203 protein-coding genes, 2 tRNA genes and 2 pseudogenes (1 of these 207 cut by a window edge) are annotated in these 225,812 nt (G+C 67.3%); 121 read left to right on the top strand and 86 right to left on the bottom strand.

The genetic code is table 11. From position 1 onward, the window contains the following. From ACQE3M_RS01285 to ACQE3M_RS01270, 4 genes are all read right to left on the bottom strand, one after another. Positions 1-545, bottom strand: the 5' portion of a protein-coding gene (locus tag ACQE3M_RS01285) for a formate/nitrite transporter family protein (protein ID WP_430503658.1). It extends 277 nt beyond the left edge of the window; the window shows 545 of its 822 coding nt (coding positions 1-545); its start codon is at positions 543-545; its stop codon lies beyond the left edge, outside the window. Further along, positions 545-835, bottom strand: a complete 291-nt coding sequence (locus ACQE3M_RS01280; protein WP_430503657.1) for a DUF6360 family protein — start codon at positions 833-835, stop codon at positions 545-547. The genes ACQE3M_RS01285 and ACQE3M_RS01280 overlap by 1 nt, the downstream gene beginning before the upstream one ends. Next, entirely contained in the window at positions 835-2,637 is a 1,803-nt protein-coding gene (locus ACQE3M_RS01275) for a nitrite/sulfite reductase (protein ID WP_430503656.1), read from the bottom strand. The genes ACQE3M_RS01280 and ACQE3M_RS01275 overlap by 1 nt, the downstream gene beginning before the upstream one ends. A 503-nt stretch (positions 2,638-3,140) precedes the next feature. Continuing rightward, a complete protein-coding gene (locus ACQE3M_RS01270; RefSeq protein ID WP_430503655.1) occupies positions 3,141-3,806 on the bottom strand; it encodes a DUF1028 domain-containing protein in 666 nt (221 codons plus the stop codon). A 123-nt stretch (positions 3,807-3,929) separates the two neighbouring features. On the opposite strand from ACQE3M_RS01270, the gene ggt reads away from it, so the two are divergent. Both ggt and ACQE3M_RS01260 read left to right on the top strand, forming a co-directional pair. Further along, positions 3,930-5,561 carry a gamma-glutamyltransferase gene (ggt, locus tag ACQE3M_RS01265; RefSeq protein WP_430503654.1) on the top strand — a complete coding sequence of 544 codons (1,632 nt, stop codon included), beginning with the start codon at positions 3,930-3,932 and terminating at the stop codon, positions 5,559-5,561. 165 nt (positions 5,562-5,726) lie between these two features. Next, on the top strand, positions 5,727-6,884 hold the full coding sequence (locus ACQE3M_RS01260) for a hypothetical protein (protein WP_430503653.1): 1,158 nt from the start codon (positions 5,727-5,729) through the stop codon (positions 6,882-6,884). A 78-nt stretch (positions 6,885-6,962) separates the two neighbouring features. On the opposite strand, the gene ACQE3M_RS01255 is transcribed toward ACQE3M_RS01260, so the two are convergent. The 4 genes from ACQE3M_RS01255 to ACQE3M_RS01240 form a co-directional block, all read right to left on the bottom strand. Then, a complete protein-coding gene (locus ACQE3M_RS01255; RefSeq protein ID WP_430503652.1) occupies positions 6,963-7,301 on the bottom strand; it encodes a DUF7126 family protein in 339 nt (112 codons plus the stop codon). Continuing rightward, positions 7,294-8,211 (bottom strand): glutamine-hydrolyzing GMP synthase, encoded by a 918-nt coding sequence (guaA, locus tag ACQE3M_RS01250; protein ID WP_430503651.1) that lies wholly within the window; start codon positions 8,209-8,211, stop codon positions 7,294-7,296. The genes ACQE3M_RS01255 and guaA overlap by 8 nt, the downstream gene beginning before the upstream one ends. Continuing rightward, positions 8,211-9,863 (bottom strand): CTP synthase, encoded by a 1,653-nt coding sequence (locus ACQE3M_RS01245; RefSeq protein ID WP_430503650.1) that lies wholly within the window; start codon positions 9,861-9,863, stop codon positions 8,211-8,213. The genes guaA and ACQE3M_RS01245 overlap by 1 nt, the downstream gene beginning before the upstream one ends. Positions 9,864-9,956: 93 nt before the next feature. Beyond that, entirely contained in the window at positions 9,957-11,231 is a 1,275-nt protein-coding gene (locus tag ACQE3M_RS01240) for an MFS transporter (RefSeq protein WP_430503649.1), read from the bottom strand. A 194-nt stretch (positions 11,232-11,425) separates the two neighbouring features. Here ACQE3M_RS01240 and ACQE3M_RS01235 point away from each other — a divergent pair, with 194 nt between their 5' ends. Further along, the gene (locus ACQE3M_RS01235; RefSeq protein WP_430503648.1) at positions 11,426-11,716 is read left to right on the top strand and encodes a hypothetical protein; all 291 of its coding nucleotides are present in this window, start codon (positions 11,426-11,428) and stop codon (positions 11,714-11,716) included. Positions 11,717-11,841: 125 nt separating this feature from the next. Beyond that, entirely contained in the window at positions 11,842-12,666 is an 825-nt protein-coding gene (locus ACQE3M_RS01230) for an aldo/keto reductase (RefSeq protein ID WP_430503647.1), read from the top strand. An 806-nt stretch (positions 12,667-13,472) separates the two neighbouring features. Here the strand turns inward: ACQE3M_RS01230 and ACQE3M_RS01225 are convergent. The 3 genes from ACQE3M_RS01225 to ACQE3M_RS01215 form a co-directional block, all read right to left on the bottom strand. Continuing rightward, positions 13,473-13,943 carry a cupin domain-containing protein gene (locus tag ACQE3M_RS01225; protein ID WP_430503646.1) on the bottom strand — a complete coding sequence of 157 codons (471 nt, stop codon included), beginning with the start codon at positions 13,941-13,943 and terminating at the stop codon, positions 13,473-13,475. A 226-nt stretch (positions 13,944-14,169) separates the two neighbouring features. Then, a complete protein-coding gene (locus ACQE3M_RS01220; RefSeq protein WP_430503645.1) occupies positions 14,170-14,364 on the bottom strand; it encodes a hypothetical protein in 195 nt (64 codons plus the stop codon). Continuing rightward, entirely contained in the window at positions 14,361-14,735 is a 375-nt protein-coding gene (locus ACQE3M_RS01215) for a hypothetical protein (RefSeq protein ID WP_430503644.1), read from the bottom strand. The genes ACQE3M_RS01220 and ACQE3M_RS01215 overlap by 4 nt, the downstream gene beginning before the upstream one ends. 441 nt (positions 14,736-15,176) lie before the next feature. Here ACQE3M_RS01215 and ACQE3M_RS01210 point away from each other — a divergent pair, with 441 nt between their 5' ends. The 6 genes from ACQE3M_RS01210 (at position 15,177) to ACQE3M_RS01185 (ending at position 24,667) form a co-directional block, all read left to right on the top strand. Further along, positions 15,177-16,370: a CBS domain-containing protein gene (locus ACQE3M_RS01210; RefSeq protein WP_430503643.1), complete on the top strand. Its 1,194-nt coding sequence runs from the start codon at positions 15,177-15,179 to the stop codon at positions 16,368-16,370. A 990-nt stretch (positions 16,371-17,360) separates the two neighbouring features. Next, a complete protein-coding gene (locus ACQE3M_RS01205) occupies positions 17,361-18,674 on the top strand; it encodes a dihydroorotase (RefSeq protein WP_430503642.1) in 1,314 nt (437 codons plus the stop codon). A gap of 175 nt (positions 18,675-18,849) precedes the next feature. Beyond that, positions 18,850-19,812, top strand: coding sequence for an AAA family ATPase (locus ACQE3M_RS01200; RefSeq protein ID WP_430503641.1), 963 nt, complete (start codon positions 18,850-18,852; stop codon positions 19,810-19,812). Continuing rightward, positions 19,813-20,973 carry a DUF58 domain-containing protein gene (locus ACQE3M_RS01195; RefSeq protein ID WP_430503640.1) on the top strand — a complete coding sequence of 387 codons (1,161 nt, stop codon included), beginning with the start codon at positions 19,813-19,815 and terminating at the stop codon, positions 20,971-20,973. Continuing rightward, on the top strand, positions 20,970-23,246 hold the full coding sequence (locus tag ACQE3M_RS01190; RefSeq protein ID WP_430503639.1) for a transglutaminase TgpA family protein: 2,277 nt from the start codon (positions 20,970-20,972) through the stop codon (positions 23,244-23,246). Before ACQE3M_RS01195 ends, ACQE3M_RS01190 begins: the two co-directional genes overlap by 4 nt. A 920-nt stretch (positions 23,247-24,166) precedes the next feature. Then, positions 24,167-24,667 (top strand): DUF367 family protein, encoded by a 501-nt coding sequence (locus tag ACQE3M_RS01185; RefSeq protein WP_430503638.1) that lies wholly within the window; start codon positions 24,167-24,169, stop codon positions 24,665-24,667. A 68-nt stretch (positions 24,668-24,735) separates the two neighbouring features. Here the strand turns inward: ACQE3M_RS01185 and ACQE3M_RS01180 are convergent, their stop codons facing one another. Further along, a complete protein-coding gene (locus ACQE3M_RS01180; RefSeq protein ID WP_430503637.1) occupies positions 24,736-25,494 on the bottom strand; it encodes a DUF2267 domain-containing protein in 759 nt (252 codons plus the stop codon). 121 nt (positions 25,495-25,615) lie between these two features. Between ACQE3M_RS01180 and ACQE3M_RS01175 the strand changes: the two genes are divergently transcribed. The 4 genes from ACQE3M_RS01175 to prs all read left to right on the top strand — a co-directional run bounded on the left by ACQE3M_RS01175 (position 25,616) and on the right by prs (position 29,077). Beyond that, positions 25,616-25,915 carry a hypothetical protein gene (locus tag ACQE3M_RS01175; protein WP_430503636.1) on the top strand — a complete coding sequence of 100 codons (300 nt, stop codon included), beginning with the start codon at positions 25,616-25,618 and terminating at the stop codon, positions 25,913-25,915. Between the two features lie 144 nt (positions 25,916-26,059). Then, positions 26,060-26,239: a hypothetical protein gene (locus ACQE3M_RS01170; RefSeq protein WP_430503635.1), complete on the top strand. Its 180-nt coding sequence runs from the start codon at positions 26,060-26,062 to the stop codon at positions 26,237-26,239. 81 nt (positions 26,240-26,320) lie between these two features. Beyond that, entirely contained in the window at positions 26,321-27,220 is a 900-nt protein-coding gene (locus ACQE3M_RS01165; protein ID WP_430503634.1) for an HVO_0234 family beta-propeller protein, read from the top strand. A gap of 1,008 nt (positions 27,221-28,228) precedes the next feature. After that, complete coding sequence (gene prs / locus ACQE3M_RS01160) at positions 28,229-29,077, top strand: ribose-phosphate diphosphokinase (protein ID WP_430503633.1); 849 nt, start codon at positions 28,229-28,231, stop codon at positions 29,075-29,077. Between the two features lie 21 nt (positions 29,078-29,098). On the opposite strand, the gene ACQE3M_RS01155 is transcribed toward prs, so the two are convergent. Further along, positions 29,099-29,362 carry a hypothetical protein gene (locus ACQE3M_RS01155; RefSeq protein ID WP_430503632.1) on the bottom strand — a complete coding sequence of 88 codons (264 nt, stop codon included), beginning with the start codon at positions 29,360-29,362 and terminating at the stop codon, positions 29,099-29,101. Positions 29,363-29,462: 100 nt separating this feature from the next. On the opposite strand from ACQE3M_RS01155, the gene ACQE3M_RS01150 reads away from it, so the two are divergent. The 3 genes from ACQE3M_RS01150 to ACQE3M_RS01140 all read left to right on the top strand — a co-directional run bounded on the left by ACQE3M_RS01150 (position 29,463) and on the right by ACQE3M_RS01140 (position 31,140). Beyond that, positions 29,463-29,690: a DUF7860 family protein gene (locus ACQE3M_RS01150; protein WP_430503631.1), complete on the top strand. Its 228-nt coding sequence runs from the start codon at positions 29,463-29,465 to the stop codon at positions 29,688-29,690. A gap of 100 nt (positions 29,691-29,790) precedes the next feature. Then, positions 29,791-30,426, top strand: coding sequence for an AN1-type zinc finger domain-containing protein (locus ACQE3M_RS01145; protein ID WP_430503630.1), 636 nt, complete (start codon positions 29,791-29,793; stop codon positions 30,424-30,426). A 45-nt stretch (positions 30,427-30,471) separates the two neighbouring features. Continuing rightward, on the top strand, positions 30,472-31,140 hold the full coding sequence (locus ACQE3M_RS01140; RefSeq protein ID WP_430503629.1) for a hypothetical protein: 669 nt from the start codon (positions 30,472-30,474) through the stop codon (positions 31,138-31,140). Positions 31,141-31,241: 101 nt separating this feature from the next. Here ACQE3M_RS01140 and mutS read toward each other — a convergent pair whose 3' ends face one another. Together mutS and ACQE3M_RS01130 are read right to left on the bottom strand one after the other, a co-directional pair. Further along, complete coding sequence (gene mutS, locus ACQE3M_RS01135; protein ID WP_430503628.1) at positions 31,242-33,998, bottom strand: DNA mismatch repair protein MutS; 2,757 nt, start codon at positions 33,996-33,998, stop codon at positions 31,242-31,244. A gap of 801 nt (positions 33,999-34,799) precedes the next feature. Next, positions 34,800-37,142 carry a DEAD/DEAH box helicase gene (locus ACQE3M_RS01130; protein WP_430503627.1) on the bottom strand — a complete coding sequence of 781 codons (2,343 nt, stop codon included), beginning with the start codon at positions 37,140-37,142 and terminating at the stop codon, positions 34,800-34,802. Between the two features lie 163 nt (positions 37,143-37,305). Here ACQE3M_RS01130 and ACQE3M_RS01125 point away from each other — a divergent pair, with 163 nt between their 5' ends. Next, the gene (locus ACQE3M_RS01125; RefSeq protein WP_430503626.1) at positions 37,306-37,686 is read left to right on the top strand and encodes a PadR family transcriptional regulator; all 381 of its coding nucleotides are present in this window, start codon (positions 37,306-37,308) and stop codon (positions 37,684-37,686) included. A gap of 28 nt (positions 37,687-37,714) precedes the next feature. Here the strand turns inward: ACQE3M_RS01125 and ACQE3M_RS01120 are convergent, their stop codons facing one another. Next, entirely contained in the window at positions 37,715-38,179 is a 465-nt protein-coding gene (locus ACQE3M_RS01120; protein ID WP_430503625.1) for a response regulator, read from the bottom strand. Between the two features lie 223 nt (positions 38,180-38,402). On the opposite strand from ACQE3M_RS01120, the gene ACQE3M_RS01115 reads away from it, so the two are divergent. The 5 genes from ACQE3M_RS01115 (at position 38,403) to hisS (ending at position 43,010) form a co-directional block, all read left to right on the top strand. Next, on the top strand, positions 38,403-38,801 hold the full coding sequence (locus ACQE3M_RS01115; protein WP_430503624.1) for a DUF7522 family protein: 399 nt from the start codon (positions 38,403-38,405) through the stop codon (positions 38,799-38,801). Positions 38,802-38,874: 73 nt separating this feature from the next. Beyond that, the gene (locus ACQE3M_RS01110; protein ID WP_430503623.1) at positions 38,875-39,537 is read left to right on the top strand and encodes an HAD family hydrolase; all 663 of its coding nucleotides are present in this window, start codon (positions 38,875-38,877) and stop codon (positions 39,535-39,537) included. Positions 39,538-40,654: 1,117 nt separating this feature from the next. Beyond that, positions 40,655-41,011 carry a DNA-binding protein gene (locus ACQE3M_RS01105; RefSeq protein WP_430503622.1) on the top strand — a complete coding sequence of 119 codons (357 nt, stop codon included), beginning with the start codon at positions 40,655-40,657 and terminating at the stop codon, positions 41,009-41,011. Between the two features lie 3 nt (positions 41,012-41,014). Further along, a complete protein-coding gene (locus ACQE3M_RS01100) occupies positions 41,015-41,608 on the top strand; it encodes a DUF7411 family protein (RefSeq protein ID WP_430503621.1) in 594 nt (197 codons plus the stop codon). Positions 41,609-41,705: 97 nt separating this feature from the next. Beyond that, positions 41,706-43,010: a histidine--tRNA ligase gene (gene hisS, locus ACQE3M_RS01095; protein ID WP_430503620.1), complete on the top strand. Its 1,305-nt coding sequence runs from the start codon at positions 41,706-41,708 to the stop codon at positions 43,008-43,010. A 78-nt stretch (positions 43,011-43,088) separates the two neighbouring features. Here the strand turns inward: hisS and ACQE3M_RS01090 are convergent, their stop codons facing one another. Further along, positions 43,089-43,733 carry an HAD family hydrolase gene (locus tag ACQE3M_RS01090; protein WP_430503619.1) on the bottom strand — a complete coding sequence of 215 codons (645 nt, stop codon included), beginning with the start codon at positions 43,731-43,733 and terminating at the stop codon, positions 43,089-43,091. Between the two features lie 60 nt (positions 43,734-43,793). Continuing rightward, complete coding sequence (locus tag ACQE3M_RS01085; RefSeq protein ID WP_430503618.1) at positions 43,794-44,726, bottom strand: winged helix-turn-helix domain-containing protein; 933 nt, start codon at positions 44,724-44,726, stop codon at positions 43,794-43,796. 159 nt (positions 44,727-44,885) lie between these two features. Between ACQE3M_RS01085 and ACQE3M_RS01080 the strand changes: the two genes are divergently transcribed. The 9 genes from ACQE3M_RS01080 to ACQE3M_RS01040 all read left to right on the top strand — a co-directional run bounded on the left by ACQE3M_RS01080 (position 44,886) and on the right by ACQE3M_RS01040 (position 55,413). Continuing rightward, complete coding sequence (locus ACQE3M_RS01080; protein WP_430503617.1) at positions 44,886-45,161, top strand: hypothetical protein; 276 nt, start codon at positions 44,886-44,888, stop codon at positions 45,159-45,161. A 115-nt stretch (positions 45,162-45,276) separates the two neighbouring features. Beyond that, entirely contained in the window at positions 45,277-46,062 is a 786-nt protein-coding gene (locus ACQE3M_RS01075; protein ID WP_430503616.1) for a topoisomerase DNA-binding C4 zinc finger domain-containing protein, read from the top strand. Positions 46,063-46,155: 93 nt separating this feature from the next. Continuing rightward, positions 46,156-47,322, top strand: coding sequence for a tRNA-intron lyase (gene endA / locus ACQE3M_RS01070; protein WP_430503615.1), 1,167 nt, complete (start codon positions 46,156-46,158; stop codon positions 47,320-47,322). Between the two features lie 86 nt (positions 47,323-47,408). Beyond that, entirely contained in the window at positions 47,409-49,001 is a 1,593-nt protein-coding gene (locus ACQE3M_RS01065) for a tryptophan--tRNA ligase (RefSeq protein WP_430503614.1), read from the top strand. An 89-nt stretch (positions 49,002-49,090) separates the two neighbouring features. Further along, a complete protein-coding gene (locus tag ACQE3M_RS01060) occupies positions 49,091-50,251 on the top strand; it encodes a DUF8054 domain-containing protein (RefSeq protein WP_430503613.1) in 1,161 nt (386 codons plus the stop codon). A gap of 94 nt (positions 50,252-50,345) precedes the next feature. Then, complete coding sequence (locus ACQE3M_RS01055; protein WP_430503612.1) at positions 50,346-51,557, top strand: threonine synthase; 1,212 nt, start codon at positions 50,346-50,348, stop codon at positions 51,555-51,557. A 1,032-nt stretch (positions 51,558-52,589) separates the two neighbouring features. Further along, positions 52,590-54,140, top strand: a complete 1,551-nt coding sequence (locus tag ACQE3M_RS01050; RefSeq protein WP_430503611.1) for a heme-binding protein — start codon at positions 52,590-52,592, stop codon at positions 54,138-54,140. A gap of 222 nt (positions 54,141-54,362) precedes the next feature. Then, positions 54,363-54,653: a hypothetical protein gene (locus tag ACQE3M_RS01045; protein WP_430503610.1), complete on the top strand. Its 291-nt coding sequence runs from the start codon at positions 54,363-54,365 to the stop codon at positions 54,651-54,653. Between the two features lie 211 nt (positions 54,654-54,864). After that, positions 54,865-55,413, top strand: a complete 549-nt coding sequence (locus ACQE3M_RS01040) for a PadR family transcriptional regulator (RefSeq protein WP_430503609.1) — start codon at positions 54,865-54,867, stop codon at positions 55,411-55,413. Positions 55,414-55,451: 38 nt separating this feature from the next. Here the strand turns inward: ACQE3M_RS01040 and ACQE3M_RS01035 are convergent, their stop codons facing one another. Continuing rightward, entirely contained in the window at positions 55,452-57,218 is a 1,767-nt protein-coding gene (locus tag ACQE3M_RS01035; RefSeq protein ID WP_430503608.1) for a site-2 protease family protein, read from the bottom strand. Between the two features lie 256 nt (positions 57,219-57,474). Here ACQE3M_RS01035 and ACQE3M_RS01030 point away from each other — a divergent pair, with 256 nt between their 5' ends. From ACQE3M_RS01030 to ACQE3M_RS01020, 3 genes are all read left to right on the top strand, one after another. Continuing rightward, positions 57,475-57,708 carry a hypothetical protein gene (locus ACQE3M_RS01030; RefSeq protein ID WP_430503607.1) on the top strand — a complete coding sequence of 78 codons (234 nt, stop codon included), beginning with the start codon at positions 57,475-57,477 and terminating at the stop codon, positions 57,706-57,708. 119 nt (positions 57,709-57,827) lie between these two features. Next, positions 57,828-58,454 carry a DUF7979 domain-containing protein gene (locus ACQE3M_RS01025; protein WP_430503606.1) on the top strand — a complete coding sequence of 209 codons (627 nt, stop codon included), beginning with the start codon at positions 57,828-57,830 and terminating at the stop codon, positions 58,452-58,454. A gap of 69 nt (positions 58,455-58,523) precedes the next feature. Beyond that, entirely contained in the window at positions 58,524-59,600 is a 1,077-nt protein-coding gene (locus ACQE3M_RS01020) for a DUF7972 family membrane protein (RefSeq protein ID WP_430503605.1), read from the top strand. 63 nt (positions 59,601-59,663) lie between these two features. Here the strand turns inward: ACQE3M_RS01020 and ACQE3M_RS01015 are convergent, their stop codons facing one another. Then, positions 59,664-60,647, bottom strand: coding sequence for a 5,10-methylenetetrahydromethanopterin reductase (locus tag ACQE3M_RS01015; RefSeq protein ID WP_430503604.1), 984 nt, complete (start codon positions 60,645-60,647; stop codon positions 59,664-59,666). Between the two features lies 1 nt (position 60,648). Continuing rightward, on the bottom strand, positions 60,649-61,404 hold the full coding sequence (locus tag ACQE3M_RS01010; protein ID WP_430503603.1) for a coenzyme F420-0:L-glutamate ligase: 756 nt from the start codon (positions 61,402-61,404) through the stop codon (positions 60,649-60,651). A gap of 203 nt (positions 61,405-61,607) precedes the next feature. Here ACQE3M_RS01010 and ACQE3M_RS01005 point away from each other — a divergent pair, with 203 nt between their 5' ends. Continuing rightward, positions 61,608-61,964 carry a DsrE family protein gene (locus ACQE3M_RS01005; RefSeq protein WP_430503602.1) on the top strand — a complete coding sequence of 119 codons (357 nt, stop codon included), beginning with the start codon at positions 61,608-61,610 and terminating at the stop codon, positions 61,962-61,964. A 429-nt stretch (positions 61,965-62,393) separates the two neighbouring features. Here ACQE3M_RS01005 and ACQE3M_RS01000 read toward each other — a convergent pair whose 3' ends face one another. Next, entirely contained in the window at positions 62,394-63,455 is a 1,062-nt protein-coding gene (locus tag ACQE3M_RS01000; RefSeq protein WP_430503601.1) for an aldo/keto reductase, read from the bottom strand. A 1,004-nt stretch (positions 63,456-64,459) separates the two neighbouring features. Between ACQE3M_RS01000 and ACQE3M_RS00995 the strand changes: the two genes are divergently transcribed. Continuing rightward, the gene (locus tag ACQE3M_RS00995) at positions 64,460-65,371 is read left to right on the top strand and encodes an acyltransferase (protein ID WP_430503600.1); all 912 of its coding nucleotides are present in this window, start codon (positions 64,460-64,462) and stop codon (positions 65,369-65,371) included. Between the two features lie 33 nt (positions 65,372-65,404). Further along, the gene (locus ACQE3M_RS00990) at positions 65,405-66,169 is read left to right on the top strand and encodes an Nmad3 family putative nucleotide modification protein (RefSeq protein ID WP_430503599.1); all 765 of its coding nucleotides are present in this window, start codon (positions 65,405-65,407) and stop codon (positions 66,167-66,169) included. Positions 66,170-66,186: 17 nt separating this feature from the next. On the opposite strand, the gene ACQE3M_RS00985 is transcribed toward ACQE3M_RS00990, so the two are convergent. Next, positions 66,187-66,257 (bottom strand) — tRNA-Gly (locus tag ACQE3M_RS00985). A 109-nt stretch (positions 66,258-66,366) separates the two neighbouring features. On the opposite strand from ACQE3M_RS00985, the gene ACQE3M_RS00980 reads away from it, so the two are divergent. Continuing rightward, positions 66,367-67,761, top strand: a complete 1,395-nt coding sequence (locus ACQE3M_RS00980; protein ID WP_430503598.1) for a M28 family peptidase — start codon at positions 66,367-66,369, stop codon at positions 67,759-67,761. 5 nt (positions 67,762-67,766) lie between these two features. Here the strand turns inward: ACQE3M_RS00980 and truA are convergent, their stop codons facing one another. The 7 genes from truA to ACQE3M_RS00945 all read right to left on the bottom strand — a co-directional run bounded on the left by truA (position 67,767) and on the right by ACQE3M_RS00945 (position 75,792). After that, positions 67,767-68,705, bottom strand: coding sequence for a tRNA pseudouridine(38-40) synthase TruA (gene truA / locus ACQE3M_RS00975; RefSeq protein WP_430503597.1), 939 nt, complete (start codon positions 68,703-68,705; stop codon positions 67,767-67,769). Positions 68,706-68,786: 81 nt separating this feature from the next. Continuing rightward, positions 68,787-69,221 carry a universal stress protein gene (locus ACQE3M_RS00970; protein WP_430503596.1) on the bottom strand — a complete coding sequence of 145 codons (435 nt, stop codon included), beginning with the start codon at positions 69,219-69,221 and terminating at the stop codon, positions 68,787-68,789. A 1,081-nt stretch (positions 69,222-70,302) separates the two neighbouring features. Then, positions 70,303-71,730: a dihydrolipoyl dehydrogenase gene (gene lpdA, locus ACQE3M_RS00965; RefSeq protein WP_430503595.1), complete on the bottom strand. Its 1,428-nt coding sequence runs from the start codon at positions 71,728-71,730 to the stop codon at positions 70,303-70,305. Beyond that, on the bottom strand, positions 71,731-73,341 hold the full coding sequence (locus tag ACQE3M_RS00960) for a dihydrolipoamide acetyltransferase family protein (RefSeq protein ID WP_430503594.1): 1,611 nt from the start codon (positions 73,339-73,341) through the stop codon (positions 71,731-71,733). A 1-nt stretch (position 73,342) separates the two neighbouring features. Beyond that, the gene (locus ACQE3M_RS00955; RefSeq protein WP_430503593.1) at positions 73,343-74,338 is read right to left on the bottom strand and encodes an alpha-ketoacid dehydrogenase subunit beta; all 996 of its coding nucleotides are present in this window, start codon (positions 74,336-74,338) and stop codon (positions 73,343-73,345) included. A gap of 1 nt (position 74,339) precedes the next feature. Beyond that, entirely contained in the window at positions 74,340-75,446 is a 1,107-nt protein-coding gene (gene pdhA / locus ACQE3M_RS00950; protein WP_430503592.1) for a pyruvate dehydrogenase (acetyl-transferring) E1 component subunit alpha, read from the bottom strand. Between the two features lie 73 nt (positions 75,447-75,519). Then, on the bottom strand, positions 75,520-75,792 hold the full coding sequence (locus ACQE3M_RS00945) for a hypothetical protein (protein WP_430503591.1): 273 nt from the start codon (positions 75,790-75,792) through the stop codon (positions 75,520-75,522). Positions 75,793-76,805: 1,013 nt separating this feature from the next. Between ACQE3M_RS00945 and ACQE3M_RS00940 the strand changes: the two genes are divergently transcribed. Both ACQE3M_RS00940 and ACQE3M_RS00935 read left to right on the top strand, forming a co-directional pair. Further along, positions 76,806-78,104, top strand: a complete 1,299-nt coding sequence (locus ACQE3M_RS00940) for a glucose-6-phosphate isomerase (RefSeq protein ID WP_430503590.1) — start codon at positions 76,806-76,808, stop codon at positions 78,102-78,104. Between the two features lie 125 nt (positions 78,105-78,229). Then, positions 78,230-78,973: a CPBP family intramembrane glutamic endopeptidase gene (locus tag ACQE3M_RS00935; protein ID WP_430503589.1), complete on the top strand. Its 744-nt coding sequence runs from the start codon at positions 78,230-78,232 to the stop codon at positions 78,971-78,973. A 27-nt stretch (positions 78,974-79,000) separates the two neighbouring features. Here the strand turns inward: ACQE3M_RS00935 and ACQE3M_RS00930 are convergent, their stop codons facing one another. Next, positions 79,001-80,242: a DNA double-strand break repair nuclease NurA gene (locus ACQE3M_RS00930; protein ID WP_430503588.1), complete on the bottom strand. Its 1,242-nt coding sequence runs from the start codon at positions 80,240-80,242 to the stop codon at positions 79,001-79,003. A 141-nt stretch (positions 80,243-80,383) separates the two neighbouring features. Here ACQE3M_RS00930 and ACQE3M_RS00925 point away from each other — a divergent pair, with 141 nt between their 5' ends. After that, the gene (locus ACQE3M_RS00925) at positions 80,384-80,764 is read left to right on the top strand and encodes a cupin domain-containing protein (protein ID WP_430503587.1); all 381 of its coding nucleotides are present in this window, start codon (positions 80,384-80,386) and stop codon (positions 80,762-80,764) included. 34 nt (positions 80,765-80,798) lie between these two features. Here the strand turns inward: ACQE3M_RS00925 and ACQE3M_RS00920 are convergent, their stop codons facing one another. From ACQE3M_RS00920 to ACQE3M_RS00910, 3 genes are all read right to left on the bottom strand, one after another. Further along, the gene (locus tag ACQE3M_RS00920) at positions 80,799-81,251 is read right to left on the bottom strand and encodes a ubiquitin family protein (RefSeq protein WP_430503586.1); all 453 of its coding nucleotides are present in this window, start codon (positions 81,249-81,251) and stop codon (positions 80,799-80,801) included. A gap of 141 nt (positions 81,252-81,392) precedes the next feature. After that, positions 81,393-81,806: a hypothetical protein gene (locus ACQE3M_RS00915; RefSeq protein ID WP_430503585.1), complete on the bottom strand. Its 414-nt coding sequence runs from the start codon at positions 81,804-81,806 to the stop codon at positions 81,393-81,395. Positions 81,807-81,823: 17 nt separating this feature from the next. Beyond that, positions 81,824-82,279, bottom strand: a complete 456-nt coding sequence (locus tag ACQE3M_RS00910) for a DUF2240 family protein (protein ID WP_430503584.1) — start codon at positions 82,277-82,279, stop codon at positions 81,824-81,826. Positions 82,280-82,468: 189 nt separating this feature from the next. Here ACQE3M_RS00910 and ACQE3M_RS00905 point away from each other — a divergent pair, with 189 nt between their 5' ends. Both ACQE3M_RS00905 and ACQE3M_RS00900 read left to right on the top strand, forming a co-directional pair. After that, positions 82,469-82,843: a 30S ribosomal protein S8e gene (locus ACQE3M_RS00905; RefSeq protein WP_430503583.1), complete on the top strand. Its 375-nt coding sequence runs from the start codon at positions 82,469-82,471 to the stop codon at positions 82,841-82,843. Positions 82,844-82,975: 132 nt separating this feature from the next. After that, positions 82,976-83,374 (top strand): hypothetical protein, encoded by a 399-nt coding sequence (locus ACQE3M_RS00900; protein WP_430503582.1) that lies wholly within the window; start codon positions 82,976-82,978, stop codon positions 83,372-83,374. Between the two features lie 885 nt (positions 83,375-84,259). Here the strand turns inward: ACQE3M_RS00900 and ACQE3M_RS00895 are convergent. From ACQE3M_RS00895 to ACQE3M_RS00880, 4 genes are read right to left on the bottom strand one after another with little or no spacing between them, the layout of a single operon-like run. Then, a complete protein-coding gene (locus ACQE3M_RS00895) occupies positions 84,260-85,270 on the bottom strand; it encodes a cytochrome b/b6 domain-containing protein (protein ID WP_430503581.1) in 1,011 nt (336 codons plus the stop codon). Then, positions 85,267-85,650, bottom strand: a complete 384-nt coding sequence (locus ACQE3M_RS00890; RefSeq protein ID WP_430503580.1) for a hypothetical protein — start codon at positions 85,648-85,650, stop codon at positions 85,267-85,269. The genes ACQE3M_RS00895 and ACQE3M_RS00890 overlap by 4 nt, the downstream gene beginning before the upstream one ends. Continuing rightward, positions 85,647-86,324, bottom strand: a complete 678-nt coding sequence (locus tag ACQE3M_RS00885; protein WP_430503579.1) for a 4Fe-4S dicluster domain-containing protein — start codon at positions 86,322-86,324, stop codon at positions 85,647-85,649. The genes ACQE3M_RS00890 and ACQE3M_RS00885 overlap by 4 nt, the downstream gene beginning before the upstream one ends. A 2-nt stretch (positions 86,325-86,326) precedes the next feature. After that, positions 86,327-89,569 carry a molybdopterin-dependent oxidoreductase gene (locus tag ACQE3M_RS00880; protein ID WP_430503578.1) on the bottom strand — a complete coding sequence of 1,081 codons (3,243 nt, stop codon included), beginning with the start codon at positions 89,567-89,569 and terminating at the stop codon, positions 86,327-86,329. 331 nt (positions 89,570-89,900) lie between these two features. Here ACQE3M_RS00880 and ACQE3M_RS00875 point away from each other — a divergent pair, with 331 nt between their 5' ends. Together ACQE3M_RS00875 and ACQE3M_RS00870 are read left to right on the top strand one after the other, a co-directional pair. Then, a complete protein-coding gene (locus tag ACQE3M_RS00875; protein ID WP_430503577.1) occupies positions 89,901-92,201 on the top strand; it encodes a hydrogenase iron-sulfur subunit in 2,301 nt (766 codons plus the stop codon). Beyond that, on the top strand, positions 92,198-92,830 hold the full coding sequence (locus ACQE3M_RS00870) for a TorD/DmsD family molecular chaperone (RefSeq protein ID WP_430503576.1): 633 nt from the start codon (positions 92,198-92,200) through the stop codon (positions 92,828-92,830). Before ACQE3M_RS00875 ends, ACQE3M_RS00870 begins: the two co-directional genes overlap by 4 nt. A 120-nt stretch (positions 92,831-92,950) precedes the next feature. Here ACQE3M_RS00870 and ACQE3M_RS00865 read toward each other — a convergent pair whose 3' ends face one another. The 5 genes from ACQE3M_RS00865 to ACQE3M_RS00845 form a co-directional block, all read right to left on the bottom strand. Continuing rightward, entirely contained in the window at positions 92,951-93,097 is a 147-nt protein-coding gene (locus ACQE3M_RS00865) for a hypothetical protein (RefSeq protein ID WP_430503575.1), read from the bottom strand. 515 nt (positions 93,098-93,612) lie between these two features. Then, the gene (locus tag ACQE3M_RS00860; protein ID WP_430503574.1) at positions 93,613-93,981 is read right to left on the bottom strand and encodes a hypothetical protein; all 369 of its coding nucleotides are present in this window, start codon (positions 93,979-93,981) and stop codon (positions 93,613-93,615) included. Between the two features lie 117 nt (positions 93,982-94,098). Next, entirely contained in the window at positions 94,099-94,365 is a 267-nt protein-coding gene (locus ACQE3M_RS00855; RefSeq protein WP_430503573.1) for a hypothetical protein, read from the bottom strand. Positions 94,366-94,532: 167 nt separating this feature from the next. Further along, complete coding sequence (locus tag ACQE3M_RS00850; RefSeq protein ID WP_430503572.1) at positions 94,533-95,531, bottom strand: DUF7124 domain-containing protein; 999 nt, start codon at positions 95,529-95,531, stop codon at positions 94,533-94,535. Then, a complete protein-coding gene (locus ACQE3M_RS00845) occupies positions 95,524-97,389 on the bottom strand; it encodes an aldehyde ferredoxin oxidoreductase family protein (protein WP_430503571.1) in 1,866 nt (621 codons plus the stop codon). The genes ACQE3M_RS00850 and ACQE3M_RS00845 overlap by 8 nt, the downstream gene beginning before the upstream one ends. A gap of 256 nt (positions 97,390-97,645) precedes the next feature. Here ACQE3M_RS00845 and ACQE3M_RS00840 point away from each other — a divergent pair, with 256 nt between their 5' ends. Beyond that, positions 97,646-98,317, top strand: coding sequence for a molybdenum cofactor guanylyltransferase (locus ACQE3M_RS00840; protein ID WP_430503570.1), 672 nt, complete (start codon positions 97,646-97,648; stop codon positions 98,315-98,317). A 74-nt stretch (positions 98,318-98,391) separates the two neighbouring features. On the opposite strand, the gene ACQE3M_RS00835 is transcribed toward ACQE3M_RS00840, so the two are convergent. The 3 genes from ACQE3M_RS00835 to yqeC form a co-directional block, all read right to left on the bottom strand. Further along, the gene (locus ACQE3M_RS00835) at positions 98,392-99,138 is read right to left on the bottom strand and encodes a DUF7345 domain-containing protein (protein WP_430503569.1); all 747 of its coding nucleotides are present in this window, start codon (positions 99,136-99,138) and stop codon (positions 98,392-98,394) included. A gap of 66 nt (positions 99,139-99,204) precedes the next feature. Further along, the gene (locus tag ACQE3M_RS00830; RefSeq protein ID WP_430503568.1) at positions 99,205-100,086 is read right to left on the bottom strand and encodes a DUF7096 domain-containing protein; all 882 of its coding nucleotides are present in this window, start codon (positions 100,084-100,086) and stop codon (positions 99,205-99,207) included. Between the two features lie 1,035 nt (positions 100,087-101,121). After that, positions 101,122-101,901 (bottom strand): selenium cofactor biosynthesis protein YqeC, encoded by a 780-nt coding sequence (gene yqeC, locus ACQE3M_RS00825; protein ID WP_430503567.1) that lies wholly within the window; start codon positions 101,899-101,901, stop codon positions 101,122-101,124. Positions 101,902-102,072: 171 nt separating this feature from the next. Between yqeC and ACQE3M_RS00820 the strand changes: the two genes are divergently transcribed. The 3 genes from ACQE3M_RS00820 (at position 102,073) to ACQE3M_RS00810 (ending at position 106,023) form a co-directional block, all read left to right on the top strand. Then, positions 102,073-104,223 (top strand): prolyl oligopeptidase family serine peptidase, encoded by a 2,151-nt coding sequence (locus ACQE3M_RS00820; protein WP_430503566.1) that lies wholly within the window; start codon positions 102,073-102,075, stop codon positions 104,221-104,223. A 454-nt stretch (positions 104,224-104,677) separates the two neighbouring features. Next, positions 104,678-105,079, top strand: a complete 402-nt coding sequence (locus tag ACQE3M_RS00815; RefSeq protein WP_430503565.1) for a DUF8159 domain-containing protein — start codon at positions 104,678-104,680, stop codon at positions 105,077-105,079. Then, a complete protein-coding gene (locus tag ACQE3M_RS00810; protein WP_430503564.1) occupies positions 105,076-106,023 on the top strand; it encodes an alpha/beta hydrolase in 948 nt (315 codons plus the stop codon). The genes ACQE3M_RS00815 and ACQE3M_RS00810 overlap by 4 nt, the downstream gene beginning before the upstream one ends. 25 nt (positions 106,024-106,048) lie before the next feature. Here the strand turns inward: ACQE3M_RS00810 and ACQE3M_RS00805 are convergent, their stop codons facing one another. Then, entirely contained in the window at positions 106,049-107,446 is a 1,398-nt protein-coding gene (locus tag ACQE3M_RS00805) for an FAD-binding oxidoreductase (protein ID WP_430503563.1), read from the bottom strand. Positions 107,447-107,560: 114 nt separating this feature from the next. Here ACQE3M_RS00805 and ACQE3M_RS00800 point away from each other — a divergent pair, with 114 nt between their 5' ends. Further along, positions 107,561-107,872, top strand: a complete 312-nt coding sequence (locus tag ACQE3M_RS00800) for an MTH1187 family thiamine-binding protein (protein ID WP_430503562.1) — start codon at positions 107,561-107,563, stop codon at positions 107,870-107,872. Positions 107,873-107,898: 26 nt separating this feature from the next. On the opposite strand, the gene ACQE3M_RS00795 is transcribed toward ACQE3M_RS00800, so the two are convergent. Further along, positions 107,899-108,588, bottom strand: coding sequence for a hypothetical protein (locus ACQE3M_RS00795; RefSeq protein ID WP_430503561.1), 690 nt, complete (start codon positions 108,586-108,588; stop codon positions 107,899-107,901). Between the two features lie 154 nt (positions 108,589-108,742). On the opposite strand from ACQE3M_RS00795, the gene mch reads away from it, so the two are divergent. From mch to ACQE3M_RS00780, 3 genes are all read left to right on the top strand, one after another. After that, positions 108,743-109,678 (top strand): methenyltetrahydromethanopterin cyclohydrolase, encoded by a 936-nt coding sequence (mch, locus tag ACQE3M_RS00790; RefSeq protein WP_430503560.1) that lies wholly within the window; start codon positions 108,743-108,745, stop codon positions 109,676-109,678. 19 nt (positions 109,679-109,697) lie between these two features. Then, positions 109,698-110,258 (top strand): hypothetical protein, encoded by a 561-nt coding sequence (locus tag ACQE3M_RS00785; protein ID WP_430503559.1) that lies wholly within the window; start codon positions 109,698-109,700, stop codon positions 110,256-110,258. Between the two features lie 69 nt (positions 110,259-110,327). Next, entirely contained in the window at positions 110,328-111,530 is a 1,203-nt protein-coding gene (locus ACQE3M_RS00780; protein WP_430503558.1) for a potassium channel family protein, read from the top strand. Positions 111,531-111,720: 190 nt separating this feature from the next. Here the strand turns inward: ACQE3M_RS00780 and ACQE3M_RS00775 are convergent, their stop codons facing one another. After that, entirely contained in the window at positions 111,721-112,845 is a 1,125-nt protein-coding gene (locus ACQE3M_RS00775) for an MBL fold metallo-hydrolase (protein WP_430503557.1), read from the bottom strand. A gap of 185 nt (positions 112,846-113,030) precedes the next feature. Between ACQE3M_RS00775 and ACQE3M_RS00770 the strand changes: the two genes are divergently transcribed. Beyond that, a complete protein-coding gene (locus tag ACQE3M_RS00770; protein ID WP_430503556.1) occupies positions 113,031-113,594 on the top strand; it encodes a class I SAM-dependent methyltransferase in 564 nt (187 codons plus the stop codon). A 307-nt stretch (positions 113,595-113,901) separates the two neighbouring features. Here ACQE3M_RS00770 and ACQE3M_RS00765 read toward each other — a convergent pair whose 3' ends face one another. From ACQE3M_RS00765 to ACQE3M_RS00740, 6 genes are all read right to left on the bottom strand, one after another. Beyond that, positions 113,902-114,306 (bottom strand): helix-turn-helix domain-containing protein, encoded by a 405-nt coding sequence (locus ACQE3M_RS00765; protein ID WP_430503555.1) that lies wholly within the window; start codon positions 114,304-114,306, stop codon positions 113,902-113,904. Positions 114,307-114,370: 64 nt separating this feature from the next. Then, the gene (locus ACQE3M_RS00760; protein ID WP_430503554.1) at positions 114,371-115,369 is read right to left on the bottom strand and encodes a sulfite exporter TauE/SafE family protein; all 999 of its coding nucleotides are present in this window, start codon (positions 115,367-115,369) and stop codon (positions 114,371-114,373) included. Further along, positions 115,366-115,521 (bottom strand): DUF7512 family protein, encoded by a 156-nt coding sequence (locus ACQE3M_RS00755; RefSeq protein WP_430503553.1) that lies wholly within the window; start codon positions 115,519-115,521, stop codon positions 115,366-115,368. Before ACQE3M_RS00755 ends, ACQE3M_RS00760 begins: the two co-directional genes overlap by 4 nt. A 93-nt stretch (positions 115,522-115,614) precedes the next feature. Next, entirely contained in the window at positions 115,615-116,067 is a 453-nt protein-coding gene (locus tag ACQE3M_RS00750) for a YeeE/YedE family protein (protein ID WP_430503552.1), read from the bottom strand. After that, positions 116,064-116,564 (bottom strand): YeeE/YedE family protein, encoded by a 501-nt coding sequence (locus ACQE3M_RS00745; RefSeq protein WP_430503551.1) that lies wholly within the window; start codon positions 116,562-116,564, stop codon positions 116,064-116,066. Before ACQE3M_RS00745 ends, ACQE3M_RS00750 begins: the two co-directional genes overlap by 4 nt. Positions 116,565-116,566: 2 nt before the next feature. Beyond that, complete coding sequence (locus tag ACQE3M_RS00740; protein WP_430503550.1) at positions 116,567-117,748, bottom strand: MBL fold metallo-hydrolase; 1,182 nt, start codon at positions 117,746-117,748, stop codon at positions 116,567-116,569. 205 nt (positions 117,749-117,953) lie between these two features. Between ACQE3M_RS00740 and ACQE3M_RS00735 the strand changes: the two genes are divergently transcribed. The 4 genes from ACQE3M_RS00735 to ACQE3M_RS00720 all read left to right on the top strand — a co-directional run bounded on the left by ACQE3M_RS00735 (position 117,954) and on the right by ACQE3M_RS00720 (position 119,781). Further along, entirely contained in the window at positions 117,954-118,196 is a 243-nt protein-coding gene (locus ACQE3M_RS00735) for a sulfurtransferase TusA family protein (protein ID WP_430503549.1), read from the top strand. A gap of 60 nt (positions 118,197-118,256) precedes the next feature. Next, positions 118,257-118,829 (top strand): DsrE/DsrF/DrsH-like family protein, encoded by a 573-nt coding sequence (locus ACQE3M_RS00730; RefSeq protein ID WP_430503548.1) that lies wholly within the window; start codon positions 118,257-118,259, stop codon positions 118,827-118,829. A 102-nt stretch (positions 118,830-118,931) separates the two neighbouring features. Further along, positions 118,932-119,276, top strand: a complete 345-nt coding sequence (locus ACQE3M_RS00725; protein WP_430503547.1) for a rhodanese-like domain-containing protein — start codon at positions 118,932-118,934, stop codon at positions 119,274-119,276. 109 nt (positions 119,277-119,385) lie between these two features. Continuing rightward, a complete protein-coding gene (locus ACQE3M_RS00720) occupies positions 119,386-119,781 on the top strand; it encodes a DUF302 domain-containing protein (protein ID WP_430503546.1) in 396 nt (131 codons plus the stop codon). A 919-nt stretch (positions 119,782-120,700) separates the two neighbouring features. Here ACQE3M_RS00720 and ACQE3M_RS00715 read toward each other — a convergent pair. Next, on the bottom strand, positions 120,701-121,435 hold the full coding sequence (locus ACQE3M_RS00715) for a helix-turn-helix domain-containing protein (RefSeq protein WP_430503545.1): 735 nt from the start codon (positions 121,433-121,435) through the stop codon (positions 120,701-120,703). A gap of 88 nt (positions 121,436-121,523) precedes the next feature. Here ACQE3M_RS00715 and ACQE3M_RS00710 point away from each other — a divergent pair, with 88 nt between their 5' ends. Both ACQE3M_RS00710 and ACQE3M_RS00705 read left to right on the top strand, forming a co-directional pair. Further along, positions 121,524-122,636, top strand: coding sequence for an MBL fold metallo-hydrolase (locus tag ACQE3M_RS00710; protein WP_430503544.1), 1,113 nt, complete (start codon positions 121,524-121,526; stop codon positions 122,634-122,636). Positions 122,637-122,639: 3 nt separating this feature from the next. Further along, positions 122,640-123,929 (top strand): MFS transporter, encoded by a 1,290-nt coding sequence (locus ACQE3M_RS00705; RefSeq protein ID WP_430503543.1) that lies wholly within the window; start codon positions 122,640-122,642, stop codon positions 123,927-123,929. Between the two features lie 244 nt (positions 123,930-124,173). Here the strand turns inward: ACQE3M_RS00705 and fer are convergent, their stop codons facing one another. Continuing rightward, entirely contained in the window at positions 124,174-124,563 is a 390-nt protein-coding gene (gene fer, locus ACQE3M_RS00700) for a ferredoxin Fer (protein WP_430503542.1), read from the bottom strand. A 209-nt stretch (positions 124,564-124,772) separates the two neighbouring features. Here fer and ACQE3M_RS00695 point away from each other — a divergent pair, with 209 nt between their 5' ends. Next, a complete protein-coding gene (locus tag ACQE3M_RS00695; protein WP_430503541.1) occupies positions 124,773-125,642 on the top strand; it encodes a CheF family chemotaxis protein in 870 nt (289 codons plus the stop codon). A gap of 319 nt (positions 125,643-125,961) precedes the next feature. Here ACQE3M_RS00695 and ACQE3M_RS00690 read toward each other — a convergent pair whose 3' ends face one another. The 5 genes from ACQE3M_RS00690 to cheB are packed head-to-tail and all read right to left on the bottom strand — an operon-like array spanning position 125,962 to position 132,235. Beyond that, complete coding sequence (locus tag ACQE3M_RS00690) at positions 125,962-126,831, bottom strand: CheF family chemotaxis protein (RefSeq protein ID WP_430503540.1); 870 nt, start codon at positions 126,829-126,831, stop codon at positions 125,962-125,964. Positions 126,832-126,871: 40 nt separating this feature from the next. Further along, positions 126,872-128,083 (bottom strand): HEAT repeat domain-containing protein, encoded by a 1,212-nt coding sequence (locus tag ACQE3M_RS00685; protein WP_430503539.1) that lies wholly within the window; start codon positions 128,081-128,083, stop codon positions 126,872-126,874. After that, positions 128,083-128,898: a CheR family methyltransferase gene (locus ACQE3M_RS00680; protein ID WP_430503538.1), complete on the bottom strand. Its 816-nt coding sequence runs from the start codon at positions 128,896-128,898 to the stop codon at positions 128,083-128,085. Before ACQE3M_RS00680 ends, ACQE3M_RS00685 begins: the two co-directional genes overlap by 1 nt. Beyond that, positions 128,895-131,024, bottom strand: a complete 2,130-nt coding sequence (locus ACQE3M_RS00675; RefSeq protein WP_430503537.1) for an ATP-binding protein — start codon at positions 131,022-131,024, stop codon at positions 128,895-128,897. Before ACQE3M_RS00675 ends, ACQE3M_RS00680 begins: the two co-directional genes overlap by 4 nt. Continuing rightward, complete coding sequence (gene cheB / locus ACQE3M_RS00670; RefSeq protein WP_430503536.1) at positions 131,024-132,235, bottom strand: chemotaxis-specific protein-glutamate methyltransferase CheB; 1,212 nt, start codon at positions 132,233-132,235, stop codon at positions 131,024-131,026. Before cheB ends, ACQE3M_RS00675 begins: the two co-directional genes overlap by 1 nt. 101 nt (positions 132,236-132,336) lie before the next feature. Here cheB and ACQE3M_RS00665 point away from each other — a divergent pair, with 101 nt between their 5' ends. The 10 genes from ACQE3M_RS00665 to ACQE3M_RS00620 all read left to right on the top strand — a co-directional run bounded on the left by ACQE3M_RS00665 (position 132,337) and on the right by ACQE3M_RS00620 (position 143,581). Next, positions 132,337-132,795 carry a chemotaxis protein CheW gene (locus ACQE3M_RS00665; RefSeq protein WP_430503535.1) on the top strand — a complete coding sequence of 153 codons (459 nt, stop codon included), beginning with the start codon at positions 132,337-132,339 and terminating at the stop codon, positions 132,793-132,795. A gap of 202 nt (positions 132,796-132,997) precedes the next feature. Continuing rightward, positions 132,998-133,693, top strand: coding sequence for an RAD55 family ATPase (locus ACQE3M_RS00660; protein WP_430503534.1), 696 nt, complete (start codon positions 132,998-133,000; stop codon positions 133,691-133,693). Beyond that, on the top strand, positions 133,693-134,073 hold the full coding sequence (locus ACQE3M_RS00655; protein ID WP_430503533.1) for a hypothetical protein: 381 nt from the start codon (positions 133,693-133,695) through the stop codon (positions 134,071-134,073). Before ACQE3M_RS00660 ends, ACQE3M_RS00655 begins: the two co-directional genes overlap by 1 nt. Positions 134,074-134,115: 42 nt before the next feature. Continuing rightward, on the top strand, positions 134,116-134,724 hold the full coding sequence (locus tag ACQE3M_RS00650) for a DUF7504 family protein (protein WP_430503532.1): 609 nt from the start codon (positions 134,116-134,118) through the stop codon (positions 134,722-134,724). Positions 134,725-135,596: 872 nt separating this feature from the next. Next, positions 135,597-135,917 (top strand): DUF5783 family protein, encoded by a 321-nt coding sequence (locus tag ACQE3M_RS00645; RefSeq protein WP_430503531.1) that lies wholly within the window; start codon positions 135,597-135,599, stop codon positions 135,915-135,917. An 83-nt stretch (positions 135,918-136,000) separates the two neighbouring features. Next, the gene (locus tag ACQE3M_RS00640; RefSeq protein WP_430503530.1) at positions 136,001-136,372 is read left to right on the top strand and encodes a NifU family protein; all 372 of its coding nucleotides are present in this window, start codon (positions 136,001-136,003) and stop codon (positions 136,370-136,372) included. A gap of 1,430 nt (positions 136,373-137,802) precedes the next feature. Then, positions 137,803-138,210, top strand: a complete 408-nt coding sequence (locus ACQE3M_RS00635) for a GNAT family N-acetyltransferase (protein ID WP_430503529.1) — start codon at positions 137,803-137,805, stop codon at positions 138,208-138,210. 89 nt (positions 138,211-138,299) lie between these two features. After that, positions 138,300-138,983, top strand: coding sequence for a haloacid dehalogenase type II (locus tag ACQE3M_RS00630; RefSeq protein WP_430503528.1), 684 nt, complete (start codon positions 138,300-138,302; stop codon positions 138,981-138,983). Positions 138,984-139,071: 88 nt separating this feature from the next. Next, positions 139,072-139,491, top strand: a complete 420-nt coding sequence (locus ACQE3M_RS00625) for a PPC domain-containing DNA-binding protein (RefSeq protein ID WP_430503527.1) — start codon at positions 139,072-139,074, stop codon at positions 139,489-139,491. A gap of 16 nt (positions 139,492-139,507) precedes the next feature. Further along, complete coding sequence (locus tag ACQE3M_RS00620) at positions 139,508-143,581, top strand: DNA-directed DNA polymerase II large subunit (protein WP_430503526.1); 4,074 nt, start codon at positions 139,508-139,510, stop codon at positions 143,579-143,581. 49 nt (positions 143,582-143,630) lie between these two features. Here the strand turns inward: ACQE3M_RS00620 and ACQE3M_RS00615 are convergent, their stop codons facing one another. Beyond that, complete coding sequence (locus tag ACQE3M_RS00615; protein ID WP_430503525.1) at positions 143,631-144,044, bottom strand: hypothetical protein; 414 nt, start codon at positions 144,042-144,044, stop codon at positions 143,631-143,633. Positions 144,045-144,188: 144 nt separating this feature from the next. Between ACQE3M_RS00615 and ACQE3M_RS00610 the strand changes: the two genes are divergently transcribed. Together ACQE3M_RS00610 and ACQE3M_RS00605 are read left to right on the top strand one after the other, a co-directional pair. After that, entirely contained in the window at positions 144,189-144,485 is a 297-nt protein-coding gene (locus ACQE3M_RS00610; RefSeq protein WP_430503524.1) for a PRC-barrel domain-containing protein, read from the top strand. 87 nt (positions 144,486-144,572) lie between these two features. Continuing rightward, positions 144,573-145,487: a ketopantoate reductase family protein gene (locus ACQE3M_RS00605; protein WP_430503523.1), complete on the top strand. Its 915-nt coding sequence runs from the start codon at positions 144,573-144,575 to the stop codon at positions 145,485-145,487. Between the two features lie 62 nt (positions 145,488-145,549). On the opposite strand, the gene ACQE3M_RS00600 is transcribed toward ACQE3M_RS00605, so the two are convergent. Next, the gene (locus tag ACQE3M_RS00600; protein WP_430503522.1) at positions 145,550-145,774 is read right to left on the bottom strand and encodes a DUF7556 family protein; all 225 of its coding nucleotides are present in this window, start codon (positions 145,772-145,774) and stop codon (positions 145,550-145,552) included. A gap of 336 nt (positions 145,775-146,110) precedes the next feature. Between ACQE3M_RS00600 and rnz the strand changes: the two genes are divergently transcribed. Next, complete coding sequence (gene rnz, locus ACQE3M_RS00595) at positions 146,111-147,040, top strand: ribonuclease Z (RefSeq protein ID WP_430503521.1); 930 nt, start codon at positions 146,111-146,113, stop codon at positions 147,038-147,040. Between the two features lie 1,010 nt (positions 147,041-148,050). Here the strand turns inward: rnz and ACQE3M_RS00590 are convergent. Next, positions 148,051-149,172 carry a sensor histidine kinase gene (locus ACQE3M_RS00590; protein ID WP_430503520.1) on the bottom strand — a complete coding sequence of 374 codons (1,122 nt, stop codon included), beginning with the start codon at positions 149,170-149,172 and terminating at the stop codon, positions 148,051-148,053. Between the two features lie 458 nt (positions 149,173-149,630). On the opposite strand from ACQE3M_RS00590, the gene ACQE3M_RS00585 reads away from it, so the two are divergent. The 4 genes from ACQE3M_RS00585 to ACQE3M_RS00570 are packed head-to-tail and all read left to right on the top strand — an operon-like array spanning position 149,631 to position 153,746. After that, complete coding sequence (locus ACQE3M_RS00585; RefSeq protein WP_430503519.1) at positions 149,631-150,764, top strand: ABC transporter substrate-binding protein; 1,134 nt, start codon at positions 149,631-149,633, stop codon at positions 150,762-150,764. Between the two features lie 15 nt (positions 150,765-150,779). Next, positions 150,780-151,970 (top strand): ABC transporter ATP-binding protein, encoded by a 1,191-nt coding sequence (locus ACQE3M_RS00580; RefSeq protein ID WP_430503518.1) that lies wholly within the window; start codon positions 150,780-150,782, stop codon positions 151,968-151,970. Continuing rightward, on the top strand, positions 151,967-152,938 hold the full coding sequence (locus ACQE3M_RS00575; RefSeq protein ID WP_430503517.1) for an ABC transporter permease: 972 nt from the start codon (positions 151,967-151,969) through the stop codon (positions 152,936-152,938). The genes ACQE3M_RS00580 and ACQE3M_RS00575 overlap by 4 nt, the downstream gene beginning before the upstream one ends. Further along, entirely contained in the window at positions 152,931-153,746 is an 816-nt protein-coding gene (locus ACQE3M_RS00570) for an ABC transporter permease (RefSeq protein ID WP_430503516.1), read from the top strand. Before ACQE3M_RS00575 ends, ACQE3M_RS00570 begins: the two co-directional genes overlap by 8 nt. Positions 153,747-153,758: 12 nt before the next feature. Here the strand turns inward: ACQE3M_RS00570 and ACQE3M_RS00565 are convergent. Continuing rightward, positions 153,759-154,025 (bottom strand): annotated as a pseudogene (locus ACQE3M_RS00565) (twitching motility protein PilT); the annotation flags it as partial. A gap of 133 nt (positions 154,026-154,158) precedes the next feature. Between ACQE3M_RS00565 and ACQE3M_RS00560 the strand changes: the two are divergent. From ACQE3M_RS00560 to ACQE3M_RS00545, 4 genes are all read left to right on the top strand, one after another. Then, positions 154,159-154,629, top strand: coding sequence for a GNAT family N-acetyltransferase (locus ACQE3M_RS00560; protein ID WP_430503515.1), 471 nt, complete (start codon positions 154,159-154,161; stop codon positions 154,627-154,629). A gap of 124 nt (positions 154,630-154,753) precedes the next feature. Beyond that, positions 154,754-155,242, top strand: a complete 489-nt coding sequence (locus ACQE3M_RS00555) for an NUDIX hydrolase (RefSeq protein WP_430503514.1) — start codon at positions 154,754-154,756, stop codon at positions 155,240-155,242. 176 nt (positions 155,243-155,418) lie between these two features. Continuing rightward, positions 155,419-157,443, top strand: a complete 2,025-nt coding sequence (locus ACQE3M_RS00550; RefSeq protein ID WP_430503513.1) for a DUF460 domain-containing protein — start codon at positions 155,419-155,421, stop codon at positions 157,441-157,443. 289 nt (positions 157,444-157,732) lie between these two features. Next, a complete protein-coding gene (locus tag ACQE3M_RS00545) occupies positions 157,733-158,722 on the top strand; it encodes a tyrosine--tRNA ligase (RefSeq protein ID WP_430503512.1) in 990 nt (329 codons plus the stop codon). A gap of 42 nt (positions 158,723-158,764) precedes the next feature. Here the strand turns inward: ACQE3M_RS00545 and ACQE3M_RS00540 are convergent, their stop codons facing one another. After that, positions 158,765-158,941 carry a DUF7470 family protein gene (locus ACQE3M_RS00540; protein WP_430503511.1) on the bottom strand — a complete coding sequence of 59 codons (177 nt, stop codon included), beginning with the start codon at positions 158,939-158,941 and terminating at the stop codon, positions 158,765-158,767. A 148-nt stretch (positions 158,942-159,089) separates the two neighbouring features. Between ACQE3M_RS00540 and eif1A the strand changes: the two genes are divergently transcribed. The 6 genes and pseudogenes from eif1A to hjc all read left to right on the top strand — a co-directional run. Beyond that, positions 159,090-159,377: a translation initiation factor eIF-1A gene (gene eif1A, locus ACQE3M_RS00535; protein ID WP_430503510.1), complete on the top strand. Its 288-nt coding sequence runs from the start codon at positions 159,090-159,092 to the stop codon at positions 159,375-159,377. Positions 159,378-160,481: 1,104 nt separating this feature from the next. Next, entirely contained in the window at positions 160,482-161,774 is a 1,293-nt protein-coding gene (locus ACQE3M_RS00530) for an amidohydrolase (protein WP_430503509.1), read from the top strand. 195 nt (positions 161,775-161,969) lie between these two features. Further along, the gene (locus ACQE3M_RS00525) at positions 161,970-162,713 is read left to right on the top strand and encodes a hypothetical protein (RefSeq protein WP_430503508.1); all 744 of its coding nucleotides are present in this window, start codon (positions 161,970-161,972) and stop codon (positions 162,711-162,713) included. Positions 162,714-163,191: 478 nt separating this feature from the next. Then, on the top strand, positions 163,192-164,478 hold the full coding sequence (locus tag ACQE3M_RS00520; RefSeq protein WP_430503507.1) for an adenosylhomocysteinase: 1,287 nt from the start codon (positions 163,192-163,194) through the stop codon (positions 164,476-164,478). A gap of 114 nt (positions 164,479-164,592) precedes the next feature. Next, positions 164,593-164,781, top strand: coding sequence for a hypothetical protein (locus ACQE3M_RS00515; RefSeq protein ID WP_430503506.1), 189 nt, complete (start codon positions 164,593-164,595; stop codon positions 164,779-164,781). A gap of 125 nt (positions 164,782-164,906) precedes the next feature. Then, positions 164,907-165,326 (top strand): annotated as a pseudogene (gene hjc / locus ACQE3M_RS00510) (Holliday junction resolvase Hjc); the annotation flags it as partial. A gap of 25 nt (positions 165,327-165,351) precedes the next feature. Here the strand turns inward: hjc and ACQE3M_RS00505 are convergent. Then, positions 165,352-165,924 (bottom strand): SWIM zinc finger family protein, encoded by a 573-nt coding sequence (locus ACQE3M_RS00505; protein WP_430503505.1) that lies wholly within the window; start codon positions 165,922-165,924, stop codon positions 165,352-165,354. A 303-nt stretch (positions 165,925-166,227) separates the two neighbouring features. Here ACQE3M_RS00505 and ACQE3M_RS00500 point away from each other — a divergent pair, with 303 nt between their 5' ends. After that, positions 166,228-166,440, top strand: coding sequence for a DUF7472 family protein (locus tag ACQE3M_RS00500; RefSeq protein WP_430503504.1), 213 nt, complete (start codon positions 166,228-166,230; stop codon positions 166,438-166,440). A 51-nt stretch (positions 166,441-166,491) separates the two neighbouring features. On the opposite strand, the gene ACQE3M_RS00495 is transcribed toward ACQE3M_RS00500, so the two are convergent. Together ACQE3M_RS00495 and ACQE3M_RS00490 are read right to left on the bottom strand one after the other, a co-directional pair. Beyond that, on the bottom strand, positions 166,492-167,580 hold the full coding sequence (locus tag ACQE3M_RS00495) for a DNA primase (protein ID WP_430503503.1): 1,089 nt from the start codon (positions 167,578-167,580) through the stop codon (positions 166,492-166,494). 978 nt (positions 167,581-168,558) lie between these two features. Further along, on the bottom strand, positions 168,559-170,007 hold the full coding sequence (locus ACQE3M_RS00490) for a sensor histidine kinase (protein ID WP_430503502.1): 1,449 nt from the start codon (positions 170,005-170,007) through the stop codon (positions 168,559-168,561). Positions 170,008-170,148: 141 nt separating this feature from the next. On the opposite strand from ACQE3M_RS00490, the gene hemC reads away from it, so the two are divergent. From hemC to ACQE3M_RS00455, 7 genes are all read left to right on the top strand, one after another. Continuing rightward, positions 170,149-171,303, top strand: a complete 1,155-nt coding sequence (gene hemC / locus ACQE3M_RS00485; RefSeq protein WP_430503501.1) for a hydroxymethylbilane synthase — start codon at positions 170,149-170,151, stop codon at positions 171,301-171,303. Further along, positions 171,296-172,225 (top strand): uroporphyrinogen-III C-methyltransferase, encoded by a 930-nt coding sequence (gene cobA, locus ACQE3M_RS00480; protein WP_430503500.1) that lies wholly within the window; start codon positions 171,296-171,298, stop codon positions 172,223-172,225. Before hemC ends, cobA begins: the two co-directional genes overlap by 8 nt. After that, positions 172,222-172,968: a uroporphyrinogen-III synthase gene (locus tag ACQE3M_RS00475; RefSeq protein WP_430503499.1), complete on the top strand. Its 747-nt coding sequence runs from the start codon at positions 172,222-172,224 to the stop codon at positions 172,966-172,968. Before cobA ends, ACQE3M_RS00475 begins: the two co-directional genes overlap by 4 nt. 87 nt (positions 172,969-173,055) lie before the next feature. After that, positions 173,056-173,928 carry a zinc metalloprotease HtpX gene (htpX, locus tag ACQE3M_RS00470; RefSeq protein ID WP_430503498.1) on the top strand — a complete coding sequence of 291 codons (873 nt, stop codon included), beginning with the start codon at positions 173,056-173,058 and terminating at the stop codon, positions 173,926-173,928. A gap of 1,065 nt (positions 173,929-174,993) precedes the next feature. Further along, positions 174,994-175,902, top strand: coding sequence for an MBL fold metallo-hydrolase (locus ACQE3M_RS00465; RefSeq protein ID WP_430503497.1), 909 nt, complete (start codon positions 174,994-174,996; stop codon positions 175,900-175,902). 102 nt (positions 175,903-176,004) lie between these two features. After that, complete coding sequence (locus tag ACQE3M_RS00460) at positions 176,005-178,008, top strand: AMP-dependent synthetase/ligase (protein WP_430503496.1); 2,004 nt, start codon at positions 176,005-176,007, stop codon at positions 178,006-178,008. 51 nt (positions 178,009-178,059) lie between these two features. After that, positions 178,060-178,287 carry an aldehyde ferredoxin oxidoreductase N-terminal domain-containing protein gene (locus tag ACQE3M_RS00455; RefSeq protein WP_430504026.1) on the top strand — a complete coding sequence of 76 codons (228 nt, stop codon included), beginning with the start codon at positions 178,060-178,062 and terminating at the stop codon, positions 178,285-178,287. 85 nt (positions 178,288-178,372) lie between these two features. Here ACQE3M_RS00455 and ACQE3M_RS00450 read toward each other — a convergent pair whose 3' ends face one another. After that, entirely contained in the window at positions 178,373-179,506 is a 1,134-nt protein-coding gene (locus ACQE3M_RS00450; RefSeq protein ID WP_430503495.1) for a sensor histidine kinase, read from the bottom strand. Between the two features lie 108 nt (positions 179,507-179,614). Beyond that, positions 179,615-180,355: a DUF5806 family protein gene (locus ACQE3M_RS00445; protein ID WP_430503494.1), complete on the bottom strand. Its 741-nt coding sequence runs from the start codon at positions 180,353-180,355 to the stop codon at positions 179,615-179,617. A 383-nt stretch (positions 180,356-180,738) separates the two neighbouring features. Here ACQE3M_RS00445 and ACQE3M_RS00440 point away from each other — a divergent pair, with 383 nt between their 5' ends. Beyond that, positions 180,739-180,987 (top strand): hypothetical protein, encoded by a 249-nt coding sequence (locus tag ACQE3M_RS00440; RefSeq protein ID WP_430503493.1) that lies wholly within the window; start codon positions 180,739-180,741, stop codon positions 180,985-180,987. A gap of 236 nt (positions 180,988-181,223) precedes the next feature. Here ACQE3M_RS00440 and ACQE3M_RS00435 read toward each other — a convergent pair whose 3' ends face one another. Further along, positions 181,224-182,171, bottom strand: a complete 948-nt coding sequence (locus ACQE3M_RS00435; RefSeq protein ID WP_430503492.1) for a S8 family serine peptidase — start codon at positions 182,169-182,171, stop codon at positions 181,224-181,226. A gap of 47 nt (positions 182,172-182,218) precedes the next feature. Beyond that, complete coding sequence (locus ACQE3M_RS00430) at positions 182,219-182,515, bottom strand: hypothetical protein (RefSeq protein WP_430503491.1); 297 nt, start codon at positions 182,513-182,515, stop codon at positions 182,219-182,221. Between the two features lie 206 nt (positions 182,516-182,721). Here ACQE3M_RS00430 and ACQE3M_RS00425 point away from each other — a divergent pair, with 206 nt between their 5' ends. Further along, positions 182,722-183,009, top strand: a complete 288-nt coding sequence (locus tag ACQE3M_RS00425) for a hypothetical protein (protein ID WP_430503490.1) — start codon at positions 182,722-182,724, stop codon at positions 183,007-183,009. A 45-nt stretch (positions 183,010-183,054) separates the two neighbouring features. On the opposite strand, the gene ACQE3M_RS00420 is transcribed toward ACQE3M_RS00425, so the two are convergent. Further along, positions 183,055-184,410 (bottom strand): PGF-CTERM sorting domain-containing protein, encoded by a 1,356-nt coding sequence (locus ACQE3M_RS00420; RefSeq protein WP_430503489.1) that lies wholly within the window; start codon positions 184,408-184,410, stop codon positions 183,055-183,057. A 225-nt stretch (positions 184,411-184,635) separates the two neighbouring features. Between ACQE3M_RS00420 and ACQE3M_RS00415 the strand changes: the two genes are divergently transcribed. From ACQE3M_RS00415 to ACQE3M_RS00405, 3 genes are all read left to right on the top strand, one after another. Then, positions 184,636-185,004, top strand: coding sequence for a universal stress protein (locus ACQE3M_RS00415; protein ID WP_430503488.1), 369 nt, complete (start codon positions 184,636-184,638; stop codon positions 185,002-185,004). Next, on the top strand, positions 185,001-185,543 hold the full coding sequence (locus tag ACQE3M_RS00410; protein ID WP_430503487.1) for a GNAT family N-acetyltransferase: 543 nt from the start codon (positions 185,001-185,003) through the stop codon (positions 185,541-185,543). Before ACQE3M_RS00415 ends, ACQE3M_RS00410 begins: the two co-directional genes overlap by 4 nt. A 1,253-nt stretch (positions 185,544-186,796) precedes the next feature. Next, entirely contained in the window at positions 186,797-188,230 is a 1,434-nt protein-coding gene (locus ACQE3M_RS00405; RefSeq protein WP_430503486.1) for an MATE family efflux transporter, read from the top strand. Positions 188,231-188,309: 79 nt separating this feature from the next. On the opposite strand, the gene ACQE3M_RS00400 is transcribed toward ACQE3M_RS00405, so the two are convergent. Continuing rightward, positions 188,310-189,245 carry a DUF7351 domain-containing protein gene (locus tag ACQE3M_RS00400; RefSeq protein ID WP_430503485.1) on the bottom strand — a complete coding sequence of 312 codons (936 nt, stop codon included), beginning with the start codon at positions 189,243-189,245 and terminating at the stop codon, positions 188,310-188,312. A gap of 150 nt (positions 189,246-189,395) precedes the next feature. Between ACQE3M_RS00400 and ACQE3M_RS00395 the strand changes: the two genes are divergently transcribed. Continuing rightward, the gene (locus ACQE3M_RS00395; RefSeq protein WP_430503484.1) at positions 189,396-189,944 is read left to right on the top strand and encodes a diadenylate cyclase; all 549 of its coding nucleotides are present in this window, start codon (positions 189,396-189,398) and stop codon (positions 189,942-189,944) included. Positions 189,945-189,985: 41 nt separating this feature from the next. Here the strand turns inward: ACQE3M_RS00395 and ACQE3M_RS00390 are convergent, their stop codons facing one another. Continuing rightward, positions 189,986-190,207, bottom strand: a complete 222-nt coding sequence (locus ACQE3M_RS00390) for a hypothetical protein (RefSeq protein ID WP_430503483.1) — start codon at positions 190,205-190,207, stop codon at positions 189,986-189,988. Between the two features lie 157 nt (positions 190,208-190,364). After that, positions 190,365-190,970: a metal-dependent hydrolase gene (locus tag ACQE3M_RS00385; RefSeq protein WP_430503482.1), complete on the bottom strand. Its 606-nt coding sequence runs from the start codon at positions 190,968-190,970 to the stop codon at positions 190,365-190,367. 1,046 nt (positions 190,971-192,016) lie between these two features. Here ACQE3M_RS00385 and ACQE3M_RS00380 point away from each other — a divergent pair. Together ACQE3M_RS00380 and ACQE3M_RS00375 are read left to right on the top strand one after the other, a co-directional pair. Then, positions 192,017-192,727, top strand: a complete 711-nt coding sequence (locus ACQE3M_RS00380) for a hypothetical protein (protein ID WP_430503481.1) — start codon at positions 192,017-192,019, stop codon at positions 192,725-192,727. Next, positions 192,724-193,353, top strand: a complete 630-nt coding sequence (locus ACQE3M_RS00375) for a DUF2238 domain-containing protein (protein ID WP_430503480.1) — start codon at positions 192,724-192,726, stop codon at positions 193,351-193,353. The genes ACQE3M_RS00380 and ACQE3M_RS00375 overlap by 4 nt, the downstream gene beginning before the upstream one ends. Positions 193,354-193,414: 61 nt before the next feature. Here ACQE3M_RS00375 and ACQE3M_RS00370 read toward each other — a convergent pair whose 3' ends face one another. The 3 genes from ACQE3M_RS00370 to ACQE3M_RS00360 are packed head-to-tail and all read right to left on the bottom strand — an operon-like array spanning position 193,415 to position 199,513. After that, a complete protein-coding gene (locus tag ACQE3M_RS00370; protein ID WP_430503479.1) occupies positions 193,415-195,472 on the bottom strand; it encodes a bacterio-opsin activator domain-containing protein in 2,058 nt (685 codons plus the stop codon). Then, a complete protein-coding gene (locus ACQE3M_RS00365; RefSeq protein ID WP_430503478.1) occupies positions 195,469-195,924 on the bottom strand; it encodes a response regulator in 456 nt (151 codons plus the stop codon). The genes ACQE3M_RS00370 and ACQE3M_RS00365 overlap by 4 nt, the downstream gene beginning before the upstream one ends. Next, positions 195,917-199,513 carry a PAS domain S-box protein gene (locus ACQE3M_RS00360; RefSeq protein ID WP_430503477.1) on the bottom strand — a complete coding sequence of 1,199 codons (3,597 nt, stop codon included), beginning with the start codon at positions 199,511-199,513 and terminating at the stop codon, positions 195,917-195,919. The genes ACQE3M_RS00365 and ACQE3M_RS00360 overlap by 8 nt, the downstream gene beginning before the upstream one ends. A gap of 113 nt (positions 199,514-199,626) precedes the next feature. Here ACQE3M_RS00360 and ACQE3M_RS00355 point away from each other — a divergent pair, with 113 nt between their 5' ends. Further along, positions 199,627-202,194 carry a PAS domain S-box protein gene (locus ACQE3M_RS00355; protein ID WP_430503476.1) on the top strand — a complete coding sequence of 856 codons (2,568 nt, stop codon included), beginning with the start codon at positions 199,627-199,629 and terminating at the stop codon, positions 202,192-202,194. A gap of 99 nt (positions 202,195-202,293) precedes the next feature. Beyond that, positions 202,294-203,010 carry a response regulator gene (locus tag ACQE3M_RS00350; protein ID WP_430503475.1) on the top strand — a complete coding sequence of 239 codons (717 nt, stop codon included), beginning with the start codon at positions 202,294-202,296 and terminating at the stop codon, positions 203,008-203,010. 152 nt (positions 203,011-203,162) lie between these two features. Here ACQE3M_RS00350 and ACQE3M_RS00345 read toward each other — a convergent pair whose 3' ends face one another. Continuing rightward, a complete protein-coding gene (locus ACQE3M_RS00345) occupies positions 203,163-203,285 on the bottom strand; it encodes a hypothetical protein (protein ID WP_430503474.1) in 123 nt (40 codons plus the stop codon). Between the two features lie 283 nt (positions 203,286-203,568). Between ACQE3M_RS00345 and ACQE3M_RS00340 the strand changes: the two genes are divergently transcribed. The 4 genes from ACQE3M_RS00340 (at position 203,569) to ACQE3M_RS00325 (ending at position 208,364) form a co-directional block, all read left to right on the top strand. Continuing rightward, entirely contained in the window at positions 203,569-204,954 is a 1,386-nt protein-coding gene (locus ACQE3M_RS00340) for a hypothetical protein (RefSeq protein WP_430503473.1), read from the top strand. A gap of 558 nt (positions 204,955-205,512) precedes the next feature. After that, a complete protein-coding gene (locus tag ACQE3M_RS00335) occupies positions 205,513-206,850 on the top strand; it encodes a hypothetical protein (RefSeq protein ID WP_430503472.1) in 1,338 nt (445 codons plus the stop codon). Between the two features lie 325 nt (positions 206,851-207,175). Then, positions 207,176-207,874 (top strand): nucleotidyltransferase domain-containing protein, encoded by a 699-nt coding sequence (locus ACQE3M_RS00330; RefSeq protein WP_430503471.1) that lies wholly within the window; start codon positions 207,176-207,178, stop codon positions 207,872-207,874. Continuing rightward, the gene (locus tag ACQE3M_RS00325) at positions 207,867-208,364 is read left to right on the top strand and encodes a DNA-binding protein (protein WP_430503470.1); all 498 of its coding nucleotides are present in this window, start codon (positions 207,867-207,869) and stop codon (positions 208,362-208,364) included. The genes ACQE3M_RS00330 and ACQE3M_RS00325 overlap by 8 nt, the downstream gene beginning before the upstream one ends. A gap of 228 nt (positions 208,365-208,592) precedes the next feature. Here ACQE3M_RS00325 and ACQE3M_RS00320 read toward each other — a convergent pair. Continuing rightward, positions 208,593-208,665: transfer RNA gene (locus tag ACQE3M_RS00320), tRNA-Arg, on the bottom strand. A gap of 160 nt (positions 208,666-208,825) precedes the next feature. Here ACQE3M_RS00320 and ACQE3M_RS00315 point away from each other — a divergent pair. Further along, positions 208,826-209,632 carry a TrmB family transcriptional regulator gene (locus ACQE3M_RS00315; protein ID WP_430503469.1) on the top strand — a complete coding sequence of 269 codons (807 nt, stop codon included), beginning with the start codon at positions 208,826-208,828 and terminating at the stop codon, positions 209,630-209,632. A 155-nt stretch (positions 209,633-209,787) separates the two neighbouring features. Here the strand turns inward: ACQE3M_RS00315 and ACQE3M_RS00310 are convergent, their stop codons facing one another. Further along, on the bottom strand, positions 209,788-210,372 hold the full coding sequence (locus ACQE3M_RS00310) for a 2Fe-2S iron-sulfur cluster-binding protein (RefSeq protein WP_430503468.1): 585 nt from the start codon (positions 210,370-210,372) through the stop codon (positions 209,788-209,790). A gap of 233 nt (positions 210,373-210,605) precedes the next feature. Further along, a complete protein-coding gene (locus tag ACQE3M_RS00305) occupies positions 210,606-212,222 on the bottom strand; it encodes a methyl-accepting chemotaxis protein (protein ID WP_430504025.1) in 1,617 nt (538 codons plus the stop codon). A gap of 115 nt (positions 212,223-212,337) precedes the next feature. Here ACQE3M_RS00305 and ACQE3M_RS00300 point away from each other — a divergent pair, with 115 nt between their 5' ends. Next, entirely contained in the window at positions 212,338-214,146 is a 1,809-nt protein-coding gene (locus ACQE3M_RS00300; RefSeq protein WP_430503467.1) for an excinuclease ABC subunit C, read from the top strand. Between the two features lie 184 nt (positions 214,147-214,330). Beyond that, positions 214,331-215,077, top strand: a complete 747-nt coding sequence (gene hisA, locus ACQE3M_RS00295; RefSeq protein WP_430503466.1) for a 1-(5-phosphoribosyl)-5-[(5-phosphoribosylamino)methylideneamino]imidazole-4-carboxamide isomerase — start codon at positions 214,331-214,333, stop codon at positions 215,075-215,077. On the opposite strand, the gene ACQE3M_RS00290 is transcribed toward hisA, so the two are convergent. After that, positions 215,074-215,280 (bottom strand): hypothetical protein, encoded by a 207-nt coding sequence (locus ACQE3M_RS00290; RefSeq protein WP_430503465.1) that lies wholly within the window; start codon positions 215,278-215,280, stop codon positions 215,074-215,076. The genes hisA and ACQE3M_RS00290 overlap by 4 nt on opposite strands. Positions 215,281-215,408: 128 nt before the next feature. Between ACQE3M_RS00290 and hisB the strand changes: the two genes are divergently transcribed. From hisB to hemL, 7 genes are all read left to right on the top strand, one after another. After that, positions 215,409-215,999, top strand: a complete 591-nt coding sequence (gene hisB, locus ACQE3M_RS00285; RefSeq protein ID WP_430503464.1) for an imidazoleglycerol-phosphate dehydratase HisB — start codon at positions 215,409-215,411, stop codon at positions 215,997-215,999. An 87-nt stretch (positions 216,000-216,086) separates the two neighbouring features. Continuing rightward, positions 216,087-216,755, top strand: coding sequence for a hypothetical protein (locus ACQE3M_RS00280; RefSeq protein WP_430503463.1), 669 nt, complete (start codon positions 216,087-216,089; stop codon positions 216,753-216,755). Between the two features lie 101 nt (positions 216,756-216,856). Beyond that, positions 216,857-217,357, top strand: a complete 501-nt coding sequence (locus ACQE3M_RS00275) for an amino acid-binding protein (protein WP_430503462.1) — start codon at positions 216,857-216,859, stop codon at positions 217,355-217,357. Positions 217,358-217,515: 158 nt separating this feature from the next. Continuing rightward, positions 217,516-218,547, top strand: a complete 1,032-nt coding sequence (gene radA, locus ACQE3M_RS00270) for a DNA repair and recombination protein RadA (RefSeq protein WP_430503461.1) — start codon at positions 217,516-217,518, stop codon at positions 218,545-218,547. 522 nt (positions 218,548-219,069) lie between these two features. Then, positions 219,070-220,773, top strand: a complete 1,704-nt coding sequence (locus ACQE3M_RS00265; protein ID WP_430503460.1) for an ammonium transporter — start codon at positions 219,070-219,072, stop codon at positions 220,771-220,773. Positions 220,774-221,060: 287 nt separating this feature from the next. Next, positions 221,061-223,691: a DUF2298 domain-containing protein gene (locus ACQE3M_RS00260; protein ID WP_430503459.1), complete on the top strand. Its 2,631-nt coding sequence runs from the start codon at positions 221,061-221,063 to the stop codon at positions 223,689-223,691. 86 nt (positions 223,692-223,777) lie between these two features. Further along, positions 223,778-225,049: a glutamate-1-semialdehyde 2,1-aminomutase gene (gene hemL / locus ACQE3M_RS00255; RefSeq protein ID WP_430503458.1), complete on the top strand. Its 1,272-nt coding sequence runs from the start codon at positions 223,778-223,780 to the stop codon at positions 225,047-225,049. The last annotated feature ends 763 nt before the right edge of the window (positions 225,050-225,812 follow it).

Genomic DNA, 225,812 nt, shown 5'->3' with positions numbered 1-225,812 from the left:
AGCTTCGCCGCCTCGCTGTCGACTTTCTTCGCGCTCCAGACCGCCAGCACGACGAGCCAGTTACAGAGGATCGCCCGCGCGAACAGCGTCGACGGGTCGGCGGTCATCTTGCTCGCGGCGACGTCGACGACGAGCGACGGGTCCGTCGCGAACGTGCCGGCCGCGACGACCAGCAGCGCGAGCAGGCCGGAGCCGGCGAGGTTGCCGGCCCACGACCACGACCAGACGCGCGCGAGGTCGGCCCAGTCGGTCCGCCCGCGCAGCGCGCCGACCATCATCACCATCGTGTTCCCGGTGAACAGGTCCGAGCCGGCGACGATGACGAGGCTCAGCGCGATGCCGAACGTGCCCGCCATGACGACGCCCGTGAACGGGGAGCCGGCGGCGGCGAGCGGCGTGCCGAGCGCGAAGATGAGCGCGATGGCGAGCCCGACGTACGCGCCGGCCATCCCCGAGTGGACGAGGTACGCGCCGAGCCGGTCGCGCGAGAGCCGGGCCTTCGTCGCCGCGCCGTCCGCGACCGTGGCGAGGGTGTCCTCGTACATTAGTGGCGCCCGCTGGTGATCGTCTCGCCGTTCTCGGCGGCCGTCGCGACGCGTTCCAGGTCGCCGGCGAACGTCCGGGCCTGCGCGGGGGAGAGCGAGAGGAAGGCGGCGTGGTGCGGAAGGCCGTCCACGTCGGCGTCGAGTTCCAGGCCGACGCGAACTGTCGGCTCGTCGCCCGGCGACTCGACGTCGACGATGGCGACCGTCTCGGCGTCCCAACCGTTGCCCGTCGCCCGCGCCGGGAGGTGGTCGAACGTCGTGTTCGCCGTGACGTTGAGGTGGCGGGGCATCAGTCGCTCGCCTCCGCGCTCGTTTCCGCGTCGGCTTCGGATTCGGAATCCAGCGGCGTCCCGTCGGGCGCCGTCGGCGCCGGGCTCTCGCCGTCGTCGAAGGGGTACCAGGACTGCTTCCCGTCGGTGAGACAGGGGTCCGCGTAGCCCGAGACCTCCGCCGGTTCCGCGAGTTCGACGATCGTCTCGTGGCCAGTGGCGTCGACCCACTCACGGAACGTCTGGCCGTCCTCCCGGAGCGCCGCGTACGCCTCCACGAGGTTCGAGATCAGCCCCGGCACCTCGTCGGCGGGGACGCGCTGGCGCACCCAGTCGATGAACGCGGGGTCCTCCCCCATTCCGCCGCCGACGCCGACGTCGATCGCCTCGACCATCTCGCCGTCCTTCCGGGCGCGCATCCCCTGCAGCCCGATGTCCGCCGTCATCGCCTGCCCGCAGTCGGCCGTGCAGCCGGAGTAGTGGAGCTTGATCCGGTCGACGTCGGCCGGGAGGTCGGTCGTCCTGCCGAGCCACTGGAGCATGCGGGCCATCCGCGCCTTCGTCTCCGTCAGCGCGAGCGAGCAGAACTCCGTCCCGGTGCAGGCCATCGCGCCCTGCTCGAAGGGGTTCGGTTCCGGCTGGTACGTTGCCAGCAACGGTTCCGTCAGCAGGTTCGAGAGGTTGCCGTCCGGCACGTCCATGATGATCGGGTTCTGGCGACGCGTCAGCCGGACCTCGCCGGAGCCGTACGCGTCCGCGAGGTCGGCGAGTTCGATCACGTCCTCGGCGGGCATCCGCCCGACGGGCACCGAGAGCCCGACGTAGTTCTTCCCGTCCGTCTGGTCGTAGACGCCGACGTGGTCGTGGGCACCCTGCTCGCTCGGCTTGCCGGCGTTGTACGTGTACTCGCCGCGGAAGTCGGTTCCCGCGCGCTCCAGCTCGAAGGGCAGCCGGTCGGCGAGCGCCTCGCGGATCGCCTCGGGGCCGAGGTCGTCGACGAAGAACCGCGCCCGGTTCTTCGAGCGGTTCTCCCGGTCGCCCTCGGCGTGGTAGAACTCGACGAACGCGCGGACCGTCGCTTTCGCCTGGTCCGGCCGAACGAAGAGGTCCAGCGGCCGGGCCTCGCGGGGCTCCCGGCCGCCCAGGCCGCCGCCGACGCGCACGTTGAAGCCGACGACCGCCTCGCCGTCGACGAGCTTGCGGGCCGGTTCGAGGCCGACGTCGTTGATCGCGTCCTGCGCGCAGCCCTGCTTGCAGCCCGTCACGGAGATGTTGAACTTCCGGGGCATGTTGCTGAGGGCGTCGTCGCCGCGGATCTCCGCCTGGATCGCCTCAAGCAGCTCCCGGGTCTCGACGTACTCCTCGGCCTTTCCCGCCACGGGGCAGCCCGAGATGTTCCGCATCGTGTCGCCGCCCGCCGACCGCGTGGAGACGCCGACCGACTCGAGTTTCTCCCAGATCTCGGGGACGTCCTCGAGTTTGAGCCAGTGGAGCTGGATCGACTGGCGCGTCGTGAAGTCGATCCAGGCGTCCCCGAACTCCGGGTTCTCGACGGGACCGCTGGCGTACTCGTCGGCGACCTCGCCGATGGCCCGCAGCTGCCCGGGGTCGAGCTTGCCGCCGGCGTTGGTCAACCGCATCATGAAGTACGACTCCTGTCCCTCGCGGTGGTGGAACACGCCCCAGAACTTGAACCGCGAGAACCACTTCGCGCGCTCCTCCTCGGGGATGGATTCCCACCCCTGCTCGGCGAAGGTCTCGAGCTGCTCGCGGACCTCGTCGCCGTAGAGTCCGTCCTTCCAGGTTTCTTTCTCGTTACTCATCGATCGCCCCCGTACAGAGACAAACACGCATCTTTTCTGCTGAACTGTGGACGTTCATTTTGCTTCTCACGCCACAACGTGCCCAACGAATAGTGTTAAAGCCTATCGTTGAAATAACACAATTTCCGGGAGAGTAGAAACACGCTCGTCCGATTTATAAACAGTCTCTCACGATATAAGGACGTAATTCGTCGACTTTTCTGGACAATTACTTCCCGATTCCGAAGTTATCTATCCGAGTCAACGAGCGAAGAACGTCGTCGAGGGCGTCGGTCCAGCGAGCGTTCGCGTGCGAGCTTTCGGGAGCATCAGTCCCGCCGGCGCGCCGACGGCGACCAGCTGTCTGACCCGGTGAACCAACAGCTTGCGGGTGGTTTCCGGGGGGATGCGGGCTGCGTCCCTCCCCCAGCTCCAGCTTCACTAGCTCGTCCGCGACGTCGAAGACGCTGAGTCCGTCCCTCTCTCACGAGGAACGGGCAAACTCTTGACCGCCGTCGCGACCGTCAGTCGAAGATCCGCTCCTTCGAGTCCTCGCTGAAGCCGCCGCTGGCGTCGTGGGCGGCCTCGTAGACGCGGCGCAGCTCCGCGATCGGGTCCTCGTGGTGGTCGACGCGGAGGTCGTGGTAGGCGGTCGTCTTCGGCGCGTCGACGACGACGGCGGCGGAACTGTGGCCGCGCTTGTCGCCGCCGGCGTCGGTGCCGGCGTCGAGCGCGTCGATCAACCGGGGGACGAGGCCAGCGTCCGGTTCGTCGGTCGGCGCGGAGTCGATGAACGTCTCGGCGGCGGCCGGGAGCGCATCCGGGCCCTCGAGCATGTTGCCGGCGGCCGTGACCCCTTCCTCGGGGTAGGTCTCGTGGCCGGACCAGCCCTCGGTGTCCGCGCCCGTGTGCGCGAACACGCTCTCCGCGTCGACGCCGTGGAGCTGGCGGAGCTCGCTGTGTTCGTCGCGGGCGAGGACGCCCGACAGCGCCTGCTCGAGCGGGACGTCGTCGAGCAGGCGGATGCCCGTTCGCCCAAGCCGGACGTTGACGAACGCCTGGGTGCTCACGGCGCCCCGGTCGCTCGCGAACGGGGCCAGCGCGCCGACTGCTGGCGCGTCGGTCGTGACGGCGACCCCGAAGACGGGGCCGGCGTCGGTCTCCTCGCGTACGCAGAGTGAGAACGTCATGTGTGCGAGTGAGCGTGCCGGACCTGTATAGGACATGCCGGAACTATTTGGGTTCGATGGGGACCGCGGTCGCCCGGAACAATTCGGTGGGATACTTTACCCCGGGCTGCCCGAAACGCGGGTATGGAGCCAGACCTCGACAGGTTCAACTCGCGCCGATCGACCGTCTACGGCCAGCAGGGCGTCGTTTCGACGAGTCAGCCGCTCGCCTCCGAAGCCGGGATCGAGATCCTGCGCGACGGCGGCAACGCCTTCGACGCCGCGGTGGCGACGGCGGCGGCACTGAACGTCGCCGAGCCGACCTCGACCGGGCTCGGCGGCGACGTGTTCGCGCTGTACAAGACGGCCGACGGCGACGTCGGCGCGATGCGGGCCTGTGGCGGCGCGCCCGCGGACGCGACGCTCGAGAACGTTCGCGAGGCGGTCGCCGAAGACCCCGACACGGACGCCGAGACGCCCGAGGAGGCGGAGATGCCGGGCACCGGCGCCCAGGCCGTCACCGTCCCGGGCACCGCGCGCGGCTGGGAGGCGACCGCGGAGCGCTTCGGCGAGAAGGAGCTCGGCGAGCTGCTCCAGCCCGCGATCCGCTACGCGACGGACGGCTACCCCGTCTCGGAGGTCGTCTCCGCGCAGTGGCAGCACGGCGAGGACCTCTTCGAGACCGACCACGCCCGCGAGGCGTTCCTCTTCGACGGCGAGGCACCGTCGACGGGCCAGTACGTGACGCTCCCCAAACTCGGCGCGTCGATGGAGCGCATCGCCGAAGAGGGCGCGGACGTCGTCTACGAAGGCGAGATCGCGGAGGCCATCGCCGCGGAAGTGCAGGACCAGGGCGGCTTCATGACCGTCGACGACCTCGCGGACTTCGAGGTCGAGTGGCCGGAGCCGGTCTCGACGACGTACAACGGCGCGGAGATCCACGAGCTCCCGCCGAACAACCAGGGGCTCATCGCGCTGGAGGCGCTGAACATCGCCGAGGAGCTCGGCGCCGGCGAGTACGACCTCGACTCGCCCGAGCGCGTCCACTACTTCGCGGAGGCGCTGAAGCTCGCCTTCCACGACGGCCACCGCTACATCACGGACCCCGAGTACGAGGAGATCCCGCCGCTCGGCTCGGAGGAGTGGGCCGCGGAGCGCGCCGAGGAGGTCGGCGAGGAGGCCAACGAGGACGTCTCCTTCGGCGTGCCGGACGCGAACGCCGAGGACGCCGACACCGTCCTTCTCACCGTCGCCGACGACGAGGGCAACGTCGTCTCCTTCATCAACTCCCGGTTCGCCGGCTTCGGCTCCGGGCTCGTCGCCGGCGACACCGGCATCGCGCTGCAGAACCGCGGCTCCTCCTTCTCGCTGGACGAGGACCACCCGAACGTCATCGAGCCGGGCAAGCGCCCGTTCCACACGCTGATCCCCGGCCTCGCGGAGTTCGAGGACGGCGACTGGGCCGCCTTCGGCGTCATGGGCGGCTACATGCAGCCGCAGGGCCACGTCCAGGTCATCTCGAACATCGTCGACTACGACATGCCCCTGCAGGCCGCCCTCGACCAGCCGCGCTGGCGCTACCGCGAGGACGGCGAGCTCGCGCTCGAACCGCAGTTCGACGACGACATCGCGGCGAAGCTCGTCCGCAAGGGCCACGACGTGCGGACGCTGTCGCCGCAGCTGTTCGGCGGCGCGCAGATCACCCGCCGCGACGCCGACGGCGTGCTCTCGGGCGCCACGGAGCCGCGGAAGGACGGCAACGCGCAGGGGTACTGAGGTCGTATTCCCGGGGGCGCGTGCCATCCGGGCCCGCACAGGTACGTCTGGGCGTCGCGACTCGCTGACGGGCTCCCCTGCCCGATGACCGTGAACGGACCGGCCCCGCGCGACCCGAACGGACCGGAGTTTACATGGTGCCGCTGCCGGTAGGCGGAAAGGTCGATGGACACGTCACGCCTCCGACGACGGGTCGTCGGACGACTGCGGAACGGGACGGTCGCCTGGCCCCTGGCGTTTCTCCTCACCGGGCTCGGGCTCGCGTTCGGCCGATACGGCGACCTGCGCTGGGGGAACGCGGCGCCGAACCCCGACGTCACGCGGATGTTCTACCCCATCGCGTCCCGGGTCGCGAGCGGCGCCACGCTGTACGGGCCGGGGCTCGCGGACAACAAGCCACCGGGCTGGCAGCTGGCGAACGTCGCCGTCGCCGTCGCCGGCGAGTACACGTTCGGCATGCTGCTGCTCGTCGGCGTCGCCAACGGCGCGACGGCGGCGCTGCTCTGGTACTGGCTCGACGACGCCGGCGCACCGGGTGTCGCCGTCGCCAGCGGCGTCCTCTTCCTGCTGGCGCTCCCGCTGCTGGGCGGCAACACGATCAACAGCCGGCCGATCATGGTCGCGTTCGTGCTGCTCGGGCTGGTCGCGTCGCGGCCGGCGGTCCGCGGCCTCGCGGTCGCCGCGGCCGCGCTCGTGAACGCCTACGCCGCCGCGTTCGTCCCCGTGCTGCTGTGGGCCGTGTGGCGCGAGGGGGCGGCGGCGGACGGCGCCGGGACCGCGGCGGACGGCGCCGGGGCCACGGCGGACGGCGCCGACGCCGACGCCGGCGCCGGCGACCAGTCCCCGATCCGCGACGCGTTCGCGTATCTGTTCGCCGGCGCGACGCTCGGGGTCGGGACCTTCGCGGCCGTCGGCGCTATCTGGGGCGTCGAGGCGACGAGCGCCGCGCTCCACTGGAGCTACGGGGTCCCGCTGCTCCCGGGCGTCGAAACGAGCGCGGTCCACCCGGACGCGACGAGCCCCGGCTCGTACCTCGCGGGCACGTGGCTGATCACGCAGCCGGGCCGCTGGCTCATGTACACCGGGACGGTCCTCGCACAGCTGTTCCCGCTCGTTCCGCTCGCGTGGCTGGGCTGGATCCATCGCGACCGGCTGGAGGCCGCCGCTCCCGACGCCGCGCTCCTCGCGCTCTCGCTGGCGGCGGCGCTGTTCCCGCTCCTGTTCAGGTCCTACGAGCAGTACTGGCTGGTTCCGCTCCCGTTCGTCGCCGTGCTGGCGGCGACGGGCGTGGTCGCGCTCTCCGACGGCCGACCGTCCGAATAGCGGTCCGCATGCGGGCGGCTACTTAAAAGGAGCCACCAGCGTGTCGGTGGCTGCTTAAAAGGAACCGTCTCCGAGGCCTCAGAGTTCCTCGCCCTCGCCGAGCAGCTCCTCGGCGACGACGTCGGGGGCCATCAGGCGGGGGTCGACGGAGATGTCGGCGATGGCCGCCATCGACTCCGGCAGCGACCCCTCCGCGTACGCGACGGCTCGGATGTCCGGGTTCAGCTCCTTCGCGATGGGGATCGCGGTCGCCTCCGCCGTGTCGGTGAGGACGAGGACGTCGGCGTCGTGGATGCCGGCGTCCTCCAGCGTGGCCGCGGAGACGACGTCGGGGATGCGCGTGACGGTCGCGCCCGCTTCCGCCAGTTCCTCGCCGAGGCCGTGTTCGTCCGGACCGGCGACGATGACGTTACTCATACTCGATGGTCGCGGGCGGTTTGTGGGTCACGTCGTAGACGACGCGGGCGACGTTCTCGTTCTCGCCGGTGATGCGGCTCTGGATGCGCTGGAGCGTCTCCCAGTCGATCTCCTGGGCGCGGGCGGTCATCCCGTCGCGGGACTCGACCGAGCGGATGGCGACGACCCAGCCGTGGACGCGGTTGTCCCCTTTCACACCCGTCGCCTTCCCGATGACGGCGCCGAACGCCTGCCAGGGCTCGTACTCCTCGAGCTCCTCCTCGACGACGTGGCAGGCCTCGCGGGCGACCTCGGCCTTCTCGCGGGTGACCTCACCCACGACGCGCACGGCCAGGCCCGGACCGGGGAACGGCATGCGCTCCGAGATGACCTCCTCGAGACCGAGCTCGCGGGCGACCTCGCGCACCTCGTCCTTGTAGAGGTCGCGAACGGGCTCGACGATGCCGTCGAAGTCGACGGCCTCGGGGAGCCCACCGACGTTGTGGTGGGACTTGATGTTCCCCTCGCTCTCGATGCGGTCGGGGTAGATGGTCCCCTGCACGAGGTAGTCGGCGTCGACGTCGCGCGCCTCGCGCTCGAAGACGCGGATGAACTCCTCGCCGATGACGGCGCGCTTCTCCTCGGGGTCGATGACCCCTTCCAGCGCGTCGAAGTACCGGTCCGTCGCGTCGACGATCCGGAGCGAGTCCATGAAGTCGAACGTCTCCCGGATCCCCTGCGTCTCGCCTTTTCGCATCAGGCCGGTGTCGACGTAGACGGGGGTGAGCTGGTCGCCGACGGCCTCGTAGGCGAGCGTCGCTGCCACGGAGGAGTCGACGCCGCCCGACAGGGCGATGACGGCGTTGGCGTCGCCGATCTGTTCGCGGATCTCTTCGACTGCCTCGTCGATGAATTCGGATGCGTCAACCATTATGCGGTCACCTCGTCTGTTTGCTCTGCTTCTCGCTCCTCGAGGGCGGCCTCGACGAACGCCACGAACGGCGGGCTCGCGCGGTCGGGGCGCGAGCGGAACTCGGGGTGGTACTGCGTGCCGAAGAAGAACGGGTGGTCGTCGCGCTCGAGGATCTCCATCCGGTTGTCGGCCCGGCCGGAGAAGACGAGCCCGTCGCTCTCCAGCTGGTCGATGTACTCGGGGTTCACCTCGTAGCGGTGCCGGTGGCGCTCCGTGCAGGACTCGGCCCCGTACACCTCGTTGGCGAGGGTGCCCGAATCGATGGAGGTCGTGTGGGCGCCGAGCCGCATCGTGCCGCCCATCTCCTCCGTCTCGTACTGCTCGGGCAGCAGGTCGATGACGGGGTGGGGCGTCTCCTCGTCGATCTCCGTCGAGTGGGCGTCCGTGAGCCCGACGACGTTGCGCGCGTGCTCGACGACGGCCATCTGGAAGCCGAGACAGAGGCCGAGGAACGGGACGTCGTGCTCGCGTGCGTAGCGCACCGCCTCGATCTTCCCCTCCGTGCCACGGGAGCCGAAGCCGCCGGGGACGACGATGCCATCCGCCTGCTCGAGGCGCTCCTCGTGCTCGGCGTTCATCTCGTCGGCGTCGACCCACAGCGCGTTGACCTCCGTGCGCGTGTCGATGCCGGCGTGCTTCAGCGACTCGTGGATGGACATGTAGGCATCCTCGAGGCCGTATTTCCCCACCAGCGCGATGTCGAGCTCCTTCTCGCGCTCGCGGGTGACGAGCTCGCGCCAGCGCGTGGAGCGCTCCGCCTTCGGAAGCGCCTCGTCGCTCAGTTCGAGGCGGTCCATCACGTACTCGTCGAGGCCTTCGTCCTCGACGACGAGCGGAACGTGGTAGACGTCCTCGACGTCGGGGTTCGAGAAGACGGCCTCGGTCGGCACGTCACAGAACAGCGCGATCTTCTCTTTGACCTCCGGGTCGAGCTCGTCCTCGCAGCGCCCGACGAGGACGTCGGGCTGGAGGCCGATCGACCGGAGCTCCTTCACGCTGTGCTGAGTCGGCTTCGTCTTCTGCTCGCCCGACTGCGCGTAGGGGACGAGCGTGACGTGAGTGAAGAGGATGTCCTCGTCTTCCTCCTCGTGGGCGAACTGGCGGAGCGCCTCGAGGTAGGGCATCCCCTCGATGTCGCCCACCGTCCCGCCGACCTCGACGAGGCAGACGTCGCTGCCCTCGGCGGCCTCGCGGATGCGCCGCTTGATGTCGTCGGTGATGTGGGGAATGATCTGGACGGTCTTGCCCAGGTAGTCGCCGGCGCGTTCCTTCTGGATGACGTGCTGGTACGTCTTGCCCGTCGTGACGTTGTGGTCGGAGGTCATGTCCGTCCCGAGGAACCGCTCGTAGTTCCCCAGGTCGAGGTCGACCTCGCCGCCGTCCTTCAGCACGTACACCTCGCCGTGTTCGTAGGGGTTCATCGTCCCGGCGTCGACGTTGAGATAGGGGTCGATCTTGACCGCCGTCACGTCGAAGCCCGCGTTCGAGAGGAGCCGGCCGGTGCTGGCGGCCGTGATACCCTTCCCGAGTCCGGACATGACGCCACCGGTAACGAAGATAAACTTCCGACCCAGCGAAGGATCGTACCCTGTGTCGGGGTCCGTCGGCATACTGACTGTGCGCTGGGACCGGCCAAAACCGTTTCGGAGGCGTCGTTGCGTTGCGAGGATCTGATATGTTGCGTGCGCGAGACGGAGCGAGTATCAGTCGGTGCCGGCGGCGTCCGTGGCGTCGAGGTCCGCCGCATCCGCAGCGTCGAGGTCCGCCGCATCGCTATCCGCCGGCGACGCCGACGCCGCCGGCCCCACCCCCGATACCGGCTCCCTGACCGGATCGGTGGCGACCCACAGAAGTCCCGCGACGAGCACGACGCCGACGCCCGCGACCGGGAGGAAGGCCATCGGCCCCGTCGCCTCCGCGACCTGGCCGAAGACCGCGTTGCCGGCGCCGCTCGCGAGATGCAGCGCCATCGACACCCCGGAGAGGATCGTCGCGCGGCCGACGCCCTCGAGTCGGTCGTTGAGGTACTGGTTCCGGATCGGCCGCGAGACGCGGTCGAGCGCGCGCCGCAGGAGGAGGACCGGGACGACGACCAGCGGGAGGAAGTGGACCATCGCGTACGCGATCCCGCAGACCGGGAGCAGGAGCAGGAAGAACCCGCGAGCGCCGAGGTGCTCCTGCAGGAGCCCCGTCGTCGACGTCGCGCCCGCGGTGACGAGCTTGAACCCCGCGTACAGCAGGCCGAAGCTCGTGACCGGGATCCCGACCGCCTCGAGCGCGGGCTGCTCGAGCCAGCGCGTGACCGAGAAGAGGACGTTGAACAGCGCGGCGTAGGCGACGAGCCACCGGACCTCGCCCCGGTGGAGCTGGAGCTTCAGCGCGTGGAGGGTCTCGGAGATGGAGATGACGCTCTCCTTGCCGTTCCGGGTCGCGGGCAGCGTGAACAGCAGCGGGACGCCCGCGGCCGACAGCACGGCGTTCGCGAGGAACGGGAGCGCGGGGTCGAGGGCGTACAGCAGCGACGCCGCGACGGCGGAGACGGCGGAGACGACGAGCTCGACGGTCGCGCCGCGCCCGCTCGTTCGCGCGAAGCTCGACTCCTCCGTGCGTTGCGCGAGCAGGTCGTAGAGCCACGCCTCGCCGATGGCCGAGTGGCAGGCGGCGCCGAGTCCCCAGAGGCCGTACAGGACGATCCAGCCGGTCGCGCTGGCGACGAACGGGTACGCGCCGAGGCTCGCCGCCGAGAGTGCGTTGCCCGCGGCCAGCGTCGTCCGGCGGTCGATCCGGTCGGCGACGTAGCCGGCCGGGACCTCGGCGGCGACCATCGCGAAGAGGAACGCCGACTGGGCGAGCCCGATGACGTCGAGCCCGTATCCCTGGTGGACCAGGTAGATCGTCGAGAAGGGGAGGTAGAACCCGTACGACGTCGTGGCCTTGAACAGGTAGTAGGTCCAGAGGGTCCGTTTCCGTCGGTCCATCGTGTGGATCGACGGTCGGAGGGGCCATCATGTTTCTCTGAAGACAGTTTTTGTAGGAGATCCTGCGTAAACACAATACAGTTAGATTACTGTCATAAGATCGCCGACCTCTATTGGTACCTGCGGATACGTGGGAAACCCTCGAATGCCGGACGGGCGTCGGATTTAAGTAATATACTTGGTAATCAGTTGATATGTCATCCGCAGTTGGTGCGATGGACGGGATCAAGTACGGCTTCAAACTGCTGTGGTACTTCCTCGCGGTGGCGATCGTTGGCACGATCGTCTCGTCAGTCGGGTTCGGGATGGTGGCGTCGTCGAGCGGCGGCATGTACGCGGAGCCGAACCTGGGCGGGATGGCGTTCGGGTTGCTCCTGGGGACGTTCGGCGTCGCCATCGTCTACGCTGGCGTCCTCGGCACGGGATACAAGGTCATCGCCGACGCGGTGTACCTCGGTAACGTCACGGCCGGCTCCGAGGAGTAACCCCCCGTCAGGGCGACGTACCGGGGTGCCCGTCGTCGATCCGGTGGGACCGCGGCACGGTGGAACGAATCGGCGACAACCACCGCCTTCGGTGGCTTGAGGCTACTCGCTCCCAACGTGCTGCCATGAGCGACACTTTCGACCGACTCGGTTACGGCACCTACCAGCTCGAGGACCCCGAGGCGTGCGCCGCGGGCGTCGCCCACGCCATCGAGACGGGCTACCGCCACATCGACACGGCGCAGGGCTACGACAACGAGGAGTACGTCGCCGAGGGCATCGACCGCGCGGTCGCGAGCCCCGACGTCGACGTCGACCGCGAAGACCTCTTCGTCGCGACGAAGCTCTCGACGTCGAACCTCGCGTACGACGACGCGGTCGAGACCGCGAAGGAGAGCCGCGAGAAGCTCGGCGTCGACAGCATCGACCTGCTGTACGTCCACTGGCCGATCAACACCTACGATCCCGAGGAGACGCTGCCCGCGCTCGACCACCTCGTCGAGGAGGGCGTCGTCGACCGCGTCGGGCTCTCGAACTTCCGCCCGGACCAGCTCGACGAGGCCCGGGAGATCCTCGACGCGGACATCTTCGCGCACCAGGTCGAGTGTCACCCGTTGTTCCAGCAGGACGAGCTCCGCGAGTACGCCCGCGAGGACGACCACTGGCTCGTCGCCTACTCGCCCATCGCGCGGAACAAGGTCGCCGACAACGAGGTCATCGCCGAGATTGCGGACAAACACAATGCCAGCGCTGCGCGGGTCAGTCTGGCGTGGCTCCTCTCGAAGGAGACGGTCGCGCCGATCCCGAAGGCCGAGTCCTTCGACCACGTCGAGGACAACTGGGCCGCGCGCGACCTGGAGCTGGACGACGAGGACATCGCCCGGATCGACGCTATTGAACAGGAGGAGCGGATCGTCGACTTCGACGACGCGCCCTGGAATCAGGTGTAGTCGCGGGAGTTCGAGTTAGGGATTCATTCTTATAAACAGTTTATAAAGGCGGAGAGGCTGCTACACGCGACAGCGACGCAAACACCCGAAAAATCCCCAGCCACTCTTTATAAACAGGTTTGAACAGGTGGTACGGGATCGCTCTCGACAGCAACGCAAACACCGGGAAAGCCCTCGGCCGCTCGCGGTCGCTGAGCAGGATATCTGCGCTCTCCGCACCGCCCGCGCAGATAGGGCCTGCTCAGCGACTCCCCTCCGGCGCGACCGGCCGTCGCCCTTTCAGTCCGCCAGGACAGCACCGCTAAAGCACCGCGGCCGCCCCGCGACCGCACAGCAACCGCGATACCTCAGCCCTCCCCAGCCTCGGCCGGGGCGCGCCGGCACCGCAACGCACCGCGCGGCGCGCCCCGGCCTCCCTCGCACGCGTTGCTCGCGCGCGCCGACAGCCCCGCACCGCACGCCGGACAGCCGGTGAGCGACGACGGCCATCCAGCCGCCGCGAGTGACGCCCCGGCCACCACTCGTGGGCGGGACTGAAAGGGGCAGCCGCTGAGCGGGACGCCCTGCGAAGTAAGCACCGAGCCGACGAACGAACGCAGCGAGTGAGTCGGCGAGGCGCACAGCGAGCAGCGCGACCGCTCAGCGGCTGGGGCTTTCTGGGCATGCTGAGTGGTGTCGCAAGCAGCGACACCGGTTTTACTTATAAACACGGCCGCGCAATAATCCGCGCAGTCGTGCGCGACCGAGTCATCGTCACGAGTAAGCCGATGATCCGGATCGAACGCAAAAACGCCGTTTCTCGATAATTACTCGTCGCCGTCGACGTCGTCCGCGTCCGCTTCAGGCTCGACCAGCTGGATTTCGTCGTCCTCGTTCGGGACGACGCAGATGAACGCGCCGCGCTCGGTGCCGTCGTTGTGGTACCAGTGCTCGGCGCCCGCGGGGATGAGCAGGGAGTCGCCGTGGCCGACGGTGTACTCCTCGTCGCCGATGCCGACCGTGTACTCGCCCGCGAGGACGTACTGCTCGTGCTCGACGTCGTTCGTGTGCCGCGGAACCTCGGCGTCCGGCTCGAGGATGAACCGGCGCATCGAGAAGTTCGGTGCGCCGTCCTCGGGACCGATGAGGACGCCCTTGCCCATCGCCTCGGCCGCTTCGACGACCTCGTACTCGACGTCGTCGCGGCGCTTAATCACGGCGTCGGCGGCGGGGTTCCCATAAGGAGCTTCGTCCCCAACTTCGTTAGGATCGTCGGTCGTGTCTACGGATTCGTTCATACCAACCGTTTGCAGCCGCGAGTGTTTATATACAGGCGGTCCATTCCCGCCCACGAGCACGGGAGAACGCACCAACGCCGATTAAGAAATGGAACGGACGTCACAGACCAGAACATTTCGGATGAGATACTGAAAACGGGTTTATTGGACGGTATCACAGGAGTTGTCAGACGAGCGAACATCAAAAATCACCGTGCCGATCAGTCAAAACCAGTCACCGACGGCATCACGTTAACGACCAGATGTAGGCGAATGCTGCGACACTGGATCCCAGCAGCACCGCCAGTGCGAGCATCGACAGGCCAGCCGGGATAAGATCTGGGAACAACTGCGCGGCAGCGGCGATGGCAAACGCCAATGCCATGATCCCCAGCGCCTGCTTTGCACGTCCAGCCCGGTGACGGACTTCTTGGCGGTTCATTCGAGTACCTCCTGTGTTGATGTCTCGTCCGCTCCGTCTAAGCTTTGTTGGTCAGACTCAGTCGCATCCGCTACCGCAATAGCAGCATCGATACTCGATACCGTGAGCGCAATTAAGCCACCAACGATCGAGACGACGGCAGCTGAAAGAAATATTGACCCGATACTTTGGATCGCCTTCAGCCCGGAAAGAAGGCTCGCAACCAGCAAACAGAGCATGGCAACGATCAGCATTGGTATTACGGACCGCTCGTCGTCTGAGAGGTCGACGTCGCCAGCGGAAACAGAACGGGCTGCCAGCTGGATCATTACCAGAAGCACCGTCAGCAGCAAGCCGACGATTTCGATAATAGTGAGCGCAAGCTGGGCCACAGTAATGATTCCGTCAACCTGAATTCGTAAAAATGTTTGGTCTACGTGCGTCACGGCGTTCGCCTAACAGTTCACTCGGACCAACCAACGGTCCGCTCACCCATACACGTTGCCAGCGAACCGAACTGGAATCGAATAAGTACCGATCGGGAAGTCAGTGACGAGGCGGGTGCTTGAGGATCGCCAGGGTATCTTCATGTTGCTGTCGATGGTGGGTTCGCGTCCGTTGACAGTCCCTTAGCAACCGTTCCGCAAGCTGACGGAGTGGAGTCAGTCGACTCCGTCCTCAGCGTAAGACTTTGATTTGCGCACTTTGCGAGTACGTAGGTCCACGATCAGTCCGTAACTGCGCTCAGTTACCGATTGCGGCCAACGTTAAGGTTCTATAACGATCCCGAGGCCGCCACCGGTTTTTAACCACCGGCTATCGTAGGTGTGGCCATGCGAGGGATCAAGATCGGGAGCGCACTCGGCATCCCGATCAGACTGAACTGGACGTTCCTGCTCGTGCTCCCGTTGTTCGCGTACCTCATCAGCCGTGACGTGGGGGGGATCGCGATGGTTATTAACCAGTCGCTGAGCGCGGGCATCGACGCCGAGGCGCTACAGGCGGGCTCGATGCCGCTCGTCCTCGGGTTCGTCTCCGCGCTCGGGCTGTTCGCGGGCGTGTTGATCCACGAGTTCGGGCACTCGGTCGTCGCGCTCCACTACGGCTACGACATCGACTCGATCACGCTGTGGCTGCTCGGCGGGATGGCCGACTTCGCGGAGCTCCCCGAGGACTGGAAACACGAGTTCCAGATCGCGGTGGCGGGCCCCATCGTCAGCGTCGGCATCGGCGGCGTCTGTTACGCCGTCTTCCGCCTCGCGCGCGGGTTCCCGGCCGGCTACGACCCGGTCGTCTTCGTGTTCGGCTACCTCGCCGTGCTCAACGTCGTGCTCGCCGTGTTTAACATGCTGCCGGCGTTCCCGATGGACGGCGGCCGCGTACTCCGGGCGCTGCTCGCGCGGAACCGCCCGCACGCGAAGGCGACCCAGCGCGCCGCCGAGGTCGGCAAGGTGTTCGCGTTCCTGCTCGGCATCATCGGGCTGGTCAGCAACTGGTTCCTCATCCTGCTGGCCTTCTTCATCTACATCGCCGCCTCCGGCGAGGCCCAGCAGACGACGCTGAAGGCCGCCTTCGAGGACGTGACGGTCGCCGACATCATGACGCCGCGCGAGGACCTCGACGTCGTCGCGGAGGAGGATACCGTGGCGGAGCTCGTCGAGCGGATGTTCCAGGAGCGCCACACAGGCTACCCGGTCCTGCGAAACGGCGACCTCGTCGGGATCGTGACGCTCGAGGACGCACGCAACGTCTCGGAGGTCGAGCGCGACGCCTACCAGGTCGGCGATGTCATGGAGCAGGACGTCGAGACGATCACGCCGGACACCAACGCGATGGCGGCGCTCCAGCGCATGCAGGAGCACGACGTCGGCCGCCTGGTCGTCGTCGACGACGACGGCGAGCTCGTCGGGCTCGTCTCCCGCACGGACCTGATGACCGCGTTCAACATCATCCAGTCGAGCGGCCAGCCCGCCTCGATCCGCGAGCGCTCGTTTGGTGGTGAACGGGAGCTGATCAAGTCCGACTGATTCGAGTTCGGCTTCTTCGTCGTGGAGAGCGGCTGGACGGTTGGAGGTCGTTTCGGGTGGGCAATTTCCTTTGTCATCTCCACAACCTCTCTGAAGGTCTTTGAGCGTTCGTGTTTATAAACAATATTTATAAGTAGAGACGCTGCTGCGCTCGACAGCACCGCAGACACCTCGAAAGCCCTCGGCCGCTCTTTATAAGCAGGGTTGGACAGGTGATACGAGCTTGCTCTTGACAGCACCGCAAACACCCAGAAAGCCCTCGGCCGCTCGCGGTCGCTCCGCGACATATCCGCGCTCTCCGCACAGCCCGCGCGGATAGGGGTCGTCGGAGCGACTCCCCGTTGGCGCGACCGGCCGTCGCCCTTTCAGTCCGCCAGGACAGCACCGCTCCGCAACCGCGACAGCACCGCACAGCAACCGCAAGCCTCAGTCCTCCCCAGCCTCGGCCGGGGCGCGCCGGCACAGCACCGCCGCAGCGCGCCCCGGCCTCCCTCGCACGCGTTGCTCGCGCGCGCCGACCGCACCGCCCCGCACGCCGGCCAGCCGGCGAACGACGCCAGCCGACGAGCCGCCGCGAGCGACGCCCGGCCACCACTCCGGGGTGGGACTGAAAGGGGCAGCCGCTGAGCGGGACGCCCTGCGAAGTAAGCACCGCAACCCGGCGAGCGACCGAAGGGAGCGAGCCGGGTGAGGAGCGCAGCGAGCAGCGCGACCGCCTCAGCGGCTGGGGCTTTCTGGGTGTGCCGAGTGGTGTCGCCCGCGACGATAGCCGAATTTGTTTATAAATGCGCCCGCCTCAGCAGCTGTGGCTTTCGGCGCATGCTGAGTGGTGTCGCCTACAACGGTGCCCGATCAACCGGCACAAACAGACCGGTTGAGTTGGAGCTCTTCTATCGTCCCACCCGACCTCACAGCTGAGCGACCGCGTCGAGTTCCTAAAATCGCGAGTGACCCGCAACCGTTTACAGAGGGGACCCCGAGGCGGTTACTATGCTCATCACTGGCGCGGAGCTCGCGGACGGACGCGTCCGGGACGTGCGGGTCGAGGGCGAACGGATCACGGCCGTCGCGGAGGGGCTCGAACGGACCGACGACGAGCGCGTCATCGACGCGCGCGGGAAGCACCTCCTGCCGGGCGCCATCGACGTCCACGTCCACATGCGCGACCTCGCGGACGTCCACAAGGAGACGTGGGCCAGCGGCTCGCGCTCGGCCGCGGCCGGGGGCGTGACGACGGTCGTCGACCAGCCGAACACGACGCCGGCGACCGTCGACGGCGACGCCTTCGACGAGAAGGCCACCGCGGCGATGGAGTCGCTCGTTGACTACGGGATCAACGGCGGCGTGACCGGCGACTGGGACGCGGACACGCTGTTCGACCGCCCGATCTTCGCGCTCGGCGAGGTGTTCCTCGCGGATTCGACCGGCGACATGGGCATCGACCTCGACCTCTTCCGGGAGGCCGTCCGGCAGGCGACCGCCCACGACACCACCGTCACGGTCCACGCCGAGGACGCGACGCTGTTCGACGACCTCGCCATCGACGGCGACCTCGGCGGGACCGGCCGCGAGGCGAGAGCGAGCGCCTGGTCCGACTACCGGACCGCGGCGGCCGAGGCCGCGGCGGTCGAGCGCGCGGTCACGGTCGGCGAGGAGGCTGGCGGGCGGGTCCACATCGCCCACACCTCCACGCCGGAGGGGATCGACGCGACCGCGGGCACGGACGTGACCTGCGAGGTGACGCCGCATCACCTCTTCCTCTCGACGGAGGACGCGGACCGGCTGGGGACGTTCGGCCGGATGAACCCGCCGCTTCGCTCGGAGGAGCGCCGGGAAGCGGTGTTCCAGCGCCTGCGCGACGGCGAGGTCGACGTCGTCGCCACCGACCACGCGCCACACACGGTCGCCGAGAAGCGCGCCGAACTGCTGGACGCGCCGAGCGGCGTTCCCGGCGTCGAGACGATGCTCCCGCTGCTGCTCGAATCCGCCCGGACCGGCGACCTCCCGCTCGATCTCGTTCGCGACGTCGTCGCCGCCAACCCGGCCGACGTCTTCGGGCTCCCGAACAAGGGCGCGGTCGCCGAGGGCAACGACGCCGACCTCGTCCTCGTCGACATGACGGCCCCGCGCGACGTGGAGGCCGGCGCGCTCCACTCGCAGGCGGGCTGGACTCCCTTCGAGGGGCTCCGGGGGATCTTCCCCGAGTACACGCTCGTCCGCGGCGAGATCGTCTACGAGCGCGACCCGGTGACCGGCGCGGAGTCGTTCGGCGCGCCCGTCGGCGAGAACGTGCGCGCGGAGTAGTCCTCCCTCCCGCCGAGCCGCTGATCCTCCCGCCGGCCAGGTCGTTTGGTTCGGCCTCCGCACACCCGTCACTCTCATGTGCCTGAACTCCTAACGTGGGTTACGTTGCCACCACTCACTGCGGGCGGACCGCGCGTGCCCGTGCCGTCAGTGAGCCGTCACTCCACTCATTGCCATGACTGACGCCACCGACGCCGGCCTCTCGGGCCGTACAGCCCTCCCGACCGACGAAGCCGCCGCCCTCACCGACCGCATCGTGGCCAACGTCGAGGAGGTGATCGTCGGCAAGCACGACGCCGTCGAGCACATCCTCGTCACGATGCTGGCCCGCGGCCACCTCCTCCTGGAGGACGTGCCCGGCGTCGGGAAGACCACCCTCGCGAAGGCGATCGCCCGCTCCGTCGACTGCTCTTTTAAACGGGTCCAGTTCACTCCCGACCTGCTCCCCTCGGACGTGACCGGGGTCAACGTGTTCAACCAGAAGACGAACGAGTTCGACTTCCAGCACGGCCCGGTGTTCGCCAACTTCGTCCTCGGCGACGAGATCAACCGGGCGCCCCCGAAGACCCAGTCCGCGCTGCTGGAGGCGATGGAGGAACGCCAGGTGACGACCGACGGCGTCACCCGCGAGCTGCCGGACCCCTTCTGTGTCATCGCCACCCAGAACGACGTCGAGCCCGGCCGCACCTACGAGCTGCCCGTCGCCGAGGTCGACCGCTTCACGAAGAAGCTCCGGCTCGGCTACCCCGACGAGGCGGAGGAGGCCGAGATCCTCGACCGCATCGCCGGCGAACACCCGGTCGAGTCCCTCGGGTCGGTGGCCTCGATCGAGGAGCTGCGTCGGGCTCGCGAGACCGTCGCCGCGGTCGAGGCCACCGAACCGATCCGGTCGTACGTCGCCCGCCTGACGAAGTACACCCGGGACCACGCCGCGCTCGGTGCGAGCCCACGGGGCGGCATCTCGCTCCTGCGGACGGCGAAGGCGCGGGCCGTCCTCGACGGGCGCGACTACGTGATCCCGGACGACGTCCAGACCGAAGCGCCGAGCGTCCTCGCCCACCGCATCCGCCCCGAGTCCGGCTCCCGGACCGGCAGCGACGTTGTGGGCGCGGCTCTCGACAACGTCCCGGTCGAGTAGATGGCCGCCATCCGCCTCACCCGGCGCGGACGCGCCCTCGTCGCCATCTGCGTCGGCGCCGTCGTCATGGCGGTCCTCTCCGGCGCTCGCTCGCTGAACGCCGTCGTCCTTCCCAGCGTCGTCGCGCTCGCCGCCGCGTACCTCCAGCTCGACGGCCTGGAAGCGCCGGGGGTGCGCCGCGATCTCCCCCCGGACGACTTCGCCGGGAGCACCCACGAGGTCACCCTGCGCTTCACGGACCCGGACCAGCCGGGGGCCGGCCTCGCGGACAGCTTCGTCGCCGCGGTCCGTGACACGGTCGACGAGGGCCTCTCCGGCCCGGACGAGCCGACGCGCACGACTGTCGGTGCGGTGCCCGTCTCCTACGACGTGACCTACGAGGCCCGCGGCGAGCGGGCGCTCGGCCCGGCGACGCTGGCGGTGACGGACGTCTTCGGGCTCCTCGAACGCGACCTGCTCTGCCGCGGAAAGGAATCCGTCCTCGTCTATCCGAACCGCTACCGGGTGCCGGCCTGGGTGCGCCAGGAGCTGTACCACGACGAGGCGCTGGGCGCGAGTCGCCAGCGCGACGAGTTCGACCGCCTGCGCGAGTACGCCCGCGGGGACGCCCTCCGGGACGTCCACTGGGCGACGACCGCGAAGCAGGACGAGCTGGTCGTCAAGGAGTTCGCGGCCCAGACCGAGCAGCGCCGGGTCGCCATCAGCGGCGGCGCGCGCGGCGGCACCGCCGACGACCTCGCCAGCGCGGCGACGAGCATCGCGCTCGCGCTCTTAGACGACGGCGTGCCGGTCGAGGTGAGCGTGCCGAACGGGCGCGTCACGACCGGCCCGAACCCCGAGGGGCGCCGGCGGCTCCTCGGCCTCCTCGCGCGGACGCCGGAGGGCGCGGTGCCCGACCCGGACGCAGACGTCGTCGTCGACGCCGACCACAACCGGACGACCGTCAGGATCGACGACCAGGCGGTCGACTTCGCCGAGCTGCGGGAGGCAGCGGCGTCCGCGGCGAGCGGGGACGGGGAGTCAACCACCTCGGCGCCCATAGCCGACGATGCTGCCGATGACGACGGCGTCGCCGTCGATGGCGGCGTTGCCGTCGACAGCGGCGTTCCGATTGGCCATCGCGATTTCGAGGACTCCCCACGGGGAGGTGAGTCGCCGTGAACTGGGACGTGTTCGACCGCGACGCCGGCGGGGTCGGTCCGGGCGAGGTCCTGCCGGAAGGGCTCTGTCAGCCGCCGGTGGCGGGAGTCGCGCTGGCGACGGCGGCGTTCCTCAGCGTCTGCCTGTCGATCACGGACGTCGTGGGCGGGAGCGCCCGGGTCGTCGTCGCGGTCGCCGGCGCGCTCGTCGCCGGCGTCGCGGTCGCGCGCGTGCTCGACGTCCGGACCATCGGCGTCGTCAGCGCCGTGCTCTTCGCGGTCAGCCTGACGGCCTACTACTTCGCCGTGCCGGAGAGCCAGCGGGCGCTGTTCACCGCGAGCAACGTCGTCTTCGACACGGTCTCGCTGCTGACCGGCCTCTCCGTACTCCGGCTGGCGGTGGCGGACGTCTGGGTGCTGGCGGTCGCGCCCGTGCCGACGTTCCTGGCGTGGGCGCTGGCGGCCCGGGGCCGGCACCTGCAGGCCGCGTCCGTCGCGGGCGCGACGCTCGCCTTCTTCGTGCTGACGGGGGACGCCGGCACGGCCGCGACCCTGCTCGGCGTCGTCGGCGTCGCGCTCACGGCCGGGCTCTCGACGCTGTCCGTGCCCGGCGGGCTCGATTCCGAGTGGAGCACGCTCGCCGTCGTCGTCGCGACGATGGTGCTGCTGTCAGCGACGCTCTCGGTCGTCCCCGGCGGCGCGGCCCAGCCCTGGCAGCCGGACCGGGGCACGCCCGGGATCGAGTCCTCCCTCGTCGGGCAGACCGACCAGGTGAACGTCGTCGGCTCGGTGCGGCTCTCGCCGGAGGTCCGGTTCACGGTCGAGAGCACGCAGGAGGCCTACTGGCGAACGGGCGCGTACGACCGGTACACCGGCGACGGGTGGGTCCGGACCGGCGAGGCGGAGCCGTACACCGGCCGCCTGGAGAGTCCGCCGGGCACCTCGATCACGGTCGAGCAGACGGTGACCGCGAAGACGCCGCTGGACGCCATCCCCGCGGCCTGGAAGCCGGTCTCCGTCGACAGGGTCACCGCCCGGAGCGCGCAGGTGAGCTCCGTCGGCGGGATCTACCCGGCAGCGACGATCCCGGAGAACGAGACGGTGCGCGTCGAGAGTCAGGTGCTCCAGACGACGCCGGAGCTGCTCCGCGAGGCGGGGACCGAGTATCCGGACGGCATCGAGGAGCGTTACACGCAGCTCCCGGAGAGCACCCCCGACCGCGTCGGCGAACTGACGACCGACGTCGTCGAGCAGGCGGACGCCAACAACTCCTACGACAAGGCCGTCGCCATCGAGCGCTACCTCGAGGCGAACAAGGAGTACTCGCTCACGGTCCAACAGCCCGAGGGCGACGTCGCCGACAGCTTCCTCTTCGAGATGGACGCCGGCTACTGCACCTACTTCGCGACGACGATGGTCGCCATGCTCCGGTCGCAGGGCATCCCCGCGAAGTTCGTGACGGGCTACAGCGCCGGCGAGCAGGTCGACAGCGACGAGTGGGTCGTCCGCGGCCAGAACGCCCACGCCTGGGTGATGGTCTACTTCCCGGACCAGGGGTGGGTCCGGTTCGACCCGACCCCGGGCGCGGCACGCGAGGAGGCCCGCGAGGCCCGGCTCGTCGAGGCCCGGCAGGACGGCGCAGAGAACGTCGACACCAGTGCCACGCTCGACGAGGAGGAGACGGAGACGCCGACGCCCACCGAGACGGAAACGGACCCCACGACCGACAACGGCACGAACGGCACCGGCCCCGGCGGGGACGCGGTCGCGCCGGACGGCGGTGCCGGCGACGTCGACCCCGGCGACGTGCCGGGGCCCAGCACGCCGGCAACCGTCCAGAACGGCGACCTCGCCGACCAGGTCGACGACAGCGACGGCGGGAGCGGGGACGGCGTCCTCCCCGACCGCGAGACCATCGGGTTCGGCCTCCTGGCCCTCTTCGGGCTCGTCGCCGCCGGCCACCACGTCGGCGCGACGAACCGCGCGTACCGCGGGGCCTGGCTCCGGATCCCCTTCCGGCGCCGTGACCCGATCTACGACGTCGAGCGCGCGTACGCCCGCCTCGAGTTCCTCCTCGAGCAGCGCTACCGCGCCCGCCGACCCGGCGAGACCCCGCGCGACTACCTGACCGCCCTCGACGCCCGCGGCGCCGACGACCGCGTCCACCGGGTCGCGGACGCCTACGAGCAGGCGATGTACGCCGGGGAGATCGACCGCGAGACGGCCGACGACGCCGTGCGCGTCGTTCGGCAGCTGGTGCTCGAAGCAACGCCGATCCTCCGCTGGTTCGTGTGATCTTCCGGGGGTGATCGAGGACGATCTTCGGCGGTTTTCGAGGGTTCAGCTTTTAAATGGAGCCGTTGCCTGCGACGGTTCCTGGTCGACCGCGAGAGGTTCACGCGTCGACTCTCGGCGTTTATAAATAAGGTCGGATGTTGTTGCTGGTGTCACCACTCAGCACACCCAGAAAGCCCCAGCCGCTGAGCGGTCGCGCTGCTCGCTGCGCGCCTCGCCAGCTCACTCGCTTCGCTCGTTCGCTGGCTCGGTGCTTGCTTCGCAGTGCGTCCCGCTCAGCGGCTGCCCCTTTCAGTCCCGCCCAGGAGTGGTGGTCAAGCGTCACTCGCGGCGGCTGGCTTGCTGCCGACGCTCGCCGGCTTCCCGGCACGCGGTCCGGAGCGGTCGGCGCGCGCGAGCAACGCGTGCGAGGGAGGGCGGGGCGCGCCGCGCGGTGCGTGGCCGGCGCGCCCCGACCGAGGCTGGGGAGGGCTGAGGAATCGCGGTGGTGTCGCGGTCGCGTTGCCGTCGCTGTCGCGGTTGCGGTCCTGGTGGACTGAAAGGGCGACGGCCGGTCGCGGTGTAACGGAGTCGCTGAGACAGGCACTATCTGGACCGGGCGGTGCGGAGAGGTCCAGATATCCTGCTCAGCGACCGCGAGCGGCCGAGGGCTTTCTGGACGTTTGCGGTGCTGTTAAGCTCAGCAGCGTCTGCACCTGAACTTCCGGTTTATAAGCAAGAGCGGCCGAGGGCTTTCTGGGTGGTTGCGGTGCTGTCAAGAGCAAGTCCGTATTACCTTTTTAAACCAATATAAAGAACGACCAAAGAATTCCAATGGGTCTGCGAAGCCATCGCAGTAACAGAACCCAAATCAGCCCAACTAATGACCCATCAGGCAGTCCGGGCTTCTTAAATCCGGCACGAACCTACAGCCGCCAATAGTGGATCTGCACGTCAGGTACGAGGGTGACGACGACCCCGACAAGTGTACGGCGCGGAAGCTCTCGCGGTTCGACCTCGCGGAGCTGCATCGCTCGGACCGCGCGACCCCGGGCGGCGTCGTCCTGAACCCGCACGCCGAACAGGCGCTCTCGCCGGCCGACGCGGAGCTGGCCCGCGAGCGGGGGCTCGTCGCGCTCGACTGCTCGTGGGAGTCCGCCGGCGAGAAGCAGTTCTCGATGCGGGGCGAACACCGGGCGCTCCCGTACCTCGTCGCCGCGAATCCGGTCAACTTCGGCCGGCCGATGGAGCTGACGACCGTCGAGGCGTTCGCCGCCGGCCTCCACATCCTGGGCGAGCCGGAGCAGGCCGACGAGATCCTGGGCAAGTTCACCTGGGGCGAGACGTTCTCCGAGCTCAACGAGGAGCCGCTCCGGCGCTACGCCGAATGCGAGGACTCGAGCGAGATCATCGAGATCCAGCAGGAGTACCTGGATCGCTAGCGCGACCCGGAAGCGAGGCGAGGCTCCGCTCTCTACGCTCCTTCCCTTTTAAATTAAAACCGCGCCGTTCAGTCGACGAACGTCAGTATTTTGCCGTACTCGTCGGGGATCTGGGCCGTCGCGCGGTCGAGTTCGTCGTCGGGCACGACGCGCTCTAAGGTCCCCGAGACCTCCTCCACGTACGTCTCAGCGGTCGATTCGGGGACGTCCGTGCGCGCGGCGACGCGCTCGACGAACTCGTCCGGCCCGAAGTCGCCCGCGGCTGGGTCCTCGTAGTCGACGAGCCACTGGGTCGCCCGGCCGTGGAGGAACGCCGCGACGTCCTCCGCCTCGCCGCGCGTGAGTCGCTCGCCGAGGACCTCCAGCGTCGCCTGCGCGGCGTCGCGCTCCTCGCCGCCGAGGGACGTCTCGGCGCGGACGGCATCGAGGAACGTCTCCTCGACCGGGACCTCGCCGCCGGCGACGATGGCGCCGTACTCCGACGGGAGCTGAGCGCGTGCGTTCGCGAGCTCGTCCTCGCCGACGTACTCGGCGACGGCGGCGAAGACGCCCCGAAGCGTCGCCTCCGGTTCCTCGAGGTGCCCGACCTCGTCGGCGACGGCGTCGACGTAGTCACCCAGCGACTCGGGCGACCGATGGCGGTCGTCGACCTCGTGGACTGCGCTCGCATACGGCTGCGGGAGGTGCTCCGCGAGGTCGAAGGCCTCACCCTCGGAGAGGTTCTTCCCGAGTCGCGACAGCGCCGCGCGCGCGACGCGGTCGGCCTGCTCCTCGGAGTCGAACGGCGCCGCGTTCGCCACTAGTTTGCGGAACTCCTGCTCGCTCATACCGAGTGAACCGGCGATGGGCGCGGTAAAAAGGGCGATGGCCGTTATAAACGCCCGGAGAACGGCCGACAGACGCATGACACACCTTCACACTCAAAAGGCTCCGGCCCATATCCGTAGTATGGACGCAACGCGTCTCGAACGAGCGCTCGAGGAGGAGTTCGGCGGGACGGCCGCGGAGCGGCGGGTGGTCGCGCGCGAGGCGCGCGACCTCTCCGACTCCGGGAAGCCGAAACGCGACCGGGGCCACGCGCTGACGGTGCCGGACGTACTGGAGCACCTCGCGGACGCCCCCGAGGACTCCTCGCTCGTCGAGCGCTGGAACTGGTGGATGGGCGCGCTCGACACCGCCCACGGCGGCTACCAGCGGTTCACCGTCCGCATCGTCGAGAACGACGAGGAAGCCGGCGTCGACCGCTGAGGGCCGGTCCGGGGTACGCGCGCACGCCGCCCCCGATTGCTCGCGCCGAACCGAAAACGCCGCCGAGGCCGTCGCTGTCCCTTACTTTCACTTTCACTCCGGGTACGGCTGACCTACAAGTGGGAACCTGTCCACCCTGTAGGTATGAACGCTCGAACCGCCCCGACGCCGCAGTTCGCCGCGCCGACCCGGCTCGACGTCACCGATTGCGCCGCCGCGCGCATCGAGGCCCGCGCGGAGGCAAACCAGCTCGACGACGCGGAACTGTACCTCGAACGCCGCGGCGGGAAGACGTTCCTCGTCGCGAAACCGACCGGTCGCTGACGGAGCCTCGCCGCGCCCGACGGTCGCGAGCCGAGCCGCCAGTTCGAACCCTTTTGTGAGCGCGTCCCTCACCGTCAACACATGCCCGCCGAGGACGACATCTCGATCGAGGAGAAGCGCGTGTACGCCGGCTCCGCCGGTCGCACTGACGTGTTCGTCGCGAGCGGGCTCGGGCTCGTCCGCGTCGCTCTCTCCGGCGACAAGATCGGCGAATTCACCATGGTCAGCCGCGGGACCGTCCGCGACGTCGCCGTCAGCCCCCGGCGCGACGCCCCCGACCGGATCGCGGTCGCGACCGACGAGGACCTGCGCGTCGGCAATCTCACCACCGGGGACGACCACGTCGCCGGCGACGAACTCGACCTGACGGATGCGGGCGTCGGCCCGGCCGCCGCCGTCGACGACCACAATAGCGGCTTCCTCGTCGCCGGCGAGGACGGCGCGGTGTCAGTCGTGGGGGCCGGCGGGGACGAACGTCGCATCGACCGCATCGGGAACGTCGACGACCCGCGCGCCGTCGACGCCCCCCTCGTCGCCGCGGCGGACGGCGTTCACCGCGTCGTCGGCGACGACCCCGACGCCGCCAGCCTCTCGAACGTCGGACTCGCGGACGTCCGCGACGTCGCCGGCGCCGGCGTGCCGCTCGCCGCGACCGCCGACGGGCTCTACTACCTCGGCAACGGCTGGATGGACGCCCGACCCGAGGCCGCGGCCGTCGTCGCCGCCGACGGCGAGGGGCACGCGCTCGCGTCGACGGAGGCGGGGTTCTACCGCCACGCCGGCGACGCCTGGGGACCGGACTCGTGGGCCCTCGCTGCGCTCCCGGTCGACGAGCGGGTCGTCGCCGCGGGCTACGGCCCCGGCGTCGCCCTCGCGGTCACCGAGGCGGGAACGCTCTGCGTCGACGCCGGCGACGGCTGGCGGCATCAGGTCATCGGCGCACGCGACGTGGAAGGGATCGCTGCGACGCGCGTGGACTAAGTACGGGTAGCGTCCTTGAGCGGGGTAGCGAGGCCAACCCCCTTTGAACGTGTGTTGGTGAATGGATCGTCGCCGGCGAGACCACTCAGCATGCCCAGAAAGCCCCAGCTGTTGAGGCGATTGCGCTTATAAATACGCTCGCTCCTCGTCGCGGGCGACACCACTCGGCACGCCTGGAAAGCCCCAGCCGCTGAGCGGTCGCGCTGCTCGCTGCGCTCCTCACCCGGCTCACTCGCTCCCTTCGGTCGCTCATTCGCCGGGATTGCGGTGCTTACGTCGCAGGGCGTCCCGCTCAGCGGCTGCCCCTTTCAGTCCCACCCCGGAGTGGTGGCCGGCGCGTCGCTCGCGGCGGTTCTATGGCGGTCGCCGCTCGCCGGCTGTCCGGCGTGCGTTGCAGGGCGGTCGGCGCGCGCGAGCAACGCGTGCGAGGGAGGCCGGTGGCGCGCCGCGCGGTGCGGGGCCGGCGCGCCCCGGCCGAGGCTGGGGAGGGCTGAGGAACTGCGGTTGCGGTGCTGTCGCGGTCGCGGTTGCGGTGCTGTGGCGGTCCTGGCGGACTGAAAGGGCGACGGCCGGTCGCGGTGTAACGGAGTCGCTCCGACGACCCCTATTCGCGGCGGGCGATGCGGAGAGCCGCGAATATGTCGCGGAGCGACCGCGAGCGGCCGAGGGCTTTCTGGGTGTTTGCGGTGCTGTCGAGAGCCAGAACGTATCACCAGCTCCAACCAACGCAAAGCGAGTGGCCGAGGGCTTTCTGGATATTTGCGGTGCTGTCGAGAGCAAGTCCGTGCCACCTATTTAAACCGATTAATAAAGAGCGGCTGAGGGCTTTCGAGGAGTTCACGTTGGCGTCGAGAGGAGCAGCGTCTGCAGCAGGCCGCTCAGTTCGGAAGGTTACTCGGTTGCGAATCACATCAGGTCGACTCCAACGGGATCCCGAAACCCAGCCACCCCGGACGACTCCCGATCAGTAAGGAAACGCGTATAACGGCGGTCGCGGAATGAACGCGTATGATTATCCCCGGCTCGGGGTCCCAGGCGCTCGCGGCGGCGCTCGCCGAGGCGACCGGCGAGGCGCTCGCGACGCCGACGTACGACCGGTTCCCGGACGGTGAACAGCTCGCCGCCGTGCCCGACTTCGCGGGCGACTCGGCAACGATCGTCTGCTCGACGACGGGCGACGAGGCATGGGTCGAACTGCTCCAGCTCCAGGACGCCGTCCGCGAGGCCGGCGCAACGGAGATCACGACCGTCATCCCGTACATGGGCTATGCGCGCCAGGACCAGGCGTTCAAGCAGGGCCAGCCGGTGTCCGCCCGCGCGATGGCCCGCGCGGTCTCGACGGGGACGGACCGCGTCGTGCTCGTGAACCCCCACGAACCGGACGTCGCGGACTGCTACGACGTCCCGGTCGACCACGTCGACGCCGCCGGCGTGCTCGCGGCCCCCCTCCCGGCCCTCGACGACCCGCTGTTTCTCGCCCCGGACGAGAGCGCGGTCGGGCTCGCCGAGACCGTCAGCGAGGCCTACGGCGCCGGCGACACGGACTACTTCGAGAAGCACCGCGACCGCGACACCGGCGCGGTCGAGATCGAGCCGTCGGACGCGACGGTCCAGGGGCGAGACGTCGTCGTCGTCGACGACATCATCGCCACGGGCTCGACGATGAGCGAGGCGATCGGCGTCCTCGAAGCCCGCGACGCCGACCGCCTCTTCGCGGCGTGTGTCCACCCCATGCTCGTCCGCAACGCGGCCACGAAGCTCCGGAACGCCGGCGTCGAGCGGATCGTCGGTACCGACACCGTCGAGCGGGAGTGCAGCTGCGTGTCCGTCGCGGCCGCCGTCGCCGACGCACTCTGAGGACGACGGCGTCCGAACCGCTCAGGCCGTCTCCTCAGGGTCGATAGTTCCCCGGCTCCGAATTCGCGGGAGCAGCTCCCGGTACCCCATCAGGTACGTTCCGACGTACAGCGCGATGCAGCCGACGCCGAGGTACCACGCACCCATCACGAAGTGTCCGGTCGTCACGGCGCCGAGCGCGAACTCCTCCAGCCGGAGACCGGTGATCGAGAACAGCCCGGTCCCCAGCGCCCAGGCGACCAGTTCGACGATCTCCGCGGCCGACGCGGGAACGGCTTCGTCCATACCCTCGAGCGGCCGGGCCAGCATTGTCTACCTTTCGAAACCCGGGGCTTCGGGTCGCGGACCAAAAGGATTTCAACCCTCGCCGGTCCGACGCCCTTGCATGGCAGGACGCTACGGCGATCTCGAATACGGACGACTGACCAAAACCGGCGTCGTCGCCGGCGCAGTGCTGTTCGCGGTCGGCGCGCTCGCGGAGTACGGGCTCCAGGCGACCGGGAGCATCACGCCGACGCTCGAATCGGTGTTCCTGGGCATGGAGTTCCTCGGCCCGCTGCTGGCGCTGCTCTCGGTGCTTCTCTTCGGCGTGGCGCTGCCGCTGACCGAGTAGGCGGGCACCAGCGAACTCGCATCACTTCGATCTCTTTGCTGGCGGAACGTTCGTCGGCTTTTATTAGTGATCGTGCGGGATCAGAGTTCTCCATTCCCGCGTGTTCAACTGGATAGCCGTAGAACCACCAGAACGGGCTTCTCATCATCTCGACAGAATATTTATAAATGGGTCACAGGAGTATATCCATTCCCGGTTCCAGCGGATGACTCAAAATAAGACCTGTGAGTACTGTTCGGACGAAATCCCGCGTAACTACTTCGAGTGTAACTTTTGCGGGCTCCGCCACTGTTCCGATCATCGACTGCCCGAGACGCACGACTGCCTCGGGCTGAAACTGGCTCGCCGGACAGATTTGGACATACATCCGAGCGGTACTGCATCTCCGGAAAGGATTCTCGACGAGGTCGGAAACGTCCCGGATAGCGACAACAGCCCCGATGAGGTAGCAAATTACGTTTCGGATCAGGGCGTTCCTGACTTAGACAGGTACGAGGAAGACCAGTCGGTCGCATACGATACGGTCGATCCGGTCGTCTACTCAAGCACACCCGATCCGGAGTTCGACTCATCGCCGGATGTCAACCTCGATGGAAGTATTGATAGAGGTGTTGAATCAACGGAATACGGGGAATCAGTAAATAATGGGAGAAGCAGTCTCCGGTTTGGCCTCGGACTCCTCATCGTAATTATCCTCGTGTCCGCTGTAGTCGTATTCGTCTTTTCTCAGATCTAAATCAAAGGGTAGACATTATTATACTGCCAACACGTCACGCGACCGATGAGGGTACGCCAACGTCAACTCGTCTATGGAAGCATCATCGGAGCTTCTACGTTTCTCGTGGGATGGGCAGCTACGTATCTTCTCACGCCGGCCGACCTTCTCGCCGAGTATTCTCGATGGAAGGTTACTTTATGGGTGTATTTGAGTGCCCACTTCGTGAAGATATCAGGTATTCACGTCGGAGGATTAGGGGCTGCCTTCACCGAAGTCGACCTAATCAAACAGTTGCCATTACTTCACAGTCTCCGAGTGCTTCCGCTATTGCTCACAGTGCTCGGGGGTGTTCTCGTGGTCGAGACTGTGAATTACACCGAACGCCTCTGGTACCTGTTGCAGAATAGCTCGTCACTACTGCTCGGTTACCTGGGTGCTGGGCTTCTCGCGTTTGTGGTGTCGGAAGCTCAACCGGGTGTCGCCGCAATCGTATTGGTCGGGGGTGTTCTCTGCTCTACTCTGTTTATCGGAGCTACGCTTGCCCAATATCTCACGGGAAACCTGCCGATCTTCGGAGTAGTTTCGCTTGGCGGTGTCATCGGCATCGGGTTGCTGGTTATCATTGGTGGGGTAGCAGTGCTTCAGTCGGTGGGGCCATTACTCGCTGTGGCAACGACAGGCACTGTACTCGGAGCGATCCTCGCCTGGTTGGCGCGAAACTCCCCGCCGTAATATCCCAAAAACGCACACAGAGATACTCGAATAACGACTTTCGAGACTTGAACGAGACACGGGATACGGCTAATCGCTCGCACCCGGCCTAACTAAGCCGCCTATTCATCTCCGTCTTCCGCGAGCGTCTCCTGCCACTCCTGCACCTTCGACAGCAACTCGACCGGCGGCGTCTCGGTGACGTCGACGCTCTCGAGCTCCTCCAGAACGGCCTTGGTCTCCGGATCCGGCCGGGGAGCTTCGGTCCCGCCTTGCAGCCCGGACCCATCAGCGGTCGCGTCGGCCTGGGCGCTGGAGGGATCGCTTTCCGCCGGTGCCAGCGACCCATCGCCGGGATTCGCGGTGCCGGTGTCAGTTTCGAACGAGCCCGAGGAGAGGTCGAAGACGGCCTGCGTGGTTCCGTCGTCGCCGCCGCTTCCTCGCGCCTCGATCGCCTTCTCCTCGCGGAGGCGGTCGAGGACGCCGTCCGCGCGGTCGACGACCGGCTGCGGGACGCCGGCGAGGTCCGCGACGTGGATGCCGTACGAGCGGTCGGTGGCGCCCTCCTGGACCGTCCGGAGGAAGGTGACGTCGCCGTCGCGCTCGTCGGCCGCGATGTGGACGTTCGCGACGCGTGGAAGGTGGTCCGCCAGCGATGTGAGCTCGTGGTAGTGGGTCGCGAACAGCGTCTTCGCGCGGACCTCGTTGTGCAGGTACTCCGTCGCGGCCCACGCGATGGAGATGCCGTCGTACGTCGCGGTCCCGCGGCCGACCTCGTCGAGGATGACCAGCGAGTCCGCGGTCGCGGAGTGGAGGATGTTCGAGAGCTCCTGCATCTCGACCATGAACGTCGACCGGCCCTGCGCGAGCTCGTCGAGCGCGCCGACGCGGGTGTAGATGCCGTCGACGAGGCCGATTTTCGCCGAGCGGGCGGGGACGAACGACCCGATCTGCGCCAGCAGCGTGATGAGCGCTGCCTGGCGCATGTACGTCGACTTGCCGCTCATGTTCGGGCCGGTGACGATGAGGAAGCCGCGCTCGCGATCCATCTCCAGGTCGTTCGGGACGAAGTCCGTCGTCTGCTCGACGACCGGGTGCCGGCCGGCCTCGATCTCCAGGGGCCCGGGCTCGGTCAGCTCCGGGCGCGTCCAGTCGTTGGCCGCGGCGTGTTCGGCCAGCGAGCAGAGGGCGTCCAGCTCCGCGACGACGCGGCCGACGTTCTGGAGCAGTTCGGCGTCCGCGGCGACGCGCTCGCGCAGCTCCTCGAAGAGCTCGTACTCCAGGTCGCCGCGGGCCTCCTCCAGCCGGAGGATCTCGCGTTCCCGCTCCTGGAGCTCGTCGGTGACGAACCGCTTCGAGTTCTTGAGGGTCTTTATTTCCTGGTAGTGTGCGGGCACCTGGTCGGCGACGGACTTGCCGACCTGGATGTAGTAGCCGTCCGTCTTGTTGCGGTCGACGGTGACGTGCGAGAGCCCGTGCTGGCGCTTCTCGCGCTCCGCGAGCGTGTCGAGCCACTGCTTCGCCTCCTCGTGGTCCTCGATGATCTCGTCGAGATCGGGGTCGTACCCCGTCTGGAAGAGCCCACCCTGGGTCTTCGTGCTCGGCGGGTCCTCGGCGAGCGCGTCGTCGATCTCGTCGTGGATCCGCCGGGCTGCGTCGCGGTCGGGCCGCGAGAGCACGTCGGCGACCGGCGAGTCAGCGAGGGGGGTGTTCTCGATGGCGTCCTCGAGCGCGGGCAGGAGCCCGAGCGTGTCGCGGATCGAGAGGAGCTGTCTCGCGCCCGCGCTCCCGCTCGTCGCCCGTGCAGCGAGGCGCTCGAGGTCGGCCCCGCCCTCGAGCGTCTCGCGAAGTCGGTCCCGCGCGAGCGCCGCGGACGCCAGCGCCTCGACGGCGTCGAGCCGGTCGTCGAGTTCGGTCTGCGAGCGTCGCGGGCGCGTCACCCACTCGCGAAGCAGGCGTCCGCCGGGGCTCGTCACGGTGTGATCGATGGTGTCCACGAGCGAGCCCTCGCCGTCGCCGCTCATCGGCTCCGTCAGCTCGAGGTTGCGCTGGGTGGTCGCGTCGAGTTCGACGTGGTCCTCCGCGCCGTAGGCCGTGAGGCGGGTCATCGACGCCATCACGCCCGCACCGGTCTCCTCGACGTACGCGAGTACGGCCCCGGCGGCCCGGAGCGCCAGTTCGGAGTCGATGCCGATGCTGTCGGCCGTCTCCTTCCCGAACTGCTCCCGGACGGCGTGTTTCGCGCGGCCGGGCGCGAACGCCTCGGCGTCGTGGAGCGAGAGCGATGCGCCGACCTCCTCCCGGAGCGCGGCCAGCAGGTCGTCGTCGTTGCGCACGGCCGGTCCCGGGAGCGCCTCGACCGGGCCGAACCGGTACAGCTCCGCGCGGGCGTCGCCGACGGAGTCGACCTCGGTGACGAGGAAGCGGCCCGTCGTCACGTCCGCGAAGGCGAGGCCGAGCGGGCCGTCAGCGTCGGTTTCGGAGGAGGTATCGGAACCGGAGCCGGAGCCGTCGCGAACGATCGCCGCGAGATACTGTGCGTCGTCGTCGGTCGTCTCCAGCAGCGTCCCGGGCGTGACCACGCGCGTTATCTCCCGCGCGTGGCCGTCCTCGGTCTCGTACTGGTCGGCGACGGCGACGCGGTAGCCGCGCTCGACGAGCGCTTTTAAGTACGGCGTGAGGTCGTCGATGGGGACGCCGGCCATCGGATACGAGGCGCCGTGGGAGGACTTCTCGGAGATCTTCAGGTCGAGCTCCTGGCCGACGGTCTCGGCGTCCTCGGCGAAGAACTCGTAGAAATCGCCACACTGCATCGTGAGGAGGTCGGCGTCGGTCTCCTCCTTCAAGCTGAGAAACTCCTCGACGATCCCTTGAGCCATTACTGGATACTCCTGCTGTCAGTCGCTAAAACCCTGTGGGTCGGAGTTGTTCGACGGGGTGGTTTTGGTGTAGGTGTACGGTCTTATGTTCGACAGCAACGGTTCCTCTCCCTGAGCTCTCGGCCGCTCTTGCTTATAAACTGGATGCGCAGGTGCAGGCGCTGTTGCGATTGACAGCACCACCAACTCCGTGAAAGCCCTCGGCCGCTCTTTATAAGCATATTTGAACAGATGATACGGTCTCGCTCTCGACAGTACCGCAAACACCCAGAAAGCCCTCGGCCGCTCGCGGTCGCTGTCCTCGAAAATCGGAGATTTTCGGGCTCCGAGAAATCTTCGATTTCTCGCGAAGCGACATATCCGCGCCTCTCCGCACCGCCCGGCGCGGATAGGGGTCGACTCAGCGACTCCCCTCCGGCGCGACCGGCCGTCGCCCTTTCAGTCCGCCAGGAGAGTACCGCAACCGCGACAGCGAGAGCACCGCAACCGCAACTGCACCGCGCGCCGGCTGTCCGGCATACGACGTTGGCCCGGTGACCGCCGCGTGCGACGCCCGGCCACCACTCCCGGGCGGGACTGAAAGGGGCAGCCGCTGAGCGGGACGCCCTGCGAAGCAAGCACCACAACTCGGCGAGCGAACGCAGTGAGCGAGCCGGGTGAGGAGCGCAGCGAGCAGCGCGACCGGTCAGCGGCTGGGGCTTTCTGGGTGTGCCGAGTGGTGGTGCGAGCAGCGACAGCCGCCTTTATTTATAAGCACAAACGTCCGGTAACCGAATTTCGTCTCAAGAAACCCGACATCGCTCACTCTACGTCGACGTGTCGCGACGCCCGCACGGGCAAGAGCGGCAGCGAGGGGAACGTGACCTCGACGGTGAACTCGAGTTCGTCGGCCTCGGGCGTACCGAAGACGCCGACCGGGACCGTCGTCTCGCCGTCGAGGTACACGGACTTCTGGTTCATCTCGACGTCGTTGACGGTTACCCGGATGCCGGTCTGCGCGCCGTCGCCGTCGTTGTGGACGCTCACCTCGCACATCTCGTTCTCCCCGACGGCGACGGCCTCGGGGAAGTCGCCCCAGTCGACGCCGATCTGCGGGAGGTCCTTCGCGGCCTCGACGACGCGGCTCGCGACGCCGCCGGCCATCCCGGCGGCCTCGAGCTTGTCGGGGCCGGCGGCGACGACGTCGCTCGGGGTGGTCCAGCCGGCGTCCGCCAGGCGCTCGGCGCGTCCCTCGCCGACGCCGTCGATAGCGGTGAGGGCGACGGCTTCTCGGGAGACGCCGTGCTCGACGCGGGCCTCGACGCGGGTGGCGAGGTTGGCCGCGCGCGGGCCCGCGAAGCGGTCGAGGAACTCGCCGAGGGCGGCGAGCAGGCGGAGCGCGTTCTGGCGGATCACCCAGGCGTCGGACCTGAGTTCCGAAGGCATCGAGTCGGCCATCCCGGCCATCAGGATGGCGAGCACCTTGCGGTGGCCGCCCTCCAGGTCGGTGTCGTTGCCGGCGAGGATCTGGTCGACGGCGTCGGCCTCGGCGGAGCGGGCGGAGACGGAGTCGAACTCCCCCGCGGCGGCGACGGTCTCGAGGATGCTGTCGACGGTGAGCGTGTCACGGTCGGCGAGTCGCTTGAACCGGCGGGCCGTGTCGAGCCGGAGATAGTACTTCGAGGCGAGCCGACCGAGGGGGCTCGGGTCGACGCCGAGCTGGTCGTCCGTCTCGACGAACCCGTCGTCGACGAGGTCCTCGAGCGTGTCGCGCACGCGGTCGCGGAGGCTGTCGAACTCGTATTCGTCCGGGCGCGACTGGGCGCGGACGTAGTAGAACGTCGTCTCGAGCCACGCCATCACGTCGTCGAGGTCGCTGATCGTGCCCATCGCGATCTCGGCGTTGAGGTGCGACTCGAGGTCGCCCGCGAGCCGGGACTCGATCTCCTTGCCCTCCCGGAGCAGGGTGCGGTACTTGTCCGCGTCCGCGCGGTCACAGACGACCCAGCCGTAGCCGACGTCGTCGTAGCCGGGGCGCCCGGCGCGCCCGAGCATCTGGAGGACGTCCAGCGGCGAGATGTCCGTCTCGCCCTCGAGGGGGTCGTGGTACTTCGTGTCGCGGATGACCACGCAGCGCGCGGGGAGGTTGACGCCCCACGCGAGCGTCGACGTCGAGAAGAGGAAGGCGATCTTCCCCTCCTTGAACCACTCCTCGACGCGGTCGCGGTCCTCCTTCGCGAGGCCGGCGTGGTGGAAGGCGACGCCGTCGAGGACGCTCTGGCGGAGCGTGTCGTTCGTCAGCTCCTTCGCCTCGTTGTGGAAGTCGTAGTCGCCCCGCGAGTCGATGGGAATGTCGCGGTCGGTGATCTCGTCGCGGGCCTTCTTGGCGGCCTGCACGGTGTCCTGCCGCGAGGAGACGAAGACGAGCGCCTGGCCGTCCTCGCGGACGTGCGGCTCCGCGAGGTCGAGCGCGCGGTAGAGCCGGCGGTACTTGTCGGCGAAGGCGTTGTCGCCGTGGCTGTACGTCTTCACGCCCGTCTCGAGGTCGACCGGGCGGTACTCGTCGCCGAACTCGAAGGTCGTCTCCGGCGGCGCGTCGAGCCACTCGGCCACGTCGTCGATGTTCGCCATCGTCGCCGACAGCGCGACGACGCGGGGGTCCGAGAGCCGGCGGAGCCGCGAGACGACGACCTCGAGGACGCCGCCGCGGCGGTCGGAGTCGAGCAGGTGGACCTCGTCGATCACCACGCAGTCGACGTCGTTGATGAAGCCGTATCGGGCGGTGTCGTGCTTCCGCGTCGCGGAGTCGGCCTTCTCCGGCGTCATCACGAGGATGTCCGCGCGCTCGGCGCGGCGCGGGTTGAGGTCGCGCTCGCCGGTGACGACGTAGACGGAGTAGCCGAGGTCCTCGAAGCGTTCCCACTCGCTCTCCTTCTCGTTGGTGAGCGCCCGGAGCGGGGCGACGAACAGCGCCGTGCCGCCGTCCCGCAGCGTCTCGCAGATAGCGAGCTCGGCGAGAGCGGTCTTGCCGGAGCCGGTCGGCGCGCTCGCGACGACGTTGGCGTCGGAGTCGACGATGCCCGGCAACGCCGCGCGCTGCATCTCGTTGAACTCCTCGAACCCGAACGCCTCGGCGAACTCCGGGACTGCCTCCGCGACTTTCACGGTCGACCACTCCGGAGGAACCTGCGTCGCATCGTATGCTCACGGGTGCCTCGGGGGGAAAGGCGTTTCTCATCCGGTCAACGGTGCGGACGGGGGTGCTGTAGCCGCGACGGCGGCGACGCGCCTTCGAAACCGACAGTGTGCTGGACGCGAACGGTCGGACATGACGAAGTGGCTCCACAGCGGTCGCCGCCGCGACACCTGTGCCATCCTCTACGACGCCGGCGAGCTCCGGCCCCAGCAGCTGAAGCACCGGCTCACGTCGCACTACGACGAGCGCATCGACCCGCAGTCCTTCCGGGCCATGTTGGCATCGCTGGAGGACGCCGGGTTCGTCGCGTCCCGGACCGAGGGGATCGCGGACCTGTACCGACTGACCGACGCCGGCGAGCGCGCGCTGCTCGAGCACTACGACTGGCTGGCGGAGCGGATCGAAGGCGACGATGGCGACGGTGGGGACGTCGACAGCGCTGGCGACGGTGGGGAGGTCGACAGCGCTGGCGACGAGGGCGACGTCGACGGCAGTGGCGAACGCGGTCCGTGATCACCGAGGCACACGCCGGGAGGAAGAGCTATCGCGAAAGCGGCGGGAGCCTGACGCGCTGTAGCCAGAACCGGTCGACCACAGCGACCACCTCGGCGAACGACTCCTCGTCGGTCGGCTTCCGCATGCAGGCGTTGGCCTTCGCCTCGTAGCTCCGAACGACCTCCTCGCGATCCGGCGAGGTCGTCAGCGCGATTACGGGAAGCCGCTTGAGGCCGGGGTCGTCACGGATCGCGTCCAGCGTCTCGTAGGCGCTCTCGCCCGCCATATCGAGGTCGAGCAGCACGAGGTCGGGCAACGCGGCCCCCTCGTACTGGCCGCAGCCACGCAGGCGAGCGAGTGCCTCCTCGGGCGACCGCGCGAGCTGGAGCGCGGTGTCCGTCTCCGCGCTCTCGAAGGCTACTCGCGCACGGGGAACTGTGTCTTCGTCATCGCAAATTAGCAAGACCGTGTTACTATCGTCGCGTTGGGTAGTTCGAAGCGTGCGGGACATTATCTCGGACCGAGTCCGATTTCGTAATGCGCACAGTCACACTCCGCAGTGCCAGTGAGCCTGTAGCGGGCGCACAGTGCAAAATCTCTCGTTAATCGAAACGAACGAGTCCAGTGGGAAAATAGTTGTTTTCACCAGTATCCTCAAAATCCCGCCTTACCGGTGATCTAAGGCTGCTGACCAGTCGGGGTAGTATTTTGCGGCAGGCACCGGTAATGGCGGTATGAGCTACGCCGAGGATATGCGGGACATCATCGTCTCTAACGTGGGGGACCGTCTCCGGTTTTTCATCCAGGTCGATCCGGAGACGCGAACGCAGGACGTGCTGTTTGCGCGCGAGGACCTCGAGTGGTCCGACCGGAAGGCGGCCGTCGTCGACTCGGAGCTCCACGAGCTGGTCGCCAAGGAGTCCTACGAGGAACACATGGAGGCCGGCGAGGTGACACAGATCATCAAAGTCGCCGACCGAATGGTGATGTTCACCGGCTTCATCGAGGACGAGGTCGTCGTCGTTACGTTCGATCGCGGGATCCTCCAGGACCTCCCGGCCGTCGTCGCCGAGTTCCGCGAGTACATGATCGACAACGACATCGACTTCACCGCCCTCGCGGTGCCGGAGTAGGGTCGCTCCCTGCCGTCCTCGACGACGGAGCCTCCGAAAAGCACATGCCGCTCAGCCGGCTACGTTGAACCCGATGGTCGCCGACAGCTACGACTTCCACCTCTTCGACCTCGACGGCACCCTCGTCGACGCGGAGTGGAGCTACACCCGCGAGGTGTTCGACGCGGTCGGTGACCGGCTGGGCCGGCCGTTCTCGGATGAGGAGGCCCGGATCATCTGGCACGGGCTCGGTGGCTCGCGCAACGAGACGCTCAGCGACTGGGGCGTCGACCCCGAGCCCTTCTGGGACGCCTTCCACGACGTGGAGGACCCAACTGCCCGCGCGGAGGCGACCTACCTCCACGACGACGCCGACCGCCTCCTGAGCGAACTGGAGGGGCCGACGGGCCTCGTGACGCACTGTCAGGAGTTCCTGACGACGCCCGTCCTCGAGCAGCTGGACCTGCACGACCACTTCGACACCGTCGTCTGCTGTACGACGGAAACCGGCTGGAAGCCGGACCCCTCGCCCGTCCGACGCGCGATGGCCGACCTCGACGTCGACCCCGACGCCGCGGCCGGCTACCTCGCCGGCGACGGCGCGAGCGACGTCGGCGCCGCCTGGAACGCCGGCCTCGACGCCGTCCACGTCGAGCGACTGGGACACGGCGAGCGCGGCCGCTGCGTGCTCGGCGACTATCGGCTTCGGTCCTTCGACGAGTTCCGAGGCGATGGCGTGGAGTTCGCGGACGATTGAGCGGTGGTGCTTGGGTCGGGTTTGGTGGCCGGTGATTGCTCAGACGTGTTCGACCGCTCTTTATAAACGAATAGTTGGACAGGTGCAGACGCTGCTGCGCTGGACAGCACCGCAAACACCCAGAAAGCCCTCGGCCGCTCTTTATAAGCAGGTTTGAACAGGTGAAACGGTCTTGCTCTCGACAGCACCGCAAACACCCAGAAAGCCCTCGGCCGCTCGCGGTCGCTCCGCGACATATCCGCGCTCTCCGCACAGCCCGCGCGGATAGGGGTCGTCGGAGCGACTCCCCTGTGGCGCGACCGGCCGCGCCCTTTCAGTCCGCCAGGACCGCGACCGCGACGGCAACCGCACCGCGACCGCCCAGCTACCGCAAGCCTCGGCCCTCCCCAGCCTCGGCCGGGGCGCGCCGGCCCCGCAACGCACCGCGCGGCGCGCCACCGGCCTCCCTCGCACGCGTTGCTCGCGCGCGCGCGCGCCGGCCGCCTCGCACCGAACGCCAGACAGCTGGCGAGCGTCGACGGCCGAAGAGCCGCCGCGAGCCACGCCCGGCTACCACTCCCGGGTGGGACTGAAAGGGGCAGCCGCTGAGCGGGAAGCCCTGCGAAGGAAGCACCGCAACCCGGCGAGCGACCGAACGAAGTGAGGGAGCGAGCCGGGTGAGGAGCGCAGCGAGCAGCGCGACCGCCTCAGCGGCTGGGGCTTTCTGGGTATACCGAGTGATGTCACCCGCGAAATCAACCGGATTTGTTTATAAATGCGACCGCTCAGCGGCTGGGGCTTTCTGGGTATACCGAGTTGTGTCACCCGCGAAATCAACCGGATTTGTTTATAAATGCGACCGCTCAGCGGCTGGAGCTTTCTGGGCATGCTGAGTGGTGTCACTGGCGACGATACCCGGTCAACCGAAGAGAGGGACTGCGCAAGGGGAGCGAACGCAAAGCAGAATCACCACGTCGCCCGGTGCGCCATCGATTATTTATAAGAGTATATAAATATCGCACGCACCTCCAACATCGGCCGCGATAAGAGTCGATTTCGACCGGTTGCACGGCCGAGCCAGTCGAACCCCGTCGCTCCGAAATGGTTTTTCCGGAGTAGCGATAAGCACTTGATAACTATGAGCGGCAATCCTGACGACGAACGGCTGGAAGAGCTCCGCGAGCAGAAGCGCCAGGAGCTACAGGAGCGCGCCCAGCAGGGCGGCGGCGACGCGCAACAGCAGCAGGAGGCTGCCCGCGAGCAGGCCGAGGCGCAGCAGGAGGCCGTCCTCAAACAGCACCTGACGGACGACGCTCGGCAGCGGCTCAACGCCGTCGAGATGTCGAAACCGCAGTTCGCCAAGAAGGTCAAACAGCAGGTCGCGGCGCTCGCCCAGAGCGGTCGCGTGCAGGGGCGGATCGACGAAGAGCAGATGAAGGAGCTGCTCCGCGAGCTCCAGCCGGACCAGAAGAGCTTCGACATCCACCACCGATAGCGGATGGAGCTGGCGCTTCTGTACAGCGGCGGGAAGGACTCCTCGCTGGCAGCGCTGCTGCTCGACCGCTTTTACGACGTCCGCTGCGTGACCGGCACGTTCGGGCTCACTGACGACTACGAACACGCCGAAGCCGCAGCCGAGTCGCTCGGGTTCCCCTTCGACACCGTCGAGCTCGACCAGGACGTCGCCGGCGAGGCCGTCGAGCTGATGCAGGAGGACGGCTTCCCGCGGAACGGCATCCAGCGCGTCCACGAGCACGCACTCGAGACGATCGCCGAGCTCGACGTCGACGCCATCGCCGACGGGACGCGCCGTGACGACCGCGTGCCGACCATCTCCCGCGCGCAGGCGCAGAGCCTCGAGGACCGCCACGACGTCGACTACATCGCGCCGCTGTCCGGCTTCGGGCGGCACGCCGTCGACCGCCTCGTCGACGACACCTTCGAGGTCGAACAGGGGCCCAGCGAGGAGATCCCGAAGGCCGACTACGAGGGCGAGCTCCGCGCGCTGCTCGTCGAGGAGCACGGCGCCGGCGCCGTCGCCGAGGTCTTCCCGGATCACGAGCAGACGTACGTCCACGGGCGGACGGACTGACGGGCCGGTCTCCGTTCTCCGCTCTCCGCTTTTTAAGGCCGGTCGACCCGGCACCGGAAAGGATGCTTTCAAGCGCCCGCTGGCCGAACCCGGGTGTATGTACCAGGGACTGAAAGGGTTCAGGGACTTCTACCCCCGCGAGCAGTCCGCCCGGAGCGAGGTGGCGGACGTCGTCGAGGCGACCGCGGAGCGGTACGGCTTCCGCGAGATCGCCACCCCGGCACTCGAGCGAACGCAGATGTACGTCGACAAGTCCGGCGAGGAGATCGTCGAGGAGCTGTACGCCTTCGAGGACAAGGGCGGCCGCGACGTGACGCTCACCCCGGAGCTCACCCCGACCGTCGCGCGCATGGTCGTCGACAAGGGTCAGGAGCTCTCGAAGCCGATCAAGTGGGTCTCCACGCGCCCGTTCTGGCGCTACGAGCAGGTCCAGCAGGGTCGCTTCCGCGAGTTCTACCAGACCAACGTCGACATCTTCGGCTCCGAGGAGCCCGAGGCCGACGCCGAGATCCTCGCGTTCGCGGCGGACGCGCTCACCTCGCTCGGGCTCACCGGCGACGACTTCGAGTTCCGCGTCTCCCATCGCGACATCCTCGGCGGGCTCCTCCGCGCGCTGGCCGAGGACCCCGAGGCGGTTGACACCCAGAACGCGATCCGCGCGGTCGACAAGCGCGCCAAGGTCGACGAGGGCGAGTACTTCGGCCTGCTCGCGGACGCCGGCCTCGACCGCGACGTCGCCCGCGAGTTCGACGACCTCATCGCCAGCGGCGACCTCGACGCCGTCGCCGACGCGGGCGGCGAGGACGTCGAGGACGCGGTCGCGAACCTCCGGAACGTGCTCGACGCTGCCGAGGACTTCGGCGCGCGCGAGTTCTGTGACGTTTCCCTGACGACCGCCCGCGGGCTCGACTACTACACCGGCGTCGTCTTCGAGTGCTTCGACTCCACCGGCGACGTCTCCCGCTCCGTCTTCGGCGGCGGGCGCTACGACGACCTCATCGAGAGCTTCGGCGGCCAGCCGACCCCCGCCGTCGGCGTCGCGCCCGGCCACGCCCCCCTCCAGCTACTCTGCCAGCGCGCCGGCGTCTGGCCCGACGAGGAGCTGACGACGGACTACTTCGTGCTCACCGTCGGCGACACGCGGTCCGAGGCGGCGGAAATCGCCGGCGACCTCCGCGACCTCGGCCACGTCGTCGAGACCGACGTCGCCGACCGCGGCTTCGGCTCCCAGATGGGGTACGCCGACTCGATCAACGCCGAGACCGTCGTCATCGTCGGCGAGCGCGACCTCGAGAACGACGAGATCACCATCAAGGACATGGCGAGCGGCGACCAGACGACCGTCCCCGTCGACGAGTTCCCGCCCGAGGAGGGGCGGCCGACGTACGAGGACTACGAGTAGCGAGGTCGCTGCGGTCGGCGTTGTATTTTCGGGATCGACAGTGAGGGCTGCGACCCGCCCGATTCGAGAGCGGCGCGGCTACAGCCGTTCGAGCAGTACCGTCCGCAGGTCGTCGGGCGAGTTGACGACGATATCGGCCGCCGTCAGGTCCGTCTCGGCGTTGTGCTCCCCCCGAATCGCGACGACGAACGCGCCCGCGCGGTCGCCCGCGGTCGTCCCGGCCCAGGAGTCCTCGACGACGACGCAGTCCGCGGGGTCGACGCCGAGGTCGGCGGCCGCCGCCTCGTAGATGTCGGGGGCGGGCTTGGCGGGGCCGTCGATGTCCTCGACCGATTTGACGACGTCGAACGCGAGGTCGAACCGGTCACTGACGATGCCGATCCAGTCCGGCGGGGAGGAGGAGACGAGGCCGGTCGGGATCCCCGCGTCGCGTAGGGCGTCGAGCAGCTCGTGGGCGCCGTCGAGCAGCGAGACGCGCTCGCCGTAGAGGTCGACGGCGACCTCGTTGAACAGGCGCTCGTGTTCGGCCTTCGAGACGGCCGTCTCGTACTCCGCGTCGAGGAAGTCGTAGGTGTCGAGGTAGTAGCGCCCGGTCACCTCGTCGAGGTCGGGCCAGTCGTCGCCGGCGAGGATGGCCGGGAAGAGCCGCTCGCGGTAGGCGTCGTGCCAGTGGTCCTCGCTGTCGACCAGTACGCCGTCCATGTCGAAGAGCACCGCGTCCATTGGCTACGCGTGGGGACGCCGGCTACAAAGCGGTGTGGGGAGTCTGGCTCGGCGACAGCCTCAGTCGGCCGTCCGCGTTTCGACCTCGCGGATCCCGAGGTCGCCGCCGACGGTGACGACGAGCGCCTCGTCCGCGACCGGAATTCGCACACGCACGCGCCAGGGGTCCCGCGAGACGACCTCGGTGTACTCGTCGCTCACGCACCACGGCAGCGTCCAGTAGGGCGTCCGCGCGAGGTCGATACCGTGGTTGCGGTAGACGGTGACCACGGGCGACTGGTCGAGCAGCGAGAGGCCGATGGAGGAGTGGAGCCGGTGGCGACACTGGCTGCAGACGTGGTCGACGCGCACGTCGAGCCCGAGCACGTCGCCGGCGTCGTCGACGAGGCGGGTCTCCATCCGACCGTTACACTCGGGGCAGACGCCGTCGGCGGCGAGACAGTGGAGGTGGCGCACGCGCTGGTCGAACGCGCGGAGCAGCTCCGTCTCGTCGCGGTCGGTGAGCCCGCCCGGCGGGAACCCGTACTGGCCGTGCGCCTTCCCGCAGTCCGGGCAGTCGATGGAGAGCGTCTCGTCCGCGTAGCTGGCGCGGAGCGGCCCGCTGCAGGCGACGCAGTCGTCGCCGACGTCGAACGGCTCCAGGTCCGGCTGCTCGTTGAACGTCCCCGCGAGCACGGCGCTGACGACGGCCTTGCCCGCGTGCTTCAGGTCGTAGCCCTCGTCAGTTCGGGTGACGAACTGGTCCGTGAGCTTGCCGAGGTGGTAGTTGAACTGCGCGCTGTCTTTCATCCCGACCTCGCGGCGGAGCTCAGAGAACCGGACCGGCCGGTCCTCGCTGCGCCAGAGCGCCTCGAGGATCTGCAGGCGCGTCTCGCTGGCCACGACGGAAAAGGCGTCCTGTGGCGACATGCAGTCGTCGCAGGCCAGCATCGTGTCCGGGTCCGCCTCGCGGCCGCGTCGGTCCCGATCGTTGGTGCCGCTGGCTTCGCTCATACCGTGAGATCCTCACCGATGCGCCCTAAACGTTCCCCAAACCGTACTTTTGTAGACAATTTTACCCGTTACTGAAACGGGTTTCAGTAATCGCGCGTACAAAAATATCCTTCAGATTACACTTACGTGGGTGCCACCCGTTTGTTCACGTGAAGACAGATGAGACCGACCCACTCCGGACCGCGTCCGGACGCTGCCCGGCCGCCGTCCCTCGCAAGCATCGTGCTCACGACCCTGCTGCTGCCCGTCGGCCTCGTCGCGGGCGTCGCGACCGGCCTGTGGCTGTGGGAGCTGCTGGCGGCACTGGAGCCGACCGACCCCGCCGTGCTGGGCGTCGGCGCGCTCCTGCTGTCGCTGCTGTACCCGCGGACGCGACGCGCGCTCATGACCCGGCTCCCGACCCCGCGACCGACGATCCGGTGGCAGGCGAGCTGAGAAGTACCACTGCAGCCCCCGCGTCGGCCCTCCATTTCCCCTCGCTATTCGCCGCGGCTCCCTACTTCCGTTTTCGGCCGGACGTTGAAACCCGAAGCCGCGGCCAACGGCGCCCATGCCTGATCGCATGCGCGTCTTCGCCGGCGACTGCACCACCAGCTTCGACGACGAGGGCACCCGGACCCAGCGCGGGCGTATGGTCGTTCTCGTGAAACCCGACAACACGACGCTCGTCCACGACGCCGACGGCTACCAGCCGGTCGAGTGGCTCACGCGCCCCGACTCGGTCACGGTCGAGACCGACGGCGACGGGTTCTCCATCACGGCACGAACGCCGGACCGCACGCTCCGCGTCGTCGCCGTCGACGGCGCGGCCGGCCGCGAGATCCCGGTCACGCAGGCGGGCACGGAGGTCGGCACCTGTCCCGACTGCGACGAGCCGCTGGTCCGGACCGGCGGCGACGTGGTGTGTCTCGCTTGTGACGCCAGCTACGGCCTCCCGTCGGGAGCGAGCGTCACCGACCGGACCTGCGAGGACTGCGGCCTCCCGAAGATCCGCGTCGAGCGCGGCGAACCGTTCCAGCTATGCCTGGACCCGAGCTGCGAGCGCCTCCCCGACGTCGTCGCCGAGCGCTTCGACGGCGAGTGGGACTGCCCGGACTGCGGCGCCGACCTCGAGGTGCGGGAGGCGCCCGGCCGCGTTTTCCTCGGCTGCACCGACTATCCCGACTGCGAGACGACGTTCTCGATGCCGAACGGCGTCGTCGTCGACGACTGCCCCTGCGGGCTGCCGGTGTTCGAGACGCCGACCGGGAAACGCTGCCTCGACGGGACCTGCGACCGCTGGCAAGCGGTTGACGACGAGAAACGAACGGCCGAGGGCGACGCCGGCGGCGGATAGATCGCCGAGTGGCCCCGAATAGCGCCCTCGCCGACAGCCCCGCTGCAACCCCGTACCGCAATCCGTTTAGGTCGTCCACTCCCGGATCGGACCATGACACCGGAAGGGACGCTGCGCGGCGACGCGGTCCACGTCGGCGGCGACGCCCGCCAGCGGTTCCACGACTCGCGAGGCTACGGGCGCCCCGTCGAGGGCAACGAGATCGCCCTCACGCGGATCGAGGCCGCCCACCTCCTGTTCCGGGGCGACCTCTCGGCGGTCGTCGTCGACGGCGACGCCCTGGAGTTCGAGGCGTTCTTCGTCAGGGCCGCGGCCGCCTCGACGCGCTTCACCGTCCGCTTCCTCGTCTACTCGGATCTGCGCGACAGGGGCTTCTACCTCTCGCCCGCTCGCGAGGGCTGGCCGGGCGGCCGCCACGCCGCCGCGGACGCCGTCGACTTCGTCGTCTACGAGCGCGGCTCCGACCCGGAGGACGGCGCGGTCGCCCATCACGTTCGCGTCGTCGGGGAGCGCGAGACGATCGCGGCTGCCGACGTCGCCGGCCAGACGCTCGCGGTCGTCGACGAGGAGAGCGACCTGACCTACTTCGGCGCGACGACGCCGGAGCTCGACGGCGCGACGCCGTACCAGCCGCCAGCGGGGCTCGCCGGCGTTCTCCTCGCGGACCGCGTGGTCGTCTGGGACGCGCCGCCGGACCTGTACCAGCACGGCTTCTACGGCCAGCCGCTCTCCGGGCGCGACAGCGACCTCGGCGGCGCGCTCCAGCTCTCGCTGCTGGAGGCCGCCGCCCTCGCGGACGCGGGCGCGCTGGCGCTGACCGAAACCGTCGATGCCGCGGCGGCGACGGTCGACGACGACGCGGAAACGCCGGCGAGCGACGCGACCGACGATTACGCGGCGATCGTCGCCCGCGGCCGCGCCGTCGAGGGCGAGCGTTTCGACCGCCGCCTGCGAACCTACGAGGACCTGCGCGGCCGCGACCTGGTTCCCAAAACGGGGTTCAAGTTCGGCGCCGACTTCCGGACCTACCGCGACGTCGAGACCGTCGAGGACCTCCCGCACTCCGAACACCTCGTCCGCGTCGTCCAGGCCGACCACACCTTCGAGCCCCGCGAGCTCTCGCTGGACGTACGCCTCGCGGGCGGCGTGCGCAAGCGGATGCTGTTCGCGCTCGTCGAGGGCGACGGCAACGGCGTCCGCGGCGGCGACGGCGCGGCGGACGAGATCGAGTACGTCGAGATCGGCCGGCTGACGCCGTAGCCGATCATCAGGGGACGGCGGCGAACCGCACGCGACACCTCCAGCGGAACGAACGGTTTTTGGGCCGACCCGCCGGATGAAGGGGTATGAGCGACAGCACCCACGAGGACGAGGAGTCCGCCCCGGAGCGTGACGCGCGCGCCGACGGCGGCGCGACCGGAGCCGACGACGTCGCCCTCGACCCGTGGGGATCCGAGACGATCGCGGACTACCGGAAGCTGTTCGAGGAGTTCGGCATCGAGGAGTTCGAGTCGGTGCTGCCCGACACGCCGGACCCGCACTACCTGATGCGCCGCGGCGTCATCTTCGGTCACCGCGAGTACGACGCCGTCGCCGAGGCGATGCGGAACGACGAGCCGTTCGCGGCGCTGTCCGGGTTCATGCCCACCGGCGACCCGCACATCGGCCACAAGCTCGTCTTCGACGAACTGATCTGGCACCAGGAGCAGGGCGCCGACGCCTTCGGGCTCATCGCCGACCTCGAGGCGCACTCCGCCCGCGGGCTCTCGTGGGACGAGATCGACGAGCACGCGCGCAACTACCTGCTCTCGCTGCTCGCGCTCGGGTTCGACCCCGAGGACGGCGAGCTCTACCGTCAGTCCGACAACCGCGAGGTGCAGGACCTCGCGTTCGAGCTCGGCTCGAAGGCGAACTTCTCCGAGTTCGAGGCAATCTACGACTTCGGCGGCGAGACGAACATCTCGCACCTCCAGAGCGTGGTCACCCAGACCGCGGACATCCTCTACCCGCAGCTCGTCGACGAGCCGAAGCCGACCGTCATCCCGGTCGGCCCGGACCAGGATCCCCACGTCCGCCTGACGCGGGACCTGGCCGTGCGCACCCGCTTTTTCAAGGTCACCAAGGCGTTCGCCAGCTTCGAGCTGGACGACGACGAACGCCAGCTCGTCCGGGCCGCCTACGACGCACTCCCGGCCGGCGAAAGCGACGTTCGCTGCGAGGACGCCGCCGAGTGGCTCGAGACCTACGGCCCGGTGCCGGAGCTGGCCGACGCGAAGCCCTCGGCCATCCGGAAGCTCGAGGAGGCCGGCAAGGAGCCGCTCCGGCCGCGCGTCCGCTTCTTCGACCGGAACGCGACCGAGGAGGCGTTCGAGGACCTGATCGAGTCCATCGAGGGCGAGAAGCGCGTCTTCGAGGGGCACATCGACACCTTCGACCTCTCGCGGGCGGAAGCCGAGGAGCTCGCCCGCGAGGTCGAGGTCGACAACGGCGGCTTCGGCTTCCAGCAGCCCTCCTCCATCTACCACCGGTTCATGACCGGGCTCACAGGCGGGAAGATGTCCTCCTCGGTCCCGGCGAGCCACATCTCGCTGCTCGACGACCCCGAGGACGGCTACGACAAGGTGAAGGCGGCGACGACGGGCGGCCGCGAGACGGCCGAGCTCCAGCGCGAGCTCGGCGGCGAGGCCGACGACTGCCCCGTCTACGAGCTGTATGCCTACCTCCTCGCCGGCGACGACGACGAGCTGACGAAGCGCGTCTACGAGGAGTGCGTCAACGGCGAGCGCCTCTGTGGCGGCTGCAAGGAGCAGGCCGCCGAGCTGATGAAGGAGTTCCTCGAGGATCACCAGGAGAAGCGCGAGGAGGTCGAGGACTTGCTCGACGCCGCCGACATCGACCTCGACTCCGACCGACGCGGGAGCGGCGGCGGCGGGCACTGAGTCCGGAGCAGTCGAGTTCGCGGGCGACCGCGGAAACCGGCGGCTGATCCTGGCAAAACCTTTTCTTTCCCACCATATAAAACGAATTCATGCGAACCGCGCTCGACAGCTACAAGAACCAGTCGTACACCGGCGAGAACCGGTGTACACCATGCACCGTCGTCAACGTCGTTCTCGCGGCCGCGCTCGGACTCGGGCTCGGCGTGGTCGCTCCGCCGGTCGGCGCGGCAGCGTTCGTCGTCAGCCTCGGGTCGATCTACTTCCGCGGCTACCTCGTCCCCGGAACCCCCGAGTTGACAAAACGGTACTTCCCGGACTGGCTGCTGGCCAGGTTCGACAAGGTCGACGAGCCGCCGGTGGGTGCCGGCGGCGCGGTCGACGGTGTCGGCGACGCAGGGGATGTGGGCGACGCGGGGGACGTGGGCGACGCGGACGACACGACCGGCGATGCGGACGACCCGATCGACAGCGCCGTCGGCGCCGTCGCCGTCGACGACACCGACGACACCGCCGTCGAGCGGGCTCGCGAGGCCTCTGGGACGAAGGGGATCGTCGACCCCCAGACGCTGCTGCTCGCGGTCGACGTCGTCGAGGAGTGTGCCGACCGCGAGGACCTCTGTCTCACGGACGCGTTCGCCGACGAGTGGACCACCCACGCGGACCGGCTGCGGGACGACTCGGCAGCACAGTGCGCGGCGATAGCCGAGCTGTTCGACCTCGAGGACGTGGAACTGGTTCCCGGCCACGAGAACCGCTACGTGGTCAAATCGGGCGACGAGCAGTTCAACGCCTGGGTGACGGAGGGCGCGCTCGTCGCCGACCTGGCGGCCGCGTCGGTCATCGCCGAGCGGACCGACTGGGACGCCATCCTCCCGGCCCAGCGCGTCGCGATCCTCCGCGCGCTCCGCTCGTTCCTCGACGTGTGCCCGATGTGTGGCGGGCAGGTCCGGATGACCGAGGACACGGTCGACTCCTGCTGCCGCTCGTGGGACGTGCTCGCGGTGCGCTGTGCGGACTGTGACACGCACTTCCTCGAGCTCAACCCCGAGCGGCTTGGTGATGCGCCCACAGGCGGCTCCGCGGAGGGTGGGAATACGGACGGCGAGGCGACCGACGGACAGGCGACAAACGACGAGGGGAACTCCGGCGCTGGCGACGAGCCCGACACCGGCGACGAGTCCGACGCCGGCGACGAGTCCGGGACTGGCGGCAACCTCAAATCCGTCGACTCCGGGTTCACGCGGTGCTGAGGCCGTCGCTGGCGACGCGCGATTCTCGCCGACCGGTCCCCGAACGGCTTGCCGCAAGGCCACGCTCAAAACCCCCGGCGTCGAACGGGAGGGTATGCAGACGACCGACGCGTTCGTCGGGCTCGATTGTGTCGACTGCGGTGACCGCTTCGACGCCGCGACGGCGACGCACCGCTGTCCGGAGTGCGGCGGCATCCTCGACCCGGCGTACGACTACGACGCGGTCGACGTGACGCCCGCGGACCTCTCCGCGCGACCGTTCGAGTCGATGTGGCGCTACGAGGAGCTGCTCCCGTTCCCGACCGGCGCGGCGGTGTCGCTCAACGAGGGCGCGACGGCGCTCGTCGAGTGCCCGGAGCTCGCCGACGCGATGGGCGTCGGGCGCGTCCTGCTGAAGGACGAGGGCCGGAACCCGACGGGGACGTTCAAGGACCGCGGGCAGTCGGCGGCGATGACCGCGGCGGTCCAGCACGGCGCGGAGACCGTCGCGCTCAACTCCGCGGGCAACGCCGGCCAGGCCGCGGCCGCGTACGCCGCGCAGGCGGACCTCGACGCGCACGTCTACCTCCCGGAGCGCGCCGGCTTCACCCAGAAGGCGGGCGTCGAGCTCCACGGCGGGATCCTCCACGTCGTCGGTCCGATGAACGGCGACTCCGAGATCGGCGATTCCGGCGAGGCGTACGCCGAGGGGATGGACGAGAATCCCGACTGGTACTCCACGAAGACGTTCGTCACGCCCTACCGTCACGAGGGGAAGAAGACGATGGCGCTGGAGGTCCTCGAGCAGCTCGACTGGGAGGCCCCGGACGCCGTCGTCTACCCGACCGGCGGCGGCGTCGGTCTCGTCGGGATGCACAAGGCCGCGGTCGAGGCGAAGCAGCTCGGCTGGACGGACGAGCTCATCCCGATGTACGCCGCGCAGGCCGAGGGGTGTGCCCCGATCGTCGAGGCGGTCGAGGAGGGGAAGGAGCGCCACGAGGAGTGGGAGGACATCCAGACCGCCTGCAACGGCATCGCGATCCCCGACCCCGGCGCGAGCCCGCTCATCATCGACGCCATCGAGGAGTCGGACGGCGGCGCCGTCGCCACCAGTGACCGGGAGATCCTCGACGCCGCCATCGACGTCGCGAAGCGCGAGGGGCTCGAGATGGGCGCGACCTGCGCCGCAGCCGCCTCCGGCGCCTACGAACTCGCCGAGCGCGGCGAGTTCGGCGAGGACGATACCGTGGTGCTGCTGAATACGGGGGCGGGCAACAAGGACATCGACACCCTCCGCGCGCACCTGGGCGAACAGAACGCGGACTGATTCGGATCGGGCGTTGGAATGCGGTTTTTAAGAGGTGTTCGCGACGTTACCGGAGCCGTTTCGTGATTCGCTGGTGGTTGCTGGTCTCGGTTATAAAGGAACTCGACTGACGTCGGTGACGACACCACTCGGCATACCCAGAAGGCCCCAGCCGGCGAGCGGTCGTACTTAAAAACAAGATCGGCTGACATCGACGGCGCCACCACTCGGTATGCCTTGGAAGCCCCGGCCACTGAGCGCTCGCGCTTATAAACAAACTCGGCCATCGCCGCTGTCGACACCACTCGGCACACCCAGAAAGCCCCAGCCGCTGACCGGTCGCGCTGCTCGCTGCGCGCCTCACGGCTCACTCGCTTCGCTCGTTCGCCGTTGCGGTGCTTGCGTCGCAGGGCGTCCCGCGCAGCGGCTGCCCCTTTCAGTCCCACCCGGGAGCGGTGGCCGGGCGTCGCTCGCGGCGGCTCTCCGGCGGTCGTCGCCCGCCGGCTGTCCGGCGTGCGGTGCGGGGGCGGCCGGCGCGCGCGAGCAACGCGTGCGAGGGAGGGCGGGGCGCGCCGAGCTGTGCGGTGCCGGCGCGCCCCGGCCGAGGCTGGGGAGGACTGAGGTATTGCGGTTGCTGTGCGGTCGCGGTGCCGTCGTGGTGCCGTTGCCGTCGCGGCCTGGCGGACTGAAAGGGCGAGTGCCGGTCGCGCCGAAGGGGAGTCGCTCCGTCGACCCCTATCCGCGCGGGCTGTGCGGAGAGCGCGGATATGTCGCGGAGCGACCGCGAGCGGCCGAGGGCTTTCCAGGTGTTTGCGGTGCTGTCAGGAACAAGTCCGTATCACCTGTGTAAACCTGCTTATAAAGAGCGACTAAGGGCTTTCTGGACTTTCGCGGTGCTGTCGAGTGCAGCAACGTCTGCACCTATAAATCCAGTTTATAAACAAAAACGGCCGACCCGGTTCCACACGCAAACCACCCAGACAAAACGCAAAACGACCCAATCTACTCGGACTAACTCACAAACCCCTAAGTCCTCCACCCCGAACACCGAGTATGGTTGAGGCTCCACAGACGGAGGAAGGCTGGTTCGTCCTGCACGATTTCCGGACGATCGACTGGGACGCCTGGCGGGACGCACCCGATCACGAGCGCGAGCGCGCCATCGCGGAGGGCGAGGAGTTCCTCCGCGACCGCGAGGCCGTCGTCGACGCCGACGCCGGCGACTCCGCCGTGTTCTCGGTCGTTGGCGACAAGGCGGACCTGCTGTTCGTCCACTTCCGCCCCGAGCTCGACGACGTCTCCGCGATCGAGCGCCGGTTCGAGGACACCGCGCTCGCGGCGTTCACCGAGCGCGCGACCTCGTACGTCTCCGTGACGGAGGTCTCGGGCTACGTCTCCGACGAGTACTTCGAGGGCAACGAGGAGGAGATCGACGAGGGACTTCGCCGCTACATCGAGGGGAAGCTCAAGCCGGAGATCCCGGACGACGAGTACGTCTCCTTCTACCCGATGAGCAAGCGCCGCGGCGAGGAGTACAACTGGTACGACCTCTCCTTCGAGGAGCGCGCGGACCTCATGGCGAGCCACGGCGACACGGGCCGGGACTACGCCGGGAAGATCAAGCAAGTGATCGCCTCCTCCGTCGGCTTCGACGACCACGAGTGGGGCGTCACGCTGTTCGGCTCGGACCCGACCGACATCAAGGACATCGTCTACGACATGCGCTTCGACGAGGCGACCTCGAAGTACGGGGAGTTCGGCCAGTTCTACGTCGGCCGCCGCTTCCCGCCGACGGACCTCGCGGCGTTCCTCGCCGGCGACAAGGTCCCCACGAGCGACCACGACGGCCGCGCGAGCCAGGCCGAGCGCGCGGGCCACGGCACCGGCGGCGCGGCCCACGGCGACCATCCACACGGCGAGGAGGGCGAGAGCGGGACGGGCGACCATCCGCACGGAGAGAGCGGTGGCGAGAGCGGCCACGGCGGCCACGGCGACGGGGATGCCGAACCCGAGACCGACGACGAGTCGATCCGCGGCGAGCTCGAGGACCTGGACATCTACGCCGGCCAGCCGCACGGCGAGGACGTGTACGCGACGGTCCTCTACTCCGAGGCGGACACCGACGAGCTGTTCGAGGAGGTCGAGGGGCTCCGCGGCAACTTCGACCACTACGACACCCACGTCAAGACGGCCGTCTACGAGGCGCGCAACCGCGACCGCGCCGCTGTCGTCTCCATCTGGGACACGTCGAGCGCCGCCGAGACCGCCGCGGGCTTCCTCTCGGAGCTGCCGGGCATCGTCGCCCGCGCCGGCGAGGAGTCCGGCTTCGGCACGATGGGGATGTTCTACTCCGTCAAGCCCGAGTACAACGAAGACTTCCACGAGCAGTTCGACGCCGTCGGCGAGCTCCTCGCCGACTTCGAGGGCCACCAGGAGACGGACCTGATGGTGAACGTCGAGGACGAGAACGACATGTTCATCGCCAGCCAGTGGGACTCGAAGGGCGACGCGATGGAGTTCTTCCGGACGGACGCGTTCGAGGAGACCGTCTCCTTCGGCCGCGACGTGCTCGCGGACCGCCCGCGACACGTCTTCCTGGCCTAACCGCGCCGGAGACCGTCCCCATCCAACCGATTACAGCGTGTCTGCAAGGACGCGCTCGATGAAGGGCGCTTTTCCCGCAGTGTAGCTGGCTCTATCGTCGGGATACTCGCGAGCGATCGCTTCAGCTCCGCGTAGGCGACTTCCCCTCTCCAGCGACCAGCAGCAAAGTCGTTTCTCGAAATTGAGGGTGAATTTATACCAGCTGTCACCGGTATGATCCCTGTGAGCAAAGCAACGTTCGAGTTTATCGACGACGTCGGCTGGCGGCACCTGTTCGTGAATCGATGGGTCGGGGGTATCTTCCTGCTCCTGCTCGGCGGGTTCGCCTATTCGATAGCTGTCCTGCATAATCCCTACGTCTGGCCCTTCCTCGAACTTGGACGGCAGACGTCGATGCTATTCGGCTGTACCACCTTGGCGTGTGCGCCGCTGGCTGCCGGAATCGGGATACTGTACACTTACCTGTTCGCCGTCCTCGTGAACGCGCTTAGAATTGCCGTCATTTCCGACTGACACACCGGTTTCGGTTGCTGGGAGAACCCTCGCGGCGGGTCGAACCGCCGCGACGTCGGATCCCCACCGACACCGTCCATCACCGCTGAGGAGGTGAAGGGTAGTCGCTATTGGCAACTGGGTCGCCCTCAGAACGTTCTCACCTGTGAGTTAACACCAACGACTGCCCCCACCGAAATCCTTTCCCAGCGACCAGCGAAACCAGCGTCTGATGCGTAAAAGCGGGCCGCCGAAGGGACTCATCTCGTTTCTCGTCCTGGAGCTACTGCAGGAGCAACCCCGATACGGCTACGAGCTGCTCGGCGAGATCAACGACCTCAGCGGCGGCCACTGGGAACCCTCCTACGGCACCGTCTACCCGATCCTGCACAAGTTCGAGGAGAAGGGCTGGACCCAGCGCATCGAGCGCGAGGACGAGCCCGACCGCAAGTACTTCGCCATCACCGACGCCGGCCGGGAGGAGCTCGCCGAGAAGCGCGCGGAAGTCGGCGGCAAGGCCCGCGACTTCGCGGACGTCATCCTCGGGTTCTATCACCTCTACGCCGCGCTGGGCACGGACGACCGCTACCGGGTCGAGACGCACCCCGAGGAGTGGTGCTTCTCCGAGACGTACAGCGCCTGGATCGTCGAGCAGATGATCCGCCACCACGAGCGCGACTTCGGCGAGTTCGAGCGGATCGACCTCACCCCCGATGAGTTCCACGAGAAGTACGAGTCGGAGATCGGCGGCGACAGCGGCGAGAACAGCGACGGCGAATAACGTCGCCGGCGACGGTGCCGGAACCGGTTTTTACCCCCTCAGTTCAGCAGCTGCGGCCCGAACAGCATCAGTAGTAACGCGGCCAGCATCGTCAGGCCGATGCCGGTCGTGATCGCTTGCGTGAGCTGTGGTTTCGCCTCGATCGGGAGCCGAGCGGTCACCGCTTCCGTCCCGGTCCGGAGGATCCGGCCGCCGTCGAGCGGGAACGCCGGGATGCAGTTGAAGAAGGCGAGCTGGAGGTTGATCCAGCCGGTCCAGAACAGCAGGTTCGCGCCGATGAAGACCACGGGCTCCCCGAGCGCGCCCAGCGCGCCCGTGACCTCGTAGAACGGCGCGTTCGCGCCGACGAACCCGGCGAAGTTGTACTCGATGCTCGGGTCGACGACCGAGAGGAACGGCAGCACCGTGATCAGCAGGACCGTACCGAGGAACGAGTCGCTGGCCGTGCCGCTCAGCATCGAGAGGAAGCGGTCGGCGGGGTACGTCGTGATCCCCAGGCTGTCGACCGTGACGCCGCTGAACCCTTCGGACGGGAAGATGCCGAGGTAGGCGTCTTCCGGCCCGCTCTGGCTGCCGAGCGTGACCGTGTACTCCTGTCGTTCGCCGTCCGCGTAGGCGACGACGGTTACCTCGTCGTCGGGCTGGTGGGACGCCAGCACCCCGGAGAGGTCGCGGTAGTCGTAGACGCGCTCGCCGCCGACCGACGTGACGACGAGGTGGTCGCCCGCCGGCGCGCCCGCCCCGGCGAAGGGGCCGTCCGCGACGACGCCGACGAGGACGCCGACCGGGCCGGTGACCGTCTTTCCGCTTTCGGTTTCCAGCGTGACGACCGCCTCGTCGCCGACCGCGTTGCGGAAGCCAGCCTCGGTCCGCACGTCGGTGCCGTCGACCGCGACGATAGTGTCGTTGACCGTGAGTCCGTTCTCGCCCGCAAACGGCGATGGCTCGGCGACGCCGGTCGCCTGCAGCTCGCGGGTGACCTGTCGCTCCGTGCCGTTCGCGAGCGTGACGGAGACTTGCTCATTGGGATTCTCGATCAGCGTCTCGCGGAGGTCGTCGGCGTCCTCGACCGCGGTCCCGTCGACGGCGACGATGCGGTCACCGGCGCCGATGCCGGCGTCCTCGGCGGCCGAGCCGGGATAGGACCCGCCGACGGGCGCGCCGGCAGCGACGGAGATCGCGCCGGCGACGGGGCCGAACAGCAACAGGAACGCGAGGATGACGACGACGAAGTTGGCCGTGACGCCGGCCGCAAACATCCGCGTGCGGCCGCCGCGGTCGACCTTCTGGGTCGACTCCTCGTCGGGTTCGACGAAGGCGCCGATGGGGATCAGCGTGAACAGCGCGACGCCCATCGAGTCGATGTCGATGCCCTCGACGCGACAGAGGAGCCCGTGGGCGCCCTCGTGGGCGACGAGCGCGACGAGCAGGCCCGCGACGATCTCGACGGCGACCGTCAGCGGGAGGAACTCGTTGACGCCGGGGATGATCAGCACGTTCTGCGGCGTGTTGATCCCGGTCGGCGCCGGCGGGTTCGTCAGCACCTGAATGGCGTTGAGGATGAGGACGACGAACGAGCCGACCATGATCACGAGGGTGACGCCGACGCCGACGTTGGCGATCGCTCGCCAGAGCCGTTTTGGGCGGGCGAGCCGGTCGAGGAGGACGCGCCCACGCTTCGTGTGGATCGTCGTGAGGGGGCCGGAGAGCTGCACGGCGTCCGGGAGCAGCCCCCGGTTGCGCAACCACATTGCGGCCGCGGTGTACGCGAGGATCCCGGTGAGGACCCACAGCAGGGTGTTCATCGCCGGAAGCTTCGGGACCGCCCCGGGAAAGACGTTCGGTTCCGCCACTCAGCGCCGGCCTGCGGTCGGGCGGTCGGCGGCGGGCGGGCGGCGGAGGGCGGTTGGCGGAGGGCGGTTGGCGGAGAGCGGTCGGCGGAGAGCTGTCGACGGCGGGCGGTCGGCGGAGACGGTTCGGATCAAGCCGTCGCCCGTCCGCGCCCCAAACCGATAGCGGGAGGTATCAACACACAAGTACCACCCCCGCTAAGACCGCGACATGGTTACGCCAGCGGAGTTCATCCTCGAACTGCTCAGCAACGTCGTCGAGCTGCTTTTCATCTTCGTCCAGAAAGTCGTCCTCGCCGTCGACCCGCTCACCGCCGTCTCGTTCATCGTCGGGCAACTGTTCGTCGTGGGCGCCGTCGCCGCCCTCGGCTACCTCGCGCTGGGCGCGCTCGCGGCCGAGTTCGGCGTCGAGCTGCCGACGATCGGCAAGGGCCAGGCTGACTGAGGACGGACCCGGACCCGGACCCGACAGTCCCGACCCAACCACGACGCGCCGTCCGTCGCGCTCCGCCGGGGTTTGTTTCACCCCCGAAAGTATTTATCAATCCTCTCGCACCATTCTCCGTGGACGACCGCATCCCCCGGGCGTTCGCCGTCGCCGTCGCGGTCCTCTTGCTCGTCGGGTCGGGGCCGCTCTTCCCGCACGCGGGCGAGACGAAGTACCCGCACACCGTCGACGAGGTTCCCGCGGCCGAGGTCCCGGACGAAGCGAGCGTGATCGACTACGAGTCGCTATCGCCCGACGGAAAACGCGTCATCGACGAGGGCGCAGCGTCGGCCGACGGCGACGTTACGCTCTACGGCGAGGGCCCGGAGAAGTTCGAGTACACGGACACGTCGGGGCTCGGCGAGGACGTCTTCTACGTCCGGCAGGAGTCGACGTACTACCGCGTCGAGACCTACACCGGCGGGCTGGACGTCCAGCTCCTCTTTCAGACGCTCCTTCGCGGCGTCGCGGTCGTCGTCGCTCTCGCCGGCGCGACCCTCTACTACCTCGGGGCGCCGGCGTACTCCGTTGGGCTCGGGCTCTCCGCACTGCCGCTGCTCGGGCTCCGGCTCTACGAGCGGCTCCTCTGTTGTGCGTTCGGTCGCAAGCTCTGGGTGGCGTTGCTCGTGGCCGTGCTGGCCGTGAGCATCGCCGCACCGGCGGCCGCGGCGCTATTCGACCCCGTCGAGACCGAAGCTGAGTAGCCCGCCACGCCGCAGATACCCGGCCACTCGGTCCCCACAATTATCAGTGAAGCCGCGGGAATTCCCTGTATGTCGAACGACGAGCCGGGCGCGGCCGAGACGATGGGTGGACGGTCGGCAAGGAGCCGGGCGACGTTCTGGCTCGTCGTCGAGGCGAACCGGCTGGTCGTCGCCGCCCTGCTGTTCGCGGCGCTATTCGCGGTCCTCGTCGCCGTCGGGACCGCCCTGCCGAACGCGACGGCGCTGCTCGAGCGGGGAGACCCCGTCGAGGCGACTTTCGAGTCGCTCACCGGCGCGACGATTACGGGCGTCACGCTGGTGCTCACGCTGAACCAGCTGGTGCTCTCCCAGGAGCTCGGGGCCGTCGGCGACCAGCGCGAGCGGATGGAGGAGGCGATGGCGTTCCGCCGCGACGCCGAGGGCCTTCTCGACCAGGGCGTCAGCCCACCCGAGCCCGCGGCGTTCCTCGGCACGCTGCTGGAGACGACGCGCGAGCACGCCGCGACGCTCCGCGAGGGGGTCGACGAGGAAGGGGAAAGCGACGGCCCGCTCCGGAACCAGGTGACGACCCTCGCGGAGTCGGTGGATCGGGACGCGGGCCACGTCGCGGACCGGCTGGCTGACGCCCAGTTCGGCACGTTCGAGGTGATGTCCGCGGTGCTCGACTTCAACTACTCGCTGAAGATCTATCGTGCGCGTCGACTCCGAGCCGAGTACAGCGGCCAGTTGTCCGAACCGCAGGAGACCGCGCTCGACGACCTCGTCGAGACGCTGGAGCTGTTCGGCCCCGCCAGGGAGCACTTCAAGACGCTGTACTTCCAGTCGGCGCTGATCGACCTCTCGCGGGCGATCCTCCTCGCCGCACTGCCGGCGCTACTCGTCGCGGCGTCGATGACGCTGTACTTCGAGCCGGCGACCGTGACCGGCACCGTCGCTGGCGTGCCGCTGTCGGTCCTCGTCGTCAGCGCCGCCGTTGCGCTCGCGCTGCTCCCGTTCCTCGTCCTCCTCGCCTACGTCGCCCGCATCGCGACGATCACGAAGCGGACGCTCTCCATCGGCTCGTTCCTGCTCCGGGAGACGGACCGGGAGGAGACGGGGGACTACGAGACGGGCCTCGACGCCGGCAACGCGGACGACGACGGGTAGCGTCCCGTACCGCGGCCCCTGCTGTGAACCCCAACTGTATCGACGCCCAACCGAATCGACGCCTCAGAACACGTCGCCGACGGCGTCGGCCGCGAGGTCGACCGCCTGCTCCAGGTCAGGACCGAGCGGGGAGACGACGACGAGCCCGTCCGCGTACTCGGCGAGGGCCTCGGCGCGCTCGCGGACGTCCGCGGGCGTGCCGGCGATACAGAACGCGTCGATCATCTCGTCGGTCACCGCGTCGAAGGCCGCGGAGAACTCGCCGGCGCTGATGTCGTCGCCGATGGCCTCGGCGGTCGCGCGGTCGACGCCGTGACGGGCGAGCACCGGTGGCGCGGCGCTCGCGGTGATGTACGCCACGGCCGGCCGGGCGGCTTCGCGGGCGGCCTCGGGTTCCTCGGCGATGCTCACGGCCGAGTACGCGATCAGGTCGAAGTCGCCGCGGTGGTCAGGCCGGTCGGCGAGTCCGTCGTCGACCTGGTCGCGGGCCCAGGCGAGGTCCTTCGGGTGCGAGCCGTTGTAGAGGAGTCCGTCCGCGTGTTTCGCGGCCATCCGGCACATGTGCGGGCCCTCGCCGCCGACGACGACGGGGATGTTCGCGCCCTGTGGCGGTTCGTAGTTGAGGCCAGCGTCGGTCGCCTGGAAGGTGCCGTCGTGGTCGACGCGCTCGCCGGCCCAGAGCTGCTGGGCCGTCTTGAACGCCTCCAGCACGGGGCGGAGCCCTCGGTCGTCGGCGAGCCCGAGGTTCGCGAGCGTCGAGGGGTCGCCCGGGCCGATGCCGTAGACGGCGCGGCCGTCGGAGGCCTCGTCCAGCGTCGCGAGCTTCGAGGCGAGCGTGACGGGGTGGGTCTCCAGCGGGTTGGCGACGCCGGGCCCGAGCGCGACCTCGTCGGTGGCGACGGCGAGCCGCGAGAGGAACGCCCAGGGGTCGCGGTTGTTGTAGTGACACGTCGAGAAGACGGTGTCGTAGCCGGCCGCCTCGGCGCGCTCGCCGAGGGCGACCATGCGGTCCAGCTCGTGTTCCGGGGTGAGTTCGATGCCGAACATGTTATGCCTCGTACTCCCAGTCGCGCAGCGCCTGCCGCACGAAGTCGCCCTCGACGTCGCGGAAGTGCGCGTCCGATCCCTCGTGGTCGCCGAACGCCCAGTCGCGGACGACGACGACTGGGGTGCCGCCGGCGCCCTCGCCGGCGACGAGGTTCGCGGCCGACGCCAGCTCGTCGACGACGTTCTGCACGGTGACGCCCATCTCGCGGCCGTCGCGGTCCGCCTCGCCGCGCCAGTCGCGCGCGGCGGGCATTCCGGCCCACCCGATGGCGACGCCGCGCTGGCCGTGCCGGAACGGGCGCCCACAGGTGTCGCTGACGACGACGCGGTCAGCCGGGAGCCCCTCGCGGATCCGCTCGGCGCTCTCGGCGGGCCGCTCTGGCAGCAACAGGAGGTCGCCGCCGGGGACGTTCGAGCGGTCGATGCCCGCGTTGACCCCGATGTGGCCGAACCGGGTCGCGGTCAGCAAGAAGGGCGCCTCCATCACCAGCTCCGTGGACTCCTCGAGGACCGCCTGCGCGAACCGCGGGTCCTTCTCCTCGCCGGCGATCGACTCGAGCCGGTCGGCGATCTCGCGGGCACGAGGGCTCGGGGGGAAGTCCGCGAGGTCCCGCGTGCGCCCTTCCGCCTTCGAGACGACGGTGCTCGCGACGACGACGACGTCGTCCGCGCGGAGGTCGACGCGCTCGTCGATCAGGGCCGCGAGGTCGTCACCCGCCCGGATCTCCGGGAGGTCCGGGACGGCAAACAGTTCCATGTGCGCGTGTGGGCGGCGACGGTCAAAAACTCCGCCGGTAGTGGCCCGTGCCGCCGGTGGTCCGGGCTGGTTCGCATACCGTTCCCGGTCGGGCCTCGGCGGTACCGATACTCCATGGTGGGCGCTACCATGGCCCCACCTGCTCGCCGCCAACGCACGACCCCGTCCCCCTTACAACCGTCACGGCCCTTCGATCGAGTGCAATGGCAAAAGCAGCGATCGTTATTCTGGCAGAAGCGGAAGGACACGAGAACACTGGTCGCGTCGTCAACGGCCTCGAGGCCGCCAAGGAGTTCGCCGAGACCGACGGCGACGAGGTCGAGATCATCTTCGACGGCGCGGGCACGACGTGGATCCCGAAGCTCGAGGACGAGGAGTTCGACTACCACGACCTCTACGCTGCGGTCAAGGACGAGGTCTCCGTCTGTGACCACTGTGCGACTGCCTTCGACGTCGGCGACGCCGTCGACCAGGCCGGCCTCGCGCGCCTCGCCGACTACGAGGGCCACCCGAGCATCCGCGAGCTCGTCGACGACGACTACGAGATCCTCACGTTCTAAGCCGTTCTGCCGTCGCGCGGCCGACATTCCCCCGCGCGTATTCGGTCGTCGCCGCCGACGACCGCCTTCACGTACCCGCGCGGCGCCCGTTCCTCGGCGCCGCGTCGTTCTTCGTCGCCAGCGAGGCGCGTAACGATGCAGCTGGCGACGTCGATACTGTCGAAGGCACGGAACCGCACGACTAAAACCGGTCGAACCGGTAGTATCGACAGGCGGCAGTGACGAGCAGTTACCCCCACCGAGCCCCTTGTGACGATGGGTTTACCCCGAGCCGCCCTTTCAATACCCGGGAGTAACCACCACCTCGACTGGAACTGCTGGGACCCTGTGTGACTGAAACGCGAGCGAACCAGTAGCGACGCTGTCGGGCGGTTTCGACCGGAAGAGGAGGGGTTCGATCTGCAGTCGAAGCCGGGGGGTGTCGCGGCCTCAGTAGGAGGCGACGCCCTTGTCGAGGCCGGCCGCGTCGATGTCCTCGCCGTCGACGGACGAGCGGAGACTGTCCATCCCGTCGAAGCGGTCGATGTCGAAGTTCGCCTCGTAGAGCTCCTGGACGCGCTCGTACTCGTCGTCGGTGAGGTCCGGCACGTCGCTCGCGCCGGCCCACTCGTCGATGTCGTCGGTGGTCCGGAACGTCGGCGTGACGGAGGCGACCTCGTCGTGGGAGAGGAGCCACTGGATCGACGCCTGGCTCATCTTCCGGTCGCCGTCCCGTTCGAGGAAGCGGATCGCGTCGAGCTTCTCCCAGCCCGTCTCGTACCACTCGGAGGGCCGGTGCGAGCGGTGGTCGCCCTCGCCGAGCTCCGTGTCGGGCGTCACCTGCTCGTTCAGCAGGCCGGAGGAGTGCGGGACGCGCGCGAGCACGGAGGTGTCCGCGTTCTGCTCCCGGATGGTGTCGATGAAGTGCATCCCGGGGTCCTGCTCGAAGAGGTTGAAGACGGTCTGGACCGCGTCGAAGACGTCGTAGTCGACGGCGGCGTCGCCCTCGGCGAGCCAGCCGATCGACGGGCCCAGCGCCCAGCCGAGCGCGTCGACCTTGCCCTCCGCCTTGAGCTCGCGGAGGACGTCGACGACCTCGGGCGTCACCTCGTCGACGTTGGCGTTGTGGAGCTGGAGCAGTTCGACCTTGTCGACGCCGAGGCGGTCGATCGACTTCTCGAACGCCTCGCGGATGTACGCCTCGTCGAGCTCCTTTGGGAGTTCGCCGTGGCCCGCCTGCGGGTTGTTGTAGAAGTCGTAGCCGAGCTTCGTGCCGATCGTCACCTCGTCGCGGTGCTCGGCGAGGGCCTCGCCGACGATCTCCTCGCTGTCGCCGTGGCCGTAAACGTCGCCCGTGTCGAAGTAGGTGATCCCCTGGTCGAGCGCGTACTGGACCATGTCGACGGCCTGGTCCTGCGAGCGGTCGCCCCACCAGTCGGTGCCGACGACCCACGCGCCGAAGCCGACCTCGCTCACCTCGACCCCCGAATCGCCGAGTTCGCGGTAGTGCATGTTTCGTGGTTGGGAACGGGTCCACTTAGCGCGTGCGGTTCTATGTATGCACGCCATGGCTGCTGGATGGTGTTGTGTGGACGTTGCGGGGGCTGTCCACGTCAGCCAGTAAGCCCTTGGCCACTCTTTATAAGCAGATTTTCACAGGTGGTACGGTCTGGCTCTCGACAGCACCGCAAACACCGGGAAAGCCCTCGGCCGCTCGCGGTCGCTGAACGACATATCCACGCCTCTCAGCACCGCCCGGCGTGGATAGGGGTCGATTCAGCGACTCCCCTGCGGCGCGACCGGCCGTCGCCCTTTCAGTCCGCCAGGACAGCGACAATACCGCAACCGCCCCGCACAGCGGCCGCACAGCTACCGCAAGCCTCGGCCCTCCCCAGCCTCGGCCGGGGCGCGCCGGCACCGCACCGCCGCGGCGCGCCCCTGCCTCCCTCGCACGCGTTGCTCGCGCGCGCCAACCGCTCCGCACCGCAACCGCCTGCCAGCCGCCGCGATCGACGCCCGGCCACCACTCCCGGGCGGGACTGAAAGGGGCAGCCGCTGCGCGGGACGCCCTGCGACGCAAGCACTGAGCCGACGAATGAGCGACCGAAGGGAGCGAGTGAGTCGGCGAGGCGCGCAGCGAGCAGCGCGAGCGCTCAGCGGCTGGGGCTTTCTGGGTGTACCGAGTGGTGTCGCTCGCGACGACGAACAAATTTGTATATAAGCGCCACCGCTCAGCGGCTGGGGCTTTCCGGGCATGCTGAGTGGTGTCGCCAGCGACGTCAGCCGACTCTATTTATAAAGGCGACCGCTCAGCGGCAGGGGGTTTTCCAGGTGCGCTTAGTGGCGTCGCGAGCGACGATCGAGAAGCCGAATACCTCGCCGACGCAGGCGAGCGCGATTCAGGAAGTAGACCGGCGAGCAATTGAGGCCTGGACGGAACGAGGGAGCTGCAATGCGGCGTGACGAGCGGTACACACAACCGAAACCCTTTGACGATCCGCGGATAACTCTCGCCGATGACAAAGCGACACGTGTCCCTCCCCGACGACGCGGAAGCGGGGATCCAGGCGTTCATCGACGAGGTGGACGAACGACTCTCCTCGGAGGAGGACACATGTGACGTCGTCCGCGACGTGCTGATCGACCTCAACGGGGACCGGGACGCGTGGGAGGCGTGGCAGGCGGGCGAGTCAGTGTCGAAAGCGACGCGGGTGCGACTTCAGGGGTACGACCCCTGTAACGCGACGCTGGAGTCGGAGTACTACGCGGAGAAGGACGAGAGCAAGTTCCAGCGCTCGAAGCACCTCCAGTGGCTCTGGCGCCAGTTCGACGCGACCGCGATGGCCGACAACGTCGACTTCGCGCTCGAGTTCCGCCAGATGCTCGCCAACCACCTCTTCGCCGAGTGCGGTGACAACTGCCGCTTCTTCAAGGGGATCTCCGTCACCTACGGGCACAACATCGAGGTCGGCGACAACGTCGTCATCCACGACGACGTCCACCTCGACGACCGTGGAAAGCTCACCATCGGCGACCGCGCGTCGCTCTCGGACGGCGTCCACGTCTACTCGCACGACCACGACATCGTCGACCAGACCGAAGTCCGCAACTACCACACGATCGTCGAGCAGAACGCGCGCGTCACCTACGACGCCATGGTGCGCGCCGGCTGCAAGGTCGGCGAGAACAGCGTCGTCGGCGCCCGCGCGGTCGTCCAGGGCGACGTCCCCGCCCACCACATCGTCGTCGGGATGCCCGCCAAGAGCATCCGCGTCAAGCCCGGCTGGGAGTCCGTCGCCGAGGAGCTCGAGACGGGGCGACTCCCGAGCGAGAAGGAGGACCGCGAGATCGAGTACGAGCTGGACGACGACGTCGAGGTCTTCGACGAGTTCCAGCGCGACCTGAACCCGCCGGACGCGCCGGAGTAAGCCGGTCGATCCGCGTCTTTTTAAATAGTAACCGTGCCCCGCTCCGTCGCCATCAACGTCGCCGCCAACACCAACGAGCCGGGGTTCCGCGGGCCCGTCTACCCCGACGGGTCCTTCGTGTACGTCCCGATTCCGGAAGCGGCGCCGACGCGCGACGGCAGCGACGCCACCACCGCAACCGTTCCCACCTACGCCGACCTCGACCTCCCGTTCTCGCTCCCCGCCGACCTCGCCGAACGGCCGGTCCACCTCGACCCCGAGTTCCCCGGCGTCCACGGTAGCGACGCCGCAACGTACGGCGATCCCTACGGCGTCAAGGCGAGCCGCATCGCCGCGCTCGACCCCGGCGACTGGCTGTTCTTCTACGCGACGCTGACCCTCCGACCGAGTGACTGGCGAGGCCCGGGCGACGACCGCGGTGACGACTGGCTCCGCGACGCGGGCGTCAGCGTCGACGACAACCTCGCGCCGGAGTGGGGCGCGTACCTCGTCGGCGGCTTCCGGGTCGCCGAGGCGGTCGAGGAGCCGGAGCGCGAGGCCGTCGCCGAGCGCTTCGCGAGCAACGCGCACCTGCAGCGAGCCGACTTCGACGCTCGCGTGCTCGTCCGGGGCGCTCCCGAGCAATCCGGGCTGTTCGACCGCGTCGTCCCGCTCAGCAGCCCGGCGGCGGGCGCCGACGCGAACCGGCTGGTGACGGAGCTATCCTCGGATTCGGGGAAGGGACCGTGGTGGCGGCGTCCGCTCGCGTTCGACGCGTCGGCGACGGCGACAGTGCTCGAACGGGCCGACCGCCAGTAAGGGTGATTTTCGAAAAATGCACCGTCCGGGAATTGAACCCGGGCTATTAGCTTGGGAAGCTAATGTCCTACCACTGGACCAACGGTGCGCGTGTCCGATTGTACCCGACGCCCGCACTTGAACGTAGCGTTTCAGGGGGCTTGCCCGAGGCCCGCCGCGTTCCATATCCTTATCCCGGATACCGAACAGAACCAACCATGCCGAGTGACACCGAGATCGAGCGCGTGCGCGAGCGCCTGGACACCCTCGCGCCCGCCCTCGGCCGTACGTGGACGAGCACCGACGCCTGGTCGTTCGTGACCGACCTCACGGCGATCGGGAACCGGATGGGCGGCAGCGCGGGGGAGGCGCGCGCGGCCGACCTCGTCGCCGACGCCTTCGCGGCCGCCGGCGTGCGCGACGTCCGGAACGAGGAGTTCGAGATGGCGGCGTGGCGGCGTGGGGACTCGACGCTCACGCTGACGACCAGCGACCGCCACGGCGACGAACTCGCCCGCGAGTTCGAGACGGTCGCGCTCCCGTACTCGCCTGCGGGGGACGTCGAGGCCGCACTCGTCGACGTCGGCTACGGGACGCCCGAGGAGATCGACGAAGTCGACGTCGAGGGGAAGCTCGTCGTCGCGTCGACGACGACGCCGTCCGGCTCGCGGTTCGTCCACCGGATGGAGAAGTTCGGCTACGCGGTCGAGGCCGGCGCCGAGGGGTTCCTGTTCGTGAACCACCTCGACGGGCAGCTTCCCCCCACGGGCTCGCTCACGTTCGGGGAGGAGGCCGAAGCGCCCGCCGTCGGCGTCTCGAAGGAGACCGGCGCGTGGCTCCGCGAACACGCGAGCAACACCCCTGGCGAGGCCGGCACCGCGCACCTCTCGGTCGACGCCGAGACGACCCCGGCAACGAGCCGGAACGTGGTTGGGCGCGTCGGCCCCGACACCGACCAGCGACTGCTCCTCGTCGCACACTACGACGGCCACGACGTCGCCGAGGCCGCCCTCGACAACGGGTGTGGGATCGCGACGGTCGTCGCCACCGCGGGCATCCTTGCGGACGACGCCGTCGACCTGCCGATCGGCGTCGACGTCGCCGCCGTCGGCTGTGAGGAGGTTGGCCTGCTCGGCGCGGAGGAGCTCGCCGCGAAACTCGACCTCGACGACGTCGCCGGCGTGGTCAACGTCGACGGTGCGGGGCGGTTCCGCGACCTCGTCGCGCTCGCGCACACCTCGGCGGCGACGGCGGACGCCGCGGAGACCGTCGCTCGCGCGACCCGGCACCCGATCGACGTCGAGCTCGAACCGCACCCGTTCTCGGACCAGTGGCCCTTCGTCCGGCGGGGGGTTCCAGCCCTGCAGCTCCACAGCGACTCCGGCGAGCGCGGGCGGGGGTGGGGGCACACACACGCCGACACGCGGGACAAGGTCGACGACCGCAATATCCGGGAACACGCCATGCTGACCGCGCTGCTCGTCACCGAGCTAGCGGACCCCGAACGCGACCTCCCGCGCCTCGACGCCGACGAACTCGCGGACGCGTTCCGCGAGGCCGACTTCGAGACGGGGATGCGCGCGGCCGACCTCTGGCCGGCGGACTGGGAGTAGCCAGGTCAGTCGCCGGAGTCGTCGGAGTCGTCGGCCGATTCGAGCCCCTCGCGCATCGCGCCGAGCACCTGCGCGTCGACGCGCGCGGAGACGTGGCGCTCCCCGAACACCTGCAGCGCGCTCTCACGGGCCTCGTCGTCGACGTCGAACTCGACGGCGTCGTCGATCCCCTCCGGCGTCGCCTCGTAGGCGACGTCCCACAGCACGAGCGGCTCCGGCGTGGCGGGGCCGATCCCCTCGTGGCCCGGCAACGGCTCCGGGTCGAGCGCCCGGTCGACCTTCGCGAGCGACGCGTCGCCCGTGCCGACCGCGCGCACGAGCGTCACGACTCGGCGGACGAACTCCCGCGGGAAGCCGCCGGCCGAGACCTCCAGGACGAGGAAGGGGCCCGAGCGCGTCGCCGTCGCGGTCACGTCGCGTTCGGTACCCGACTCGTCGGTGGTGAAGTTCGCGAAGTCGTGTCGGCCCGAGAGCTTGCCGAGCGCGGTGTGGACGCGCTCGTCGTCGACGGCGGGTGCCGGGAGGGCGGTCGGATCGTCGGCAGCCGCGGCAGTCGCCTCCGCGGTTGCGTCCGCGCCGTCGACTGGCGGCGCGAACAGGTAGTAGCGATACGTCCGGCGCGTTGCGTGGTGGGTCGCGTGGAAGCCCTCGGGCACGTCCGCTGCGGCCCACGCGCGAACGCCGCCCGGAAGCGCCCCGTTCAGCGCCCGCGGCGTGAGCCAGTCGGGTGCGTCGAACGCGACCGTCTGTGCGATGGCCGAGACGCCCGCGTCGGTGCGCCCGGCGGCGGCGTAGTTCGGCGGCGTGTCCACCGCGTCGGCGGGCCCGAGCGCGCCCTGCTCGCGGAGGGCGTCGAGTACCGCGTCCTCGACGGTCGGCACGCTTGGCTGTCGCTGGAACCCATTGTAGTGCCGGCCGTCGTAGGCGATGCGAAACGCGCGCACGCCGTCGCTTCGGCGCCGGTCCTCAAAAGTGGCCAGTCTCCGGTCGGGAGCGGAACGGCGGCGAGTCGGGTGTCCGCGAACTCAGTCCTGCCCCATCGGCACGGTCATCACCGGCACCGGCGAGCGACGGAGGACCTTCTCCGTGACGCTCCCGAGCAGGACGCGCTGGAGCCCCTTCCTCGTGTGCGTCGGCATGACCACGATGTCGGCGTCGACGTCGTCGATCGTCTCGATGATCGTCTCGAACGGGCGGCCCTCCTCCGTCCGTTCGACGACGTCCTCGACCCCACGGGACCGCAGTTCGTCGTCGACCTCCTCGACGCGATCCATGGCCTCGCTCTCGATGCGCTGGGCGAGGGATTCGGCGTGCGGCCCGCTCATCACCTCCTCGACCGTGTCCACGACGGCGAGGACGTGAACGGACGCGTCGTAGTGGTCCGCGAGGTCGGCGGCCCGCTCGATCCCGCGCGTCGCTTCGCTATCCGGCGCGACAGGCAGTAGAATCGTGTCGTACATGGACGCGGATTCACCCTCGGGGTGAAAAACTGTAGTGGCCGGTGCGTTGAATCGGGCCTCCTTCGGTCGACTCGATGAGCGGGGCTGGAGAGGGGTTCGTTGCTCGCGACATCGTTCGCCGTGGCCAGAGCTCCTCAGGCCTCGACCGGTCGCGTTTACAAACGAGTTCGGTCGTCATCGCTACAGAGACCACTCGGCATGCCCAGAAAGCCCCAGCCGCTGACCGGTCACGCTTATAAGTAGAGTCGGTCGTCGTCGCTACAGAGACCACTCAGCATACCCAGAAAGCCCCAGCCGCTGACCGGTCGCGCTGCTCGCTGCGCTCCTCACGGCTCACTCGCTTCGCTCGTTCGCCGTTGCGGTGCTAGCGTCGCAGGGCGTCCCGCGCAGCGGCTGCCCCTTTCAGTCCCGCCCAGGAGTGGTGGCCGGGCGTCGCTCGCGCCGGTTGGGTGGCTGTTGAGGCTCGCCGGTCAGCCGGCGTGCGGTGCGTCCGCGGTTGCGGTGCGATCGCTGTCGCGGTTGCCGTCGCAGTCGCTGTCCTGGCGGACTGAAAAGGCGACGGCCGGTCTCGTGAACGAAGTGAACGAGAGCTTGGAAGTCGCAGCCCGGCAGCGCAGCGTAGCGAGCAGCCCCGACCGTCTTCCAGTGGTCGCGCCGGAGGGGAGTCGCTGAGTCGACCCCTATCCGCGCGGGCGGTGTCTTCGCGAGCGCAGCGAGCGAAGGCCAGAAAGTCGCAGCCCGGCAGCTCGCTACTACAGGCAGCCCGGACCGTCTTTCGTGGCGGAGAGGCGCGGATATGTCGCTTCGCGAGAAATCGAAGATTTCTCGGAGCCCGAAAATCTCTGATTTTCGAGGACAGCGACCGCGAGCGGCCGAGGGCTTTCGAAGTGTCTGCGGTGCTGTCGAGCGCAATCCCGTATCACCTGCCCAAACCTGCGCATAGCGAGAAGTCGAGGGCTTTCGAGCTGTCCGCGGTCCTGTCGAGAGCCACGCGGCACCACCTGTTCAAATATACTTATAAACGCCCTTCAGAAACGCCGTTCTCAGGGAACGATTCGACCAAAAACGCGACCGAGAAGCCCTACCGATTCAGCGTGTGGATCGCCTGGTCCTGCGCGTTCTCGGCGGCTTCCATCACGGCTTCCGAGAGCGTCGGGTGGGTGTGGATCGTCGACCCGACGTCCTCGACGGTCGCGCCCATCTCGATGGCGAGGCCGACCTCCGCGATCAGCTCGGAGGCCTCCGGGCCGACGATCTGCGCGCCGAGGATGAACCCGGCGTCGGCGTCGGCGACGATCCGGACGAAGCCGTCCGTGTGTCCCGTCGTCAGCGCGCGACCGGAGGCGTTGAACGGCATCTGCCCGACCTTCACGTCGAAGCCGGCCTCCTCGGCCTCGGCTTCCGTCATCCCGACGGTGCCGATTTCGGGGTCCGTGAAGACCGCCGCGGGGATCGCCTGGTAGTCGAGTGCCGCGGGCTCGCCCGCGATGACCTCGGCGGCGACGATGCCCTCCTTCGAGGCCTTGTGCGCGAGCATGGGCTCGCCGGCGACGTCGCCGACGGCGAAGATGTGCTCTTTGTCCGTGCGGGCGCGGTCGTCGGTCTCGATGAAGCCGTGCTCGTTCGTCTCCAGGCCGGCCTCCTCCAGGTCGAGGGTGTCCGAGACGGGCTGGCGGCCGACGGCGACGAGCACCTTGTCGGCGGGGTAGGTCGACTCCTCGCCGTCCTCGGTCTCGGTCGTGACGTGGTAGCCGCCGTCCGGGGCTTCCGACCAGTCCGAGGCGCCTTCCCCGAACTGGAAGTCGATGCCGAGGTCCGCCGCGCGCTTGCGGACGACGCGTTTCACGTCGTCCTCGTACGGCTGGAGGATGTCGTCGAGCATCTCGACGACGGTCACGTCGCTGCCGAGCTTCGCGTAGACGGTCGCCAGCTCCATTCCGATGTAGCCGCCGCCGACGACGACGAGCCGGTCCGGGACGGTGTCGGCGTCGAGCGCCTCCGCGGAGGACCAGATGTGGTCGTGGCTGTACTCGAAGCCCGGGATCTCGATGGGTCGCGATCCGGTCGCGACGATCGCGTGCTCGAACTCGATCGATTCCGAGCCCTGGCCCTCGCCGCCGTGAGCGACGCGGACCTTGTTCTCGTCGGCGAAGGTGGCGGTCCCCTCGATGAGGTTGACGCCGTTGGCCTTGCAGAGCTTCTCGACGCCGCCCGTCAGCGAGTCGACGACGTCGTCCTTCCAGCTCTGCATGCCCGCCAGGTCGACGGCGGGGTCGGCGTGGATGCCCATCTCCTCGGCGTTGCCGGCCTCGTGGGCGACGTCCGTGCCGGTGATGAGCGCCTTCGAGGGGATACAGCCCCGGTTGAGGCAGGCACCCCCGTAGGCGTCGCGTTCGACGAGCGTCGTGTCGAGGCCCTCCTGTGCGGCGCGAATGGCGGCCACGTAGCCGCCCGGCCCGGCGCCGATGACCAGTACGTCCGTGCCAGTTGAGATATCTCCGACGACCATTTACTCGGTTAACAGCAGCAGTGGATTGTTAAGGTGTTCCATCACGGTGTTGGTGAACTCCGCGGCCTCCGCGCCGTCGATGACGCGGTGGTCGATAGAGAGCGAGAGCGGGAGCGTCTCGCGGGCGACGACGTCGTCGCCCTCGACGACCGGGCGCTTCTCGATGCCGCCCAGCCCGAGGATTGCGGTCTCGGGGTAGTTGATGATCGGCGTGGCGTACTCGCCGCCGATGGCGCCGAAGTTGGTGATCGTGAACGTCCCGCCCTTCATCTCGGCGGGTTTCAGCTTGCGCTCGCGGGCGCGCGTCGCGAGGTCGTTGACCTCGGCCGCGAGCTCGACGAGCCCCTTCTCGTCGACGTTCTCGACGACCGGGACCATCAGGCCCGCGTCCGTCGCCACCGCGATGCCGATGTTGTAGTAGTTCTTGACCTCGATCTCCTCTGCCTCTTCGTGGAGTTCGGAGTTGAGGATTGGGTACTCCTTCAGGCCGGCGACGATGGCCTTCATCACGAACGGCATGTAGGTGAGCTTCACCTCGCGCGCCTCGGCCTTCGGCTTCAGCCGGGCGCGCGCGTCAACGAGGTCCGTGACCTCGGCCGTGTCGTGGTGGGTAACGTGCGGCGCCGTGTACTTCGACTGCGCCATCTGCTTGCCGATGGTCCGCCGGACGCCCGTGTACGGGCGCGTCTCCGACGGCTTCGGTCCGGCGACCTCGGCGCCGGCTTCCGGTGCACCCGCCTGGGCCTCCGCAGCCTCGGCACCCTCGACGGCCTCGACTTCGCCGCGCTTCGCGGCGGCGAACTCGCGCACCTGTTCCTCGGTGACGAACGCCTCGCCCTCGCGCGTCTCGTCCGTCGGCACCTCGTTGATGTCGACGCCCTCCTCGCGGGCGACGCGGCGAGTCGCGGGCACCGCAAGCGTCTTCTCGCGGTTGGCCGCCTCGGCCGCCTCGGCCGGTTCCACCGATCGCCCGGCACCAGCGCCGGTCTCGGCTCCGGCCCCTACCTCGGCGCCGGCTTCCGGCTCGCGCTTCGTGACTGCGGACTTGCGTTCGCTCGGTTCGGGCGTCGGTTCCGGTTCCGCCCCACCCGACTCGGCGTGCTCGCGGACGTCGGCCTCGGTGACGCGGCCGCCGGGACCGCTGCCGTCGACCGCGCTGACGTCGACGCCGAGCTCGCGGGCGACGCGGCGGGCCGACGGCGGGGCGAAGGTGCGGCCCTTGCCGGTCGAGACCTCCTCGGCTTCCGCCGTTGCCTCCGCGGTTTCCGGTTCCGCGGCGGTTTCGGCCTCGGGCTCCGCCTCGTCTTCGGGCTCCCCCTCGGCTCCCGCCGCAGCTTCCGCTTCGCCTTCACCCTCGACCTCGCCCTCCTCGGGCACCTCGAAGGTGATGATCACGTCGCCGACGGGCACCATCTCGCCCTCCTCGGCGCGCAGTTCCTTCACGGTCCCGTTGTACGGCGACGGGACCTCGACGAGCGCCTTGTCCGTCTCGACCTCGGCGACGGCCTGGTCCTCGGTGACCGTGTCGCCGGGGGCGACGAGCCAGGAGACCAGCTCGCCCTCGGCGACGCCCTCGCCGACGTCCGGGAGCTTGAACTCTTTCGTGGCCATGTTAGAACTCCACCGCGTCCTTCACGCCTTCCTCGATGCGCGCCGCACACGGGAGGTAGTAGTCCTCCAGCGCGTACAGCGGGTACGGGACGTCGTAGCCGGCGATGCGGGAGACCGGCGCCTCCTGGTGGAGCAGCGCTTTCTCCTGGAGGATGGCGGTGATCTCCGCGCCGATGCCGCCCGTCTTCGGCGCCTCGTGGACGACGGCGGCGCGGCCGGTCCGCTTGAACGCCTCGACGATGCTCTCGCGGTCGAGCGGGGAGATGGTCCGCAGGTCGAGGACGTGACAGTCGATCCCCTCCTCGGCGAGGTTCTCGGCGGCCTCCATCGTCGGGCGCGTCATCGCGCCGTAGGTGTACAGCGTCACGTCGTCGCCCTCGCGGCGGGTTTTGGCCTCGCCGAGCGGGACGGTGTGGTCGCCCTCGGGCACCTCCTCGCGGAAGGCCCGGTAGATGAGCTTCGGCTCGAGGAAGACGACCGGGTCGGGGTCGCGGACGGCCGAGGCGAGCAGCCCCTTCGCGTCCGCGGGCGTCGACGGGATGACGACCTGCAGGCCGGCCTCGTGCGCGTAGAAGGCCTCTTTCGACTCCGAGTGGTGCTCCGGCGCGCGGATGCCGCCGCCGTAGGGCGCGCGCAGTACCATCGGGAGGCTGTGCTTGCCGCGGGTCCGGTTGCGGAACCGCGACATGTGCGAGACGATCTGGTCGAAGCCGGGGTACATGAAGCCGGAGAACTGGATCTCCGGGACCGGCTTCATCCCCATCGCGGCCATCCCGACTGCGGTGCCGATGATGCCGGACTCGGCCAGCGGCGTGTCGATGACGCGGTCGTCGCCGAACTCGCTGTGGAGGCCCTCGGTGGCCCGGAAGACGCCGCCGTTCTTCCCGACGTCCTCGCCCATGACGATCACCTCGTCGTCGCGTGCGAGTTCGGTGTGTAGTCCGTCGCGGACTGCCTGTACGAGCGTCAGGTTCTGCGTCTGCTGTGACTCGCTCATCTTAATCCTCCAGGAACGCGTCGTCGCCGTGCTTCTCGCGGATTTCCGCGAACTCCTCGTACTGCTCCTCGAGGTTCGCCGTCGTCTCCGCGTAGACGTTGTCGAACATCTCGCGCGGTTCGGGGCGCGGGACCGACTCCGCCGCGTCGATGGCGTCGGCGACCTGCGTCTTCACGCTCTCCTCGATCTCCGCGTGGCGCTCGTCGTCCATGATCCCCTCCGCGCGGAGGTACGCCTCCAGTCGCGGGATGGGGTCTTTGGCCTTCCAGCGCTCGACCTCCTCCTCGTCGCGGTAGACGGTCGGGTCGTCCGCCGTCGTGTGGGCGCCAAAGCGGTACTGGACCGCCTCGATCATCGTCGGTCGGAGCTGGCCCTCGTCGGGGTCCCGGGCCTTCTCGAGGGCGGCCTGGGTCGTCTTGTAGACGGCGAGGGGATCCATCCCGTCGACCTGGACGCCCGTGAAGCCGTAGGCGTCGGCCTTCTGGGCGAGCGTCTCGGACTTCGTCTGTCGCTCGCGCGGCACGGAGATGGCCCACTGGTTGTTGTTACAGAAGAAGACGTTCGGCGTGTCGAAGACGCCCGCGAAGTTGAGCCCCTCGTGGAAGTCACCCTCGCTCGTGGCGCCGTCGCCGAAGTAACAGAGGACGACGTCGTCGTCGTTCCCGCGGAGCTTCTTCGCCCACGCCGCGCCCGTCGCGTGCGGGATCTGGGAGGCGATGGGGACCGCAACCGGGAAGATGTTCGTCCCCTCGGGTGTGTTGTTCCCCTCCTCGTGGCCCATCCAGTAGAGGAGCGTCCCCTCGAGCGGGAGCCCACGAACCAGGGCGGCACCGTGTTCGCGGTAGGAGGGGACGATCCAGTCGTCCTCGGCCAGCGCGAGCGCGCTGCCGACCTGGGCGCCCTCCTGCCCCGAGAGCGGGGGGTAGGTCCCCATCCGCCCCTGGCGCTGGAGGCTGACGGCCCGCTCGTCGAAGTGGCGAGCCAGCTTCATGTACCGGTACATCTCGACGAACTCCTCGTCGTCGAGGTCGGGCACGTCGCCGACGACGGTGCCGTCCTCGTCGAGAACCTGTATCATGTCGTCCGGGTCGCGCTCGAGTAACGTCACGGTCGAACCCACCTGTTCATACCCGAATCTCCGACGCAGGACTCTTAGGGTTTTCGTAAATAATTTACTATGGTCAGAAATTCTGCGAACCGACGCGGAACTGTCCACCCGTGAAGGCCAAAATCAAACAATTTTCAATCGTCGGGGTGAATCTGGCAGTATTTTCCTGATCAATTCGCATATTCCCGAACAGTAATGGACAAACGGGAAGGTTTCCCTCGGGATCGACGATGGCGACGGCGGTTTCGTTGGTCGATCGTGGATCCTGGTAGCAGGCAACAAAGACGTCTGTGGCGGCGCGGACATTGAGCGAACCGAGCCACCACGAAGCTGTCGGCGCCCGCAAACCCAGCCGCTGAACGCTCGCCTTTATAAACATGACCGGCTATCGCTGCCACAGATACCACTCAGCACAGCTTGAAAGCCCAAGCCGCTGAGCACTCGCGTTTATAAATAAACTTGGTTGGCGGCACTGGCGCCACCACTCAGCATGCCCAGAAAGCCCCAGCCGCTGAGCGGTCGCGCTTATAAATGAGGTCGGCTGGCGTCGTCAGCGACACCACTCGGCATGCCCAGAAAGCCCCAGCCGCTGAGCGCTCGCGCTGCTCGCTGCGCTCCTCACGGCTCACTCCCGTTGGTCGTTCGCCGTTGCGGTGCTAGCGTCGCAGGGCGTCCCGCGCAGCGGCTGCCCCTTTCAGTCCCGCCCGGGAGTGGTGGCTGGGTGTCGCCGCCGGCGGTTCTTTGGCCACCGTCGTTAGGCGGCTGTCCGGCGTGCGGTGCTTAGGCGTCGGCGCGCGCGAGCACCGCGTGCGAGGGAGGGCGGGGCGCGCCGAGCGGTGCGGTCCCGGCGCGCCCCGACCGAGGCTGGGGAGGACTGAGGTATTGCGGTTGCCGTGCGTCGCTGTTGCGGAGCCGTGCGGTCCTGGCGGACTGAAAGGGCGACGGCCGGTCGCGCCGAAGGAGAGTCGCTGCGACGACCACTATCCACGCCGGGCGGTGTCTTCGTGAGCGAAGCGAACGAAGGCCAGGAAGCCGCAGCCCGGCAGCCCGCTACTGCAGGCAGCCCGGAACGTCTTCCGGGGCGGAGAGGCGTGGATATGTCGCGCAGCGACCGCGAGCGGCCGAGGGCTTTCTGGGTGTTTGCGGTGCCGTCGAGCGTAGCAGCGTCTGCACCTGGGCACCCGGTTTATAAGCAAAAGCGGTCGAGGGCTTTCTAGCTGTTTGCGGTGCTGTCAAGTGCAGCAACGTCTATACCTGAGCTTCCAGTTTATAAGCAAACTACGACCAACCCCCACACCACGAACGCAACCCGATCCCGACACGGCAACCACTAAGCCGCCACCGCGCACTCCATCAGATATGGACGTCGACATCGGGAACGCGCTCGGAACGGATCCGGGCGTCACCCAGGAGGGACTCGAAACGCTCGACGAGCGCGTCGCCGACGCGCACGAACGCATCGAACGCGGCATGGCCGACGACGAGTTCGGCTACGCGTCGCTGAACCTGCCCGAGACGGCGGACCCGGACGCGATCCGGGCCGCGGTCGAGCCGTTTGGCCAGCCCGAGGCGGTCGTCACGGTCGGCATCGGCGGGAGTGCGCTCGGGGCGGCGACGCTCGCGAAGGCGCTCCCCTCGCCGGTCGACGCCTACTTCCTCGACAACGTCGACCCGGCCCACGTCGAGCGCCTGCTCGCGGACCTCCCGCTCGCGGACACCGTCGTCAACGTCGTCTCGCGGTCGGGGACGACGGCGGAGACGCTCTCGAACTTCCTCGTCGTGCGCGACGCGATGGACCGCGCGAACGTCGACTGGACGGAGCGAACCTTCGTCACGACGGGCGAGGCCGGGAACCTCCGGCAGCTCGCCGAGCGCCACGACCTGCCCGCGCTCGACGTCCCCGAGGGCGTCCCCGGCCGCTTCTCCGTGCTCTCGACGGTCGGGCTCGCGGTCGCGGCGCTACAGGGCCACGACATCGAGGCCGTCCTCGCCGGCGGCGCGGACGGGCGCGACGCGCTCGCGGGGTCGCTGTTCGACGCGCCGGCGTACGCCTACGGGGCGACCTCGTACGCGCTCGCGCAGGACGGCGCGCTGACGAACGTGATGATGCCGTACGCGGAGTCGCTGGAGACGTTCGCGGAGTGGTTCGCCCAGCTCTGGGCCGAGAGCCTAGGGAAGGAGGAGGTCGGCCAGACGCCCGCCCGCGCGCTCGGCGCGACGGACCAGCACTCCCAGCTCCAGCTCTACCGGGCCGGTCCCCGGGACAAGGTGGTCACGCTCGTGCGCCCGCGGGAGCGAGCCGAGGTGGCTATCCCCCAGACCGACCTGGAGGGGCTCTCCTACCTCGGGGGATCCTCGCTGGGCGAGCTGCTCGACGCCGAGTTCGAGGCGACGGAGGCGAGCCTCGCCGCGGCGAGCCGGCCGAACGTCCGGATCGAGATCGACCGCGTCGACGAGCGCACGCTCGGCGAGCTGCTCTACGGCATGGAGGCCGCCTGCGTCCTCTACGGCGAGCTCGCCGACCTCTCGACGTTCACGCAGCCCGCAGTCGAGTGGGGGAAGAAGGCGGCTCGCGGCCTGCTCGGCGGCGGCGACTTCGAGGAAGCCGACGCGGTCGCGGAGAAGCGCGAACTGATCGTCGGAAGCGGGAGCAACTGACGACGGACTACCGCCGCCGGCGACCGACCACCGCCTGCGACTGACCACCGCCGGCGACCGACCACCGCCGGCGACACAGTACAGTTCCGGTGCGCCTATACCCCGCCTTCCCGTATCGAGGCCCAATGAGTGACGGGCTGGCCGCCGCGGACGTGACCGAAAGCGCGATGCGACTCGGACAGGGACTGACCGTCGTCCTCGGCGCGTTCCTCGCGGCCGTCGCGATCACGCGACCGGTCACCGACGCCGTCGTCGGCGCCGGCATCGTCGCGGCCGACAGCCCGGAGGCGGTGATCGTCAGCACGGTCGTCCAGTTCCTCGGGTTCGGGCTGGCCATCGCCGTGTTCCTCGCGATCACGAACGACTGGGACCTGATCGCGGTCGACCGACTCGACCGGTGGGACGTCGCGACCGTCGTCGGCGCCACGATCGCGCTGCTGGCGCTGCAGGTAGCCATCACGGAGCTGCTGGCGCAGTTCGGGGTCTCCGCTGGCGAGAACGCGGCGCTGCTGCCCGGTCGCGACAATCCGACCTACTTCCTGCAGATGGCGGTCGTCAGCGTGCTGGTCGTCGGGCCCGCCGAGGAGCTGCTGTTCCGGGGCGTCGTGCAGGGGCTGCTCCGGCGTGCGATGACGGCGTGGCCGGCCATCGCGCTCACGAGCGTCGTCTTCGGGATCGTCCACGTCGCCGCCGTCGTCGGCACGACCGAGCAGGCGTTCGTCTACGCGACGATCGCAGCGGTGCTCGGGGTCGTCCTCGGCTACGCGTACGAGCGCACGGGCAACGTCGTCGTACCGGCGTTAACCCACGGGCTCTACAACGGGACGCTGTTCACCGTCCAGTTCCTCTACTTCACCGGCTCCCTCTGAGGAGAAAGGTCGGGGCCGGGTGGCTACTTATAAAGACGTCTCGTCCCAGCGCACGTCGTCGTACGTGCGGAGCTGCTCGGAGCCGAACTGCTCCTCGAACTTCCGGCGGAGCGACGCCTTCTCGCCGCTGCTGATGCGCGCGAGCTCGTCGGCCTTCGCGACGGCCTCCGGCGGCCCGCGGCTGGCGGCGACGTCCGCGACGACCTGCGTCGCCAGGTCGCGGCGCAGGTCGGGGTCGCGGGTGAACGCGTACGGCGCCTCGACCTTATAAAGGACGTCCATCCGCGGGTCGTACAGCACGAAGAACGTCGTCTCGTACAGCTCGGGGTCGAGCTTCCGGTCCACGCCGAGCGCGTCGCCCGCGGCGGCCATGTGACGGTCGGCGCCGCCCCGGCTGTGGAACCAGGTGGTGAAGGTGAGCTCGTCGGAAAGCAGCTCGCCCTCCTCACGGCGCTCCAGCAGGCGGGTGAACAGCGCGGCGTCGTCGGGCCAGGGCGCCTCGATCCCCTTGCTGTTCAGCGTGCGAATGATCTCGCGGCTCGCCGGGTTCTTCACGAAGCCGACGAGAGGGATCTCGTCCGCGACGAACTGCTCCACGAGGCGGACGTAGTTCTCGATGACGGCGCGGGGTTTCGCCTCGCGCGCGAGGTCGCCGAGCTCCGGGTCGCGGTCCTCCCAGGTGAACAGCTCCTTCGGGTAGATCGGGCCGTCGAGTACGAGCAGGTCCGCGACCGTGTTCGCGTGGTCGAGCGCGTGCTTGCTCTCCGCGAGGTAGAGCGCGAGCGCGTGGACGACGCCCTCGGCGTAGCGGTTCACCGTCGGCGCGTGGAGGACGCGCTGCTGGGTGTACCCCTCGTCGCGGCGGTGCCAGTCCGTGTCGTGGTCGATCGTCGCGTCGGCGTTGTGGACCGTGGCCACGATGGACCGGGAGCGGTGGAGGTCCAGGTCCGACGGGTCCGAGGCCATCGCCGCGTGCGCGACGTCGACGACGAGGCCGTTCTTGAACGTCGTCGGGTTGATCGTCCCCGAGTCGAGCCCGTGCGTCGTCGGGAACGGGCGGTCTGTCAAGGCGATCTCGTCGACCGCGACGCGCCGCCGCTCGTGGTCGCCGACCGGTTCGATCACGACCCGGCCGTCGTGGTACAGCTCCGGGAGCCAGTCCTCCCAGGCCTGCGTCGCCAGCGAGTCGTGGTCCGTCGTGTCGACGGTGCCCGCGATGGAGGAGGCCAGCCGGGCGATGTTGTCCACGTGAATCGGGTCCAGCGTCACGCCTTGGAGGGAGTGGCCGGCGGGCAAAAAGGGGTCGGTCGGCGTGGGGTGCGGGCACCCCGGTCCCCTCGCGACCCTGGCGGAGGCCACACATGTTCGGCCTGCCTCGTAGGTGGCCGGGAGGGCAAGCCCCGGACACCGATGGTTGCCACGGATTTCGACGCCGAACGGCAGTACAGCGAGGCCAGGTTCAGCGCGCAGGAGGTGTTCCGGAGCGACCGCACGAAAGTCGTCCTCGGCTACTTCGAGCCCGGCCAGTTCATCCCGGTTCACGCCCCCGACAGCGACGTCGTCGTCGACGTGCAGCGGGGGACCGCCCTCGTCCGCGACGGTGACGAGGACCGGCGGGTCGGCCCCGGCGACGTGGTCGTCGTCGACGCCGGCACCGAGCGCGGTATCAAAGCGACCGGCGGCGACCGACTCGAGGCGCTGCTCGTCACCGCACCGCCGCCGACCGACGCGGAGCACGACCCGGTTCGGCGCGGGATCCGGGAGGGGACCTTCGAGCCGAGCGCCGAGTAGCGACATCGAGGACGGCGGCCTCGACGTCCCGCCGTCAACAGCAGAAGATGAACGGATAGACGAGCGCGACGCGGTCGCCCTCGTCGAGCTCGGTCGCGAAGCCGTCGTACAGCTCGTTGAAGCGCCCGTTGATCAGCACCCTGGCGAACGCGCGCGTGCGCTCGCCCTCTGGATTGCGCTCCCAGCGGCCCGGCGGCTCGCCCGGGTAGTCGGCCCAGCCCGGCCCGGTCTCCTCAGCTTCCGTCTCCGCGAGCAGGAGGTCCTCGCAGCCGTGCTCGTCGAAGAACTGGTCGAGGAACTCCCCGAGCGTGGAGCCCTCGAACGCGTAGTCGAACTGGTGGGCGTCGAGCGCGTCGCGGACGTGCCCGGTCGCGCGCACCTCGACGGTCGTCGTTTCGGCGGTTGCCGGCGTCGACTCCGCCGTCGACGCCGCGGACTCGGATTCGGTTGCCGGCGACTCGGGGGTCGTCGAGTCCTGACTGGACATGGACGAGAATCGGTGAGAACGAGCATAGGCTCACCTCCGAACACGTTCGGGAGTGTTGTGGGCGACTCGGCTGGTCGGTCGCGTCGACGGCGTCGGTCCTATCGATTACGTCGATCGCGCCGTCCCGGACTCGACGCCGGACTACTCGTGGCGGCGCAGCTCGTCGAGGACGGCCTCGAAGACGGGGAGGGTCCACTTCACCTGCGCGCCGTTCTCGACGAAGACCAGCGTGCGCGGCGGTCTGACCGCCTTCGGGCGGACGCGGAGGTCCTCGACCTGCGCGACGTCGGCGGCGAGTTCCGGGGCGACGACGAACTCGACGCGCGCGCGGTCCGGCTGGACGTACACCTCGGCGATCGCGTCGTCGTCGCGGACGCTCTCCACCTCGACGTCGGCCGCGCGAACGGTGTACGCGAACGCCCCGTCCGTCGTGGGCTCGACGTCGGGGTCGGCGTCGGTCACGTCGAGCGCGCGCAGGCGCCCTTTCCCGCCGGTGATCTCCGAGGAGAGTAGCTGTGCGATCCGGACGCCGTCGTTGAGTTCGTCCTGTGTCATGGCTGTCTCACTGTCGGTTACTCGTCGGCCGTGAGGAGGTCGTCGCGGGCCTCGGCGGCGAGCCCGTCGACGTCGACGCCGTGTTCCTTCGCGTACAGCACCGCGGCGGCCTCGATGGTGATCTCGAGCCCGCGCTGGCGCTCGTTGATCGACGCGACCGCCTGCTGCTTGTCCACGCCCGCCGCGACGAGCGCGTCGAGGGCCTGCTCGAAGGTGGACTGCTCGCGGAGGATCGATTCGTCGGGCGTGAACTCCTCGGGCACGTCGACGTCGTCGGGGTCGAACTCCGGCACGAGGTCGCCGTCCTCCTCCGCCACCAGCCCGCGCCCCTTGGCGACGTCGACCAGGCGCTTGGCCTGGTCCGGGGAGAACCAGTCGCGGTCGAGCGAGAGCGCGACGACGAACTCCCCCTCGCCGAGCCGGCGCTTCCCCTGCTGGCGGAACGGAACCGCGACGGTGACCTCCAGACTCATCGTCAGTATTCGGACCGCCCTCGCCGGTAAACGTATCGAACCGGACGCCCTCCCACGGGGGTGCGGACGCCGTTCGGCCCGGCTCCCTCGACCCGCCGCGGTCGCCCTCGCGGACCGCCGTAGTCGCCCTCGCGACGCGGATGGCCCCAAGTCGAACGGTTCAAGTGTTCGCTGGGCGTTTGCGTGGGTATGAAAGACCAGGGACGCTCCGATCGGAAGCGTACGGGCGGCCGACTGAAGCACTCGAGCGACAAGAAGCGCCACCAGCTCGGTCGCGTGGCGACGCCGACGACCCTCGGCGAACCGCGGTTCAAGGTCATCGACTCGCGCGGCACGGGCCAGAAGGTCAACGCGCTGTCGACGAACGTCGCGCAGGTCGCGACCGACGAGGGCGAGACCGTCACGGTCGAGATCGAGGACGTCGTCGAGAACCCCGCGAACGTCAACTACGTCCGCCGAAACATCATCACGAAGGGCGCCGTCATCGAGACGGACGAGGGGCGCGCCCGCGTCACCTCCCGACCCGGCCAGACCGGCCAGGTCAACGCCGTTCTCGTCGAGTAAGCGCCGTCGCGTTCTCCCGTTTTTTACCGCCCCGTAGCCGCCGCGCCGCCGCGGATCACCCCGACTCCCCGCGGCGCCGGCGAGGAGCCGCTGTCTAAAGGTATTTCAGCGTGCATCGCCTGAGTTCGTCGTATGCGGATGGAACTCCGGGTGTGCAAGCACTGCTACGACGGATCACACGGGAACGGCCAGAAGACCGCGGTCACCCGGGACATGGTGAAATGCGCCGAACGCATTCGCGAGTACAAGGACCTCATCGGCATCGACTCGCTGTACATCACCTACGTCGAGGAAGGGGACACCGGCGGCGCCGAGGCCCTGCCGGCCATCGTCGCGTCCATCGAGGACAACCAGATCCAGCTGTCGGACACCCAGCTGGTGATGGAGGACGAGAACGACAACATGCTGGTGTACCCCGAGCCCGACGACATCCTCGAGGTCCTGACCCGGAACATCGACCAGATGTCGGAGCAGACCCGCAACGACGTCTCCATCGACCTCTCCGAGGAAACGATCGACCTGATCTCCTGACGCAGCGCTGGGGTTTTTGACGGCCGCTTTTGCTGCGGTTTCGGATACTCGCTCGATGAGAGAGGTTCTTGATCGGTCGGCAGTCTGAGAGTGCATGTTCGCTCTTTAGAAGGAGATAGTTGGACAGGTGCAGACGCTGCTGCGCTCGACAGCACCGCAAACACCCAGAAAGCCCTCGGCCTCTCGCGGTCGCTGCGCTCACGAGAGCGGCCATCGCCCTTTCAGTCCGCCAGGACAGCACCGCGACAGCACCGCAACAGCACCGCCCAGCAACCGCAAGCCTCAGCTTTCCCCAGCCTCGGCCGGGGCGCGCCGGCACTGCACCGCACCGCGCGGCGCGCCCCGCCCTCCCTAGCACGCGTTGCTCGCGCGCGCCACCGCCCCGCACCGCACGCCCGACAGCCGGCGAGCGTCGTCCGCCGAAGAACCGTCGGTCGCGACGCGCGGCCACCACTCCTGGGCGGGACTGAAAGGGGCAGCCGCTGAGCGGGACGCCCTGCGACGATAGCACCGAGCCAGCGAACGAGCGAAGCGAGTGAGCTGGCGAGGCGCGCAGCGAGCAGCGCGAGCGCTCAGCGGCTGGGGCTTTCCAGCCATGCTGAGTGGTGTCGCCGCCGACGACAGCCGATCCTATTTATAAGTAAAATGGTCTATATCTGGGGCTTTCTGGGCGTGCCGAGCGATGGCGCCAGCAACGACCACCGGTCTCGTTTATAAGATCAGTGTCGCCCGCGACGCCTATTTATAAACCTCGACGGTCAACCGAACGGATCACACATCGTTCGCAGTCCGAGAACCATCCGAAACGTGATCGGAAAAACGAGCTGCAGTCGTCAAGTAGTCGGAATCAGCGCGTCGTGAAAGGGGGCAGCAGCCAGAGGCCCCTCAGTCGTCCTGCGGCTGGCCGCCGTCGGCCGCGGCCGCGGACGACTCCTCCGCTTCGGCCTTCCGCTGGGCCTTGTACCGGGCGCGGAGGACGTTCCCGTACATCGACAGCATCAGTCCGATGAACAGGACGATGAAGCCGATGTTGATACCGATGGTCCGGAGCAGTCCACCCTCGTTGAACGCGAGGGTCTTCGGCACCGGGTAGCCACCGTAGGTGACCGAGGCCATCAGCACGCTGATGATGCCGACGACGGTCATGACGCCGAACAGGTTCGTCGCCCACCGCCAGCTCTTCTTGCGACGGAGGCGCTCGATGCCCGTGCCATCGTACTCGTCGGGGTCACCGTGGAACTCCGGCGTCATGCCCTTCGGCAGGAACGCCTTCATCTCGACGGGGTAGAACGCGGGGTGGAATCCGTGTTCAAACGTGTGGAACATGATCCCCATCAGCATGATAATGCCGAGGATGCCGTGGAACGTGACGAACGCCACCGCCACCGACGGCGAGCTGTACGCCTGAATGAGCCAGGTCTTCTGCCAGATGAGCAGGCCCGAGATCATCAGGAGCAGCAGCTCGACGGTGAAGATGACGATGACGCCCTTGCCGACGTACGACAGCAGCGGCATCTCCTCGGCCTTGTAGCCGGCGAACTGGCGGGCGCTCGGGTGCCGTTCGTCGGCCCGGCCGAGCGCGAACTTGACGTCCTGGATGAACGCCGCCGGGTCGTCTTTCAGGTCCGGCAGGAGCTCGGAGATGTCGGCGCCGTTGGTGCTACTGAGCAGCATGTACGGCACCCAGAAGCCCGTGAGGGCGATGAGCCCGAAGCCGGCCGCGCGGTGAATCGCGAGCACGCCGGCGTTGCCGCCCATCAGCTCGAGGAGCCACCACAGCTCGGCGTTGAACGCGACGGCGTACCCGGTGAAGAACAGCAGGAACACGTCGAGTCCCAGCAGCGAGTGGAACGTCGTCGTGATCCTGGAGAACTTCCCGTGGTCGAGACTCGTCATTGGCGTTCACCTCCGTCGGTCGCAGCGGCGTCGCTGCTCGCGGCCTCGGACCCCGCCGGCGGCTTCATCTGGGCGGCCAGCCGGTGGAACGACGCCCAGTGGATGAACACCATCACCAGGATGAAGAATCCGAGGACGATGTCCGCGATGTGGAGAAGTTTGATGGCCAGGTTGAGCGATTCGACGCCGATCCCGTACTCCCAGGCTGCGCCAACGCCGCCACCGCTCACCGTCGGGTGGACGCGCTGGAGCGCCTCGACGAGGACCATCTTCTGGTTGAAGAACCAGACCGAACCCGTCGCTAACGCGAGGCCGAAGACGACGCTCCCGTAGAACGCGATCCGGTCCGAGACTCCACCGTTGTCGGTACTTTCGCTCATAGTCCTTTCATCATCCCCGCTTCGTCACCGAAGATGACGTCGAGCGCGGCGTCGTTGAAGAACGAGCCGCTCTCGCGCTTTTCGAGCTCGTCTTTGATCTCGCTGGTCGTGCCGACGAGGATCGCGTCCGTCGCACACTCCTCGGCGCAGGCGGGACCCTGGCTGGCATGCTGCCGTTCGCGGCAGCCCGTACACTTGTCCATGATACCGCCCGTGCCGAAGACGTCGGACGCGACGGTGTCGCTCTGGTCCGGGAACTGCGGCGCGCCGAACGGACAGCCCGAGAGGCAGTACTGACAGCCGACACAGAGGTCGTCCGTCACTGTCACGAAGCCGTCGTCGTTCTTCTGGAGCGCGTTCGTCGGACAGACCGACACACACGGTGCGTTCTCGCAGTGGTAACACTGCATCGGCAGGTTCGTCTCGCCGGGGCTCTTGCCCTGGGCGAGCGCGTCCGTCTGGCGGCCGTTGAACCCCTCGTCGGCCTCCTGCCCTTCCAGCATCGTGGTGATCTTGATGCGCTGTTCGTCGGCCGGAATGTCCCACGTGCGTTTACACGAGACGACACACGACCCGCAGTCGATACATGCCTCGACGTCGGGGAAGATCCGCATGCCGTCGCCGGTGCTCATCACACCGTCGCTCATGCGGGACCCCTGGTTTTCTGTTGACATTGTTAGTCGTCTCCGAAGGCGTTCTCGTTCATGTCCCAGTCACGCGTGTCGTAGCTCTTCTGTTTGCCGAGACCATGCTCGTCCTGCGGATAGTCGATGAACTCCATGTCGTACTCCTCTATCGCGGCGGGAGTCGCTTTCTCCATGGTGACCATCGCCGCTTTCGTCTCCTGCATCTGCGTCTCGGCGTCGTATCCGGATGCGGTGACGATGTTCGCGGAATCGCCGATCGCGAGTGGCACGGTTCCCTCGGGGTACTGGTCCACCTGGCTCTTGCCGCCGAACACGCCGCCCCAGTGGTACGGGAGGAAGATCTCTTCGTCCTCGATCTCCCGGCCCGTTTCGGTGCGGCCGGTGACCTTCGCTTTCACGAGGATACTGCTCTTGTTCTCACCCGTCGGGTGAATGATGACGTGGTCCTCGCCGCCCTGCAGGTCCATCTCCTCGGCGACCGTCGGGCTGATCTCCGCGTACATGTGCGGCTGCAGGTCGGCGGTGAGCTCGTTGTTCCGCGTCTCGGCACCGCCACCCTGGTGTTCGACCTGTCGGCCGGAGGTGAGGATCATCGGTTTGGCGTCGCCCTCCGCCGCTTCCGCGATGGAGCGCGTCGCCTCCTCCTGCACGACGCTGTTGTTCTGGTCGAGCCGCCAGAACTGCGTCTGCTGACCGTTCGCCGGCCACTCCTCGACGAGGTCGGGCCGCGGGCTCTCGACGGGCTCGCGGTGGACCGGAACGGTGTCGAGGAAGTTCCAGGCGACACCGCGTGCGCGGCCGCGCCCGGTCGGCGCGTCCGGCTGCTTGAAGTCGTACTGCTCCCACCAGTCGAGGTCGTAGTCCCGGCCGTAGTTCTCGTTGAGTTCGACGGCCGTGTCGTACGGTGACTTGTCCGCACGGAGCGCGTATCGCTGCGGGAGCGACTTCGCGCCCGAGTTGCTCAGGTCGTCCGGCAGGACGGTGGCGTAGCCGGGGTACTGCGGCACACCCTGGATCTCGCCCTCGCCGTCCCACCAGTCGGGGTCGAAGGAGTCACGCAGCATGTCGAGCCCCTCCTCGCCCTCCTGGTCGTACGTCTCCTGCATCGGGTACTCCTTGTCGACGCCCATCGCGTCCCACTCCTCGGGAGTGGGCGCCTGGACGCCCCAGTTGGCGCGGAAGTCCTGTCCGCCCTCGCGGGGGTCCTCCTCCGACGTCCAGAGGATCGGCGTGCCGGGGTGGTCGCCACCCCAGTATGGCCACGGCAGCCCGTAGTAGTCGCCGGACACCGGGGTTCCCGGTTTCTCAGCACGGAGCGTCTCCGTGCTGAACGCCCAGTCGTACTCGACGTGCTCCTGGAGCTTCTCCGGCGGCTGCTGGTAGCCGATCGTCCGGGTACCGATGTTGATCTCGCGGACGACGTCCTCGTGCGTGGACCGACCGTTGTAGATCTCCGGGCCGGTCCCCCAGTCGAAGTGCTCGCCGAAGCCGAGCTCGTGGGCGAGCTCCTGGAAGATCTGGAGGTCGGGCTTGGAGTTGTGTCCCGGCGGCGCCACGCGCTCGGACCACTGGATCGAGCGGTGGGTGTTCGTCAGCGTGCGCGGGTGCTCGTACTGGCTCGAGGCCGGCAGCAGGAGGACGTTGTCCTCCCTCGACAGCGTCCCGGCGACCGCCGGGAACACGTCGACGACGACGAGGAGGTCCAGCGCCTCCAGCGCCTTCCGCTGTCGGTCCATCTCCGAGATCGAGTTCGCGGAGTGGCCCCAGTAGAAGGCCATCTTGACGGGGTCCGGCTGGTACACCGGCGTCTCGTTCAGCCGTTCCTCCTGCGGCAGCGCCGCGTCGAACCAGCGAGCGACCGTCAGCCCGGACCGGAACATCATGTTCCCGTCCGTGTCGGGCCAGCTCGTGTCGCGGTCCGCCGGCGGCGACTCGCCGTTTATCAGCTCGTACGTCTCGTCGTCCATCGTGGCGAAGTACTCGTCGTGGAGTTCCTCCGCCGTGATTTCGCCGGACGTCCAGGGGCTCCTGGACCAGACGTTGGTCCAGTGTTGCCAGGAGCCGGGACCGCTGACGCCGTAGTACCCCGGCAGGATGCCGGAGGAGACGCCGAGGTCCGTTGCTCCCTGGACGTTCGCGTGGCCACGCATGACCTGCATCCCACCACCTCTGCGGGCGGCGGAGCCGGTGGCCAGCGAGGAGAGCGCGTACGACCGGATGTTCTGGGTCCCGTTGTTGTGCTGGGTCCCCCCCATCGCCCACTCCACCTGAATGTGGGGCTTGCTCTCGATCATCATGTCGCCGATCTCCGCGAGGTCGTCCTCGTTGATCCAGGAGATGTCGGCGGCGGTCTCGAGGTCGTACTGGTCGAGCTCCTCCTCGACGTCGGGCCAGCCCATGACCCGCTCGTCGAGCATCTCGTCGTCGAGCTCGCCCTGCTCCTTGATGTAGTTGATGAGCCCCATCATGATCGCCACGTCGGTGCCGGGGCGCATCCGGAAGAAGTGGTCGGCGTGAGCCGACGTCTTCGTGTACCGCGGGTCGATGGAGACTACGGTGCCACCGCGCTTCTGGCCTTCGAGGATGTGCTGCATCACGACCGGGTGGGCTTCCGCCGGGTTCTGGCCGATGATGATCAGCAGGTCGAAGTTGCGGTAGTCGTTGATCGTGTTCGTCATGGCCCCGTAGCCCCACGTGTTGGCGAGGCCGGTGACCGTCGTCGAGTGGCAGATACGCGCCTGGTGGTCGATGTTGTTCGTGCCCAGGAACGCGTTGAACTTCCGGGAGACGTACGCGGACTCGTTGGAGTGGTGCGCCGAGCCCAGCATCATGACGCTCTCCGGGCTGTACTCCTCGACGATCTCGTCGTACTGGTCGGCGATCTGCTGGTAGGCGTCGTTCCAGGAGATCTTCTTCCACTCGCCGTCCTCCTTCCGCATCGGGTGCTTCAGGCGCTTCGGCGAATGCTCCGTCTCCAGGATGCCGGCACCCTTCGAACAGAGCGAGCCGTTGTTCAGCGGGTTCTCCATCCAGGGTTCCTGCCCGACGAACGCGTCGCCGTTCTTGACGGCCTTGAAGCCGCACCCGATGGAACAGTAGTTACAGACGACTTTTGCTGTCTCGGCGTCCTCCTCGACGCCGCTCGTTTCCTCTTCCGCTCCGAGGACCTGACCGGTCGTTCCTCCACCGAGTGCGACCGCGCCCGCCAGCGCGGAGGCCTTCATGAAGGACCGCCTGTCCAGGTCGATAGTTACTGGTTCTGTTTCGCTCATGGCTGCTGCCTCACGCGCTCGACCGTCCGCCGCCGTAGTCCAATGTGCTCCGCACGTCCGCCGCTTCACGGGTCGGCCGCCACCTCGCCGTGAAACAGACAACGGACCGGACGGGATCGGCGCGTTGTAGCATGCAAGCGAACCCACGAACTGGCGCTTATTAGTCTTTTGCCAATGTTTCCGGTCGGGGGTGCAACAAATCGCCATACACGACGGCGACTAGTAAAGGATCCAATACGTTGTTAACTTATGCCACGGGCTTATAAACTACGGCCGGCCGCACCCGGAAAGAGGGTAAGCCCTTTCCCGGTGCTCGCGTAATCTCACACTGATGAAAACGGGGACATTCGTCTGCTCGTGTGCAGACACTTGCGATATCGACCTCGAGGACGCCAGGGAGGGCGTCCAGGGCGTCGACGTCGCCGCCAGCTCACAGATGCTCTGTGGGGACGGGCTGGAGGGGATGGAAGCGGTGATCGAGGAACACGAGCTCGACCAGCTCGTCATTTCGTGTCCGGAACCCGGCGTCCAGGAGTCGCTCCGCGAGACCGCCGCGGACCACGGGCTCCATCCGGACGCCGTCGAGTTCGTCGACCAGCGGGAGGGCGCCGGCTGGGTCCACGAAGAGGGGCCGGCGACGGACAAGACCGCGCGCCTGCTCAACGCCGCATCCGCGGGCCTCGAACACGAGGCCTTCGGCAGCGACCACACCGAGGAGGCCGGCGACGAGGTCATGGTCGTCGGCGACCCGGAAACCGCCGTCGCGCTCGCCGAGGAGGCCGACGTCACGCTCGTCGCCGACGGCGAGGAGCTCGCGGGGGCCGCCGACCTCGACGAGGTCACCGTCGAACGCGGGCGCCCCGTCGGCGTCGACGGTCGCTTCGGGGAGTTCACGGTCGAGCTCCAGGCCGGCGTCACCGAGGACTGTATCTCCTGTATGAAGTGTCTCGAACAGGGGCCGGACGACCACATGACCGCGCGCCCGGTCGACATCGAGCCCAACGCCCCGCGCGGCGAGTGGGAGGAGTGCTGTCCGGTCGACGCCATCGAGGTCGACGGCGTCGCCCGCGAGATCGAGGTCGACCAGGTCGTCTGGCCGGCCGCGACGAACCAGACCCGCGGCGGCCGCGTCGGCTTCTACACCGGCCCGGTCGACGCCGGCACCATCTCCGCGGTCACCTCCATGCTCGGCGGCGTCTCGAAGCCCGACCACCTCGACCTCGCCATGGACGTCTGCGCCTCCGGCGCCTCCAGCAAGGTCGGCTGTAACGAGTGCGTGGAAGCCTGCCCGCACGACGCCGTCGAGCGCCCGCGCGTCGACGAGGTCGAGTTCGACAAGACCGCCTGCCAGAACTGCGGCGCCTGCACGTCGTCGTGCCCGACCGGTGCCGTCCAGCTGAGCGAGCCGTCCAACGAGCGTATCGCTCGCGAGGTCGAGGCACTCATGGAGCCGACCGTCGACGACGACGGCGGCTGGCTCTTCGGCGGCAGCAACGAGGGCATCGAGTCGCCCATCGTCGCCTTCGTCTGCTCCGAGCGCGCCGCGGAGGCCCTCTCGGAGTTCGGCCAGCGCGCGGCCGCCGGCGACGACGTGAACTACCCGCCGATCCTCCCCGTCAACGTCAACTGTACGGACACGGTCGGCGAGGGCCACGTCATGCACGCGCTCGCGGCCGGCGCCGACGGCGTCGCCATCGTCGGCTGTGGCGGCTCCTGTCTCCACTCCGGTCCCGACCCGAAGGCCGAACTCGTCGACCGCCTGAACACGGCGACGCGGGACCTCGGAATCGGCAAGCGCGTCGAGTTCTTCGCGCCGGACCGCGAGGAGCCCGCCGCCTTCGAGCAGGAGCTCGGCCGGTTCGTCGTCGAGACGCTCGACCCGTCCCCGGTCCCGGCCGGCTCCCACGAGGCGACCGGCCGGATCGACGTCGACGCCAGCGGCACGCCAGACGGCGCGGCCGTGACGGACGGCGGCGTCGCTGCCGGCTCGGTCGACGGCACGCCGCCGCGCCCGAACCCGGACTTCGACAACCACGCCTGGACGCTGGAGAGCGTCCGCTCGATCCTCGAGCACGTCGAGCCGGAGCGAAACGTGATCCGCGGCCTCGAGGGCTTCGGCAACGTCGAGGTCTCGGACGCCTGCACGCTGACGCCGACGTGTTCGAACATGTGTCCGACGGACGCCCTCGCGCGCGACGAGGAGACCGCGGACCTGCGCTTCAACCACGAGCTCTGCGTCAACTGCGGGCTCTGTGAGGAGGGCTGCGTCGAGGACGCCATCGAGGTGGAGGAAGGACTCCACCTCGACCTGCTGCCGGAGAACAACGGCGGCGACCCCTGGACGACCGTCTTCGACGGCGAAATGCGCGAGTGCACCATGTGCGGCACACCTTTCACCTCGGAGGGCTCCGCTGCAAAGGTGCAAGAGGAAGTCGGCGACCTGGTGACCGGCATGGCGCCGGACGGACGGAACATCTTCGAGTACTGTAACGACTGTCGCGCCCGGATCCTGTTCGACCAGGGCGACGGCCCCGACACCGGCCCCGGCGGCCAGGGGTCGGCGCCGGGCGAGCCCGGCCCGGGGGCGAATCCGGGTGAGCCGGGTTCGGGGTCCGGAGGTGAGGGCCAATGAGCGTCGACCAGACCGCGCTGTACGAGGCGCGCTTAGAGCTGGTGAACTTCCTCGTCGACGTGTACGCCGACTACCCGCCGATCGAGCTGCTCGAGCGCCTGCTCGAGAAGGACTTCACCATCCCGGACGGCGAGGTGTCCGACGAGCTGGACGCCGGCTTCGAGGCCCTGGAGCGGTTCGCGGAGGAGAACGCGGACCGGACGGCCGAGGAGGTTCGCGAGGACCTCGAGGTCGAGTACACGCGCGTGTTCGTCGGCCCGCGCCCGCCGGTGCAGCCGCACGAGACCTACTACCGCGAGGACACGGACTTCCGCGGCGCGGGCCTCGCGAAGGTCGAAGCCAGCTACAACGCGGCCGGCTGGACGCCGCCCGAGGACTACCCCGAGGAGGACGACCACGTCGCCGTCGAGCTCGCCTTCCTGCGCTACCTCGTCAAGCGCCAGCGGAGCGGCGACGAGGAGGCGTTCGGCTTCCAGCGCGTCTTCCACGACGAGCACCTCTCCCACTGGATCGACGACATGGCCGCGGACGTCGTCGAAACCACGGACGAGACGCTCTACGAGGCCGCCGGCCACCTGCTCGCCGGCTACGTCGGGTTCGAGGACGAGATTTCCGACCAGATGGTCTAACCGGCGCTCGCGAGGCGCTCTGTCGGTGAGGTTTTTAAAGGTGCAGTCACTCTCGGAGCGCAGCCGCCCGCGGAGCGCAGTCGCTACCGAGCGTGGAAAGCGAAAGAAACAGCCGCGTCGTCAGTCGTCGTCGATGAGGTCCGAGAGGTCGATGTCACCGTCGACCTCGTCGTCGTTGATCTCGTGGGGCGCCGTGTGGGTCCAGGTCTCGTAGCCGTCGATCTCCTGCACCGCCGCGTTGGGTTTCCATTCCGTGAAGTTGTTCATACTCGTTCAATCTGCGTCAGAGGGTATAATTCTTTCCCGCTATTCGCGATCTGTCGTCGAGTTGGCGTATTCGGCGGGTTTTGGGGCTCTGGTGGCGCAGTGACCGGGCTCTCCAACGTACATCCTGATCGGATACGTTCGCAACGTTGACAGCGACACCGCTCGGTACCCGTCGATTGGTGGTTGGGTGTCATCGCTAGCGATACTACTCGGCATGCCCAGAAAGTCCCAGTCGCTGAACGGTCGCACTTATAAATACGGTAGACGTCGCCCGCGACACCACTCAGCATGCCCAGAAAGCCTCAGTCGCTGAGTCGGTCGTGGTTATAAATGGAGTTGGCTATAGTCGTCGCCACCACTCGGTATACCCAGAAAGCCCCAGCCGCTGAGCGCTCGCGGGCTTCCGAGGTGTTCGCGGCGCCGTCAAGCCCAATAGCGACCGCAGGTTTAAATACCGCTTTAAGATAACAGAGAAGATTGCCGGGCTGAGAAGGAACCCCAGATCCAACCGAGAGTTACGCGTCGAAGTCCGGGTTGGGATCGAACTCCGCGGTCGCCCCGGTGTCGTCCTCGGGCGTCTTCGTGTCGTCCGAGAGGAACGCCCCGGCGAACAGGTCGACGTACATCGACAGGACGGTCTCGGGGTCGATGCCGGCGTCCTCGGCCTGCTCGCTCAGGAACGCGTACAGGCCGTCGCTCGGGTCGTAGACGAGGTGGCCGTCGTCGAGTTCGAACTCCACCTCCGTGGAGTTGGTAACCAGGTGCTCGATCTCCAAGAGCGCCTGCTCGGCCTTCGACTCGAGGGCGGCCTCCTCGGTCATGACGCGCTCTTCGGCCCACTCATCGGCAGCTTCGTGAAAACGGTCGGATAGGTGTACTCGCATAGTCGGAATCTGGCGCGCCGAACGTCGGACGCGCTCGGTGTAATGACGACTACGACGACGGTGACTGATAGGGGCGTCGGGTCGGTCGTCGAGTTAGTCGTCAGCTCGGTCGTCGAGTTATTCGGCGCTCTCGGGCGGCCACTCCTCGGGCGCGGGGTCGTCCTCGGCCAGCGTGCCGTAGGTCGTGAGCGCGAGCCCGAAGACGATCGCGAGCGCGATGAGTCCGACGACGCCACCGACGCCGTGCTGTCCAACCCAGTTATCCAGGGTCAACGGACCCATACTCGTGGCCACGTTGATGAACGTCAGAACCGTCCAGATGGCGAAGGCGACGACTCCGCCGAGGACGAACTTGTTGTGCTGGAACGCGTTGCGCATCGACATAACGTCCGTGTCATCGGCTACCATCCTCTAAACGCTTTGGATGCAGACCGCAGAACACCCGGGTGGGCCCGGCGTCTCACCGCGATCTCGTCCGGCGAGGTTTAAAAGCATCCCGCTCGCTGCGGTTCGCTCTGCTTCTCGCCCCATTCCTCGCTCCGCCGCTCGCGCTACTCCTCGCGCTGCCAGTCCGCCTTCTCCGCGGCGGACTCGAAGGGGATGAACTCCCAGCCGGCTTCCTCCGCGATCCACTCGTCCTCGGGCGTGCCGACGAGGACCATCCGCTCCGCGTAGAACATCGACGTCTCGCCGATGTTCGCCAGCCGCTCCGCGGGCCCGGTGCCGGTCCCGTTGAAGAAGTCGGCGTCGACGGTGTTCTCGCGCTGGAACTGGTTGATGACGGGCGCTTTTACCTCGCCGACGATGCCGATCCAGTCGGCCCACTCGCGCGCCTTCGCGACGGTGAGCTGCGGGTCCGACAGCTGCGTCATCGCGTTGTAGGAGATGGCCATCGTCATGTCGTCGACGCCGCCGCCGTGGGGGCCCTGTGCCTCGGCTTGCCCGGCTTCGACGGCCTTCCGCGCCTCGTTCGTGCCGACCTCGGGGTTTCGGCCCTCGGGCGTTCCCGGCGCGGCGTCGCCGTCGTCGGCCGCACCGCCGCCAGCCGCAGCCGACCCGCCGCCCGACTGCCTGCGCGCGGCCTCGGAGGGGCCCGCACCCGGGCCCGCACCGCCCGCGTCCGACGGCACGCCGACCGGGCTGTCGTCGTTCTCGCGCGGGACGCGCGGGATGGCACCGCGGTCGTCATCGGCCGCCGCGTGCGACGTGGTATCCTCGTCGGCGGTGGCGTCGTCCGCGGCGTCAGCGTCGGCATCGGCGGCGGCGTTGGCGGCGCCGGTATCGGAGTCAGCGTCCGCACCGGCAGCGTCGCCGGCGGCGTCGCCGGCGGCGTCGCCATCGGTCGTCCCGGTGCTATCGATCTGGTCCACGTCCGCCGCCATCCGGCGCGAAACGCCGGATTCCGCGGGGTTGTAGTCGGGTTCGTCCGGCTCCGCGTCCGGGTCGCCGTCCCCCTGCCAGAACCAGTCGCCGCGGCTGGCGTCGGGCTCGTCGTCCGCGTCGTCGCTACCGCTGAGCTCGTCGAGGTCGATCCGGTTGGTATCAGTCATGGTCGTTGGTCCGCTCCGATGTCCGGTCGAAAGCAGTACTGGCCGCGTCCCCCGCGTCGCCGACCGGCGTCGCCCCGTCGCGGAGCGCCGCCAGGTCGAGCCGGTCGAGCGTCGCCGCGGTCGGGAGCCCGTCGGCGCTCCAGCCGCGAGCGTGGTAGTAGGCGTCGAGCAGGTTCTCGAAGGCGTCGGGGTCGATCCGCTCGCCCTCGGCCGGGCCGTCCGCGATGGGCTCGCGGAGCGGCTCGGGCAGCACGTCGTCGCCGCGGTCGGCCCCCTCGCGGGCGTTGAACAGCCGGACGAGCGTCCAGATGCGCTCGCCGGTCCGGCGGAGCGCGGCCGGCTCCGTAGGGTAGTCGATGCCGGTCGACTCGGCGAGGGCCGTCATGAACGTCGCGCCGCAGTCCTGCCACATCGTCTCGCCGGCGAAGTCGTCGGCGACGAGGCTCCAGAGGACCGAGCGCGTGTCCTGGGCGGCGACGACGGCGGTCACGCGTTCGTCGCGGTCCCACGCGTCGAACACCTCGCGCTCGATCGGCCGCGCGCGGCGGTGGCAGGCGCCGCGGTCGCTCGTCGCGTACGCCAGCGCCATCCCGGCGGCGGCGCGGGGGTCGTACGCCGGCAGCTCCATCGATTTGACCGTCGGGATCGTGTCCGCGCCGAACTCCGCGGCCGCGGCGTCGACGCCCTCGCGGAGCGCGGCGGCGACGGCGGGGTCGATCGACGAGGACCCCGCGGCATTCTCCCCTTCCGCGATCGCCTTTATAAGTGCCTGCGCGGAGTCCGGGTCGCCGAATTCGACGTCGGCGTCGACGGCGCCTTGCTCGGCCGCGCGGACGGTCCACGCCACCGCGTTGCCGGCGGTAATCACGTCGACGCCGAGCCGGTCGCAGAGCTCGCCGAGGGCAGCAACCGCGTCGAAATCGTCGACGCCGAGGCCCGCACCGAGCGTCATCGGCGTCGCGCCGCGCGGCACCGTCTCGCCCTCGTCGGTCTCGATCCGGAAGCCGCCCGGAACCGCTTCGTCGGGGTTCTCGCGGCCGACCGAGGCTTCCTGTGCCGCCCCGATGCCGACGTCGTCGGCGGCGTCGAACTGCCCCTTCTGCCAGCCCTCCGTCGCCAGCGCGCCGACCTCGTTCGCGAAGTCGATCGACTCGAGCGTCTCGCCCGCGGCCTGCCAGCGCCCGGTGTCGTCGGCGGCGTAGTCCGCGGTGTACTCCTCGCGGAGCGTCGCGAGCGCCTCGGTCGGCGGTTCGGCGGGGCCGTCGTGCGCGAGGACGGCCTTCAGCCCCTTCGCGCCCATCACCGCGCCGGCGCCGCCGCGGCCCGCGTGGTGGTCGCCGGCGTCGGAGGCGATCGTCGCGTACGCGACCTCGCGCTCGCCGGCCGGGCCGACACAGGCGACGGCCGCATCCGGGTGCGCCTCGGCCGTCTCGACCGTGTCGGCGCCCCAGGTCTCGGCCGGTTCGATCGTCGCGTCGCCCTCGCTGATCTCGATCCGGACCGGCTCGTCGCTCTCGCCGGTGACGAGCAGCGCGAGGCAGTCGTCCAGCGAGCCGGCGAGTCGCGCGGCGAAGTCGCCGCCGGCGTACGAGTCCAGGAACAGGCCGGTCAGCGGCGACTTGGTGACGGCGGCGTACCGCTGTTCGCCCGGGAGCGCCCCGGACAGCGGGCCGACGCAGAACGCGAGGAGGTTCTCGGGCCCTCGCGGGTCGGTGCCGGCGTCGAGCTCGTCGTAGAGGTAGCGCGCGCCGAGGCCCTTCCCGCCGAGGACACGGCGTCGCCAGGCCTCGGGAACGGGCTCCCGCTCGACGGTGCCCGCGGATAGATCCGCCCGCAGAACGTGTGTGCGCCCTCCCATCTGATCGCTTGCTACTCGCTCGGTACATATATGCTCGTGGGGTTAGCCCGGGCAGTGCCGGCAAGAACCGAAAGATGACAGTCGGGTCGCATTGGCACGCCGACCGGTTGGCGGGGCCGCGAGCGATGGCGCGAGCGGTGGCGCAAACGATGCCGCGAGCAGCGGCGTGAGCAACGACGCGAGCAGTGGCGCGCCCCGGGCGGTCGCCTCGCTCGCGTGCGACACGTCTTTGCCTCGCCACCGCCGACTCCCGGCCATGCCTACCGGAGCCATCGTCGCCGGCGGCCGCTCGACGCGCTTCGGCGACGCGGACAAGGCCGTCGCCGAGCTGGCCGGCGTGCCGATGATCCGCCGCGTCGCGGACCGACTCGCCGGCGTGGCCCCACCCGTCGACCCCGGCGGCGCGGCCGCCAGCGACGGCGAACCGGTCGTCGACGACCTCGTCGTCAACTGCCGCCCGGACCAGCGCGAGGCCATCGGCGCGGCGATGGAGGGCTACCCCCTCGACGTGACCTACGCCGAGGACGACGAACCCGACCTCGGCCCGATGGCCGGCATCCGGAACGCCTGCCGAGCCGCCTCGGACGAGTACGTCTTCGTCGTCGCCTGCGACATGCCGTTCGTCGACCCGGGCTTCGCCGCACACCTGCTCGACCTCGCGGCGGGCCGGGACGCCGCCGTCCCGCAGCTCGAGGACGAGTGGTTCCAGACGACCCAGGCCGTCTACCGGGCGACGCCGATGGCCGACGCCTGCGACGAGGCCCTCGATGCGGGCAAGCGGAAGATCATCGAGCCGCTGTTTACGCTCGACCACGCCGTCGTCAGCGACGCGGAGATCCGCGCGGAGACGACCGAGCACACGTTCACGAACGTCAACACGCAGGACGAGCTGGACGAGGCGGAGATGGAGTACCAGCGCGTCGTCTGAGGGGTCGCACCCCTTTTAAGTGCAATAATCGCTCGACGATTCAGCGTGAGAAAACAGCGACCGCAAGCCGCGCGTTACTGCCGCCGAACGGCGGCCAGCGCCGCAGCGAGCAGGGCGACGAGCGCGAGCGCCGGCCCGAAGCCGGGCGCGCTATCGCCGGCGTCAGCCGGGCTAACGTCAGCCTCGGTCGTCTCGGCCGCCGTCGTCGCCGTCGGCTCGTCGCTCTCGGCGAACGTCAGCTCGAAGCCGGAGAGGTCGGTGCCGGCTTCCCAGATGACGGCGCCGTGGTCGGTCGCCGCTGGGTCGACCGCGGACGACGAGAGCTCGTAGCCGTCGGGCGCGACGACCACGAACTGCTGGTCGGGCTCGAAACCGCTCGCGAACGGCTCGGTCACGGTGACCTCGCCGTCAGCGACGCTCGCGAGGCCCGTCCACTCGGCCGAGAGCTCGACGATGCCCGTGTCGTCCGTCGTCGAGAGCTCGATCGAGCCGTTGGAGACGGCCATCTCGCGGCCGGTCTCGTTCTCGGCGTTCCCCGCGACGTCCGCGAGCCTGGAGACGTAGCGCTCGCGGTAGTCGGTTTGCGCCTCCTCGTCGTTCTTCAGGTCCTCGAAGGCCGCCTTCTCGTCGTCGGTCGTCAGGTCGTACGTGAGTCGGAGCGTCACCGTCGCGTCGCCCTCGGCGTCGAGGTCGACGACGAACGCCTGCCCGGTCGACTCGTGAGCCGTCGCCGTCCCCGCCCCGAACGCGGGGACCGCGACGAGACCGACGACCACGAGTGCAGCCAGCACGCCCGAAGTCAGTCGCGTCCGGTCAGTCATGTGTCCCGACTTCTACCCGGAGTGCCCTTTTCAGTGTCGGCCGCGCGTCGCGACGGGGTCCCGTGATCAGGCGCCATCCTCACCGTCGGTGCCGGAGGTGTCCGTGCCCGTCTCCGTTCCGTCGGTGTCGTCGTCGCTGGTGCCGTCATCGCTGGTGCCGTCGCCGTCGCCGCTACCGTCATCAGTACCGTCGCCACTACCGTCTCCGTCGCTCGTGCCGTCACCAGCGCCGTCGCCAGCATCGTCACCAGCACCGTCGCCGGCACCGTCACCGCTGCTGTCCTCGGCGTCCTCGGTTTCGTCGCGGTCGCCGGCCTCGCCGCGCTCGCCGACATCGTCGGGCGCGCCGCCGGCCTGCCCGGTGCGCTCGCCGGCGATGCTCTTCGCGATCTCGGCGACCTCACCGCCGCTCAGCTCGCTCGCGTTCTCCTGGAGCTGCTGGATAGCGCTCGCGTTGATGCCCTGCTCCTCGAGGACCGAGGTCGGGATCCCCTCGGTCGCGTTCGCGGACTGGTTCGTCGTCTGCTTGATCGACGCCGTCTCGGCGGCGATCTTCGCCATCTTCGCCTTGTACTGGCCCTCGCTGATGTTGCCGGCCGCGCGCTCCTCCTTCAGCTCCTGCTTCCGCTCCTGGAGCTCGGCGAGGCGCTCGCGGTTCCGCTCGAGCTGCTTGGCGACGACCTCGGCCTTCGACTCGTTGGTCGTCGCGTTCGCGACCGCGTGCCCGAACGCGCGGGACTCGATCGATCCCTCGATCTCGGACTCCTGCACGCCGACGACGGCGCTCAGCTGCGTGCCGGGCGCGACGTCGCTCTCGTTCGTCTCGTTCTGTGCGTCCACCGCGTTCGTGGTGCCGACGTCGCCAGCGCCCAGCGCTGCCGCGGGGCCGACGCCCACGGCCGCGATAAGCGTGACCAGCGCCAGCGTGATTGCCACGGTTCGCTTCATTACATCCCAACCAACGACCGAGAACGGGATATAAAGTCAAGTCAGTCAGCCCGGTTTAGCGAAATTTAAACCGGTTTAAATCGCTGTACAGCGGTGTGTTCGTCGGTTTGTATTCCCTCGTTGAAACGAACGTGTCTGGAACGGGATTGAACGGCTGGCAGACCATCAGCCGTTGCTGTTTATATATCGAGTTCAATGGTGCAGACGCTGCTGCGCTCGACAGCACCGCAAACGTCCAGAAAGCCCTCGGCCGCTCCTGTTTATAAGTCGGACGGACAGGAGCAGACGCTGCTACACTTGACAGCACCGCAAACACCCAGAAAGCCCTCGGCCGCTCGCGGTCGCTGCACGACATATCCACGGCTCTCCGCACCGCCCGCCGTGGATAGGGGTCGTTGCAGCGACTCCCCTGCGGCGCGACCGGCCATCGCCCTTTCAGTCCGCCAGGGCAGCAACCGCGACGGCAACGGCGACCGCAACGCGACCGCACAGCTACCGCATGCCTCAGCCCTCCCCAGCCTCGGCCGGCGCCGGTACCGCACCGCCGCGGCGCCGGCCTCCCTCGCACGCGTTGCTCGCGCGCGCCACCACACATGTGCGCCGCGACCGCCCGGCAACCGCCGCGAGCGGCGCCCCGGCCACCACTCCCGGGCGGGACTGAAAGGGGCAGCCACTGAGCGGGACGCCCTGCGAAGTAAGCACCGCAGCCGACGAACGAGCGACCGAAGGGAGCGAGAGAGACGGCGAGGCGCGCAGCGAGCAGCGCGGCCGCTCAGCGGCTGGGGCTTTCTGGAGGTGCCGAGTGGTGTCGCTGGCGTCGTGAGACGCCCTTATTTATAAGCGCGACCGGTTAGCGGCTGGGGCTTTCTGGGCGTGCCGAGTGGTGTCGCTCGCGACGTTAGCCGACCTTATTTATAAGCATGAGCGCTCCGCGACCGGGGCTTTCTGGGCACGCTGAGCGGTGTTGCAAGCAGCAACGGTAGCCGAACGACGGAAGAACCACGAAGGATTCGGAGAATCGCCAAACCCGACCGACTATGCTTCGACCACGTCCACGACGTCGCCCGCAGCAAGGTGGCCGAGGACGAGGTGTGGTACCTCGGGGACCTCGGCACCAGCGTCACGTCGCTCGTCGAGGCGGTCGAAGAACGCGTCGGCGACGGCGCGCGCGACGGACTCGTCGTCGGCGTCGTCGACCTTGTTGACGAGCGGGATCACCGTCGCGCCCGCGGGGATCCGCTTCAGGCCGCCGTCGTCGCTCGCGAGGACCGTCGCGACGAGTTCGGGCGTGATCTCGTCGCCGACGGCGACGTCGAGGCCGGCGTCGGCCGCGAGCTGGGCGACGAGCTCGGGCCGGTGCACCATCGCCTCGTCCAGCGGCTCGCCAACGGCGTGGGCGCTGGCGATGGGGACGACGACGTCCGTTTCGACCGGGATCTGCGGCTCCGTGTCCTTCGGCGCCTTGAAATCGCGCATCCGGGCGCCGTCCGACTTGATCAGCACCGGGCCGTCGTGGGCCGCGATGATATCGTCGACGCCAGTCGCGTCGTAGCCGTAGTACCGTTCCTCGCTCTCGCGTTCGGGCACGAGGCCGAGGGGGAAGTCCCCGGAGTCGGCCGCGGCGAGCTCGTCCAGCGGCGATTCCGTGACGGCCACACGGGCGACGTGCTGGTCGAAGATCGGGATGCGCACGGCCGCGGTGACGACGGCGCGGTCGAGCCGGTCGGCGAGCGCGTACATCGTCGTCTTCTTGCCGCCCGCGCCGACCACCGCGACGGCGGCATCCTCCGCACGGAACGCCTCGACGAGATTCATACCCGGGGTTGCGCCCGGGCTCTTAAGGCGTTATCGGGGTCGTCGCGGTCGCTCGCCCGCTCGTCGGCCTGTCTGGTCGGCCGCTCTCACGCCGCCGGCACCCACACGCCGCCGGCGTCCACAGGCTTCCGGCGCCCACACGTTTTAGGCGGGCGACGGCAAGCGTCGGGCATGGAACCCCCCGAAACCCCGCGCCGTCCCGTTACCGAGGAGCTGCACGGGACGGAGGTCACCGACCCCTATCGCTGGCTCGAGGCCGACGACGAGGAGGTCGCCGCCTGGACCGACGCGCAGAACGAGCACACCGAGTCCGTCCTCGCCGGCCAGACGCGCGACGCGCTCGAGGCCGACTTCGCCGACCTGGCGCAGTCCGCCGACTACGGGACCCCGACGCCAGCTGGCGACTACGTGCTCCAGCACGTCCGGGAGCCGGACGCGGAGCAGCCCTCGCTCGTCGTCCGCGACGACCCGGAGGGCGAGGCCCGCGTCCTTGCCGACCCCGAGGACTGGGAGGCCGACGTCGTCTCCATCGACTGGTTCGTCCCCGCGGAGGACGGCGACCTGGTCGCGTTCGGCGTCGCCGTCGGCGGCACCGAGCAGTACGACGTCCACGTCGCCGACCTCGACACCGGGGAGACGATCGAGGTCGTGTCGGACGTCGGCCGCGGCGTCGGCACCGGCGGCCTCGCCTGGACCGACGACGGCTTCTACTACGTCCGCACGGGCAGCGCCGACGTCCCGGATCACGAGGCCGGCGAGGACGGAGCATCCGACGCCGACGGCCAGCTCGACAAGTCGGTCCGGTTCCACGAGCTCGGCGCGGCCCCGAGCGAGGACCGGCTCGTCACCGACGACGTACGCGAGACGGTCTGGCCCTCGCTGGCGACGGCGGGCGACGTGCTCGTCGCGACGTTCTCCTCCGGCTGGGACCGATCGGACGTCTACGCGCTCGACGCCGACCCGACGGATCCGGACGCCGCCCTCGACCTCTCTCCGGTCCTCACCGGCTACGACGCCGTCTTCGAGCCGACCCTCCACGACGGCGTCTGCTACGTCCGAACCGACTACGGCGCGTCGCGCTCGCGCGTGCTGGCCGCACCGCTCGATGCACTCGTCAAGAACGACGACAACGACGGGTCCGACGGCGCTGCTGACCCCACCGATAGCCTCGCGATCGACGACCTCGCGGAGCCGATCCCCGAATCGGACGCCGTGCTTCGCGAGATCGCCGCGACCGGAGACCGAATCCTCGCACACTACCACCGCGACGCGCAGTCGGAGCTGGAGGTGTTCGGGATCGGCGGCGACGGTGACGACGGAGTCGACGCCAGCGTTCCGCCCGTCGACCACGAGCGGTCCGTCGACCTCGACGCCTTCAGCTCCGTCGAGGAGGTCGAAACGGACGACGGGGCGGCGTTCTTCCGCTCCCAGTCGTTCGACCGGCCCGCGAGCGCGCAGGCCGTCGACCTCTCGACCGGGGACGTGCGGACGCTCCAGTCGCCCGACGTCGCGTTCGACGTCGACGTCGAGGTCTCCCAGGTGTGGTTCGAATCGGCGGACGGGACCGAGATCCCCGCGTTCGTCGTGCGACGCGAGGACGTCGCCGCCGACGGCGACAACCCCGCGCTGTTAACGGGCTACGGGGGCTTCCGCGTCAACCGGACGCCGGTCTTCGACCGCTATCTCGCGCCGTTCCTCGACGCCGGCGGCGTGTTCGTCCTGGCGACGCTGCGCGGCGGGACGGAGTACGGCGAGGCGTGGCACGAGGCCGGGCGCCGCGAGCACAAACAGCACGTCTTCGACGACTTCCTCGCCGTCGCCGAGGGGCTCGTCGACGAGGGCTGGGCCTCGGACGACCAACTGGCGATCACCGGCGGCAGCAACGGCGGGCTCCTCGTCGGCGCCGCGCTAACCCAGCGGCCCGAGCTGTTCAGCGCCGTCCTCTGTCGGGTGCCGCTGCTCGACATGCTCCGCTTCCACCGGTTCCTGCTCGGCGCCTCGTGGACGACGGAGTACGGGGATCCGGAGGAGCCCGAGGCGTTCGAGTGGCTCCACGACTACTCGCCGTACCACCACGTCGAGGCGACTGACTACCCGGCGACGCTGCTGACGACCGCCGCGGGCGACACGCGAGTCCACCCCTGCCACGCGCGCAAGACCGCGGCGCGGCTCCAGCACCGTACGACCGACGACGACCCGATCCTCCTGCGCGTCCACGACGACACCGGCCACGGCGTCGGGAAGCCGCGCTCGATGGTCGTCGCCGAGCAGGCCGAGCAGTGGACGTTCCTCGCACGCCACCTGGACGTCGACCTCGCCTGACGCGAGTACATCCGAAGCGCCGCCCGGAATCCGCCGAACGCGTTCGGGACCGATCTCGGAGGTGGCGGCGAAATTGTCCGTCGTTCGAGTTATTAGCTCTGCTCGAAGACCCGACGAGTACGCCCTACAGGCAGTGAATACCGCCCCCTTATACCTTAACTCTGATAGTTCGCCTCGATGATTTGTTCTCGAAATTCAAGGAGGTGAAGGCGTTTTCACAGAGAGGTTAAATCCCAACCCCGCCAATGGATGAGTGCCGCGTGGGACAAATCGTGTGCCTCTGACAAGACCGATCGGATCGCCGGGCTCACCGGCGACCCCCCGCGCGCGGCTTTTCGAAGCGAGCAACCCCTCGCGGCGACCGCCACGACGAGCGGCCTGACCAACCACCGCCGCGTTCTCCCCGACCGCGTTCCCGGTACCGCTTTACCGCTCGATGCCGAGTGTCTCTACCATGAACACGGACGCCGCGACGCTCGAGGCCGAGCTCCGGAGCTACGGTATCAGCGTCGAGCAGCTCTCCGTCGACGACGGCGAGATCGACCTCGAGTACATGACGGCATTCCCCGCCGACCGGGTCCACGACGGCGAGATCGGCCGCGCGTGCAACACCCTCATCGACATGATCGAGGCGGACGAGTGCGAGCCGATGCGCGTGGACGCGACCGTCGTCCGCTCCCCGGGCGACGTGCTCGGACACTGGCACGCGGAGGCCGAGTGGTTCGAGCAGCTCACGAACTACGCCATCTCCGAAACCGAGTTCTCGACCCGCGTGCTCGAGACGGTGCGTCACGAGACGGACGGCGGCGAAGGGGCGACGAACGACGAACCGGTCGACGGCACCGAAAGCCCGTGACGCGCCGAAAACCGCGGAACCGCGCCCAGCAGCACCTCGACTGGCCGCCCCGCGAGCGCTACGCGACCCGCGACGTCGACGTCGAGAGCAACGGCGACACCTGTCGCGGAACGCTGTACCTCCCGAGCAGCACCGAGAACCCGCCCGTCGTCGTGCTGGCCCCGGAGCTCGGCGCGGACCGTAAGTTCGGGCTGCCCGCCGTCGCGGAGCGGTTGGCCGCCAACGGCTACGCCGCCTTCACCCTCGACTATCGCGGCTTCGGTGCGTCCGACGGCGACGACCAGGCGATCGCCCCCGCACGCCACCGGGACGACCTCGCGGCCGCCGTCGACCGGGTGGCGGCCGTCGAGGCCGTCGGGGACGAGACCGTCGTCTCGGGGTACGGCCTCGGCGCTTCCCACGCGGTAGCGGTCGCAGCGGAAACCGGCGGCGTCGACGCCGTGATGGCGATCACTCCCATCCTCGACGGGCGAACGTTCCTCCGGCAGCGCGGCCGGAAGCCGTTCCTGCGCGTGCTCGCCGCCGGCCTGCGCGGGGCGACGGTCGGGCGCGTCCGCGGCGACCGCGAGGTGCCAATCGCGGGCGCCGCCGCGGACCTGGCGCCGGTGACTGACAAGCGATCGTACCTCGATCTCGTCGACCGAGAGTCAGACTGGCGGAACGTGACGCCGGCGCGGTCGCTGTGGCGCCTCGCGCGCCACGACGTCACCGACGCGCTCGACGAGCTGCGCGTCCCAGCACTGGTGCTTGCGGGTACCGACGACGCGCAGGCGCCAGCCGACCGGGTCGAACGCGCGGCCGAGCGGATCGAGTCGGCGGCCTCCCACCGGGCGGCCGTGACCTTCGTCGAGATGCCCGCGGACCACTGGTCGGTGTATGGCGCGGACTTCGAGTCGGCCGTCGGCCACCAGCTCGCGTTCCTGCGGGACGCGCTCGACCGCTGAGGAGGGGCCGGGACGACGCTCGCGCTCAGTCCCGTGCCGGGATCACTTTCTCCGGGTTCATGATGCCCTCGGGGTCGATCGCTTCCTTGATCGCCCGCATCGGCTCGACGGCGGCACCGTGTTCGGCGGCCATATACTTGCGCTTCCCCGTCCCGATGCCGTGCTCGCCAGTGGCCGTGCCGCCGAGCTCGATGGCGCGGTCGACGACGCGCCCGTAGAGCTCCTCGGCGCGCGCGACCTCGTCCGGGTCGTCCCGGTCGACGAGCGTCGTGTAGTGGACGTTGCCGTCGCCGGCGTGCCCGAAGCAGGGGACGAAGAGGTCGTACTCGGCGGCCAGCTCCTTCACGTACTCGACGATAGTTCGGTACTCGCCGATGGGGACGGTCACGTCGCCTGGCTGGCCGAGACCCCGCTCGGGGTCGTAGGTGTCCAGCGCGAAGGCGAGGTCGTGACGGGCCTCCCACAGCTCGTCCATCTCGCCGGTTCCGGCGACTTCGAACCGCTCGCAGCCGTGGCTCTCGAAGATCGACCGACAGTAGTCGATCTCGGCCTCGATGGCGTGGTTCGCGTGGAACTCACAGAAGACGAGCGGCGCGTCCGGGAGCCCGGTGGCTGCGTAGTCGTTCGCGACGCGGGCGGTGTCGGCGTCGAGCAGCTCCATCGCCGCGGCGTCGACGCCGGCGGCGACGGCGTCGCTGATCGCCGCAGTCGCGTCCCCGAGCGTCGGGAAGACGGCCCGCGCGCCGCGAACCTGTTCGGGACGCCCGGCGAGCTCCAGCGTCGCGCGCGTGACGACCGCGAGCGTGCCCTCACTGCCGACGACGAGGTCCTTCAGGTTGTAGCCGCTGGACGTCTTCGCCGTCGTGCTGCCGAGTTCGACGACCGTGCCGTCGGGCAGCACCGCCTCGACCGCGAGCACCCAGTCGCTGACCTCGCCGTACTTCACCGTCCGCATCCCGGAGGCGTCGGTCGCGATCATCCCGCCGATGGTCGCCGACTCGCCCGAGGAGGGCACCGTCGGGAGGAAGAGCCCGTAGCTGGCCAGGTGGTCGTTGAGGTCGTCGCCGACGACGCCAGCGCCGACGTCGACCTGGAGGTCGTCCGGGCGGACGTCGATGACCGCGTCCAGCCGCGTCGTGTCGAGGCTGATCCCGTCGGGCAGCGGCGTCGCGCCCCCCTCGAATCCGGTCCCACCGCCGTACGGCGTCACCGGAATCCCGCGTTCGGTGGCCCCGGCGAGGACGGCCGAGACGTCCGCAGTCGACGCCGCGTAGACGACCGCCGCGGGCGTGACCGCGTCCGCGTCGGCCGTGCCGTAGTCGCCGTCGTGACTCCCCCGATCGGACGCCGCAAACGAGACCTCGCCGTCGAGCCCGAGGTCGCGCAGGAAGCCAAGCTCCGTCGTCGCGTCATCGTCATTCATGTGGTGTACGGTAGCACGGTTCGTCTTAAGTCCACGGTCCAGCGGAGTCGGCGAGCGGACCGCGGTCCCCCCATACCGCCCCGATTTAACCGGGGTCGGCCCCAAGCTGCGGACATGTCAGTCATCGCGATGTTGAGCACCGCGCCCGTGATCGAGGACAGCATGGCCGAGGAGGTCGCGAAGGCCGTCGCCGCGCTCGACGACTACGACGTGACCTACGAGACGAACCCGATGGGGACCGTCATCGAGGCCGACGACGTTGACACCTTGCTCGACGCCGTCGGCGCCGCGCACAAGGCGGTCGACGGCGACCGCGTCTCCACGTTCCTGAAGATCGACGACAAGCGCACCCGCGACCAGTCCGCGGCGGCAAAGGTCGAGGCCGTCGAGGCGGAACTCGGGCGGGAGGCGACCAGCGAGCGGTAGTCGCGAGCGACGGACGACACGGAACCTCACTCGGCGCCGGTGTTCGCCTGCCCGCCGGCGTCGGCGCTCCCGTCCGGGTTCCTGACGGCGACGTCGAACGTGGTCGTCTGCACGACGGTTTCGGATTCCCCCTGTCGGCCCTCGAGGTCGGCCCGGAGCACGACGTCCAGCGTCGTCGCCGTCGACTCGCCGGCCTGCAAGTTCGGCGCGCTGAGCCGGTCGCTCGTTACCGCGTCGCCCGTGTCGGTGGCGTCCGCACGCGCGAAGGCGACGGTAATGGCGCCGTCGACGGCGTCGAACCCCGCCGTCGACTCCCCGAGCGTCACCGTCTCGACGGTCCCCGGCGTGTCGCTCGCGGCGGTCAGCCGCTCTTTATAAACGACGTCGACGCCGGCGTCGCTTCCGACCGCGACGGTCAGCTCGATCGACGCCACGCCCGCACCGAAGTTCCGCCAGGAGACGTCGATCTCGGGGGCCAGGTAGACCGCCTCGACGCGCCCGTCGTTGCTCCGGACGGTGGGCGCGTCGCCCGCTTCGAACGCCGCCGGGTCCCCCGCGACGGCGGCTCCGGGCGTCGACCCGAGCGAGAGCAGCGCGCCGCTCGCAGTCGAGACGCCCACCAGACCGGCGAGCGCGCCGAGGACGGCGCGACGAGAGGGGGTGGACGCATTGGTGGAAGTGGAGTCGTCGGGACGGGTGGCTGCAGCGTCGGACATGCTGGGCCGAGTTGCTGCGGTATCGTATTTGAACCCTCGCCGGGGTGCGGCGCCCGTCGGTGACGGGAGGCCGAGCGAACGGAAACCGGCGAGTACAGCGAGCGCGAGCGGCCGAACTGATAAACTCCTTACGCGAGGAGCGCGCAGTGACCGTATGGAGAGCATCAATCGGACCGCGATCGAACTCGTCGACGAGGCGCTGGACTTCGCCGACGAGATGAACCTCGCGGCCCACGAGCTGGACAACGAGGCCACCGTCATCGACTTCGGCGTCGACGCCGCGGGCGGGATCGAGGCCGGCGTCCTCCTCACGGAGATCCAGACCGCCGGGCTCGCGAACGTGACGACGGCGATGGGCGAGGTCGCGGGCGCGCCGCGCCCCCACATCGAGCTGACGACGGACCACCCCGCGGTCGCCCTGCTCTGCTCGCAGAAGGCGGGCTGGGAGCTGGAGTTCGACGACTTCGCCGGGCTCGGCTCCGGGCCGGCCCGCGCGCAAGTCGGGAAGGAGACCGAGTTCGAGAAGGTCGGCTACTACGACACCTTCGAGTTCGCGACGCTGTCGATCGAGTCCCCGCAGCTGCCCGACGAGGCGGTCGCCGAGCACGTCGCCGACCTCGCCGAGGTCGAGCCCTCGGGCGTGTTCCTGCCGACGTTCGCCGCCGGCTCGACGGTCGGCTCCGTCACGATGGCGGCCCGCGCGGCCGAGCTCGCCGTCTTCCGCCTGATGGAGCTCGGCTACGACCCGACCGACGTGATCACCGCCTCCGGCTCCGCACCGATCGCCCCCGTCACGCACGACGAGGAGCTGGCGATGGGCCGGACGAACGACGCGCTCGCGTACGGCGGCGAGGTGTACCTGCAGGTCGAGAGCGACTCGGACGCCTTCGAGAACCTGCCCTCGACCGCGCGCGAGGAGTACGGCACGCCTTTCATCGACATCTTCCAGAACGCCGACTGGGACTTCTACGAAATTCCCGAAACCGTCTTCGCGCCAGCCGGGGTCACGGTCGACGTCGTCGACGGCCCGACCTATGCCCTTGGCGAGACGAACGACGACCTGCTGGCCGAGTCGTTCGGCTACGTCTAAGCACCTCCATCCTCCACCCATGCGTTTCAAACTCGTTCCCGAGCCGCCCGCCGACCTCGACCGCGTGCGCGAGGCCCAGCGAGCCGTCCCGCTCGTGCCGGGCAGCGAGGACGACTGCTGTGCCCGCCTCCAGCGCCGGCTGGGGTTCCCGAGCCGCGACGTCTCGCGCACCTGGCTCACCTTCCTCCGGGCGCTCGACCTGGCCGAGGAGACGCCCTCCGGCTTCAAGCGGCGGTCCACCGATCCCACACCGGAACACCTCCGGACGGCGTTCCTCGAGAGCGTGATGCTCGCCGAGGACACGCTCGCCGAACTGGTCGCGGCCGGCACCGGCGACGACTCCTGCTCGCTCGACGCCGACGACGTGTTCGAGCGCACGCGCGAGGGCGTCCCGCAGTACGAGCGGCACAAGAACCCGAACAAGTGGGAGCGGATCTGGCGCGACCGCGCCGCCAACCTGCTCGGCTGGCTCGCACTGCTCGACCTCGCGAAGCCCGTCAACGGCGACGGTACCGGGGCGCTCGGCGATTCGGCAACCGGGTACCTCCCGACCGATCGCGGCGTCGTGCTACTGGGCTGACGGCTTGGTCGGCGACCGCCGGACCGCCCCCGTAACAAGGCTTTTCCACGACCCCGGAGAGGGTTCTCTATGGGACGATTCGAGGAAGAGGGGTCCCCGCGGACCGTCGAGTACGAGCCCGCGAGCGTGAAGGACCTGCTCGTGGAGATGAAAGACACCGCGGAGCTGCTCATCGACCTCTCCTACTCGGCCGTGCTCCACCAGAGCAAGGACGTGGCCGAGGAGGTGCTGAAGCTGGAGGAGAAGATGGACGTCCTCCAGCTGCGCGCCAGGATGAGCCTGATGCTGGCGGCGCGCAACCCGGACGAGGTCGAACAGCTCGCCCCCGTGCTGGGCGTCGTCGGTGGCGCGGACAAGATCTCCGACGCCGCCGGCGACATCGCGAAGATCGTCCTCGAGGATATCGGCCTCCCGGACGCGATGCGCGGCGCGCTGGGCGAGGCCGTCGAGATGCTGGTCCGGGGCACCGTCGCTGCCGACTCCGACTACGCCGGCCGCACGCTCCAGGACATCGACCTCGAGTCACAGACGGGCGTCCGCCTCATCGCGATCCGCCGGGCGGACGACTGGATCCTCGATCCGGGCCCGAACACGGCCGTCCAGTCCGACGACGTCGTGATCCTCCGCGGCCCGGAGGGGGCCATCGAACGCGTCTACGAGACGCTGACGGGGGAGCGCTACGAGCCGGCCGAACCGGTCGAGTCCGAGGTCGAGGACCTCGAACGCGCCGTCGACTCCATCGTGCTGATGAAGAACCTCTCGGAGCTGGCGGTCGACCTCGCGTACGGCTCGATCCTCTTCGACAACGAGCAGCTGGCCGAGGAGGTGGCGAACCTCGAGGTCGAGGTCGACGCGCTCCAGTCCCGGTTCGAGGCGTGGACGCTCCGCGCAGCCCGGGACACCGAGGATCCGGTGACACTCCGGGGGCTCATCCACCTCGGGGTCGCCACCGAGGTCATCTCCGACGCCGCTCTCGAGCTCTCCGAGGGCGTGCTTCGCGATCTCGACGTGCACCCGGTCGTCGAACTCGCGGTCCAGGAGTCCGACGAGATCATCACTCGCACGACGATCCAGGAGGGCAGCGAGCTCGACGGGACCGAGGTCGACGAGGGGGTCCCCGAGACCGACGTCTCGACGAGCGTGCTGGCGATCCGGCGACCGGAGGGCTGGCACGTCGGCCCCGACATCGACGCGACGATCCGCGCCGGCGACGTGGTCATCACCAAGGGGACGCGCTCGTCAGCCGAGGCGTTCGAGCAGCTGGCGGCCTGAGCGGTCCGCGCACTCGTGTTCGAGCGTCCACGAGCGGGAGCAACGGCCTGGCCACGCGAAGCGTCGAGCCGGTCGTGAGCACGGAACCCGCGATCCGGGGACACAACCGCTCCTTCACTCGTTACTCCGCGGAACTGCTCGTCCACCCACGCGACACCGACCGATCGAGACGCCTGCACCCCGGCGAAGTTCAGTTCGCCGCGCAGTTATTCGGACCGAGTTCAAGCGACTCAGCGTCGCTACCGGGCTCTTCTCTCCCCCAGTTGATCTGCTTGATCTCGTTGTAGTTGGCGGGTTCGTCAGAGAGGCTCTCGACGATGGTTTCGACGAACTCCTCTTCGTCGCCGCTTTCGACGTAACTCAGGAGTTCGTTCGTCGCCTCCGTTTGCAGCTCACCGAGGTTCGTGGCAAGCGGTCGCACCTGCTCATCGCTGAAGTGGCCGGGAAGAACGACGGTGTCGTCCGGAGAGGCGGTGAGTTTCTCGAGGCTGTCGAACAGCAGTTTAGAGGCCTCCCGGACCGCGTCCTCGGAGCTATCCTCGAGGTCGGGCCGGCCGACACTTCGGAGGAAAAGCGTGTCTCCGGTAAGGAGCGCATCCCCGAAGCGGAAGGAAACACTCCCGGGCGTGTGGCCGGGGGTGTGCAGTACGTCGAGTTCCCGATTCCCGACACTGATGGTGTCACCATCCGAGAGTTCGGTGAGACCGTCGAGTTCTCCAGCGTCCTCGCTGTGAAGGTAGTAGGGAACGTCGAGTTCACGGGTCAACCGGGGAGCACCGGAGACGTGGTCTGCGTGTGCGTGGGTGTCGGCCACGCCGACGACGTCGAGATCGCGCCTGTCGGCGAGATCTAGATAGTAGTCAATGTATTGAGTAGGGTCGACGACGACCGCTTCCTCTCCATCATGCACGAGGTACGAAACACAGCCAGTACCGGGCCGAACCACCTGGACGACGCCGCCGACGTCGGAGACGTCGTACTCACGGTGGACACGTCCCCAGGCATTCATGCCGCCGTGAATCGATTTCGCGTCGAACCCGTGTTCGCGGAGGGCCTCGGCTGCGCGGGCAGACGTGACTCCACCGATACAGACGACGGCGATCTCTTCATCCTGTGGAAGTTCGTCGAGATGGGCTTCGAGTCCCGAGTAGTCGTACTCCAGCAACTCATCATACACTGGAATATTCGCGCTGCCCGGGATTTGCCACTCCTCGTACTCGTCCTCGTTGCGGATGTCCAGGACGAACAGGTCCTCGGCATCTTCGTCGGCGATCCGACGAGCGACCTCGACGGCCTCGATATCGGTATTGCTCATTACATACAATACTACACACTCAGGCATCTATAAACGCATCGGAACAGCCAGGTCATTATATGTTCCAAACGAGGTTTCGAGCCGATTTTGAAGCAAAATATGTATACTACACTCTCACGATAGACGGACTCCCTCGCTTGAGATGATCATTAGCTATTTCACGAAGAGCGCACAACTGTCGAGTCATGGGTCACCATACGTTCGATCCCTCGAAAGCTGCCAAACTCGAGGATCCTGAAAGCCGCTATCGATTCATTTCACGCGAAGAACTCCTCTGGGCGCTTAATCTAACCGGCAATGAAAACGTCGCCGATCTGGGAAGTGGAACTGGTTTTTATACTGACGTCGTCGCCCCTCACGCCGAACACATCTACGGGATCGATATCCAGGAGGCCATGCACGATTTCTATCGCGACAAGGGAGTCCCCGAGAACGTGGAACTCCTCGCCTCCGGGATCGAGGACCTCCCTTTTGCTTCCGATCACCTTGACGACGCGGTTTCGACAATGACGTACCACGAATTCGCCAGCAAAGAGGCGCTGTCCGAACTCGCACGGGTACTCACACCAGGTGGTCGACTAGTCATTGGAGACTGGTCAGCAAACGGCACCGGAGAAGCAGGTCCACCGCTCGAAGAACGATTTAGCGTCTCCGAGGCAGTCTCCGCGCTCCGCGCAGCCGGATTCGATGTCGAATTCCAGGCAGAACGCCCCGAAACGTTCCTCGTTGTCGGAGTGTGTAGTGAGTAGGTTAGCCAACGGAGTGCGTCTCAATATTGTGTGACGATGGTGTAGGCGTACTTGGTCAGCATCGAAAAGAGGCACCCAGTAGTGACAGTAGCTGGAAAAACAATTGCTTCATCTACTCCGGCAACTCCGGGAACTGAGAGATCGTTACTGCATACCTGGAGCCGCACGAATCACAAGCTGTCTGCACGTTTATTTCTGGGTCGTTCTCATTCTGCGTGAGAAGGATAGTCTGACCACACTCACACACAAATTTCGCAGTAGGCTGGTCATCAGTTATCATACTAGTCGACCTATTGAGGAGACCGCGTTAGCTTTCAGCTGCTGCGGCGGGCTGGGGCTCGTCGCTGTATTTTTCGCTGAACTCGCCGATTAGCTGGCCCATCTGGGCGTACCAGTCGTTGAGCGTGCGCTGCATTTCGTCAGCGATCTCGTCGGCGTCGCGAGGTCGGTACACGTGGTAGTAGCCGCCCTGTTCGTAGTTCACCTGCTCCTTCTGGATGAACCCGGCATTGAGGAGCCGCTGGACAGCGCGGTACGCAGTCGACCGTTCACGGTCGACCCGTTCTGCGATCTCGTCGACGGTGAGTGGCTCCTCACTCTCGTTCAGCTGTCGGAAGATGTCCTTGTCGATCTCTTTGAGACCATGGAAACACTCCAGCAGGCCCTCACACTGCATATCCTGCCGAAGCATCTCACTCATTGAATCAGGCATACGTTCTGTAGGATATGAGGACGCAAAAGTGTTTGTCTAGATGGTACAATACTGCACTACCGACCTACGAGGTGGTGAGCTGGCATAGTGTGCTAGTCCGGTCGTTACGGAGCCGACAGACGGCTGCAAGGACGACCGCGCTGCTCACGAATAGCGCAGCCCCGAAGATGAGAACGGTGCTAACCGTCGAGAGGATCTCGATCCCGTAGACGGAACCGAGTTTGTTCGCGGCGACGGCCGCGCTCCCGGCGAGCAACATCGCGGCGAAGTACCCTTTGATCTCGTCTTCGTCCACCAGATTCGTCGCCCCCGCCCCGACACGGGCACCAAACGCGCTACCCAGGAGCAGGAAGCCGACTACCGGTAGATCGACAGCCCCGGATTGTGCGTAGGTGAACGCACCGAAGGCGCCCGAGATCGTGATCTGCAGGATGTCCGTCCCGACGGCGATAGCTGCGGGGACGCCGAGCCCGTACATCATAGCGGGCATCAGCAGGAAGCCGCCGCCGACGCCGAGGAAGCCGGACAGCACGCCGATGACGAGGCCGATGGCGAAGATAATCGTCGCCGAGACGCGGACGTCGCCGCGTAACGTCACCATCGGCGGGATGTGAATGGACCGGACACGGTCGGCGAGGTCGCTCTCCCCGTCCGTTTCGTCCTCGTCGGTCCATGCGTCCCGCAGCGTGAGTAGCCCGACAGCCGCGAGGAGGCCGACGTACGCGACGTTGATGATGAGGTCGGCCATGCCGGTCGCATCGAGGAAGAAGACGACGCTCTTCCCCCCTTCGATACCGATCGTCATGGCGACGGTCATGATCAGCGCCAACTTGTAGTCGACCTGTCCGTGGTCACGGTGCCGAAGCGCGCCGATGACGCTCGTTCCAAAGACGAAGGCCAGACCGCTTCCGACGGCGACCGTCGACGGATACCCCAACACGAGCAGGGCGGGCGTCACGAGGAACGATCCACCCATCCCGAAGAACCCGAAGAGGGTCCCGATGAGCAGTCCAAAGCCGACGAATACGGCGATCATCGTGAAACTCAACCCGAGTATTGTCATTGGTGGTCCCCGACTATCGTGTCGATCACTGCCGAACCGACTGTCTGGCTGAGCGCCCCGTACCCAAGGTAGAGTATGATCGCCTCCACGAGGACGAGCCCCACTGTGGCGAACGCCCTGGTGGATCCGGTTAACGCTTCAAGTCCGAACATTGGCTTTGTGCTCCATAGTTTTGTTTTGATATTCCATTTTCTCACAATACTGCTGCTGTCGTGGTTTTCGGGTGAAATTCAAAAGCATGAATTTTAGATTTCTACCCCGTTGCCACCGATGAGTGACCGGGCGTACCCCTGGGTGTACGCGCCGAGGAACATCCCCGCTATCGCCCAGAGAATGGGGTAGTTCCCGATGCCGAAGCTGGCGTATGCGGCTCCAGGACAGATCCCGGAGATCCCCCAGCCGACGCCGAAGATCACGCCGCCAATCACGACGTTCTGATCCAGCTCTTTCACCCGGCGGGTGTACTCACGGGCTGTTAACGGGGCATCACCGAGGTACCTCGTCGCAACGGCGAAGGCGATTCCACTGACGACTGCGGCGCCGCCCATGACGAACAGGAGGCCGAAGTCCTCGAACTGGAGGAAGTCCAGAACGACCTCCGGGCGAGCCATTCCGCTGATGGCCAGGCCGAGCCCGAAGACGAGTCCCCCGAGGTAGATCACCGGAAGGAACAGCGGACTCCGCTCGCGGTCGCTCATGGTGCCACCCCCAGTGCAGCAACGAGTTGCGCCGTCCCGATCGCCACGGCCAGGAACGTCGCCACGTTCACGAGCGAGGTGTTCGACAGCGACCCGACTCCGCAAACGCCGTGCCCGGAGGTGCAGCCCTTCCCGAGGCGAGTCCCGACGCCGACGAGGAACCCGCCGCCGAGGAGGCGCCACCACTGGACGTCCGTCGTCCAGATAGTCGGGTCGGGCGCGAGGACGAGCCCCCAGATGGCTGCACCGCTGACGATCCCGGCGGTGAAGACGACCCGCCAGCCCCGGGACTGGACGTATCTGAAGCGGTTGAATCGGTCGACGTCGGAGACGTACGACAGCGTCGACTCGAGGAACGAACTCGCACCAGGGGCGATCCCGGTGGCGAGGTAGATGAGCGAGGCCCCGAGGCCGACGAGCAACCCGCCGATCAGGTACGGACGAATCCCTCGCGGGAAGAGGTCGCCGACGGCGAGCAGCGGAACGAGTACCTCCATCGTCAGTTAGTCAGCGCCTCCTCGCTCGCGGCGCAGTTGTTCGGCCCGAGTTCGAGCTCGAACGCCTGCTCGTCGGCGGGCGCTTGCTGGCCGAGGTTGGTCGCGATGATCTCCTCGTAGTTCGCCGGCTGCGGCGGCATGTCCGCGACGATGAACTCGACGAACTCACCCTCGTCCATTGTGAGCGCATCCATCCGGTCGACCAGGTCGCCGAGCGTCGCGGTGTAGGTGCCGTCGTCGTTCGGCGTCGCGGAATCGCTGAAGTGAGCCGGTGCGACGATAGTGTCGTCCGAAAGCGGCAGGACCTGTTCCTGGAGGCTCTCGTACAGCGTTCGGGCTGCCTCCTTCGCAGCTTCGGGGTCCTCGAGGTCGGGACGGGCCACGCTCTCCGTGAAGAGGCCGTCGCCCGTGAACAGGACGTCACCGACTTTGTACGCGGTCATTCCGGTCGTGTGTCCGGGCGTGGCGATGGCTTCGATCTCGACGTCGCCGACGGTGAGAGTTTCACCGTCGGAGATCGTCCGGTAAGACTGTTCGTACTCGACGCCGCGGTCGGCTGCTGCCGCCGGGAGGACCGCCGTCGCGTCAGTTTCAGCGGCGACGTCGCGGATGCCGGAGATGTGGTCGGCGTGAACGTGCGTGTCGAGCGCGTACGTGAGGTCAGAACCGAGCGTCCGCGCGTCCTGGACGTATTCGGTAGCGAAGGCTCGAAGCGGGTCGATGACCGCGGCCTCGCCCTCGGAGACGACGAGGTAGCCGAGACAGCCGCTGGATGGACGCCTGTACTGCGCGACCGTCGCGTCGGTATCCGTGGCGATCTCCTGATATTCGTAGATCCGTGCCCATCCCTTCATTCCACGGGCCAGGTGGTCCACCTCGTACCCCGCTTCCTTGAGGTGTTCAGCGACCAGTTCGCTCGAACCACCCTTTGCGCAGAGAACCGTGATTCGCTGGTCGTCGGGCAGCTCCGTGTGGAGGCTCGCTGGAATCCCATCGAGTAGATCGAAATACGGGTGGTTCACGATTTCGACGTTTTCGCCGCCAATGTGCCATTCGTCAAAGTCGCCTTCCGAGCGCGCGTCGAGAATAAACACGCTTTCGCCGCTATCGATACGCGCCTTCAGCTCGGTTGGCGTCGTCGATGCAACCGTTTCGTCCGTGTCGGGAGCATTCCCTTCGGTCATCGTCACTCCTGTCTACCGACCGCTGATAAATAAGGCTTTGTATAGTATTTCACCTACTGCACAACACTACATCACCCATAACTCAACATATCTGCCCAAAAGCCCCGTTTCCTGAATATGTGCGGGTGAGGTATTGTCCTGTGATAGAAATACTACCGACAAACTTTTCTTGGGCCATCCAATATTGGGTAATGAAGTCAATATCATGACTGACCACGAAATCAGTGAGACGCTCGACGTGAAAGGCGAAAACTGCCCAATGCCGGTCGTCAAGACGAAGCAGAACATCGACCAGCTCTCCGAAGGCGAGGTCCTCGAGGTCCTCGCGACCGACCCCGGGAGCATGAGCGACCTCAGCGGCTGGGCCGACACGACCGACGGCGTCGAGCTCGTCGACCAGCAGGAAGGAGCGGACGTCTACACGCACTACGTGCGCAAATCCGAGTAAACCGATGAAGGAGATCAACGAGCCCGTCGAACGTACTGACGCGGATTACGCTGGGGAACGATGAGTACTGACACCTCTCCACCCTCGGACGAGCAGACGCCCTCCCGGGCGGAACTTGCACAGCGTATCGACGAGCTGGAAGCCCAGCTCGCCGCAGCGACGGACGACGATGAGCAGCCGAAGATGTCGATCATCTCGACGAAAGGGACGCTCGACATGGCCTACCCGCCGCTCATCCTCGCGAGTACCGCTGCGGCGTTTGGATACGAAGTCACGGTCTTCCACACGTTCTGGGGCCTGGAGATCCTCCACGAGGAACGGTCGAAGAACCTGCAGCTGAGTTCGGTCGGCAATCCCAACATGCCCGTGCCGAACGCTATCGCTGCGCTTCCCGGTATGGACAGTGTGACGACGAAGATGATGGAAAAGAAGATCGACGACAACGACACTGCCTCTATCGAGGAGCTGATCGACACGTCGCTTGAAATGGGAGTCGAATTCCAGGCCTGCCAGATGACTATCGACCTGATGGGCTACGACGAGGACGACTTCTTTGACGGCGTTACTGTCGGTGTCGGTGCGGCGACGGCCATTCAGGACATGGCCGAGTCCGACATTCAGCTCCTGGTCTAGCTCGGCAGGTTCTCACTTGCGTTGGAAGGGACGGTGCGACCTCGAAACGCAACTGCACCAGGCGCCAACCTTATGAGTTAGTACTGTATAGTATTGTTTATATTGACCAATACTATAATAACCCCTGCTGAAGTGGAGTCACGCAACGACGTTTTCGTTCTCGACGTTAGACCTGCGTACAGTTTCGAGGAGGAACACATTGTTGGGAGCCATAACCTACCGATTTACGACCAGCTAAAGGGGAAGAATTTCATCGGCCTCGATGCTTCCACAGCAGAGCTACCGAAGGACGAGGAAATAGCGGTTGTTTGTTTTAGCGGCTCTACTGCCGGAATCGCTGCTGAAAGACTTCGAGATCAGGGCTTCGATGCCAAACGATTGGTCGGAGGTATTGCTGGTTGGGAAGCGGGCACTGCTGGAACCGTCCAGGCAGCTCAGAGTGTCTGAGAAACCGGTGAGAATCAAGTCCGTGCTTGAGTTTTGAACACTCGACCACGAGGTCTCCAGTGAAGCAACGTGGGGAACACCTTTCACGTAGCACGTTGTATTGGGTAGTATGTCCTATACTATAGACAAGCGGGTGTCGGGAGAGTTCGACGAAGTCGTCGATCAGGCGACCAAGGAACTATCGGAAGAGGGATTCGGCGTTCTTTGCGACATCGACGTTCAACAGACGTTTGAAAAGAAGCTTGAAGAAGACTTTCGGGAATACCGGATCCTCGGTGCATGCAACCCGGCACTGGCCCGACAAGCCCTGGAAGAAGAACTTCAGTTAGGGACGCTGCTTCCCTGCAACGTCGTGGTGTACGAAACGGACGACGGCGACGTCGGAGTCAGCGCAGTCGACCCGGAGGTCTTGCTTTCCGCTGTTGATAATCCCGAACTGGACCGCATCGCGGAAGACGTGCGAAAACGATTCGACCGCGTTCTGGACGAGTTGCCGGAAGCCTAGCAGTAGTTGGCAACAGGATTTCTTTATCCAGAAATAGGCTGAAACAGCTATTATAGAGGGTTTGCGTAGTGGTTAATTTCCCTGAACAGGGCCGCTGTTACAGTCTGGACAGATGCCGTCTGCAGGTAATTTATTGAACGTTTCGTAGCAGCTCTGACATTTGAATTCATCTGCATAAACATCCGTGCCTTGAACGGGCCCACTATTGCACTGGTGGCAAACACCGTCGGAAGGGAGTTTGGTCATGTATGTGTAACAGTTTTCGCATTTGAAGTAATCATCATACACAGAGGTGCCTTCGATCGGTCCGCCGTTACATTGAGGGCAGACACCGTCGGAAGGAAGTTTGGTCATGTATGTGTAACAGTTTTCGCATTTGAAGTAATCATCATACACAGAGGTGCCTTCGATCGGTCCGCCGTTACATTGAGGGCAGACACCGTCGGAAGGAAGTTTGGTCATGTATGTGTAACAGTTTTCGCATTTGAAGTAATCATCATACACAGAGGTGCCTTCGATCGGTCCGCCGTTACATTGAGGGCAGACACCGTCGGTGGGGAGTTTGGTCATGTATGTGTAGCAGTCATTGCATTTAAAGAAATCATCATAAACAGATTCACTCTGAACGTCTCCTGTACCACATTGAGCACACGTATCGATCGAGTTGCTACTCATCACAGTGTAGCAGTTTTGGCATTTCTGAGCCATACCGACGCAATATATCAAACGTGGTTAAATCTATGGGTGAGGAAACGGTGACGGCCGAACAGTCAGTATACCACATCGCCCTCTAACTCTATCACCTGCACTACCCGATTCGAGAGAATGAGTTTCGCTAATCATACGGGAGAAAGTCTATTTTCAACAGCTGTCGATTAGATAGCCTTCACCGGTACCCAACCTGGAATCTCATAACCGACTAGTCGGCGATCTGGTCGCCTCTCGCCGATCTTTCGATCTGTAACGGGTTCGATTCCGTCGTCGCCGTGACCAGTCGCAAGAACTCCCCAGCATTCGTGAGAAGTTTGTTCTCCGCCTTCCGGAGGTGTTCCTCGAAGGTCGAACGAGCAACAGCCGTCTGTTCGGCAAGGTCTCGCAGCGACGTCTTTCGAGGTTGGTTGTAATAACCGCTTTCCAGTGCTAATTGGAGTGCGGCTAACTGTCGGTCGGTGATTTCGTCGAACAACTGGCTCGCCGGGGCAAGCATGCTGTGAGGGATCTGCTTCTCCGAAATCGAGGTTTTCGAGAGCAGTTCGATCTCCCTGTCGGAGCGGAGATCGCCGAGTAACTCCTGGATATCTTCACCGTCGAACGCGACGACGGTGTAGTGTTCCCAGCCCTGGCGGTAGATCGTCGGCGACTGGTACAGACAGTTATGCTCCTCGAACCGGTCCACGATAGACTGTTCGAGCGAACATAGACAAGACTGCGTGACGACGTGATAGCCGTCGTCGCCTTCCGATTCGTGCAGCACAGTCCCGATCCGACTGATGTCGTCGAGTAGCTCGTCCGTCGGCGTCGTCTCGGACGTAATCTCGAGGACCTGGCAGTCGCTCAGGGGCCATTCGCGTATCGTCAAGTCCGGGTACCGCTCGGAAATCTTCCGGTATGGACACTCGTGTTTGACCCGAATCGAGGCCTCATACAGACTCATACGAATGATTAGGTCCAGTCAGAATTAATGGTACCGGTCATGACCGGCAGCGCCTATAACCAAATATCTCCCGTATCCAGAAGTACCGATGCAGGAGCTACCGCCGGACGCACTCAGTGAACAGTTACAGGGCGACGACGATGACCCGCTCGTCCTCGATATTCGACATCAGGAGGACTTCGAGGAGTGGCACATCCCGGGAAGTATCAACGTCGACGTCTACGACGAATTGGTCGACGATCCCAAACAGGCCAGCGAAGCCCTCTCGGAGCTTCCCCGCGACGAGCAGATCGTCACCGTCTGTACCGCAGGCGTCGTCTCACAGACTGCGACAGAACTTCTCGAGGAACAGGGCTACGACGCGGTTACCCTCGCCGACGGCATGAACGGCTGGAGCCGCGTCCATCGGTACGCAGAAGTGCCGACTGACCTCGACGGCACTATCGTTCAGGTCGCGCGTCCGGGGAAGGGCTGTCTCTCGCACGTTCTCGTCTCGGACGGCGAAGCCGCCGTCTTCGACCCGTCCCACTACCTCGACGAGTACGACGTGATCCTCGACGAGTACGAAGCCGAACTCGTCGGCGTCTTCGACACGCACGCCCACGCAGACCACATCTCGGGCGCTGCCGACCTCGCCGACCGCCACGGCGTCCCCTACTACCTCCATCCGAAGGACGCACTCGCGCTCGACGCAACGCCGCTTGAGGACGGTCGAAGTGTAACGGTCGGCCATCTCGATATCGAGGTCATCCATACGCCGGGTCACAGTGAAGGGAGCGTTTCGTTCGATGTCGAGGGCGCGGCGCTGCTCACTGGGGACACGCTGTTCCACGAGAGCGTGGGTCGGGTCGAACTCGGCGTGGAAGCCGGTATCGAGGAGTCGGACGTCGCCGGAAACGCCGCCACCCTCTACGAGAGCCTCCAGCGACTGCTGGGACGACCGGACGACGCAGTCGTACTTCCCGCACACGACCCGGGATCACCCGAACCGCCAGTTACAGCGACTCTCGCAGAGGTCAAGGAACGAAACGAGGATCTGGAGCGTGACCGCGAGGAGTTCGTCGAGGAACTCGCTTCCGACGTCCCGGATCATCCGCCGAACTTCGAGCGCGTAAAACGGACTAACGTGGGACAGGAAGCGGTTCCAGCGGACGAATTGGCTGAACTCGAACTAGGGCCGAACAACTGCGCTGCTGAGTAACCAATGAGTACGCCAACAGACATCAAACAGGGAATCCGCGAACACCTCGGGCAGTTCTCGCTGCACGTCCTGCTGGTGTTCGCGACCGGACTGACCATCGGTTCCGAACGCACCGTCGTCCCCGTGCTGGGGGAGGACGTCCTCGGCGTCGAGTCGTTCCTCGTGATCGGCTCGTTCGTCGTCTCGTTCGGGATCGTCAAGTCGCTCCTCAACCTCTACGCAGGGAAGTGGGGCGAAGAGTACGGTCGCAAACCAGTACTCATCCTCGGATGGGCGACTGCACTCCCTCTTCCGATTATCCTCATCTTCGCGCCCAGCTGGGCCTGGATCACCGTCGGGAACATCCTGTTGGGCATCAACCAGGCGCTGACCTGGAGCATGGCTATCAACGCGAAGATCGACCTCGCAGGGCCCGACCAGCGCGGGCTAGCAGTCGGAATCGACGAGGCGTTCGGCTACACCGGCGTCGCCGTCGGTGCCTGGATAACGGGCGTCATCGCCGCCCAGTGGAGCCTTCGACCAGAGCCGTTCTACTTCCTCGGCGTCGTCGTCGTGCTGGCGTTCCTCATCTCGATCTTCCTCATCAAGGAGACCGTCCAGTACGCTCGGGCCGAGGGAGATGAAGACCACCACGACGCAAATCTGCCGTTCAGTGAGGTTCTGAAGCGGGCGACGTACGGAGACAGGACATTGTTTGCGGCAGCGCAGGCCGGTCACATCGAGAACTTCGTTGACACGTTGTTCTGGATCGCTGTCCCGCTGTACCTGACGAGTCAGGGCCTCGGCATCGCAGCAGTCGGGGTCGTCGTCGGCGTCCATAGTGCCATGTACTTCCTCCAGATTGCGACTGGCGGGCTCGCGGATCGCATCGGTCGCCGTCCACCCGTTATTTGGGGAATGTTCCTCGCGGGAGGCGGCGTTCTGGGGATGGTACTCGTCGAGGGGTATCTCCCGTGGATGCTACTGGCCGGCATTTCCGGCCTGGGAATGGCGCTGCTGTATCCAAACCTGATGACCGTTCCCGGCGACGCCGCCCATCCGACGTGGCGGTCGGCGGGAATGGGTGTCTACCGGATGTGGCGCGATTCCGGCTACGCCGTCGGCGCGATCCTGATCGGGCTATCGATGGAGTTCGTGAACGCGGAGGCCGCGTTCTACATGACTGCCGGACTGATGTTCCTGTCCGGGGCAGTCGTGTATGTCTGGATGGAAGAAACCCACCCCGAATTCGGAACCCACGAACCACCAGCCCCAGCTACCCAACCTCCAGCTCAGGTAGTGTCTGAAGACTAGAACTCTTTTGGCAGGCCTCCACCGTTCAGTGGTCACGAGATGTGACCCGGGATGTGTGCCGCAGACCTGATCCCACACTTCATTCGTACTCGTCTGGATTTGAAATACAGATCCTATTATTGTTCCACGAGTAACATCTATAAAGAACAAAGACCCGAGTTACTGGGACTGGTCTATTGATTTCGGTAAATAGGGGAGATTGAAACTGCTCACCAGTGTCGGTACACTGGCCGGACAGTCGATTTTATATGACGCGGTTCTGCAGGTAGTCGAGGTGCTTCGCGTTGTACACGATGCGGACCTCGTCTGCTGCCGGGCTACCGATACAGGTCAGGCGGACGTCCTTCTCCTCGACTTCCTCGTCCGACAGGATCTGCTGCATGTCCATGTCGATCTCGCCCTCTTTGACGATGGCGGCACAGTTCGCACAGGCGCCGGCGCGACACGAGAAGGGCCAGTCGTAGCCCTGGGCCTCGGCGGCCTCGAGGATGTATTCGCTCTGGTTCACGTCCAGCGATCCGTAGTCCTCGTCACCGAGGTCCGCGTCGGCCGCCTTCTCGAAGAGGTCCTCGTCGTCCATCGACCAGCCGTGGTCGTCGAGTACTTCGTAGTTAAGGTATTCTACCGTGGGCATCATCTGGCGGTTCGATGTCCACCTCATTAGGCTTTGCTGTTCGATCCGGAGCCGAGGCCGTACCGAACCCCGACCAGCAGTAGCAAGCGGACGGACGACACCGAGTTCGCCGACTGGCGCGCCGAAGCCATCGAGGGGCCCGACGATCGCTATCAGCATTGAGAGCGTGCGGGAAAGTATAAAGTGACCCTTCCATCGAGGTAGGATCGATGGAGGAGTCCGTCGTCGCCGACTTTACTGGCCGCGTCCACACGCGGGACGTCGGCGAGAACGAGCCGGTCCCCGGACGTATCCTGCTCAGCCAGCGGCGGCTCGTGCTCGCGAGCGATTCAGCTCGTACGACGATCGGCCTGAAGCAGGTGTTCGACGTCGCCGTCGGCACGGTTCCCAGCGACCTGCGGTCGTTCTTCAGCGACACGATCACGGTCGCCTACGTCGACGGCAACGCGAAGCGGACCGCCGTCATCGAGGGGGAACCGGAGCCGATGGACCGGTTCCAGCGCATCCTGTTCAAGACGCTCCTCGAGGGCGTCTCGGTGCGCGTTCGAAGCCCGGCCAAGGTCGGCGGCCGCGTCGTCGACGGCGACGTCCAGACGGCAGCCGTGTCGCTGGGCGACGGCGAGATCGGCTTCCTCGACTGCGAGGATCCGTTCACCGTCGACCTCTCGACAGTCACGGACTTCGACCGGGGCGAACACACGATCGACGGGGCGCCGAGACCGACGCTCTCGATCACCCACACCCCGGAGACCGGCGCGGTCACGTCCCTGGTCTCGGTGCCGAGCGAGCGAACGCTGGGCGTCCTCGGGCGGTTCATCAAGCTGGAATACGCCGAGGTCATGGAGGACGTCCGCGACCTGGACCTGACCGACGAGGAGCTTGAGATCCTCGTCTCCCTCTACTCCGCGGGCGGCGAGGCCAGCATCTCCACGATCGTGACCGGCGACGCAACGCAGACCTCGATGGTGCTCGAGACGCTCCGGAACGGCGGGCTCGTCGCGGACGGCGAGACGGCGACGGCGCTCACCCCGAAGGGCCGGATGGTCGTCAACACGTACCTGGAGAAGGTCAATACGTAGCGCCAGGGCCCCACCGGTCCGCACTTTCGGCACCGCCGCTCGTCCCACGCGTATCCTTTTGCCCGATGCCGCGGCCAACGACCCCGTGGACGAGTCCATGGCCCGGGTCGGTCGAGGCGGGAGTCCGGCGCACCACCCGGGGACTGCGGCGCGCCGGCTGCTCGCTCACAACCCAGCGCCGGTCAACTCTCCGACCAGCACAACGTGTGAAGCCGGCCGGCGACCCTGATCGCCGGTCCGCGTCGACGACGAGACCAGCGACGGCGCGGTGCACCGCGTAGCAGCTCCGCTGTCGGGCGACCCCAGCAGTCTCAACCGCCTACTGGTCGTTCATCGCTTCGCTCGCGATGTTGCGACCGCGGGAGTTGAGCGACACCTCCCGGCGAACCCGCACTTCCTCGACGACGTCCAGCTCGATCAGGCGCTCGAACGTCTCCTCGACGGCGTCCACGTCCATGTCCAGGAACGACGGGATCTCGAACGGCGAAACGCCGGAGTACAGCGCCATCAACACCTCTCGGTCGCGGTCCGAGAGGTCCACGTTAGCCTGGTTTCGCTCGACGCCTTTCCGCAGCCACGACTCGACGAACCCACAGCGCCGCGGCGGACCGGCGAGGTGGGTCTCGATGGTGGTGCCCTCGTCGTTGGTGTGTGAGACCTGTAGCACCGGCTGCATCTCCCCGTCGACGGTCCGCTCGGTCGTCTCCATCCCGCTGATCTCGTCGAGGTCGAACTGGACGAACGCGCCGCCTTCCAGCGCCGCGTTCAGGCCGTTCTCGTCGACCTTGATGCGCGCCTGCTCCCACCCCACCTCCTCCTGGACGACGCCGCCGGCGATAGCAGGGTGTTTCGCGCGGAGCATTCGCTGGTTGAGCAGGGCCTCGTAGACGCTTCGCTCGAAGCCGTCGTGGTCGCTGGCGGTTATCAACAGCACCTGGTCGCCGAGGTCGAGGCTCACGTAGCCGGAGACCTGCGCGATCGACTGGTTCGTGTCGTGGCGGCCGCCGAGGCCCTCCAGCTCGGAGAGCGGGATCGTCCGCTTGCCGTCGTTGGCCGCCAGCACCAGCCGCCGGTTCGACAACAGGATCCGGCCCGGCGTCCACGACACGTCGTTCACCGGGCGGCCGTCCCGAACGGCGATAGCGAAGCGCCCAGTGGTGTCCGCAACCTTGACTTCGGCGTCGCTCATCGGCGCCCTCCGATCGCCGTCCGACGGCGGTCAGTCGAGCTCATGCGTTTCCACCCGCCCGGAGCTTCGAGACGGCCGCGAACGCGCGCTTTCGGACGGCCGCGCTGTCGTCGTCGGTGAGCTCCTCGAGTCGGTCGCGCGCCTGGCTCCCGCCGACCTGCCCGAGGACGAACGCGGCCTTCGCTCGCGCCGCCTCCGGTACCGACTCGTCCAGCTTGTCGAGCAACGCGGCCTCGACGGTCGGGCCGCCGACGTTCCCGAGGCTCGTCGCCGCGAACTGTGCGGTCATGTCGTCCGTATCCGCGAGCGCGTCCGCCAGTGCGGCGATCGCGTCGTCGGCGTCGCTGTCAGCGACGCGACCGAGGATCCACGCCGCGTTGCGCCGCTGGCGATCCTGCTGGCCGTCCGAGAGGATCTCGACCAGCGGCTCGATGACGGTCGCGTCGTCGGCCGCCTGCAGCTCGGAGACCACCCGGTCACGGACCTCGTGGCTCCGGTCGGTGGGGACGTTCGACAGCAGTTCGATCACCGAGTAGACGGCCGCCTTCCGCACCGCCTCGCTGTCGTCGGCGAGGACGTACACGAGCGGTTCAACCGGCCGCGCATTGCTGGCCTTGCCGAGCGCTCCCGCGGCGATCCGGCGGACCGACGGGTCGTCGTCCTCGAGCAGCTCGATGAGGGGGGCCAGCGACTGGTCCGTCCCGATCGAGCCGAGCGCGTTCGCGGCCGCGTGGCGAACGCGGGCTTGGTCGTCCAGCCGTTCCGTCAGCGCCGGGACGGCCCGCGGGTCGGCGAGTACCCCGCACGCGTGACAGACGCGGAGGCGAACCCGGGGGTCCGGGTCCTCCATCGCGTCGACGAGCTTCGGGACCGCGTTCGGCTCCCCGAGCCGGGCCAGGGAGTTGGCCGCGGCCATACGGAGCTCCGGCCGGTCGGCGAATAGCGCCGCGGCGAACTTCCGCGCGGTCACCCACCCGGCGTCCCCGGTGTCGCTGCCAGTGAGCGTCTCGAGTAGCTGCTCGACCGCAGCCTGCCCGATGCCGTCGAGGGCGTCGATGGCGGCGCCGCGAACACGGTCGTCGTCGTCCCGCGTCGCGGCGCGGAGCAGCGCGTCGATCGCCGGCTGGTCGTCCTCGTCGGCCAGGTCGCCGAGGACGGTCGCCGCGCGGCGGCGGACCGCGGCGCTGTCGCTGTGAAGTGCGTCGCGGACGGCCTCGACGTCGCCGTTCCGTGCGAGTTCGTACAGCGACATTACTGCCTCCTGAACACCCGCCGCCGCTTGTCTATCGGCTCGTACCGGTCGCGCCGGTCCGGCGGGACGCTCTCCGTCATCCCCACGACGAGAACGCTCCCGGGCGACAGCGACGCTTCCAGGGTGTCGAACACGGCGCCCTTGTGCTCGCTGTCGATGTAGATCAGCAGGTTCCGGCAGAGAACGACGTCGAACGCCTCGCGCGCGCCGTCCTGGACCATGTCGTGGCGGTCGAACGAGACCAGATCCTGTACCCGGTCGGTGACGCTGAAGGTGTCGCCGTCGCGGTCGACCCAGTCGGCCGGCGTCGAGAGCGGCTCGAGCTCCGCCGCGATGTCGGTCGTGCGAGTCGTGTGGTAGACGCCCTCGCGAGCCGCGTCGAGCGCCTCGTCGCTGATGTCGGTGCCGAGGACCTCGACCCGGCGCTCGTCGATCTCGGGGTCGTCACAGGCGAGCATCGCGACGGAGTACGGCTCCCGCCCGTCGGCACATGGGGCGGACCACACGCGAACGCGGCGCTGGTCAGCAGTCCGGCGCCGGAGTACGTCGCGGAAGACCTCCCACATCTCCGGGTTGCGGAAAAAGCCCGTGACGTTGATCGTCAGCGCCGCCATGAGCGCCTCGCGCTCCGCCGGGTCCTCGCGGAGGCGACGCTCGTACGCCTCGTGGTCGTCGATGTCGCAGCGGCGCATGCGCGCGGAGATCCGGCGGTCGAGGTACGACTCGTTGTAGTAGCCGGGTTTGAACGCGACGCTGTCGGCGATCTGGCGGAGCACTCCGGCGAACGCGAACTCCTCGTCACTCGACCGACTCATAGGCTCACCACGTCGAGCACGGCGACCACGTCGCCGTCGCCTAACACGGCGGTGCCACTGAGCCCCGGCGTCCCGGATAGCGGGCCGTCGAGCGGTTTGACCACGACCTCCTCCTGGTCGAGGACGGCGTCGCACCGGAGCGCAACCTGTCGCGTCTCCTCACGGATCCGAACGACCATCCCGTCGTCCCGCTCGGCGTCGGCGGCTGCTGCTCGGTGGTTCGGGACCTCGCCGCCATCCGGGATCTCGCCGCCGGCCGTCGCGGTGGCGTCGGAAGTTGCGCCCTCGGCCGCCGACGATTCCCCGAGCCGCTCCGCGAGTCGGATCACGGGATACAGATCGCCCTCGTGACGGAGGATCTCGTCGCCGTTGACCGCCTCGACGTCGTCGGCGCGGCCGACCTCGGCGATGCTCTTGATCGGGATGCCGTACTCGGTGCCGCCGACGTCGACGAACATCACCTTCACGATGGCGACGGTGACCGGGAGCCGGAAGCGAACGGTCGACCCCTCACCGGGCTCGCTTTCGACCTCGACGCTGCCGTCGAGGCTCCGTGCCGTCGTGCGGACCACGTCCATGCCGACGCCGCGACCGGAAACGTCGGTGACCTCCTCGGCCGTGGAGAGTCCGGGATGGAAGACGAGGTCGTAGATCTCGGACTCGTCCATCGCGTCGAGTTCCGCGGGTGTATGGACACCCTCCTCGACGGCCTTCTCCCGGAGCCGGTCCGGGTCGAGGCCGGCGCCGTCGTCCGTGGCCTCGATGACGACGTGGTCACGGTCACGGGTCGCGGTGAGCTCGACGGTCCCCGTCGGGTCCTTGCCGGCCGCTTCCCGTTCCTCGGGTGACTCGATGCCGTGGTCGACGGCGTTCCGGAGGACGTGGACGAGCGGGTCCCGCATCTCCGTGAGGATCGTCCGGTCGAGCTCGACGTCGCCGCCCGTCACGTCGAACCGGACGTCCTTGCCGACCTCGCGGGCCACGTCGCGGACGAGCCGCGGGAACGAGTCCGCGACCTGCGAGAACGGGATGAGCCGCATGTCCATCGCGGTGTCCTGCAGGCTGCTCGCGAGCTTGTCCAGCTCGCCGAGGGTGTCGGATTCGATGCCGGCCTCCTCCAGCTCGCGGCGGAGCTTGATCCGGCTCGTCACGAGCTGCTCGACGAGCCCGTACAGCTCGTCGACCTGGTCGACGTCGACCCGGATCGAGGAGATCTCGTCCGCGTCGTCCGCGTCGTCCGCGTCGTCCGCGTCGGTTGCGTCTCCGCTCTCGGTCGTCTCGCCGGAGGATTCCGAGTCGTCGGCTGCGGTTGCCGCCACCTCGGAATCGACGTCGGCAGTATCGGCAGCGCTATCGCCGTCGGCGCGGGCAACCTCGACCGCCTCCACCTGCGCGAGCGCGTCGAGGCTGGTAGCGACGACGTCGGGAGCCTCGGCGACGACGTACGCGTCGAACCCCGTCTCGAACTCGCCGGCCTCCAGCGCGTCGGGTTCCGGGTCGGTCGCGAACGCGTCGAAGCCGTCGGCGATCGCCTCCGTGACGAACGTCGCGTCGACGCCGGGCAGTTCCGTCTCGCCGATGGTCACGTCCGCGTGAACGAGGCGGTCGTCGCCGACGTCGAGCGCCGCGGCGGCCGGCGGCAGGTCGACCGGTGCGTCGGCCGCGTCGGCCGGGTCGGCCGCGTCGTCCAGCCCCTTATCCCCCGCGTCGTCGCTCGCTCCGGTAGCATCGGCCTCCGCATCCGCCGACTGGGTGCCCTGCTCCAGTCCCCGGATCCGGGCTTCGAGTTCGGCCGGGTCGGTCGAGACCTCGCCGTCCTCGGCGATCTCCGCCACCATCGCCTCCACGGCGTCGACGCCCTCGAACAGCAGGTCCATCAGCTCGGGCGTCACCGCCCGGTCGCCGGTGCGGACGTCGTCGAGGAGGTCCTCGAGCGCATGGCCGAACTCCGAGACCCGGTCGTACCCCATCGCCGCGGCGTTCCCCTTCAGGGTGTGGGCGACGCGGAACACGTCGTCCATCGCCTCGCTATCCTCGGGGTCCGCCTCCAGCGCGAGCAGGGCGTTGTTGAGGTCGGTGATACCGTCCTCCGCCTCCGCGACGAAGGCGGCGCGGTGGGAGTCCATCAGGCGACACCCCCGACGATGGCGTCGGCGACGCCGGAGAGGTCGTGGACCTCGTCGACGGCCCCGGTCGCGACGGCGCGTTTCGGCATCCCGTAGATGACGCAGCTCTCCTCGCTCTGGACGAGCGTCCGGCCGCCCGCCTCGGCAACCGCCCGGATCCCGTCGGCACCGTCGGAGCCCATCCCCGTCAGGACGACGCCGACGAGCGGGTCGTCGACCGCTTCGGCGGCGGACTCCATCGTCACATCGACCGCGGGCATCACCTGCCGGGAGTCGTCCTCGTCGAGTTTGATCCGGAGCCGCCCGGCCCGGTAGCTGTCGACGAGGGTGTGGCTGCCGCCGCGAGCGACGACGGCCTCGCCGGCACCGATGCGGGCGCCGTCCGCCGCCTCCCGCACGTCGTACGCGGACACCTCGTCGAGCCGGTCGGCGAACCGCTCGGTGAACGCTTCCGGCATGTGCTGGACGATGACCACGCGGCAATCGACCGCCGGGAGCGCCGCCATGACGCGCTCGACGGCGTTGGGACCGCCCGTCGACGCCCCGATGATGACCGTCAGCGGGTCGTCGAGGTCGGCGTCGGCCTCGCCGTCGGCACTGGCGTCCGTCGCTTCGCCGACGCCGGCAGTCGATTCACCGGTTTCGGTCGGCGAGTCGCTCGGCGATTCGCCCGCCGATCCGTTCGCCGACCCGGCCGCGTTCCCGGTCGATGCACCTCGTCGAGCCGTCCCGGTTCCTCCGGCGTCCGGAGTTGGGCTCTCCCGCATCGCGACGTCGAGGTCGGCGTCGGCGACGGAGTGGACCGCCTGCGCTAACCGTTCCCCTTCGCGGGAGACGCCGGTCGTCACCTCGCCGCCGGGCTTGGCGAAGAAGTCGACGGCGCCGCGCTCCAGCGCGTCGAAGGTCACCTCGGCGCCGGCGTCGGTGTGGGCCGACAGCATCAGGACCGGCGTCGGGGTTTCGTCCATGATCCGCTCGACGGCCTCGAGCCCGTTCATCCCGGGCATCTCGACGTCCATCGTCACGACGTCGGGCGACTGCTCGGCGACGACGTCGATCGCCTCCGCGCCGTCGCCGGCCGTGCCCACGATGGAGATCCCGGCGTCCGACAACACGTCGGAGATGAGCCGCCGCATGAACGGGGAGTCGTCCACGACGACCACGCGTGGCGCGTCGCTCCCGCGACCGCGTCTCTCGGGCGTCCCTGACATACACGAAGGCGGACAAAGCCGAACGATAAACCCACCGCCCTGCCTATCGGACGTGATAATTCGAGGGGTACGGTTATGGGCAGGCGGACGGAGACCCAGGTATGGGAGCGACGGAGACGGACACGGAGACCGAGGCGGAACCAGCGACCGAGCCCACGAAGGTCCTGGAGTTCGGTCTCGGCGAGGACACGTACTGCCTGGGTATCGGCGTGATCGACGAGATCGTCGACGCCGGGGAACTGACGCGGATCCCGAACTCGCCGGGACACGTCGAGGGCGTCATGGACCTGCGCGGTCGGACGACGACCATCATCGACCCCAAGACGCTGTTCGACGTCGACGGCGAGGGCGCTCGCGACCGGATCGTCGTGTTCGACGACGACGCGCTCGACGAGGGCGGTGCCGTCGGCTGGATGGTCGACGAGGTGTACCAGGTCCGCGACGTCGACCCGGCCACCGTCGACGACAGCACGACCGTGGAGGACGACGGCGTTCGCGGCATCGTGAAAGCGGACGACCGCTTCGTCGTCTGGGTCGAACCCGACGTGACGACGGAGTAGCCCGCTCCAGTTGGGGGATCCGACTGTCGCCTTCGGAACGAGTCGTGAATCCGACTGCCCTCCTCCGGATCGAGTCCGAATCCGAACCGGATCCGACCGCATCGCCGGAGCCGTTTCCGCCAGTAGGCCCGCCAGTTCCCGCCGTTCTCACCCGTGAAAATCGGGGAGGAACACTTATCGTGGGCCTCGTTCGGCTTCGGGTATGCGCATCTCCAGTGGTGTCTCAGGGTTCGACGATCTCGTCGACGGCGGTTTCCCCGAGGGGCGACTCTACGTCGTCAGCGGGCCGCCGGGCAGCGGGAAAACCACGTTCTGCTCGCAGTTCGCGGCCCAGGGCGCCCGCGACGGCGACAAGACGCTGTACGTCAGCATGCACGAAACGAAAGAGGGGATCAAACAGGACATGGAGGGGTACGAGTTCGGCTTCGACCGGGCGGTCGCGAGCGATCGGATCACGTTCCTCGACGCCCTCTCCTCGGACGGCCGGCGCTTCTTCGGGAAGCCGAACGACCGACGGGACCGGAACAGTGTCGCCAACCGGCTGACCGGGTTCATCGAGTCCCGTGACATCGACCGCATCATCCTCGACTCGACGATGCTGCTCAGCTACCTCCTGGACGACACCGAGGACACCGCAGTGCAGCTGTTGACCGCGCTGAAGCGAACGGACGCGACGACGCTGCTCATCTCCGAGATGACGGACCCGAGCGCCTACTCCGAGGAGCACTATCTCGCGCACGGCGTCGTGTTCATGCACAACTACCTCGAGGACGACGGCATGCAGCGCGGGCTCCAGGTGCTGAAGATGCGCGGAACCGACATCGACACGGACATCCACGACCTGGAGTTCGGGCCGAAAGGGCTCCGCGTCGGCGCCGGAAAGCCGGTCAAACACTGATGTACGAGCGCTCGTTCGGAACGGACTGGTCGACGCTGGACAGGGAATCGGCGATCGAGCGCGCGTTCGCACTCGGCGTCGCGAAGGCCTGCGGGGAGAGCCACCCCGACGAGTACACTCGCGTTCGCCAGGCCCTGCCGGGGGCGTACGATCAGAGCATCGTCGAACTGGCGTACGAGGAGGGGCGAACCAAGGCACTCACGCTGGAGCAGCAGGGCGAGGAGGACGTCTGGGAGGCCCTCGTCGACGAAGAGACGAAGACGGCAGCCGACTCCCCGCTCCCCGAAGCGATGCCCGGCGCGCTCGACAGCCGCGAGTTCCTGTCGCGCTCGACGGGGCCGCCCGAATCGCTCAACCGTCCCGAATTCCTTCGAAAGTAACGCTCGGAAAGCATTTACGTCGGCGGGATGGACCAACGGATAATGAGTATCCTTCCCGCTTCCGTCCTCGAGGCGGAAAGCGTCCTGCTGGTTGGGCCACCCATGAGCGGGAAGTACGACCTCTTTCACCGTATCCTCGGGGAGTGGACGACGGAACCGATCGTGATCTCCACGGGGCAAACGGCCGAGAAGGTCCGAAACGACCACGAAGAGCTAACCGACGCCGACGGCGAGAACGCCATCGTCGTCGACTGTGCCTCCCGCGAGCAGGGCGAGACGGTCGAGGACACCCCCCGGACGAAGTACGTCGACTCGGCCGGCGACCTCACCGACATCGGCGTCAAGTTCACCAACGTCGTCGAGGACCTCGCCGACGAGGAGGACCACGCAGTCGGGTTGTTCTCGATCTCCGAGCTGCTGATGTACTGGGATCCGGAACGGATCTACCAGTTCATCCGCGTCCTCTCCTCGCAGGCGACCGGCCAGGACTGGCCCTTCGTCAGCGCCGTCGGGTCGACCGCGCACGAGGAAGCCACCCTTCACACGCTGTACGAACCGTTCGATCGAGTCGTCGAGACCCGCGTCGACGACGAGCGGGAGTTCCGCGTCCGCGATCGCGTCGGCTCGCCCACCGACTGGCAGTCCTTCTGACCGCTCCCGTAGTCCGTCAAATGGAGTCCGATTCTTTCAGCACACTCGCTCCGTAGCGGAAGCGTCGCCTCCGACCGTGCATCAATCATCGATTCGACATTCAGAACAATTCGATATAGCGGCATCCGATTTACCCACCGACGATCCCGTTATTTGAGGGAAAAACCGGGATCCGAGGACAGCGGCTAAAGACAGTGGCACGGTCGTGTTCGGTTGCTTCGAGGATTCAACCACCTTGCAGTCGTCCTTCGCGGTCCGTCCGGGTAAATTCGGGAAGTCAGGCTGTCGGTCGATCGGTTAATCAGGGTTCGGGATAACTGCCGGTTGATAGCCAGGATGCAAACCCGCGGCGTCACCCTGAGCAATCACCTCCCGGAGGACTCGGGAAAGTAGTCGTCGATACCCACCTGAGGCAGCTTCCGAAGGCGGTTACGGGGTACCGAGAAACGGTCGCCAGTTTGTCCGGGATGTTCGGTGAGGTAGCAGCTGCACCTGGCGGGCGCATGGAAAATCCCGAGGAAGCTCGCGCCTTGCCCCCGAGGCGACTCCCGAACGCTCGATTCAGCACTTTTCGGACCGCGGTCTTCGCCTCGACGCATATCCCGGGGCACTCCGTAGAGGTGAGTGTGAAATCCTCGAAAGCAGAAGACGACCGTCGAACCGGACGATGAAACTGAACTCGGCCAGACCTTCCATAGAGAGGGGCAGGTGACGCAAAACCGCCATAGACCACCGGCTACGGCAGGATACTCGAGGATTAGTTCCAACTGCTGTCGGACTCCAGAGATCCTATAAATTGTATTCCGCGATATCAAAGTTCCCAAGCGCGGGAGACCGGCCGACTTTTGCCCGGCGATGCCGGAGCGTTCGACATGGCCGACTTCGACCCGGAGGAATTCGAGGACAAGTACGCGAACTACTTCCAGGAGCTCCAGCGCGCGTACAAGAACGCCTTCAACCAGATGAACGAGCGCTACGACTCGGACCTGATCCACGGGATCGACCAGATGATCCTCAACGAGTCCGAGCCGTTCTACGAGGACGGCGAGTTCCGCGTCGAGATCCCGGAGAACCCGCAGGAGCGCCTGCAGGGCGTCCTCGTCACCGACGAGAAGTTCGAGGAGACGCTGGAGACCTACGTCGAAACGATCGAATCGGAGCTACATCGCGTGTTCGGCGTCGAGAAGCCCTGAGACAGCCATAATAGCCGTCTCACCACCGCGGAGAAACGAGACCGAACCAAAGGCATAAGCCGGTTCGCCGTTAAGTCACGTCCATGAGTACTGAATCAGCGGACGGGGACGGCGATCTCCGCGACCGGATCACGAACTTCCTGCGGCGTAACTTCCCGCAGATTCAGATGCACGGCGGCGACGCAGCTATCAGCCATCTCGACCGCGAGAACGGTGAAGTCCACATCCAGCTCGGCGGTGCCTGTTCCGGCTGTGGCATCTCCCCGATGACGATCCAGGCGATCAAGTCCCGGATGGTCAAGGAGATCCCGGAGATCGACACGGTCCACGCCGACACCGGCATGGATTCCGGCGCCGACGGCGACCTCGGCGGCACCGGCGGTACGACGCCCTCCTTCCCCGGCGACGGCGGCGAGGAAGCCGAGGACGACGAAGGCCCGCAGGCTCCGTTCTAACGGTTCTTTTCCCCATTTTCACGAGATCCAGTAGCGACAGCGTTAGTGATTCCAGCGTTTCTATTTATAAGGATCGGACGATTCGCAGTGAATCTCGGAGCGGGAACTCTCGTCCGGTAAGGATTCACAGAATCAAAATCCACCGTTCGACGGGAGAAAATCGCGTGTCGCTATACGAAATGTCCCGGTTCAGTACCCTCCAGTAGAATAGGGCACTCACGGAGTGTAGAAGTTGAGCGTGGTAGTCGATTCCCGACGCCACGGCCGGACCGCCCTTCACAGCCGTCGATCGGACTCGTCGGCGGCGACGCGATCCCAATTCGAGGACAGGGACCGAACGGGGGTTCCCGGAACTAGCGAATCTACGCCAGTTGATTGGTTCTGCAGCGTCGAGTGTCCGAGAAGGGGTATGAATAGAATTCTCCGATCCCACCGAAAGTAGTCAGTGCATTCAGACCCCGGATGCAATCGTCGAAAAGGCCTGGATCAGCCGAAGAAGCCCGCTCGCTGGCGTTTTCAGGCAGCCAGTGGAAGGAGCGAGATCACCGAGAGAGCGTGATTTGATATAGCGAAATACAATATATAATTTGGAGAAGCCACTACACAGGGTCTCCGAAAGAGGCGCTAAAACAGCGAAAGTACGCCTCAAGGCCCGATATCGGGGTAGAACTTCGATCAGCGGCGAAAAGACCGTGCTCAGTACCAAAGCTGAGCAGCTCCTGCTCGGGGAAGGTCCCGATCGCGTCCTTGGAAAACAGATCGAACGGCGTTGGATTCCCTCGATGGATGGATCCCACCGCTGAACCCACGGGTCACGTCGTCGAGAACCGCTTTCGCTGTCTCGATAAAACCCGCGTCCTCATGGAACCGGGTTATTCCAATGTATTGAACCGGAAACCCTGACGACCGGAGGATCACCATCCATCGTAGTGTCCCGCCTTCTCCCAGGTCTCTCGCTCGACCAGTTCAGAGAGCGGTTCCGCGGGCTCACCTCCGTCTTCAGGGAATACCCAACCAGGATATCTCGATCCGAATGAGCCCGTCCAGCCTACACCAGCCGCACGCGGGCGCAAGAAACGATAGAGCCACGGTTGGTTGGCATTTCGAGTGGCGAGATGGCCTCCGCGGGAACATCGATCTACTGTCGTGCTCGACCAGGTGTGAGTCATGGCTGCGAGACGGGTTACGACGGTGAGAGGTCGGCGGGAACCCAGCTGGGGAGATATGACTTATAAACCCCGACAGATATCCGTAGGTGCAGCTCTTCACAACGGATCTTTCTATGGGCGCGCCCAGCACACCCGGGATAGATAATAAACCGTATGCCGCGATATCAAATGGGCAGTGAGAGCTCCAACCCGCTCGCTCTCTCCGGGGGGCCGAGGGAGGAGGAACGTAACCAATAATCGGAGACGGCGATATCACCGGGTATGAGCTACGAACTCCGCGAAACGACCCCCGAGCCCGAGCGGTTTGTCGCGCTCAGGGAGGCCGCCGACATGTCGTCGCGTTCGGTCGACGCGGCCCGACGAGGACTCGCGAACACGCTGTACGGCGTCAGCGTCGTCGACACGGACGCCGACGAGACGGTCGGCATGGCACGAATCGTCGGCGACGGCGCCTGCGTCTTCCACATCAGCGACATGGTCGTCCACCCTGCCCACCAGGGACAGGGGCTCGGATCCCGGATCATGGACGCCCTGATGGCGTACCTCGAGGAGCACGCACCGGAATCGGCGTACGTCAACCTCATGGCCGACGTCGACGGGTTCTACGAGCAGTGGGGCTTCGAGCGAACGGCGCCGGCGTCGAAGGGGATGTACCTCCCCGACTGGTAGCGGTCGCGGTCGACGCCGCGGCGACGGGCCCCGAAAGCTCGCCCCGTCGGCACCAGTTATCCCTGTGGAGTGCGAGGGTCCGAACGATCATGGCATTCGACGCCGACCAGGTAACCACCGTCACGTTCGACTCCTACAGCACGCTCGTCGACGTCGACGCCGCGGAGAAGGCGCTCGCGGACCGCGTCGACGACCCGGAGCCCGTCTCGAAGCTCTGGCGGGCCCGGTCGCTGGAGTACACGTTCGTCGGGAACCACGTCGACGGCTATCAGCCCTTCTACGAGATGAACCGGGACGCGCTCCAGTACGCGCTGGACGCGCACGGCGTCGACCTCCCCGAGGAGGAACGGGACGCGATCCTCGCCGTCTATCACGAGCTAGACGTCTTCGACGACGTGCGCGACGGCATCGAGCGCCTCCGCGACGGCGGCTACGACTGTTACGTCGTCTCCAACGGGAACCCCGAGATGCTGGACTCGATGGTCGAGCACGCGGAGATCGGTGACCTCCTCGAGGACACCATCAGCGCCCACGAGGTGGAGACGTTCAAACCTGACGCGGAGATCTACCGCCACGCCGCGGGGCGCACCGGCACCCCGATCGACGAGATCGTCCACGTCACGGCCGGCTGGTTCGACATCATGGGGGCCCAACACGCCGGGATGCAGGGAGCCTGGGTCGACCGGAAGGACACGCCCTGGGAGCCGTTCGGCGAGGAGCCGGACCTGACGATCGACACGTTCTACGACCTCGCCGAGGATCTCGGCGTCTGAGGGGCGTTCCGGTCGGTCGCAGCTGGTATCGGCGAGGGGTCGGCCGCCGAACTCAACTTTTTTGCCCACACCACGCATGGGGACGTGCATGGACTACCGGGAAGTCGAGTCGAGCGCGGAGTATCTCGCCCGACTCGAAACGGGAGCTGACTGGCGCCAGGAGATCGAGGACCTCGCACGGGCCGAGGACGTCGAGGCTGGCTGGTTCAACGCCATGGGCGCCGTCCAGGACGCCGAGGTCTGGTTCTACGACCAGGACGACCAGGAGTACCAGTCGGTGACGTTCGACGAGCCGCTGGAGGTCGCCGCCTGCGTCGGCAACATCGCGGACCTCGAGGGCGACATCTTCGCGCACACGCACGCGGTGCTCTCGCGAAAGAGCGGCCAGGCGCTGGCCGGGCATCTGGATGCCGGCACCGTCTTCGCGGGCGAGGTGTACCTGCGCGCGTTCGAGGAGCCGCTCGTCCGCGAACACGACCCCGAGACCGACCTGGACCTCTGGCTCTGATGGGCGGAGGGCGTCGATGAGACCCGACGACGAACGCTACTTCGCGCGCATCGAGGAGGAGCTCGACGAGGCGTTCGAGGTCGCGGAGGCCGCGAAGGGGCAGGGGAAGGACCCCGAGACGGAGATCGAGATCCCCGTCGCCCGCGACATGGCCGACCGCGTCGAGAACATCCTCGGCATCGACGGCGTCGCGGAGCGCGTCCGCGAGCTCGAGGGGGAGATGTCCCGCGAGGAGGCGGCCCTGGAGCTCGTCACCGACTTCGTCGAGGGCACCGTTGGCGACTACGACTCCAAGGCCGGCAAGATCGAGGGCGCGGTCCGGACCGCCGTCGCGCTCCTGACCGAGGGCGTCGTCGCCGCCCCGATCGAGGGGATCGACCGCGTCGAGCTGCTGGAGAACGACGACGGCTCGCAGTTCGTCAACGTCTACTACGCCGGCCCGATCCGCTCGGCAGGCGGCACGGCGCAGGCGCTCTCCGTGCTCGTCGCCGACTACGCGCGGAGCCTGCTCGACATCGCGGAGTTCCGCCCGCGCACCGAGGAGGTCGAGCGCTACGCCGAGGAGGTCGCGCTGTACGACAAGGAGACCGGCCTCCAGTACACGCCGAAGGACAAGGAGACGACGTTCATCGCCGAGCACATGCCGATCATGCTCGACGGCGAGGCGACGGGCGACGAGGAGGTCTCCGGCTTCCGCGACCTCGAGCGCGTCGACACCAACTCCGCCCGCGGCGGGATGTGTCTCGTCCTCGCGGAGGGGATCGCGCTGAAGGCCCCGAAGATCCAACGGTACACGCGCAACCTCGACGAGGTCGAGTGGCCGTGGCTCCAGGACCTCATCGACGGTACCATCGGCAAGGACGAGGGCGGCGACGCCGGCGACGATGCGGAGGAGGAGGGCGACGACGGCGACGAGGAAGGCGACGCGGACGGCGACGGAGACGGCGATGACGAGGCCGCTCCCGACGGCCCGCCGCGCCCGGATCCCTCGACGAAGTTCCTGCGAGACCTCATCGCCGGGCGTCCCGTCTTCTCGCACCCGAGCGAGTCGGGCGGCTTTCGCCTGCGCTACGGGCGCGCCCGGAACCACGGCTTCGCGACCGCGGGCGTCCACCCGGCGACGATGCACCTCGTCGACGACTTCCTCGCGACGGGCACCCAGATCAAGACGGAGCGGCCGGGGAAGGCGGCCGGCGTCGTCCCCGTCGACAGCATCGAGGGCCCGACCGTCAAGCTCGCGAACGGCGACGTGCGCCGCATCGACGACCCGGAGGAGGCGAAGGAAGTACGCAACGGCGTCGAGAAGGTGCTCGACCTCGGCGAGTACCTCGTCAACTACGGCGAGTTCGTCGAGAACAACCACCCGCTCGCGCCCGCCTCCTACACGTACGAGTGGTGGGTCAAGGAGTTCGCGACGACCGCGGCCGACGTGCAAGCGCTCCAGGACGACCCCCGCGTCGACCTCGAGGAGCCGCCCGTCGACACGGCCCTGGAGTGGGCGACGGAGTACGACTGCCCGCTCCACCCGAAGTACACCTACCTCTGGCACGACGTGGCGGTCGACACCCTCCTCGCGCTCGCCGACGCGGTCGACGAGGGCGAGGTCGTCGAGGGCGTGCTCACCATCGAGAACACGGAGACGACGCGCGTCGGCGTCGAGTCGCTGCTGCTCGACCACAGCCAGACGCCGGACGCGCTCCGGATCCCCGAGTGGCGCCCGTTCGTCCGCTCGCTCGGCTTCGACGACGGCCTTCGGCGGGAGTGGGCGGCCGCGGACCTCTCGGCGGCGGCCCGCGAGTACGCCGACGGCGACAACGCGATCCGCGCGGTCAACGAGGTCGCGCCGTTCGCGCTCCGGGAACGCGCGCCGACGCGCATCGGCAACCGGATGGGGCGCCCGGAGAAGTCCGAGAGCCGGGACCTCTCGCCGGCCGTCCACACGCTGTTCCCGATCAACGAGGCCGGGGGCTCCCAGCGCAACCTCGCCGACGCCTCCCGCCAGATGGACGACAAGGGGCGGCGGGGAGTCCTCGAGGTCGAGGTCGCTGAACGAGAGTGTCCCGACTGCGGCGAGCACACCTTCCACAACCAGTGTCCCGACTGCGGCGCGCACACGGAGCCGTACTACGAGTGCGGCGACTGCGGCACGGTCTGTGAGCCGGACGAGGCCGGTCGCGTCGAGTGCCCGCACTGCGAGTGGGAGGTGACCGCCGCGACCGAACAGGAGGTCGACGTCAACACGGCCTACCGGGACGCCCTCGACAACGTCGGCGAGCGCGAATCCGCCTTCGAGATCGTGAAGGGCGTCCAGGGGCTCTCCTCGACGAACAAGCCGCCGGAGGCGATCGAGAAGGGGATCCTCCGGGCGAAGAACGGCGTCACGTCGTTCAAGGACGGCACCGTCCGCTACGACATGACGGACCTGCCCGTCACGTCGGTCCGGCCCGAGGAGCTCGACGTCTCCGCCGGCCACCTTCGCGAGCTCGGCTACGAGGAGGACATCGACGGCGACCCCCTGCGCCACGACGACCAGCTCGTCGAGCTGAAGGTGCAGGACATCGTCCTCTCGGAGGGCGCCGCCGAGCACATGATGAAGACGGCGGCGTTCGTCGACGACCTCCTCGAGCAGTTCTACGACCTGCCCGCCTTCTACGAGCTCAACGAGCGCGACGATCTCGTCGGCGAGCTCGTCTTCGGGATGGCGCCGCACACGAGCGCGGCAACTGTCGGGAGGGTGGTCGGTTTCACCTCGGCGGCGGTCGGATACGCTCATCCGTACTTTCACGCCGCGAAGCGCCGGAATTGCTTCCATCCGGAGACGAAGCTCTGGTTCGAGGACGATGGGTGGCACTACGAGTCGATAGAGACGTTCGTCGAGGAGAGGCTGAACGATCCGAAGCAGGACGACTTTGGAACGCTCGTCGAGGAGCTTGACGGGGATATCCGAGTTCCGTCGCTTGACTCGGAGGGGAATCGAACAATTCAGCCAGTAGAGGCAGTCTCGAAGCATCCCAGTCCTGACCACCTGTTAAATATCGAAACAGAAGATGGACGATCGATCCGCGTGACGTCCGACCACACGATGCTTCGGTGGGTGGACAACCACGTTAAACGGGTTTCCGCGTCCGAACTCGAAGTAGGGGATCAGCTCCCGCCACACGAAGAGGATATGCAGATGCCGCCGAACGGGCAACGAGCACGCACTGACGGCGGCACTCAGGGAGACGGCAGTATCATCACTAGTATCGAAGTCACTACGTCCGACGTCGACAACGTCTACTGTCTCACGGTCGAGGAGACGCACAGCCTCATCGCCAACGGCATGCCGGTCGGTCAGTGCGATGGCGACGAGGATTGCGTAATGCTCCTCATGGACGGACTCCTCAACTTCTCGAAAGAATTTCTGCCGAACCAGCGTGGCGGTCGGATGGACGCACCCCTCGTCATGTCCTCTCGGATCGACCCTTCGGAGATCGACGACGAGGCGCACAACATGGACATCGTCCGGGAGTACCCCCTCGAGTTCTACGAGGCAACCCGGGAGATGGCGGACCCGAGCGACGTCGAGGACCTCGTCCAGATCGGCGAGGACACGCTCGGCACGGACGACGAGTACCACGGTTTCAACCACACCCACGACGTCACCGACATCGCGATGGGGCCGGACCTGTCGGCGTACAAGACGCTCGGCTCGATGATGGACAAGATGGACGCCCAGCTCGAGCTCTCGCGGACGCTGCGCGCCGTCGACGAGACCGACGTCGCGGAGCGCGTCATCGAGTACCACTTCCTCCCGGACCTGATCGGTAACCTCCGCGCGTTCGCGCGCCAGGAGACGCGGTGTCTCGACTGCGGCGAGAAGTACCGCCGGATGCCCCTCACCGAGGAGTGCCGCGAGTGCGGCGGGCGCGTCAACCTCACCGTCCACCAGGGCTCCGTCAACAAGTACATGGACACGGCCATCGAGGTCGCGGAGCGGTTCGACTGCCGGCCCTACACGAAACAGCGGCTGGAAGTGCTGGAGAAGTCGCTGGAGTCCGTCTTCGAGGACGACACCAACAAGCAGAGCGGGATTGCGGACTTCATGTGAGTCGCGGGCTGCAGCCGCGGTCCCGCCGGGTCCCGGTTCAGCCGCCTGCTCACGCGAGCCGCCGAACCAGGGACGACTCCAGCAGCAGCAACACGTTGTACGCAACGGTCGCGAGGCAGCCGACCGCGGCGAAGGCGAGCGTCACGTGGGCTTCGCCCACGAGCAGGAGGAAGCCGTGGACGCCCGCGAGGGTGCCGCCTGTGGCGACGATGTGGATGGTGGAGGCGACGAGCGAGGACGGTGATTCCGACACCGTCGCCGTCGCCGTGACGCCACGGAACGCGACGACGGCGAGCACGCCGAAGCCGAGGAGCGCGCCGGCGACGTACGCCAGCGTGCGCGTGACCCCGGGGACCCCGAACGCGTCGACCAGCAGCGCGCCCGCCCCCCAGATACAGAGCGTGTAGCCGTACGCCTCCGACTCGGAGCTGAGGTTCGCCTCCAGCTGCGTGCGCGCGTCCATCGTCGCCAGCGACGGCGCGAGCGCTGATAAAAGCGTAGCCCGCGACGCGGTCGACGGGCATCCGCCGAACGACGATCGGGCGGCCCACACGTGCCGTGTGCCCAACTCACACACTTAAGGCGGCGGCGCCCCAAGATCCGAACAATGTCCACAGACGAACCGGAGTTCGCGAACGTCACGATCGGACAGTCCGTCTACGACGAGGATGGCGAACAGCTCGGGAAAGTCCGCGGCGTCGACGACGACGGCTTCTACGTCCTCGCGCCGGAGAGCAACGGCTCCCTCGGGCTCACGGAGGCGCGCGACGTCTTCGGAACGGCCTACGTGATGTGGCGCTGCTGGGAGTGCGGCGAGATGGGCGAGATCGCCGACGACCTCCCGGCCAACTGTCCGAACTGCGACGCACCGAAGGAGGACCTCTACTACTGGGCCGAGGACTGACCGGCCGGCGGAACGGTTCCCGGTGGCCGGCTTCCCCGGCCCGTCGCCGGACCGTATCCTTTTGCAGGAGCCCGACGAACTCCGGCCATGGACGTGCTCGTCTACGGTGCCGGGAGCCTCGGCAGCCTCGTGGGCGGGTTGCTCGCGCGCGCTCACGACGTGACGCTCGTCGGTCGCGACCCGCACATGCAGCGCGTTCGCGAGGCCGGGCTCGCGGTCGACGGGGAGATCGAGGCGCACACGCACCCGCGGGCGGTGACGAACGGGCGGGACCGCGAGGCCGAGCTCGCGCTGGTGACGACGAAGGCGTACGACACGGACGCGGCCGCGAGCGCGCTCGCGACGGGCGAGTTCGAGGCAGTGCTCTCGCTCCAGAACGGCCTCACCGAGGAACGGCTGGTCGCCGCCCTCGACGCACAGGTGCTGAGCGGGACGGCGACGTACGGCGCGCGGCTGCGCGGGCCCGGCCGCGTCGAGTGTACGGGCGTCGGCGAGGTGACCCTGGGCGCGCTCGGCGGCGGTCGCGACCCGCTGGCAGACCGGATCGGGGCGGCCTTCCGGGACGCCGGCATCAACGTGACCGTCGCCGACGATATGCCGCGTCGGCGGTGGGAGAAGCTCGCGGTCAACGCGGGGATCAACGCCCCGACAGCGCTCGCGGCGCTGGAGAACGGCGACGTCGCGACCGGCCCGGCCGCCGCCGTCGCCTGCGACGCCGCCACCGAGGTCGCCACCGTGGCCCGGGCCGAGGGGATCGACCTCTCGGACCGGGACGCCATCGAGGCGGTCGAGCGCGTCGCGGCGGCGACGGCGGCGAACCACTCCTCGATGCGCCAGGACGTCGACGCCGACCACCGCACGGAGGTCGAGGCCGTCTACGGCGAGCTCCTCGAGCGCGCTGGCGAGCACGGGCTCGACGCGCCGGTCTGCCGCACGCTCGCGGAGCTAATCCGGGCCTGGGAGGTCAACGCCGGGGTCCGTGACGACGAGACGGCGGTGTGAACGAGGCCGTCGCTGGCGGGACTGACTGTGAAAAAATCGGGACCGGGATTATCCGGCTCGCGCTAACACCACTCCTCGAGCACCGTGGCATCGGACTCGTCGACCGACACCCAGGCGTCCTCGCGGGAGACGTCCGCGATGACGAACTCCGGCTGGGATCGTGCCGAGTCGACGGACGACATAATGTCCGGCGACTCCGATGGCTGGAATACCTCCGCGGCGTCCGGCAGCGCGGGGGTATGCTGATCGGTGTCCGGCTCGTCCCAGGGAGTGGAACTCCGTGACATGGTTGTCACCAATTCTCACTCACATATAAGCTTTCTGAACCGGGTCACTGTCCCGCTAATCGATCCACGTTCGTGGTGAAGATTCGGCGGTGATCCCCGTTCCTGACCGGAGATCCATCGGACGTGTCGGTCACGCTACCCGGGGTTGGCGGTGATTTCAGCCGGATCGGGACTGACACGCGGTTGAAATGGTGACCCGGCGGCTGAATCGAAGGCGCCGACCCTGCTACGCGATCGACCTGCCCTGAGCCCGACGACCTCGGGTTTCAGGCGGGTCACGGCGATCGCGTACCGCCTTTCGACACCGGTTTAAAAATAGCCCTCCGAAGGGGATCCATGTCGCTTCGCGTGACGTTCCTGGGCACCGGCGGCGCCATTCCGACGACCGAGCGCGCGCCGAGCGCCCTGCTCGTCAACCGCGAGGGTGACCGGCTCCTCTTCGACTGCGGCGAGGGCACCCAGCGCCAGATGATGCGGTTCGGGACCGGGTTCGACGTCTCCCACATCTTCGTCTCGCACCTCCACGGCGACCACGTCCTCGGCATCCCGGGACTGGTCCAGACGCTGGACTTCAACGGGCGCACGGCCCCGTTGACGATCCACTGTCCGCCGAACACCAAGCCGGAGCTCGAGGACCTCGTCCACGCCGCGGGCCACGACCCGGCGTTCCCGGTCCGGATCACCGAGGTCCGCCCCGGAACCGTCGCGCTCGAGGGGGAGGAGTACGAGGTCCGCGCGTTCGAGACGGACCACCGCACGCGCTCGCAGGGGTACGTCCTTGCGGAGGACGACCGCCCCGGCCGGTTCGACCGCCCGAAGGCCGAGGAGCTCGGCGTCCCCGTCGGCCCGAAGTTCGGCAAGCTCCACGCCGGCGAGCCGGTCGAGCTGGAGGGCGGCACCGTCGTCCGCCCGGAGCAGGTCGTCGGCCCCCCGCGCCCCGGCCGGAAGTTCGTCTACACCGCCGACACGCGGCCCCAGGACCGCACCATCGACGTCGCCGAGGACGCCGACCTGCTGGTCCACGACGCGACCTTCGACGACTCGATGGCCGACCGCGCCAGCAGCACAGCGCACTCGACCGGCCGCGAGGCCGCCGAGATCGCCGCCGAGGCGAACGCGCGTCGGCTCGCGCTCACCCACATCTCCTCCCGCTACGCCGGCGACCCATCCGCTATTGAGAAGGAGGCGCGCTCGGTCTTCGACGGCGAGTGCTTCGTCCCCGACGACGGGAAGAAGGTCGACGTTCCGTTCCCCGACAGCGACTGATTCTTGCGAGTCGGCGGAGTCGTTGGTTCGGTTGGTTCGGCCACCTGCTATCAAAACGACCGGAGTGCCCTCGACCGCTGCTTATAAACGCGTGATTGGGCAGGAGCAGATGCTGCTGTGCTCGACAGCACCGCAGACACCCAGAAAGCCCTCGACCGCTGTTTATAAGCAGGTTTAGACAGGTGATACGGGCTTGTTTTTCACAGCAACGCAAACACCCAGAAAGCCCTCGGCCGCTCTTTATAAACAGATTTAGACAGGTGAGACGGTCTTGCTCTTCACAGCAACGCAAACGCCCAGAAAGCCCTCGGCCGCTCGCGGTCGCTCCGCGACATATCCGCGCTCTACGCACAGCCCGCGCGGATAGGGGTCGTCGGAGCGACTCCCCTTCGGCGCGACCGGCCGCGCCCTTTCAGTCCGCCAGGACCGCGACCGCGACCGCACTGCAACCGCGACAGCACCGCAACGGAACCGCAAGCCTCGATCCTCCCCAGCCTCGGCCGGGGCGCGCCGGCACTGCACCGCGCGGCGCGCCACCGGCCTCCCTCGCACGCGTTGCTCGCGCGCGCCGACCGCCCCGCACCACACGCCGGCCAGCCGGCGAGCGTCGCCCGCCGACGAACCGCCGCGAGCGACGCCCCGGCCACCACTCCGGGGCGGGACTGAAAGGGGCAGCCGCTGAGCGGGACGCCCTGCGACGCTAGCACCGCAACCCGGTGAGCGACCGAACGAAGTGAGGGAGCGAGCCGGGTGAGGAGCGCAGCGAGCAGCGCGACCGCCTCAGCGGCTGGGGCTTTCTGGGTGTGCTGAGTGGTGTCGCCGGCGACGAAGATCAAATTTGTTTATAAGCGAGAGCGATCGCCGGCGGGGGCTTTCTGGGCATGCTGAGTGGTGTTGCAAACGCCGATAGCCGACTCTGTTTATAAGGGTGAATGCTCGACGACCGGAGGTATATCCGGGCTGACGGATTTGCTCTCCCCAATCCACCAGCATGTGTCGACGAAAACGAATCAGGCGGACTCGACGCCAGTAATTTCGAACTGCGCACCGCCGGAGTCGCTGTCCGTGACGTCGACGGACCAGCCGTGAGCCCTGGCGACCTCGCGGACGATGCTCAGGCCGAAGCCGGTCCCTTCCTCGGCCGTCGAGTAGCCGGCCTCGAACACCTGATCACGGTCGGCCTCCGGGACCCCCGGGCCGTCGTCGGCGACGTAGAAGCCCGATCCATCCGGAAGCGGCCCGATTCGGACGGCGACGTCCGGGCCGGCGTGCTCGACGGCGTTGCGGAGCAGGTTCTCGATGAGCTGGCGGACGCGGTCCGGGTCGGCCTGAAACTGCAGGGTGCCCTCGATCTCCACGGTCGCGTTCTCCACGTCGGTCATCTCGAGACAGCGCTCGACGAGCGTCTCGAGGTCGACGGGCTCGACCTCGCCGATCGCCTCCCCCTCGCGAGCGAGCGTGAGCAGGTCGTCGATCAGGGTTTCCATCCGCTCGATCGCGGCCTCACACCGGTCGAAGTGCTCGGGCTCCCCGGTCTCGCGGGCCAGTTCGAGGTGGCCCGTCAGCACGTTCAGGGGGTTTCGCAGGTCGTGGGAGACGACGTCCGCGAACTCGGCCAGTCGCTTGTTCTGTCGCTCGAGCTTGCGGCTCCGCTCGCGGATCTCCGCGGCGTGCTCGATGCGGTCGAGTGCCGCCTCGCAGTGCGCGACCAGCAGCTCTGCGAGCTCGCGGTCCGTCTCGGTAAACGCGCCCGTCTCGTTCGAGACGGTCTGGAACACGCCGTGTTTGCCGATCGGAACCGTCAGCGCGGACTGGTACGGCCCCTGCGGGGTTGCCGCCTCGTGCTGCTCCAGGTCGTCGACGATGATCGACTCGCCGGTGCGATACGCGAGCCCGACGAGTCCCTCCTCGACCGTCATCGGGGAGGTCCCGTCCGGCGGGGTCGCCGACGAGATCGCGGTGATCGGGAGATGGCCGTCCTCCTCCAGGTTGATCACGCAGATATCGAACTCCAGGATCGACTCCGCCGCCTCGATCGTCCGCTCGCAGACCGCTTCGCGGCTCTCGTACGCCTTCAGCTCCGTCGCGATCGTATTGAGCGCTTTGAGAGCGCGTTCACGGTCGATAGCCACACACAGTCACCTGTGTAAGGATTTATCCTGATCCAATAAAGGTCTGTGCGTCTCGCGGAGGGCTTCGTGACGTTTCGTTTAAATTTCCAGAGAGGAGGCGGTCGCGAGGTCGGGTAAACCAGACGCCAGGCAAGGCAAGCCGAAGCGTCACTGGCTGAACGGGTCGAGTCGATCTCGGCTGGTCGGTCCCGGCTGGTCGGTCTCGGCTGATCGGACCCAGATGGTCAGACCCAGCTGGTCGGTTCGGAGATCGGTCAGCAGAGAGTGCGTCCGGGTGCTGCGCGGACGCCAGCGCGGACGTCGTTGACGATCGTGCGAGGATCGATCACTGAGCCCGCGAATTACGCCGGTACAGATGGGAGAGCGGCGAGGATAGATCCGGCGTTTTACACTTTATGCTTCGGTTCTGTGGGGGTCCAGTGGGTAAAGCTTTTATCCGACATTCCGCATCACCCAGTGTGACTGGCAGTAGCCAGGTCGACACGAATTCGGAGAGCGGTGCTGGCACGACTCAATCAACGTCGAACCGGCGCGCCTTCCTCGGTGCCGTCGGGACAGCGTCGGCCACTGCGCTCGCCGGCTGCTCGTCCATCATGGGCGGTGATGGCGGTCCGCCGACACTCCGGGTGACGGCCTGGAGTGGGAACTACGGCGAACGGTTCGAGAAGGCCATCCGGCCGATCTTCGAGGAGCGCTTCGACGCCGAGCTCCAGATCAACTTCGGCTGGTCGGAGATCCTCTCGAAGATCAAGTCCGCGCCGAAGGACGACCCGCCGTTCGACGTGACGATCACGGCCGAGCCGCTCTACTTCAACGGGCGGAATCAGAACCTCTTCGAGGAGATCCGGTACGAGGAGAACGTCCCGAACTACGAGGAGGTCATGCCCTTCTTCAAGGACGTTCGCCCGCCGAAGTACGGCGCCCCGGTCGACGGCGCGCCGCTGGCGACGCTCTACCGGGACGACCTCGCCGAGCCCGTCGACGAGTGGACCGACTTCACGAGCGAGTTCGTGCAGAACTCGAACGGCGTCGGCGTCGACTCCGGCTTCTGGATCTTCCCGCTCATGGCTGCTGCCGTGGGCACTGACGCGGCCCCGGGTGCGGGGGAGCTGTACAACGAGGACCAGCACGAGGCCGTCATCGACACGCTCGAGGAGTGGCCGATCGAGGGATGGGCCGCCTCGGGGACGGACATCTGGCAGCAGTTCGACGACGAGACCATCGACGCCGCCCAGTGGTACGTCGACCAGGTCTGGTACGACGTCGACAGCCACGAGGGGATCTCGATGGGCGTGCCGGAAAACAACCCGGGCTACCTGGACAACTGGGCCGTCGTCCGCGGGACGGACAACCGGCAGCTCGGCGAGGAGTTCATCAACATGCTGCTGGACGCGGAGGTCCAGTCGAAGTGGTCCGAGGAGAGCGCGTTGTTCTTCACAAACAAGAACACGGAGTACGCTGGCGACCTTGGCGACGTGATGCCCACGAACAACGAGGAGGCGTCGAAGCTCACCCTCCCGCAGTGGGACGAGCTCGCCGACCACGCCAGCAAGTTCAGCGACCAGTTCAAGGAGATGAAGACGCAGGGCTAACGCCGGGTTTCAGCTATGGCAACAGTTACTCTCGACGACCTTACCAAGGAGTACGGCGAGCTAACGGCAGTGAACGGCCTCGACCTCGAGGTGCAGGACGGCGAACTCCTGTGTCTCCTCGGGCCGTCGGGCTGTGGGAAATCGACGACGCTCAGGATGCTGGGCGGGCTCGAAACGCCCACCAGCGGCGACGTCTACATCGACGACGACCGCGTCACGGACCAGCCCCCCTACACCCGGGACACCGCGATGGTGTTCCAGTCGTGGGCGCTGTTCCCGTCGAAGACGGTCCTCGAGAACGTCGAGTTCGGCCTGAAGATGGCCGGGATGGACGCGGACGAGCGTGAGGCGAAGGCTCGTCGCGTGCTCGACATCGTCGAGATGGGCGAGTTCGCCGAGGCCGACCCGACCGGGCTCTCCGGCGGCCAGAAGCAGCGCGTCGCGCTCGCGCGCTCGCTCGCCATCGAACCCGAGGTGCTGCTCCTCGACGAGCCGCTCTCGAACCTCGACAAGCGGCTCCGCGAGCAGCTCCAGCTCGAGCTGGCCGACATCCACGACGAGGTCGACACGACGTTCGTCTACGTCACGCACGACCAGAACGAGGCGTTCACCCTCGCCGACCGGATCGGCATCCTCAACGACGGCGAGGTCGAGCAGATCGGCGAGCCGCGCGAGGTGTACAGCGACCCCGAGAGCCTCTTCATCGAGGAGTTCCTCGGCGACACGAACCTCGTCGACGCGGAGGCTGTCGAGGTGACTGACGAGAGCGTCGTCGCCGACACGGAGTTCGGCGTGGAGGTCGAGCTCCCGATCCGGGACGGGCTCTCCGCCGGCGACCCACTGACGATCTCGTTCCGCCCCGAGGAGCTCGACGTCGAGCGGGTCGAAACCGACGGCGGGATGGACGAAGACGACGCCATCGAAGCCGAGGTGACGGCCACCGACGGCGGCACCGACGTCGCCACCGAATCGGCCGACGAGGAGCCGTTCACGACCGCGCTCACCGGGGAGATCACGGACATCCTCTACCGCGGCTCCTCGGTGCGCTTCTACGCGCAGATCGGGGAACGCGACGTGTTCTTCGAGCAGAGCGTCGCCGGCAACACCGACTTCGAGACGGGCGACACGGTCCGCGTCTCGTGGGACCCGAGCGACCTCCTGCTGTTCTCCGAGGGCGACCGCATCGGCGGTGGTGAGGCCGGATGAGCGTCGCCGACAACGGGGATGCGGACGGCGGCCGAGCTGGCGGCAGCCCGCCGAACGACGACGGCCCGCTGTCCGGCGATTCGGTGTTCACCTGGTTCGGCGACCGCATCCGCAGTCGCAACGCCAGCAACGTCTTCCTGCTGGTGCCCATCGTCGCCTTCGAGCTGGTGTTCTTCCTCGTGCCGTTCCTCATCCTGCTGCGGATGAGCGTCAACGCCCAGTCCTCGCAGGCGTTCTTCGAGCCGGCGTGGACGCTGAACTCGTACTTCGCCGTGATCCAGTCCGACGTAACGATGGGGATCGTCCTCTTCTCGTTCAAGCTCGGCGTCATCGCGACGACCCTCTCGGTGCTCGTCGGGCTGTTTTACGCCTACGCGATCTACCGGACCGACGGACTCACGCAGGCGTCGCTGCTGTTCGCGGTCATCCTGACCCTGTTGACGACGCTGGTCGTCAAGACGTACGCGTGGCGGCCGATCCTCACGCCGGACGGGCTCGTCAACAAGGCGTTACTCGCCGCCGGCGTCATCGGCGATCCGATCCAGTTGGCGCCCGGGATCGTCGGGACCGTTATCGGGCAGGTGTACGTCGTGCTGCCGTACAGCATCCTGGCGATCTACAGCGTCTTCTCGACGCTGGACTGGGAGATCGTCGAGGCCGCTCGCGACCTCGGCGCGTCGCGACCGCGGTCGTTCTTCGAGGTCGTCCTGCCGGAGGTGCTGCCCGGCGTCGCCGTCGCGACCGTCGTCTCCTTCGCCTGGAGCGTGGGCGCGTACGCCGCGCCGTCCCAGCTCGGGACGGGCACCCAGACGACGTTCGCGATGGAGGTCGGGAATCTAATGTTGAGTAACTTCAACTGGCCGATGGCGTCCGCGCTCGCCGTCCTGATGCTCGCGGCGATGCTGGTCGTCTCGGTGGTGCTGTTCCGGCTGCTCAACCGCGCCGGAGGGGGACTCCAGAATGTCTAGCGCTGCACAGACCCGCGAACGGATCGAGGACGCACTGTTCACGGCCGGCTACTGGGCGGTCTTCGGGCTGCTGCTCCTGCCCATCGTCGTGGTCATCGCCACGTCGTTCCAGGCGTCGCAGTACCTCCAGTTCCCGCCGACGAGCTTCAGCCTCAAGTGGTACGTGCAGTTCTTCGAGAGCCCGCGCTGGCTGAAGGCGGTCTTCTACAGCGTCACCATCGGGATCGGGACCGCGATCTGTTCGTCGATCCTCGGCGTCACCGGGTCGCTGGCCGTCCAGCGTTCCGACTCGCGGTGGGTGCAGGTGCTGCCCGCGGTAATCTTGATGCCGTTGCTCATCCCGCCGGTCGTGCTCGGGCTGACGCTGCTCATCTACTTCAACAACGTCGGCATCGACAACAACGTGCTGCGCGTCGTGATGGCGCACACGCTGTGGGCGACGCCGCTGGTGTTCTTCATCATGCAGTCGGTGTTCGCCCGGTTCGACTGGAACCTGCGGGACGCCGGCGCGGACCTCGGGGCGCGTCCGCACGAGGTGTTCTACCACGTCATCCTGCCGAACGTGCGGAGCGGGCTCGTCATCTCCGCGATGGTCGCGTTCATCGTCAGCCTGCAGGAGTTCGTGATGGCGCTGTTCCTCACGAGCTTCGGCACGCGGACCATCCCCGTGCTCGCGTGGACCGAGCTCCAGCAGTCGCTGACGCCGATGGTGAGCGTCGTCTCGACGTTCCTCGTCGTCTCGTCCGCGATCGCCGTGCTGGTCTCGGCCGCCCTGATGAACCTGGAGTGGCTGGCGAAGCAGCTGTAGAAGGAAGATCCGTCACCGGTATTTCGAAATCTCCCGATACGGGACGTAGTACCCGATTTCGTCGATCCACGTCGAGATCCACGCGTCGGCAGTTTGCTCATCGATCTTCCCTGCATGGATCGCGGCCAACAGTACACCGACCGACCCGACGACTGGAACACCCTGTTCTTTCGCGAATGCTCGGGCATCGCCGTGGTCCGTCAGTAATCGGCCGTCGCGTGCGTCCGGCAGGGAGAACGCCTCCGCTTCGCCCGCGTCGGGGTGCCCACTGACGGCTGCTTATCGGTTTGTAACCCCACAATTTGCAGGTTTGTTCCCATAGGTAGTTCAGACAATGCGATCTGAATATAACTCCAGAAGAGACCGGTCGGTACAGGGGAAGAATTAATCGATAGGTTGGCTCACTCCCGCTATGAAGATTCGGCAAGCACGCAGCGACGATGCAGTATCAATTGTCGATGAACTCTGGATAGCGTTTGCCAGAGAAATGGCGAAGGCCGATCAGTACAACGCCTTAGCCTCTGACTTCAGGACCAACGCTATCGAACACAGAAAGGAAAAACTCTCTCAAGAGAACTACTGCGCCCATCTCGCCGTCGAAGATTCTGTGCTAGTTGGGTTCGTCGCAGGAGAGGTGCAACCTTCACCACCGGTATTCGAACGAGGGGCGACCCTCCGAATCAACGAAGTATACGTTCGACCAGATTGGCGTCGACAAGGGATCGCATCAGAACTCTTGGAGGCGCTCGAGGCGTGGGCCGACAAACGAGAGTATGATACGGTCTCTCTGTCAGTGAACGCGGACAATCACGCCGCGAAAGCTCTCTATGAGAATTTTGGGTTCGAAACCAAACGCCTCCAGATGGTGAAGCCCCGCGACTGATAGATTTGCAGGCTCGTTCTCGCAGGTGATTCGGTAAGATTGGATTGAAAATAGTTCCACTCGGAATCGGTCAGTACAGGTAAGGGGTTTAACAGAGAAGGGGAGCTTCCGTAGAACACCGCAAATGCCCACAGTCGCGCCAGAAGCCCCCCGCGTACAGCAGACTCTTCGACTCCCGGTGTCGAGGCTGAAATCATTTCGTGAGTGGGCTGTCGACGGTAGCGGTTTGACGGCTTCAGCACGCGTGAAGGACTCCGATGGGCGAATCGCACTCATCCGGAACAGCTGGACGGATGGATGGTTCCTGCCGGGCGGTGCTGTTGAAACCGATGAATCCCCTGAAGGGGCCGCTCACCGCGAAGTTCGGGAGGAAACCGGATTGGACGCCACGATAGAATCGCCGTTGGTCGTTCTTGAGCAAACGTATGTCTCTGAAATTGACGGTGAAGACTGGTTCTCCGCACTGTTCGTCGTGTACGCTGCTTCCGCGGAGGGCGAGATACCGGATGCCTCGCAGTTGGGTGTGGCCGACGACGAAATTCAGTCCGCCCGATGGTTCGACACACTTCCCGACGATCTCCAAGACGGAGAACTCCTTCGACCGTATCTGTAGACGGTCGCCAGCTTCACAGTTTCCGACAATAGCTGAACGCGAGTAACTTCCCCAACGCTATTTCCCACCCTTGTCGACGTGCACCCGTCGCTGGTGAGGTCCCCCTGCATCGCACTCTCACCGCCGACACCCCCCGCGGCGTGGGGTATTTACCGCCCAGCACCCTAGCTGACGGTGTGACAACGCGGAGAACCAGGGCGCTCGAGGACCCCGTGTTCGGCGTCGACGTGCAGAGCGGCGACGTTCGCGGGGACGCCCCCCAGTACGCCCTCGTCGTCCTCTCGCCGGTCGACGACGACGAGGCGGACGCGCCCGACGCCGAAGGACCGGTCGCGCGCATCGAGCGCGACGTGGTCTCCTACCGGAAGCTCCTCCGGCTCGTCGACGAGCGCGAGCCCTCGCTCATCGCCACCGACAACGCCTACGAGCTCGCGGCCGACAAGGACTCGCTGATCGGCCTGCTCCGGTCGCTCCCGGACGGCACCCGCCTCGTGCAGGTGACCGGCGCGGAGCGCCCCGAGCCGCTCTCCCGGGTCGCCTCCCGGCACGGGATTCCGTACGGGAAGGACCCGATGGACGAGGCCGAGGCGTCGGCCCGGCTCGCCGCTGCCAACGTCGGCCACGAGGTGACTGCCTTCGACGACACGACGACGGTGAAGGTGTCGCGCGGGCGATCGACCGGCTCCGGCGGCTGGAGCCAGGACCGCTACACGCGCCGGATCCACGGCAACGTCAAAAAGCGGAGCCGCGAGGTCGAGTCCGAGCTCCGCTCGGCGAACCTCGAGTACGAGCGCGACGTGACCCAGAAGTACGGCGGCTACTCGAACGCCGTCTTCACGGTCGAGGCCCGCCCCGAGGACATCCCGGTGTCGAGCTCCCGGGCGGGCGACGTGCGCGTCGACCTCGAACGCGAGCAGCGCGACGGCATCGAGTACGAGCCGCTCGTCCAGCGGCGCGACCGCGTCATCGTCGGGATGGACCCCGGGACGACGACCGCCGTCGCCGTCGTCGGCCTCGACGGCACTGTCCACGAGCTGCACTCCTCGCGGACGACCGACACCGGCGACGTGACGCAGTGGATCGTCGAGCGCGGCCGCCCGGTCATCGTCGCCGCCGACGTCGAACCGATGCCGGAGACGGTCGAGAAGATCCGGCGATCCTTCGACGCGAAGGGCTGGGCCCCGGCCTCGGACCTCCCGGTCGACGAGAAGCTCCATCGCACGCGCGACCACGAGTACGAGAACGACCACGAGCGCGACGCGCTGGCAGCCGCGCTGTACGCGTTCGACAACCACGAGGACCAGTTCGAGCGGATCACGGAGAAGACGCCGCCGCGCCACGACCGCGAGGCCGTCATCGACCGCGTCGTTGCCGGTGGCGCCAGCGTCGAGGCCGTCATCGCCGACCTCGAGGGCGACGACGGCGACGGCGCCGACGACGAGAACGCCGGCAAGAGCGACCAGCAGCCCGAGCTGAGCGAGGAGGAGCAGGAGATCCGGCGCCTCCGCGAGCGCGTCGACCGGCTGACGAGCCACGTCGACGAGCTGGAGGGGCAGCTCGCCGAGAAGGACGACCGCATCGAGGAGCTGGAGACGGAGCTGTCCGACGCCAGGCGCGAGGAGCGTATCGAGGCCCGGACGCGCCGCTCCGTCTCGCGGCTGGAGCGCGAGAACGAGCGGCTCGAACGCGAACGCGACGAGGCCCGCGAGCGCGCCGACGACCTCGCGGGGAAGCTCGAGCGGCTGAAGAAGCTGTGGAAGCTGGACCACTCGAACGTCACCGACGTCGCGGAGGGCCGTGACCTCGTCTCGGTGAAACCGGTCGAGCAGTTCATCGTCGACGAGATCGAGGCGACGGACGCGGAGTACGGCCTCGCGAAGGGCGACGTGGTCTACCTGCGCGACGCCTCAGGCGCCGGCCGGGAAGCGGCCGAGCGGCTCGCCGAGACGGAGCCCCGGGTCGTGCTCCGGAGCGGCACCCTCCCGGACGTCGCCGACCGGACGCTGTTCGAGCACGGCGTCCCGGTCGCGCCCGCCGACGACGTGGAGATCCGAGAGATCGACGAGCTCGCCATCGCCCGCGAGAGCGACGTCGTTGCGGCCGTCAACGACTGGCGCCGGCGCGCGCAACAGCGGAAGAAGGCCCGGAACGCGGAGATGGTCGACCAGATCATCTCCGAGCACCGGGCCGACCGGTCCTGAGCTCCCAGGGAGCTGTTCGCCGTCGCAATAATTGCGGCATATCTCCGTTCTGTCGCTATATTACCAGGCAGATCCTGCGTTAAAATTATAAGCATTCACGCACACGCCAACGTCGCGGGGAATTCAGAGGCACCCCTTTCCCCGATACGTTGGACCCTGTGGGCGGCCGGTCCGCGGCGGGACCGAACACCCCCGGTTGCCGCCGTGGACCGGCCGACTCCGTCTACTTCCCGAAGATCGCTCACACGGTTCCAGAACGCATATCACCGCGCTCCGCGCACTGTCGCGTATGGATACCTACGAGTTGATCACCCGGAACGCCGCCGAGGTGGTCACCGAGGAGGAGATCGAAGCACTCGCGGAGGATCCTAGCGGGAAACGGGCCTACGTCGGCTACGAGCCCTCCGGCGTCCTCCACATCGGGCACATGCTCGGCGCGAACAAGCTGATCGATCTCCAGGAGGCCGGCTTCGAGGTGACCGTGCTGCTCGCGGACGTGCACGCCTACCTCAACGACAAGGGCTCCTTCGAGGAGATCCGCCAGACGGCGGAGGTCATGCGCGACCAGTTCATTGCCTACGGGCTCGACGAGGAGCGGACGCAGTTCGTCCTCGGCTCCGACTTCCAGCTCGACGACGACTACACGCTGGACCTCCACGCGCTTGAACTGGAGACGACGCTCGCCCGCGCCGAGCGCGCGATGGCGGAGATCAAGTCCGGCGACTCGGTGAAGGTCTCGCAGGCGGTGTACCCCCTGATGCAGGCGCTCGACATTCCGTACCTCGGCGTCGACCTCGCGGTCGGCGGGATGGAGCAGCGCAAGGTCCACATGCTCGCCCGCGACGTGCTCCCGAGCATCGACCGCAAGCCGCCGACGAGCCTCCACACGCCGCTCATCGCGGACCTCGCGAGCGGCGCGGGGAAGATGTCCTCCAGCGAGGGCGTCACCATCTCGATGCAGGACTCCCGGGAGGACATCGAGGAGAAGGTCGAGAAGGCCTACTGCCCGCCGACGGCCGACCCCGAGCCGACCGACGACGGCGAGGAGCGCGAGAATCCCGTCCTCCAGATCTTCGAGTACCACGTCTTCCCGCGCTTCGACGAGGTCGTCGTCGAGCGCCCCGAGGAGTACGGCGGCGACCTCGTCTACGACGACTACGAGACGCTCGAGGCCGAGCTCGAGTCCGGCGAGCTTCACCCGCAGGACGCGAAGGGCGCGCTCGCGGAGTACCTCGACCGCCTCATCGCGCCGGGTCGTGAGCAGCTCGCGGAGGAGTAGGCCGCCCGGAATCGGTTCGCTGGGTGTCTTTGTCGTCCGTTTCTACATCCCGAACATGCCCATCATCGAGGAGATGAATCCCTTCGCGATGAGCGCGAGCCCCGCGAGCAGGATCATCACGGCAGCCCCGACGAGGGGGTCGTGGTAGGTTAACAGCGCGACCGAGACGACGACGAGCAGGACACCGGCGATGCCCTGGAGTCCGAGCTTCTTGCGCATGTGCCACCGGTCGCCTCCCGCGAAATAAAAAGAAGTGGTTCGATCGGCCCCGACCGCCGAACAGCGCCGGAGCACGGCGCCGGCCACCGCAGCGTTGCGTTCACGCGCTGTCGGCGGGTTTAAACCGTCGCGGATCGAACCGCCCCCCATGAGCGACGACGGAGAGGGGCGACGTGACCTGCGGATGCCCGACGAGGACGAGGTGTTCGCGGAGGTCACCAACATGCTCGGCGCCAATCGCGTGAAAGTCCGCTGTGCTGACGGCAAGGAGCGAACCGCCAGGATCCCGGGCCGCATGCAGAAGCGCGTCTGGATCCGCGAGGACGACATCGTCCTCGTGGAACCGTGGGACTGGCAGGACGAGAAGGCCGACATCACCTGGCGCTACGAGAAGAGCGAAGCCGACCAGCTTCGCGAGGAAGGCCACATTCAGTAGTCCGATTTGGCTTTCTCGACGACGAATTCTGCTTATAAATAGCGACCGCTGGACTGCTCTGTAGATCGTTCGATTTGGATTCTGGAGTGGTCGTCGACGTCGACGCTATCCGACCTACTCGGGAGATTGGATTCGTTGAGTAGCTACACTTATAAACAGAATCGGCAGCCGTCGCGAGCGACACCACTCGGCACACGCAGAAAGCCCCAGCCAGTGCGTGCTCGCGCTTATAAATACGGTTGGCTCACGTCGCTGTTGAGACCACTCGGCACGCCCAGAAAGCCCCAGCCGCTGAGCGCTCGCGCTGCTCGCTGCGCGCCTCACCCGACTCCCTCGCTCCCTTCGGTCGCTCGGTCGTCGGGTTGCGGTGCTAGCGTCGCAGGGCGTCCCGCTCAGCGGCTGCCCCTTTCAGTCCCACCCCGGAGTGGTGGCTGGGGCGTCGCTCGCGGCGGTTCTTTGGCGGTCGTCGCTCGCCGGCTGTTCGGCGGCGGTACGGGGCGGTCGGCGCGCGCGAGCAACGCGTGCGAGGGAGGGCGGGGCGCGCCGCGCGGTGCGTTGCGGTGCCGGCGCGCCCCGGCCGAGGCTGGGGAGGGTTGAGGTATTGCGGTTGCTGTGCAGTCGCGGTGCCGTTGCCGTCGCGGTTGCGGTCCTGGTGGACTGAAAGGGCGACGGCCGGTCGCGGTGTAACGGAGTCGCTGAGCCGACCCCTATCTGAACCGGGCGGTGTCTTCGTGAGCGGAGCGAACGAAGACCAGAAAGTCGCAGCCCGGCAGCCCGCTACTGCAGGCAGCCCGGACCGTCTTTCGAGGCTGAGAGGTTCAGATATGTCGCTCAGCGACCGCGAGCGGCCGAGGGCTTTCTGGGTGTTTGCGGTGCTGTCGACAGCAAGAACGCATCACCTGTTCTAACCTGCATATAAAGAGCGGACGTGCGCTTTCTGGATGTTGCGACCACGTGTAGCAGTGCCTCTACTCGGGCAGCCTATTTATAAACGAAAACAGCCGAGAACGATTTCGGCTTCTCCGCTCGCCCCAACATAGCCACCACCTCCCTATTCCACCACGTAAACGGAGGATATACCACGCCCAAACCGAAACCCCGCCCATGGAGACGCTTGCTATCACGGGCGGTCGGGTGCTCCAGCCCGACAGTCGCGTGACGGAGGCGGACGTGCTCGTCGACCGCGCGAGCGGCACGATCGAGGCCGTCGGGCCGGACCTCGACGGCGACGAAACGCTCGACGCGACCGGCGGGCTCGTCATGCCCGGGCTCGTGAACGCGCACACGCACGTCGCGATGTCGCTGCTACGCGGCTACGCCGACGACAAGGAGCTCGACGCCTGGCTGCAGGAGGACATCTGGCCGATCGAGGGCGAGCTCACGCCCGAGGACGTGGAAGTCGGCGCCGAGCTGGGGGTGCTGGAGATGATCAAGTCGGGCACGACGACGTTCGCGGACATGTACTTCCACGTCGACCGGATCGCGGACGTCGTCGACCGCGCGGGCGTCCGGGCCCGGCTCGGCCACGGGATCGTCACGGTCGGCAAGGACGAGGCGGACGCCCGCGCCGACGTCGAGGAGGGGATCGAGGTCGCGACGGCGCTCGACGGCGCGGCCGACGGCCGGGTCCGGACGGCGTTCATGCCCCACTCGCTGACGACGGTGAGCGAGGAGCTGCTGGCGGAGGGGCTCGAACTCGCCGCCGCGCACGACGTGCCGGTCCACCTGCACGCGAACGAGACGGAAGACGAGGTCGAGCCGATCGTCGACGAGCGCGACGAGCGCCCGATCGAGTACGCCGCGGAGCTGGGCGCGCTCGGCGACGGCAACTTCTTCGCGCACGGCGTCCACCTCGACGACGCCGAGATCGGCCTGCTCGCGGAGACGGACACCGCCGTCGTCCACTGCCCGGCCTCGAACATGAAGCTCGCGAGCGGGATCGCGCCGGTCCAGCGCCTCCGCGACGCCGGCGTGACCGTCGCGCTGGGGACGGACGGGCCGGCCTCGAACAACGACCTCGACCTCTTCGACGAGATGCGCGACGCCGCGATGGTCGGGAAGCTCGGCGCGGACGACGCCTCGGCAGTTCCGGCGGGCGACGTCGTCGAGATGGCGACCGCGGGTGGCGCCGAGGCCGTCGGGCTGCCCGGGGGGCGCGTCGAGCCGGGCGCCGCGGCCGACCTCGCCGTCGTCGACCTCGACGCGCCGCACCTCACGCCGGTCCACAACGTCGTCTCCCACCTCGCGTACGCGGCCCGCGGGAGCGACGTGCGCCACACGGTCTGTGACGGCGAGGTCCTGATGCGTGACCGGGAGGTGACGACGCTCGACGCCGAGGCCGTCAAGGCCCGGGCCGCCGAGCACGCGGCCGACCTCGTGGACCGCGTCGACGAGTAACCCCCCGTCGTCGGAGCCGAAGGCTCCGGCAGGGCGGGATTTCAGGGCGGAACCCCCGCCGGCTTCTGCGCGGGGCACTATCAACTTCGATAGCGGGCACGAGTTTCACGCGAGTGACCGTTTACGCTCGCGAACGGTCCCGAACGAATAGAACGGACTGCCCCTTTTACCGGGTGTTCCGCCGTTGGTCCGTGTATGCGAAAGGCAACACTGGTAATTGCGGTGTTCGTGCTAGTAGCCGGCGCAGCGGGCGTCGCTGCCGCGGACGCCGAATCGGTTAGCGTGAGTCAGACGTCGACCGGGGAGGTCGTCGTCACCGTCACGGACAACGGTACCGCCGTCGAGAACGCCTCGGTCAGCATCGAGGCAGCTGCGGGGGAGAACTCGACGTACAGCGACTCGGGCACGACCGGACCCAACGGGACGGTCACGCTCGCGGCGCCCTCGGAGAACGTCACCGCGAACGTGACCGCGACGCACAACGGCACCAGCGTGACCGAGACGGTCGAGCTGGTCGCGGGGAGCACCGACGACACCACGAACGAGACGAACACGACGAACACGACGAACGAAACCGAGTCGTTCGGCTCACAGGTCAGCTCGTTCGTCCTCTCGATCAACCAGAACAACGACACCAACACCAGCACAGGCCTCCAGGTCGCGTCGTTCGTGACCGCGAACAACCCGGGCAACGCGCCGGACCACGCGGGACCGAAGGACGTTGACGAGTTCCTCAACGAGACGGCCGACGAGGACGACGACGACCGCGGCCCGCCCGAGGGCGCCGGCGAGGGCAACGGGAACGGCGGCGGCCCGCCGGACGACGCTGGCAACGGGAACGGCGGCGGTGCGGGTAACGGCAACGGCGGCGGCCCGCCCGAGGGCGCCGGCGAGGGCAACGGGAACGGCGGCGGTCCGCCGGACGACGTCGGTAACTGATCGAGCGGCCACAGTATCTTTTCGAAGGCCCGAGATAGCGGCTCTCAGGTCTGAGAAACGTTGATAAACAGTTTAAACGGTCGTGGACGGTTCCGAACGGCAAGGGGGTTTTATTCTCATCCTCCCCGTTTGCCGAGATACGGGAGACCGAGCGAAGAGGCACACGGACGCCTACTCGGGATCGTCACCCACATCACCCACACCACCCACACCCACCACCCACCACCCACGCCCCGTTGGACCGGGGCACCCGATCCCGCGGCGTCGCCGGGCAGTCGGTGCGGGCCGGCTTCCGGCCCGTTTTCTTCTCCCGTATTCCACGTTCCCTACTGGCAAGTAGGGGGCGAGCGCCGTACTACTGCGGGCGACCGGTCGTTGGCCAGCCACGACGGGGAGCGCGATCGACGCGTCCCGATTCCGTGCCGATTCGGGGCGGCGTGTCGGTACCGTTTTGAAGACGCTCCGGTAACTTCCTGCCATGAGTGCGAGCTATCCGCCGGTTACCGAACACCTGGCGGGCGTCGACGCGAAGCGCGAGGAGGGTCGCCGGAAGATGGACTGGGCGCTCCAGCACATGCCCATCCTCCAGCACCTGCGGGAGTCGTTCACGGCCGAGCAGCCGCTGGCGGGCCAGACGATCGCGATGGCGATGCACGTCGAGGCGAAGACCGCGAACCTGGTCGAGCTGCTGGCCGACGGCGGCGCCGAGGTCGCGATCACCGGGTGTAACCCGCTGTCGACCCACGACGACGTTTCCGCCGCGCTGGACGCCCACGAGAACATCACCTCCTACGCCGTCCGCGGCGTCGACGACGAGGACTACTACGCCGCCATCGACTCCGTCATCGCCCACGACCCGACGATCACGGTCGACGACGGGATGGACATGATCAAGGTCGTCCACGAGGAGTACCCCGAACTCATCGACTCGATCATCGGGGGCTGCGAGGAGACGACGACCGGGGTCCACCGTCTCCGCGCGATGGACGCCGACGGCGAGCTGGAGTACCCCGTCTTCGCCGTCAACGACACGCCGATGAAGCGCCTGTTCGACAACGTTCACGGCACCGGCGAGTCGTCGCTGGCGACCATCGCCATGACGACGAACCTCTCCTTTGCGGGCAAGGACGTCGTCGTCGGCGGCTACGGCTACTGCGGCAAGGGCGTCGCGAAGAAGGCGTCCGGCCAGAACGCGAACGTCATCGTCACCGAGGTCGAGCCCCGGCGCGCGCTCGAGGCCCACATGGAGGGCTACGACGTGATGCCGATGGACGAAGCGGCCAAGCAAGGCGACGTCTTCATCACGACGACGGGTAACCGGGACGTCATCACGAAGGAGCACTTCGAGGTCATGAAGGACGGCGCGCTGCTGGCGAACGCGGGCCACTTCGACGTCGAGATCAACAAGGAGGACCTCTCGGAGCTCGCCGTGAAGGAGTTCGAGGCCCGCGACGGCGTCCGGGCGTACGAACTCGCCGACGGGCGCAAGCTCAACGTCCTCGCGGAGGGTCGCCTCGTCAACCTCGCGGCACCTATCGCGCTCGGCCACCCGGTCGAAGTGATGGACCAGAGCTTCGGCATCCAGGCGGTCGGCGTCCGCGAGCTCGTGGAGAACGGCGACGAGTACGCCGCCGGCGTCCACGACGTGCCGGACGACCTCGACCGCGAGGTCGCCGAGATCAAGCTCGCCGCCGAGGGCGTCGAACACGACACCCTCACCGAGGACCAGCGCGAGTACCTCGAAAGCTGGCAGCACGGGACCTGATACCGGCGATTCGTGCCTGTTTCCCGCCGGTCCACCTCGCGGGCAGCCCGCGAGAACCGGTCACACCCCCCGTGAAAAGGTAGTTTGAAAACCCCGCACGTACACCCCGTAGCCATGCGCTCCGAGATTTACCTCTTCGCGGCCGGCATCGCGAGCTTCGGCTTCGCCGCGGCGAACTTCCTGTTCAACGACGGGACGATTCTCCTCGGCTGGATCCTCCTCGGCCTCATCTTCGTCCTCATCGGGGCGGGGACGCTCGTCTTCGGCCCGAACGACGACGACGGCAACGGCGCCGGGGCCTGAGCAGCCCGACCCATCCCCGGTTGCCGCTCTCGGGTGCCTCCCCCGTCGCCAGGTGTGAAAATCGACCACAGGCGAGGGGCTTTTGTGCGCGTGTCCGGAACCAGCAGCTATGCACGAGGGCGACGATGTCCGCTAACCGCAAGGGCGACCGCCGCGAGCGCGAGCTGGTGAACGAGCTCGACGAGGCGGGGTTCGCCGTGATGCGGGCCCCCGCCAGCGGGAGCGCGACCGAGCGGGAGCTGCCGGACGTGCTCGCCGGCGACGGCGAGCGGTTCTACGCGATCGAGGCGAAGTCGAGCTCGGGCGACCCGATCTACCTCTCGGGCGAGGAGGTCGAGGCGCTGCTGTTCTTCGCGCAGAACTTCGGCGCCAAGGCTCGCATCGGCGTCCGCTTCGACCGCGAGGACTGGTACTTCTTCCACCCCGGAGACCTCTACACGACGGACGCGGGCTCCTATCGCGTTAAAAAGGAGAAAGCGCTCGCGGAGGGGACTGACTTCGCGGAGTTCGTCGGGGAGAGCAGCCGCACGACGCTCGACGACTTATAAACCGTCGCGGCCGAATTCGACGCTACGCTTCCTCATCGACAGCGACGCCCTCAGGCGAGTCCGCCGTTGCTTCCGGATCGACCTCGCGAAGCCGCGAAGCCGGGAAGCCGTATCGCTTCGCGTCGGCCAGGTCCCGACTCGGGCTGAGCGAGTCGACGTAGACGGCCTCGACGACGGGCTCGTGGGCGCCGTAGTCGGCGTTCGTCGCGTACTCGTCGACCGCGCGCCCCTCGCCGGTGTCGTACGCGTCGGCGCGGACGCTCGTCACCTCGGTCACGACGACGAGCTGTCCGGTCTCGCGGTCGCGGACGACGGTACCGACCTCCGGCTGGTGGGTCGCACAGAGCTGCGACCCGGACTGCTCGACGGGGACGAACGTCTCCGAGCCGCAGACGGCGCAGATGCCGACGCGCTCGTCAGGGGCGGGCAGCTCCCCCTCGGTTACGTCGATGGCGACGCGGCGCAGGTGCTTGCAGCGAGCGCCGCGGATCGCGTGGTCCGGGCAGGTACAGGTGCCGGCCGCAAGCGCAACGACGTAGGTGCCGCCGTCGGTCTCGACGACGTAGCGCCGGTCGCGCAGCGGGCGGACGGTCATCTCCTCGGTACGGGCGCGGTCACCGCGCGTCTCCGGCGACTCTCCAGCTGAACCGGACGGGGTCGGACGAGATGCGGCGGATGACGCGGCTGTGTTACTGGTATGCGTCATATACGGGTCGAGGGGGCACACCCTCGTTTCATGTGGAAAGAGGAGCCAGAGATATTTAAATACCGGGTCGGAGACGGAAGGTGGAGTCGTCGATTCCGGCCGCGAGCGACGGTGGCAGCGGGGATCCGGCGATGCGGAGGGGCGGTCGGGGTTTCGAAGTCCTTTTTTAGCGGGATGCCGGACTTCGACGACATGGACATCGACGCGGAGCTTCGTCGGCAGATACTCGTCTCACTTCTCGCGGCCGCGGTGTTTCTCGCCGGACTGGTGGTCATCGGCGTCAAGTACGGAACGGGAACGGCGCTGCCGGCGGCCGGCGGCCTCGCGCTCGTCGGCCTGCTCGCCGGGTTCGTGGTCCTGATGGCGCTCGTCGGCGCGTATCTGGTGCAGGCGGGCGAGGAGTAGAACGACCGAGACGCGGACGTCGACGCTTTCTGCGTTCGTCCCGAAGCGGCGTTATTCAGCCGCGCGTTCGCGCCACCCGACGACGTCGTCGCCGGCGTCCTCCAGCCGGGTTTCGTAGTACGCGAGGGGGTCCGCGGCCACCTTCCAGTGCTCCTCCTCGTTGTGGCAGATGCCGTAGGCAGACAGCGTCTCACAGGTCGGCGGCGGGTACTGTGTCCCGCGGTCGTCGCGGAGGTACTCCGTCTGGTAGCGGATCCCCTCGGCGTCGAGGCTCGTGTCCGCGCAGAAGGCGACGACCTCGTCCGGCTCCATGCCGATACCGGTGAGGAACGCCATCAGCGCGAAGCTCTCCGGATGCGACAGCGCCGTCCCGCGCTCGGCCTTCTCGATGAGGTTCACCATGCAGGGCGGGAACAGCTCGGGGACGACGACGTCGATCTGGCCGACGCGGGTCCGCTCCGAGAGGAGCCGCTTCAGGTCAGCGACCTGCGACTCCAGCTCGGCGGCGAGTCCCTCGTCCTCCTCGAGCTCGAAGGGGAGCCCCTCCAGCACGCGCGACCGGACGGCGGCCTCCAGAATTCGGAAGAGGTCCGCCCGCGGGATCCGGACCTCCCCGGCCGCGAGTTCGCGGTTGACCAGCCGCCAGCGCTCGCCCCAGTCCGCCGAGGCGAGCTCGAGGTACGGGCCAACGCGGAGCCAGTACCAGTCCGGTTCGCGGGCGCCGGAGACGTCCTCCGCGCGCACGGCGTCCGCGAGGTCGAACTCGGCGAGCACGTCCTCGAAGTCGACGCTGGGCGTCGATACGGACTGGAGTTCGTCGTCGCGTTCGAAGTCCTCGGCGAAGCGTTCGGCGGCGGTGGCGGCCTCCGCAGTCGCGTACTTCTCGACGGCCGCCGTCGAGTCGAGCAGGGAGACGAGGATGCGGGCGATGGGGTACGAGAGCAGCTCCGCGCTCGCGTCGTACTCCTCGGGCGACTCGGAGGCGACGGTCCCCTCCATCAGCGCGCGCTCGACACGCTCGCGGCCGCGCTCGACGGCCGGCGCGTCGGCCGCGACGAGGGCCGGCAGGGAGACGTCGGCCTCCGCGACGGCCTCGCGGGCGTCCTGGAAGAACGGGTAGCGCGCGTGCAGCGGGTCCATCTCGACGCGTGTTTATCGAGGTGGGTGAATAAGCGGTGCGGTTGTTTGGAGTGAGCTGTGGTGTTCGACGTGAGGACGCCGCGAACGTGGGCCGCTGGCTTGGGTGGTTTATAAGAGGCCTCGGCTACCGTCGCCGGCGACGCCACTTCGCGATCGTGAAAGCCCCGGTCGCTGAGGCGGTCACACTTATAAACAAACCCGGTTAGCGGCGCGAATGACACCACTCAGCATGCCCAGAAAGCGCCAGACGCTGAATACTCGCACTTATAAGCAAGATTGGCCATCGTGGCTACAAATACCACTCGGCACACCCAGAAAGCCCCAGCCGCTGAGCGCTCGCGCTGCTCGCTGCGCTCCTCACCCGGCTCGCTCCCTTCGGTCGCTCGCCGGGATTGCGGTGCTAACTTCGCAGGGCGTCCCGCTCAGCGGCTGCCCCTTTCAGTCCCACCCACAGAGTGGTTGACGGGCGTCGCGGCCGGCGGTTGCCGGGCTGTCGCGGCGGGGTTGCGGTGGCGCGCGCGCGAGCAACGCGTGCGAGGGAGGGCGGGGCGCGCCGAGCTGTGCAGTCCCGGCGCGCCCCGGCCGAGGCTGGGGAGGGCTGAGGTATTGCGGTCGCTGTTGGGGTCGCTGTTGGGGTCGCGGTCGTGGTCGCGGTCGCGGTGGCTGTCCCTGTCGCGGACCTGGGGGACTGAAAGGGCGACGGCCGGTCGCGGTGTAACGGAGTCGCTCCGACGACCCCTATCTGAACCGGGCGGTGCTGAGAGGTTCAGATATGTCGCGGAGCGACCGCGAGCGGCCGAGGGCTTTCTGGGCGTTTGCGGTGCTGTAAAGAGCAAGACCGTATCCTCTACCCAAACCCGCTTATAAAGAGCGGCCGAGGGCTTTCCAAACGTCCGCGGAGTGGTCGAAGGCAGCAGCGCCTACGAATCCGGTTTTTAAGCAGAGTATGGCATCCACCGATCTCACGCCAAAGCCCAGCTATTCGCCGTCGACGTCACTCGGCGGCTCGGTGGCCGGCAACGTGATCGTCACCTCGGCGCCGTTGTCGTGGTTCCGAATGTCGATCTCGCCGCCGGCATCGCGGGCGATCCAGGCGACCAGCCAGAGGCCGAGGCCGCTCGTGTGCTCCAGTTGCGTCTCCCGCTCGCGTCTGAGGACGTCGATCTCCGTCTCGGGGATCCCGGGACCGTTGTCGTAGACGCGGAGGGTGGGCGGGTCGTCGGGCTCGACCGACACCCCGGCTCTCGGGTCCTCGCCGCCGTGGGACGCCGCGTTCTCGAGCAGGTTGTCGACGGCGACGCCGAGGAGGTCGTTCGCGCTGGCCCAGACGGGGTCGTCCGGCAGCGCCGGGTCGACGTCCAGTTCGGGGTGCCGCTTCCGGGCCCGTTCGATCCGTCGAGCCACGAGTTCCGTCAGGTCGACCGGGCGGTCGTGGCTCGCGTCGGCGTCGAGGACGCGCTCGACGATCCGGGCCTTCCGGCTCTTCTCGAGCAGCTCCTCGGCGCGAGCCCGGATCGCGTCGGCGGCCGTCTCCGGGTCCTCGTCGCCGGCCGCGAGGGTGTCGGCGTGGCCGACGACGACGTTCATCGCGTTCCGGAGGTCGTGCCGGAGGACGCGGTTGAGGACGCTCAGGCGCTGTTCCCGGCGTTTCTGCTCGGTGAGGTCGACGTAGGTGGCGAACCCGCGGTGCTCCTCGGCGGAGAGCGGGACGGTGTACAGCAGGAAATCGCCCCGCCCGTCGACGGTCGAGCGGGTCACCTCGACCTGAAGGTCCTCCACGCCGACTCGCTCGTTCAGCTCGTCGGCCTCCTCGCGCAGGTCGGGCGGGACGATCAGGTCGTCGACGGACTCGCCGACGATGGCGTCCGCGTCGTAGCCGAACTTCGACTCGAACGCCGGGTTGGCCTCGACGACGACCGGGTCGCCGTCGACGAGCTCGTAGTAGACGGTCGGGCTCGGCACGTTCTCGAACAGCGTCGCGAACCGGTTCCGCTCGCGCTGGAGCCGGTGGCTCGCGGTCTCGTAGGCCTCGGTCCGCCGGTCGCCCTCGACGTCGTAGGCGCCAAGCACCAGCCCGACGATGGCGCCGGCGGTGACGTTGTCGGCGACGAGGTACCAGAAGTGCTCGACCGGCTGGTCCGACGTTATCCCGTGCGCGAGCGACCAGGTCATGGTGACGAGCAAGCCGAGGCAGCCGACGGCGATCCACAGGAGGACGCGGGCCGTCTCGCGCCGCGTGAAGTTCTCGCGGGTGAGCCAGGCCGACCCCGCGATGAGGCCGATTGCGAGCGCCAGCGGGAGCACGGCCTCGAGGAGCCAGAAGGAGGCGGCGTCGAACGCTAGCAGGTGGTGGAGGTGGATCAGTCCGAGGACCGTTCCGAGAGCCGCGATCGAGAGCAGTCCAAGGTCACTGGCCCAATCCCCCATTGCGTACGAGCGAGAACGCTTCGGTTGAAGTTTCTTTCCCTCGAATGGTTGCTCAACTGAGTGGTATTCGCCGGTACCGGCCGAGAGCCGTCGAATCGGCAAACTGGTGTCCTTTTGAGTGCGGGCGTCCACGATTCGAGTATGACAGAGACGCTCCGGCTCGCCACGCGCGGCTCCGACCTGGCCCTTCGGCAGGCCGCGACCGTGCGCGAGGCGCTTTCCGGCCGCCGCCGCGACGTGGAGGTTCGGGAAGTCGAGACGCGAGGCGACCAGATCCCAGACGAGCTGATCCACCGGCTCGGGAAAACGGGCGCGTTCGTGCGCGCGCTCGACGAGGAGGTCATGGACGGCGACGCCGACCTCGCCGTCCACTCGCTGAAGGACGTCCCGACCGAGGACGCCGACGACCTCGTCGTCGCCGCCGTCCCCGAGCGAGCCGCCGCGGGCGACGTGCTCGTGACGCCCGACGGTACGGCCCTGGAGGACCTCCCGCCGGGCTCGACCGTGGGCACCGCGTCGCTCCGCCGCACGGCCCAGATCCTCGCCGCGCGCCCGGACCTCGAGGTCGAACCGGTCCGCGGCAACGTCGACACCCGCATCGAGAAGCTGCTCGCCCCGGGGCTCCAGGCGGAACACGAGGAGCGGCTGATCGCCTCCGACGACGACCGCGTCGTTGAGGAGGGGACGGACGAGGAGGAGGGCGACGACGAGGATGCCGAGGACGAGTTCGAGCTGAGCGTCGACGAGTGGTTCGACTCGCTGTCGGACCTCGAACGCAGCGCGATGGAGCGCGAGGTCGACGTCGAGTACGACGCCCTCGTGCTCGCGGAGGCCGGCCTCCGGCGCTCGGACCTCTTCTACGACCTCGAGACCCAGCAGCTCCCCCGCGAGGAGTTCGTCCCCGCGGCGGGCCAGGGCGCCATCGCGGTCACCGCGAGCGACCCGGACGTCGTCGAGACGGTCCGGCGCGCGCTGGACCACCCCCGGACCCGCGTCGAGACGACCGTCGAGCGCACCATTCTCTCGGAGCTGGGCGGCGGCTGCGTCGCCCCTATCGGCATCCACGCGATGGTGCAGGGCCAGTACGTCCACACGAGCGTGCGCGTGCTCTCCCAGGACGGCACGGAAGAGGTCGCGGACACCCGCGACCTCGATGCCGAACGCTACGCCAGCGAGGCGAAGGCGTTCGCCGCCGACCTCGCCGACCGCGGCGCGAAGGAGCTGATCCAGGAGGCCCGACGCGAGGAGGACGAAGAGATCGAGGACGTCGCGGTCGCCACCGACGACGATGAGTAACGACGCACCCGCGGCCGACGACACCGCCTCCGCAGACGACGCCGCCTCCGCAGACGACACCGCCTCCACGGACGACACCGCCTCCACGGACGACACCGCCTCCACGACTGACGACGAGGCCGACCTCGCCGAGGGGAAGGTCTACCTCGTCGGCTCCGGCCCGGGCGACCCCGACCTCCTGACCGTCAAGGCCCAGGACCTGATCGAATCGGCCGACGTGGTCCTCCACGACAAGCTCCCCGGTCCGGAGATCCTCGGCCGGATCCCCGAGGAGAAGCGGGAGGACGTGGGCAAGCGCGCCGGTGGCGAGCGCACGCCGCAGTCGGAGACGAACGCCCGGCTCGTCGAGCTCGCCCGCGAGGGCAACACCGTCGTCCGGCTGAAGGGCGGCGACCCCTTCGTCTTCGGCCGCGGCGGCGAGGAGGCCGAGTACCTCGCCGCCCACGACGTGCCCTTCGAGGTCGTCCCGGGCGTCACGAGCGCAATCGGTGGCCCCGGTGTCGTCGGCATCCCGGTCACGCACCGCGACCACGCCTCCTCCGTCTCGTTCGTCACGGGCCACGAGGACCCGACCAAGGCGGACAGCGCGGTCGACTGGGAGGCGCTGGCCGCGACCGGCGGCACCATCGTCGTCCTGATGGGCGTCGGGAGGCTCCCGGACTACACGACGGCCCTCCGCGAGGCCGGCAAGCCCGGCGACACGCCCGTCGCCCTCGTCGAGCGCGCGACCTGGCCCGACATGCAGGTCGCGACCGGCACGCTCGAGACCATCGTCGACGTGCGCGACGAGCAGGAGATCAGCCCGCCCGCGATCACCGTCATCGGCGAGGTGGCGGCGACGCGGGACGCCGTCGTCGACGTGCTGGAGAACTCGGGGGCGGTGCCCGCTGACGGATCCGCCAGTCCGGAGGCCGACGAATGAGCCGCGAGGTGCGCGTCGCCGTCTTCCGCCCCGACGACGAACGCCTCGAGTCGGCGGTCGAGCTGCTGGAGTCGCTCGGCGCGGAGCCGGTGCCGGACCCGATGCTCGCCGTCGAGCCGACGGGAGCGACGCCCGAATCGGGGTCCGACTACGTGATCCTCACGAGCAAAACCGGCGTCGAGCTCGCCGCCGAGGCCGGCTGGACGCCCGGCGACGCGACGCTGGCGACCATCGGCCCGGCGACCGCCGAGGTCGCCCGCGAGGTTGGCTGGACGGTCGACGTGGTACCCGAGGAGTACACCTCCGCGGGGCTGGTCGAGACTCTGCGCGAGGCGGTCGGCGGCGCGACTGTCGAGGTCGCGCGCTCGGACCACGGCAGCGACGTGCTGCTCGACGGGCTCCGCGAGGCCGGCGCCGAGGTCAACGAGACGGTGCTGTACGAGCTCGTCACGCCCCCGGAGGCCGGCGAGTCCGTCGACCGCGCCGTCGCCGGCGAGCTGGAGGCCGCGGCGTTCACCTCCTCGCTCACGGTCGAGAACTTCCTCGACCTCGCGGCGGAGCGCGGCGAGCGCGAGGCGGCGATTGCCGGGCTGAACGACGCCGTCGTCGGCGTCATCGGCGATCCGACGCGGGAGACGGCCGAGTCCCACGGCATCGACGTCGACGTCGTCCCCGACGAGGCGACGTTCGACGCGCTGGCGACGGCGGTCGTCGAGGCCGCGGCGCCGACGTATCACGACTGACGGCGGGCGATCGCTGCGGGTCCACGGCTTTCCCCCGTCACCGTCACGTCCGGCAGGTTTTACCCGACTGGGCGGCTACGGACGTCCATGCAATGGAGCACGGACTGGGGACTCCGTGGGCGCATGGCGTTCACGATGTTCCTGCTATTCGGCCTCTACCTGGCGTTCGTCGGCGCGCTGGTCAGCTTCTACGACGCCGGCATGCTCACCGTGCTCGTCCTGATGGGCGGGTTCTCGCTGGTCCAGTACTTCTTCAGCGACAAGCTCGCGCTGCGGAGCATGGGCGCCAGGAAGGTGGCCCCGGACGAGGAGCCGGAGCTGCACCGGAAGATCGAGCGCCTGAGCCAGCAGGCCGACCTGCCGAAGCCGACCGTCGCGGTCGCCGACTCGCAGGTGCCCAACGCCTTCGCGACCGGGCGCAACCAAAAGAACGCGACTGTCTGCGTGACCAGCGGCCTCCAGCGCACGCTCTCCGACGAGGAGCTCGAGGGCGTCCTCGCCCACGAGCTCGCGCACGTGAAGAACCGGGACGTGATGGTGATGACCATCGCCTCGTTCCTCTCGACCATCGCGTTCTTCGTCGTGCGCTGGGGCTGGCTCTTCGCCGGCGACGACCGCAACTCCCCGCCCGTCTGGGTCGCCATCGTCGTCTCGCTGGTCGTCTGGGTGGTCTCGTTCCTGCTGATCCGCGCCCTCTCGCGCTACCGGGAGTACGCCGCCGACCGCGGCGCCGCGTCGATCACCGGCAACCCGAGCGCGCTCGCCTCCGCGCTGATGCGCATCGACCGCCGAATGGACAACGTGCCGAAGGAGGACCTGCGCGACCAGGCCGAGATGAACGCGTTCTTCATCATCCCGATCCGCTCCGGCCTCATCGGCAAGCTCGCTTCCACGCACCCGCCGATGGACAAGCGCATCGAGAAGCTGCGCGAGCTGGAAGCGGAGATGGAAACGGTCTGATTTGTCGGTCTCGTTTTTAACAGGGTACCCGGGCGTCGTCGCTGGTTTCGGAACGGGACAGAGTCCTCAATAGTGATAGGTGGATTTTGTTTATAAATGGGCCATGCAGGTGAGGACGAAGCTGGTCTCGATTACGACACCGAGAAAGTCCTCGACCGCTCGTTATGCCCAGGTTTGGGCAGGTGATACGGTCTTGCTCTCGGCAGCACCGCAGACTCCTCGAAAGCCCTCGGCCGCTCGCTATGCGCAGGTTTGGGCAGGTGATACGTGCTTGCTCTCGACAGCACCGCAAACACCCAGAAAGCCCTCGGCCGCTCGCGGTCGCTGAGCAGGATATCCGCGGCTCTCCGCACCGCCCGCCGCGGATAGTGCCTGTCTCAGCGACTCCCCTCCGGCGCGACCGGCCATCGCCCTTTCAGTCCACCAGGACAGCACGGCCCAGCAACCGCCACCGCAACAGCACCGCACAGCAACCGCAAGCCTCGCCCCTCCCCAGCCTCGGCCGGGGCGCGCCGGGACAACACCGCTCGGCGCGCCCCGCCCTCCCTCGCACGCGTTGCTCGCGCGCGCCACCGCAACCCCGCCGCGACAGCCCGGCAACCGCCGGCCGCGACGCCCGTCAACCACTCTGTGGGTGGGACTGAAAGGGGCAGCCGCTGAGCGGGAAGCCCTGCGAAGCTAGCACCACAACCCGGTGAGCGACCGAAGGGAGCGAGCCGGGTGAGGAGCGCAGCGAGCAGCGCGACCGCTCAGTGGCTGGGGCTTTCTACGTGTGCCGAGTGGTGTCGCAAGTAGCGACAATCAGATCCATTTATAAAAGCGACCGCTCGCCGGCTGGAGCTTTCTGGACGTGCTGAGTGGTGACGTGAGCGACGATATCCGAACTCGTTTATAAGCGCGGCCGGTGTGCGGCTGCGGCTTATCGAACGCATCGAGTGGAGGCGGCCGCGACGTCCACGAAACCGAGCCTGACTACGGAACCAGCGTCGACACCCGAAACAACGATCAAAAATAATCGCTGCCGGCACCGAACGGTTAACCCATCCCCCGGCCGCACGTCCCCGTATGGACGTCGGTGACTTCGAGCCGGTTCGCGGCGCGTCGGACCTGTACGTACACGACACAGGGATGTACGACACGCAGGGATACGGGGCGGTGTACATCTACGACACGCCGAATCCGGCCGTGATCGATACGGGAATCGGGACGAACCGGGAGGCGATCTTCGAGAGCATCGCGGAGATCGGCATCGACGAGGACGAGCTCGACTGGCTCCTGCCGACGCACGCTCATCTCGACCACGCGGGCGGCGCGGGCTACTTCGCCGAGAAGTACCCGAACGCCGAGGTGCGCATCCACGACCGCGGCGTGCGCCACCTCGTCTCCCCGGACCGGCTCGTCGAGGGAACGAAGAACGCCGTCGGCGACCAGTGGCGCCACTACGTCGAGCCAAAGCCGGTGCCGGAAGAGCGCATCGAGGGCCTCTCCGGCGGCGAGACGCTCGATCTCGGCGACCGCGAGCTGGACGTCATCGAGGCCCCGGGCCACGCCCCGCACCAGACGGTCTTCCACGAGGCCGACGAAGGCGTGGTGTTCGTCGCGGACGCCGCCGGGATCTACGTCCCCGAGATCGACAGCGTGCGCCCGACCTCGCCGCCGCCGCAGTTCGACCTCGACCAGTGCCTCGACGACGCCTCGACCATCGCTGCCCTCGATCCCGAGGTGCTCTGTTACCCGCACTTCGGCCCGCGCGAGTTCGAGCCGTCGCTCATCGAGGAGATGAAGCGCGGCTACGTCGAGTGGGTCGAGGCGGTCCGCCAGAAGCGCGCTGAGCTCGCGGACGACGACGCCGTCATCGAGCACTTCGTCGAGACGACCGAGGCCGCCGAGTTCTGGAACCGGGAACGCGCCCGCGCCGACGCCCGTCTCAACACGCGCGGCGTCCTGCGCTATCTCGACGAGAAAGCCGAATAGCGCGCGGCGCTCCCTCGGGCGGCAGTTCGACGCTCGTGTTCCGTGCTCCGTGAACTTCCAGCGACCCCATAGTTTATTTGCTGGCGCGGAAACTGGAGCGTCATGAACTGGCAGGCGGCCGAGCGCGACCTCGACGACGAACTGACGACGAGCGAGCCGATCCCGCGAACGTTCGAGCGGAGCGCCGAGCGCAACGCCGCCGAGGTGGCCCAGCAGTACAAGGGCGGGATATACGGCCGCTCGCTGGTCGCGGCCGACGTGGTCCCCGCCGCGCCCGACGGCGACTACGCCGACCTTACGTACGCCGAGATGCGGTCGATCGTCCGCAACCTCGCGGCCGGCTTCCGGGAGCTGGGCGTCGAGCGCGGGACCCGGGTCGCCATCTTCGCGCACACCCGGATGGAGTGGGCGCAGGTCGACTTCGCGGCGCTGGCGGCGGGCGCGACCGTCACCACGATTTATCCGTCGTCCTCCGACGACCAGCTCGAGTACCTCCTGACGGACCCGGAGGCGACGGTCGTCGTCGCCGAGAACCAGGACCTCCTCGATCAGCTGGACGACGTTCGGGGCGACCTCCCCCACGACCTCGAGGCCGTCGTCACCTTCGACGAGGTCGCCGGCGACGCGGTCGACGAGACGGTCCACGAGCTGGGGGCGGTCCACGAGCTGGGCGCCGACGCGTTCGATCCCGACGCCTACGAGGAGTGGATCGACGGCACCGCGATGGACGACCTCGCGAGCCTCATCTACACCTCCGGCACGACGGGCCGCCCGAAGGGGGTGCAGCTCACCCACCACAACTTCCGGTCGAACCTCACCCAGTGTTACCGGCGGCTCGGGCCGCGACCGGACAAGGGCCCGGACGTGCCGGCGACGACGAGCGAGTCGACGACGCTGTCGTTCCTCCCGCTCTCGCACGTCTTCGAGCGGCTCGCCGGCCACTTCCTCATGTTCGCGGTCGGCGCGACCGTCGCATACGCCGAGAGCCCCGAGACACTGAAGGAGGACTTCGGCCTCGTCGAGCCGACGACGGCGACGAGCGTCCCGCGCGTCTACGAGAAGCTGTACGACGGCATCCGCGAGCAGGCCAGCGCCTCGCCGGTCAAACAGCGGATATTCCAGTGGGCCGTCGACGTCGGCCGCGCGCACTACGAGACGGACGACCCGGGCGCGGTACTCGACCTCAAGCGGTCGATCGCCGACACACTCGTGTTCTCGAACGTGCGCGACGCGCTCGGCGGCAACGTCGACTACTTCGTCTCGGGGGGCGGCTCGCTCTCGGCGGAGCTGTGCGCGCTCTATCACGCGATGGACCTCCCGATCTTGGAGGGCTACGGGCTCACCGAGACGTCACCGGTCGTTGCCGTGAACCCCGGCGAGGCACCGAAGGTCGGCACCATCGGCCCCCCGGTCGTGGAGACGGACCTCGCGCTCGAGAAGAGCGCCGCGGACGACGGTCTGCGGGAGCGCGCCGACGGCGAGGTCGGCGAGCTGCTGGTTCGCGGGCCGCAGGTCACCGACGGCTACTGGAACCGGGCGGAGGCGACGGCGGACGCGTTCACCGAAGCCGTCGACGACGCCGTCGTCCGCGACACCGGCGCGAACGCGGGCGATCCGTGGTTCCGCACCGGGGACGTCGTCGAGGTCGACGCCGACGGCTACCTCGTCTTCCACGAGCGGACCAAGCAGCTCCTCGTGCTCTCGACCGGCAAGAACGTCGCGCCCGGCCCCATCGAGGACCGGTTCGCCGCCAACGAGTTCGTCGAGCAGTGTCTCGTCCTCGGCGACGGGCGCAAGTTCGTCTCCGCGCTCATCGTCCCGAACTTCGACCGGATCCGCGCGTGGGCCGCGGAGGAGGGGGTCGAGCTCCCGCCGGAGCCCCGGGCTGTCTGCCGCCACGACGCCGTCCGCGAGCGCATCGAGCGCGAGGTCGAGGCCGTGAACGAAGCCTTCGAGGAGTACGAGCGGATCAAGCAGTTCCGCCTCGTCCCGGAGGAGTTCACGACGGAAAACGACCTGCTGACCCCGACGATGAAGAAGAAGCGCCGCAACATCCTCGAGCGCTTCGCCGACGACGTGGAGCTCATCTACGAGTCCGCGGAGTAAGGGTCGGCTGCGGTCCGACCCGGCGCCCGGCCGCTCCCGTCCCGACGTTTTATACCGCATCGTCCGATCGTTCAGCCACGATACACGCACAGGGGGCCGCTCCTCACGGTCGACGTCGCCGAGCGCACTGCCGAGACGGAGAGCGTCGACGATGTCCTGCGGGAGCTCCCCGGCGGCCGCGGGCTCAACACCGGGCTGGCGGACGAGCGTGAGCCGTTCGACGTCGACCCCCTCGGGCCGGCGAACCGCGTCTACTTCACGACCGGCCCGATGCAGTAGTCGACGACCTCCGAGACGGGCCGGATGGCGGCGACGGCGCGACGCCGGCCAACGACTGAGTCGTCGTCCGTCCCGCGAGCGGCAGTCAGTCGGCTACCGATCGGGAGTCGGCCGTCGGGTCGTCGACTGCCTCGAACTGGAGGCGGACGACGCTCCCTTTCGGGTCGTTGTCCTCGAACCGGACGTGCCCGTCTGAGGCGGTGACGAGCCAGTGAACGAGCCAGAGCCCGAGGCCGCTCCCGTGTTCCAGCGACGTCTCGAAGCCGCGCTCCAGCACCGTCACCTGCTCGTCCGGGATGCCGGGGCCGTTGTCGGCGACGCGGAGTTCGACGAACCGCGTTCCGTCCCGTTCGACGGCGTCGGCGTCGACGGCGACTCGCGGCGTCGGCTCGTCACAGTGGTCGACCGCGTTCTCGACGACGTTCCGGACGGCCGAGGAAACCAGCGGGTGTGCCCGGATGCGAAGTCGGTCCGGGAGGGAGACGGAAAACTCGACGTCCGACTCCGCGGTCCGGACCTGCTCGATCGCCGCGTCGACGATGGCGACGAGGTCGACGACCTCGCGGTCGGTCTCGTCGCTGCGGAGGACGGCCTCGATCTCGCGAGCCTGTTCGCCGAGTTCGACGAGCCGCTGGGCCTCCGCCTCGATCTTCTCGGCACGGTCGGCGACCGCCGGCTCGTTCTCGGCGATCAGGTTCGCGTGCCCCTGAACGAGGTTCACGCCGTTCCGGAGGTCGTGACGAAGCACCCGGTTCAGGACCGTGAGCTGGTCGCTCAGTCGCTCGGCGCGCTCGCCGGCTGCCGCCGCTTTCCGGCGGGCGACGCGCTGTCGGCTATCGTAGACGCCGACGACGAACCCGCCGAGCAGCCCGCCGGTAGCGGCGTTGGCGATGATATACCGCCAGTCGCTCATCATCACGCCCTCCGCCTGCTGGTACAGCACGGTGAGCAGCCCGCCCGTTGCCAGCACCGCGGCACCGAACGCACACCAGCTGCCGACGCGACCGACTTCCGTCCCGGTGAGGTCGCTCCGCCAGAGCCAGACGCCGCCGGCGAGGCCCGCCGTCGCCTGCGCTATCGGGAACAGGATACCGAGGACTAGCGACCGGTGCCCCTCGCCGGGTTCGGCGGCGTGGAGCAGATGGACCGAGAGCAATCCCGCACTCAGCCCGCAGATGAGCACCAGGCCGCCGAGGCTCTGCGTCCGTTCGGTGACCATCACAGGAGTCATCGAAGCATGCCAACGCCGAGGGAAAACACTTCCCCACGTGACAAACCTGGTGAGAAACTGGCGGTTCCAGCCCTGTGGCTGGGCGTATCGGCGTGGTCAGTCCTCGACCGGCTCGTGGACGTGGCCGCATTCCGGACACTGGACCTCCTCGCCGCGGAGCTCCTGGCTCGACTCGCGGACCTCGCGCATCACGCTGGAGATGCGCTCCTCCGCCTCGAGCTCGTCCTCGACGTCGAGGTCGACACCCTCGACCTCGAGGAGGAACTTCGCGATCTCCGTGACCTCGTACATCGTCTCGTCGAGGTCCTCGGCGGTGAAGAACCCGCACATCGCGCCGTAGAGGAAGGTCGCGCCCGCCTTCGTCACCTTCTCCTCGAAGGAGTGGCGCGCCTGGTTGACCGCCTGCGGCGAGTAGGTGTCCGTCATGAACGGGATGAGTTCGGGGAGGTTCTCGCCGATCTTCGTCATCTCCACGCCGGTTTCCGTCCGGAAGTCGGCACAGAGCCGCGCGATGGCCCACTCGCGGGCCGTGACGTACGTCCGGTCGCGGAGGAACTCGTTGACGCGGTCGTACTGGGCCCCGTCCATCTTCTGGAACCGCTCGTACTTCCGGACGTCTCGGGGGACGTCGCTCTCGGCGGATTGGTCGGGGGCCTCGTCGGTGGGGGCCTCGTCGACGGCGTCGTCGCCGGCCGCGTCGTTGCCGGCCGCGTCGTCGATGGGGGACTCGTCAGCGGCAGGTTCCTCGCCCGGGTCGTCGCTCGCGGCGGAGGGATCCGTGCCCGTCTCGGTTCCCTCGTCGGTGGAATCCCGTGCCGCGGCTCGCTCCTCGGTCATACACGGTGTATCCCGTCCGGCACGCAAAAGGGTTGCCCGTACGACCGCCAGCGGGCGAGTCGCCGGCCGGCGATAGCTCGTCGAAGACGTGACAGTACAAGCCCCTCAGGTTACCGCCGGTAGTGTTCAGAGAAGCAATATTCGATAGAGGAGTAGTCGGAAACAGCTGAAAGCCCTCGGCAGTCTCGGCTCCTGCGACTCGCTGCGCTTTCGCTCCTGTTCCTGGTTCCGTGTTACTTTGTCGGGGTTCGGTGAGATGCTTCGCTCTTTTCGCCGGGGGCAGCTACGGATGCGGGCGTCGCTCATTTCTAGGAACCCTTATCTAAACATCACCTTTTCACCGTCACCGAAACTTTACCAAGGCGCCGGGCTACGGACACGATATGGCCACAACCGAACCTGACGAGCGGGTCCATTACGTACGTGACATCGAGATCTACGACGATGCCGAGGACGTGAAGACGGTACGCTTCATTGGAGACTCGAAGACCGTCGATGTCGGTATCACCGACGACACGATAGTCGAGTTCGTTGAGGCAGCCGAAGAGGTGTTCAAGAGGATCCACACCCACATGGGCGATCTGCATGATATACTCAACGACCCATCAGAAGATGACGAAGAGGATGACTGACGTCTACAACACGTTCTTGATATCGTCGCAGAGAACCCCGACCTCAATGCGGACGAAATCAAAGAGTTCGCGGCCGACTAAGGGGTCGATGTCGTCCGTGTCGAAGAACTGCTCGTGGTTGTGATAGAACTCTTGGATATTATCGGCGCGGACGATCGCTGTTGGATGATGCGGAAGGGTCGGTTCGCGTTCACCGAATACGACTACTCGGAGATATAGCAGTTCGACAACTGTCCTTATCGGTTTACTCTCTGTGCCAGGTTCTGTCGTGTGGCGCCCATATCGAACTTATAAAGATCTCCTTCATCAAGTAGACTAGAGCTTTCAGACGCAGTGCGGACGATCTCCAGAGCGGACAGATTATTCCACGATGTTGGTAGATCGCTCAAGGCAGTGGCAAGTAAGCCCGTAACGATCGGCGTTGAAAAGCTCGTACCGAGTTGGAGGGAGACCTCACTAGCGCCGTTCTCTTTGAGGTGTATTGGTGGGGCGGTTACGTCTGGGACCGAATTGTGCCAAGAGACGTTTCCTCCCCACGGCTTTTCAACTCGATGCGTCATACAGTCCGCTCCGCTACAACACCCGCTCTGGCCGCAGAAGATGCCAGTCGGAGTTTCTCCGTTTTTTGACTCGAGCCACCACTGCCCGGACTCCTCCCCCCGGACGATTTCGTGACCGCAGTAGGGCATATACCCAGCAACACTGAGGACCTCGTCACAAATTGCTGGGCAGTGAACGCCCAGCCTTTTTGCACGTTCACGGTTCCCCGTCGCGACGACCGGACAGACATCGTCTTCTTTGGCCAGATACCGTGTCTCCCGAGAAAGCGAGCATCGCCCACCACATTCATGAGGGATTCCAAGGGACATATTTAGGAGGTCGATATCAGTATCCGCAACGTCATTAAGTGCGGATATCACCGCTCCTCGACGGCTGCCCTGATTTGACTCCGAGGGGTTTGTCGGCGTGACCTGAAACGTACTAAAGGTTGCACGCGGTGCCATCGCGGCTGCTAGGTCAAGCACATCTGTCCCATGGCCTATCAGATCGTCTGCCTCTATCGAGAGATAGCCGTCGTGGGCTTCCTCGAATTTAATCCCCGATTTGAGTTCCTCTGGTGGGTTGCCAACCGAGTCGAGGATCCCTATATGGACTCCCTCACCTTCCTTATCCGACCCAGGCACATTGAGGGATTGAATGAATGAATCGTAGACGTATCCAATAAAATCGTCTACATCATCGAACCGGTCTGGGATTGAAAATCTTGACTTTCCAGTGTGTAGACATCGTTATTGTCCAGTTCCACTGAGATCACACCATCAGTTTCGCAAAGCTGGTCGACATCGGCTTCAGGCAGCGTGACACGGAAGGTAGTTCTACCAACCGTTTCGAAGTCTTCAATATCAAGCTCCGAAACCGCATCTACGAATTCATCGATGTCCTCGGAGTAACCGACGAGGAGGGTTATCTGGCTGTGGCTATCGCTGCCACGGACTTCGCGGACCCCCGGCTCGATGAACTCAGACATGCCTATCAATAGCGACCGCTGCTGTGTTAAATCTGGTTATTAGAAGAATGATTACATGCCTCACTATCATTTTGCCCTGCAACTCTTCTCGTCGATCTCTATTGATGTCGAAGTGCTCCGAAACCAGACACCTCCCATGAAAGGACATATTCCGTGGCTAATTGTTCAAAGACATTTTCAATGCCGCTAAAAGAGTCATCGGGCGCGTGACGAAGCCGCGGGCGTCGGCGTCAATCAGCTGGGCGTTACACCTACCTAGCCTAAGCCGACTCGGAGCCCCTCGAGGAAAAGAGCGGGGAGATAGTTCCACTCGTGATAGCGTCGCTGACCTGGACGACAAGCTCGGCGGCGCCCAGACGGAACGCGACGAACTCGCCGACCCCGACGAACTCCCAGAGAGCGCTGCCGCTGCTGGTGAAGTCTTCAAGGCGGAGGGGAAGTACTGGGTTGTAGGAAAAGGCGAGTATGCGTTCGACCCGAATTCACCCACGTGAGAACTCAGACTCTCAGTACGGTCTTACTTTTAAAACAAGTGGTCGCTATCCGCGCCGCCACCACGCAACACTTGCCAGTAGCGCGGCCAGTGCGATCTCGATGCCGAACCCGGGCGTTTTGGCGTTGGTCGCGGTCGCTGTCTCCGTGGGAGAGGTATCAGTTGCAGTTATCGACTCGGTCGCGGTTGAGGACTGGGTCACAGTAGTCTCAGGGGTTTCAGTCTCTGTCTCGGTCGGTGTTGCCGTTTCAGGTTCGGCAATCGTGAACGACGATGTCGCAGTCACGGGCGCGTCGTCTACCGTGACGTGGACCGTGTACTCACCAGGCGCCAATACCGAGAGATTCAGTTGCAGCACGGCACTCTCGGAGGCATTTAAAGTCATCCAGTCGCCCTCCGACTTGGGAACTGCCCTCGCGGTGACGTTCCCGGAGTCGTTCGCGATGCGGACAGTGGCGGTGTATTCTTTCCGATCACTCTCGACGCGGATGGTTTCCTCTTCAACGTCGACTGTCGCTTCAAGAGTCTGCTGTTTAACTCTGAATCGAGTGACCTCGTTACCGGATTTGTTCTCGAGGACACGATAGATCCCCGGTTCGACGTCAGTGGTGTTGACGTACAGCCGACCGTCAGTCGCGGCCTGTTTCGTCATGATATGCTCGCCGTCGAGCTGTTCGAGGCCGTACCGGTCGTGGGCTGTCACGTTGACTGCGACGGTCTCTCCTTGCCAGACGGTTTCGCCGCGCCCGACGATTCCGTCATAACTGTCTGGTGGATGGGTGATCTGCGGAATGTCGAAGATATCGATTCCACCCGTTCCGCTTTCAGGGTCTCTTGCACGGATCGCCTCCTCGCCGCCCGCGAGGTCATCGAGTGCAATTGTGATTTCACCATTAGTGCCTTCGACTGCTACCGTGCTCCCGTTGATCACATTCCCGTTCTCTCCCACCAGCCGATCAGCGAGGTTATCGGTCCCGTATATGTATATCGCCGGAGTCCCACCTCGGTTCGTCGACACGGTAACTGTGGCTGTCAGGTACGGAGGATCCTCCGTCGAGCGCGTCACAGAAACACTGACACCGATCGTCTGGATAGCCACTTCGAAGGAAATTTGCTCTCGATCTGGCGTCGTCACGTAGTACTGCCCCTTAAGTTCGCTTGTGTCGATTTCGAGGTCGCCGTTTTCGAGCGTAATGTTGCGAACATGTGACCCGCTCTCAGTATACAGAGCGGCCTCGTCGGCGCTGGAGAAATTGCTCGCGACGATCGTCTGACCCTGCCAGTAAAATTCTCCGTCCGTGAGTGGCTGTTCATCACTCCACGCAACAGCGACGCCGGCACCGGCAGCGACCAGGAGGCTGGCCGCGAGGATAGCGATTACGAATCGAGTGAGTCCGCGCATACACCACCATTTTTCGAGGAATGAAATGAGTGTTGTCCCAGTGATACGATCTGGCAGACCGCTCGATGGCTGTTTTCTCAGTGCCTACAGAGAAGGCATCGTGAACTCAGAAATTTATGCCCTTTTAGAAACGATATCAAAGAAATCTACTCGTCGTCGACGACCGCCTTTATTTGGACGACCGCCACGCCCAACCCTTTTTACCGCGCCGGGCAACCTCCGCCCATGAAACTGCTACTCGGGATCGGGGGCACCGACGACTCGCTGGCGGCGTTAGACCAGACGGTCGAGCGCGCGGTCGCCGCGGGCGACGACCTGACGGTCGCCGTCCTCGAGAACCCCGACTCGCCACGCACCCCGGAGGAGGTCGTCGACCACGTCGAGAAGCACCTCGCCGAGGCTAACCTCGACGCGTCCATCTGCCGCGTGGAGGGCGATCCGGGAAGCCGCCTCGTCGAGCTCGCGGAGAGCGAGGACTTCGACGGCATCGTCCTCGGCGGCGGCGAGCGGAGCCCGATGGGGAAGATCAACCTCGGCAGCATCGCGGAGTTCGTCATCCTGAACGCCACAACCTCGGTCACGCTCGTCAGATGACACCGGAGCGCTTCCCGGACGCCGTCGCCGGCACGTTCGAACCGCCGCCCGTCGAGTTCGAGGACAGGGAGGGCCGACCCATCGAGGTTCGTGCGTACGACGGCACCGACGCCGAGCACGACGCGCTGGCGCGGATGTACGACGACTTCGACCCCGCCGACCGCGCGCAAGGGATCCCCCCGAGCCGGCCCGAGAAGGTCCGCGAGTGGCTCGAGAGCATCCTCGGCGGCGACTGCTTCAACGTCATCGCGTGGCACGGCGACGAGGTCGCGGGCCACGCGACCCTCGTCCCCGACGAGGACGCTTACGAGCTGGCGATCTTCGTCCACCAGGAGTACCAGGAGGCCGGTATCGGCACCCGCCTTATCAAGGCGCTGCTCGGCTACGGGCAGCAGGAGGACATCGAGAAGGTGTGGCTCACCGTCGAGCGCTGGAACCGCGCCGCCGTGGCGCTGTACAAGAAGATCGGCTTCGAGACGACGAACGCCGAGAGCTTCGAACTGGAGATGGCGTTGCGACTGAACGAGGACGGGGAGTAGGTCTGAGGCGGTTTTCCCGGAGTTCGTTTATACGGGGGACGGCGTGAGGGCGTCGTGTTCGTCGATGGCGTTGGAGTCTTCGGGCGCTCTTTATAAGCGGATGGTTGGACGGGCGCAGGCGCTGTTGCGCTCGACGGTGCCGCAAACACCCAGAAAGCCCTCGGCCGCTCGTGCTTATAAACCGGAAGCACAGGTGCAGACGTTGCTGCACTCGACAGCAACGCAAACACCCAGAAAGCCCTCGGCCGCTCGTGCTTATAAACCGGAAGCACAGGTGCAGACGTTGCTGCACTCGACAGCAACGCAAACACCCAGAAAGTCCTCGGCCGCTCGTGCTTATAAACTGGATAACTGGGTGCAGACCCTGCTGTGCTCGACAGCACCGCAAACACCCAGAAAGCCCTCGGCCGCTCGCGGTCGCTGAGCAGGATATCTGGACCTCTCCGCACCGCCCGGTCCAGATAGGGCCTGACTCAGCGACTCCCCTCCGGCGCGACCGGCCGTCGCCCTTTCAGTCCGCCAGGACCGCATCGCAACCGCGACCGCGACGGCACCGCGACAGCAACCGCGACCGCGACGGCACCGCGACAGCAACCGCGACCGCGACGGCACCGCGACAGCAACCGCGACCGCGACGGCACCGCAACCGCAATTCCTCAGCCCTCCCCAGCCTCGGCCGGGGCGCGCCGGCACCGCACCGCGCGGCGCGCCCGGCCTCCCTCGCACGCGTTGCTCGCGCGCGCCGACCGCTCCGCACCGCACGCCGGAAAGCCGGCGCGCGACGACAGCCATCCAACCGCCGCGAGCGACGCCTCGCCACCACTCCGGGGTGGGACTGAAAGGGGCAGCCGCTGCGCGGGACGCCCTGCGACGTAAGCACAGAGCCAGCGAACGAGCGAAGCGAGTGAGCTGGCGAGGCGCGCAGCGAGCAGCGCGACCGCCTCAGCGGCTGGGGCTTTCTGGGCATGCTGAGTGGTGTCGTCGGCGACGATCGTTTCTTCTATTTATAAGTGCGACCGCTCGCCGATTGGGGCCTTCTACGTGTACCGAGTGGTATCGCCGGCGACGATAGCCCCTCTCGTTTATAAATGCAAACGCTCCGCGGCCAGAACCTACTCGGCACGATTGGCGGCGTCGCCGTCAACTACCAACTAATAGACCACTAATCGAAAGCGGGCTCCGAACTGGATCAATTCAACAGATCGCCCGCTATCTGAAACGTTTTCACGGCCGCCCGTGAAGCGCCGGACGAGTTGGTCCCCAATCCCTTCCGCCAAGCGTTGCTGCTCGTCGGCACCGGCCTCGCGAGGCTCGGCCTCATCGACCGCGAGCACGTCGAGCGGGCGACGGAGCTCTCGTGGCCGCGGATCGTCACCGGGATCGCCCGGATGTCGAAGGCCGCAGCCGACGTGGCGATGGTCGGGCTGGCGGTCGGCCCGGCGGCGATCGCCGGCGTCGGCTTCGCCTCGCCGTTCTGGGGGCTCGCGTTCGCGCTCGGCGGCGGCATCGCCGGCGGCACGATCTCGATGGTCTCCCAGCGCTTCGGCGCGGAGGCCTGGGAGGAGCTCGCGCTCGCGGTCAAGGCGGGCGCGTTCGTCGCGTTCGCGATCACCCTCCCCCTGACCGTCGGCTACTTCCTGTTCTCCGAGTTCCTCATCGAACTGATCGGCTCCGGCGAGGCGGCGACGGGCTACGGGGCGGAGTACCTCCGGATCGTGGGCTTCGGCGTCCCCTTCGCGGCGCTGAACCTCATCGGGAGCCGGACGCTCGTCGGCGCCGACGACGCCTGGACCGCGATGGTACTGCGGGCTGGCGGCGCGGTCATCAACGTCGCGGTCAACGGCGTCCTCATCTTCGGGCTCGACATGGGCGTCGTCGGTGCCGCCATCGGCACCGTCGCGAGCAACGTCGTCGTCACCGCGGCGTTCGGGATCGGCCTCGCCGCGGGGCGCCTGCCGGGGATCGGCGCGTTCCCCGTCCGCGTCCCGCTCTCGGGGCCGCACCTCGATCTCGGACTCGTCGGCGACCTGCTCCGGATCGGCACGCCGCTCGTCGGGACGAACCTCGCCCGGACCGGCGCGCAGTTCCCGCAGATCTACCTCGTCGGCCTGTTCGGCCCGAAGGTCGTCGCGGCCTACGTCGTCGCGCTCCGCGTCCGCGGATTGATGGGGACGCCGGGGTGGGGGTTCAGCCTCGCCTCCTCGAGTCTGGTCGGGCAGGCGCTCGGCGAGGCCGACGAGAGCGCGGCCGACGCGTGGGCGAAGGACGTGATCCGCTTCTCGGTGGCCGTCTACCTGCTCGTCGCCGGCGCCGTCGCCGTGTTCGCGGAGCAGGTCGGCCGGCTGTTCGTCGAGGACCCCTCGATCCTCGGGCTCGTGGTCACGTTCATCTACGTCGCCTGCCTCTCCATCACGTTCAAGGGCGTCGACGGGGGCGCAACGGGCCCCCTCCGCGCGAGCGGCGACACGCGCTGGCCGCTCTACTCGCAGCTCGTCGGGATGTACGTCGTCGCACTCCCGGCCGCCTACCTCGGGACGGTCGTCCCCGCGATCGGCATCTACGGCGTCTTCGCGATGATGATCCTGCAGACGTCGGTCCCGGCGGCGATCACCTACTATCGCTACCGGACGGGCGTCTGGAAGGCCATCAGTCGCGAGTATCGCCCGGATTCCGCCTCCGTCGATTGAGGGGAACGGGGTAGACCGAGCTCGACGGGGACCGAGCCCAAAAGGAACGAACGCGAAGCGGACCGAGCAGCTGACCGGATCAGTCGGCCCGTACTCCGTACTCCGGCGTCACGTCGAGATCGGCGTCGACCCGGAGGGCGATGGCGCCGTCGGGCGACGTGAACCGGACCGGCGGCGCTGCCGGCGTTTCGACGGTCTCGGCCTCCCAGTTGCAGATCCAGCCAAGTCGCTCCCAGGCGGTGGTAGCGTCGCCCTGCCGCATGGCCTCGGCGACGGCCGGGTGGTCCATACGGGCGAACAGCGGCTGGCAGACGGAGCCCCGCCCGCAGACGTCGCATTCGAGGTCGACGGCGAGCCCGGACCAGCGGTCGCAGTGCGGGCAGACGCCGTCGTCGCCGAGATCGTGGGAGCCACAGATCCGGAGGTTCTTCGACACCGACCCGCGGCACTCCGGGCAGATGTCGTCCGCCATCGACTCCGAGACCCGCTGGAAGGACTCGTGGACGATCCGGTGCAGTTCGTTCGGCTCGCGCCGTTTGACCGCCCGCGGCGACGCGGAGACGGCGGTGAGCGTGCCGCGCGGGAGCGCGTCGAGCGAGACGCTCCCCGGACATTCGTCACAGATCGTGAGCACTCGGGTCCCGTTGTACGAAACCGTCAGGTCGGCACCACAGCGGTAACACGCCGCGTCGACGGGCCGCCGGTCGAGCTGGAGGTCGTCGGTGAGCGTGCCGCGTCGAAGGATGCGGACGATCTCCTTGCCCGGGTCCCGAAGGCGGTAGCCGCCGTCGACCGATTTGACGAAGAGGCCGGTGAGCTTCGTAAGGTGGTAGTTGAACCGCCCGCTGTCCTCGACGTTGACGGCTTCCTGAAGGTCCGTGTAGCTGATAACCCGCGGCTGCGGGTCCGGAAACGACGACGCGTCGTACAACGTCGATAAGATTCCCAGCCGAATCGGGTCACCAACGAACGACAGCACCTCCGCCGCCTGGGAAAGTTCGTCGCTGTCGTCCATGCGTGTTCACGACGGTGGACAGTCTAAACTATTATTGTTTGGGCTTTTTCGCTCCCTCCCCCGGAGCCACAGAGATAATGGTGTGGCCGCCCAACGTCGCTCTATGGGAGCACGCACGGCCACGGACGACAGGGGAGGTGAGCGGACCGCGTGAGCAACGACTCGCTTGCGATCGAGTACGGGGACCACCGTCCGGTCCAGCACCTGATCGACTGCCTCCAGTTCGGACTGGAGGGGATCAGCGCAGCCTTCGAGAAGTACGACGAGCAGTTCGTGAAAGGCCCGGGGCTCTACTTCGCCGTCGTCTCCGGGTGTTCCGTCGACGAGTACGCCGACCCGATGGGTGACAACCGCTGGCCGGTGGAGAACTACCGCGAGGTGACGGCGGACCTGGACACGTTCACCGACGTTGCGTACGACGTCGCGACGTCGTGTGACGGCGCCGTCGTCGTCAGTGTCGACGGCGTCATCTCCGACCAGATGGTCCGGTTCAAGGACGTCGGCGTCGAGGGCGCGCCGGACTACGCCGACTGGATGGGCTCCCGGCACATGAGCGCGTACGACATCTCGACGCGGCAGGACGTCGTCGCGACGATCACGCTCAGCGAGGAGACGGGCCGCGTCACGCGGTTCCAGTCCGGATCGTACACGTCGCTCGAGCGCGACGAACTCGGAACGCCCTGGCGCGGCAAGGGATAGCCTCGGGCGGGGCCTTCGTCAGCCGCCCTGTCCAGCGGAGATTACTGTGAGTCCCCGGCGTCGTCCAGCAGGCCGAGGTCCTCCGCGACGAGGTCCTGCACGCGCTCCGCGATGGCGGGGTCGATCTCGGCGACCTCCTCGCCGTCGTGGAGTCGCTCGTTGTGCGACTCGACCGTCTCGCCGACCGACGAGAGCGGCACCTGCGACTCCGTGTCACACTCCGGACACACTACCGGCACTGTCGGGTCGTCCTCGTTCGCCATACGCTCGACTTCGCTCGGGGATCGATATAATACGCTCGATGGGAGCAGGGATGCCGGGAGGGACCGCTGAAATCGTCAGCAGACCACTGGATCGCCCCCCGGCACGGGGAGCCGTCGAGGGACCGTGCCGGCAAGCAGGAACCGTCATCCAGGTGGATCAGGGCGCTCGATAGCGCTCGGGGACGTACTGGGACAACCGGTCCGGTACGTAGCCGAAGACGACCGGCGCGAGGTCGGCGAGTCGCCGGCGGAGTGCCGCGTACGTGCCGGCGACGAGGAGTGCGACGGCGACGACCCAGCGGAAGGGGCCCTCGAGGAGGACGAACAGCGGCACGCCGACCGACGCGGCGAGCAGGAAGTCCTCCCTGGCGCCGTCGTACGGGATCCACCGTTTCGGCGTGCGCCACTCGTTCCGGACGTGGTCGTACACCGCCTTCTCGGAGGTTCCCTCCCAGGGGCGAAGCTCGAGGCCGCCACCCCACCGATCCATCCGACAGTGGGCCGCCGCGCCGATGGCGAAGAACGCGAGGGCGACGGTAACCGGAACCGCCGTCGCTATCGCGAGCATCGCCGCCGGGACCGCAAGCACCGTGTAGATCGTCGGGAAGTGGAGAGTCCGCCGATGGCCCGCGTAGAGGTCCACGTCCGGGAACACGCTCCCGAGGAACGCCCCGGCCAGCGCCGCCGAGGCGAGTTCGGGATGCGTCGCGGTCAGCGGCGCCGCGAGCGCCAGGCCGACCACGGCGTGCGTCGGCAGCATCATACGTGGATAGAGGGACTGTCGAGAGATAAGCACGTCGCTGATCGGGGTGGGGCTTCGCAGCCGGACCTGGCGATGTAGCTAGTTCAGGGGCATTTGAGCGTCTACAGTTGGTCTTGTATTTGAGATGTGAGGAACGACTGAAAGCCCTGGGCCGCTCTTGCTTATAAACTGTAAGAACAGGTTCAGACGCTGCTATGCTTGACAACACCGCAAACACCCAGAAAGCCCTCGGCCGCTCGCGGTCGCTCCGCGACATATTCGCGGCTCTCCGCACCGCCCGCCGCGAATAGAGGTCGTCGGAGCGACTCCCCTGCGGCGCGACCACTGGAAGACGGTCCGGGCTGCCTGCAGTAGCGGGCTGCCGGGCTACGACTTCCATGGTCTCGTTCGCTCCGCTCACGAGAGCGGCCGTCGCCCTTTCAGTCCGCCAGGACCGCGACAACGACAGCAACCACAACAGCACCGCAACAGCACTGCGCAGCTACCGCACAGCTACCGTATGCCTCAGTCCTCCCCAGCCTCGGCCGGCGCCGGAACCGCAACGCCTCGGCGCCGGCCTCCCTCGCACGCGTTACTCGCGCGCGCCAACCGCTTCGCACCGCACGCCAGCCAGCCGGCGCACGTTGTCGGCGACGCAACCGCCCCGAGCGACGCCCGGCAACCACTCGATGGGCGGGACTGAAAGGGGCAGCCACCGAGCGGGACGCCCTGCGAAGCTAGCACCGAGCCGGCGAACGAGCGAAGCGAGTGAGCCGGCGAGGCGCGTAGCGAGCAGCGCGTCCCGCTCAGTGGCCGGGGCTTTCTGGGCGTGCTGAGTACTCTCACCAGCGACGACTCGTTAGAACAGTCACCGAACGACGCGAGCATTTATATACGATTCCGCGTCAGACACCCTGTGACGTAGCCAGCGCCACGGGGTGAACACGACGGGAGCGCGGCGCACCGTCCCGTGGATACTCGGCGACCCGGCCGACCGCGCGCCGCCTGCTCATCTCGCAAGCACGGACAGGGGAACATTCACAATCGCGTCCCCCGTCGAAAGGGGTATGGACACCGATCGGTCGAACTCGAATACGGCGGACTCCGGTCAGGACCCGGGGCCGGATACCGCCGTGTCCGAGTTCGACCTCGAATCCGACGAGGCGATTGACGGGGACCCCGACACCGAGGACGTGCTCGAGCGGCTGTTCCGCAGCGGGCGAACCAACGCGTTGGTCTCGTGGGCGCTCGTCGTGGTCCTCGCGGGCGTGTTCCTCGACGCCGCCCTCTCGGTCGACCTGCTCTGGGTGGTGTTCGTCGCCGCAACGGGGGCGGTCGTCCTCATTCCACCGGTCGCGTACCGCGACTGGCGGGTCATGCTTCCCTGGGAGCTGCTCGTCGTCGCGCTCGGGCCGATCCTCGTCCGGGGGCTCTTCGGCGGCGAGCTCGGCACGTTCGCGACGTACCTAGCCATCGCCGCGCTCGCGCTGCTCGTCACCGTCGAGCTCCACATGTTCTCGGAGCTGCAGGTCACCCACTGGTTCGCCATCGTGTTCGTCACCATGACCACGATGGCGTCCGCCGGCGCATGGACGGCCGTTCGCTGGATGATGGACCGAACCCTCGACACGAGCTTCCTGACGACGAACGAGGCACTGATGTACGAGTGGATCTCCGTCACGCTGGCCGGCTTCGCGGCCGGGGTCCTCTTCGACGCGTACTTCAAACGTCGCGGGCGACGGCTCCGCCGCCGGATCGTGCGGGTGGTTCGCCGATGATGCTGCTCCCGACGCCGAGCGTCCGGACGCAACGACGCCTCACCCGGCTGATGCAGGCGCTCCTGCTCGTGATCGTCGGCTACGGCGTGGTCGGCGGGCACCCGAAAGCGATCTCGAACGGCGGGATCGCGCTGCTCATCACGTTCCTGCCCGCGCTGCTCGAACGCAACTACGAGATCCCGCTCGACCCGTGGCTGGCGCTGTGGATCACGGGGGCGGTGTTCCTGCACACGCTTGGGTCCGCGGGCCTGTACGCGCTGGTTCCCTGGTGGGACCACGTCACGCACGCCCTCTCGGCGTCACTGGTCGCCGGTGTCGGTTACACCGCAGCTCGCGCCATCGACCTCCACAGCGACGACATCGTCATCCCGCGCCGCTTCGCGTTCGTCTACCTGTTCGTCGTCGTGCTCGCCTTCGGCGTCGTCTGGGAGCTATTCGAGTTCGGCCTGGACGTCTTCGCGAACGCGACGGGGATCCAGATGCCGCTCGCTCAGCACGGTCTCGACGACACCGTCCGTGACCTCCTGTTCAACTCCCTCGGGGCGCTCCTCGTCGCCGTCTTCGGACAGATCCACCTGCTGGAAGTTGCGGAAACGGTTCGGAACCAACTCCTGGCCGAGCATTAGCGGGCGGGGAGGTGCGGAGTAGTGGGACGCTGCGGGTCGGCCCGCAGGGGAGTACCAGCGGCTACGAGTCGGAACCGACGTCCTCGTCGCCGACGAGCCCGCCGAACACCTTGTTCTCCGCTGCCCGGAGGTGCTCCGAGAACGTCGCCGCCGAGATCCCGAGCGACTCCGCCACGTCCTCGCCGCTCGTCGAGCGCGGCCACTCGAAGTAGCCGGAGTAGTAGGCGGTTTCCAGCACCGTTCGCTGGCGGTCCGTCAGCTCCGCCGTCCAGATCCGCTTGAGCCGGTGGGTGTGGTCGTCCGGGTCCGTGATCTGCCGGCGAGCGAGCGGTTCCGCCTGCGGGAAGTGGTTCTGGACCGCGTCGATGACCCGCCTGACCTCGATCTCCTGGGGGAGGTGGACGGTCATCCGGAGGTCGCCGTTCTCGATGATGACGGACTCCACGGACCCGCCGAGCGAGGCCACTCGCGACATCACCGTCGCGTCCGTCATCCGGACCTCGAACCGGACCTCGTCGACGTCCTCGTCGAGGATGGTGATCGATTCCCAGGTCGGGTTCCCCTCGGCGATCCGCTCGACGGCGTCGACCGAGTCCTCGGGAACGCTGCCGTACATGAGGAACTCGTCGTCGCTGACGGGGACCACCTGGCTGAGCGTCACGGTATCCTCGGGCATCGCCTCGATGCCGTAGGTTTCGTAGGCGTTCTGGATCCGGAACTCGAGCTCGACCACGCTCTCGCTCATCAGTGCGCGCTTGCGGTCGACCGCCGCGATCGCGTGGCCGATGATCTCGCCGAGATACTCGACGACGGCCCGCTCCTCGTCGCGGAACGCCTCCGGGCGGTCCGCGTAGACGTTGAGGACGCCGTAGAGGGTCCCTTCGTACATGATCGGGATCGCGGCGGACGACCGATAGCCGTACTCGTCCGCGACGTCCTGCCAGGGTTCGTGGCGCGGGTCCGAGTGGATGTTCTGGGTCGTCTGGATCTCCGCCTCGCGAATCGCGCGGCCGGTCGGGCCCTGGCCGGCCTCCTCATTGGAGTCCATGGATATCGTGACGTCGTCGAGGTACCCTTCGACGCCCGCCTCCGCCGTGACGTCGATGGTCTGGGTTTTCGGGTCCGGACGGCCGACCCACGCGAACTCGTAGGAGCTCGAATCCGCGAGTCGCTCACAGGCGATGCGTTCGATCTCCTCGCGCGTCGACTGCTCGATGACCGCCTCCGTCACGCCGTGGACGACGCCGTTCAGCTGGTTCAGCGCCGCCAGTCGCTCGCGCTGGGATTCCAGCTGTCGCTCGCGCTCCTTCCGCTCGGTGACGTCGTGCGTGTAAACCACGATCCCCTCGATCGCCGGGTCGTCGAGCAGGTTGCGGCCGCGGGCGCTGAGGTCGACCCACGTTCCGTCGGCGTGTTCGAACCGGAACTCGACGTTCGCCCGGTCGTCCGGTGACTCGATTAGCGCCGCGAACTCCCGCTTGGTGGGTTCGTGGTCGTCCGGGTGGAGGTAGTCAAACACGCGCTCACCGACGAGTTCGTCCGCCTCGTAGCCAAGGACGTGCTCGACGGAGGGGGTGAGGTACTGGAAGGTGCCGTCCGGGTCCAAGATCGCGTTGACGTCGGTCGATTCCTCGATGAGCGTCGCGTACCGGCGCTGTTCGCGACGGTGGGCCTGCCGCTCGATCGCGTGATACACCGACCGTATCAGCAGGTCCGGGGAGATCTCGTCCTTGACGAGGTACTCGTCGGCGCCCTGCCGGAGGGCTTTCGTCCCCACCTCCCGGTCGCTGAGCCCGGTCAGGACGACGACGGGCTCCATCGGGAACTCCTCGACCAGAGTCGTGAGCGTGTTCATCCCCTTGCTGTCGGGCAGCCCCAGGTCGAGAAGGACGACGTCGAAGTCGGTCGATTCGAGTCTGTCGAGGCCCGCCGACAGTCGTTGCTCGTGGACGAGCGAAGAGCCGTCCTCCGTGCTGAGGACGCGTTCGTCGGCGTTGCCGTCGCCGCGGTCGACGGTTCGCTCCGAGAGCTCCATCGCCTCCTCCAACATCGTCCGGATGTATCTGGCGTCGCCCGGGTTGTCCTCGACGAGCAGTATCCGGGCTTCCTCCCCGGTCATTGGCCGGCTGTCGGTGGGAGCTCCACGAGCTGGAACCAGAAGTTCTCGAACGACCTGACGAGGTCGACGAACTCGTCCGGCTCGATCGGCTTGGTGAGGTACGCGTTGACGTAGTTCTCGTAGCTCTCGACGACGTCCTCCTCGGCGTCGGAGCCGGTGAGGACGACGACCGGAATACGGCGGAGCTCCGGTTCCGCCTTGATCGTTTCGAGCACGTCCATTCCGCCGACTTTCGGGAGGTTGAGGTCGAGCAGGATCAGGCTGGGCACGGGCGCGTCCTCGTACTCGCCGCGCTGGTAGAGATAGTCGAGCGCCGCCTCGCCGTCGCGGACGACGTCGAGGTCGTTGGCGAGGCTCGCCTGGCGGAACGCTTCCTGGGTGAGTCGGACGTCGCCGGGGTTGTCCTCGACGAGGAGAATATCGATAGGATCCCCGTTGCGACGGTCAGTCATGTGTCTCCTTAGTGACTGGGAGGCTAAAGTAAAACGTTGATCCCTCGCCCGGCTCGGAGTCGACCCAGATCTCGCCGCCGTGGCGCTCGATGATCCGCTGGCTAATCGCAAGACCGACCCCAGTTCCGGCGTGCTCGTCCTGAGTGTGGAGTCGCTGGAACACCTCGAAGACGCGGTCGGTGTGCTCCGGGTCGATTCCGATCCCGTCGTCCTCGACGGCGATGATCCACTCGTCGCCGTCGCGCTCGGACTCGACCTCGATCGACGGCGGGTCCTCGCCGCCGTACTCGATCGCGTTGCCGAGGAGGTTCATGAACACCTCACGGAGCTGGCTCTCGTCGCCCTCGACGGTCGGGAGCGACCCTACCGAGACCGTCGCATTCGCCTCCTCGATCTGCATCTGGAGGTCCGTACACACGTCCTCGACGACGCGCTCGAGGTCGACCGGCTCGAAGGGGTCGCCGCGCGTCTCGACCCGCGAGTACTCCAGTAACGCCTCGATCATCTCCCGCATTCGTTCGGCGCCGTCGATGGCGTACTCGATGAACTCCTCGGCCTCCTCGTCAAGGTCGTCGCGGTACCGTTCGTCGATGAGCGAGAGATAGCTCGACACCATCCGGAGCGGCTCCTGCAGGTCGTGGGAGGCAGCGTAGGCGAACTGCTCGAGACGCTCGTTCGACTCCTCCAGCTCCCGCTTGCGCTCGAGGCGCTCGGTCACGTCGAGCGCGAACGCCTGGCCGGTCGTCACCTCGCCGGTCGCGTCGCGGAGCGGCGTTGCCCAGACTCGATAGGTCCGCCCCTCGAGCGTGGTCGTCACGTCGTCGGTTTCGCCGTCGAGGGCGCGGTCGAACAGGGGCTCGAGGTCGGCGGCGGTGTCGGCCGGGAGCGCATCCGCGAGGACGGCCCCCTCGAGGTCGTCGGAGTCGATCTCGAGGTCGTCCCACATCATCCCCTCGACCAGCGAGAAGCGGTGGTCCTCGTCGAAGATGCCGACCCCACCTTCCGGGAAGTTCTCGGCCAGGGTCCGATAGCGCCGCTCGGACTCCTCGAGCCGCTCCACGATGGAGCGGAGCCGCTTCGCGTAGCGTTTCCGGTCGGTGACGTCGCGGGTGTAGACGACGAGCCCGTCGATAACGGGGTCCTCGAGCAGGTTCTTTCCCCGGGATTCGAGCCACACCCACGAGCCGTCGGCGTGCTGGATCCGGAACTCGACCGCCTCCCGGGACGTCGATTCGTCCGCGATCGCCGCGATCTCGTCCTGCATGCCCTCGAAGTCGTCCGGGTGGAGGTAGTCGGCCACGTTCTCCCCGATCAGTGTGTCCGGATCGTAGCCGAGGACGTACTCGACCGATGGCGTAACGTAGTCGATCGTCCCGTCGGGGTCTAAGATCGCGTTGACGTCGGTCGACTCCTCGATGAGCGTCTCGTAGCGCTCCAGCCGGTCGATGTAGTGTTTGCGCTCCAGCTCGTAGCTCACCCAGTTGGAGAGCAGCTCGACGAACGTCACCTCCCAGTCGGAGAACGCCTCGTCGCGGGCCTCCATGTCGTAGAAGCAGAAGGTGCCGTACACGTCGCCGTCGACGATCGCCGGCGCGCCGAGGTAGCAGCTGATTCCCCAGTCCGCGTTGCCCGCGCGGTCCGCCATCTCCGGGGCCTCCTCCTGGACGTTCCGGAGTGCCAGCGTCTCCTCGGTGGCGACGACGCGCTCGCAGTTCGTATCCCCGAGCTGGACCGAGTCGCCCGCCTCGATCTCGGCATCCGGTGGTGCGGCGACGGCCTCGAAGACGTACTCGCCGTCGTCGTGGACGTGCGAGAGCGTTCCGTAGTCGGTGCCGACGACGTCGCGGACGATCTCCAGCAGCTCGTCGAGCTGATCCTCGAAGGCCATGTCGGGGTCGGCGATCACCTCGTACGCGCGGGTGAGTGCTTGCTCGCGGCTTTCGAGCTGTTGCTCACGCTGGACCTGGTCGGTCACGTCCCGGACGACGAGCATACCCGCGAAGATGTCCCCCTCGTCGTCTTCGACCGGAAGCGTGGTCAGGTCCAGATGATGCCCGGCGAACTCCAGATCGAAGTTCCGTTCCTCGCCCCGGAGGGCCGCACGGAACTTCGGTTCGAGCAGGTCGGCGAGGTGGTCGGGGTAGCGTTCGTGGACCGTCTTCCCGACCATATCGTCCGATAGCTCGTCGAAGGAGTCGATCAGCTCGCCGCCGCCGATGGTGTACCGCAGGTCCTCGTCGAAGAGACCGACGGCGCCGTTCGGGAAGTTGTCGACGAGCGTTCGATAGCGCTCCTCGGACTGCCTGAGCCGTCGCTCCTGCTCGACCCGCTCCGTCACGTCACGGAAGTAGACCGACACGCCGGTTTCGGAGGGATAAACGGCCGCCTCGATCCAGAAGTCGAGCGGCTGGAAGTACAGCTCGTAGCTCTGGGGCTCCTGCGTCTCCATCGCCTCGTGGAAGCTGTCCCAGATCTCCGCCTGCTCGGCAGCCGCCGGGTACAGCTCCCACAGGGATTCCCCGAGCAGCTCCCCCTCGGATCGCTGCAGCAGCTCCTCCGCCCGCTCGTTGACGTGGGTGAACCGGTACTCCTCGTCGAGGGCGAAGAACGCGTCGGAGATCCGGCCGAGGATCGAGGAGAGCTTCGCTTCGAGGTCCTCCTCGATGCGTTTGTGCTCCGTCACGTCGAAGTACAGCTCGATGCGGCCTCCCTCGTAGGCGCCGGACTCGATTGGCCGGCTCCGGTGCTCGAGCCATCGCGACTCCGTCCGGTCGGTCTCGAGGATCCGGCACTCGAACCGCTCGGGCGGCGCCCCCGGCTCGTACGTGGACGCCACCCGCTCGGTGAAGGTCTCCGGGTCGTCGACGACGTCGCTTATGGTCTCGTCGATGACGGCCATCTTGTCGCGGCCGACGACCGCGTCGCGGTCGAGGCCGAAGTACTCCTCCGTCCGGTCGTTTATCCGGACCACGTCGAACTCGTCGTCGAGCACGAAGACGCTCACGTCCGACTGCTCGAGGACGGAGTCGACGCTCGACGAGGTCGACGTGGCGCCGGCGTCCTCGGATGAACCGGCGGGCGGGTCCCCGGGTGAACCAGCCGGCGGGTCCTCGGACGAACCGGCTGGCGAGTCGTCAGGTGGTTCGTCTCGCCGGTCGTTCGTCGTGGAGCTGTCGGCTCCGGGCGTCGTGCGGACGGTGCCGACGGTTCCCTGGAACGTCCCGTCCTCTTCTGCCGTTTCGAGGCGAACCCTGGCCGGGATCCGGTCGCCGTCCGCGGCCCGGAGCGTGACGGCGACCGTTTCGCCCGCCGCGGCGTCGGCCGCTCGGCGTGACCGGATAGCTCGCACCAGACGCTCGACGTCCGTCGGCTCCGCGAGTATCGTCGAAACGTGGGCGTCGACCAGCGTTTCCTGCGAGTAGCCGGTCGTCTCCGTGAGCCCGGCGCCGACCCCGTCGAAGACGGCGTCGGCGTCGAGCCGGAACAACCCGTCACCGACCGCGGCGGCGAGCGCGCGCCCGCGGGCGTCCTCGTCGGCCGCGGCAGCCGACCACAACGCCGAATCGATCGATGACAGCCTCTCGCTCATAGACTGCCTAAGCGGAATCAGAAATAAAAGCCTGTCCGCCGTGTCGACAGATCGGCTGACGGTCACGAACGGGCGGGCATAGCGTTTTGGTGTGTCATCTCGTCTACGTTCTCATGGGGGTCGGAACGTCCGACGACGTGTCGCGCTATCTCGCCGGTAGCGGTATCTCCGCTCTCGGTCTGTTGCTGTTAGTCGCCCCCTTGTACGACATTTACGACGACGTTACGAACCTCTCGTGGGCGATCGGCTGGACGCTGCTCGAGAACAGCGTCATCCTCCTGCTCGCGGGCGGGCTCGTCGTCGCCGGGGGGTGGCTGGTCCGCTCCGACTGGGAGACGACGTACGTCGTCACGGTCGCGGAGTGGACGATCGTCATCTCCGGCATCGTCGCCGCGCTGTTCGGCTGGGTCGTCGCGATCCAGCTGTCGATCATGGAGCACGCGAAGCCGTACGTCCTCGCGCTCAACGGGATCCTCTTCGGGAGCGTCACGGCCCTTGGCGTCGGCCTGTACAGCGCCCGCCAGCGCATGTCCACCGACGAGCTGGAGGCGCGCGAGCGGCACCTCAGACAGGTGTACACCGTCATCGGCGATAGCTCCCGGTCGTTCGAGGAGCAGGTCGAGGCGATCCTCGACCACACCCGCGACCTGTTCGACGCCGAGGACGCCGTTTTCGGACGGGTCGACGACGCCGACGACGACGTGCTCGAACTCGCGGTCGTCGCCAGCGACCGGGCGAATCTGACATCGGGCGACCGAGTCCCCGTGGAGGAGACCCACCTCCCGACGCTGCTCGACGGCGACTCACGCTCCCAGCCGACAGCGGGCGACGCCGACTCCGGGGGTGGCACGTTCGACCTCGGCACCCTGCTGGGGGAGCTCGAAATCGACCTCGGCACTGACGGCGACGGCGGCGGCTCCGACGGTGGCGGCTCACGCGACGGCGTCGGCTCCGACGGCGGCGGCTCCGACGGCGGCGGCTCCGACGGCAGCGACTCACACGACAGCCCCGGTTCGCGCGATAGCATCGAGAGCGACGCCGGGGGCGTTGCCGGAGCGGCAACCCACGACGTCGACGTCTACCAGGGTCGTCACGTCGACACCGATCCGAAGACGTACGGCAGCGGTGAGCCACTCGGGCTTCGGATCGGGACGCCGCTGTACGTGAACGACCGGGTTCACGGGGCGATCGTGCTTGTCGGGACGTCGGCAAACGAACCGGCGGACGGCTGGCGGGCGGCCATGGTCGCGCTGCTGAGCGACTGGCTGACCTACGAGCTCCATCGGCAGCACCTCGTCGGGAAACTCGAGGATCGGCTCGCGGAGCGCGAAGAGCAGTTCGCGTCGGTCGTCGACGCCGTCGACGAGTACGCCATCTTCACGCTCGACGCGGACGGGGTAGTGACCACCTGGAACCACGGCGCGGAGGGGATCCTCGGGTACGACGACGACGAGGCCATCGGTGACCACGTCGGCCGCTTCTTCGGCGAGGATCGCCTGGGAGCCGTGAATGGTGCCGAAAGCGGGGGCGACGACGTCGATGACGTCGACGACGTCGACGACAACTTCGACGACGAGTTCGGCGAATCGGCGACCATTCGCGGGGAGCGGATCACGCCGCTGCCGAGCGACGAACTGCTGGAGCGCGCGGCGACGAAGGAGCAGGTCACGGAGGTGGGCTGGTGTCTCCGCGCGGATGGGAGCCGGTTCCCGGCGAGCGTGACGGTCGCGGCCAGGTACGACGCCGGCGACCTCGTCGGGTTCACGACGATCACCCGGGAGCTGACCAAGCAGTATCGCTTCGAGCGCACGATCGAGCAGGAGCGGGCGCGCCTCGAGTTCGTCAACCGGTTCATCCGGCACAACATCCTCAACGGCCTCAACATCGTCAACGCGCGGGCGGAGCACCTGGAGACGTCCCTGTCGGACGCGACGGCGATCGAGCACGTCGACGTCATCCGGGACCGCGTCGACGACATGGCCGAACTGATCGACACGATGCGGACCATGATGGACGTGATCGTCTCGGAGGCGGACCACGATCCGGTTCCCCTCCCGCTCCGGACGGTGCTCGAGCGGGAGATCGAGCTGGCTCGCGACGGCTACCCCGACGCCCGGTTCGACGTGCACGACCTGCCGGACGAGTCCGCGACCGTCGTCGCCGACGAGATTCTCGGCGAGCTGTTCGAGAACGTGCTCTCGAACGCGGTCGTCCACAACGACAAGTCGACCCCCGAGATCGAGGTCTGGACCACGGAAACAACCCGCGAGCTGCCGGTCGACCCGGAGACGGACACGGTCCCGCTGGACGAGAGCGGTCCCGTCGTGGCTTCGGATCCCACCGCGTCGCCGGCGAGCGAAACGGAGACGGCCACGGCGCCGACGGTCGACTATCCGGCTATCACCGTCCACGTGGCGGACAACGGTCCCGGGATCCCCGTCGACGAGCGCACGTCCGTTCTCGAGCGCGGCGTCTCGAACCTCGAGGACCCCAGAACCGGATTCGGCCTGTACCTCGTGAAGGAGATGATGCGCGCGTACGGCGGGACCGTCGCGATCCGGGACAACGAGCCGGAAGGGACCGTCCTGGACCTGACGCTCCTCCGTGCCGACGTCCCCGAGGCGGATCGTCTCGACGACCTCGACGACGGAGGACCCACCCAGCTGCAGCCGAACCAGTAGGCGGGCGCCGGGAGGGCCCACACGTTCCGATGAGCCACCCAGCAACCTGATTGGCAACTAACGTTATACGCGCGCTCGCTGTAGTTCCCTAACACGCCAATGAACCGCCGGGAAAACACCGCTAGTCGGGGATCCGGCCAGTCTCCGGATGGTGGGACAGTCACCGGGGCCGACGACGCCGAGAGCAGCGGTCGCGTCGTGCTCGTCGTCGACGACGAGGCCCAGTTCGCCGAATCGGTCGCGCTCTGGCTGGAACCGGGCTGGGACGTGATCGTCGCCAACGACGGCGACGAGGCCGTCGAGAAGTTCGGGCCCCACGTCGACGTCGTCCTGCTGGATCGGCGGATGCCGTCGATGTCCGGCGACGAGGCGCTCGAGCGGATCCGGGCCCAGGACGGGGACGCACGAGTCGCGATGATGACCGCCGTCACCCCGGACTGGGACATCGTCGACATGGACTTCGACTGCTACCTCGAGAAGCCGGTCTCTCGGGAGGAGGTCGTCGAAACGGCCGACGAGCTGGTCGCCCGGACGGAGTACGCCCGCGAGCTCCAGGCGCTGTTCTCGCTCGCGTCGAAGATCGGGCTCCTCCGGTCCCGCTACCCGGAGTCGGAGCTCCGCGAGGACGAGCGGTTTCAGCGGCTCGAGGCGGAGTTCCAGCGCGTACAGGAGCAGTCGGAGTCCATGCTCGCGGACGTCGACGGCGAGCAGTTCGCCGAGCTGCTGCAGGTCGTGACGGACGTCGAAGGGACGGGACCGCCGGAGTCGTCGAACGACTCACCCGCGTTCGGGGAATCGAAACCGAAATCGGAGTAGGCGACCGGGGATAGCCTCAGCGACGGTCACGGACATGGGCGCGCTGATCGTGAGCCTCCAGCTGCCGGTCCTCGCGCTGTGGGCGACGCTGCTGCTCTCGATCCCGCCGACCTACCTGCTATACGGGCAGACGCTCCGGCGACTCGGATCGTTCACCATCGCCGTCCGCCGGATCCAGTTGACGATGGGCGCCCGGAGGTGTGCTGGACGTCGTCGTAGAGCCGCCGTTTCCAGCCCGTCGCCTCCGTCCCGTACAGCTGTTTCGTCGTCTCCATGGCTATTCGCTCGGGGTCGTCCGTGAATGGGGTTGACGCGGTCGAAAGCCGTGCGGTCGCGGGGGAGGGGCGTTCCGCGTCGGCAACGATGCCAGTCGTGCCCGCTTCGGTATCGGCAGCAGCGACCGCGACGGCGAGGGGACAGCGACCGCGACGGGACAGCGACCGTAAGGGGACAGCGACCGCGACGGGACCGCGACCGCGACAGCAACAGCAAGTCACGGGCAGCGACGCAACCGGAGGCTTATATCCCGACCTGTCGTAGTCAGGGCGACTGGATAGCATGACCGACACACAGCCAGACGAGGGGTCCGCGGCGGACCGAGCGGCGTCGAGATCTTCCGGGACCAGTGGGGGGCCGGCGGATCCGGACGAGGACCCCGTCGCCGACGCGGAGGAGCTCGTCGGCGACCTGGCGGAGCTGCACGAGGACGTCGACTCGGCGGCAGCCCGCGAGGAGATCCGGGAGCTCACCGGCCTGATCAACGAGGCGCGGTGGCGGGGGCTCGTCGGGTCCGGCGTGCGGCGGTTCGGGGCGCGGGACGCCATCGAGGCGTTCATCGGCAGCGTTATCTTCGGATCCCCGCTGCTCATCGAGGACGGCGTCTTCGACATCGCCGATTACCTCTTCGGGTTCACGGTGTCCGGGATCCCGATCTTCCTCGTCGCGAACACCCTGTTCGTCGTGCTGATGACCTACGCGCTGGTCGAGTGGACCGGGCGCGACCGCGACGACACGCACTTCCTCCTCGGCGTGGTGCCGGTCCGGGTCGTGATGATCCTCGTCGTCTCCTTCGTCGTCGCCGCGGGCATGATGACCGTCTGGGGTCGTATCGAGGGGTGGGCACAGCCCACCGACGCGGTCGCGAGGGTCAACGTCATCTGGACGGTCGCCTCGCTCGGCGCGGCGCTGGGGGACATCGTCTCCGATACGGGGTCGGGACCGCCCAGGGGAACCCCGATCGAGCCCGACACGGCCGAGGAGAGCGCGCTGGCGGCGGTCGACGCCGGGGAGGTGCCGGAGCGAGCCGCGGACCTGACCGACGGCGACCTCGTCGACGCGATCCTCGACGGGTTCAACGACCTCGAGCCGCTCGTCGTGGACCACGAGGAGCGGCGCGAGGTCCAGCGGATCCGCGAGCGCACGAGCGAGGCGGCGCTGGACACGGTGTTCGGCGACCGGATCCGGAAGTACACCTCCCGGGACGTCGCGGAGTCGTTCGTCGGGAGCATCTTCTTCGCCATCCCGTTCCTCGTCGAGGACGGCGTCTTCGACGTCGCCGCGTTCCTGTTAGCCTTCGAGGTCGGCGGCTTTCCGGTGTTCTTCCTGCTCAACACCGCCTTCATCCTGTTCATGGTCGTCGCGCTCGTCTACTGGGCGGGGCCGCAGGACGTGGACGTCTCGCGGCCGATCCTCGGGTTCATCCCACGCCGGATGGTCGGCATCGCGGTCGTCTCGTTCCTCACCGCCGCCGCGCTCATGACGATGTGGGGCCGGGTCGCGAACTGGCAGGAGCCCGTCGTCGCGGTCGCCCGGATCAGCGTCGTGTGGACGGTGGCGTCGTTCGGGGCAGCGCTGGGCGACATCCTGCCCGGGGAGAGCTCCGGGGACGATATTAATGATGATCTGGCTGATCTGGGGGAGATGATGGAGGAGTACATGGAGTAGTCGCAATTGCGTTGAACACCATGTCGGCGACCTCACGGAAGCGAGCGAAGCTGGGCGTGACGGGTCAGTGGTGAAACGCCCGGGCCTGAGAAAAGCCTACAGAAGCAGCTCGCTGAGATCAGTTTGGAGAGTACTCCGCTACCGGAAAATTAAGGACTGGATCGTTTGAGGGAGTACCGTCGTGGTTTTGATCGGATTGAGTCCTATCCTCGTGGTTAAGTTAAAGTATATCGGATAATAACGGATACGTAACATATTCGATTACATGATTTAGTTGATAGAAGCTGGAACAGTTACGAGCGGAAACGCTTCATCAAAGACGATACGAAAACCAAAACAGACGAGTTCGACCCGGAAGCCTTCAAGCACGACGGATTCAGCGACCGTGAAGCGTTTCTGGAGACATACGCCCCAGCGCTCGCCGCGGAAGAACGGCTTATTCAGGAACTCAACAACTTCACACCCCCGAGACTCAACGCGATCAATAGCTCACCCTATCAGGCGCTCGTCATTCGATACGGGATTCTCCGTCAGCTAATCGAGCAACCCGATTATAACATGGAAAAGGCGGAACTGAAGGACGCTGTCCAGAACTGGCAGCGCGATCTCATCGAATCCTACGATGGGGACACGTTCCCCGAATCGGACGATCTTCTCCATCTTGCCGAAGCCGCCGTCGACTATAAAAACCAGATCGACGACTCCGAGCTTCACATGGTCTACAGCTACTTCGAACTCCGTAACCGCGCCAACGACAGCAAACACGACTACTACACCTGGCGAGATTTCTTTCAGCGGCTCTCCGCTCTGGACCGGTTCCCGAAGATCTCTCGGTCGGATAGTCCCGAACACGCCCATGACACCATCGAGAAAGGTATTTGGTCGCTTCAGGAGCAAGCGCTCATCTACGAGGTCGACGATCCTGATTACGACGAACTCGTTGGTATCCCCGAGGACTACATCGACGTGGTTCGGGACTGGCTCTATTACGAGATGTCCGCCGAGAACTACCGACAGATGCTCGAAACCCTCGACGTCTTCGACCGGCAGTCAGTCCTGATCGAAGCCCGGGAGCAGTTCGACGTTACCGGGAAGAACTACGGGAAAAACGAGAACCGCCGGGAGAACATCGTCAAGGCGGGCGTCTACCCCAGTGAGTTATTGAAGGAAGTCGTGTCGAAAGACGAACTCAAGGGGATCGTCGACGAGTACGGACTGGATGCCCACAAGCTGAAAACCGAGGATATGGTGTCGGCAATTATCGAGTACTTCGAGCAGTCCCAGAAGTCGGTGGAGGAGGGAGAATCGGCGGCTGAACTATATCTGGACGCCTACGAGGACATCGCGGATGGTGCTGTTACGGACGTACCACCACAGCTACAGAACCTCGTCGAGGCGGACAACCCTTCGGAAAGGCTAGACGTACTTTTCGAGGACGCGACTGGGGAGATCTTCCGGGAAGTGTTCAATCTGGAAGGGACGAATCAGCTCGGTCAGCAGGCAAGTGGCGTAGTTGCAGATGGCGAAGTCGAACAGGACGGCCAGTGGCTCCTCTGGGACAACAAGCGTCGCCGACAGGAGTTCCGTCTTGGAAGTGACGCCCGCAGCAAAATAAAGAACTACATCGACACGAAGAGTGGCCAGCACGACGTCGAGTGGTTTCTCATTATTGCGCCCGACTTTACCGAACAGGCGGCGTCGAACGCGTTACAGTTGGAGAGGCAGACGAGAACGGATATTCGGTTAGTGCGAGCGGAGCAATTGAAGGAGCTAGCTGGATTGTGGCAGGAGAACTACGCGGCGGCGGATCGCGAATTGCCGCTGTCGGTCTTCACTGGATCGGAGATACTGTCGGTTGATGACGCGGCTGGCTGGCTTGAAACCCAGTTCTCGTAGTCGTATTCTATACCCGACTACGCTCGTTCATTGGGACTCCGATTTTTTATACAAGGCCTTTCGGTTCCGATCGGATCGGCCTGCGGCGAGAGGACCCACGGAGTAAATCCGACACGATCCCCCCGGCGAGATGCTCGAAGAGACACCAGGATCGCTTTAACGAGACACGAAACGTAGGCACTACGATCGCCAAAATCAACGTGAAAAGATCGGGGCAGCAGAAATATCTCGACCACATCTGGACTGGTTCGGTGTAGAGGACCTATAAAAGATCACGGCCAGATAGTTATAAACTATAAGTGGATATAGGTAGATAACCTCCTCAATGGGAACTCAAACTTCGGATAAAGAAGGGAAGACTCCACGGGTAAGTATAGATATTCCGCCACGGGACACTCGATTATTCGGAAGCGAGGCTCTCACGAGCGTCCTCACATTTTTAAGTAGGCATCACGAGCAAAGCTTCTCAGTAAGCGAACTTGCAGAAGCGGTCGAATATTCGCGCAAGAGCGTGTCAAACGCGGTTGACGTCCTCGCATCAAACGATCTGGTCGTCGACAAGCAAGCCAACCGACGGCGAGCGATCCGTATTCAACCGGACCGTCTCTTCCTCCCCGACGATCCCTTTTTTCAGATTCCCCAGCCGAAGTTCCGGAAACCAGCAAGGGAAGCAACCGACAAGATCGTTACTCAGTTAGAAAATGTCCTGGCAGTCGTCGTATACGGCAGCGTCGCTCGGGGAGAAGCCGATCGACGGAGCGACATCGATCTGTGGGTTCTTGTAGAAAACGATCGAATGGCACAACAGCGGGAGGCCAATCAAATTCGGAAGGGGATCGAAGATGAGAGATTTGGCGAGCAAGCGGAACGCTACAATTTTGACATCGACGTCGAGGTTCTGTCCGCAATTCCGAACTATACTGAGTCGATTTGCGACATCTTGAGCGAAGGTATAACAGTATATCAGGAAGACGAATTTGAAACGGTCGAGAATATCGTCTTTCACGGAGGTTCGAATGAGTGATCCAGCGCCACTTGTTGATGGTTTAGAGGAGGCTCAAGACGCATTCGATGTTGCTTATCACCGGGGTAGCCCGTCGTTTGAAGAGGGGATCGGTAACGAGAAGGACTGGATAACGCAGATTACGAAGGGGTGTCGCCTATTGGATGCCGCAGATGAATTGAAAGACACCCATTACACCGCGGCGATCGAGCTGAGTTTTGGCGTTATCGAACGGTCCTTACAGACGTTCGCCCTAGCGGAAGGTGGTGACGAGATGGAGGATTTTGACGATCACACATACTGTTACGAACGTGCATCTACCCATGGGCTTCTTAGCCGCGATCTCTGCGACGAGCTCAGCAGCTTCTATTCGTTAAATAGAGTGGAAAGCTATTACGGAGGCGAGCGTCCCACGGACCACCAGGCGGAAGCGATGTTCGACCTTGCAGACGAGATCCATCGACATGCTGTGAATCAAATCCGTAGTGGTAGGGCCTGTATTTGTGAATAACCTCGTGAAGTTGAATCGTTGCCCACACGGGGAACCACGCGTGGATCGTCGACGTCATTTATAAAGAAATACCGCTGGCTGTTGGATGTGGGTCGTTACGAAACCTAACGGGCGCGACGGGATTTGAACCGGAACCAGCGGTTCCTGCTCGCTCCGCTGCGCGGGCTGCCGCTGGTAGGGTTCAAATCCTGCGTGCCGGTTCGCTCCTCACAGAAGTTCGTCGCTGCACGGGCGCGACGGGATTTGAACCCGCGGCATCTTGGTCCGGAACCAAGTGCTCTGTCCGCTGAGCTACGCGCCCTCGGTGTCGTATTTCCCCGCAGCCGGTTTAACGCTTCTGACGTCGGCCGAGCGTAGGCGAACCCGGTACCGTCACTCGATCGGCCCGACGACCGACAGGGGCCGAACGCGACGCCGAGCGCTGCAGGACGTTTTATACGCCCGGATTCGCAACCGGAGGTATGGAGTCGCTACGCGACCTCGGCCTCTCCAGCTACGAGGCGCGGGCCTATCGCGCCCTGCTGTCGCTCGGGACGGGGACCGCGACGGCCGTCGCCGAGGAGAGCGAGGTGCCGAAGGGCCGGATCTACGACGCGCTCGGCGGACTGGTATCCCGCGGGATCGCTCGCGAGCAGACCGCCAGCGAGCCGAAGCGGTACGTCGCCGTCGAGCCCGCCGTCGCCGTCGACAGGCTGGTCGAAGCGCGCACGCGCGAGCTCTCCGAGCGGATCGAGGCCTACGAGGCCGGCCGCGACGAGCTCGTCGAGCAGCTCTCGGGGGCCGAACGCCCCGCAGAGGAGTTCTGGACCGCGGCCGTCGGCGCCGAGGAGTCGATCGACCTCCTCTTCGAGCGCATCGACGCCGCGGAGGAATCCATCGTCGTCGCCGCCGACACCGTCTCCGGGCAGTACGACCTCCACCAGGAGGGACCGGCGATGATGGACCACCTCCTGTCGGCGATGGACCGGGACGTCGAGGTGTCGGTGCTGCTCTCCCCGCGCGTGTTCGACGACGCGCTGGAGGCGATCGCGGACGACCGTGCGGCCGCGACCATCGCGCAGTCGCCGTTCGAGCTCCGGATCACCGAGCAGGTGTACGGCAACTTCCACCTGATGGACGAACGGGAGGTCTGCCTTGAGGTGTCGGACCCGTTCGCTCCGGACCGGCTGTTCGGGTTGCTCGACCTGCGGGAACCCTCGTTCGCGACGCAGGTCGCCGAGGGGTTCGCGGAGGTCTGGGCCGAGGCCGAACCGGTCGAGGACGTGTAGCGGCGGCCCGTCGACGAGACTCGCAGGGAAAGGCCCGAAGCAAACGACGAGCAGCTGTTGCTACTCGCGGGTGAAGAGCAGACCGTCGTGAAAACCGGTAGGAGGTAAAAAGCGAACGGCGCTAGCACGGTGGACGAAAGCGCCTGCGGCCGGGGTTACGGCGCTTCGCCGGTTTCGATGGTGAAGGAGTCGCGCGGGTAGGCGACGCAGGTGAGCGTGTAGCCGTCCTCGAGCTCGTTGTCGGAGAGCATCTCCTGATTGTCGTGCTCGACGAAGTCCTCGGAGGCGCCCTCCTGGATCTGCCCGGCACAGGAGACGCACTGGCCCTGGCGGCACGCGTACGGGAGGTCCCAGCCCTCCTCTTCGCCCTGGTCGAGGATGGTCTCGTTGTTCGCGAGCTCGACGGTCTCGCCCTGCTTGACGAACTCGACCTCGTAGTACTCGACCTCGTCTTCGGGGATGTCACCGGGACCGGCTTCCTCCTCGGCGCCCCCTTCGAGTTCCGCGCCCTCGCCTTCGGCACCGCCGCCGGCGCCCGCGGGAATCGCCCCGCCGCCACCGCCGATCGAGCGGTTCATCGGTTCGGGGAACTCCGTCTCGGGGACCGTGGCCGCGCGCCGTTCGAGGACCTCCTCGGAGATGTCCTGGGCCGGCTCCCAGCCGGACCCCTGGATCGAGGAGACAAAGGCGACGACCAGCACCATGGCCGTCGCGAGGACGAAAGCCAGTGGTTGTACCATGTGGGCCGCTACGAAAGCGGAGTTTAAGGGGATTGTGATTCCTGCGAGTCGTCCCCGTCCGTGGATGTATTTCGAGGTTGGTCGCCAGTTTCCCGGGAGTGCCGCTCGGTCGGTCGCGGTCGCGACGATATCAAGTCCGCGGTCGTTCAAGCGACGAAGCCGAGTTTGTTTATAAGCGCGACTCTCCCGCAACGGCAACCAAACACGCAGAAAGCGACCGCCAACTGATACTGCTACTCCTCGACGTGCAGTTCGTCGACGCGGGCCACGAGCTCGTCGATGACCTGCTCCTGCTGGTCGGTCGCCGCGACGATGCGGTCGGTGGCCTCCTCGGTCTGGTTCGACCGGTCGCGGACGGTTTCGAGCGTCGCGGTCAGCTCCTCGACGGTCGCGGCCTGGTCGTCGGTCGCCCGGGCGACTTCCGCGACGCCGTCGGCGGCCTCGTCGACGGCCTCCGCGATGTCCTCGAGGGAGGTGAGGACGGTGTCGATGCGGTCGCCCGCGTGCTCGATCCGCTCGTGGGACCGCTCGACCTTCGTCGTCGTCTCCTCGGACTGGGCCTGCAGTTCGGCGAGGCTCTCGGTGATCTCTTCGGTGTGGCCGCGCGTCTCGTCGGCCAGCTTCTTCACCTCCTCCGCGACGACGGCGAACCCGTCGCCGCCCTCGCCGGCACGGGCGGCCTCGATGTTGGCGTTGAGCGCGAGGAGGTTCGTCTGCTCGGCGACGTCGGAGATGACCTCGATGACCTCCTCGATGTCGTCCATGCGCTCGCCGAGCGCGCCGACGCTCTCGACCAGCTCGTCGCCGATCTCGACGACGTCCTCGGTCGCCTCGCGGGCGTCCTCGCTGGCGTCGAGCCCGTTGCTCGCGGCCTCGCTGGCGGCTTCGGCGGCGGCGTCGACCTGGTCCGCGGTGGCGGCGACCTCCTCCATGCCGGCCGAGAACGACTGCATCTCGCCGACGCCCTCCTCCAGCAGCGCGTTCTGCTCGTCGACGTTCTGGGCGATGGCGGTCGCGGCGTCGCTCGCCTCCTCCACGGCCTCGTCGAGCTGCCGGGTCTGCTCGGTGACGCGGCCGGTAAGGCCCTCCAGGCTCTCGGCCATCTCGTTGACGACGTCGATGACGTGGAGCAGGTCGTCGTCGAGCGTGTCGTACTGCTGCCGGTAGCGAGCGCGGGTACTCAACTCCCCGCCGCCGATGGCCTCGGCTGCCTCCCGGACCTCGGTGATCAGCGCCTGCGTCGCCTCGCGTTCGCGGACGTTCTCCGTGCGGTCGATGACGGTCTCCGTGACGCCGACCAGTTCGCCGTCCTCGTACAGCGGCGTGGCGGTGAAGTCGATGTGCTTCTCGTTGCCGTGTCGGTCGACCATCGTGCTCGTGTCGCTGTATCGCTGGGCCTCGGGGTCGCGAAGCTCGACGTCGAACTCCTCGTGGGCTCGCTGCGGCGCTTCCAGAACCTTGTCGGCGAGCGTCTTCGCTCGGCGGCCGTCGGGATAGAACAGCTCGGAGACGTGGGTGGCGCCGAGCGCTTCGCCGCGGTCAGTGCCGGTGAGCTCCGCGATGGGAGCGTTCCACTCGGCGACGACGCCCTCGTCGGTGAGAACGAACGTCGGAACGCCGAGCCCATCGAGCAGGAGCTGGTCGTCGAAATCGATCCTGTCTGCGTCAGTTCCCTCAGCACCGGCCTGGTCGGTGCCGGGTTCTCCGGCTCCAGTCACGGGCTGGGTTTCATCAGAGGCCGGATCGGCGGTCGTCCCACTCTCGGAGTCGATAGCGACGCCACCGTCGGACCGCGTCCGACCGCCACCGTGGTCGAGGATGGCCCGCACACGCTCGCGTAGCCCTTTCATCATGGCGCAGGGTGGTCGAACGACCTATAAAAAATCCCGTCCGCGAAAATCAATCGTGATAAGCCGCGACGCCAGCCCGTAGGGTTCAAAGCCGCGTAGCGGCTACCGTGGATCGATGGACACCGCCGACGTTCGCGAGCGCGCCGGCGACCTTCCGCGCGAGCCCGGGGTCTACCAGTTCCAGGCCGGGGACACGACGCTGTACGTCGGCAAGGCGATCGACCTCCGGGACCGCGTCCGGTCGTACACGGACCCGCGGTCCGCCCGGATCCGCGGCATGGTCGACCGCGCCGACGCGATCGACTTCGCGGTGACGGACACGGAGACGCAGGCGCTCCTGCTGGAGGCGAACCTGATCAAACGCCTCCAGCCGCGGTTCAACGTCCGCCTGACGGACGACAAGTCGTATCCGCTGGTCCAGCTCACGGACCACGCGTTGCCTCGGATCGAGATCACGCGCGATCCGGACGAAGGCGCGACGGCGTACGGCCCCTACACGAACAAGGGGCACGTCGAAACCGTCGTGAAGGCGCTGCGCGAGACGTACGGCCTCCGGGGCTGCTCCGACCACAAGTACCGCAACCGCGACCGCCCCTGCCTCGATTACGAGATGGGCATCTGCTCGGCACCCTGTACCGGCGAGATCGACGAAGCGGACTACGCGGCCGACGTGACCGCAGCCGAGCGATTCTTCGAGGGGGAAACCGGCGTCCTCGCCGACCCGATACGACGATCGATGGAGGCGGCCGCCGAGAACGAGAACTTCGAGCGCGCGGCGAACCTCCGCGACAAGCTGAACTCGGTCGAGGCGTTCCACGGCGAGGGCGAGGAGGCCGTCGCTAGCCAGTCCGACGAGCGGTCGACGGACGTGCTCGCCGCGACCGTCGAGGGCGACACGGCACGCGTCGCGCGGCTCCACAGCGAGCGTGGCCAGCTCGTCGACCGGAGTCGCCATCGGCTGGACGCACCGGAGATGGACGCCGCCGTCGACGACCACGAGGGCGACGGCGCTACCGATGCCGGCGGCGACACGGCCGTCGCTGGCGACCCCCCCGACTCGCCGGCGACGGTCCTCTCGGCGTTTCTCACCCAGTACTACGCGGAGCGTGAGCTTCCGGAGACGATCCTGCTCGCGGAGCGGCCGGCCGATCCGGACGTGATCGACTGGCTCGAGGCCGAAGGCGTCGACGTCCGGGTCCCCGGCGCGGGCCGCGAGGCGAAGCTCGTCGACCTCGCCTTAAAGAACGCCCAGCGCCGGAGCGGCCGGGACGACGAGGTGGCGGCGCTGGCCGACCGGCTCGGCATCGCCCGGCCGGACCGGATCGAGGGCTTCGACGTAAGCCACGCGCAGGGCAGCGACGTCGTCGGGTCGAACGTCCGGTTCGAGGACGGCAGCCCGGCGAAGGCCGACTACCGCCGGAAGAAGCTCTCCGAACGCAACGACGATTACGCCAACATGCGCGAGCTGGTCCGGTGGCGCGCGAGCCGGGCGGTCGAGGGCCGCGACGACCGATCGGACCCGGACCTGCTGCTCATCGACGGCGGCGAGGGGCAGCTCGGGGCCGCACAGGACGCGCTCGCCGAGGTCGGCTGGGACGTTCCCGTTATTGCACTCGCGAAGGACGAGGAGCTGGTGATCACGCCGGGCGGCCCGCGGAACTGGCCGGATGACTCCGAGGCGCTGCACCTCCTGCAGCGCGTGCGCGACGAGGCGCACCGCTTCGCGGTCCAGTACCACCAGACGGTCCGCGACGAGGTGTCGACGGTCCTCGACGAGGTGCCGGGCGTCGGCCCGGAGACGCGGAAGCGACTGCTCCGGCGGTTCGGCTCCGTCGAGAACGTCCGCGAGGCCTCCACCGAGGATCTCACCGACGTCGACGGCGTCGGGGCGAAGACGGCCGAGACGCTTCAGGCTCGGCTGTAGATGGGCGAACAGGCGGCGATGGCATCTCGCGGGACGACTGCCGCGCTCCCGCCTCCCGTCCCGCGGCGGCCCTCAGGTCACGCGCGGGGTTGCCCGCGGTTTCCTATTTAAAAGTCGGGAGTGGCGGAATCGGTCCGAGCACCGAACCGTCCCGCTTAACCCCCGACGGCGACGTACCTCAGCCATGACCCACTTTCCCGAGTTCGAGGTGATCCCCGCCGTCGACGTGCAGGACGGGGAGGTCGTGCAGCTCGTGCAGGGCGAACGCGGCACCGGGAAGCGGTACGGCGACCCGGTCGAGGCGGCCGAGCGCTGGCTCGAGGCGGGTGCGGAGACGCTCCACCTCGTCGACCTCGACGGCGCGTTCGAGGGCGACCGCGTCAACGAGGCCGCCTTCGAGGCGGTCGTCGACGCCGTCGGCGAGGAGGCGGCCGTCCAGCTCGGCGGCGGGATCCGCACCGCCGACGACGCGGTCGGCCTGCTGGATCTGGGCGTCGACCGCGTGATCCTCGGCACGGCGGCGGTCGAAAACCCCGAAATCGTCGGGGCGATCAGCGCCGAGCGCCCGGACTCCGTGATGGTGAGCCTGGACGCAAAGGAGGGGGAAGTGGTCGTCTCCGGGTGGACGGAGGGGACCGGCCTGGACCCGGCCGAGGCGGCCGAGCGCTACGAGGACCTGGGCGCGGCCGCGATCCTGTTCACGAACGTCGACGTCGAGGGGCAGCTGGAGGGGATCGACCGCGAGGCCGTCGAACGCGTCGTCGACGCCGTGGACATTCCCGTCGTCGCGTCCGGCGGCGTCGCCGCCGTCGACGACGTCGTGGCGCTGCGGGACGCCGGCGCCGCGGCCGTCGTCGTCGGCACGGCGCTGTACGAGGGCGAGTTCACGCTCCGGGAAGCACAGCAGGCGGTCGAGAACGAGCGGCGTTAGCCCGAGTCGTCGTCCGAGCTCCCGTCCGAGCTCTCGGCGGCCTCCGCCGGTCCGGCCGAGACGACCCTCGCCGTGGCAGCGACGCCGAGGACCGTGCCGAGCGCGAAGAGGGCCACGCCGACGACGGAGGCCCCCTTCGAGGGGCCCAGCACGCTGATGACCCCGCCGGCGAGCGCAACGACTGCCGACAGCTCGGTGTGCATACCCGCGGATTCTCCACGGAGCGGCTTCAAACTACGGCAGACGACCGTCTGACGGCTGTGCGCCGAACGGACACAACGGCGGCGTGCCGAGCGCAACCACCTTAAGAGCGGCTCCCGAGGGGACTGGTATGAGCGACCGCACGGCGGCCGTCTCCCGGGAGACGGCGGAGACGGAGATCGACCTCACGCTCGCGATCGACGGCGACGGCGACGCGGACGTCGACACCGGCGTCGGCTTCTTCGACCACATGCTGGCGTCGTTCGCGACGCACGGCCTGTTCGACCTGACGGTCCACTGCGACGGCGACACGGAGATCGACGACCACCACACGGTCGAGGACGTCGCCATCTGCCTCGGCGAGGCGTTCGCGGAGGCGCTCGGCGACAAGCGCGGGATCCGGCGCTACGCCGACCGGCGCGTCCCGCTCGACGAGGCGGTCGCGTCCGTCGTCGTCGACGTCGCGGGGCGCCCCTACTACGAGTTCGGCGGCGAGTTCTCCCAGGAGTCGGTCGGCGAGTTCACCAGCGTCATGGCGGACCACTTCGCGCTCTCGCTGGCACAGAACGCCGACCTGACGCTGCACGCGGCGATCGTAAAGGGGGAGAACGCGCACCACGAGGTCGAGGCACTGTTCAAGGCGCTCGCGCGCGCGCTCGACGACGCCACGCGGATCGACGAGCGGCGCTCGGCGGCGCCGAGCACGAAGGGCCAGCTGTAGCGCGGCGGCGTCGACGCAGGTCGACCCCGCGACCGGCGACGATCGACACGGGGTTTTAATTAGTGGTATCGGCCTCGATAGGTCGTAATGAAGCGAGGCGTACTCGGACTGATGCGGCAGGACCTCCCGCCGCTGCAGTCACATCGCGAGACTCGAACGGTCGACGGCGTGGAGCTGCGGGACCAGATCTCCGTCGCAGGGGTCCAGCGCACGGCGAACGGGACCGACATCACCGAGGGGCGCGCCGCGACCCAGTCGCTGGGCGAGCGCGAGTCCGTCCAGCTCACGGCCGACGACGTCGTCGTCGACGGCACCGACGACGTGCGCACGCGCCACACCCAGTTCGCCTCGGTCCCGGGCGAGTTCGTCGTCGTGGACAACGGGACCGGCACCTTCCTCTTCGACCTGATCGAGTCCCAGACCGGCGGCGCCGTCGAGCGCGCGACGCTCGACCTCGACGCCTTCCTCGACGCGCTCCCGGACCCGCAGCTCTGGAAGGTCGGCTTCTACGACCGCGACGGCGGCGCGGAGAGCGGCGTGGTTCACGGCGACGACGTCCTCGACGACGGCGCGTTCGGGTCGGCCCTCGAGTCGCTGCCGAAGAACCAGGTCGGCATCGACACGACCTTCGATGACACGGAGTACAAGCTTAACGTCGCGCGCTCGGGCTACGTCGAGGTGTATCGCCCGAGCGACGTCGACACCGCGGAGTACGTCGAGTTCCTGCGCGAGGTCGTCGTGCCGCACGCCAACTAGCGGGCGGCGCCGTCAGGGTCGGCGCCGACGCTCGCCTGCGCTTCACGGCAACGGCCCGACCACCCCTTTTAAGCGCGAGCGCGGTCCAGGGTCGGCAACGGATGTTCGACGAGATCATGGAGAAGTTCGAGGGGTCGCCAAGCCAGCAGGCGGTGATCCGGCTCCTGCTCGAGCGCGGGTTCTCGGTCAACGAGGAGGGTCGCGTCGTCTCCGGCGGGATCGAGATCCCGTACACCGGCATCGCCCGGGAGCTCGACGTCGACCGCCGCGTCGTCGACTCCACGACGGACGCGATCCTCGAGGACCCCGAGCTGCGTCGCATCTTCCGGAACATCTCCGCCATCCCGAGCCTGATGGACCTCGCGCCCGTGCTCGACCTCACCGTCCTCACGGTCGAGGTCGCCGAGGCCGACGAGTCCGGCATCGTCGCCGAGGTGACCGGCCTCATCGCCGACCACGACATCTCCATCCGGCAGGTCATCAGCGAGGATCCGGAGTTCACCGACGACCCGAAGCTGTACGTGATCACCGACGAGGACGTGCCGGGCGACCTCCTCGTCGAGATCCGCGCCCTCTCGTACGTGCGCCGCGTCGAGTTCTGAGCCCGCTCCGGCCGACGTTCGGCGTCGCTGGCGACAGTGGCCAGCCGGAGGTTTATCACCGAAAACGCAGGATGTGGGCACGACCCACGCCGCCATTTTCACTTCCACTACGGTGTTAACGGGGGTTTATATGCGAGAGCGAACAACGGAGTGAATACATGCCCGAAGACGAACTCGAGGACCTCCCAGGCGTCGGCCCGGCGACGGGTGACAAGCTCGTTGAGGCCGGTTTCGAAAGCTACCAGTCGATCGCGGTCGCCAGCCCCGGCGAGCTGTCGAACACGGCCGACATCGGCGAATCGTCCGCCAGCGACATCATCAACGCCGCCCGCGACGCCGCCGACGTCGGCGGCTTCGAGACGGGTGCGTCCGTGCTCGAACGACGCGAGCAGATCGGCAAGCTCTCCTGGCAGATCGACGAGGTCGACGACCTCCTCGGCGGCGGGATGGAGACCCAGTCGATCACGGAAGTGTACGGCGAGTTCGGCGCCGGCAAGTCGCAGGTGACCCACCAGATGGCCGTCAACGTCCAGCTCCCGCAGGAGCACGGCGGCCTCGACGGCGGCTGCATCTTCGTCGACTCCGAGGACACCTTCCGCCCGGAGCGTATCGACGACATGGTCCGCGGGCTCGACGACGAGATCCTCGCCAACGAGATGGAGCGCCGCGAGATCGAGGGGACGCCGAACGACGACGAGGCGCTCGAGGAGCTCACGGAGGCGTTCCTCGACCAGATCCACGTCGCGAAGGCGTTCAACTCCAACCACCAGATCCTGCTGGCCGAGAAGGCGAAGGAACTGGCCGGCGAACACGAGGAGACCGAGTGGCCGATCCGCATCGTCTGCGTCGACTCGCTGACCGCCCACTTCCGCGCGGAGTACGTCGGTCGTGGCGAGCTCGCCGAGCGCCAGCAGAAGCTCAACAAGCACCTCCACGACCTGATGCGCCTCGGCGACCTCTACAACACGGCCATCCTCGTGACGAACCAGGTCGCCTCCAACCCCGACTCCTACTTCGGCGACCCGACGCAGGCCATCGGTGGCAACATCCTCGGGCACGCCTCCACGTTCCGCATCTACCTCCGCAAGTCGAAGAACGACAAGCGGATCGTCCGCCTCGTCGACGCGCCGAACCTCGCCGACGGCGAGGCTGTGATGCGCGTCCAGGGCGAGGGGCTCAAGCCCGAGTAAGCGCGCCGACGCGCTCCGACGTTCCCCCTTTCCCCGGTTTCCCCCTTCTGCGGTCCCCGCGTCTGCGGTCCCCGCTTTTCCGGTCGACCCTCGCACCCGCAGCCGCTCGTGTCCGTTCGGTTCCGAAGCGGAACGTTTTGGCCTTGAACAACTACAGACCACCAGTTATCGTCCGACCAACCTGAACTCGGGACGGCTGCTGTCGCACGCGACGACGAGCGATCAGTCCGAGATGCGCGCGACGTTCAGCGGCCGTTCTGACAGTTTCACGACAAAACGAACGTTGGGTTCCCTGGCAACAATTGTGGTGGTTCTGCGGACATTACACCCTTATATTAATTTGAGACGTCCTAATATCGTCCGTTTAGTCTTTTCTGCCGAAGAAATATTGTGAATGTCAACCTGTGGCTTTATACGGGTGGTTTCCCCAACTCCTGGCGTGAATCGGAACACGGATCACAACGGATTCGCGGAAGTACTGGACGAACAGCCAAAGAAGTCCCGCACTGATGGAGGAACCGCATGAGCGGCGCAGTCGCCGGCCTCGCGCAGGTCGACCCCTCAGTGATCGCGCAGGGCGTGAACCTCATGTGGGTCGCGTTAGCCTGCTTCCTCATCTTCTTCATGCACGCCGGCTTCGCGATGCTGGAGGCCGGGCAGGTGCGGGCGAAGAACGTCGCGAACCAGCTGACGAAGAACCTGCTGACCTGGAGCGTCGGCGTCATGGCGTACTTCTTCGGCGGCTTCGGCGTCGAGGCGATCACCGGCGGCCTCACCGGCGGCGGGACCTACGGCCTCGGTGACCTCACGGCCGTGATGACCGCGGCCGACGGCGCCTGGGTCAACAGCTGGCTGTTCGGCGCCGTCTTCGCGATGACGGCGGCGACGATCGTCTCCGGCGCCGTGGCTGGCCGCGTGAAGCTCCGCGCGTACGTCGCCTACACGGTCGCGCTCTCGGCGGTCATCTACCCCGTCGTCGTCGGGTTCACGTGGGCCGGCGGCTTCCTGAGCGCGCTCGGGTTCCACGACTTCGCGGGCGGGATGATCGTCCACGGCATGGGCGGCATCGCCGGCCTCACGGCCGCGTACGTGCTCGGCCCGCGTCTCGACCGCTACGCGCCCGACGGCTCCACGAACGTCATCCCCGGCCACTCGATCACGTTCGCGGTGCTGGGAACGCTCGTCCTGGCGTTCGGCTGGTTCGGCTTCAACGTCGGCACGACGGCGACCGTCTTCGCGGTCGAAAGCGGGGAGCTCGTCCTCGGCGGCTTCGAGGTCGTCGGCCGCGTCGCGCTCGCGACGACGGTCGGAATGGCCTGCGGCGCCATCGGCGCGGCGATCGCCTCGCTCGCGGTCAACGGCAAGGTCGACACGCTGTACGTCGCCAACGGACTCCTCGCGGGACTCGTCGGGGTCACCGGCATCGCCGACGCGGTCACCTGGTGGGGCGCCATGGCGGTCGGCGGGCTCTGCGGCGCGCAGCTCCCGTTCGTCTTCGAGTTCGTCTCCGACCGCCTCAAGATCGACGATGTCTGCGCGGTGTTCCCGGTCCACGGCTCCGCCGGCGTGCTCGGCGTGCTCGCGCTGCCGTTCGTCGGCGTCGCGGGCTTCTCGGTCGACCTGCTCGTCGCGCAGGTCGTCGGGGTTGCCGTGATCACGGGCTGGACCGTCGCCGCAACCGGCGCGGTGTTCGGCGCGTTCAAGCTGCTCGGCCAGGCACGCGTCACGCCCGAACACGAGCGTGAGGGCCTCGACGCCGCCGAACACGGCGTCGACACCTACCCCGAGTTCGGCAAGCCGATGGCGGTCGAGAGCGGGGTCACCGCCAGCGGCGCCGACTCCGGCGCCAGCGTTCGCGCTGACGGCGGCGAGGAGGCCGGCTCCGAGATCAAGATGGTCACGGCCGTCCTCCGCCCGGAGAAGCTGGGCGACGTGAAGACCGCCCTCGCGAAAGTGGGCGCGCCCTCGCTGACGGTGACGAACGTCTCCGGTCGCGGCTCCCAGCCCCCGAAGAAGGGCCAGTGGCGCGGCGAGGAGTACGTCGTCGACCTCCACCAGAAGATCAAAGTCGAGTGCGTCGTTGCCGACATCCCGGCCGACGAGGTCGCGGACGCGATCCGCGAGGCTGCCTCGACGGGCGACCCCGGCGACGGCAAGGTGTTCATCATGCCGGTCGAACAGGCGCTCCAGGTGCGTACCGGAGAACGGGGGCCGGAAGCAGTGTAGGGACCGTTCGCGGCGGGCCGACTGGCTCGCCACCGACCGCACACCCTCGACTGGTGCTCAGCGGTGTGCGGTGTGCGGCTCGTGGTTGCTGTCGCGGTTCGCGTCGGCGACGCCGGCGCAGTGCGGTTGTGGATGCGATGCTGTTGCGGATGCGGTGCTGTTGCGAATGCGGTGCGGTCGCCAGCGCGGTGCGGTTGCCGGCGCGGTCTTTTTTACCAGCCGACGGCTGGCGCTCTCCGGAGGAGAAGACATATAATACGTCTTGCCGAGGATCCGACACAATCCCGATGGAGCAGATCGCTATCCTCCGCTGGCTTCTCGCGATCGCCGTCCTCTACGTCGCCGGCCTCCCGCTCGCGGCGCTCGTGTGGCCGCGCCTCCCGCAACGAGGCGCGGCGTTCGCCCTCCCGCTCTCGATCGCGGCGGTCGGGCTGACCGCCGTCTGGGTCGGACAGCTTCGCTACGGCCCCGGCGTGGCGCTGGGCGTGGTGCTGCTACCGGTTGTCGCTGGCGGGGTCGCCGTTCGGCGGGGCGTCTCGCTCGACGCGCGGCAGGCAATCGAGCCGTTCGTCGTCTTCCTCGTCGGTTTCGCGCTGATGCTCGGCCTCCGGTCGCTGTCGCCGACGATCACGGCCGCGGGCGGCGAGCAGTTCCTCCACTTCGGCCTGTTGAACGCGGTCAAGCGGGCCGCGTCGCTGCCGCCCGAGGACATGTGGTTCGCGGGCGAGGCCGTGCGCTACTACTACGGCGGCCACACCACGACGGCGACCATCGCGAGCGTCGCCGGCGTCGGCATGCGCTACGCGTACAACCTCGCACTGGCGACCTACTTCGGCGTCCTCGTCGTGGGCGCCTACGGACTCGCGGGCGCCGTGTCGAGCGAGCGCGACGTCTCCCGGACGCTCGGCGGGGGCCTCGGGGCCTTCTTCGTCGCGTTCGCGGGCGCGCTGACGACGCCGGTCCGGCTCGCCTACGGGCTCCTCCCGACGGAAACGGCAGTCCGGTACGGCGAGCCGGTCTTCGGCGCGATCCGGCACGAGTACCCCGAGATCGTCCGCCTGCAGTCGGATCCGTCCACGTGGTCGTGGTGGCACACGCGGTACGTCGTGCCCGGGACGCTCCAGGAGGTCCCCCTGTACTCGTACGTCAAGGGCGACCACCACGGGCACACGATCACGACCGGCTTCGTCCTGTTCGGCGCGGCGCTCGCGTACGCCTACTACCGGGCGCCGGCCGAGGCCCGTCGCCGGCGCTGGCTCGTGCTCTTCGGGGCGATGCCAGCGCTCGGCGGCTTCCTCGGGCTGACGAACACCTGGGCGCTCCCCTCGGTCCCGGGCGTCGCCTGGCTCGCGCTGCTCACAGCCGACGCCGCGCCGGCGACGCTGCTGCCGCTCCGACTCCGCGGGAAGGTGCCGTGGCTCGATCCCGCCATGGACGGGTCGGCCGAGTACCCGCGGCTGCTCGCGGAGCTCCGGCGCGTCGCGCTGTCGACCGTCCTCGCGGTCGGCGTCGGCGCGCTGTCGGTGCTCTGGGCCGCGCCGTTCCTGTTCGGCGGGACGCCGACGAACGAGGGGATCGGCTTCCTCCCGCCGCGCTCGAACCTGATCGGCCTCCTCATGCTGTACGGCGGCCCGTTCCTCCTGTTCGCGCTCTACCTCGGCACGCGGCACGCGGCGGTGCAACCGCTGCTCGACGCACTCTCGACGCGGGCCCAGGTCGGCGGCGGGCTGGCAGCGCTGGGACTCGCCGCGCTCCTGCTCGGCCCCGCCGACTTCCCCGCGCTGGCGGTCTGCGGCGCGTTGCTGGCGGCGGGCTACGCGGTCGTGCGCCTCGACGACGACGCCGGTTACGAGGTGACACTGCTGCTCGCGGGCGTCGGGCTCGTGCTGTCGATGGAGCTCGTCCACGCCAGGGTCTGGCCGCCGGAGCTGGAGCGCTGGAACACGACGCTGAAGGTCGCGATCCAGGCGTGGACCCTGTCGGCCGCCGCGGCCGGTATCGTCGCGGCGGCGCTCGTCGAGCGCGGCGTCGAGGGTATTCGGGGGGCGGCGTCCGAGTTGCCGAGCGGCGCGAGCGGGTCCCGCGCCCGCGCCGCGGGCCTCGTCGCCGTCGTCGCCGCCGTCCTGCTCGCGAGCGCGGTGTTCCCCGCGATGGTCGCCGTGGTCGAGCTCGACAACGCCCCCGCGGAGCCCACCATCGACGGGTTCTCGGGCCACGAGCGCTGGCACCCCGACCAGCTCGCGGCGATCCAGTGGCTCGACGAGCGCGAGGGCTCGCCCACCATCGTCGAGGCGCCGACGCGGGACGCGTACGGCTGGGGGTCGCCGGCGTCGACGCTCACCGGCCTCCCGACCATCGCCGGGTGGAGCCACCAGGAGGGGTACCGCGGCGTCGAGGCCTTCGAGCGCCGCGCCAGCCACGCCGACCGGGTTTATACCGGCGAGCGGGCGGTCGTGATCGCGCTGCTCGAAAAGTACGACGTCGAGTACGTCTGGGTCGGCCCGATCGAGCGCGAGCGCTACGGCGACGTGACGGCGTTCGGGGAGATCGAGGGCGTCGACGTCGCCTACGAGAACGAGGCGGTGACGATCTACGAGGTCGACCAGGGGCGGCTCCCGGACTCCGAGTTCACCTTCGGCAACGACTCCGCGGACGGGCCGGGGCTGGCGATCGCCGAGTGGTCGACCGCCGAGGGCGACGACGGCGACCTCGTCGTCGAGCTCACCGTCGAGAACCGGGCCAGCGAGGAGCGAACCGGCATCGCCGTCGCCGAGGCCGCCGCCGGCAACGAGTCCGACAGCGCGAGCGCGGCAGTCACCGTCGAGGGCGGCGACAGAGTGACGGTGCAACTCGAGCTGGCGGTCAGCTACGATGCGTTCAGCTCGGGCGGCGAGCTCTCGCTGGATCTGCTGACCTGAGTGGTCGTGGAAACGGGGACCGACGCGACCCCGGCAGCCGCCGCCCTCTCGCAAACTACTTTCCATCCACGGTCCAAGGGGCGAGCATGAACCACGAGCGCTCGCGGGCCCTGTACGACCGCGCGCTGTCAGTCACCCCCGGCGGAGTCAACTCCTCCGTCCGGGCGACGATGCCGCACCCCTTCTTCATCGAGCGCGGCGACGGCGGGCACGTGATCGACGCCGACGGGAACCGCTACGTCGACTGGGCGATGGGCTACGGCCCCCTGCTGTACGGCCACGACGTCCCGGAGCCGGTCGAGGCCGCGATCCAGTCGACCGTCTCGGAGGGGCCGATGTACGGCGCACCGACCGAGATCGAGGTCGAGCACGCCGAGTTCGTCGCCCGGCACGTGCCGAGCGTCGAGCAGATCCGGTTCGTCAACAGCGGGACGGAAGCGACCGTCTCCGCGGTCCGCCTCGCCCGCGGCTACACCGGTCGCGACAAGATCGTCGTCATGCAGGGTGGCTACCACGGCGCCCAGGAGTCGACGCTCGTCGAGGGCGCGGCCGGCGACGCATCGCCCTCGACCGCCGGCATCCCCGAGGAATTCGCCCAGCACACGCTCCCGATCCCCTTCAACGACCCCGAGGCCGCCCACGAGGTGTTCGAGGAGCACGGCGACGACATCGCGGGCGTCCTCGTCGAGCCCATCCTCGCGAACAAGGGTATCGTCGAACCGGTCGACGGCTACCACGAGACGCTGCGGGACCTCTGTGACGACCACGGGAGCCTGCTCGTCTTCGACGAGGTCATCACCGGCTTCCGCGTCGGCGGCCTCCAGTGCGCGCAGGGGAAGTTCGGCGTCACGCCCGACGTGACGACGTTCGGCAAGATCGTCGGCGGCGGGTTCCCCGTCGGCGCCATCGGCGGGAAAGCCGAGATCATCGAGCAGTTCACGCCCTCCGGGAACGTGTTCCAATCCGGCACCTTCTCCGGGCATCCGGTGACGATGGCCGCGGGCCACGAGTACCTGAAGTACGCTGCGAAACACGACGTCTACGAGCACGTCAACGACCTCGGCCAGCGCCTCCGCGACGGCATCCGCGACATCTGCGAGGACCAGGCGCCCGAGTACACCGTCGTCGGCACCGACTCGCTGTTCAAGACGGTCTTCACCCGCGACGGCGAGCGCCCGAAGAATGGCGCGGACGTCGCCCGCGCGGACACCGAGCGCTGGGAGCGCGTCTTCTGGCAGGAGATGAAGGACCGCGGGATCTTCCTGACGGCGAACCAGTTCGAGAGCCAGTTCGTCTCCTACGCGCACACCGAGGAGGACGTCGAGGAGACGCTGGACGCCTACGCGGAATCGATCTGACGCGATTATTTTTAAGCGACATCTTCCTCGCTGGGTTTTATTTATAAGTCGTCGCTAGCGACGGCACTCGATCCTACCTCGGAAATTCCGGCTGATGAGCGCTCGCGCTTATAAACTAGGTCTGTCACCGTCGCTGATGACACCACTCAGCATGCCCAGAAAGCCCCAGCCGCTGAGACGGTCGCGCTGCTCGCTGCGCGCCTCGCCAGCTCACTCGCTTCGCTCGTTCGCTGGCTCGGTGCTTACTTCGCAGGGCGTCCCGCTCAGCGGCTGCCCCTTTCAGTCCCACCCGGGAGTGGTGGCTGAGGCGTCGCGAGCGGCGGCTCTTCGGCGGTCGTCGCTCGCCGGCTGGCCGCCGTGCGGTGCGGGGCGGTTGGCGCGCGCGAGCAACGCGTGCGAGGGAGGACGGTGGCGCGCCGAGGCGGTGTCTCCGTGAGCAGCGAGAGACCGGAGGTCTCTCGGGCAGCCGGCGCGCCGATGGCGCGCCGGCGACGAAGCGAACGGAGGGCCGGAAGTCGCAGCCCGGCAGCCCGCTACTGCAGGCAGCCCGGACCGTCTTTCGAGGCTGAGAGGTTCAGATATGTCGCTCAGCGACCGCGAGCGGCCGAGGGCTTTCTGGGAGTTTGCGGTGGTGTCGAGAGCAAGACCGTATCACCTATCCAAACCCACACCTAGCGAGCGGCCGAGGGCTTTCCCATTGTTGGAGTTCAATATAACAGCGTCAGTACCTCCAAACACCGTTTATAAGCAGAAGACTGCGAAC

The organism is Halosubterraneus shenae (assembly GCF_050510935.1).
Taxonomy (GTDB): domain Archaea; phylum Halobacteriota; class Halobacteria; order Halobacteriales; family Haloferacaceae; genus JBDGPU01.
Note: the sequence above shows the minus strand (reverse complement) of the source record. Positions and strands in the feature narration are given on the sequence as shown.

What these genes read in the sequence shown, in the direction of transcription:
- ACQE3M_RS01280 (WP_430503657.1), bottom strand. Translation starts at nt 835, where the DNA reads ATGCCCCGCCACCTCAACGTCACGGCGAACACGACGTTCGACCACCTC.
- ACQE3M_RS01275 (WP_430503656.1), bottom strand. Translation starts at nt 2,637, where the DNA reads ATGAGTAACGAGAAAGAAACCTGGAAGGACGGACTCTACGGCGACGAG.
- ACQE3M_RS01270 (WP_430503655.1), bottom strand. Translation starts at nt 3,806, where the DNA reads ATGACGTTCTCACTCTGCGTACGCGAGGAGACCGACGCCGGCCCCGTC.
- ggt (WP_430503654.1), top strand. Translation starts at nt 3,930, where the DNA reads ATGGAGCCAGACCTCGACAGGTTCAACTCGCGCCGATCGACCGTCTAC.
- ACQE3M_RS01260 (WP_430503653.1), top strand. Translation starts at nt 5,727, where the DNA reads ATGGACACGTCACGCCTCCGACGACGGGTCGTCGGACGACTGCGGAAC.
- ACQE3M_RS01255 (WP_430503652.1), bottom strand. Translation starts at nt 7,301, where the DNA reads ATGAGTAACGTCATCGTCGCCGGTCCGGACGAACACGGCCTCGGCGAG.
- guaA (WP_430503651.1), bottom strand. Translation starts at nt 8,211, where the DNA reads ATGGTTGACGCATCCGAATTCATCGACGAGGCAGTCGAAGAGATCCGC.
- ACQE3M_RS01245 (WP_430503650.1), bottom strand. Translation starts at nt 9,863, where the DNA reads ATGCCGACGGACCCCGACACAGGGTACGATCCTTCGCTGGGTCGGAAG.
- ACQE3M_RS01240 (WP_430503649.1), bottom strand. Translation starts at nt 11,231, where the DNA reads ATGGACCGACGGAAACGGACCCTCTGGACCTACTACCTGTTCAAGGCC.
- ACQE3M_RS01235 (WP_430503648.1), top strand. Translation starts at nt 11,426, where the DNA reads ATGTCATCCGCAGTTGGTGCGATGGACGGGATCAAGTACGGCTTCAAA.
- ACQE3M_RS01230 (WP_430503647.1), top strand. Translation starts at nt 11,842, where the DNA reads ATGAGCGACACTTTCGACCGACTCGGTTACGGCACCTACCAGCTCGAG.
- ACQE3M_RS01225 (WP_430503646.1), bottom strand. Translation starts at nt 13,943, where the DNA reads ATGAACGAATCCGTAGACACGACCGACGATCCTAACGAAGTTGGGGAC.
- ACQE3M_RS01220 (WP_430503645.1), bottom strand. Translation starts at nt 14,364, where the DNA reads ATGAACCGCCAAGAAGTCCGTCACCGGGCTGGACGTGCAAAGCAGGCG.
- ACQE3M_RS01210 (WP_430503643.1), top strand. Translation starts at nt 15,177, where the DNA reads ATGCGAGGGATCAAGATCGGGAGCGCACTCGGCATCCCGATCAGACTG.
- ACQE3M_RS01205 (WP_430503642.1), top strand. Translation starts at nt 17,361, where the DNA reads ATGCTCATCACTGGCGCGGAGCTCGCGGACGGACGCGTCCGGGACGTG.
- ACQE3M_RS01200 (WP_430503641.1), top strand. Translation starts at nt 18,850, where the DNA reads ATGACTGACGCCACCGACGCCGGCCTCTCGGGCCGTACAGCCCTCCCG.
- ACQE3M_RS01195 (WP_430503640.1), top strand. Translation starts at nt 19,813, where the DNA reads ATGGCCGCCATCCGCCTCACCCGGCGCGGACGCGCCCTCGTCGCCATC.
- ACQE3M_RS01180 (WP_430503637.1), bottom strand. Translation starts at nt 25,494, where the DNA reads ATGAGCGAGCAGGAGTTCCGCAAACTAGTGGCGAACGCGGCGCCGTTC.
- ACQE3M_RS01175 (WP_430503636.1), top strand. Translation starts at nt 25,616, where the DNA reads ATGGACGCAACGCGTCTCGAACGAGCGCTCGAGGAGGAGTTCGGCGGG.
- ACQE3M_RS01170 (WP_430503635.1), top strand. Translation starts at nt 26,060, where the DNA reads ATGAACGCTCGAACCGCCCCGACGCCGCAGTTCGCCGCGCCGACCCGG.
- ACQE3M_RS01165 (WP_430503634.1), top strand. Translation starts at nt 26,321, where the DNA reads ATGCCCGCCGAGGACGACATCTCGATCGAGGAGAAGCGCGTGTACGCC.
- prs (WP_430503633.1), top strand. Translation starts at nt 28,229, where the DNA reads ATGATTATCCCCGGCTCGGGGTCCCAGGCGCTCGCGGCGGCGCTCGCC.
- ACQE3M_RS01155 (WP_430503632.1), bottom strand. Translation starts at nt 29,362, where the DNA reads ATGGACGAAGCCGTTCCCGCGTCGGCCGCGGAGATCGTCGAACTGGTC.
- ACQE3M_RS01150 (WP_430503631.1), top strand. Translation starts at nt 29,463, where the DNA reads ATGGCAGGACGCTACGGCGATCTCGAATACGGACGACTGACCAAAACC.
- ACQE3M_RS01140 (WP_430503629.1), top strand. Translation starts at nt 30,472, where the DNA reads ATGAGGGTACGCCAACGTCAACTCGTCTATGGAAGCATCATCGGAGCT.
- mutS (WP_430503628.1), bottom strand. Translation starts at nt 33,998, where the DNA reads ATGGCTCAAGGGATCGTCGAGGAGTTTCTCAGCTTGAAGGAGGAGACC.
- ACQE3M_RS01125 (WP_430503626.1), top strand. Translation starts at nt 37,306, where the DNA reads ATGACGAAGTGGCTCCACAGCGGTCGCCGCCGCGACACCTGTGCCATC.
- ACQE3M_RS01120 (WP_430503625.1), bottom strand. Translation starts at nt 38,179, where the DNA reads ATGTCCCGCACGCTTCGAACTACCCAACGCGACGATAGTAACACGGTC.
- ACQE3M_RS01115 (WP_430503624.1), top strand. Translation starts at nt 38,403, where the DNA reads ATGAGCTACGCCGAGGATATGCGGGACATCATCGTCTCTAACGTGGGG.
- ACQE3M_RS01110 (WP_430503623.1), top strand. Translation starts at nt 38,875, where the DNA reads ATGGTCGCCGACAGCTACGACTTCCACCTCTTCGACCTCGACGGCACC.
- ACQE3M_RS01105 (WP_430503622.1), top strand. Translation starts at nt 40,655, where the DNA reads ATGAGCGGCAATCCTGACGACGAACGGCTGGAAGAGCTCCGCGAGCAG.
- ACQE3M_RS01100 (WP_430503621.1), top strand. Translation starts at nt 41,015, where the DNA reads ATGGAGCTGGCGCTTCTGTACAGCGGCGGGAAGGACTCCTCGCTGGCA.
- hisS (WP_430503620.1), top strand. Translation starts at nt 41,706, where the DNA reads ATGTACCAGGGACTGAAAGGGTTCAGGGACTTCTACCCCCGCGAGCAG.
- ACQE3M_RS01090 (WP_430503619.1), bottom strand. Translation starts at nt 43,733, where the DNA reads ATGGACGCGGTGCTCTTCGACATGGACGGCGTACTGGTCGACAGCGAG.
- ACQE3M_RS01085 (WP_430503618.1), bottom strand. Translation starts at nt 44,726, where the DNA reads ATGAGCGAAGCCAGCGGCACCAACGATCGGGACCGACGCGGCCGCGAG.
- ACQE3M_RS01080 (WP_430503617.1), top strand. Translation starts at nt 44,886, where the DNA reads ATGAGACCGACCCACTCCGGACCGCGTCCGGACGCTGCCCGGCCGCCG.
- ACQE3M_RS01075 (WP_430503616.1), top strand. Translation starts at nt 45,277, where the DNA reads ATGCCTGATCGCATGCGCGTCTTCGCCGGCGACTGCACCACCAGCTTC.
- endA (WP_430503615.1), top strand. Translation starts at nt 46,156, where the DNA reads ATGACACCGGAAGGGACGCTGCGCGGCGACGCGGTCCACGTCGGCGGC.
- ACQE3M_RS01065 (WP_430503614.1), top strand. Translation starts at nt 47,409, where the DNA reads ATGAGCGACAGCACCCACGAGGACGAGGAGTCCGCCCCGGAGCGTGAC.
- ACQE3M_RS01060 (WP_430503613.1), top strand. Translation starts at nt 49,091, where the DNA reads ATGCGAACCGCGCTCGACAGCTACAAGAACCAGTCGTACACCGGCGAG.
- ACQE3M_RS01055 (WP_430503612.1), top strand. Translation starts at nt 50,346, where the DNA reads ATGCAGACGACCGACGCGTTCGTCGGGCTCGATTGTGTCGACTGCGGT.
- ACQE3M_RS01050 (WP_430503611.1), top strand. Translation starts at nt 52,590, where the DNA reads ATGGTTGAGGCTCCACAGACGGAGGAAGGCTGGTTCGTCCTGCACGAT.
- ACQE3M_RS01040 (WP_430503609.1), top strand. Translation starts at nt 54,865, where the DNA reads ATGCGTAAAAGCGGGCCGCCGAAGGGACTCATCTCGTTTCTCGTCCTG.
- ACQE3M_RS01035 (WP_430503608.1), bottom strand. Translation starts at nt 57,218, where the DNA reads ATGAACACCCTGCTGTGGGTCCTCACCGGGATCCTCGCGTACACCGCG.
- ACQE3M_RS01030 (WP_430503607.1), top strand. Translation starts at nt 57,475, where the DNA reads ATGGTTACGCCAGCGGAGTTCATCCTCGAACTGCTCAGCAACGTCGTC.
- ACQE3M_RS01020 (WP_430503605.1), top strand. Translation starts at nt 58,524, where the DNA reads ATGTCGAACGACGAGCCGGGCGCGGCCGAGACGATGGGTGGACGGTCG.
- ACQE3M_RS01015 (WP_430503604.1), bottom strand. Translation starts at nt 60,647, where the DNA reads ATGTTCGGCATCGAACTCACCCCGGAACACGAGCTGGACCGCATGGTC.
- ACQE3M_RS01010 (WP_430503603.1), bottom strand. Translation starts at nt 61,404, where the DNA reads ATGGAACTGTTTGCCGTCCCGGACCTCCCGGAGATCCGGGCGGGTGAC.
- ACQE3M_RS01005 (WP_430503602.1), top strand. Translation starts at nt 61,608, where the DNA reads ATGGCAAAAGCAGCGATCGTTATTCTGGCAGAAGCGGAAGGACACGAG.
- ACQE3M_RS01000 (WP_430503601.1), bottom strand. Translation starts at nt 63,455, where the DNA reads ATGCACTACCGCGAACTCGGCGATTCGGGGGTCGAGGTGAGCGAGGTC.
- ACQE3M_RS00995 (WP_430503600.1), top strand. Translation starts at nt 64,460, where the DNA reads ATGACAAAGCGACACGTGTCCCTCCCCGACGACGCGGAAGCGGGGATC.
- ACQE3M_RS00980 (WP_430503598.1), top strand. Translation starts at nt 66,367, where the DNA reads ATGCCGAGTGACACCGAGATCGAGCGCGTGCGCGAGCGCCTGGACACC.
- ACQE3M_RS00970 (WP_430503596.1), bottom strand. Translation starts at nt 69,221, where the DNA reads ATGTACGACACGATTCTACTGCCTGTCGCGCCGGATAGCGAAGCGACG.
- lpdA (WP_430503595.1), bottom strand. Translation starts at nt 71,730, where the DNA reads ATGGTCGTCGGAGATATCTCAACTGGCACGGACGTACTGGTCATCGGC.
- ACQE3M_RS00960 (WP_430503594.1), bottom strand. Translation starts at nt 73,341, where the DNA reads ATGGCCACGAAAGAGTTCAAGCTCCCGGACGTCGGCGAGGGCGTCGCC.
- ACQE3M_RS00955 (WP_430503593.1), bottom strand. Translation starts at nt 74,338, where the DNA reads ATGAGCGAGTCACAGCAGACGCAGAACCTGACGCTCGTACAGGCAGTC.
- ACQE3M_RS00940 (WP_430503590.1), top strand. Translation starts at nt 76,806, where the DNA reads ATGGACGTCGACATCGGGAACGCGCTCGGAACGGATCCGGGCGTCACC.
- ACQE3M_RS00935 (WP_430503589.1), top strand. Translation starts at nt 78,230, where the DNA reads ATGAGTGACGGGCTGGCCGCCGCGGACGTGACCGAAAGCGCGATGCGA.
- ACQE3M_RS00925 (WP_430503587.1), top strand. Translation starts at nt 80,384, where the DNA reads ATGGTTGCCACGGATTTCGACGCCGAACGGCAGTACAGCGAGGCCAGG.
- ACQE3M_RS00920 (WP_430503586.1), bottom strand. Translation starts at nt 81,251, where the DNA reads ATGTCCAGTCAGGACTCGACGACCCCCGAGTCGCCGGCAACCGAATCC.
- ACQE3M_RS00915 (WP_430503585.1), bottom strand. Translation starts at nt 81,806, where the DNA reads ATGACACAGGACGAACTCAACGACGGCGTCCGGATCGCACAGCTACTC.
- ACQE3M_RS00910 (WP_430503584.1), bottom strand. Translation starts at nt 82,279, where the DNA reads ATGAGTCTGGAGGTCACCGTCGCGGTTCCGTTCCGCCAGCAGGGGAAG.
- ACQE3M_RS00905 (WP_430503583.1), top strand. Translation starts at nt 82,469, where the DNA reads ATGAAAGACCAGGGACGCTCCGATCGGAAGCGTACGGGCGGCCGACTG.
- ACQE3M_RS00900 (WP_430503582.1), top strand. Translation starts at nt 82,976, where the DNA reads ATGCGGATGGAACTCCGGGTGTGCAAGCACTGCTACGACGGATCACAC.
- ACQE3M_RS00895 (WP_430503581.1), bottom strand. Translation starts at nt 85,270, where the DNA reads ATGACGAGTCTCGACCACGGGAAGTTCTCCAGGATCACGACGACGTTC.
- ACQE3M_RS00890 (WP_430503580.1), bottom strand. Translation starts at nt 85,650, where the DNA reads ATGAGCGAAAGTACCGACAACGGTGGAGTCTCGGACCGGATCGCGTTC.
- ACQE3M_RS00885 (WP_430503579.1), bottom strand. Translation starts at nt 86,324, where the DNA reads ATGTCAACAGAAAACCAGGGGTCCCGCATGAGCGACGGTGTGATGAGC.
- ACQE3M_RS00880 (WP_430503578.1), bottom strand. Translation starts at nt 89,569, where the DNA reads ATGAGCGAAACAGAACCAGTAACTATCGACCTGGACAGGCGGTCCTTC.
- ACQE3M_RS00875 (WP_430503577.1), top strand. Translation starts at nt 89,901, where the DNA reads ATGAAAACGGGGACATTCGTCTGCTCGTGTGCAGACACTTGCGATATC.
- ACQE3M_RS00870 (WP_430503576.1), top strand. Translation starts at nt 92,198, where the DNA reads ATGAGCGTCGACCAGACCGCGCTGTACGAGGCGCGCTTAGAGCTGGTG.
- ACQE3M_RS00865 (WP_430503575.1), bottom strand. Translation starts at nt 93,097, where the DNA reads ATGAACAACTTCACGGAATGGAAACCCAACGCGGCGGTGCAGGAGATC.
- ACQE3M_RS00860 (WP_430503574.1), bottom strand. Translation starts at nt 93,981, where the DNA reads ATGCGAGTACACCTATCCGACCGTTTTCACGAAGCTGCCGATGAGTGG.
- ACQE3M_RS00855 (WP_430503573.1), bottom strand. Translation starts at nt 94,365, where the DNA reads ATGTCGATGCGCAACGCGTTCCAGCACAACAAGTTCGTCCTCGGCGGA.
- ACQE3M_RS00850 (WP_430503572.1), bottom strand. Translation starts at nt 95,531, where the DNA reads ATGACTGATACCAACCGGATCGACCTCGACGAGCTCAGCGGTAGCGAC.
- ACQE3M_RS00845 (WP_430503571.1), bottom strand. Translation starts at nt 97,389, where the DNA reads ATGGGAGGGCGCACACACGTTCTGCGGGCGGATCTATCCGCGGGCACC.
- ACQE3M_RS00840 (WP_430503570.1), top strand. Translation starts at nt 97,646, where the DNA reads ATGCCTACCGGAGCCATCGTCGCCGGCGGCCGCTCGACGCGCTTCGGC.
- ACQE3M_RS00835 (WP_430503569.1), bottom strand. Translation starts at nt 99,138, where the DNA reads ATGACTGACCGGACGCGACTGACTTCGGGCGTGCTGGCTGCACTCGTG.
- ACQE3M_RS00830 (WP_430503568.1), bottom strand. Translation starts at nt 100,086, where the DNA reads ATGAAGCGAACCGTGGCAATCACGCTGGCGCTGGTCACGCTTATCGCG.
- yqeC (WP_430503567.1), bottom strand. Translation starts at nt 101,901, where the DNA reads ATGAATCTCGTCGAGGCGTTCCGTGCGGAGGATGCCGCCGTCGCGGTG.
- ACQE3M_RS00820 (WP_430503566.1), top strand. Translation starts at nt 102,073, where the DNA reads ATGGAACCCCCCGAAACCCCGCGCCGTCCCGTTACCGAGGAGCTGCAC.
- ACQE3M_RS00815 (WP_430503565.1), top strand. Translation starts at nt 104,678, where the DNA reads ATGAACACGGACGCCGCGACGCTCGAGGCCGAGCTCCGGAGCTACGGT.
- ACQE3M_RS00805 (WP_430503563.1), bottom strand. Translation starts at nt 107,446, where the DNA reads ATGAATGACGATGACGCGACGACGGAGCTTGGCTTCCTGCGCGACCTC.
- ACQE3M_RS00800 (WP_430503562.1), top strand. Translation starts at nt 107,561, where the DNA reads ATGTCAGTCATCGCGATGTTGAGCACCGCGCCCGTGATCGAGGACAGC.
- ACQE3M_RS00795 (WP_430503561.1), bottom strand. Translation starts at nt 108,588, where the DNA reads ATGTCCGACGCTGCAGCCACCCGTCCCGACGACTCCACTTCCACCAAT.
- mch (WP_430503560.1), top strand. Translation starts at nt 108,743, where the DNA reads ATGGAGAGCATCAATCGGACCGCGATCGAACTCGTCGACGAGGCGCTG.
- ACQE3M_RS00785 (WP_430503559.1), top strand. Translation starts at nt 109,698, where the DNA reads ATGCGTTTCAAACTCGTTCCCGAGCCGCCCGCCGACCTCGACCGCGTG.
- ACQE3M_RS00780 (WP_430503558.1), top strand. Translation starts at nt 110,328, where the DNA reads ATGGGACGATTCGAGGAAGAGGGGTCCCCGCGGACCGTCGAGTACGAG.
- ACQE3M_RS00775 (WP_430503557.1), bottom strand. Translation starts at nt 112,845, where the DNA reads ATGAGCAATACCGATATCGAGGCCGTCGAGGTCGCTCGTCGGATCGCC.
- ACQE3M_RS00770 (WP_430503556.1), top strand. Translation starts at nt 113,031, where the DNA reads ATGGGTCACCATACGTTCGATCCCTCGAAAGCTGCCAAACTCGAGGAT.
- ACQE3M_RS00765 (WP_430503555.1), bottom strand. Translation starts at nt 114,306, where the DNA reads ATGCCTGATTCAATGAGTGAGATGCTTCGGCAGGATATGCAGTGTGAG.
- ACQE3M_RS00760 (WP_430503554.1), bottom strand. Translation starts at nt 115,369, where the DNA reads ATGACAATACTCGGGTTGAGTTTCACGATGATCGCCGTATTCGTCGGC.
- ACQE3M_RS00755 (WP_430503553.1), bottom strand. Translation starts at nt 115,521, where the DNA reads ATGTTCGGACTTGAAGCGTTAACCGGATCCACCAGGGCGTTCGCCACA.
- ACQE3M_RS00750 (WP_430503552.1), bottom strand. Translation starts at nt 116,067, where the DNA reads ATGAGCGACCGCGAGCGGAGTCCGCTGTTCCTTCCGGTGATCTACCTC.
- ACQE3M_RS00745 (WP_430503551.1), bottom strand. Translation starts at nt 116,564, where the DNA reads ATGGAGGTACTCGTTCCGCTGCTCGCCGTCGGCGACCTCTTCCCGCGA.
- ACQE3M_RS00740 (WP_430503550.1), bottom strand. Translation starts at nt 117,748, where the DNA reads ATGACCGAAGGGAATGCTCCCGACACGGACGAAACGGTTGCATCGACG.
- ACQE3M_RS00735 (WP_430503549.1), top strand. Translation starts at nt 117,954, where the DNA reads ATGACTGACCACGAAATCAGTGAGACGCTCGACGTGAAAGGCGAAAAC.
- ACQE3M_RS00730 (WP_430503548.1), top strand. Translation starts at nt 118,257, where the DNA reads ATGAGTACTGACACCTCTCCACCCTCGGACGAGCAGACGCCCTCCCGG.
- ACQE3M_RS00720 (WP_430503546.1), top strand. Translation starts at nt 119,386, where the DNA reads ATGTCCTATACTATAGACAAGCGGGTGTCGGGAGAGTTCGACGAAGTC.
- ACQE3M_RS00715 (WP_430503545.1), bottom strand. Translation starts at nt 121,435, where the DNA reads ATGAGTCTGTATGAGGCCTCGATTCGGGTCAAACACGAGTGTCCATAC.
- ACQE3M_RS00710 (WP_430503544.1), top strand. Translation starts at nt 121,524, where the DNA reads ATGCAGGAGCTACCGCCGGACGCACTCAGTGAACAGTTACAGGGCGAC.
- ACQE3M_RS00705 (WP_430503543.1), top strand. Translation starts at nt 122,640, where the DNA reads ATGAGTACGCCAACAGACATCAAACAGGGAATCCGCGAACACCTCGGG.
- fer (WP_430503542.1), bottom strand. Translation starts at nt 124,563, where the DNA reads ATGCCCACGGTAGAATACCTTAACTACGAAGTACTCGACGACCACGGC.
- ACQE3M_RS00695 (WP_430503541.1), top strand. Translation starts at nt 124,773, where the DNA reads ATGGAGGAGTCCGTCGTCGCCGACTTTACTGGCCGCGTCCACACGCGG.
- ACQE3M_RS00690 (WP_430503540.1), bottom strand. Translation starts at nt 126,831, where the DNA reads ATGAGCGACGCCGAAGTCAAGGTTGCGGACACCACTGGGCGCTTCGCT.
- ACQE3M_RS00685 (WP_430503539.1), bottom strand. Translation starts at nt 128,083, where the DNA reads ATGTCGCTGTACGAACTCGCACGGAACGGCGACGTCGAGGCCGTCCGC.
- ACQE3M_RS00680 (WP_430503538.1), bottom strand. Translation starts at nt 128,898, where the DNA reads ATGAGTCGGTCGAGTGACGAGGAGTTCGCGTTCGCCGGAGTGCTCCGC.
- ACQE3M_RS00675 (WP_430503537.1), bottom strand. Translation starts at nt 131,024, where the DNA reads ATGGACTCCCACCGCGCCGCCTTCGTCGCGGAGGCGGAGGACGGTATC.
- cheB (WP_430503536.1), bottom strand. Translation starts at nt 132,235, where the DNA reads ATGTCAGGGACGCCCGAGAGACGCGGTCGCGGGAGCGACGCGCCACGC.
- ACQE3M_RS00665 (WP_430503535.1), top strand. Translation starts at nt 132,337, where the DNA reads ATGGGAGCGACGGAGACGGACACGGAGACCGAGGCGGAACCAGCGACC.
- ACQE3M_RS00660 (WP_430503534.1), top strand. Translation starts at nt 132,998, where the DNA reads ATGCGCATCTCCAGTGGTGTCTCAGGGTTCGACGATCTCGTCGACGGC.
- ACQE3M_RS00655 (WP_430503533.1), top strand. Translation starts at nt 133,693, where the DNA reads ATGTACGAGCGCTCGTTCGGAACGGACTGGTCGACGCTGGACAGGGAA.
- ACQE3M_RS00650 (WP_430503532.1), top strand. Translation starts at nt 134,116, where the DNA reads ATGAGTATCCTTCCCGCTTCCGTCCTCGAGGCGGAAAGCGTCCTGCTG.
- ACQE3M_RS00645 (WP_430503531.1), top strand. Translation starts at nt 135,597, where the DNA reads ATGGCCGACTTCGACCCGGAGGAATTCGAGGACAAGTACGCGAACTAC.
- ACQE3M_RS00640 (WP_430503530.1), top strand. Translation starts at nt 136,001, where the DNA reads ATGAGTACTGAATCAGCGGACGGGGACGGCGATCTCCGCGACCGGATC.
- ACQE3M_RS00635 (WP_430503529.1), top strand. Translation starts at nt 137,803, where the DNA reads ATGAGCTACGAACTCCGCGAAACGACCCCCGAGCCCGAGCGGTTTGTC.
- ACQE3M_RS00630 (WP_430503528.1), top strand. Translation starts at nt 138,300, where the DNA reads ATGGCATTCGACGCCGACCAGGTAACCACCGTCACGTTCGACTCCTAC.
- ACQE3M_RS00625 (WP_430503527.1), top strand. Translation starts at nt 139,072, where the DNA reads ATGGACTACCGGGAAGTCGAGTCGAGCGCGGAGTATCTCGCCCGACTC.
- ACQE3M_RS00620 (WP_430503526.1), top strand. Translation starts at nt 139,508, where the DNA reads ATGAGACCCGACGACGAACGCTACTTCGCGCGCATCGAGGAGGAGCTC.
- ACQE3M_RS00615 (WP_430503525.1), bottom strand. Translation starts at nt 144,044, where the DNA reads ATGGACGCGCGCACGCAGCTGGAGGCGAACCTCAGCTCCGAGTCGGAG.
- ACQE3M_RS00610 (WP_430503524.1), top strand. Translation starts at nt 144,189, where the DNA reads ATGTCCACAGACGAACCGGAGTTCGCGAACGTCACGATCGGACAGTCC.
- ACQE3M_RS00605 (WP_430503523.1), top strand. Translation starts at nt 144,573, where the DNA reads ATGGACGTGCTCGTCTACGGTGCCGGGAGCCTCGGCAGCCTCGTGGGC.
- ACQE3M_RS00600 (WP_430503522.1), bottom strand. Translation starts at nt 145,774, where the DNA reads ATGTCACGGAGTTCCACTCCCTGGGACGAGCCGGACACCGATCAGCAT.
- rnz (WP_430503521.1), top strand. Translation starts at nt 146,111, where the DNA reads ATGTCGCTTCGCGTGACGTTCCTGGGCACCGGCGGCGCCATTCCGACG.
- ACQE3M_RS00580 (WP_430503518.1), top strand. Translation starts at nt 150,780, where the DNA reads ATGGCAACAGTTACTCTCGACGACCTTACCAAGGAGTACGGCGAGCTA.
- ACQE3M_RS00575 (WP_430503517.1), top strand. Translation starts at nt 151,967, where the DNA reads ATGAGCGTCGCCGACAACGGGGATGCGGACGGCGGCCGAGCTGGCGGC.
- ACQE3M_RS00570 (WP_430503516.1), top strand. Translation starts at nt 152,931, where the DNA reads ATGTCTAGCGCTGCACAGACCCGCGAACGGATCGAGGACGCACTGTTC.
- ACQE3M_RS00560 (WP_430503515.1), top strand. Translation starts at nt 154,159, where the DNA reads ATGAAGATTCGGCAAGCACGCAGCGACGATGCAGTATCAATTGTCGAT.
- ACQE3M_RS00555 (WP_430503514.1), top strand. Translation starts at nt 154,754, where the DNA reads ATGCCCACAGTCGCGCCAGAAGCCCCCCGCGTACAGCAGACTCTTCGA.
- ACQE3M_RS00545 (WP_430503512.1), top strand. Translation starts at nt 157,733, where the DNA reads ATGGATACCTACGAGTTGATCACCCGGAACGCCGCCGAGGTGGTCACC.
- ACQE3M_RS00540 (WP_430503511.1), bottom strand. Translation starts at nt 158,941, where the DNA reads ATGCGCAAGAAGCTCGGACTCCAGGGCATCGCCGGTGTCCTGCTCGTC.
- eif1A (WP_430503510.1), top strand. Translation starts at nt 159,090, where the DNA reads ATGAGCGACGACGGAGAGGGGCGACGTGACCTGCGGATGCCCGACGAG.
- ACQE3M_RS00530 (WP_430503509.1), top strand. Translation starts at nt 160,482, where the DNA reads ATGGAGACGCTTGCTATCACGGGCGGTCGGGTGCTCCAGCCCGACAGT.
- ACQE3M_RS00525 (WP_430503508.1), top strand. Translation starts at nt 161,970, where the DNA reads ATGCGAAAGGCAACACTGGTAATTGCGGTGTTCGTGCTAGTAGCCGGC.
- ACQE3M_RS00520 (WP_430503507.1), top strand. Translation starts at nt 163,192, where the DNA reads ATGAGTGCGAGCTATCCGCCGGTTACCGAACACCTGGCGGGCGTCGAC.
- ACQE3M_RS00515 (WP_430503506.1), top strand. Translation starts at nt 164,593, where the DNA reads ATGCGCTCCGAGATTTACCTCTTCGCGGCCGGCATCGCGAGCTTCGGC.
- ACQE3M_RS00505 (WP_430503505.1), bottom strand. Translation starts at nt 165,924, where the DNA reads ATGACCGTCCGCCCGCTGCGCGACCGGCGCTACGTCGTCGAGACCGAC.
- ACQE3M_RS00500 (WP_430503504.1), top strand. Translation starts at nt 166,228, where the DNA reads ATGGACATCGACGCGGAGCTTCGTCGGCAGATACTCGTCTCACTTCTC.
- ACQE3M_RS00495 (WP_430503503.1), bottom strand. Translation starts at nt 167,580, where the DNA reads ATGGACCCGCTGCACGCGCGCTACCCGTTCTTCCAGGACGCCCGCGAG.
- ACQE3M_RS00490 (WP_430503502.1), bottom strand. Translation starts at nt 170,007, where the DNA reads ATGGGGGATTGGGCCAGTGACCTTGGACTGCTCTCGATCGCGGCTCTC.
- hemC (WP_430503501.1), top strand. Translation starts at nt 170,149, where the DNA reads ATGACAGAGACGCTCCGGCTCGCCACGCGCGGCTCCGACCTGGCCCTT.
- cobA (WP_430503500.1), top strand. Translation starts at nt 171,296, where the DNA reads ATGAGTAACGACGCACCCGCGGCCGACGACACCGCCTCCGCAGACGAC.
- ACQE3M_RS00475 (WP_430503499.1), top strand. Translation starts at nt 172,222, where the DNA reads ATGAGCCGCGAGGTGCGCGTCGCCGTCTTCCGCCCCGACGACGAACGC.
- htpX (WP_430503498.1), top strand. Translation starts at nt 173,056, where the DNA reads ATGCAATGGAGCACGGACTGGGGACTCCGTGGGCGCATGGCGTTCACG.
- ACQE3M_RS00465 (WP_430503497.1), top strand. Translation starts at nt 174,994, where the DNA reads ATGGACGTCGGTGACTTCGAGCCGGTTCGCGGCGCGTCGGACCTGTAC.
- ACQE3M_RS00460 (WP_430503496.1), top strand. Translation starts at nt 176,005, where the DNA reads ATGAACTGGCAGGCGGCCGAGCGCGACCTCGACGACGAACTGACGACG.
- ACQE3M_RS00450 (WP_430503495.1), bottom strand. Translation starts at nt 179,506, where the DNA reads ATGGTCACCGAACGGACGCAGAGCCTCGGCGGCCTGGTGCTCATCTGC.
- ACQE3M_RS00445 (WP_430503494.1), bottom strand. Translation starts at nt 180,355, where the DNA reads ATGACCGAGGAGCGAGCCGCGGCACGGGATTCCACCGACGAGGGAACC.
- ACQE3M_RS00440 (WP_430503493.1), top strand. Translation starts at nt 180,739, where the DNA reads ATGGCCACAACCGAACCTGACGAGCGGGTCCATTACGTACGTGACATC.
- ACQE3M_RS00430 (WP_430503491.1), bottom strand. Translation starts at nt 182,515, where the DNA reads ATGTCTGAGTTCATCGAGCCGGGGGTCCGCGAAGTCCGTGGCAGCGAT.
- ACQE3M_RS00420 (WP_430503489.1), bottom strand. Translation starts at nt 184,410, where the DNA reads ATGCGCGGACTCACTCGATTCGTAATCGCTATCCTCGCGGCCAGCCTC.
- ACQE3M_RS00415 (WP_430503488.1), top strand. Translation starts at nt 184,636, where the DNA reads ATGAAACTGCTACTCGGGATCGGGGGCACCGACGACTCGCTGGCGGCG.
- ACQE3M_RS00410 (WP_430503487.1), top strand. Translation starts at nt 185,001, where the DNA reads ATGACACCGGAGCGCTTCCCGGACGCCGTCGCCGGCACGTTCGAACCG.
- ACQE3M_RS00400 (WP_430503485.1), bottom strand. Translation starts at nt 189,245, where the DNA reads ATGGACGACAGCGACGAACTTTCCCAGGCGGCGGAGGTGCTGTCGTTC.
- ACQE3M_RS00390 (WP_430503483.1), bottom strand. Translation starts at nt 190,207, where the DNA reads ATGGCGAACGAGGACGACCCGACAGTGCCGGTAGTGTGTCCGGAGTGT.
- ACQE3M_RS00385 (WP_430503482.1), bottom strand. Translation starts at nt 190,970, where the DNA reads ATGATGCTGCCGACGCACGCCGTGGTCGGCCTGGCGCTCGCGGCGCCG.
- ACQE3M_RS00380 (WP_430503481.1), top strand. Translation starts at nt 192,017, where the DNA reads ATGGACACCGATCGGTCGAACTCGAATACGGCGGACTCCGGTCAGGAC.
- ACQE3M_RS00375 (WP_430503480.1), top strand. Translation starts at nt 192,724, where the DNA reads ATGATGCTGCTCCCGACGCCGAGCGTCCGGACGCAACGACGCCTCACC.
- ACQE3M_RS00370 (WP_430503479.1), bottom strand. Translation starts at nt 195,472, where the DNA reads ATGACCGGGGAGGAAGCCCGGATACTGCTCGTCGAGGACAACCCGGGC.
- ACQE3M_RS00365 (WP_430503478.1), bottom strand. Translation starts at nt 195,924, where the DNA reads ATGACTGACCGTCGCAACGGGGATCCTATCGATATTCTCCTCGTCGAG.
- ACQE3M_RS00360 (WP_430503477.1), bottom strand. Translation starts at nt 199,513, where the DNA reads ATGAGCGAGAGGCTGTCATCGATCGATTCGGCGTTGTGGTCGGCTGCC.
- ACQE3M_RS00355 (WP_430503476.1), top strand. Translation starts at nt 199,627, where the DNA reads ATGGGGGTCGGAACGTCCGACGACGTGTCGCGCTATCTCGCCGGTAGC.
- ACQE3M_RS00350 (WP_430503475.1), top strand. Translation starts at nt 202,294, where the DNA reads ATGAACCGCCGGGAAAACACCGCTAGTCGGGGATCCGGCCAGTCTCCG.
- ACQE3M_RS00345 (WP_430503474.1), bottom strand. Translation starts at nt 203,285, where the DNA reads ATGGAGACGACGAAACAGCTGTACGGGACGGAGGCGACGGGCTGGAAA.
- ACQE3M_RS00340 (WP_430503473.1), top strand. Translation starts at nt 203,569, where the DNA reads ATGACCGACACACAGCCAGACGAGGGGTCCGCGGCGGACCGAGCGGCG.
- ACQE3M_RS00335 (WP_430503472.1), top strand. Translation starts at nt 205,513, where the DNA reads ATGGAAAAGGCGGAACTGAAGGACGCTGTCCAGAACTGGCAGCGCGAT.
- ACQE3M_RS00330 (WP_430503471.1), top strand. Translation starts at nt 207,176, where the DNA reads ATGGGAACTCAAACTTCGGATAAAGAAGGGAAGACTCCACGGGTAAGT.
- ACQE3M_RS00325 (WP_430503470.1), top strand. Translation starts at nt 207,867, where the DNA reads ATGAGTGATCCAGCGCCACTTGTTGATGGTTTAGAGGAGGCTCAAGAC.
- ACQE3M_RS00315 (WP_430503469.1), top strand. Translation starts at nt 208,826, where the DNA reads ATGGAGTCGCTACGCGACCTCGGCCTCTCCAGCTACGAGGCGCGGGCC.
- ACQE3M_RS00310 (WP_430503468.1), bottom strand. Translation starts at nt 210,372, where the DNA reads ATGGTACAACCACTGGCTTTCGTCCTCGCGACGGCCATGGTGCTGGTC.
- ACQE3M_RS00305 (WP_430504025.1), bottom strand. Translation starts at nt 212,222, where the DNA reads ATGAAAGGGCTACGCGAGCGTGTGCGGGCCATCCTCGACCACGGTGGC.
- ACQE3M_RS00300 (WP_430503467.1), top strand. Translation starts at nt 212,338, where the DNA reads ATGGACACCGCCGACGTTCGCGAGCGCGCCGGCGACCTTCCGCGCGAG.
- hisA (WP_430503466.1), top strand. Translation starts at nt 214,331, where the DNA reads ATGACCCACTTTCCCGAGTTCGAGGTGATCCCCGCCGTCGACGTGCAG.
- ACQE3M_RS00290 (WP_430503465.1), bottom strand. Translation starts at nt 215,280, where the DNA reads ATGCACACCGAGCTGTCGGCAGTCGTTGCGCTCGCCGGCGGGGTCATC.
- hisB (WP_430503464.1), top strand. Translation starts at nt 215,409, where the DNA reads ATGAGCGACCGCACGGCGGCCGTCTCCCGGGAGACGGCGGAGACGGAG.
- ACQE3M_RS00280 (WP_430503463.1), top strand. Translation starts at nt 216,087, where the DNA reads ATGAAGCGAGGCGTACTCGGACTGATGCGGCAGGACCTCCCGCCGCTG.
- ACQE3M_RS00275 (WP_430503462.1), top strand. Translation starts at nt 216,857, where the DNA reads ATGTTCGACGAGATCATGGAGAAGTTCGAGGGGTCGCCAAGCCAGCAG.
- radA (WP_430503461.1), top strand. Translation starts at nt 217,516, where the DNA reads ATGCCCGAAGACGAACTCGAGGACCTCCCAGGCGTCGGCCCGGCGACG.
- ACQE3M_RS00265 (WP_430503460.1), top strand. Translation starts at nt 219,070, where the DNA reads ATGAGCGGCGCAGTCGCCGGCCTCGCGCAGGTCGACCCCTCAGTGATC.
- ACQE3M_RS00260 (WP_430503459.1), top strand. Translation starts at nt 221,061, where the DNA reads ATGGAGCAGATCGCTATCCTCCGCTGGCTTCTCGCGATCGCCGTCCTC.
- hemL (WP_430503458.1), top strand. Translation starts at nt 223,778, where the DNA reads ATGAACCACGAGCGCTCGCGGGCCCTGTACGACCGCGCGCTGTCAGTC.